Below are 225461 nucleotides of genomic sequence, written 5' to 3'. Positions count from 1 at the left end.
ACCGGGGATCCGGGTGACCGCCCGGCGGGGTGCCGGCGGCCTGCCCGAGCTGGACCTCGTCCCGGAGGACACCGGGCGGCCGGCGATGCTCGGCCCGGTGCTGCGCCGGCTGGCCCGGATCGCACCGGCGTTGGACCTGTGGCCGCTGCTGACCCACGTCGCGGTCAGCGGTGCCGGCAAGAGCTACCACTTCGGCAGCACCTTCCCGCACCAGCAGCCGGGCGCGCGGGGCGGCACCGACCGGTGGGGCCGGCTGCCGGAGTGGGACCGGGTGCACCTCGTCGACGGCTCGGTCCTGCCGACCCTGGCCTCCACGACGTTCACGCTCACCGTGATGGCGAACGCGACCCGGATCGCCACCGAGGTCCTCGACGGCCGGGCGGCCGCGGCGTCCCCGTCCGCGGTGGAGTCCGCCCGCTGACGTGCCAGGCATAGGTACCTATGCATGCGTTCTGGGTGCCGAAACGCACGTATAGGTACCTGTGCCTGGTCAGCGGGCGCGCTGGACGCGGCCCTCGTCGAACACCGGCTCGGGCGCCTCGTAGACCCGCCCGTCGGACCCGAAGACCAGGAACCGGTCGAAGGTGCGGGCGAACCAGCGGTCGTGGGTGACGGTGATGACCGTGCCGTCGAACGCGTCGAGCGCCGCCTCCAGGGACTCGGCGCTGAGCACGTCCAGGTTGTCCGTCGGCTCGTCGAGCAGCAGCAGCGTGGCGCCCGAGAGCTCGAGCAGCAGCACCTGGAAGCGGGCCTGCTGACCGCCGGACAGCGACCGGAACAGCTGGTCGCCCTGCGCCGCCAGCCCGTAGCGGCGCAGCGTGGCCATCGCACGGCCGCGGTCCACGCCGGGCCGCCCCGGCTCGCCGTGCCAGAGCAGGTCGACGAGCGTGCGCTCCAGCCACTCCGGGTGCGCGTGGGTCTGGGCGAAGAACCCGGGGATCACGCGCGCCCCCAGCCGCCAGCCACCGGTGTGCGCGACGTCCTGGCCGGCCAGCAGCCGCAGGAAGTGCGACTTGCCCGCGCCGTTGGACCCCAGCACCGCGACCCGGTCGCCGTACTCGACCTCCAGGTCGAAGGGGCGCATCAGGCCGGCCAGCTCCAGCTGCTCGGCGACGACCACCCGCACGCCGGTGCGCCCGCCGCGCAGCCGCATGGTCACCGACTGGTCCGGCGGCCGCTCCGGTGGCGGACCGGCGGCCTCGTACCTGGCCAGCCGGGTCTGCATGGCGTGGTACCGCGCGGCCATGTCGGGTGAGTTCTTGGCCTGCTGCTGCAGCGTGCGGACCAGCTCGACGAGCCGGTCGTGCTCCTCGTCCCAGCGCTTGCGCAGCTCGGCCATCCGCTCGTGCCGGGCGGTGCGCGCCGCCGGGTACCCGGCCCAGCCGCCGCCGTGCACCCACGCCGTCCCACCCTCGACGGTGACCACCCGGTCGGCGACCCGGGCCAGCAGCTCGCGGTCGTGGCTGACGAACAGCACGGTCTTGCGGGTCTCCAGCAGCCGCTCCTCCAGCCACCGCTTGCCCGGCACGTCGAGGTAGTTGTCCGGCTCGTCGAGCAGCAGCACCTGGTCCGGGCCGCGGAGCAGGCACTCCAGCGCCAGCCGCTTCTGCTCCCCGCCGGACAGCGTGGTCAGCTCGCGGTACTTGCAGCCGTCGTAGGGGACGCCGAGCGCCGCGACGGTGACGGTGTCCCAGGTGACCTCGACGTCGTAGCCGCCGACGTCGCCCCAGTGGCCCAGCGCGTTCGCGTAGGCCATCTGCGCGGGTTCGTCGTCGACCTCCATCATCGCCAGCTCGGCGGCCTCCACGGCGTCCCAGGCCTCCCGGACGGCGGGCGGGGCGAGGTCGACCAGGAAGCGCTGCACGGTCGTGTCGTCGCGCACCGAGCCGATGAACTGCCGCATGATGCCGAGCCCGCCGACCAGCGCGACCGACCCGGCCTCGGGCACGAGGTCGCCGGAGATGATCCGCAGCAGCGTGGTCTTGCCGGCGCCGTTCTCGCCGACCAGCGCGGCGCAGGCGCCCTCCCCCACCCGGAAGCTGACGTCGTCGAGCAGCACCCGCCCGTCCGGCAGCGTGAGCCGGACCCCGGTGACGTCGACGTAGCCCATGCCGCCAGTCTCCCGGACCGGGCAACCGCCTTCCCGGGCGGCCGACCGTCCAGGCCCACTGAGCAGTTCTGGTCGCCGGGGACGGCGCGTCGGGGTGTGTCGGCGACCGGAACTGCCCACTCGGCGGAGGCGGGGGTCAGCCGCTGTAGGCGTTGCGCCCGTCGGCGGTGCTGGCGACGGCGTCCCGCACCAGCTGGTCCAGCGCCACGGTGTCGACCCGGTCCAGCGAGGTGAACCGGATGCAGCTCTTCCCGCAGGACACCTTGCCCAGCGCCGCGGCCCGGGACTCGGCGAGGTACTCCCCGTCGACCACGGCGCAGACGTACAGCGAGAGGTGCCGCTTCTGCGCCGCCAGGGCGAGGAGCGGCCACGTCGTGGTCTCCTTCGCCGACCTGGGCCGGTACGGCATCATCCCGTAGCCCAGCATCTGCCCCGACCCGACCGGCACCAGCTGGCGGTCGATCCCCGGCGCCGCGGCCTGCACCAGCGCGTCGACCCGGCGGAGCTCACCGGCCCGGTCACCGGCGGCTGCGAACCACTCGTCCACGTCCATGCCCAGGCCCTCCCGTCAGAGGACGGTGCCCAGCAGCACCGCACCGGCGGCCAGCAGCATCGCGGCCACGATGATCCCGGCGACCAGCCGCTGGCGCCGTCGTCCGTCCGGGCCCAGGTTGCCCATGCCCATCATGGGGAGCACGGTACGGCGTCAGCCGACGCTGACGGACCCGCTCCGGCTGCGCCGGAACCGACCGGCGGTCACCGGTTCGTACCGGGTCGGCCCGGCCGCCGGGGTGGGCAGCCGCTCGACCACCGTGCCCGGGTCGGCCTCGGCGCGGAAGGCCAGGTCCAGCAGCTCCTCGCCCGGCAGCTCCACCGGTGGCGGGAGCACCCGGTGCGGGGTGGAGCGCCACCGGTCGCCGGTCCACCGGGCGAGCAGGTCGCCGGCGTTGACCGTCAGGGCACCCGGCACGAACGGCGCGTCGACCCAGCACCCGTCCAGCGCGCGCACCTGCAGACCGCCGGAGCCCGGCTCGCGGTCCACCAGCGCCAGCGTGCCGGCATCGGTGTGCGGGCCGGCCCGCAGCTGCCCGGGCAGCACCGTGCCCACCTCCTGCCGGGCGGGGAACCGGTCGAGCTCGACGGTCCAGGTGTCCCCGGTGCAGCGGGACACGAAGAAGTCGTCGGCCAGGTCCAGCGCGAGGGCCGCCACCCGCAGCAGGTCCTCGGCCACCCCGGCGCAGGCGGCGGAGAACGCGGTCGCGGCGGGACGCAGCCCGGGCACCTCGGCCGGCCAGCTGTTCGGGGCGTACCACTCCTCCTCCACCGTCCCGGTCACCGCCGGTGGCGGCTGGTCGGCGCCGAAGGTGAAGGACTCCCGCAGGTCCGGCGGGCGCTCCGGGCCGTCCGGGCAGGCCGCCGGCACCCCGGCGGGACCCAGCCCCGGCCCCCGGGGACCCTTGAGAGCCGGGCCTTCCGCGCCGGGGGCAGCGCGAACAGCCGCCGGGCCTCCGCCCGCACCTGGTCGGCCAGGCAGGCGTCCACCCGGTGGCCGGTGAGGAGCAGGAAACCGGCCTCGCACAGCGCGCGGTCCACGTCGGTGGCCACCTGCCGCCGCCCGGCCGGGCCACCCGAGTACCAGGGGGCCAGGTCGACCAGCGGGACGGCGGACATCGGCTTCCTCTCCGGAGGGCGGGTCCCCGAACCTAGGGAGTGCTCGTTGCCACCGGATGACGGCGCGGTGACAGTGCTGCAGGGTGGGGAGGTGTCCGTCCCCGCGACGATCCGGCTGGTCCCGTTCGAGCCCGAGCACCTGCCGCGGGTGCTCCCCTGGTTCGACCACCCCGAGGTGCGACGCCGGCTGGGCGGGCGCTCCTGGCCGGCGCGCGAGCTGGCCCTGCGCAACGCCGCGCACGGTGAGGAGTTCCGCGGTCGCCGGGTGCTGCGCTCGCACACCTTCCTGGCCCTGGACGGCGAGGGCGCCCCGGTCGCGCAGGTCGGCGGGGACGTCTACGACCGCTGGACGCTGTGGGACCCGGCCACCGAGCGGGTGACCTGGACGGACGAGCGCCGCACCACGGGCGCCGCGTACGTCGTCGACCCGCAGCGGTGGGGCCGCGGCTTCGGCCGGGCCACGCTGCGCGCCTTCGTCGGCGCGCCCGAGCTGGCCGACGTCGAGCAGTTCGTGCTGGGCATCGAGCCGGACAACGCAGCCAGCCTCGGGGCGGCCCGGGCCGCCGGCTTCACGCCGCTCACGACCGAGCCGGACGCCGAGGACATGCTCTACCTGCACCTGCTGCGTTGATCCTGTCGCACCCGGCTGCCACGGTGGGGCCGTGCAGGAGCTGTCGATGCTGCGGATGGCCGCCCAGCGGCTGGTCGGGCCCCGGCCGGCGAGCCCGGCCGACGCGGTCCGCTGGCTGACCGCCGTCCAGGCGCAGGACCTGCCCGGGGCGCTCATGTCGGTGGCCCTGCGCACCGACGGCGGCACCCGGGCCGCCGTCACCGCCGCGCTCGACGCCGGCGAGGTCGTCCGCTCCTGGCCGATGCGCGGCACGCTGCACCTCACCGCCGCCGAGGACCTGCCCTGGATGCTGGAACTGCTCGGCCCCAGGGTGCTGGCCGGGGCGGCCGGCCGACGGGCCACCGTGGGGCTGACCGACGACGACGTCGCGCGGGCCGGGGAGGTCGCGCTGGCCGCACTGAGCGGCGGCCGCCGGCTGGGCCGCGCCGAGCTGGTCGCCGCGCTCGCGGCGGGCGGGGTGCCCACCGAGGGCCAGCGCGGCTACCACCTGCTGTGGTGGCTCGCCCAGTCCGGGCTGACCTGCCTCGGTCCGACCGCCGGCGGCGACCAGCAGTTCGTCCTGCTCGACGAGTGGGTGCCGGCCCCGCGCCGGCTGGAGCGCGACGAGGCGCTGGGCGAGCTCGCGCTGCGGTTCTTCGCCTCGCACGGCCCGGCCACCGTCAAGGACCTGGTCCGCTGGGCCGGGGTGCTGGTCCGCGACGTCAAGGCCGGCCTCGCGGTCGCCGGCGACCGGCTCACCCGGGTCGACGTCGACGGCACCGAGCACTGGATGGACCCGGCCACCCCCGACCGGCTGGCCGCCGCCCGGGCCGAGGCCGAGGACGTGCTGCTGCTGCCCGGCTTCGACGAGCTGGTGCTCGGCTACCTCGACCGCAGCTGCACCGTGCCGGCCGGGTTCGCCGACCGGATCGTGCCCGGCGGCAACGGCATGTTCCGGGCCACCGCGGTGTCCGCGGGCACCGCGGTCGGCGTCTGGCGGGCCGGCCGGGGCAGGGCGCGCGCGCTCGAGCTGGAGCCCTTCGCCGAGCTCTCCGCCGAGGTGCGCAGCCGGATCGAGGAGCGCTACGCCGCACTGCCCTGAGGTTGCGCGGGGCAACGGCGGGGAGGGGGTCCGGCCATGGAGTACACGCGTCTGGGCAGCACCGGCCTGCAGGTCTCGCGCATCTGCCTGGGGATGATGAGCTTCGGCGACCCCGAGCGGGGCGGCCACCCGTGGAGCCTCCCCGAGGAGCAGAGCCGCGTGGTCATCGAGAAGGCGCTGGCCGCCGGGATCACCTTCTTCGACACCGCGAACGTCTACTCGGCCGGCTCCAGCGAGGAGATCACCGGCCGTGCCCTGAAGGACTTCGCCGACCGCGAGGACGTCGTCCTGGCCACCAAGGTGCACGGCCGGATGCGGCCGGGCCCGAACGGCGCCGGGCTGTTCCGCAAGGCCGTCCTGGCCGAGCTGGACGCCAGCCTGCGGCGGCTGGGCACCGACTACGTCGACCTCTACCAGGTCCACCGCTGGGACCCGCACACCCCGATCGAGGAGACGCTCGAGGCGCTGGACGCGTGCGTCCGCTCGGGCAAGGTCCGCTACCTGGGCGCCTCCAGCATGTGGGCCTGGCAGTTCAGCAAGGCGCTGCACCGGGCCGGCGAGCACGGCTGGCACCGGTTCGTCTCCATGCAGGACCACTACAACCTGCTCCACCGGGAGGAGGAGCGGGAGATGCTGCCGCTGTGCGCCGACGAGGGCATCGGCGTCATCCCGTGGAGCCCGCTCGCCCGCGGCCGGCTGACCCGCGACTGGGACGACAGCACCGCCCGGTCGGCGACCGACGAGTTCGGCAGCAGGCTCTACGCCGACGGCGACCGGGCGATCGTCGACCGGGTGGCCGAGGTCGCCGCGGCGCGCGGGGTGCCGCGCGCGCAGGTGGCGCTCGCCTGGCTGCTGAGCAAGCCGGTCGTCACCGCGCCGATCGTCGGGGTGACCGAGGACCGGCAGCTCGACGACGCGGTGGCCGCCGTCGACCTGCACCTGAGCGCCGAGGGGATCGCGCGGCTGGAGGAGCCCTACACGCCGCATGCGGTGGTCGGCTTCTCCTGAGCGGAAGAGGTGGGTGACCCATCTCGCCCGCCGGCAGTGACCTCCGTCGACGACGCGGCACCGGTCGGGAGGAGACGATGGCAGCCGTGCCCGGCCTCCTCGCCCCGCTGCGCTGGGCGGCGCCGCACGTCCTCGGCCCGCGGCTGCCCGCGCCGGCGGCGCTGTGGGCCGCCCACGGACGGCGGGCGCTGTCCGCGTCGGTCTGCGTCACCGCACCGCTGGCCCTGTTCGTGCTGCTCGACCGCGCCGACCTGGGTGCGGCCGCGGCGCTGGGCGGCTTCACCGCCGTCTACGGTCACGCGCTCCCCTACCGGCGGCGGTCGGTGGTCTCCGCCGGCGTCGGCGCCGCGCTGGTCGCGTCGGTCGCCGTCGGTGGGCTCGCCGGGCCGCACCCGTTCCTGCTCGCCGCCGTCCTCGGCCTGCTCGGCGCGGCCGCGACGGCGGCCACCGCGGTGTGGCAGGTCGGCCCGCCCGGCCCGCTGATGGCCGTGCTGGTCGGCGGCAGCGCCAGCGCGCTGGGCTCCTCCCCCGACCTGGTCGGGCAGCACGTCGCGGCCGCCGCCGGGTCGGCGGCGTTCGCCTGGCTGGTGGTCATGGCGGCGTGGGCGTGGGACCCCGCCGGTCCCGAGCGGCGCGCGGTCGCCGCCGCGGAGGGTGCGGTCGCCGGGGCCGAGCGGAGCGGGCTGCGGGACACCCGCCCGGACGGCGTCGCCCGGGCCGTCCGGCTCGCCCACCAGGCGGTGGCCGGTGGCAGCCGGCGGCGCCCGTCGCTGCGGCCGCGGCTGGAGGAGGTCGAGACCCGCTTCCTGCGGGCGCTCCCCACCACCGCCCCGCCCGCGCGGGCCGACCACCGCACGGCACCGGCCCCGGGCCGGGGGCACACCCCGCTGTGGCTGCCCACCGCCGTCCGCATCGGCGCGGGTGCCTGGGCAGCGGGGTCGCTGGCCGCCGCGCTCGGCCTGCACAGCCCGTACTGGGCCGCGACCGCCGCCGTCGCCGTGCTGCTGGGCACCGACGCCCGGCACACCCGGGCCCGCGCCCTGCACCGGGTGACCGGCACCCTGCTGGGGACGGCGGGGACCGCGCTGCTGTTCTGGCTGGACCTCCCCGTCGGGGTCACCGTCGCCCTCATCGGGGTCCTGCTCGTCGGCGTCGAGCTGCTGGTGGTCAGCCAGTACGTGCTGGCCGTCTCGCTGATCACGCCGGTCTCGCTGTCGCTGGTGCACCTCGGCGCGGGCAGCCCGCCCGGTGCGGACCTGATCGCCGTCCGGCTGGGGGAGACGCTCGTCGGCATCGTGGTCGGGCTCGCCGCCGGCCTGCTGCTCCTGCCGCACCCCGGCAGCCGCCGGCTGCCCGCGGCGGTCGAGGCCACCGTGGCGCGGGCGCTGGCCGCGGTCGCGGCAGCACCCGGCGGCCCGGCGGACGCGGCCCTGCGGGACAGCCTGGTCGCCCAGCACGAGGTGGCCACGGCGACCCGCGCGGAGCTGTTCGCGGCGCCGGGTGCGGACCTGCAGCTGCGCCGCTCCCGGCAGGTGGCCGACCTGGGGTGGGCGCTGCTGGGGGCCCGCGCCCGGGACGAGGACGTGCTCGCCGCCTGGGTGGCCGCCCGGATCAGCCAGGACCTCGCGCCCCGCTGAGCTCAGCCGGGCAGCCCGACCAGCCGGGCGGAGAGCTCCCACAGCTCGCGGGCCCGGACGGCGTCCCGGGCCGAGGGCAGGGTCAGCGTGGGTGACCGGTTGGCGTGCAGCCGGCCGTTGCGCCAGCCGTCGTCCGCCGTCGCCAGCCAGACGAGGGTGTCCGCACCCTGCGCGGGGGTGCGCAGCACCGCGACCAGCGGCGTCCGGAACACCAGCCCGGTGGCCCCGCCCGCCGCGCGCCCGAAGCCGGTGGCGACCGCGCCGGGGTCGAAGCAGGTGGCGGTCACCCCGGGCGCCCACCGGCGGGCGAGCTCCGCGGTGAACAGGACGTTGCACCACTTGGCCCGGGCGTAGGCACGGGTCGCCACGTACGGGCCGCGCGGGTCGGCGAGCCCGGCGAGGTGCCCGCGGCGGACCTGCCCGGCCCAGTGCACGAACGACGACGTGGTCACCACCCGCCCCCGGGCGGCCCGCAGCGGCTCCTCGAGCAGCCGGGTGAGCAGGTAGGGCGCCAGGTGGTCGACCTGGAAGGTCTGCTCGTACCCGTCGACGGTCACCGCGCGCCGCGCGAACGACGCCCCGGCGTTGCCGGCCAGCACGTCGATCGACCGGAACCGGTCGCGCAGGTCGGCGGCCAGCCGTCGGACGTCGTCCAGCCGGGCGAAGTCGGCGGTCAGCGCGACCGAGCCGGGCAGCTCCGCGGCGACGGCGGCGGTCTTCTCCATCGAGCGGCCGACCACGACCACCTGCGCCCCGCCGCGGTGCAGCCGCCGGGCCGCCGCTGCCCCGATGCCGTCGCTGGCACCGGTGACGACGACGACCGGCGCGCGGCCCGGCGTCAGCTGGTCGGCTCGACGAGGACGATCGGGATCTTCCGATCGGTCTTCTGCTGGTAGTCGGCGTAGTCGCGGTAGGCGGCGACGGCGCGCTCCCACCACTGGTCGTACTCCGCGCCCTCGACCTCGCGGGCCACGCCGTCGCGGACCCGGTCGCCGTCCTGCACGGTGACCTGGTCGGGGTGGGCCTTGAGGTTGAAGTACCAGGTCGGGTGCTTCGGGGCGCCGCCCTGCGAGGCGACCATGGCGTAGACGCCGTCGTGCTCGACCCTCATCAGCGGGTTCTTGCGGACCTTGCCGCTCTTCGCGCCGCGGGTGGTGAAGACGACGACCGGCTCGGGCCGGCCGGGCAGCGTGTTGCCCTCCCGGCCGCCGGTGCGCTCGTACAGCTCCACCTGGTCGCGGACCCACTTCTCCGGACTGGGCTCGTACTCACCTTCCAGGGGCATGCGCCGACCCTAGGACGCCGACCGCCGGGCCGCCGTCCGGGTGCGCCGCCGCCCGCGGACCGGCAGAGTGCTCCGAGCGGTCCGGGCGGAGGTCCCGGCGCGGAGGGGAGCGATGACCGAGAGCCCGCGCGTGGTCGTGCGTGGCGAGGCCGTCGCCGAGGTGCTCCCCGACGCCGCCGACCTCGTGGTGACCATCGAGGTCCGGGACCGGCGCCGGGACCGGGCGCTGGCCACCCTCGCCGGCCGCCAGCAGGAGCTCACCGCGCTGCTGGACGCCCACCCGGAGGGCCTGGGCAGCGTCGCCACCGATGCGGTGTCGGTGTTCGACGAGGCCCCCGACGGCGCCCGCGGCGGCTCGGTGGTCACCGCGACCACCCGGGTGCAGGTCGACGACGTCGCCGCCGCCGGCCGGCTGGCCGTCGCGGTGGCCGGGCTCGCGGACACCTCGCTGCACGGGCCGCACTGGCGGGTCTCCCGCGGGCACCCCGTCCACGACCAGGTGCGCGCCGACGCGGTCGCCGACGCCCTCGCCCGGGCGCGCGGCTACGCCGCCGCGCTCGGCGCCGGCCTCACCGGGCTGGTCGAGCTCCGCGACGCCGGCACCGGCGGCGGTGGCCGGCTCGCCAAGGCGTCCCTCGCGATGCCGGCGCCGCAGCTGGAGCTGCAGCCGGGCCCCGTCGAGGTGCACGGCTCGGTCGAGATGACCTTCACGATGTCCCCACCCGACCAGGAGGTCTACGCACGATGAGGTTCCGGGAGAGCGGCCGGTTGGACACCTCCGGCGTGCAGGACCGCCGCGGCGCGGGCGGCGGGCGGGGGCTGGCCGTCGGCGGCGGCGGGCTCGGGCTGGTGGGGCTGGTCGTCGTCGTCCTGTTCCAGGTCCTCGGCGGGGGCGGCGGCGGTGGCGGCGCGGCCGCGACCAGCGTGCTTCAGGGGCTCGGCTCGGGGCAGACCGCCGACAACGGCGCGCTCGAGCAGTCCTGCGACGAGGTCGCCGACGCCAACACCTCCGTCGACTGCGCCGTCGCCGCCGACATCGACTCGATCCAGGACTACTGGGGGCAGACCCTCGGCGGCAGCTACCGGCCGGCCGACACGGTCTTCTTCTCCGGCTCGGTGCAGACCGGCTGCGGCGGCGCGACGAGCGGGTCCGGGCCGTTCTACTGCCCGGCCGACCAGCTGGTCTACATCGACCTGTCGTTCTTCGACGACCTGCAGACCCGCTTCGGCGCCGAGGGCGGGGCCTTCGTCAACGCGTACGTGATCGCCCACGAGTACGGCCACCACGTGCAGAACCTGCTCGGCACCAACCAGCAGGTCGACCCGCGCGAGTCCGGGCCGACCAGCGGCAGCGTGCGGCTGGAGCTGCAGGCCGACTGCTACGCCGGCACCTGGGCCAACCACGCCGAGACGGTGCCCGACGAGACCGGTCAGCCGCTCATCGTCGACATCACCGACGACGACATCTCGCGGGCGCTGGACACCGCCGGGCGGATCGGCGACGACTTCATCCAGGAGAACCTGGGCAGCGGGACCGTCGACGAGGGCTCCTTCACGCACGGCTCGTCGGAGCAGCGGCAGCGCTGGTTCAGCACCGGGTACAGCACCGGCGACCCGAACCAGTGCGACACCTTCGGCACCGACGACCTGGGCTGACCGGGACGGAAGAAAGGCCGGTCGTCCCCGGTTCGCAGCGACCATGACGACCCTCGGACTCATCGGTGCCGGACACATCGGCACAGCCCTCGCCCAGGCAGCCCTCGACGCCGGCCACGACGTCGTGCTCAGCAACTCCCGCGGTCCGGAGACCCTCGCCGACCTGGTCAGCGCGCTCGAGCAGCGGCCGGGGCGCCGGGGTCAGGTCCGCGCGGACACCGCCGCCGGTGCGGCGGCCGCCGCCGACCTCGCCGTCGTCACGATCCCGCTGTCGGCGGTGCCCGCCGTCCCGGTGGAGCCGCTGGCCGGCAAGGTCGTGATCGACACGAACAACTACTACCCGCAGCGCGACGGGCAGATCGCCGAGCTGGACGACGAGACGACGACCACGGCCGAGCTGCTGCAGGCCCACCTGCCCACCTCCCGGGTGGTCAAGGCGTTCAACCACATCGGCGCCGCGGACATCACCGCCGACGGCTCCCCCGCCGGCACCCCGCACCGCCGGGCCCTGGTCGTGGCCGGCGACGACGCGGCGGCCAAGCAGCAGGTGTCCGCCTTCATCGACGCGATCGGCTTCGACGTCGTCGACCTCGGGCCGCTGGCCGAGGGCTGGCGGATCCAGCGGGACACCCCCGGCTACGGCCCCCGGCTGGACGCCGAGGGCCTGCGCGCCGCCACCGCCGCCGCCGTCCGCTACCGCGACATGTGACCGCCGGGCCTCGCCGCCGGCTCAGCCGGCGGCGAGGCCCTGCTCGGCCGCCTCGACCTCGGCGTTCCACGCCCGCTTGCCGGCCTGCCAGCCGTCCTCGTCGTCCCCGCGGCGCCAGTACCCGGAGATCGAGGTGAACGCCGGGTCCAGGCCCCGCTCGGCGCGCAGGTGCAGCCGGAGGTCCTTCACCAGGCCGGCCTCGCCGTGCACGAACACGTGCCCGGTGCCGGCCGGCAGCTGCACGGCCCTGACCGCGGAGGCCAGCGCCTCCCCCGGCACGCCGTCGCCGCGGTGCACCCAGACCACCGAGACGCCCTCGCCCAGGACGAGGTCGGTCTGCTGCTCGGTCGGGTCGGCCACCTCCACGAACACCAGGGCCGGTGCACCGGCCGGCAGCCGGGTCAGCGCCGCACCGATCGCCGGCAGCGCGCTCTCGTCGCCGACCAGCAGGTGCCAGTCCGCGTCCGGGCTCGGCGCGTAGCCGCCGCCGGGACCGAAGAACTGGATGCGGTCACCCGGTGCGGCCGACGCCGCCCACGGCCCGGCGAGCCCCTGGTCCCCGTGGTGCACGAAGTCGATGGTGAGCTCGCCGGCGGTCGGGTCCCAGGAGCGCACCGTGTAGGTGCGCGTGACCGGCCACTGCTCGGCCGGGAGCTCGGCGCGCAGCTCCTCCACGTCGAACGGCGCGGTGTAGGGGGCGCCCGGCGGCGGGAACAGGAGCTTGACGTAGTGGTCGGTGAACTCACCCGCCGGGAAGCCGGCCAGGCCCTCGCCGCCGAGGACGACGCGGATCATGTGCGGCGTCACCCGCGAGGTGCGCAGCACCTCCCCGACGCGCGCCACGCGGGGGCGCCGGGCGCCCCCGCCCCTGGTCGGTCCGCTCACGGGTCCTCCTCGTCGTAGGCAAGGCTTGCCTTGGTCGAGGCTACCCGGCCCGGCCGGCGGACCCGGCCGGACGGTGGTGATCCAGAAAAGTGATCTAGCCGGTTTACGTCGTAGTCGCCCGCGGGTACCTGGTCGATCAACGGAACGGCGTCCCACCGAGGCCAGGTGGGATCCCCCGAGTGTCACGACTGGGCACCGCGAGGCGCCCGTACGCCGTCCCGCGTCCCGGCACCACCTGAACCGGCACTCATCCGCCGGCGACGGCGTGTGCCCTCGAGCGGGCGTGGTCGGCCAGGGCACGGACGCCCAGAGCACCAGCACTGACCAGGTACAGCCCACGCACGACGAGGAGGAACGATGACCCACTCCATCGACACCCCGACGCAGTCACCGCAGAGCGGAGCGACTCCCGTGTCCGGCAGCCCCAGCACCAGCGACGTCGCCAAGGACCAGGCCGGCAACGTCGCCTCGACCGCCGCCCAGGCCGGCAGCCAGGTCGCCTCGACCGCCGCCGACCAGGCCAAGCAGGTCACGCAGGAGACCAAGCGGCAGGCCCAGGACCTGATCGCGCAGGGCCGCTCGCAGCTGCAGGACCAGGCCCGCAACGGCCAGCAGCGGGCCGGCGAGGGCCTGTCCGGCATCGCCCAGCAGCTGCGCACCATGGTCGAGGGCGGTGGCGAGACGCCGTCCGGCCCCGCCGCCGACCTGGTCCGCCAGGCCGGGGACAAGATCGAGGAGCTCGCGAGCTGGGTCCAGAACCGCGAGCCCGGTGAGCTCGTCGACGAGGTCCGCGCCTTCGCCCGCCGCAAGCCCGGCGTCTTCCTGCTCGGTGCCGCCGTCGCCGGCGTGCTCGCCGGCCGGCTGACCACCGGCGTGGTCGCCGCGCACAAGGACGCCGCCCCCTCCGGCAGCGGCAACCAGCAGCTCACCGGCACGGGCTCGCCCTACGCCACCCAGAGCTACGCGACCGACACGAACTACATCGCCGACACCCCGGCGACCGGGTACGCCAGCACCGGCTACGAGGCCGGCACCACCGGCTACGCCACCACCGGCACCGCCGGCTCGGTCCCGCCGCCGCCGTACGGCACCCCGGAGGGCACCACGCTCCCGTCCACCACGGCCGGCTGGGACGACCCGGCGACCCGCACCCCCGGGTCGGGCCAGCTGTGAGCACTCCCTACCAGAGCGGCGGACTGCCGCAGCAGGACCTCGGCTACGGCGAGAGCGGCGCGTCGTCGTACACCCCGCCCGCAGCCGACGGCTACGACTACGGCAACACCGCGCAGCCGATGACCGAGGAGGGGCACCCGGACGTCGAGGGCACCTCGGTCGGCCAGCTGATCGGCGACGTCACCCGTGACCTGTCGACCCTGATGCGCCAGGAGCTGGAGCTGGCCAAGGCCGAGCTCCGCGCCGACGCCAACAAGGCGACGGGCGAGGTCAAGGCGCAGGCCTCGAAGGCCGGGAAGGGCGCCGGCATGCTCGCCGGCGCCGGCTACGGCGGCCACATGCTCGCGCTCTTCCTCAGCCTGGCGCTGATGTGGGCCCTGGGCAGCGCGATGCCCCTCGGCTGGGCCGCGCTCATCGTCGCCGTCGTCTGGGGCGTCATCGCCGCGATCCTGTTCGTGACGGGTCGCAAGCAGCTCAAGACGATCGACTTCTCGGGGCTGAAGAACATCAACCCCAAGCCGGAGCAGACCGTGGAGACCCTCCAGCAGGTCCCCGGCGCCCTCAAGCCCCACTGACCCGGAACGGAGACCGACATGACCAGCAGTGACCCGGACGTGATCCGCCGCCAGATCGAGGACACCCGCGCCAACCTCAGCTACGAGGTCGACGCGCTGAACGAGAAGGTCAACCCGACCCGCGTGGTGGACCGCCGCGTCGGCCGGGCCAAGAGCAGCGTCGCCGGCCTGAAGGACAGGGTGTTCGGCGCCGCCCACGACAAGGGAGCGCAGATGGGCAACACGACCTCGAACGTGACCGGCTCCGCCCAGCACGCCGCCTCCTCCGCGGCCGGCAGCGTGCAGAACGCCGCCTCCTCCGCGGTGGGTGCCGTGCAGTCCGCTCCCGACACCCTCCAGCGCCAGGCGCAGGGCAACCCGCTGGCCGCGGGCCTCATCGCCTTCGGCGTCGGCTGGCTCGTCTCCTCGCTGCTGCCCACCAGCGAGAAGGAGAAGCAGCTCGCCTCGCAGGCGGAGACCGCGGTCAAGGAGCACTCGCAGCCGCTGGTCGACCAGGCCAAGAACGTCGCGCAGGAGATCGGCGACAACCTGAAGCCGGCCGCCCAGGACGCCGTCCAGTCGGTCAAGGAGACCGCGCAGGACGGTGTGCAGACGGTCAAGGCCGAGGGCCAGTCCGCCGCCTCGGACGTCCAGGGCACCGCCCAGGACGCCAAGCAGACGGTCCAGGGGCACGCGCAGTCCTGATCCGCTGACACGTACGACGGCCCCCGGTGCAGCTGCACCGGGGGCCGTCGTACGTCCGGGGTCAGACGAAGGCGCTCAGACCGGTGATCGAGCGGCCGACGATGAGCGTGTTCATCTGCCGGGTGCCCTCGTAGGAGTAGAGCGCCTCGGCGTCGGCGAAGAACCGGATCACGTCGTTCTCCAGCACGATGCCGTTGCCGCCGAACAGCTCGCGGGCCCACGCGACGGTCTCCCGCCCGCGGGCGGTCACGTAGCTCTTGGCCAGCGCCGCCTGGTCGTCGCGCAGCGCGTCGACCTCCTGCAGCTGGGAGACCCGCACCGTCATGCCGAGGCTGGCGGTGACGTTGCCCAGCATCCGGGCCAGCAGGTCCTGGATCAGCTGGAAGCTGCCGATCGGCTTGCCGAACTGCTCGCGCTCCTTGGCGTAGGCCAGCGCGACCTCGTAGGCGCCGAGCTGGCAGCCGACGCCGCTCCAGGCGACCCCTCCGCGGGTCACCTTGAGGACCTTGTTGACGTCCTTGAAGGTGTTGCCGTCCTCGAGCTTGTTCTCCGCGGGGATCCGGCAGTCGGTGAACGTCAGGTCGGCGTTCTGCACGGTGCGCAGCGAGAACTTGTCCTCGATCTTCGTGGCGACGAAGCCGGGCGTGCCCTTCTCCACGACGAAGGTCTTGACCTGGTCGTCGTCCACGTCGCGGGCGAAGACCACCACGACGTCGGCGAAGGTGCCGTTGCCGATCCAGCGCTTGGCGCCGTCGAGCACCCAGGAGTCGCCGTCCCGGCGTGCGGTGGTGCGCATCCCGCGGGCGACGTCGGAACCGCCCTCGGGCTCGGTCAGCCCGAAGGCGCCGATGGTCTGCATCCGCATCATCGACGGGATCCAGCGCTGCCGCTGCTCCTTGGAGCCGAGGACCATGATGGAGCCCATCGCCAGGCCCTGGTGCACACCGATGAAGGTGGCCATCGACGGGTCGACCCGGGAGAGCTCGAGGGCCTGGAAGCCGGTGAACAGGCGGGACGCGCGGGGGCGGCCGTCCCAGTCGTAGGCGCGGCCGACGATGTCGGCCTCGGCGAACTTCGGGATGAGGTCGTGCGGGAACTCGGCGGCCGCCCAGGCGGCGTTGACGCGGGGCTTGACCTCCGACTCAAGGAACTCCCGGAGGGCCACCAGTTCCTTCTGCTCGTCGTCGGGGAGCAACGACTGGAAACCGAAGAAGTCGGCGGGCAGGAGCAGATCGGTCATGGCAGCGGTGCCTTCTCTCTCGTCGACGTCGACGTGCTGCCCCGATGCTCCGCCCGATCCGCCGGGTCAGCCACCGAGAGTGGTGCTGGTCACCCCGGCAGTCGCACGCGGCGGACGATCCGTTCGGCCGGGCCGCTGAGGAACAGCAGGAACAGCGCGAAGAAGTTGACCGACCGGAACACGGTGCCCACCACCAGGGCGAGCCCCAGCAGCCCGGTGAGGACGGCGGACGGCGCCACGTGGACGTCCGCGGCCGGGACGCCGTGCCGGCGCAGCGGCGCCCGCCGGCGGAGGAGCGCCACCAGCACCGTGGTCGCGGCGGAGCTCGCCAGGATCGTGCCGATGTACAGGCCCACCGACAGCCGGTCGGTGCCGAACTCGGCGATCACCTCAGTGGCGAAGGGCAGCAGCACGATGGTGAACGCCCAGCACAGGTTCACCCGGAGGAAGGCGTCGTCGTACGCGCCGACGAGCTCGACGATCCGGTGGTGGGCCAGCCACAGCCGGGCGATCACCACGAAGCTCAGCGCGAAGGCACCGAACTGCCCGACCTCGTCGGCCAGGACGGCGCCGAGGTCCTCGTCGCGGCCCGCGGCCAGCACCTCGATCAGCGGCAGCACCAGCAGGGTGATCGCGATGGCGACCACGGCGTCGAGGAAGGTGACCAGGCGGTCGAGGCCGCGCTCGCTGCGCACCCGCGCAGGCTAGGCGGTCCCGCCGCCCGGTGCGGCCGGGCTGAGCCGTACCCGCTGCTCACCGCCGGAGCTCGACGGCGATCGAGGGCCGCGGTGGGGTGTCACCGCGGTGGTGCGCGGTGACCCGGAGCCCGTGCGGAGCCGCGAGTGCGGCGACGCGCGCGACGCGGTCCTCGGCCTGCCCGGGCCGGAGCGGCTGGTCGACGAGCAGGAAGCGGCCACCCTCGGTGAGCACCTGCCGGACGACGCCGTACCCGTCCGCCGGCGGGCGCCAGAACGCCCCGACGTGCACGGCGACGACCAGGTCGGCCCAGCCGACGTCCAGCCCGGCGTCCAGCAGCTCCGCGGTGCGCACGGCCACGGTCCCCCGGGCGACCGCGGCGGCGTTCCGCCGTGCCGCCGCGGCCGTCATGGTGGCGGAGCGGTCCAGCCCTAGGACCTGGCCGGTGGTCAGCCGGTCGGCGAGCAGCGAGAGCAGCACGCCGTGCCCGCAGCCGACCTCCAGCACGCGGTCACCCGGCCGCGGGGCGGCCAGCTCGGCCGCCCACGCCAGCCGGGGAGAGACCCCGGCGGCCACCTAGTTCAGCGGGCGGGTGCCCTCGGGGAGCGTGCCCCCGGCGACCATCTCGGTCACCGCGTCCTGCAGCGCGGTCAGCGCGACCCGCTGGGTGAACGGCCCGGTGGACACCCGGGCGACGCCGAGCTCCTGCAGCTCGCGGGCCGGCAACGACGCACCGGGGACGCTGATCAGGGTCAGCCTGCCGCGGCCCAGGCCCTCGACGACGGCGGCGATCTCCTCGCGGTCGACCAGCCGCGGCACGAAGACCACCGGGGCCCCGGCCTCGAGGAACGCCTGCCCCCGCCGGACGGCCTCGGCGACCAGCTCGCCGCGGTCGGCGTCGGGTGCGGCCTTCACGAAGGCGTCGGTGCGCGCGTTGAGCACGAAGTCGATGCCGGCGTCCCGGCCGGCGCGCACCACGGCCTCGACCGCGGCGACGGCCTCGTCCAGCGGCTTCATCTGGTCCTCCAGGTTGCCGCCGACGACGCCCACCTCGATCGCCCGCCGGACGGTCTCCCCCGCGTCGCCGTAGCCGGCCTCGAGGTCCATGCTCACCGGGACGTCGACCGCCGCCACGATCCGGCCGACCATGTCCAGGTGCAGCTCCAGCGGGATGTTCTCGCCGTCCTCGTAGCCGAACGTCGCCGCGATCGAGTGGCTCGCCGTGGCCAGCGCCCGCACCCCCGGCGTGCCGGCGACCACGGTGGCGGAGACGACGTCCCAGACGTTGGTCAGGGTGAGGATCTCCGGCGCGGTGTGCAGGTCGAGCAGGGTCCGGGCGCGGGTCGCGAGGTCAGCCATGCCGGTCAACGTAGCCACCCGTCGACAGGTCGACACGTCGACCGGGCCGACCGTGCGCGGCGGTGAGGGTAGGGCCGCACGGCGGGTCGTGCGCGCCGCCGTCCACACCGGACGGCGTCGTCCCCAGCTGCCCCCCGGGCCTCGGTGCGCCGCCCGGTCCACGGCACGCTGACCGGGTGACCCCGAGGAGCGCCCCGACCGTGGACGACGTGCTGCGCCTGCTGATGGCCGGTGCCCGACTGGCCGCCCAGCCCGGCGTGACCGGGCAGGAGCTGGACCGGGTGGTCGACCGGCTGCTGCTCCGCGACCCGGCGGTCGACTCGCACGGGCACGCCCAGGAGGTGCTGCTCGAGCTGCTCCCGGTCCTCTGGGAGGGCGGCTGGCAACCGGCGGACCTCACCCACGTGGTGCGGCGGAAGGTCAGCGCCCGGGCGGGCCGGCTCGTCGGCGCGGTGATCACCGGACAGGCCGCCGCAGCCGACGCGGCCGGGCGGGCGCCCCGCGCCTGGACGGCGCAGCTGGCCGAGCTGGACGGCCCGGCGCGCACCGTGGCCGGCTGGTGGCGGGCGGAGCAGATCGCCCCGGCCGCGGCCTGGCGGGACGTGCTGCGGGTGGTCGGGCTGCTGCGCGGCCTCCCCCGGCTGGAGCAGCTGCTGCCCCCGCCCTCGGGCTGGTCGGCGGCGGTGCTCGCCGACAGCGGCTGGGAGGAGGCCGTCGACGCCCGAGCGCTCAGCCGCATCCGAGGGCTGCTGGCGAAGGCCGAGTCGACCGAGTTCGAGGCCGAGGCCGAGTCGCTGACGGCCAAGGCGCAGGAGCTGATGGCCCGGCACGCGATCGACACCGCGATGCTCGGCCGGCGCGCGGGTGCACCGGCGGGCGCGGGGCAGGTCCAGGCCCGCCGGCTGCACCTCGACGACCCGCACGCGGAGGCGAAGGCGGCGATCGTCCAGGCGGCCGGGTCGGCGAACGGGGTGCGGGTGGTGCTCCTGCCGGCGTTCGGCATCGCCACGCTGGTCGGGATGCCCGGCGACCTGGACGTGGTGGACCTGCTGGTCACCTCGCTGCTGCTGCAGTCCGGTCGGGCACTGGCCGACGCGGTGCCGCTGGCCGGGCCGCGCGGCCGGTCGACGGCCTACCGGCGCGGCTTCCTCTACTCCTACGCGCAGCGGATCGAGGAGCGGCTGACCGCGGCGCGGGACTCCGCGCGGCGGGAGGCCACCGCCACCTACGGCAGCGACCTGGCCCCGGTGCTGGCCGGCCGCCAGGCGGCGGTGGACCGGGCGGTGGAGGAGCTGTTCCCCTCGGTGCGCCGCCGCAGCGGCCGCACCGTGGACCCGGCCGGCTGGCACGCCGGCCGGCGAGCAGCCGACGCCGCCGACCTCGGCACCTCACGCAGCGCCCCGCTCAGCAGCGGGTGACGGCCCCCGTGCAGGGTCCCGCCGCGAGCCTGCGAGTGGCGGGGGGCACGGGGGGTCCTTCGTCTACAGCAGGACGTCGAAGGTCGTCCCGAGGTCGCGGATGAGCATCCCGTGGGAGGTCAGGTCGGCGGCCGTGGTCAGCCAACCGGCCACGAACAACAACGCGTCGGCGGAGGTGTCGTCCAGCGACGCGGTCGTCGCCACGGTCCCCGCCTGAGCCACTGCACTGCACGCCAAGGTCAACATGACCGGCCCCTTTCGTCTGTGCAGGGGTCGGCACGCGGGAGCGGCCGCTGGAGCTCCACGTCGCCGGGGAGCTCCCGGCCTCACCCCTCCGGGTCAGCCGAGCCCGTCGAGGAGCATCCGGAGCAGCGCCTCGTAGCTGGCGGCCGGGTCCGCGGTCCGGCCGAGGTGGGCCAGCTCCAGGGAGACGGCGCCGTGCACGGAGCTCCAGATCAGCTGCGCGGTGCCCACCGGGTCACCGGGTCGCAGCACGCCGCGGTCCACGGCGTAGCCCACCCGGTCGACCAGCGCCTGGAACGCCGCACCGGCGCGGTCCACCAGCTCCTCGGTCGGGACCGCCGCCGCCCAGCCGGCCCCGAACATCGCGGCGTAGTGCTGGGGGTGGTCCAGCGCGAACCTGCGGTAGTTCCGGCCGCACGTGAGCAACCGCTCGACCGGGTCGGCGTCGTCGGCCGCGGCCGTGGCGGCCCGCAGCCCCTCGAAGCCGCGGGCGAGCACCGCGGCGACCAGCCCGTCCTTGCTGCCGAACCGGTTGTAGACGCCCATCGGGGCCACCGCGGCCTCGGCGGCGACCGCCCGCACGGTCAGGCCGCCGAGCCCGTCGCGCACCAGCACCCGCTCAGCGGCGTCGACCAGGGCCTGCTCGACCGCCCGGCTCGGCGTCCGGCCACCGCCGGCGCTGACATCTGTCACGACCTCATCCTGCCTCGTTGACCGCAGTAGAACAACGTTCTACGGTCATGGCACAACGTTCTACACCAGGAGGTCGTCGTGACCACTCCCCCCGCCCCGCCCGCCACCCGCCGGTGGTGGGTGCTGCTCGTGCTCTGCCTGTCCGTGCTGCTCGTCAGCGTGGACAACACGATCGTCAACGTCGCGCTCCCGACCATCGGCCGCGAGCTCGCGGCGACCACCAGCGACCTGCAGTGGGTGGTCGACGGCTACACCCTCGCCTTCGCCGCCCTGCTCCTGCTCGGCGGCGCCCTCGGCGACCGCTACGGCCGCCGCCGGCTGCTGGAGACCGGCCTGGTGCTCTTCGCCGCGACCTCCGCGCTGGCGGCGCTGGCCGACAGCACCGGCGAGCTGATCGCCGCCCGGGTGGCCATGGGCGTCGCCGCCGCTGCCGTCTACCCGGCCACCCTCGCGCTGCTGGTGACCACGTTCACCGACCGGCGCGAGCGCGCCACCGCCATCGGCGTGTGGTCGGCGGTCACCGGGCTGTCGGTCGCCATCGGGCCGGTCACCGGTGGGTTCCTGCTCGAGCACTTCTCCTGGGGCTCGGTCTTCCTGGTCAACCTGCCGCTGGCCGCCGTCGCCGTCGCCGCCGGCCGGCTGCTGCTCACCGAGTCCGCCGACCCCCGACCGCGCCGGTTCGACCTGGTCGGCGCCGGCCTGTCCGTCGCCGCGATCGGCCTGCTCGTCGTCACCACCATCGAGGCGCCGGGCAACGGCTGGGGCTCCGCGGCCACCGTCGCCGGCTACCTGGGCGCCGCGGTGGCGCTGGCGGGCTTCGTCGGCTGGGAGCTGCGCCGCCCCGAGCCGATGCTCGACGTCCGGCTGTTCACCGACCCGCGGGTCTCGGTCGGCAGCGGGGCGATCGCGCTGGCGTTCTTCAGCCTCTTCGGCTTCATCTTCCTGATCACCCAGTACTTCCAGGCCGTCCGCGGCTACGACACCCTCACCGCGGGCCTCGCCACCCTGCCGTTCGCGGTGGTCATCGGGGCGGTGAGCCCGCTGGCGATCCTGGCCATGCGGGCGCTGGGCACCAAGCTCGTGGTCGCCGCCGGGCTGCTGACCATGGCCGCCGGGTTCGCCGTGGCCGCCGGCAGCTCGCTGGAGTCGGACTACTGGGGCCGCATCGTCACCGCGATGGTGCTGATGGCCGCCGGGCTGGGGCTGGTGACCAGCCCGGCCACCGAGGCGGTCATGGGCGCGCTGCGCAGCGAGCAGGCCGGTGCCGGCTCGGCGGTCAACGACACCGTCCGGGAGGTGGGCGGCACGCTCGGGGTCGCGGTCGTGGGCTCGGTGATGAGCACGGTCTACGGGCCCTCGGTGGTCGACGCGCTCACCGGCGCCGGCGCTCCGGCCCCGGTGGCCGAGGGAGCGGCGGACTCGGTGTTCGCCGGCCTCGCGGTGGCCGGCCAGCTGCCCGACGGCGCGGCCGTGGCCGTGCAGCAGGCCTTCCTCGACGGTGTCTCCGCCGGCTCCTGGGTGGCCGCCGCGGCGAGCGCGGCCGGGGCGGTCGTCGCGCTGGCGTTCCTCCCCGCCCAGCACCGCGTCCCCGACCCCGACCCCGACCCCGCGCGTGGACCTGCCCCGGCGCCCGCGGCAGTGATCAGGTGACCTGATCGAAGGGCGTCCTCCCGCAGCAACGCTGGTGCGGGAGGACGGCCGGTGAGTACGTCAGGCGCGGGGGTCGGTGCCCGTCACCGAGTCCAGCAGGTCGTCGGTGCCGCGCAGCATCGTCCGCCCGCGGAAGAAGGCCGGCGCCACCCGGGCGTAGACGACCATCAGCAGCACCCCGAGCAGCAGGGCGCCGACGCCGATGACGAACACCCCGCCCACGCCGTGGAACACCGTCTCGCCGTACTCCGGGTCGGCGTACTCGACGCAGGCGAGCACGAAGACGGCGAGCATGAACAGCCCGCCCAGCAGCGGGAGCAGGAAGCGCATCAGCACGTCCCGCGGGCCGTGCAGCGACCGGCGGAACTCCCAGGCGCAGGCGAACCCGGTCAGCCCGTAGTAGAAGGCGATCAGCATCCCGGTCGCCGTGATCGAGTCGACCAGCACGTTCTCGCTCACCAGGGTGAGGCCGACGTAGAAGGCGATGGAGACCGCGCCCATCCAGACCGTGGAGACCGTCGGCGTCAGGTACCGCGGGTGGATCCGGGCGAAGGACCGCGGCAGCGCGCCGTAGGCGGCCATCGACAGCGAGCCCCGGGCGGTGGGCAGGATCGTGGTCTGGGTGCAGGCCGCCGACGAGGTGAGCACCGAGACGATCAGCAGCGCCTCGAACACGCGCCCGAAGACGTCGTCACCGAAGACCGTCGTCCCCAGGGCGTTGAACACGTCCTCGGCGTTGGCCTCGTTGCCCAGCCCGATCCCCTCGGTGCCGACCCCGGCGAAGGCGACCGTCGCGATCGACACGACCGTGTAGATGCCGACCAGCAGGACGGTGGAGATGATCGCCGCCCGCCCCGGCGAGCGGGTGGGGTCGGCGGTCTCCTCGTTCACCGCGACCGCGGAGTCCCAGCCCCAGTAGATGAAGATCGCCAGCAGCACGGCCTCGGTGAGCGAGGCCCAGCTGAGGCCCGAGGGCCACAGCCAGGACAGCGACGGCGTGAGGGCGCCCGCGGGTGCGGTGCCGGCGTAGACCTTGACCAGCGCGTAGGTGGCGAACGCCACCAGGACGACGACCTCCACGGCCAGCAGCACGTTCTGCACCCGCGCGGTCGGCTCGATGCCCCGGTAGCAGATCCAGGTCATCAGCGCGATCCAGCCGACCCCGGCGACCGTCGTCCAGAGCGTGCTCTCGGCGAGGGAGTCCAGCCCGACCAGCCGGTACCCGTAGGAGCCGGCGACCTGGGCCAGGTTGGCCATCACGATGACGTCGGCGGCGATGATCCCCCAGCCGCCCATCCAGCCGGTGCGCGGACCGAAGGCGCGGGCCGCCCAGGTGAAGGTCGTCCCGCAGTCGGGCTCGCGCTTGTTCAGCTCCGAGTAGGCGACGGCGATCAGCCACATCGGCACGAAGGCCAGCAGCATGATCGCCGGCGCCTTGACCCCGACGGCGATGACGACGAACCCCAGGGTGGCGGCCAGCGCGTAGGCCGGCGCGGTGGAGGAGACGCCGAGCACGATCGAGGAGGCCAGCCCGAGGGCCCCGCTCTTCAGCCCCTTGTCGACGGCGGCGCCCTCGACCCGGGGAGGTGCCGCCGGCGCGGAGGAGGACCCCGTCATGCCGGGACGGTGCGCGCAGTCATGACACGCTTTATCGCACATCCCGCGTGCGCGCGGCGGGCCCGGGTCAGACGTGCGGCTGGCCGGTCGACGCGCTGGTCCCGCCGTCGACCGGCACGACCGCCCCGGTGACGTAGCCCGCGGCCTCGCTGGCCAGGAAGAGCACCACCGGCGCGACGTCCTCGGGCTCCCCCGGCCGGCCCAGCGCGATGCGGTTGACGAACGGCGCCAGGGACGCCTCGTCCCGGCCCATCCCCTCGGTGAGCTCGGTGAGGGTGAACGCCGGCGCCACCGCGTTCAGCCGCACCCCGCGGGCGCCCCAGTCCAGGGCGAGGGACCGGACGAAGTTGCTGATCGCGGCCTTCGTCGCGTTGTAGGCGGCCTGCCCCCAGTCGCCGCGCTCCCCGGAGACCGAGGACACCGCCACCAGGTTGCCCCCTGAGGTGGCCAGGTGCGGCAGCGTGGCCTTCGCCAGGTGGAAGAAGCCGTCGACGTTGGTGGCCCGCAGCCGCTCCCAGGCGTCGTCGGCCAGCTCGGTGAGCGGGCCGGACTCGTAGCCGGCCGCGTTGCTCACCACGACGTCGAGCCGGCCGAAGCGCTCGACCACGTCGGCCACCAGCCGGGTGACCTGCGCACCGTCGGAGACGTCCGCGGGCAGCGCCGCGGTGCGCTCGGCGGGGTGCCCGGCCAGCGCCTGCTCCAGCCGGTCGGGACGGCGGCCGCTGACCGCCACCGTCGCGCCCGCGTCGAGGAAGGCCCGGGTGATGGCGAGGCCGATGCCGCTGCCACCCCCGGTGACCAGGACGACGGAGCCGGTGAAGTCGAACGAGGAGGAGGCCATGGGCGTTCCTTCCCCCACCGGGAACAGGTCGACACCCGAGATGGTTGCGTGCACCGAGCAATGACCTCAGGCGTCCCCACGCCGGCGCGACGGTGCGCCTCTGACCTGCACACCTCGCCCAGGAGCCCCCGTGTCCCACCCCGCTCCACCCTCCGCCTCGGCCCTCCCCGGGACCGCCGACGCCAAGGCCACCGCCGCCGCCCAGGACGAGCGCGACCACAGCCGGCGCTGGTGGACCCTCGCCGCGCTCGGCCTCGCCCAGCTGATGGTCGTGCTGGACGCGACCATCGTGAACATCGCGCTGCCCAGCGCGCAGGCCGACCTCGGCTTCGACGACGCCGACCGGCAGTGGGTCGTCACCGCCTACGCGCTGGCCTTCGGCGGGCTGCTGCTGCTCGGCGGCCGGCTGGCCGACATGTTCGGCCGCCGCCGCACGCTGCTCGTCGGCCTGATCGGCTTCGCCCTGGCCTCCGCCCTCGGCGGCGCGGCCACCGGGTTCGGCACGCTGGTCGCCGCCCGCGCCGTCCAGGGCGTGTTCGGCGCGGTGCTCGCCCCCTCCGCGCTGTCGCTGCTGACCATCACGTTCAGCGACCCCAAGGAGCGCGGCAAGGCCTTCGGCATCTTCGGCGCCATCGCCGGCGCCGGTGCGGCCATCGGCCTGCTGCTGGGCGGCGTGCTCACCGAGTACGCCAGCTGGCGCTGGTGCCTCTACGTCAACATCCCGATCGCGCTGATCGCCGGTGCCGGCGCCGTGGTGTTCGTCCGCAAGGTCGCCCCGGCCGACGGCGTCCACCTGGACATCCCCGGCGTGGTCACCGCGGTGCTCGGCCTCGGGGGGCTGGTCTACGCCTTCGCCCGCGCCGAGACCGACGGCTGGGGCGACCCGGTCACGGTGGCGCTGATCGTCGTCTCGGTGCTGCTGCTGGTCGCCTTCGTCCTGCTGCAGGCCAAGGTCGCCCACCCGCTGCTGCCGCTGCGGGTGGTCCTGGACCGGCGCCGCGGTGGCGCCTACGTGGCCATCACGCTGGCCGCGATCGGCATGTTCGCCGTCTTCCTGTTCCTCACCTACTACCTGCAGCAGACCAAGGGCTTCAGCCCGCTGAAGAGCGGCGTCGCGTTCCTGCCGTTCGTGGCAGGCATCCTGACCAGCTCGACGGTCGTCGTCCCGCGGCTGCTGCCCAAGATCGGCCCGCGGTTCATCATCGCCACCGGCCAGCTGTTCGGCACGGCCGGGCTGCTCTACCTGTGGCGGCTCGAGGCCACCAGCGGCTACCTGGGACACGTGCTCCCGGCGCTGTTCGTGATGGGCCTGGGCATGGGCCTGATCTTCGCCTCGTGCTTCAACACCGCGACCTCGGGCACCCGGCCCGCGGACGCCGGTGTCGCCTCCGCGCTGGTCAACACCGGCCAGCAGGTCGGCGGGGCGCTGGGCACGGCGCTGCTGAACACCATCGCCGCCACGGTCACCGCCTCCTACGTGACCTCCCACCAGCAGTCGGCGTCGGTGCTCGCGGACGCCGCGGTCGCCGGTGAGACCCGGGCCTTCCTGGTCTCGGCCGGGGTCTTCGCCCTGGGCGCGGTGGTCAGCCTGGTGGTGCTCCCCAGCGGCCCGAACCCGGTGCCGCAGCGCGGTGCGCAGGTGCCCGCCGCCGGTCACTGACCCGCGTACGACGGCGCCGTCCCCGAGCCCGGGGACGGCGCCGTCGTGCTTCCGCACACCCCCGGGGAGCCGGTGTGCGGGAAACGGAACGCAGAAACAGCCTGGCCGTCACCGGGCGTCCTCACCCGGGTCGTGGACTGCGGGGACGCACCCACCGCCACGGAGGACCCCATGCCGGACCTGTTCAGCCCCTTCACCCTCAAGGGCGTCACCCTCCGCAACCGCATCGGCATGAGCCCGATGACGATGTACCGCTCCCGCGACGGGCAACTCGACGACTTCCACCTCATGTACCTGGGCGCCCGCGCCGCCGGCGGGTTCGGCCTGGTGTTCCCCGAGCAGGTGGCGATCGCGCCCGAGGGGCGCACCGGCGTGCACTGCGCCGGCATCTGGGACGACGACCAGGTCGAGGGCCACGCCCGGGTCACCTCGATGATCAAGCAGATGGGCGGCGTCGCCGGCATCCAGCTCGGCCACACCGGCCGCAACGGCAGCGAGCTGAGGCCCTGGGAGGGCGGCACCCAGCTCCCGCCGGACCACCCCGACGGCTGGCAGGTCGTCGGCCCCTCGCCGATCCCCTACGGCGCGCCGAAGCGCCCCCACCCGGTGCACGCGCTGACCGTCGAGGAGATCCGGCAGGTGCACCGGCAGTACGCCGACGCCGCCCGCCGCGCGGCCGACGCCGGGTACGAGTGGCTGGAGATGCACTTCGCGCACGGCTACCTGGGCGCCAGCTTCTTCTCGCCGCTGGCCAACCAGCGCGACGACGAGTACGGCGGCAGCCTGGAGAACCGGGCCCGCTTCCACCTGGAGGCGCTGGACGCCGTCCGCGCGGTGTGGCCGGAGCACCTGCCGCTGACCATGCGGCTGGGCTCGGACGACTTCCACCCGCTGGGGACCCAGTTCGAGGACTCGGTCGTCGCGATCGGCTGGATGGCCGAGCACGGGCTGGACCTCGCCGACGTCAGCTTCGGCGGGAACACCGACGACATGGTCGACCCGTTCTGGAACGACGCCAGCGCCTGGGTCGCCAAGGCCGGCCGGGTCAAGCGCGACATCGGCATCCCGGTGGCCACCAGCTGGAACCTGGGCGTGCCGCAGAACGCCGACGCCGCCGTGCGCAGCGGGGACGTCGACGTCGTCCTCCTCGGTCGCCCGGCGCTGGCCAACCCGCACTGGCCGGTCTGGGCGGCCCGGGAGCTCGGTCAGGAGAGCCCGTTCGACCTGGTGCCCGAGGACTGGGGCTGGTGGCTGAAGAACTTCCGCGGTCACGCGCCGAGCATCGGCTGGCCCGAGGTCGCCGGCAGCGGGTCCGACGACGTGGCCGACGACGTGGCCGCCTTCGAGGCCGACCTGGCCGCGGACACCCCCGTCGGCGACGACGTCCCGGTGCCGGCCGGCGCCCTGCGTCGCTAGGTCCGCTGCGCCGGGTCGCCGGGGTGCGGCGGCCCGGCGCACCACCGGCACCACGGGACACAGCTCGACGTGATCTGCGTCGTGGCGCTTGCCCCGGACCCGTCGTCCGTGACACAACAGACGTCGGGGTTCAGCACCGAGCCCGGTGAGCCCCGGACCGCCGGGGCAGCGACGTGGGGTGGGTGGACGCGTGGAGCCGACGTCTGTCGGCGACGTGCCGGAGGCGGACCAGCAGACGACCCAGCTGCGGGCGCAGCTGGCGATCGACGCGGCCGGGATCGGGACCTTCGACTGGGACCTCACCACCGGCCGGCTGAGCTGGGACGCCCGGCTGGTCGAGATGTTCGGCTACGACGCGGCGACGTTCGAGCAGACCATCGAGGCGTTCAACACCCGGCTGCACCCCGACGACCTGCCCCGGGTGACCGAGGCGCTCAAGCACGTGATCGCCACCCGGGGCGAGCTGGAGACCGACTACCGGATCCTGCTGCCCGACGGGGACACCCGGTGGGTCAGCGCCCGGGGCAGGGGCCTCGGCACCGCCCCCGGGCCGGCGACGCGGGTGATCGGCGTGGCCTACGACGTCACCGCCGAGGTGGCGAGCGAGGCCCGGGTCAGCCGCGTGCTGGAGGCGATGCCGGCCGGCTTCTACTCCCTGGACGCCGGGTGGCGCTTCGCCCACGTCAACGCCCAGGCCGAGAAGCTGCTCGGGCGCACCCGCGACGAGCTGCTCGGCCAGGTCATCTGGGACGCCTTCCCCGCGACGGTCAACGGCGTGTTCGAGGAGAGCTACCGCCAGGCCGTGGCGACCGGGCAGCCGGTCGCCTTCGACGCGCACTACCCCGAGCCGCTCAACGGCTGGTACGAGCTGCGCGCCTGGCCCACCCCCGACGGGCTGTCGGTCTACTTCCTCGAGGTCACCGAGCGCCGGCACGCCGAGGCGCAGGCCGAGCGGGCCACCCGCCGGCTCACCCTGCTCGCCCAGGTCAGCGCCGAGCTGGCCGGCACCCTGGACGTCGAGGCCGCCGCCGCCCGGCTGCCCCGGATCGTCGTCCCGGCCCTCGCCGACTACTGCGTGCTCACCGTCATCGACGACGACGGGCACCCGCGCGACGTGGGCACCTGGCACGTCGACCCGGCGCAGCGCTCGGTGCTGGACCGCTACGCCGAGGTGCGGCTGGACGCCATGCCGCTGACCTCACCGGTGGGCATGGCGCTGCACTCGAACGAGGCGGTGACCTTCGCCGGGGACGACGTGCTGGAGCTGCTGCCGCCGGGGCGGGCGCGCGACCTGCTGACCCTGCTCGCCCCCCGGACCGAGGTCGCCCTGCCGCTGCGGGCCCGCGGGCGCACCCTCGGGCTGCTCACCCTGTTCTACGCCGACGGGCACCAGCCCACCGACGCCGACGTGACCGTCGCCCAGGACGTCGCCGACCGGGCCGGGCTCGCGCTGGACAACGCCCGGCTGTTCGGCCAGCAGCAGCAGATGGCCGAGGCGCTGCAGCGCAGCCTGCTCACCGAGCCCCCGGAGCCCGACCACGCCGAGATCGTCGTCCGGTACCTGCCCGCCGCCGAGGCGGCCCGGGTCGGCGGCGACTGGTACGACGCGTTCCTGCAGCCCAACGGGGCCACGACGCTGGTCATCGGCGACGTCGTCGGGCACGACACCGCCGCCGCCGCCGCGATGGGGCAGGTCCGCAGCCTGCTGCGCGGCATCGCCGCCTACAGCGACGCCGGCCCGGCCGAGGTGCTCCGCGGGCTGGACTCGGCAATGGCCGTGCTGCAGATCGACACGCTGGCCACCGCGGCGGTGGCCCGGCTGGAGCAGGACGACGACGAGCGGCGGCGCGGGGTCACCCGGATGGTGTGGGCCAACGCCGGGCACCTGCCGCCGCTGGCGCTGCACCCCGACGGCAGCGTCGTCGTGCTGGCCGACTGGAAGGCCGACCTGCTGCTCGGCGTCGACTCGACCGTCCACCGGACGGAGTCGGTGGTGACGCTGGACCGCGGCTCCACGGTGCTGCTCTACACCGACGGGCTGATCGAGCGCCGGGACGCCGACCTCGACACCGGCCTGCACCGGCTGCGCACGCACCTGGCGGCGCTGGCCGACCTGCCGCTGCAGCAGCTGTGCGACGAGCTCATCGCCCGGCTCGTCGACGGCAAGCCCGAGGACGACGTGGCCCTGGTCGCCGTCCGGCTGCACCCCCAGGACCGGCCGCGGCCGGCCGAGGCCGGACCGAACCGGGTGCCCGACGTCGTCCCGGAGGACCCGACCCTTGGCTGAGGTGACGACGACGAGGGTCCCCGCTCCCCTCGCGACTCCCGCCGACGGGATGCAGGTGGCCTACCGTGGGAGGACGGCGGACGCTCCCAGCGACGACCGAGAGGAGGGCCTGATGCCCCCCGCCCGCCCCCGGGTACCGTCCGGGCCCCCGCACGTCTACCAGCACGACCTGGCCCTCTACGAGTCGCCGGAGCAGCTGGTCGCGGTCGCGGCCCCCTTCCTGCGGGCCGGGCTGGCAGCCGGCGAGGCCGCGGTCATCGCGATCGAGGACTCCTGCGCCCGGTCGCTGCTCGACGCCATCGGTGGCGAGGACGGCGTGGTCGTCGTGGAGCGCAACGGCGTGTACGGCACCCGCACCCCCGCGGCGATCACCGCCTTCCGCAAGCTGGCGCAGGAGCGCGTCCAGGCCGGGCACCCGCGGGTCCGGGTGGTCGGGGACACCGACTTCGGCCCGACCGCCCGGGAGTGGCTGGAGTGGCAGCGCTACGAGGCGGTGATCAACCGGGCCCTGCACCCCCAGCCGCTGTGGGGGCTGTGCGTCTACGACGTCCGCCGGCTGCCCGACCAGGTGGTCGAGGCAGGGCTGCACACCCACCCGCACCTGGTCGGCGAGCAGGGCCGCCGGCCCAACCCCGACTACGTCGAACCCGCCGACTACCTGCGTTCGCTCCCGGTGCCGGTCGAGCCGCTGGAGGCGACCGAGCCGCTGCTGCAGGTGGACGACGTCTCGGACTTCATCGGGCTGCGGCACGCGGTCGGTGAGCGGCTGACCGGCCTGGGCGGGGACCCCGACCGGGTCGAGGACCTGCACCTGGCGATCGACGAGATGAGCTCCAACGCGGTGCGGCACGGTGGCCCGCCGGTGCAGCTGCGGCTGTGGGCGTCCGCCGACCGGGTCGTCTGCCGGATCAGCGACCGCGGCCCCGGCATGGACGACCCGTTCGCCGGTTACGGCCCGGCCCACGGCACCGACCTCTCCCGCGGCGGCATGGGGCTGTGGCTGGCCCGGCAGCTGTGCGACAACGTCGACGTCATCGACGCAGGCGAGGGCCTCACCGTCCGCCTGTCGACCGCCCTGCACTGACCCCACCACCAGGAGCGCGCCTGTGGCGCTGTGGGCGGGCGCTCCGGCGGGGGTCGGTGGCGCGTGACAGGGTCCGGTGGCACCTGACTCCCCCGAGAGGAACACCCGTGGCCCTGCCCGCCGGACTGCTCGACCTGCTGCGCCAGCCCAGCCCCTGCTTCGTGGCCACCGTGATGCCCGACGGCTCCCCGCAGATGACCCAGACCTGGGTCGACACCGACGGCACGCACATCCTGGTCAACACCGTCGCCGGGTTCCAGAAGGTGCGGAACATGGAGCGCGATGCCCGGGTGGCGCTCAACGTGGCCGACCCGACCGACGTGTCGCGCTACTTCGCGGTGCGCGGGCGGGTCGTCGGCATCACCACCGAGGGCGCCGCCGAGCACATCGACCAGCTGGCCCACAAGTACCTGGGCGGGCCCTACCCCTGGTTCGGTGGCCGCGACCAGCAGCGGCTGCTGGTGACCATCGAGGCGGAGAAGGTCAGCTCTCCGCAGGGCTGAGGCGGTGGGTGGCGCGCGCTCCCGTCACGCGCTGTCACAGCCGCCTTCACCCCGTCCCCCACCCCGGTTCACCCCTCCGGGTGAGTTCCGGGCCCGGCGCTCAGCTCCGCCCGATCGGTTGCCGACAACTCTTCTGAAGCCGCGACACCGGGTCACCAGGACCCGGACAGCCGACGGCCTGTCCTCCAGGAGAAGCACCGTGGTCACCCTGTTCCAGTCGCTCTACACGCTGTCCCTCGTCGCCGGCGAGCGCGTCTCCGGACGCGTGACCTCCCTCAAGGAGGAGCGCGGCGCCAGCGCCGTCGAGTACGCCCTGCTCGTCGGCCTGATCGCCGCCGCCGTCGTCGCCGCCGTGGCGCTGTTCGGCCCGAAGCTCAACACCCTGTTCGACAGCGTCAACGTCAACGGCACCAAGACCACCCCCTGACGTGACCGCAGCGCCTGCGTGAGGCGCACCTGCGAGGCCGCGGCCGGCTCCCCTCCGGGGGGCCGGCCGCTGCGCTGTCCCGAGCGGCCGACGCCCCCGGGACCGCCTGCCGTCGGGGTCGGGACGACGGGAGCCGCCCGTGACACCCGTGACCTCCGGGACGCCCGGGGCAGGTGGGACAGCTGCCCTGCGTCCCGACCCGATGACCGGCCCCTGACCTGCGGTCCAGCTCAAGAAGTCGCCGCCGACGCCGAGGATCCCTCCGAGCGTCGGGAGGAGGACGAGATGTCGGTGACGACCTGCGAGCCGCGGCGTACCCGCTGCGCCCGTCCGGCGATCCTCCCGTGACCGTGCTCCTCTGCGTCGCCGTCGCGCTGCTCGGTGCGGTGGCCGGCCGCGCCGCCCACCAGCTGGCCGGGAGCGCCCTCACCCGACCGCCGGGACCTGCACCCGTCGACGGCGACGGCGGAGCTGCCGCCGTCACCACCTCGCCCCGGACGGCCGTCGGTGCCGGCGCAGTGCTCGCCGCAGCCGTGGGTGCCGTGGCGGCGACCGCCGTCGTGCTGCGCTTCGGTGCGTCGGCCGACCTGCCGGCCTGGCTGTGGTTCGTGGCCGTCGGTCTCCTGCTGGGCGTGGTGGACCTCCGGGAGCACCGGCTGCCCAACCGCGTCCTGCTGCCCGGCACCGCGGTGGCCGTCGTGCTGCTGACCGGCGCCGCGCTCGCCACCGACCGGTGGGACGACCTGGGCCGGGGGCTGCTCGCCGGCCTGGCCTCCTTCGGCCTGCTGCTGGTGATGGCGCTGATCAGCCCGTCCGGCCTCGGCATGGGCGACGTCAAGCTGGTCGCGCTCACCGGGCTGTACCTGGGCTGGCTCGGGTGGCCCGTCGTCCTCGTCGGGGTGTTCCTCGGCTTCCTCGCCCAGGGGCTCCTCGGTCTCGGCCTGCTCGCCGCCCGCCGGGCCGGCCTGCGGACCGACCTGCCCTTCGGTCCGGCCCTGCTCGCCGGGGCCCTGGCGGCGGCGCTGCTCACCGGACCGTGGGCGGTGTCGACGTGGTGAGCACCGGGGTCCTGTCACGCGCTGTCACACCCGTCCCCCACCCCGGTTCACCCCTCGGGGTGAACCCCGGCGCCCATCGCTCAGCCCTCCTGGACCCGGTGCCGACCACCTTCGTGAAGCCGCGACCCCGGGTCACCACGACACGGTCGGCCGACGGCCCGTCCCCCAGGAGAAGCACCGTGGTCACCCTGTTCCAGTCGCTCTACACGCTGTCCCTCGTCGCCGGCGAGCGCGTCTCCGGACGCGTGACCTCCCTCAAGGAGGAGCGCGGCGCCAGCGCCGTCGAGTACGCCCTGCTCGTCGGCCTGATCGCGGCCGCCGTCGTCGCCGCCGTGGCGCTGTTCGGCCCGAAGCTCAACACCCTGTTCGACAGCGTCAACGTCAACGGCACCAAGCCCGCCACCACCCCGGCCGCCGGCTGATCACGGCGCACCCGCGCCCGGCACACCCGGCGCGGTGGCCGGCTCCTCCGGGAGCCGGCCGCCGCGCCCGCCCCACTCCCGCTCCCTGCCACCCGAGAGGAACCGACGTGCGCGCCACCTCTGCTGCTCGCCCCGCCGGCCGGAGCCGCTTCGGTGCCCGGCTGCTCGGCGAGCGCGGTGCCGCAGCGGTCGAGTTCGCCCTGGTCGTGCCGCTGCTCGTCCTGCTGTTCCTCGGCATCGTCGAGTTCAGCCAGGCGCTGCAGGTGCACGCCCGGCTGAGCGCCGCTGCCCGCGAGGGCGCCCGGGTCATGGCGCTCACCAGCGACCCCGCGCAGGCGCGGACCGCCGTGCACGCGGCCGTGGACACCCTCGACTTCCCCGACTCGCAGATCTCCATCAGCCCGAGCGCCTGCCCGTCGACCGACCCCACGGCCACCGTCACCGTAACGGTCACCTACACCCAGCCCTTCGCCGCCGGCCTGGTCGGCAAGAACGGCGTGGAGCTCACCGGCAAGGCGGTCATGCGATGCGGCGGCTGACCGGCGCGCTCGCCGGCCGGCTGCGCCGGGACCGCGGCGCCGTCGCCGTCTTCGTCGCCCTGGGCATGACCGTGCTGCTGGGCTTCGCGGCCGTCGCCATCGACACCTCCGCCTCCCGCCGGGACCAGCAGGTGCTGCGCAACGCCGCCGACGCCGCGGCCCTGGCCGTCGCCCTGGACTGCGCCCGCGCGGTGCCCGTCAACCCTGATGCCGTTCCCGCCAAGGTCTGCCCGGCCACCGCCGCGACCGCGTCGTCGGCCACCGCCACCCAGATGGTGAGCGACAACGCCGGCACCGGCACCGGCACCAGCGTGACCACCACCCTGTCCGGCCGGAAGGTCTCCGTCACCGTCAGCGCCGAGGCCTCGCGCCCCATCCCGATCGGGCCGGGCACCGTCTCGGTCACCTCGACGGCCGAGTGGACGCCGGCGACGGTCGGGTACGCGGCGAGCTACCCGCTCGCCATCTCCTACTGCCGCTACCTCCAGCTCCCCGCCGCGGCGCCGGCCCACCTCGCGGCCGAGCCGAACGGGCTGTGGTTGCTGCCGGCCCGCCAGGAGATCACCCCGACGGCCTGGAGCGCGAACGACAGCTGCAACGGTCCGAACGGGAGCGGCTCCCTGGTGCTGCCGAGCAGCGCGATGACCCCCACGGACGCCGGTGCCCAGTGCGGCAGCAGCTCCGCCCAGGACAGGAACGTGACCGGCCAGAGCTTCCAGCCGGTCGCGTTCACCGCCCGCACCTGCGTCGCCAGCAGCCAGTACGGCGACGTGACCAGCTGGCCCTGGGGCGGCTACCAGATCGTCGTCCCGGTGTACGACCGCGTCGCCGGCGACCAGTACCACGTCTGGGACTACCTCGGCTTCCGCGTCATGGGCACGACCGCCGACGGCGGGCTCTGGGGCTTCTCCACCGGCAAGGCCCGCACCCAGGCCACCGCCGTCCCCTCCTCCGTGCGGCTGACGACCTGACCGTGGACCTCTTCCCGCCCGTGCTCCGCTCCCCCTCCCCGCACCCCCAAGGATGATCATGATGCAGCGCCGCCTCCTCGCCGCCGTCGCGGCGTTCCTCGTCGCCGTCGTCGGCGCCGTGGTCCTGGTGACCTACGCGCAGTCCGCCGACGCGCGGGCCCAGGCCGGCGAACGGCTGGTCCCGGTCCTGGTGGTCGGCAGCACCGTGCCGGCCGGCACCGACGCCTCCGCCGTCGCCGGCTCGGTCAGCACGCAGGAGGTGCCGGCCCGGCTGGCCGCACCGGGCAGCCTGTCCGACCTGAACTCCGTCGCCGGCTTCGTCACCACCGCGGACCTGCTGCCCGGTGAGCAGCTGCTCGCCGACCGGTTCGCCGACCCCGACTCGCTGCTGGCGGCCGGCACGGTCGCCGCGCCCGCCGGGACGCAGGAGGTCAGCCTGACCCTGCAGCCGCAGCAGGCGGTCGACGGTGCGCTGAAGGCCGGCGACCGGGTCGGCGTCCTGGTGCTCGGCAAGGACGCCGCGGGCAACGCCGCGTCGCAGAGCATCGACGGCGTGCTGGTCACCCGCTCGTCCGGCTCGGCCGGGTCCGCCGACCCGAGCGCGCAGGTCACCGTCACCCTCGCCCTCGACGGCCCGCAGAGCGCCGCCGTCATCGCCGGGATGCAGCAGGGCACCATCTGGCTCTCCCTGCAGGAGATGGCCCGCCCCGGAACGACCTCCTCCTCCACCGCCGCCACCCCGTCCGCAGGAGCCCAGTCATGAGCAACGTCCTGACCATCGGCCTCGGTGCCGAGCTCGCCCAGCTGTTCGCCGCTGCCAGCACGACCGCCGCCCACCTCGGTGTCGAGGCCCTCGACGCCGAGGGGGGCCTGGCCGCCCGCCTCGCAGAGGCCGGGCACCCGCAGGTGCTCGTGCTCGGCGCCGACGTCCCGGTGCAGCGCGCGCTGCACCTGGCCACCCAGCTCGACGTCTCCGGCTACGGCACCAGCGTCGTCGTCGTCGCCCCGTCCGACCCCGACCTGTGGGTCGCGGCCATGCGGTCCGGGGTCCGCGACGTGCTCGGCCCCGACGCCGGCCCGGACGACGTGGCGGCCGTGCTGCGCCGCTGCGAGGACCTGGCCCGCGCCCGGGCGCAGGCCACCGCGGCCGAGGTGAGCTCCGACCACCGCGTCATCGTGGTGGCCTCGGCCAAGGGCGGGGTCGGCAAGACCACCGTCTCCACCAACCTGGCGGTCGGGCTGGCCCGGTCCGGCACCGGGTCGACGGTCATCGTCGACCTGGACCTGCAGTTCGGCGACGTGGCGAGCGCGCTGGCCCTGGTGCCGGAGTACACGCTGCCCGACACCGTGCACGGCGCGGCCAGCAACGACCCGCTGGTGCTCAAGACCTTCCTGACCCGGCACCCGAGCGGCCTGTACGTCGTGGCCGGCAGCGACTCCCCCGCCGCCGGCGACGCGGTGACCTCCGAGCAGGTCGCCCAGCTGGTGCAGACCCTCAGCCAGGAGTTCCAGTACGTCGTGCTGGACACCGCGCCGGGCCTGTCCGACCACACGCTGACCGTGCTGGAGAAGGCCACCGACCTGGTCCTGCTCAGCGGCGCCGACGTGCCGGGGGTGCGCGGGCTGCGCAAGGAGATCGACGTGCTCACCGAGCTCGACCTCCTGCCGGCCCGACGGCACCTGCTGCTCAACATGTGGGAGACCGACGCCGCGCTGTCGATGAAGGACATCGAGACCACCATCGGCTCCCCGCTGGACATCGTGCTGCCGCGCAGCTCCGCGGTGCCGATGTCGACGAACACCGGCGTCCCGCTGCTGCAGGCCGGTGGCCGCGACCCGGTGGCCAAGGGCCTGCAGACGCTGCTGGGCCGCTTCCTGCCCCAGGCCGCGCCGGCGCGCACCGGCCTGTTCGGCCGGCTCAAGGCCGGTGCCCGGTGACCCTGACCGACCGCATCGCGACCGCGCGGGGGGAGAACCTGCTCGGCCCCGAGCCGGTGCACGTGGCCCGCACGGCCGCCGCGGCGGCGTCCCCGGCCAAGAGCCTCGCCGACCGGGTCGCCACCACCGTCGAGCCCGGGCACGAGGCCCCCGCGGCGGGTGGGCAGGGCGACGCCCTGGCCCGGCTGAAGAACCGCGCCAGCCGGGCGCTGTTCGACCGGCTCGGGAACAAGCTCAACGACCCCGACCTGCCCGAGGAGCACCTGCACTCGCTGGTGCGCACCGAGCTGCAGCGGGTGCTGGCCAACGAGCAGACCGCCCTGTCGGGCGAGGACCGCCGACGGCTGATGAGCGAGATCACCGACGAGGTGCTCGGCTACGGACCGCTCCAGCCGCTGCTGGAGGACACCGAGGTCACCGAGATCATGGTCAACGGCCCGGACCGGGTCTACGTCGAGCGGCGCGGCCGGATCACCCTGACCGCGACCACGTTCGCCGACGAGGCGCACCTGCGCCGGGTCATCGAGCGGATCGTCTCGCGGGTGGGCCGGCGCATCGACGAGTCCTCGCCGCTGGTCGACGCGCGGCTCGCCGACGGCTCCCGCGTCAACGCCATCATCCCGCCGCTGGCCTTCAGCGGCTCCTCGCTGACCATCCGCAAGTTCTCCCGCACCCCGCTGCAGGTCGCCGACCTGATCTCCTTCGGCACGCTCAGCCCGGAGATGGCCGAGCTGCTGCGGGCCTGCGTCGAGGCGCGGCTGAACATCATCGTCGCCGGCGGCACCGGCACCGGGAAGACCACGCTGCTCAACGTGCTGAGCTCGTTCATCCCGGAGACCGAGCGGATCATCACCATCGAGGACGCCGTCGAGCTGCAGCTGCAGCAGGAGCACGTCGTCCGGCTGGAGTCCCGCCCGGCCAACATCGAGGGCAAGGGCGCGATCGGCATCCGCGAGCTGGTGCGCAACTCGCTGCGGATGCGACCCGACCGCATCGTGGTCGGTGAGGTCCGCGGCGGCGAGAGCCTGGACATGCTGCAGGCGATGAACACCGGCCACGACGGCTCGCTGTCCACCGTGCACGCCAACACCCCGCGCGACGCGATCGCGCGGCTGGAGACGCTGGTGCTCATGGCCGGCATGGACCTGCCGCTGCGCGCGGTGCGCGAGCAGGTCACCTCGGCCGTCGACGTGATCGTGCAGATCTCCCGGCTGCGGGACGGCACCCGCCGGATCACCCACGTGACCGAGGTGCAGGGCATGGAGGGCGACACCGTCACGCTGCAGGACGCCTTCCTCTTCGACTACACCGGCGGGACCGACCTCAACGGCCGGATCATCGGCAAGGCCGTGCCCACCGGCGTGCGGCCGCGCTTCACCCAGCGCTTCGAGGAGCTGGGCATCGCCGTGTCGCCGCGGGTCTTCGGCGCCCCCGTCCACCGCACCACCTCGCCGGGGCGGATCTGATGCCCGGCGTCGTGGGCGCCGGCGGGGCGCTCGTCGTGCTGGCGCTGGCCGTCGCCGTCTTCCTGCTGGCCGGGCCGCGGCGCGCCACCGTGCCGCTGTCCCGGCTGGCCCCCGGGCAGCAGGCCGTGTCCACCAGCGGGTTGTCCTCGGCGGCCGTGGGGACCACCGCGCAGGTCGACCGGCTGCTGCGGCACACCGGGCGCACCGAGCGCTTCGAGGTCGTGCTCGAGCGCGCCGGCATCCGCAGCCGGCCGTCGGAGATCGTCGTCATCACCGGCGGCGCGGCGCTGGGTCTCGCGGCGCTGGGCCTGCTGGCCGGTGGCCCGCTGCTCGCCCTCCTCGGTGCGGCGCTCGCCCCGGTCGGTGCCCGGCTGATGATCAGCCGGGCCACCCGGCGCCGCCAGGCGGCGTTCCTCGAGCAGCTGGACGACGCCCTGCAGCTCATGGCGGGCAGCCTGCGGGCCGGGCACAGCGTGCTGCGGGCCCTGGACACCGTCAGCCACGACACCGTGGCCCCGATCTCGGAGGAGTTCTCCCGCGCGGTCAACGAGACGCGCGTCGGGCGTGACCTCGGCGCCGCCCTGGAGGAGATCGTCGACCGCACCCAGAGCGACGACTTCGCCTGGGTCGTGCAGGCCATCGCCATCCACCGCGAGGTGGGCGGCAACCTCGCCGAGGTCCTCGACCGGGTCAGCAGCACGATCCGGGAGCGCGGCCAGCTGCGCCGGCAGGCCCGGGCGCTGTCCGCGGAGGGCCGCATCTCCGGCATCGTGCTGCTGGCGCTGCCCTTCGTCATCTCCGGCGTGCTGCTGCTCGTCTCGCCGCAGTACGTCGGCCGGCTCTTCAGCTCCTCCGGCGGCATCACCGCCGTCGTCATCGCCGGCGTCCTGATGGTCGTCGGCGCCGTCTGGATCCGGCAGACCGTGAAGGTGGAGTTCTGATGAGCCCGCTCCTCGTACCGGCCGTGCTGGCGGTCGTGCTGCCGCTCGGCTGGGCCCTGTGGGGCGTGCTGGGCCGGTCGAACCGCTCGCTCGCGATCGCGCGGCGCAACCTCACCCGGGGCCTCGCGACCACCGCGCTGCCCGAGGTCGGGTCGCTCGAGTCGCGCGGCACCGGCTCCGGGGCGCTGCTGCGCACACTGACGCCCGAGACGGCGGCCCGCCGGATGCGCCGGCTGCTGGACGTCGCCGGCTGGCCCCCCGGCTGGACGATGATGCGCCTGCTGTGGAGCAAGATCGCCCTCGGTCTGGGTGTCCTCCTCGTCGCCGGCCTGTGGTTCTCCGCCTCCCCCGGCCCGGTCCGGGCGCTGCTCCTGGTCGCCCTCCCGATCGGCGCCTACCACCTGCCCGAGCTCGTGCTGTCCAGGATGGGCAAGGACCGGCAGGAGCAGATCGCCCGGCAGCTGCCCGACGTCCTGGACCAGATGGTCATCTGCGTGGCCGCCGGGCTGGGCTTCGAGGCCGCGCTGTCCCGGGCCGCGGCGAACGGCAAGGGCGCGCTGGCCGCCGAGCTGACCCGCACCGTGCAGGACATCGCCGTCGGCCGGCCCCGGCGTGAGGCCTACGAGGCCCTCGTCCGGCGGGCGCACGTGCCCGACGTCCAGCGCTTCGTCGGTGCGGTCAACCAGGCCGACGCCTACGGGGTCTCGATCTCCGACGTGCTGAAGGTCCAGGCCGAGGAGATGCGCGTCAAGCGCCGCCAGCGGGCGGAGGAGGCGGCGATGAAGGTGCCGGTCAAGGTCACCTTCCCGCTGATGGTCTGCATCCTGCCGGCCCTGCTGATCATCGTCGTCGGCCCGGCCGTCATGGGCCTGTCGGCGTCCCTGGGCTGAGCCCCCGCGCCTGACGCTCGACACGAGGCCCCGTCCACCCGCCCGGGTGGACGGGGCCTCGTGCGTCGCGCCGCCGCCGAGCCGGTCACCCCACCTCCCCGGCCCCGGCGCCCAGACCTGTTGCCGGTTTCGGCGCCGAACCCTGGTGCGGTTTCGGCGCCGAACCCTGGACCGTTCGATGCGGTGTGCCGCGGCCGGGTCGGAGCCGGTGGGTCGGGCGTCACCGGTCCCCGGCTGCAGCCGGTGGTGGGCACAGCCGCACGCGCCGGCACCCTTCCCGTGGCCGGAGCTGCGACGTCGGCCGGATGAGCAGCGCCGGCACCCGCGGGCACCGGCGGCTCACCGTGGTGAGCCGCTCCGACGGGCTGGGCGACCAGGGCGGTCGGGGCCGGTGCAGCGCGCACGTGCCGACCGCCCTGCGGCGCAGGACAGGCGGTCTCCCCCACCCGGTCGTCACTGCGCAGGTCGAGGCGAACGGGCCGCAGGTGCAGCGCTCCCGGCGGTGGCGGTCGACGCACACGCGAACGCCCCGTCCGGAGCGGTGGCTCCGGACGGGGCGTTCGGGAGGTGACGCCGGTCGATCAGTCCCGGCGGTGCCGCGGCCGGAGGGCCAGCGCGGTCCCGGCCACGGCGGCGATGAGGACGGCGATGGCCACCGCCGACTGGGCGGGGCTCCCCGGTGCTGCGTCGGTGAGGGTGGCCGCCTCCTGCAGGGCGACGCCCGTGGTGGCCGACAGGTAGGCGCCCTGCAGGGCGGCCGACGGCCCGCCGAACGCCGGGAGCACCGTGGCCAGCGACCCGGTGGCCGACGGCGAGCGCACCTCGGTGCCGCCGACCCAGCCGGCGGTCACCTGCACCGTGGTGGTCACGGCCAGGGCGCTCACGTCGGCGGCCGTCACCGTCTGCGGCACGACGACGCGGCAGGCCGCCGTCCGCCCCTTCGGCAGGGTGCCCGGCGAGCAGGTCGTCCCGACCGCCGTGGTGGTGCCCGGCAGCACCACGGTCGGGTTGGTGACGTCGACGTCGCCGGCGTTGGCGATCACGTAGGTCCAGACGACCTTGTCGCCCACGTCGACGCCGCGGGTGCGGCGGGTGTCGGTCATCGCCCCAAGCACCGTCACCTGGAGCGCCGGTGCGCCCACGATGAGCACCGCTCTGCCGGTGTTGTTGGTGTAGTCAGGGTCCTGGGTGTCGGCGGTGGCCGTCACAGTCACGTTCTTCCGGCCGGGTTCGGTGGTCTTGGCCACCGCAGCCGTGCCCTTCAGGTCCACGTAACCGCCGGGCGCCAGCGAGGCGATCGTGCACCCCGACAGGGTGCAGCCGGCGGGCAGGCTCGTCGGCGCGACGCCGTTCGGGAGGCCGTCCCTGAGCGAGAGCTGGATGTTGACCGCCGTGGACGGGCCCCCGTTGCTGATCCGCACCGTGAACGGGAACGAGCTGCCGAGCGGGATGTTGCCGGTCGGGAGGCTGAGCACCGTCCGGACGTCGGCCAGGCTCGTGACGGGGGTCGTCAGGCTGGCGGTGTTGTTCGAGCGGTCCGGGTCCGGGGTCGTCGCGCTCACGGTCAGCTTGTTGACCAGGGCCTCGGTACGGCTGGGGTCGGACCGGAACACGAGGGTCACGGGCGTGCTGGCCCCCGCCGCGAGGGTGGGGAGGGAGCACCGCACGGACCCGGTGCTGCCGGTGGGGACCGAGCACGTACCACCGGGCACCGACGCACGGGGGGCGGAGGTGCCGGCCGGCATCGGGTCGTTCAGCTCGAGGTCACGGGCCATCGAGGGCCCGCGGTTGGTCAGCACGGCCGTGTAGGTGGTGTCCGTCCCGGCCACCGCGGGCGACGGGGCGGCGGTGAGCGACACCACGACGTCGGCCGAGGCCGTCACGTTCGAGGTGACCGACGCCGTGTTGTTGCCCTGGTCCAGGTCACGGCTCCCGGTGCTGCCCGTCACGGTCAGGACCAGCGCTCCCGCGCCCGGCGGGGTGTCCGACGCGACGGTCGCGGTCAGCGTCACCGTGCGCGAGGCGTTCCTGGCCAACGTGCCGACGGCGCAGGTCAGCACGCCCGCCGTCACGGTGCACGCGGTGCCGTCGGACGTCGTCCCGGACACGTTGGTCAGGGCAGCCGGCAGCTGGCTGGTCAGCTTGGTCCCGTAGGCGTAGTCCTCGCCGGCGACGGTGCTCGGGCCGCCCTTGTTCGTCAGCGTGGCCGTGTACGTCACCGTCAACCCGGCGACGACCGCGTCACCGCCGGTCCGCGCGAGGGTCACGGCCAGGTCGGCGATCGGGCTCAGGACGATGTTCGCCGTGTTGGTGGTCGACGTCTTGACCGTGTTCGTCAGCGGGTCGGTGAACCGGACGGTGGACTCTGAGGTCGACGTGCGGGGAGCGGACAAGGAGTCGACCCGCACCTGGTAGGTCACGGTGCCCACCTCCTCGTTGGCCAGGTTCCCGCCGGCGGTGGACGTCGCGCCGTTGCCGGCCCGGACGACGACCTGGCGCGTCGACGGGTCGTACTCGCCGACGTCGTCCCCGCTGCCGTCGGTGGGGGCGGTGGTGCCCACGCCGTTGTTCAGCCGGATCGAGCCCGGCACGAACGAGGTGCCGGGCGGGATGGAGCTGGTGACCGTCGTCCCCATGGCCGGGCTGCCGCCGCCGCTGTTGGCCTTGACGGTGACGGTGATCAGGTCGCCGACCTGGGCGTACGGCTCACCGGTCGGTGAGGTGAGGGTCTGGTTGCCGACCACGCAGGCATTGGTCCCGAAGGAGATGTCGTCGAGGAAGTTGCCGATGCTGAGGTTGTTTCCCTGGGTGCTGATCGCCCCGAAGGAAAAGCGGGTCGAGGTCTGGCCGTCCGGGACGGTGTAGAAGCCGGAGTACCGGCCCCAGGCGCTGGTGCCGTCGCTCATCCGCGCCTGCTCCACGAGCGCGCCACCCGCCGGGCCGATGCTGACGGCCATCGTGTCCGTGCCGATGCGGCCGCGGTGCGCCAGGCTCCAGCGCATCACCGTGCCGGGGATGGTGGGCAGGTCCTGGTACAGCGCGGACGGCAGGTTCGCGTTCAGCTCGGCGAACTGCGCACCCACCGCCGCGCTCACGCCGGAGAAGTTGTTGTGCCAGATCTCGATGACGCCGTCCGATGCCGTCGTGCTCCAGCCGGGCACCGCGGACTGCGCCAGGAACCGGAAGTCGTTGACCGGGACCGTCGGCTCCTCGAAGCCGCCGTTGACCAGGCCGATGGAGTTGGCGCACGACGCCGGGGTCTGCGCGGCGCCGGCGGAGGGAGCGTCGGCGACCACGACCCCGCCGGCCAGGGCGACCAGGGCGGCGACCAGCAGGGCCGGCCACCACGTCCGGGCCGGACGGCGCAGCGCGATCGTGACCACCAGGGAACTCCTCCTCGGGACCCGCCGGCACCTCGCAGGCGGTCGGGCGCGGGGACAGGCCGGTAGGCAGGACGCCGCCCGGTGTCGCTGACCCCGCGTCTGGGTGATCGGCCGGACGCACCGGTCAGTTGAGCCGGGTCCGAAGCCGGAGCGACCTGCACCTGCTCGATCTCACCCGCCGGGGTGAGGGCCGGATCGCCGTCCCGGCTCAACTCCGGCTCGGCCGGGCCGAACTGGGGGACGACACCCGTCCACCGCAGCGAGGTCCCGTGAGCACGAACCTGCTCGTCCCCGACGCCCGCGGCCCGGCCCGGCCGGGCGCTCTCCCCCGTCGCTCCGGCCGGCTCCGGGTCGGCGCCGCCGTGCTGCCGTTCCTCCTCGTCGGGCTGGTGCGCAGCGGGCTCTTCCGGGAGGGGGACACGTTCTGGGCCGTGCCCACGGGCGCGCAGGTGGTCGCCGCCCGGTCCGTCTCGCTGCCGGACGCCTTCTCCTGGACCATCCCCGGGCAGCTGTGGCACCCGAACTCGTGGCTCTACGACGTGCTGCTGCACCTGGCCGACGCGTCTGCGGGCCGGGCCGGGCTGGCCGTCGCCGCGTTCCTCGGGGTGCTCGTCACCGGCTGGGGCGTGGCCGTCGCCGGGAGCACCCTGCGCGCCGGCGCGGGCGCGACGCTGGTGGTCGGCCTGCTCGGCTCGCTCGTGCTCGCGCCGTGGCTGAGCGCCCGACCGCAGGTGGTGAGCTACGGCCTGCTGCTGGTCACGCTGACGCTGACCGTGCGGCTGGTGGACCGGCGTGGCCGTCGGCTCGTCGTCGGCGCCCTCGGCCTGTTCGGCCTCTCCGCCCTCTGGGTCAACCTGCACCTCGCCGCGCTGAGCGGGGTGATTGCGGCGACGGCCGGTCTCGTCGTCCTCCTCGTCGTCCGCCGGCAGGAGTGGCGCCGGCTGCTGCCGCCGTCGGTCCTCGCCGTGGGCGCCACGGCGCTCGGCTGCGCCTGCTCCCCGCTCGGCGGGTCGGTGCTCACCTCGGCGCTGGCCACCCGTGACGCCTCGACCGAGTTCGTCGCCGAGTGGGCACCGCTGTGGCGCGCCACCGCGCTCTGCCAGCTGACCTGGGGGGTCGCCGCGCTGGGTCTGGCGCTGACGCTGCTGGCCTGGCGGCGCGCGCCGCAGAGCACGGCCCTGGCGGTGTGGTCCGGCGGCGTGGCCGTGCTCCTGGTCCTCGGCGTGGGCGCTGCCCGCTTCTCGGCCATGGCCCTCGTGCTCGCCCTGCCCGCCGCCGCCGTGTGGGCCGCCGGCACCGACTGGTCCGCGCACCCCCGGCTCGGCACGGTGCGGTTCCTCGCCCGCGGGGTCGCCGCGGCGCTGGCTGCGATCTACCTGGCGCTGGCGGTCGTCCACCTGCCCGACGCGGGTGAGCCCTCCGGTGCCATCGCCTCACGCGCCACCGTCGAGGCCGTCCCCGCCGGCTGCCGGGTGCTCAACGAGTACGACGACGGGGGCTGGATCACCTACCTCCGCGGCGACGACGGGGTGCTGGTGGCCCAGGACGGCCGCAACGACGCCTACGGGGCGGACGTCCTCGTCCGGGTGCAGGGGCTCATCGACGGCGCCCCCGGCACCTTCACCTACCTGGCGCAGCACGACGTCGGGTGCCTGCTGCTCGCGCCGGACCGCCCGGTCGTCGCGCAGGCCCGCGCCGCGGGCTGGACCCAGCTGGCCGCCGACCACGACCGGGTCCTGCTGGTCGCGCCGGGCAGCTAGCCGCAGGCCGGCAGCGACTCGACCGCGGCCACGATCGTGGCCGCGTCGGCCGCCGCCAGGACGACGGTGACGTGCGCGACGTCGCCCTGCCGGAACAGCGGTGCTGCACCGAGCCACTCCGCGGGCACCGCCCAGCCCGCCGGGTGCTCGACGCCCGAGGCCGCCGGGTCACCCGCGGTGACGGTGCCCACCGTGAGCCCGGCCGCGGTCAGGTGCGCCGCGACCTGGTTGGCGACGGCCGGGTCACCCGTGCCGTTGACGACGTCCACGACGTCCGGAGAGCCGACGGCCGGGCACGCCTCGGGCGTGGCCGTCGGGGTCGGAGCCGGCTCGGCGCTTGGTGTGGGAGCCGGCTCCGGGGCCGGTGTCGGCGTCGCTGCTGGGGGCTCCTCCGCGCTGGACGTCGGCGGAGTACCCGGCTCCGTGCTCGGCGCCGCCGACGTCGGGGCGGCGGACGGCGTCGGCTCGGCCGAGGACGTCGGCTCGGCGGACGCCGTCGGCTCGGTCGAGGACGTCGGCTCGGCGGACGCCGTCGGCTCGGCGGACGCCGTCGGAGACGTCGCGTCGGCGGACGGCGCAGGTTCGGTCGAGGAGGTCGGCTCGGTCGTCGGCGTCGGCTCCGTCGTCGGCTCCGTCGTCGGCTCCGCGCTCGGCTCCGTGCTGGGTGCCGGCTCGGTCGTCGGCGTCGGCTCCGTCGTCGGCTCCGTCGTCGGCTCCGCGCTCGGCTCGGTGCCGGGTGCCGCCTCGGACGTCGGGGTCGCGGCGACCTCAGGGCCGGGCGTCGGCTCGCTGCTCGGCACGGCTCCGGCGGCAGGGTCCGGTGCCGCAGCGGGCTCGGGCGACGGCGCGACCGGCGCCTCCGCCATCACGACCACCGGCGGGGCGGGCGGCACCTCGACCGGCACCGGCGCCGGCTCCAGCGCCGGGGGCACGGCCGGGTCCACCGGCGGGACGGTCGGCGGGCCCGTGGGCTCCGGCGTCGGGACCCGCGGCGGCGGCGTCCCGGCGTAGGTCGCGGCGAGCCGGAGCACCGAGGCGACGTACTCGCCGGAGTGGTTGTAGGCGAACACCGCGCGGGCCTGGCCGGCGACGCCGGACAGGTCACCGCCGGCGGCGCAGAGGTACCGCGCCGCCGCGGCCGCGGCGTCGTGCAGGTCGAACGGGTCCTTGCGGCCGTCGCCGTCGCCGTCGCTGCCGTAGCGCGCCCAGGTCCCCGGGATGAACTGCATCGGGCCGACGGCGCGGTCGTGCACCGCGTCGCGGTCGAACCGGCCGTCGTCGGTGTCCAGGACCAGCGCCGTCCCCGCGCCGGTGAGCGCGATGCCCACCACCGGCGGGGTCGAGAGCCCGTCGGTGTGCAGGACGGCGCCGGCGAACCGGCCGTGGTTGGACTCGACCCGGCCGATCGCGGCCAGCAACGTCCAGTCCAGCCCGCAGGCGACGCCGTCGGCGGCGCGCGTGTAGGCCTCCAGCGCGGTGGTCGGGATGCTTCTGGCCGCCAGGGCCGACGCCGCCGCCGTCGACCGGGGCAGGTCGGGCAGCACCGCGGGGGCAGCCGCCAGCGAGGGAGCCGGGGCAGACAGGCGCCGGTGCGGTCCCCGGCGGCGGCGGGACGGCGGCCTCCTTGCGCGCCGCAGGAGGGGGCGTCCGGGGTGGGGGCGGGACCTCCGGCCAGGCGACCTCGACCAGCGGCCCCGGCGGCGGGGAGGCGGGGGCCCCAGCGTTCGCCGGGCCGGCGGCCGCGGTCGGCAGGAGCGCCAGCAGCGCGGCGACCGGACCCGCGGTCAGTCCGGCGACCAGTGCGCGTCGGCGGCGACGCCCGGGGCCCACGCTCATGCCGGCACTGCGTTCTGCTCTGCGCACTCGCGCATCAGCGCTCCCCGTGGCCACGACGCTTGCGGACGACGCCGGCCGGCGCTGGTCGCTCGCCTGCCACCGCGTACCCGCCCGACCGTAGGCCCGGCCCCCGTGGTGCGCCATGGGATGCCGCGCGCCCCGTGTCCGCAGGGCAGCGGCCTACCGTGGCGGCATGGCCCCCGAGCACCCCGCTGTCGACGAGGGCGGCGCCCCGGTCGGCCGGCGGGTGGTGCTCGGCCTGCTGGGGCTCGGTGCGCTCGGCATCGTGGGCGGCGCCCGGCTGCAGGACGCGCTGAGCGCGGCGCTGGCACCCATCCAGACCCGCGACCCGACGGGCCTGAGCAGCCTGCTCCCCCTGGGCAACACCTTCCGGTACTACTCGGTGACCGGCGCCGTCGACGAGCAGGACGCCGGGGAGTACCGGCTCTCCGTGTCCGGGCTGGTGGGCACACCGGGCCGGCACACGCTCGCCGACCTGCAGGCGATGCCGCAGACCCAGCTGGTCCGCGACTTCCAGTGCGTCACCGGCTGGCGGGTGCCGGACGTGCCGTGGGCAGGGGTGCGGCTCGGGCACCTGCTCGACCTCGCCGCACCCGACCCGACGGCGACCGCCGTGCGGTTGACCTCCTTCGACGGCACGTACACCGAGAGCCTGAGCCTCGAGCAGGCCCGCCGGCCGGACGTGCTGGTCGCGCTGCGGATGCTGGACGCCCCGGTGACCCACGACCACGGTGGCCCGGTGCGGCTCTACGTCGCACCGATGTACGGCTACAAGAGCCTCAAGTGGCTGTCCGGCATCGAGCTCACCGAGGAGGTCGTCCCCGGCTACTGGGAGGAACGGGGCTACTCCGTCGACGGCTGGGTCGGCTCCTCCAACGGACGCGACGATGACCCGACCGGCTGAGACCCGGGCGGTCGAGCCGGAGCTGCCCCGCTTCGGCCGGCCGGCGCGGTGGGTGCACGGCGGGGTCGGCGTCCTGATGCTGGTCTGCCTGCTCACCGCGGCCGTGCTCTACAACAGCTCGCTGCAGGTCCTCGTCGGGCACCGCCGGGTGGTCGAGCTGGTGCACGTCTGGTGCGGCTTCGCGCTCCCGGTGCCGCTGCTCCTCGGCCTGGCCTCGGCCGGCTACCGGGCGGAGCTGCGCCGGCTCAACCGGTTCACCCCCGCCGACTGGCGGTGGCTGCGCTCCCGCACCCGCCGGGACGGGCGGATCCCGGTCGGCAAGTTCAACGCCGGGCAGAAGCTGAACGGGTCGCTGAGCACCGGCGCGATCGGCGTCCTGCTGCTCACCGGCGTCGTGATGCTGTCCACCGACCTCGCCCCGCTGTCCTGGCGCACCGGCGCGACGCTGGTGCACGACTGGACGGCGCTGGCCGTCGGCCTGCTGGTGCTCGGGCACACCTCGTTCGCGCTGCGCGATCCGGTCGCGCTGCGCAGCCTGCGCACCGGCACGGTGCACCGCGACTGGGCCCGCCGCGAGCACCCGGTCTGGGCGGCGGAGGTCGAGCGCGCCCGGGACGACGAGGACGCCTAGCGTCCCGGGCATGACCTGGCCGGTGGACCGCGGTGTGTTCGAGCTCGGCGACCTGGCGGTGGAACGCGGCGGCACGATCACCGACGCCCGGCTGTCCTGGCAGGCCCACGGCACGCTCAACGAGGCCCGGGACAACCTGGTCGTCTACCCGTGCAGCTACGGCGCGACCGCCGACGACCTCGCCTGGCTGATCGGCCCGGACGGCGTGCTGGACCCCGGGCGCTGGTTCGTCGTCGTCCCGGACATGTTCTCCAACGGCCGGTCCAGCAGCGCCTCGGCCCAGCCGGACTGGCCCGCGGTGGTCACCGCCGCGGACAACGTGCGCGCCCAGCACCGGCTGGTCACCGAGCACTTCGGCGTGAGCACGGTGGCTGCGGTGTACGGCTTCTCGATGGGCGGCATCCAGGCCTACCACTGGGCCGCGCTGCACCCCGACCTGGTGCAGCGGGCGATCGTGGTGTGCGGCAGCGCGCGCACCGCCGACCACAACAAGGTCTTCCTCTCCGGTCTGCTGCGCATCCTGGAGGCCGCGCCCGAGCACCTCGGCGGGGGCCGGTTCTCCGCCGAGCCGACGGCGGCGCTGCGCGCGTTCGGGCACGTCTACGCCGGGTGGGGGCTCAGCCAGGACTTCTACCGGGCCGGGCTCTACCGCACCGTGCTCGGTGCACCGGACCTGGAGACGTACCTGGTCCGCGACTGGGAGACCGGCTTCCCGCTCCCGGCAGCCGACCTGTACGCCCAGGCGCAGACCTGGGTGCACGCCGACATCAGCGCGGCCGAGCACGACGGCGACCTCCCCCGGGCGCTGGAGGCCATCCGGGCCCGGGTGCTGCTGCTGCCGGGCGAGACCGACCTGTACTTCCGGGTCGCCGACAACGCCGCGGAGCTCCCGCACCTGGCCGACGCCGAGCTGCGGCCGATCCCGAGCATCTGGGGGCACCGGGCCGGCGCGCCGCACCCCGACGCGAACGCCGACGACCACGCCTTCCTGCGGGCCGCCGTCCGGGAGTGGCTGGACCGTTGAGCCGGCGTCCGCCACCCCGCCGTCCGTGCGTTTGACGCCGCGCCGTCCCCGGGCAGGACCGGCCCATGGCTGAACTCACCGGCAAGCGGATCGCGGTGCTCGCCGCCAAGGGCGTCGAGCAGGTCGAGCTGGAGGAGCCGCGCAAGGCCGTCGAGGCCGCGGGCGCGACGACGCACCTGCTGTCGGTCCCCGACGGCGTCGAGGACGGCGCGGTCCAGGCGGTCGAGGGTGACATCCACCCGTCGACGACGTTCCCGGTCGACGCGCTGGTCAGCGACGTCTCCCCCGACGACTACGACGGGCTGCTGCTCCCCGGTGGCGCGGTCAACCCCGACACCCTGCGGCAGGACGACGACGCGCTGGCCTTCGTGAAGGCGTTCATGGACGCCGGCAAGCCGGTCGCCGCGATCTGCCACGCCCCGTGGACCCTGCTGGAGGCCGGCACGCTGTCCGGCCGCACCCTGACCTCCTACCCGAGCATCCGCGGCGACCTGCGCCGTGGCGGCGCCACCGTGGTCGACCAGGAGGTGTGCGTCGACGGGAACCTGGTCACCAGCCGCGACCCCGGCGACATCCCGGCCTTCAACGAGGCCGCCGTCCGGCTCTTCGCCGGCGGCTGAGCCGCCGGGTCAGCGTTCGCGCTGGTACCCGAAGAAGCCGCGCTTGCGGATCAGGCCGCTCACCGCCGGCGGGACCATCGACTCCCAGGACTCGTCCTCGGTGGGGATCCGCTTGAGCACGTCCCGGCTGAGGATCGGCAGGTAGTCCGGCTTGTAGTTGTCCAGGCCCACGAAGCTGCCGCGCCGGGCCAGGTAGTCGTAGAGCGGCTGCAGCTCCTCGGCGACGCGGACGGTGTCGACGGTGACCACCTCGCCGTCCCGGAGCATCGGGTAGACGTACAGCCGCAGGTCGTTCTTCAGCAGCCGGCCGAAGCCCTCCAGGATGCCGCCGGGCAGCGGGGCGTAGGACGGCTCGTCGAACAGGTCGATGAGGCTGGGGACGCCCATGACCATGCCGATCCGCCCGTCGGTGCGCCAGCTCAGGTAGGCGGCCAGCCGGTGGTAGGCGGCGAAGTCCGAGATCAGCACGGTCATCCCGCACGCAGCCAGCAGGTCGGCGCGAGCGAGGAAGTCCCGCCGGTCGACGGCGTCGCCGCCGGCGCGCAGGTTGGCCATGGTCAGCTCGGTCAGCACCAGGACGTCCCGCCCGGCGACCTCCGGGTCCTCGGCGAACTTCTCCCCGGCCGCCTCGAGCATGTCGATGTTGACCACCGTGGGCGGGCGGAAGCTGCCGCGCTCGACCAGGATCGCCCGCTTCCGCAGCACCTCGCTGGGCTGCAGCACCTGCCGGTCGGGACCGAACATGGCCGCGCCGCTGAGCCCCAGCTGGACCAGCTTCAGCGCGATCAGCCGGTTGTCCACCGCGCGGAACTCGATGCCGCGCAGCTCGATCATGTCGATCTCGATCCGCCCGGTGGTGAGCCGGTCGAGGAGGCTCTCCACCAGCCGCTCGGGCTCGTGGTGCTGGAAGAACGCGGCGTGCAGCAGGTTGACCCCCACCACGCCCAGCGCCTCCTGCTGCAGCGCTGCCTCGTCGTCGAGCATCCGGACGTGCACGATCACCTGGCTGGCCTCGTCCCGGGGCGAGGCCTGGAACTTCACGCCCATCCAGCCGTGGCACTCGTTCCCGCCCCGGTAGCTGCGCGCCACCACGGTGTCGGCGAAGGCGAAGAACGCCGTCTCGTCCCCGCGCGCCTCGCTGAGCCGGTCCAGGTTCAGCTCGAACTCGTGGTCGAGCATCGCCTGCAGCCGGCCCTTGGAGACGTAGCGGTCGGACTTGCCGTACACCGCGTCGCTGACCGCCATGTCGTAGGCGGACATCGACTTGGCGACCGTACCGGCCGCGCCGCCCGCCCGGAAGAACCACCGGGCGACCTCCTGGCCGGCCCCGATCTCCGCGATCGTCCCGTACCAGCGGGGGTCGAGGTTGATCTGCAGCGCCTTCTGCAGGGTGTCCGCACCGGCGTCCATGGAGGGCTCCCGTCCTGGTGGCGTCGCGAGGTGCCGGGAGCGTAACGGCCGCGGATGACCGCCCGGTGTCGGCGCGGCGACGTCCGCGAGCCGCCGTCCCGCGGCCCGTCAGGCCGAGCGGCGCCGGCCAGCACCGCTCCCCTGCCCGGACGCCGCCGGCACCCGCCCCGGTGCCACCGGCCGCCGACCGAGGACTCCCCGCGGGACCAGCCGCTCCCGGTCCGCCCGCTCGATGAGCAGCGCGCGCAGCACCCGGGCGCCGTCCCGCCAGGTGTTCAGGTTGCTGGTGCCGTGGATCCGCGGGTGCTCGAAGCTGGGCACCTCGGTGATCCGCGCGCCGGCCAGCGCCATCCGGGTGTTGATGATCGTCTCGATCTCGAAGCCGTCACCCCACTGCTTGCCGCCGCCGACCTCGAACCGGGGGTCGAGCGCGAGGTGGTCGAGGCAGTCCCGCCAGAAGGCGTTGTAGCCGTAGCAGAGATCGGTGTACCCGGTCCCGAACAGGGCGTTGGCCAGCCGGTTCAGCCAGCGGTTGCCCCACCGCCGGAGCGGGGTGATGTCGCTGGACCCACCGCCCTCGGCGAACCGGGTGCCCTTGGCGAAGTCGGCGCCGGCGACCAGCGCGTCGACGAACCGGGTGATCTCCCCCGGGTCGGCGGAGCCGTCGGCGTCCAGCATGACGACCACGTCACCGGTGGCGGCGGCGAATCCGCAGGCCATCGCGTTGCCCTTGCCCATCCGGTTCTGCAGCACGACCTGGACGTCGGACCGCAGCGAGCGGGCGACCGAGACGGTGTCGTCGACGCTCCGACCGTCCACGACGATCACCTCGTGCACGTCCAGCGGCAGCCGGGCGAAGACGTGCGGCAGGTTCTTCGCCTCGTTGTAGGTCGGGATGATCACGCTCACCCGCGGCTGCCGCCCGGTGAGGTCCTGCTCGAGCGTCACCGTCGTGCCGGTCGCCGGCGGCGGCACCGGCCGGTCGGTCGGCGGGGCGGTGCGCGACGGGTCGTCCACGGTGCTCGGCACGTCGGCGTACCGGGCTTCTTCGGCGTTGGTCAGATCGACTGGGGACCGGGACATGGCTGGCCTTCCTTCGCCCGGAGCGCGGACCGGTCAGTCGCCGGTCGCGCGGGAGCGGTGGGAGTGGAGGAGACGAGAGGTGGGGTGCGGCGCGCGCCGAGCCGGTCGGGGACGGGCAGGCGGGCGCTGTCGGGCCGCGCAGGAGCAGCGGCGGACACGCTGTTCTCGGGACGACGGATCTCGGCCGGGCGGGTGCGGACGCACCGGGCCCAGGGGCCGGGTCAGTCCGGCGCGACCGCCGGGTCCTCGGCGGTGCCGACGACGGCGAGGCTGCGGCCGGTGGCCGGGCGCAGCTGACCGCCGAGCTCGTCGCTGTCGCTCGCGGTCAGCACCACCACGGGCAGGTCGATGCCGGTGCTCTTGTCGGCTCCACCGTCGGACGCGCGGACGCTCCCGCAGGAGGTCGACCCGGTGGTGGGCGTCGGCAGCGCCGGTGGCGGCGGCGGGGGCGCCTGCGGCAGCGGCGCCGGGATGGGCTTCGGGGCGTCGACCGGTGGGGCGAGGTCACCCTGCGGCGCGGGAGCGCCCGCTCCGGCGGGATGGTGCCCGGTGCCCTGGCCCCGGGTCTCGTGCGTCCGGACGGCGTGCTGCTCGGCCGGCGCCTGCCGCAGCTGGGTGACCGGCTCGCCGACGAGCACGCCCGGGACCCCGTGCTCGGCGGGCGCCGCGGCGGGCGGGGCGCTGCAGGGGGCGGCGGCGGTCGGAGCGGGAGCAGGCGCGGGGCAGCTGCTCGGCTCGTCGCTCGCCGGCGGCCCGGCCGGTGCAGTGCACGCGGTGGTGGACGGGACCTCGGTGTTCGTCGCGGCGGCTGGCTCGGCGGCCGGCTCGGCGGCCGCGGTGGTCGCCGCTGCTGGGCAGCTGACCGGGGTGCCGGCGGCGGTGGTGGTGGTCGCCGTCCCCGCGGTGGCGGCGGTGGTCGTCGTGGTGGTGACCGCGGCGCTCGCGCAGCTCGGGACAGGGTCGGCGGCCGACGGGACGACGACGGGCGGGGTCGGGGACGTCACGGCCGGGAGGGGGACCGTCGGGGTCGCCGTGGTGGGGGCGCCGACGACCGGAACGGTGGGCACGACCGGGATGGCGGTCCCGGGGACCGGAGCTGAGCCGGTCGTGGCGGGCGGCGGCGAGGAAGGGCTCCCGACGCTGGTTCCCGGCGCGGTCACGGGCTGGCCGCTGCCGCCCGTCGGGTCGACCGGCGCCGGGCTCACCGGAGCCGGCACGGTGAGCACGGGCACCGTGGGCAGCGGCACGGTCGGCACCGGCACGGTCGGCACCGGCACGGTCGGCGCAGGCGTGCTGCCCGGGGCCGGGTCGGCGGGCGGGTCGGTGGTCTCGCCGGGACCGGGATCGGTGGTGTCCTCCGACCCGGCGTCCGGGGCCGGCGTCTCGACCGGGTCAGTGACCGGGAGCTCCGGCTCGTCGGCGTCGGGCGGGGTGGGTGCCGGGTCGTCCGCCACGGCCGGCGGGGCGTCCTCCTCGTCCGGTGCGGGCGACGGCGCGGGTGGGGCCTCCGGGACCTGTGCACCCGGGGTCTCGACCGCCGCCGAGCCGGTGCCGGTGGTCGCCTCGTCGGCCTGTGCGGTGCCGACCCCGGCGAGCCACAGACCGGCCAGGAGCGCGCCGAGCAGGAGGAGGCGGCGGACCCAGGACGTCGTCCGCCGGGTCGTGCGGCCGGGGTGGGACGGGCAGCGCGCAGCAGCGGCAGACCGCTGCTCGGCGGTGCTCTCCACCACGCCCTCCGCACCCCGCCGAGGCTCCGACGGTGACCCAAGGTCATCGACTGCCACCGCACGGGGGACCCCCGATGCGCTGAACGGCAGACTCTGATCGGCGGAGAGTCACAGGTCAACAGCGCGACGGTCGGAGAGTGACCGGCGCGCGGGTCGCGCTACGTGCTGTGAACGGACGGGTCGCGTGCGTGAGCGAACCGGGGTGGGAGAGGCTGCCGACGGTCAGGTCCGGCCGGCGCGCCGCTCGGCGTGGTTGCGGCCCTTGACGGTGCCCCGGTACTCGTAGAGCACCTCGCCCCGCGGGCCGTACATCTCCTCGGGGCCGGTCATGCTCATCGTCGTCCAGTCCGGCTCCTCCAGGCCGCGCTCGGCGGTCGACAGGCGGACCACCTCCTGCCGCAGCGCGGCGATGGCTCGTTCCCGGTGGGAGAAGGGCAACGTGACCGTCGCGCGGTAGGTGTACATGCCCGGATGGTCGGGACGCCGGCCCCCTCACTGGACGGCGAGCGGCGCCGTCTCCCTCGAAGGGGTGGGTCCGCAGGCGCGCGGGGCCCGTCTTGACGCTCCGTCACCTCATCCGTGCGGCCGATCGTGACGAACCTGCTGACCAGCGGCCCTTCCGTCACACGATCGGGTGAAACGAGACTGGGACGGCCGTCACTGTGGGTAGATGACGTCCGCGGCAGTCCGCCGCGGCAGCCGAGAAGAGGACGTCATGACGCACAGCGCCGGCCACACCGGGCCCCAGGGCACCACCCAGAACAACAACGTCGGGAACGGCCTGGCCATCGCGGGCCTCGTCTGCGGCCTCGTCGGGCTGCTCTTCCTGCCGATCGTCCTCGGACCGCTCGCGATCATCTTCGGTGGCATCGGGCTCTCCCGGGCCAACCGCGGGGCCGGCCACAAGGGCATGTCCATCGCGGCGATCGTCCTCGGCATCGCCGACCTCGTCGTCATGGTGCTCTACGCGGTGGCGATCACCAACTGACCGCCCGACCGGTTCCGGCACCGTGAGCGCCGAGGTCGTCAGGGCCGCGGACCCGGTCCCCCAGCAGCGCCGGTCCTTGATCGAGCGGACCGTGCTCGACGAGCAGATCCGCACCGCCCGGCAGACGGCGCCGCAGTCCTGGGGCGTGCGCAGCTGGCTCGGGCCGCTGGTCAGCCTGGCGGCGCTGATCGTCGGCTCCGGCTTCCTCGCGGGCGCACTGCCCGACCGGGGCACCGGCCGCACGATCGGCGTCGCCGCGCTGTCCATCGGCCTCGAGCTGGTGCTGCTGGCGGTGCTCGTCGCCTTCGCCCGGCCGCTGGTCGCGCGGGGCGGCGGCTGGTCGCGGACCCTCGGCCTGGACCGGGTGCGCCGGTCGGACTGGTTGCCGTGGATCACCGGCGTCGGGTTCGCCTACCTCGGCCGCACGGTGGTCAGCGTGGTGGCCCTGGCGCTCACCGGCGGCACGGCGCTGGCGGAGGCGAGCAACCTCACCGGCGGCGACGGCAGCATCGTCTCGATCGTCGTGCTGGTCGTGGTGGCCGTCGTCCTGGCGCCGATCGCCGAGGAGCTGATGTTCCGCGGCCTGCTGCTGCGCAGCTTCATGCACCGGATGGGCTTCTGGCCGGCCGCCGGGTTGTCGACGCTGCTCTTCGGCGCCTTCCACGTCTACGAGGTCGACACCGTCGCCGGTGCCATCACGCTGGCCTGCTCGGTCGGCGTCCTGGGCCTGGTCAACTGCCACCTGGTCCGGATCACCGGGCGGCTGACGCCCGGGATCATGGTTCACGCGACCTACAACGCACTGGCCGTGGCCGTGCTCCTGCTGCTCGGGTGAACGGGACGCAGAAGACCGGGGTGGGCCTCACCGCCGGCGCGACCGGCTGGCTGGCCTTCCTGGTCCTCGACGCAGGCGACCTCGCGTCCCGCGGCGTCGTGCTGGCGGTCCTGGTGGTCGGCCTCCTCGCCCTGACGACGGCGGTGGTGCTCACGGTCCAGCTGGGCCGGCGCGCCGCCTGACGAGGGGATCGCGCGGCCGACCCGGGGGTCGGCCGCGCACCCGGCTCAGCGGTTGGTGCGGCCCAGGTCCACCGGCAGCTGGATGCCGGTCACGTGCCGGGCCTCGTTCGAGGCGAGCCAGGCCACGGCGGCGGCGATGTCGTCGGCCTGGCTGACCGGGTCCGGGAGCTGGCCCATGTAGAGCGTGCTCAGCGTCGGGCTGGCGTCCTGGATCATCGGGAACAGCTCCGGCACGGTCAGGCCGGTCTGCACGCCGTGCGGGTGCACGGTGTTCACCCGGATCCGGTACTCGGCCAGCTCGTTGGCCAGCGTCTTGGCCAGCCCGGTGACCCCGTGCTTGGCGGCCACGTAGCCGGCCAGGTAGGGCAGGCCGCGCAGCCCGGCGACCGAGCTGGTGAACACGATCGCGCCGCCGGTGCCCTGCTCGATCATGATCGGGATGGCCGCCTTGGCGGTGTGGAAGGGCCCGTTCAGGTTGGTGTCGATCTGCTCGGCCCAGTGCGCCGCGTCGATCTCCCAGGCCCGGGCAGCGGTCGTCGTCCCGGCGTTGGCGATGACGACGTCCAGCCGGCCCAGCTCGGCCACCCCGGCGTCCAGCGCCGTCTTGAGGGCGTCGTAGTCGCGGATGTCGGTCTGCGAGGCGACGATCCGGCGGTCCAGCGCCTCGACCAGGCGGACGGTCTCGGCGAGGTCCTCCGGCGTCGAGCCCGCGTACTGGGTCTCCGGCACCTGGGCGGCGATGTCGACGGCGATGATGTCCGCCCCCTCCGCCGCCAGGCGGACGGCCTCGGCCCGCCCCTGGCCGCGGGCGGCACCGGTGATGAAGGCGACCTTGCCCTCGAACCGGCGGGCGATCGGGTCGTGCGGGACGGGCGCTTCGGGGACCGGGGTGGTCATCGGGTTCTCCTCCAGGGTCGGTGCGGCGGCTGCCTGCCCGACTCTGTCACCCTCGTGGCAGTTTGTGCCACGAGGGTGCGGTCAGACCTCGACGTCGCTGCCCATCGTCACCGTGGAGTCCGGCGGCAGGCCGAAGTAGGCGGCCGGGTTGGCCGCGGTGTGCGCGAGCCCGACGAACAGCGCCTTGCGCCAGGGCGCCATGCCGGGTGCCGGCGTCCGGCGGATCGACCCGCGGGACAGGAAGTAGGAGGCGTCGTCCAGGTCGGCGTTCGGCGGCTCGATCATCCCGGCGGCGTGCGCCTGGCGGAGCGCCGCCGGCAGGTCCGGCGGGTCGGCGAACCCCAGCGTCACCGAGAGGTGCTGGATGCCGTCGTCCTCGTAGCCGAGGTCGTCGACGGCGAGCCTGTCCTCCAGCGGCACGTGCGGCACGTTGGCCGCACCCATCGACACGATGACCACCGTCTCGTGCAGCACGTGGTTGTGCTGGGCGTTGGCCCGCAGCGCGAGCGGCACGGTCTCCTTGCTGGGGTGCGGGAACACCGCGACGCCGCGAACCCGGGGCTTGCCGTGGTGCCGGACCTCCTCGACGAAGTCGGCGAGCGACCCCTCCATGGTGCGGCGGTTCGCGCTGACGATCTCCCGGCCGCGCCGCCAGGTGGTCATCACGGTGAAGACCAGGACGGCGATGAGCAGCGGCAGCCACCCGCCGTGCAGCACCTTGGACAGGTTGCCGGCGAGGAAGACCAGCTCCACCCCGCCGAACGCGACCGCGGCGAGGGCGAGCTTCCACGGCTGCCAGTGCCACAGCACCCGGGCGACGATGAGCAGCAGCAGCGTGTCGACGACCAGCGCGCCGGTGACCGAGACGCCGTAGGCGGTGGCGAGCCGCTCGGAGGACCGGAAGCTGAGCATCAGCACGAGCACCCCGACGAACAGGATCGCGTTGACGCCGGGCAGGTAGATCTGGCCGCTCTCCTCCTCCGAGGTCTGCCGCACCGTCAGCGGCGGCAGCAGCCCGAGCTGCATCGCCTGCCGGGACAGCGAGAAGGCACCGGAGATGACGGCCTGGCTGGCGATCACCGTCGCCGCGGTGGCGAGCACGACCATGGGGATGCGCGCCCAGTGCGGGAACAGCAGGAAGAACGGGTTGGTGGCGGCACCGGGGTGGTGCAGGATCAGCGCCGCCTGGCCCAGGTAGTTGAGCACCAGAGCCGGGAAGACGAGGAAGAACCAGGCCTTGAGGATCGGCTGGCGGCCGAAGTGCCCCATGTCGGCGTAGAGCGCCTCGGCCCCGGTGATCACCAGGACGACGGCGCCGAAGGCGACGAACGCGATCCCCGGGTGGTCGATGACGAAGAGCAGGGCGTAGGTCGGCGAGAGCCCCTTGAGCACCTCCGGGTGCGGGAGCACCTCGCTCAGCCCGCCCACCGCCAGGGCGGCGAGCCACAGCGCGGTGACCGGCCCGAACAGCCGGCCGACCCGGCCGGTGCCGAACCGCTGGGCGGCGAAGAGCAGGGTGAGGATGACGGCCGCGATGGGCAGGACGACGTGGCTCAGGCTCGGCGCCGCGACCTCGAGCCCCTCGACCGCCGACAGCACGCTGATGGCCGGGGTGATGACCGAGTCGCCGTAGAACAGCGAGACCCCCACGACGCCGATGAGCAGCAGCCACTTCGTCGGTCGACCGCGGTCGCCGTAGAGCCGGCGGGCGAGCGCGGCCAGGGCCATGACGCCGCCCTCGCCGTCGTTGTCGGCGCGCATCACGACGCCGACGTACTTGATCGACACGATCAGCGTGATCGACCAGAACATCAGCGAGATGACGCCGTAGACGTCACCCGGCGTGGGCTGCACGGCGCCGTCGTCGATGGAGAAGACGGTCTGCAGGGCGTAGAGCGGGCTGGTGCCGATGTCGCCGAACACGATGCCGAGCGCGGCGAGGACCAGTCCCCGCCCGGCGTGCGCCGACCGCGACCGGTGCGGGGGCTGCGCGTCCTCCGCGGCCTCCGGGGTGGCGACGGACTCGGTCACGAGTCACTCATTGGTTGCACGACGAACCAGTGTCGTCCCACCGGCTGTGCCGCGCTCCGCGGGATCACCCCGGCGGGTCAGCCGGCGGGCGACCCGGCCTCAGGAGACCGGGATCAGCGGGTGGATCGCGGGGGCCGCGGCGAGCGCGTCCCCGGCGGCGCCCAGCGCCGCCTGCACGTGCTCGGTCTGGAGGTGGGCGTCGAGGTCGCCCTGCGCGCGCCAGCGCTCCTGCGTGACGAAGGTGCCGGGCGTGGCAGCGGACTCGAACAGCTCGTAGCCGAGGCAGCCCTCCTCGGCCAGCGTGGGGGCGACCAGGGCGGTGAGCGCCTGGCGCACCAGGTCCTCCTGACCGTCCTTGGCGACGAGCACCGCGACCACCGACAACTCGGACACAGCGAGCTCCTCACGTTGGGTTGCGCACCACCAGCCGGCGGAGCGTATGCCCTACGTGGCCATCCGGCCGGGTCGATCAGATGAGGAGCGGTGGTCCGATGAGGATCTCGGTGCCGTCGGGGCGCCAGGTGTGCCATCGCCCGCCGGGATCTCGTTCGATCCGGAACCCGTGGTGGACCTTGGTGTGGTGGCGTTCGCAGAGCAGCCCGGAGTTGTCCAGGCTGGTCTCCCCGCCGTTGATCCAGTGGATGAGGTGGTGGACGTCGCACCAGTGCGTCGGGGCGTCGCATCCGGCGAACACGCAGTGCCGGTCCCGCTGCTCCACCGCCTTCCGTAGACCAGGAGTGACCACGCGGTGGTCTCGGCCGAGGTCGAGGAGCTCCCCGTCGGGGGTCATGACGATGCGGGAGATGCTGCCGTCGCAGGCCAGCCAGCGGGCCCGCGCGGCCGAGATCTGCGACCCGAACCCGGTGCGGGCCGCACCGGGGCCGGTGGCGGGGTCGACGAAGTCGTCCATGTCCAGGCCGAGCACCACGTGCGGCTTCTGGGTCCGCAGCGTCGGCAGGTTCCCGGCGGCCAACTGGTTGTCGACCAGCTGCACCAGGGCATCGGCCTGCTGCTGGGCCCGGGTCCGGTCATCGCCCTTGGGGCGGGAGGCCTGCACGATCGACTCGATCCCGGCCAGCACCTTCTCGATCCCGACCGCATCCAGGTCGAACCGACCCGTCCCGCTGCCATCAGCGTGCCGAGTGACAGTGAACCGCCGTCCCTCGGTGGGGTCGGGCTCGGCCCCGTCGGGGTCCAGGGCCTCCCGGTAGTGGTGCACCACCTGCTGCAACCGCGCGTGGGACTCACTGTGCGCGACAACGACCAGCGCCTGGTCGATGACGCCCAGGTCCACGCCCTGCGCGTCGGCGGCGGCCCGCGCCGCGTCGTCCGCGATCGGCGCGATCGCCGCCACCTGAGACGCGGTCACCGTGCCCTCGGCAAACGCCGCCGCGGTGGCCGGCAGATGCTCCAAGGCCCGACCTGAGCGCACCATCCGGCCGGCTTCGCCGGGGGTGAGATGGCCGTGCCCGCGCAGCCAGGACTGCGCGGTCTTCTTGCCGTCATGCTCAGCCGCGCCGGTGGCGTCAGCGTGCCGGACGGTGCGGGTCAGCTCCGCGGCGACCCGATTGGCCAGTTGCAGCAGCGCCGCCGTGCGCGCCAGGACCGCACCCGGCGGCAGAGAGAAAAGGTCCTCAGCAGCGAGGGCGTCGAGCGCGGACTGCAATTCGCCCACCGGACACCTCCCGCCATGTCTTCGAACACCTGTACGAAGTCTAGCGGAAAAATGACCGCCTCACGACCTGAATCCCCAGGTCAGGCGCCTGTCCACAAGTCCGCAGACGCCCGTGACAGGGCACCCAGAACGGGGCCGGACCACCCAAAGCGCGCCTTTGGCGGCCTCCGAAAACGCGCCTTTGGCGGCCAGGGGGCAGGGGGCGCGGTGGTCAGGCGGTGAAGCGGTCGGGGCGGAAGTCGTCGAGCAGCGGGCTGGGGGCACCGGTGACGATCTCCTCGGCGAGCAGCTCGCCGGCGATGAGACCGAGGGTGGCGCCGCTGTGCGTGAAGGCGACGTGCAGGCCGTCGACCCCGGGCACGGCACCGAGCACCGGGTACCCGTCGCCGGGGATGGGCTTCCGGCCCACGCCGCACGACTCGGCGCTCAGCACGGGGTGGCCGGCGAGCACTGCCGACGCCTCCCGCAGCAGGCCCTCGACCGTCGAGTCGCGGACCTCGAAGGTGCCGTCGTCGCGGGCGACCACCTCCTCCTCCGCCCAGCCGGCGTCGAGCACCAGGCCGCCGCCGGGCGCCGGTCGGACCGCGACCCGCGGGGTGTTGAGAACCGCGCGCAGCCGGTGGTCGACCGGCGGCGTGCGGACCAGCAGCGCGTTCGTCGTCCCGTCCGGGACGTCGACGCCGAGCTCGGCGAGGCCGGCGGGGACGGCGGCGCCGGTGGCGAGCAGGACGGCATCGGCTCCGTGCACCGATCCGTCGCCGGTGCGGACGCCGGTCACCCGGCCGCCGGAGACGACCGGCGCGCAGCGGCCGGCGTCGGTGCGCAGCTCTCCCCCGGCGTCGACCAGGTCGTGCACCAGCTCGTCGACCAGCGACGGCAGGTCGACCCAGCCCTCGCCGGGGTTGAGCAGGGCGCCCTCGGCCGGGATGGCGGCCGGAGCGACCCCGGGCACCCGACGGGCGACGTCCTCGGGCAGGAGCCACTCGGCCGGGTAGCCGGTGGTGCGCTGGTGCTCGAACGACTCCCGCACGCCGTCGCCCCAGCGCAGCCCGCCGTCGAAGCGCACGGAGGCGTCCGCAAGCGCCCGGTACCGCTCGAGCCCGAGCGCCCGCAGCCGGTGGTAGGCGGGCGGGTGGGCGCCGGCGGAGTTCAGCCAGGACAGCGACCGCCCGGACGCACCGCTCGCCAGCCGGCCGTCGGTGACCAGCGTGACGCCAGCTCCACGTGCCGCCAGCTGCGCCGCGGCCGACGTCCCGAGCACTCCCCCGCCGATCACCACCACCGACACCACGGCTCCAGGTTGCCACCCCGTCCGGGCCCGGACAGGGCGACCTCAGGCGTCGGTGGAGAAGGCGACGTCCCGCTGCGGGCGCACGGCCGCGAGCCGGGCCTCGAGCACCTGGGTCACCGCGGTCCACGCGTCGCTCCCCAGCACCAGCCGGAGCGGCGCCGGGCTCTGGTCGACGCTGGCGATCATCGCTGCGGCCATCCGCGCCGGGTCGCCGACCACCCCCGGAGGTCCGCCGTCGCGGAAGGCGCGCACCGCCGCGGCGGGTGAGCCGTCGTAGGCGTCCAGCGGCTCGGCGAAGCGCAGCCCGCCGTGGCCGAAGTCGGTGCGCGCCCCGCCCGGCTCGACGATGGTGACCCCGATGCCGAACGGTGCGACCTCGGCGGCGAGCGCCTCGCAGAAGCCCTCGACACCCCACTTGGTGGCGTTGTAGAGCGACGAGCCGGGCCAGGCCACCTGCCCCGCCGACGACGAGAGCTGGAGGACGCGGCCGCCACCGGCAGACCGCAGGTGCGGCAGCGCGGCGCGGATCAGCTGGATCGAGCCGAGCAGGTTGGTGTCGAGCTGGTGGGTCACCTGCTCGTCGGTCAGCTCCTCCGCCGCGCCGAACACCGCGTAGCCGGCGTTGCTGACCACCACGTCCAGCCGGCCGAACCGGGCCTGCGCGGCGTCGACGACCTCGCGGATCCGGTCGGTCTCGGTGAGGTCGAGGGGGTGGACGGAGAAGGCGTCGCCGTACGTCTCGACGAGGTCGGCGACCGCGTCGGGCCGCCGCACGGTGCCGGCGACGCGGTCGCCGCCGGCCAGGAGCTGCTCGGCGAGCTCCCGGCCGAAGCCGCTGCTCACCCCCGTGATGAGCCAGGTCAGTGTCATGCCCCGACCCTCCGCGAGCCGCAGCACCCGAGCCAGGTCCCTGCCGAGAGGGGTGCCGGCAGGGCCACCCGGTCCGGGGCCGCGCCGACCTATGGTCGAGCGGTGGCGGAGAACCTGATCGGTGAGTACCTGCGCGCCCGCCGCGAGCAGGTGCGCCCTGAGGACGTCGGGATCACGGCGACCGGCTCCCGCCGGGTCGCCGGACTGCGCCGCGACGAGCTGGCGATGCTGGCGGGCATCAGCTCCGAGTACTACACCCGGCTGGAGCAGGGCCGCGACCGGCACCCGTCGGCGCAGGTGCTCGACGCGGTCGCCCGCGCGCTCGGCCTGGACGCCGCCTCGACGGCGCACCTGCACGACCTCGCGGACCCCGCGCCCCGGCGGCGGCGCACGCAGCGCCGCACCGAGGTGCTCCGCCCGAGCATCGCGCAGCTACTGGGGGCGTGGGAACGGACGCCCGCCTTCGTGCAGGGTCGCCACCTCGACGTGCTCGCCGCCAACCCGCTGGCCGTGTCGCTGTCCCCGCTGTTCACCCCGGGCACCAACCTGCTCCGCGCCGTCCTGCTCGACCCCGGCGCCCACCACGTCGGGCCGGAGCAGGAGGCGACGGCCGCCGAGCTGGTCGCCGTCCTCCGTCGCGCCGCGGGCCCGGACGTCCACGACCCGCGGCTGACCGAGCTGGTCGGCGAGCTGTCGGTCCGCAGCGAGCTGTTCCGGCGGCTGTGGGCGCGGCACGACGTGCGCCGCCACCCCGGCGGCGGCACCTACCGGCTGCGGCACCCGCAGGTCGGCGACCTGGAGCTGCGCTACGACAAGTTCACCGTCGCGGACGCCGAGGACCAGGTGTTGGTCGTCTACCAGGCCGAACCCGGCTCCCGGTCGGCCGAGGCCCTCTCCCTGCTCTCGTCGCTGTCGGCCTCCGCCGCCGGCGGTCAGGTCGAGGTGACCTCGGCCAGCCCCACCGTCCGGATCAGGTCGAACCGGGACGCGTCCTCCGTGCCGGGCTCCGCGGTGTAGGCGACGATGCGCAGGTCGGTGCCGATAGCGGTGAGGACGTCGCAGTCCAGCGTCACCTCGCCGACGAGCGGGTGCACGAAGGTCTTCGACTGGAACCGGTGCTCGACGACGGTGCCCTCGGCCCACAGCTGCGCGAACCGGTCGGACGCCCGGAGCTCGGCCAGCAGCGTCCGCAGCGACGGGTCGTCGGGGTAGCGGATGAGCGCCGTCCGCAGGTCGGACACGAGCGCGCGTTCGTGCCTCTCGTGCTCGTCGGGGTCCCAGACGACCTGCGGTGCGGTGCCGGCGAACTGGGCGAGGACCAGGTTGAAGCCGGGGCGCATCGGCCCGAGCAACGCCACCCACGCGGCGTTGGCGGTCAGCAGCGTCCAGTGTGCGGTCCAGACGCCGACCGCGACGTCCGGCAGCCGGGCCAGCAGCCGCTGCACGCTGGCGGGGATGTGCGTCGGGACGGCGCTGGGCAGCGGGGCGGGCAGGCCGGCGGCGAGGTGCAGCTGGTCGCGTTCGAGGTCCGACAGCTGCAGCACCCGGGCCAGCGAGGCGACGACCTGCGCCGAGGGCCGCTCCGCGCGCCCCTGCTCGAGCCGGACGAGGTAGTCGACCGACACCCCGGCCAGCAGGGCGACCTCCTCGCGGCGGAGGCCGCTGGTGCGCCGGTTGCCGGCGGGGAAGCCGACCGCCGCCGGCTGCAGACGCTCCCGCCAGGCGCGCAGCAGTGCGGCGAAGTCCCCTCGATCGACCATGCGCCCATCGTCGTCCACCGGGACCCGGTCTGGGTGGTACTGCTGGTCATACGGTCGAACGGGCCCACCGGGTACCGCCCGGACGGGGTGAGAGTCGTGGCCATGACGACGACATTGATCACCGGTGGCAACAAGAGCCTGGGCTACGAGACGGCCCGCCGGCTGAGGGACGGCGGGCACCGGGTGGTCATCGGCGCCCGCGACGCCGAGCGCGGGCAGCGGGCGGCCGAGGAGCTGGGCGTGGAGTGGGTGGAGATCGACGTGACCTCCGACGAGTCGGTGGCCGCGGCGGCGAAGGAGGTGCGCGAGCGCTTCGGCGGCCTGGACGTGCTGGTCAACAACGCCGGCATCTCGGGGCCCTTCGCCGCGATCGACGAGTTCGACGGACCGGCCGTGCTGGCCGTCCTGGACACCAACACGGTGGGCGTCGTCCGGACGACGCACGCCTTCCTCCCGCTGCTGCGCGAGTCGGCGGCGCCGGTGGTCGTGAACGTGACCAGCGGGCTGGGCTCGTTCACCGTCCGGTCCGACGAGACGCGCATCGAGCACTCGCTGCCGACGCTCGGCTACTCGGCCAGCAAGGCGGCGGTCAACATGCTCACCTCCGTGTACGCGCAGTTCCTCCCGGAGCTGCGGGTGAACACCGTGGACCCGGGCTACACCGCGACGGACTTCAACGGCCACTCCGGTCCGCAGACGGTCACCGAGGGCACCGACGCGATCGTGGCGATGGCGTCCATCGGCGCGGACGGACCGACCGGCACCTTCACCGACCGGCACGGCGCCGTCGGCTGGTGAGGGAGGCTGCCCACCGGCGGCGTCCGCGAGGGGTCCCGGTGGGCGGTCTGGCCAGCGAGCTGCTGCACTGGCCAGACCTGGCCAGGCGCCCAGGCTCGGGCGACCAACGTGCCGCTGACTGTCCGCTCATCCGGAACCGAGTGCCAGTCCGCGGCGCGAACCACCGGCGGGCGGCCCGATCGGGAGTAGGTTGACGGTGTTGGACGCGTCGCACAACCGGCGCACGTTCGCGGGGCCTCATCGCGGGGCCTTCGCCGAGGCCGCCACCCCGGTGCACACCACCGGAGCCGACCCATGCCCAGCAGCAGACCTCGCAGCGCCCAGGCCGGGCGGGCCCTCGACGAGCTCGGCCGGATGTCCCTGCGCCAGCACTCGATGGAGTCCGTGCTGCAGGCCGTCGCCGACCTGAGCAAGCAGGTCATGCCCGGCACCCCGGAGACGTCGATCTTCGTGCAGGACAGCCACCGCAGGATCACCGTCGCCTCCACCGGCCAGCTCGCCGTGGCCCTGGACGAGGAGCAGTACTCCGACGACCACGGCCCGTGCCTGCACGCCGCGAGCACCGGGGAGCTGACCGAGGTCCCCGACACCCGCGTCGAGGGGAGGTGGACCGACTACATGCGGCGGGCCGTCGAGCACGGCAACCTCAGCTCGCTGTCGGTGCCGCTGGTCATCGACGACGACGTCTCAGGGGCGTTGAACATCTACGCCCGCCAGGCGCACGCCTTCGACGACGACGCCCGGGAGGCCGCCACCATGTTCGCGCCCTACGCGGCGGTGGCCCTCGGCAACATGCACGACTACCAGGCCGCTCGGGACCTGGCCCGCAACCTGGAGGTCGCCCTGGAGTCCCGGGCGGTGATCGACCAGGCCAAGGGCATCCTCATGGAGCGGCACCGGCTGACCGCCGACCAGGCCTTCCAGCTGCTGGTCCAGGTGTCGAGCCGGACCAACGCGAAGCTGCGCGGCATCGCCGAGGAGCTGGTCCGCACCGGCGAGCTGCCGGCGTCCGGCCCTCGCTGACCGACCCGGGGCTCAGCCCTCGGTCACGGGTTGCTCGGCGGCACCGCGGTAGACCGCGGCCTGCCGGCGCGACGTCTGCGCGCTGTCGCGGTCACCGGCCGCTGCCGCCCGGTCGGAGGCGGCCGCAGCCCGGTCCGCGGACGCGGCCGCGCGGTCGTCCGCGGCGCCGGCCAGGAACTGGTCGGCGTGCTGGAGGTCCACGCGCAGCCCGGAGCGCTGGATGCCGGCGGCGAGGACGTCGGCGAACTGCACGTCGAGCAGCCGCAGGACCTCGCGGAGCAGGGCCAGGAGGGGCTCGTCGGCACCCGAGTCGATCGCCTCCTGGACGGCCTCGGCCGCCTGCTGCAGGTGCACGTGCTGACGGGCCTCCTCGACGTCGGAGGCGTTGAGCTGCCGGGTGATCTCCCGGATCCGCTGGTAGGCCAGCTCCTCCCGCCGGCGCGCGTCGGTCACCAGCGCGTCGGCCGCCTCGTCGCGGCCACGAGCGACGTCGTCCCGGTCAGCGGCCCGCCGGTCGGCGTCCTGGGCGCGGTCGTCCCGCTCCTCCGCGGCGACCCACCTCTCCCGGGACCGGATCTCGTGCTCCCACGGGGTCTCCGCACCGGCCGCGCCGCCGGGTCCGTCGCCTGCTGCTGACTCGTCCACGTTCCCCTCCGTTGGACCCGGAGCCGGTCGACGTCCTGCTCCTCGGCACCGCTGCCGCTGCACCAGGATGCCCAGGGCCGGGCCGACCCGCCGGTCGAGGACCACGGCCCGCTGGGACCAGCACGTCGAAGGGTGCGGGGAACGAGTCAGGCCGCCCTCCCGAGGAGGACGGCCTGATCATCGGGGTGGAGCTGAGGGGACTCGAACCCCTGACCCCCACACTGCCAGTGTGGTGCGCTACCAGCTGCGCCACAGCCCCTTGCCGACCCGGTCTGGTGTGTCCGAGCCGTTGACAACCATACAGACCCCCACGGCGGCGCCCGGCGAGGGGTCCCCTCCCGGGCGCCGCGTGTCGGGAGCCGCTCAGCCCGCCGTGCCGAACTCCCTGTCCAGCGCCAGGTTGAGCGCCAGGACGTCGACCCAGGGCGCGCCGATGACGCCGAGGTCGCGGCCGTGCGTCGCCCCGCCGACCAGCGCCGTCACCTGCTCGGCAGGCACCCCGCGGTCGGCCGCCACCCGGGCGACCTGGAGCGCCGCGTAGGCCGGCGAGATGCCCGGGTCGAGACCGGACGCCGACGCGGTCACCGCGTCGGCCGGAACGTCGGCGGCCGGGACGCCGTTGAACGACGCCACCGCGGCCCGGCGCTCGGCGACCAGGTCGACCAGCTCCGCCGAGTTCGGCCCCAGGTTGGAGCCCCCCGACGCGGCGCCGTCGTAGCCCGACGCCGAGGGCCGCGACTGGAAGTACTGCGGCAGCGGGTCGCCGGCCGCGTCGACGAACGCCTGGCCGACCAGCGACGACCCGACGACGGCACCGTCGACGCGCACCAGCGACCCGTCGGCACGGCCGGGCGCCACCAGCTGGGCGAACCCGGTGACCAGCAGCGGGTACACCAGCCCCAGCACCACGGTGGCCAGCAGCAGGGCACGGACGGCGGCCACCAGCTGGCGGCCCGAACGGAGGGTGGACATCACGCGATCCCGGGGATCAGAGAGACGAGCAGGTCGATGAGCTTGATCCCAGCGAACGGCAGCAGCACGCCGCCGACGCCGTAGACCAGCAGGTTGCGGCGCAGCATCGCCGACGCCGACGAGGGCCGGTAGCGCACGCCGCGCAGCGCCAGCGGCACCAGCGCCACGATGATCAGCGCGTTGAACACGACGGCCGAGAGGATCGCCGACTCCGGCGAGTGCAGCCGCATCACGTTGAGCGTGTCCAGCCCCGGGAAGACCCCGGCGAACATGGCCGGCAGGATCGCGAAGTACTTCGCCAGGTCGTTGGCGATGGAGAACGTGGTCAGCGACCCGCGGGTGATCAGCAGCTGCTTGCCGATCTCGACGATCTCGATCAGCTTCGTCGGGTCGGAGTCGAGGTCGACCATGTTGCCGGCCTCCTTGGCCGCCGACGTCCCGGTGTTCATCGCGACGCCGACGTCGGCCTGGGCGAGCGCCGGGGCGTCGTTGGTGCCGTCCCCGGTCATCGCGACCAGCCGGCCGCCCTCCTGCTCGCGGACGATCAGCGCAAGCTTGTCCTCCGGCGTCGCCTCGGCCAGCACGTCGTCGATCCCGGCCTCCGCCGCGATCGCCCGCGCGGTCCGCTCGTTGTCGCCGGTGATCATCACCGTCCGGATCCCCATCCGGCGCAGCTCCTCGAACCGCTCGCGCATGCCGGCCTTGACGACGTCCTTGAGGTGGATGACCCCCAGCACCCGGGCCCGCTCCCCCACCGACTCGGCGAGCAGCAGCGGCGTCCCGCCGGCGGCCGAGATGTCGTCGACGACCGACCCCACCTCCGGCGGCACCGGACCGTCCAGCGAGCGCACCCAGGTGAGCACCGCACCGGCGGCGCCCTTGCGCAGCTGCCGGCCGTCGGGCAGGTCCACCCCGCTCATCCGGGTCTGCGCGGTGAACGGCACGAACACCGCGTCGGCCACGGACCGCTCGCGCAACCCGTACGCCGTCTTCGCCAGGACGACGATGCTGCGGCCCTCCGGCGTCTCGTCGGCCAGCGAGGCGAGCTGCGCGGCGTCGGCCACCTCGCCCTCCGGGACCCCGCCGACGGCGAGGAACTCCGACGCCTGCCGGTTGCCCAGCGTGATGGTGCCGGTCTTGTCCAGCAGCAGGGTGTTCACGTCGCCGGCCGCCTCGACCGCGCGGCCGCTCATCGCCAGCACGTTGCGCTGCACCAGCCGGTCCATGCCGGCGATGCCGATCGCGGACAGCAGCGCCCCGATGGTGGTCGGGATCAGGCAGACGACCAGCGCGATGAGCACGGTGATCGACTGCGGTGCCCCCGAGTAGACGGCCAGCGGCTGCAGCGTCACGACGGCCAGCAGGAACACGATGGTCAGCGAGCTGAGCAGGATGTTGAGCGCGATCTCGTTCGGCGTCCGCTGCCGGGAGGCGCCCTCGACCAGCGCGATCATCCGGTCGACGAACGTCTCCCCCGGCTTGCTGGTGATCTCCACGACGATCCGGTCGGACAGCACCGTCGTCCCGCCGGTGACCGCGGACCGGTCCCCGCCGGACTCCCGGATCACCGGCGCGGACTCCCCGGTGATCGCCGACTCGTCGACGCTGGCGATGCCCTCGACGACGTCGCCGTCGCCCGGCACCACCTGGCCGGCCACGACGACGACCCGGTCACCGGGGCGCAGGTCGGCGGCAGCCCGTTCGGACCCGTCGAGCAGGACCGCGACGGTGGTCTGCCGGGCCTGGCGCAGCGTGTCGGCCTGCGCCTTGCCGCGTCCCTCGGCGACGGCCTCGGCGACGTTGGCGAACAGCACCGTGAGCCACAGCCAGCCGGTGATCAGCCAGCCGAACACCGACGGGTCGAGCACGGCCAGCACGGTGGAGAACACCGAGCCGACCCAGACGACGAAGACGACCGGCTGGCGCACCAGGCCCCGCGGGTCGAGCTTGCGCACCGCGCCGGCCAGGGCCGGGCCCCAGTCGACGGTGGCGCGCTGGGGTGCGCGGGGTGCGCGTACCTCGGGAGGACGACGATCGAGCGCCGCGGTCATGACAGTCCTTCTGCGAGGGGTCCGAGGGACAGGACGGGGAAGTAGGTGAGCCCGACGACCACCAGGACGACGGCCGCCAGCAGCCCGACGAACAGCGGGCGGTGGGTGGGCAGCGTCCCGGCGGTGACCGGGGTGCGGCCCTGGGCGGCGAGCCGGCCGGCCAGCGCGAGCACGAACACGATGGGCAGGAACCGGCCGAACGCCATCGCCAGCCCGAGCGCGACGTTGTAGAAGGGCGTGTCAGCGCTCAGCCCGGCGAACGCCGAGCCGTTGTTGTTGGCCGCCGAGGTGAAGGCGTACAGCACCTCGGAGAGGCCGTGCGGGCCGTCGTTCAGCATCGAGCTGCGCCCGGCGTCGACCGACATCGCCACCGCAGTGCCGACGAGCACGATCGCCGGGGTGGCCAGCACGTACAGCGAGGCGAGGGTCATCTCGCGGCGGCCGAGCTTCTTGCCCAGGTACTCCGGCGTGCGGCCGACCATCAGCCCCGCGACGAAGACGGCGATGACGGCGAGCACGAGCATCCCGTACAGGCCCGAGCCGACCCCGCCGGGCGCGACCTCGCCCAGCATCATGTCGAACATCGTCAGCAGCCCACCGGCGGGCGTGTAGCTGTCGTGCAGCGAGTTGACCGCCCCGGTCGAGGTCAGCGTGGTCGCCGTCCCGAACAGCGCCGACAGCGGGCCGCCGAAGCGGACCTCCTGCCCCTCGGTCGCGGCGCCGGCCAGCTGCAGCGCGGCTCCCCCGGCCCGGGCCTGCGCCCAGCTGGTCAGCGCCAGCGAGGCGGAGGCCAGTGTGGCCATCACGCCGAGGATCGCGTACCCCTGCCGCCGGTCCCCGACCAGCCGGCCGAAGGTGCGCGGCAGCGAGAACGGGACGGCGAGCATCAGGAAGACCTCGAACAGCGAGATCCAGGCGCTCGGCCCCTCGAACGGGTGCGCGGAGTTGGCGTTGAAGAAGCCGCCGCCGTTGGTGCCCAGCTGCTTGATCGCCTCCTGGGAGGCGACCGGCCCGCCGGGCAGGAACTGGGTCGCGCCGGACAGCGTCGTCGCCTCGGTGCCCGAGCCCAGGTTCTGCACCACCCCGCCCAGCACCAGGACGACGGCCGCCAGCACCGACAGCGGCAGCAGGATGCGGGTCACCGCGCGGGTGATGTCGACCCAGGCGTTGCCCAGCCGGTCGGTGCGGGTCCGGGCGAACCCGCGCACGAGGGCGACCGCCACCGCCAGGCCGACCGCGGCGGAGAGGAAGTTCTGCACCGCCAGCCCGGCCATCTGCACCAGGTGGCCCATCGTCGACTCGCCCGCGTAGCCCTGCCAGTTCGTGTTGGTCACGAAGCTGACCGCGGTGTTCCACGACGAGCCCTGCTCGACCGCGGGCATGCCGTTGCCCAGCGGCAGCCACTGCTGCACCCGCTGGAGCAGGTACAGGAACAGCACCGAGACCAGCGAGAACGCCAGCACGCTGCGCAGGTAGGTGGGCCAACGCTGCTCGGCGTCGGCGTCGACCCCCACCGCCCGGTACACCAGCCGCTCGACCCGCCAGTGCCCCCCGCTGTTCCGCCGAGAGCGCGCCTTCGGCGGAAGAGGGGGGTCCGTGCTGAACGCCCGGGCCATCGCGTCGCCCAGCGGGCGGTGCACCAGGGCCAGCGCCAGCACCAGCAGGCCGACCTGCAGCCAGCCGGCTGCCGCGGCGCTCATCAGAACCGCTCCGGGAACAGCAGCGACGCCAGCAGGTAGAGCACCAGCGCCACGGCGACCGCGAGCCCGACCCACATCACAGCCGCTCCACCCCGCGCACGGCGAGGGCCAGCAGTCCGAAGACCACCAGCGTCAGGAGCACGTAGACCACGTCGGTCACGTCAGGAGCACCTTCATCCGGTCCGGGCGGACGACCTGTCGTCGTCCACGTCCGGGCGGCGACGCTAGGCGCGGGCCGGGTGCCGGCAGCCGCTCTTGACGGGTTCCTGACGGCCGCTGCCGCGTAGCTTGACGGCGTCCTGACGCCACCGTCCCTGGGGCGGCCGTCCCGGGAGGGCACCGTGCTGACGACGCTGCTCGACACCGTCGGCAGCTGGCCTGCCGCGGCGGTGCTGGCCGTCGGCGGGCTGGTGCTGTTCCTGGAGACCGGCGTCGTGGTCGGCGTCCTGCTGCCCGGCACGACGACGCTGGTGCTGCTCGGCCTCTGGTCCAGCGCCGCGGGCACCGCCGCGGGGCTGCCGATCGCGGTGGCCGCGCCGGCGAGCGCCGCGGGCGCCCTGCTCGGCTGGTCCCGCGGGCACCGCCGACGGGCCCTCCCCCCGACCGGGCACGGCCGGCTGCGGGCCCGGGTCGACCCGGTCGTCGTGGTGGCCCGCCGGTGGCTGTCCGCCCGGGGGTCGCTGGGCGCGGGGCTGCTCGTGGTGGCGGCGCACTGGGTGGCGGTCACCCGCACCCTCACCCCGCGGGTGGCCGGCGGCGCGGGGGTGCCGCTGCGGCTGGCCGGCCCGGCGATCGTGCTCAGCGCCACCGGCTGGGCGACCACCTTCGTGCTGCTCGCCCGCGCGCTGGGTGCGCAGGTGGCCGGCGGCGTCGGCTGGGCGACCGCCGTCGTCCTCGGCGTCCTGGTCGTCGCGCTGGCGGTGCGCTCCTGGCTGCACCACCGTTCTCCCGCCTGAGGGGCCGCGCCGGCCGGCACGACCCCTCAGGCGTCCCGCGGCGTCAGGCGGACGGCGGCGGGGTCATCTGGGCGACCCGGACGGAGTTGCCGAACGGGTCGCGGAGGCCGAAGTCGATGCCGTAGGGCTGCACGACCGGCTCCTCGGGCAGGTCGACACCGCGCTCCCTGAGCTCGGCGTGGGTCTTGTGCGCGTCGTCCGTCCGGAGGAAGAGGTGCCCGCCGCCGGCGCCCTTGGTGACCACGTCGCGCACCTGCTCGGCGACGTCCGCGCTGATCGAGGGCGGGGCCGGCAGCTCCAGCAGCACCGCGTGGTCGGGGTCGCCGGGCAGCGCGACGGTGAGGAAGCGCATCGGGCCGAACTGCTGGTCGACCTTGACCTCGAAGCCGAGCTTCCCGACGTAGAAGTCGAGCGCGGCGTCCTGGTCGAGCACGTACATGGAGGTGATGGTGATGGCGTTCAACATGGCCGGAACGCTAGGGCGGGGGCGCCGCGCCGGGCTTCTCCGAAACTGCGCCGTTCGAGCCCGGTCGCAGCCACCGCATGCCGAAGCAGCTGGGCACCGGGGCCAGCGGGCCGCGCCGGCGGTAGACGCTCGGCGGCTCCCCCACGACCTCGGCGAACACCCGGCTGAAGGTGCCGAGGCTGCTGAAGCCGACGGCCATGCAGATGTCGGTGACGGTCTGGTCGGTGGTGCGGAGCAGGAACATCGCCCGCTCGACCCGCCGCCGCTGCAGGTAGCGGTTGGGCGTCTCGCCGAACGTCGTCTTGAAGGTGCGGATGAAGTGCGCCTCGGAGACGAGCGCGATCCGGGCCAGCGCCGGGACGTCGAGCGGCTCGGCGTAGCTGCGGTCCATCGCGTCCCGGGCCCGGAGCATCCGCCGGTTGGAGTCCTCGCTCGCCCGGCTCACGGCGCCATCATCCCGGCAGCGGACCCCTCCCTGAGCACGCTCGGACGGGGTGTCTTGACGCGATCCTGACGTCCGGCCGCCCCACGGACCGGCCGCACGGGACGATCATGGGCGGCATGGCCCGCGGCTCGTTGCGCATCTACCTGGGCGCCGCCCCCGGCGTCGGGAAGACCTTCGCCGTCCTCGGCGAGGCCCACCGCCGGCTGGCCCGCGGTCAGGACGTCGTCGTCGGGCTGGTCGAGACGCACGGCCGGCGCCGCACCCTCGAGCAGCTCGAAGGACTGGAGGTCCTCCCCCGGCTCGAGGTCACCCACCGCGGCGTCACGCTGACCGAGCTGGACGTCGACGCGGTGCTCGCCAGGCACCCGGACCTGGTCGTCATCGACGAGCTGGCGCACACCAACGCCCCGGGCTCCCGCCACGCCAAGCGCTGGCAGGACGTCGAGGAGCTGCTCGCCGCCGGGATCAGCGTGCTGACCACCGTCAACGTCCAGCACCTGGCCAGCCTGACCGACGTCGTGGAGCAGATCACCGGCATCGCGCAGCAGGAGACCGTGCCCGACGAGGTGGTCCGTCGCGCCGACCAGGTCGAGCTGGTGGACATGTCGCCGGAGGCGCTGCGCCGCCGGATGGCGCACGGCAACGTCTACCCCGCCGAGCGGGTGGACTCGGCGATGGGCAACTTCTTCCGGGTCGGCAACCTCACCGCGCTGCGCGAGCTGGCCCTGCTGTGGCTGGCCGACCGGGTGGACGAGGGGCTGCGCCGCTACCGCTCCGAGCACGACATCGACCACGTCTGGGAGACCCGCGAGCGCGTCGTCGTCGCGCTCACCGGCGGGCCGGAGGGCGAGACCCTGGTGCGCCGCGCCGCCCGGGTGGCCCGCCGTAACGGCAACGGCGTGCTGATGGCGGTGCACGTGCTGCACTCCGACGGCCTGGCCGGCGCCTCGCCGGAGGCGCTCCGCGCCCAGCGCGCACTCGTGGAGAGCCTGGGCGGCAGCTACCACCAGGTCGTCGGGGACGACGTCGCGACCGCCCTGCTGCAGTTCGCCCGGGGCGCCGACGCCACCCAGCTGGTCATCGGCACCAGCCGGCGCTCCCGCTGGGCGCGCGCGGTGCGCGGCGGCATCGGCGGGGAGGTGATCGCGCGGTCCGGGGAGATCGACGTCCACATCGTCACGCACGCGGCCGCCGGGTCACCGGGCTGGCGGCTGCCGGTGCTCACCACCGCGGTCACCTGGCGGCGGCGCTGGGCGGGTCTGGCCCTGGCGCTTGGAGGCGTGCCGCTGGTGACCGTGCTGTGCCTGACCGCCGGCTCGGTGCTCTCGCTGGCCAGCGTGCTGCTGGTCTTCCTGCTGCTGGTGGTGGCGGTGGCCCTCGTCGGCGGGCTGGGCCCGGCGGTGGTCGCGGCGGTCGTCGGCGGGCTGGCGGAGAACTGGTTCTTCACCCAGCCCACCGGGCGGCTGACCGTCAACCAGGTCGACGACGTGGTGGCGCTGCTGGGCTACCTGGTGGTCGGGGTGGCCGTGGCCACGGTCGTCGACCGGTCCGCCCGCCGGGCCGTCGCCGCGGCCCGCTCGGCGGCAGAGACCGAGATGCTGGCGTCGCTGTCCCGCTCCGTCCTGGCCGGGGACCGCGCGCTGCCCAGCATGCTGGAGCAGATCCGGGAGGCGTTCGGGCTGGACGAGGTCACGATGGTCGAGCGCACCGCGGACGGCGAGCGCACCGTGGGCAGCTGCGGGCAGGCGCACGGCCGGACCGGTGACGACGTGCCGATCACCGACACCATCGCGCTGCGGCTGTGCGGCCGCCCGCTCGACGCCGGCGACCGCCGGGTGCTGGTCGCCTTCGCCGAGCAGGCCGCCGTCGCACTCCAGCAGGGCCGGCTCACCGCGCAGGCGGCCGAGGCCGACCGGCTCGCCGCCGGCAACAGCATGCGCACCGCCCTGCTGGCCGCGGTCAGCCACGACCTGCGCACCCCGCTGGCCGGCATCAAGGCCGCCTCCTCGGCGCTGCGCTCCACCGACCTCGCCCTCACCGACGACGACCGCACCGAGCTGGTCGCCACCGTGGACGAGTCCGCCGACCGGCTGACCGGCCTGGTCGACAACCTGCTGGACATGAGCCGGCTGCAGTCCGGCGCGGTCGCCCCCACGCTGGACCCCACCGACCTGGTCGCCGTGCTGGGCACCGCGCTCACCTGGCTCGACGGGCCGCAGCGGGCGCGGGTCGTCGTCCACTCCCCCGACGGCCTGCCCGCCGCGCTGGCCGACCCCGGCCTGCTCGAGCGGGTCGTGGCCAACCTGGTCGGCAACGCCACCCAGCACGCGCCGTCCGGCGTGGTCGACGTCCGGGCGGGTGTCGCCGCCGGCCGGGTCGAGCTGCGGGTGGCCGACCGCGGCCCGGGGGTGCCCGAGGCCGACCGGGAGCGGGTGTTCGCCCCCTTCCAGCGGCTCGGCGACGCCCCCGGCGGGCAGGGCGTCGGGCTGGGGCTGGCCGTGGCCCGCGGGCTGACCGAGGCGATGGGCGGCACGCTCACCGCCGAGGACACCCCCGGCGGCGGGCTGACCATGGTGCTCTCGCTGGCGCCGGCGGAGCTGCCCGCCCGGCGCGACGCGGTGGGGGCCGCATGAGCCGGGTGCTGGTCGTCGACGACGACCCGCAGCTGCTGCGGGCGCTGCGGATCAGCCTGCGCGCCGCCGGGCACGAGGTGGTCACCGCGCCGGACGGCACCACCGCCCTGCGCGAGGCCGCGTCGTCGCACCCCGACGTCGTCGTCCTGGACCTGGGCCTGCCCGACCTGGACGGCACCGAGGTCCTCGCCGGGCTGCGCCCCTGGTTCACCGGCCCGGTGCTGGTGCTCTCCGCCCGGGCCGACAGCCAGGACAAGGTGGCCGCGCTGGACGCCGGCGCCGACGACTACGTGACCAAGCCCTTCGACATGGCTGAGCTGCTCGCCCGGCTGCGCGCCGCGGTCCGCCGGGGCAGCGCCGAACCTGGGCAGGCCGTCGTCGTCACCGACTCCTTCACCGTGGACCTGGCGGCCAAGCAGGTGACCGTCGACGGCGTCGCCGTCCGGCTGACCCCGACCGAGTGGGGGCTGCTCTCGGAGCTGGTCCGCCACCCGGGCCGGCTGGTCGGCCAGCGGCAGCTGCTGCAGGCGGTGTGGGGGCCGTCCTACGAGCGCGAGACCAACTACCTGCGGGTCTACCTGGCCCAGCTGCGCCGCAAGCTCGAGCCGGACCCCGCGCACCCGCGCCACCTGCACACCGAACCCGGCATGGGCTACCGCTTCACCCCGTGATCGCCGCGTCCCGCGGCCCCCTTGCAGGGGCCCGCCGCGAGCGTGCGAGCGGTGGGGGGCAAGGGGGTCCTTCTAGACGTCGACGCCGCGGGCGCGGAGCCAGGCGACCGGGTCGACGCGCTTGCCGTCCATGCCGCCCTTGTGCACCTCGAAGTGCAGGTGCGGGCCGGTGGACTGGCCGCGGCTGCCCACCAGAGCGATCGTGTCGCCGGCCTCCACGACGTCGCCCGCCTCGACCAGGATCTTCTCCATGTGGCCGTAGACGGTGACGTCGCCGCTCACGCCCAGGATGTAGACGGCGTAGCCGAAGCCGGTTGCGGTGCCGGCACGCAGCACGACCCCGTCCTCGGCGGCGTACTCGGGGGTCATCTTCGGGGCGGCCAGATCGAGGCCCCAGTGCATGGTGCCCCAGCGCATGCAGTAGCAGGTGGTCATCCGGGCGCCGTCGATCGGCATCACGGCCTTGGGGCGGGCCGCTTCGGCGGCGGCCTCGGCCGCTGCCTCGGCGGCCTCGGCCTCGGCGGCACGCTGGGCGCGGCTGGCGGCCACCTCGTCGAGCCGGGCCTGCGCCTCGACCTCGGTGATCGCCTCCTGCGGGCTCATCTCCGGCTCGAGCATGCCCTCGGCGTCCGAGCCGAGCAGCACGGTGACCGAGAGCGGCTCCTCGGCGTCGGCCGTCGGGAGCGCCTGGGTGCCGACCACGGCGGCGGCCAGGCCACCGACGACCAGTGCCGCGAGCAGGGCGGCCGGACGGCGCCGGGCGACGGCGCTGCGGCGGGGCCGGGGGGCGGTGGGGGTCTCCGGGCCGGTGGCCGGGGAGGACAGCGGCTCGACCTGGGCTCCGCGGCTGCGGACGGTCGTGCCGGTGTGCCTCGAGCCCACGGTGCCTGCCCTTCGCTACCCGTCCGACGCCCGGGTGGGCCGGATCGGGTCTGCGACATCCAAACATCGAATGACAGACTTGTAATTCGTCGCCCGGCGTGTTCCCCCGAACACGCCGTGCAACCGTCACCGGGGTGGTCGATCCGCCCCCGGGACGTCGACCTGTCGACTCGTCGACAGCTCGACGGGTCAGCCGGCGGCGACCAGGGCCAGGTCGTGGGCGATGTCGGCGCCGGTGTTCCCGGCGTCGAAGGCGACGTCGGCCTCGCCGTCGGTGCCGTAGAGCAGCAGCAGCGACGAGTGGGTCTGCCCCATGTCCTCGGCCAGCGGCACCCCGGCGGCCAGCTGCGCCTGGTCGACCTGGGCCTGGTCGCCGGTGAGCCCGGTGAACTGGGTGGCCAGGTCGGCGTCGAACTGGTCGAGGTAGGCGCCCAGCACGGCGGGGGTGTCCCGAGCCGGGTCGGTGGTCACGAACACCACCGAGGTCTCCGCCGCGACGGCCGGGTCGACCTTGCGCAGCGCCAGCGCGACGTCGGCCATCGTCGTGGGGCAGACGTCGGGGCAGTTCGTGTAGCCGAAGAACAGCAGCGTCGGCCCCGTGCCGGTGCGGTCGGCGAAGTCGAACGGGGCGCCGGCGCTGTCGGTGAGGGTGAACTCCGGCTTCTGGTACGGGTCGGCCAGGTGCAGGCCGGCGTAGCCGCTGTCGTCGCCACCCTCCACCGTCGCCGGTGCCGAGGCGCCCCCGTGGTCGTGCCCCTCGGCCGTGGCGTCGGCGTCACCGCCGCAGCCGGCCAGCAGCAGACCGGCGGCGAGGCCGAGGGCGGCCAGCGCGGGCCGGGTCGCAGAGCTCACGAGGACACGGTACGTCGGCGCGCGGCCAGCCCGAGGCCGAGACCGGCCAGCCCCGCGAGCAGCCCCAGGACGGCGAGCACCAGGGCGACCGTGGCGGTCGTGCTGCCACCGTCGTCCGCGGGCTGGGTGGCGGAGGCCTCGGTCACGGCCCCACCGGTGGCGGCACCGTGCGCGTCGGTGCCGGCCGCGGCGGCGGTGAGCGACAGCACCGGCGCCGGGCGCTCCGGCTCGGGCTGACCGTCGACGGTCGGCTCGATCCAGGCGGCCTCGCTGCCGTCGCTGTAGGTCTGCACGACGTTGAACGTCAGCTGGTCGACGTCCGGGAACGGGCCGCCGGACAGCGCGAACTCCTGGAACTGCCCCGGCGCGATGCCGGTGCCGGGGTCGGCCTGGTAGTCCACCACCGAGACCGCCGAGTCGATGGTGTCGCCGTCGTCGGAGGTGACCGGCGGGTCGAGCGCGACGGTGGTGAGCGTGACCGTCCAGCCCGGCACCGGCTGGGCGCGCACCGAGGTCAGCGGCGTCTCGGTGGGCAGCTGGATGCGCAGGCCCACGGTGCTCGCGGCGTCGCTCTCGTTGGGCACGCTGAAGGTCACCTTGCCGTACCCGCCGGCGGCGGCGTTCGCCGAGGAGACCGTCACGTGGGCCGAGGCGATGCCGGTGCCGGCGAACAGCAGGGCGCCGGCGGTCACGAGCACCACGGGCAGCCGGCGGAGGGGGCGGAGCAGGGACAACGGTTCTCCTCGTTCTCAGGGGTGGGTCAGCGGACCGCGAGGACGGTGCTGGCGGTGACGGCGGTGAACTCGCCCAGCCGGACGGTCACGGTGAGGGTCCAGCTGCCGGCCGAGGGCAGGTCGGGGTACCCGACGTAGTGGCCGGGGCCAGCGGCGGCGAGCTCGACGTCCAGCGGGCCGATCTGCTGCGCCACCTCGGTGAGCGAGACCGCGATCTGCTGCGGCTGGGCGAGCCGGCCCTCGGCGTCGTAGAGGTACACGTGCACGGTGGTCGGCCCCGGGGTGACCGGGTCCACCGACACCTGCACGCTGCCGTTCCCGGCGCTGCCGGCGGCGGACTGCAGCGGCAGGGTGACCTCCACCGGCTCGGCCATCGACGCCGTGGCCGGCACCTGGCTGACCAGCACCGCCGACAGCGCGAGGACGACGACGGCGCCGACGCACTCCAGCAGCACCGAGCGGCGCAGCACCCCGAGCGTGGCCGGCGGGGGCTCCGCCTCCTCGGTCGCGGAGAACGCCTGGGCGACCACCCGGTGACCGGGACGGCGGCTGCGGCCCGCCCGCTGCTGCACCCAGTCCCGGCTGACCAGCGCGGCGACCAGGACCAGCAGCACCACCGCGAGCTTGGCCAGCAGCACCCAGCCGTAGCTGGTGGACACCAGCCCGGAGAACGAGCCGACCTCGCGGACCGACTGCAGCACCCCGGTGACGACGAGCGCGCCGATGTAGCCCCCGGCCAGCGTGGACCAGCGGGGCAGCGCGGCGTCCAGCTCCCGGGTCGGCGTGCTCCCGCGCAGCAGGCCGGTGAACAGCACGACCAGGCCGCCCAGCCAGCCGCACATCGCGGCCACGTGGACGGCGGAGACGGCGACGGCCAGCCCCGGCAGCGAGCCGGCGACCGGGTGCCCGACCGCGGCGACCGCCACCACCAGCCCGGCGGCCAGCAGCCCGGCGACGGCCAGCGCCGGGCCGCCGGGGCGCCGGTCGCGCCGCCAGCTCCCGGCCAGCACGGCCGCCAGCAGCACCGCCAGCGCGATCCGGGCGAGCAGCGTCCGGCCGTAGCCGGAGTCGAGGGTGGTGCCGACCAGCTGCCCGTCGAGCAGCGACCCGAGGCCGGCCGCCGCGGCGTAGGGGCCCTGCGCCAGCAGCGAGAGCGCGGCGCCGACGACGACCGCGGCCAGCCCACCCAGCGTCACCCGGCGCGACCGCCCTGACGCCCACCCGCCCGCCCAGACGGTGGCCAGCGCCAGCGGGACGCCGAGGCCCAGCGCCAGCCCGGCGTACCCGAGCCAGCGGGCCAGCGGCAGCAGCACCGCCACCCCCGGGTCGATCTCCTCCCCGCTGCCCACCGACCCGGCCGCCGGCAGCTCCCCGGTCCCGACGACGAAGGAGAAGGCGCCCGAGACCGGGTGGGAGTCCGCCGACACGACCCGGTAGGTGACGACGTAGCCGGCGTCGGGCAGGTCCGCGCGCAGCGGCACGGTGACGACGTCGTCGCGGACCTCGGCCGTGCCGGCGTCGACCCGCTCCCCCTGCCCGTCCAGCACGCGCGCGTACCCGGCGCCGAGGGAGACGTGCTCGTCGAACTCGATCGTCACCTGCGCGGGCGCGGTGCCCAGCCGCTCGCCGTCGGCGGGGCTGCTCGTCACCACCATCGCGTGCGCGGACGCCGGCGGGGCGGTGACGACGTCGAGCAGCAGTCCGGCGCCGAGCAGCGCGGACAGCAGCAGGGCGGCGGCGAGCAACCGCCGTCCGCCGGCGGCTGCCCGGGTGGTCGGACGGTGCACGTGGGGACAGTCGTCGCCCGGGCCCGTCCAGTTCCCGGAGGCGGGGACAACCCGGTGAACGGAGGATGAACGGGAGGGGACCTATGCTCCCCGAGGTCGCCATGCCCCGCGGGGAGACGGCCACCCCGTCGCCGTCACCCCCGGAGCACTGCGTGGCCTTCCGCCTGACCCCCAAGGACTCGAGCTTCTACGACATGTTCACCGTCTCGGCGGAGAACCTCGTCGAGGCCACCGACGTGCTGAGCACGTTCGTGCACGAGCACACCCGCCGCGAGGAGCTCGGCCGCACCCTGCGCGACCTGGAGCACAAGGGCGACCAGGCGACCCACGCGATCTTCCGCCAGGTGAACTCCAGCTTCGTCACGCCGTTCGACCGCGAGGACATCTACAACCTGGCCAGCGACCTCGACGACGTCATGGACTGCATCGAGGCCGCCGCGGACCTCGTGGTGCTCACCAAGCTGGGGACGCTGCCGGCGGAGATGGGCCAGCAGGTCGCCCTGCTGCAGCGCTGCGCCCACGTGACGGCGGAGTCGATGCCGCGGCTGCGGTCGATGAAGGACCTCGCCGACTACTGGATCGAGGTCAACCGGCTGGAGAACGAGGCGGACAAGCTCTACCGCCGGCTGCTCTCCCGGCTGTACTCCGGTGAGTTCGACGCGTTGGAGATCCTCAAGCTCAAGGAGGTCGCCGACCAGCTCGAGGAGGCCGCCGACGCCTTCGAGCACGTCGCCAACGTCGTCGAGACGATCGCCGTCAAGGAGTCCTGAGCCCGGATGGACGCGGCCTTCCTGGCGCTGATCGCCATCGTCGTCGTCGCCCTGGCGTTCGACTACACCAACGGCTTCCACGACGCGGCGAACGCCATCGCCGTGGCGGTGTCGACGAAGGCGCTGACCCCGCGGGCCGCGCTGGCGCTGGCCGCGGTGGCCAACCTGGTCGGGGCGCTGATCTCCACCAGCGTGGCCAAGACGGTCGGCGCGGGGATCATCGACGCGCCGACCGGCAGCCAGGGCCTGCAGCTGGTGTTCGCCGCGCTGGTCGGCGCCATCGTGTGGAACCTGATCACCTGGTACTTCGGGCTGCCGTCGTCGTCCTCGCACGCGCTGATCGGCGGGCTGGTCGGCGCCGCGCTGGCCGCCGCGCACTCGGTGCGGTGGATGGGGATCCTGGACAAGGTCGTCATCCCGATGGTGCTCGCGCCGCTGATCGGGTTCGGCCTCGGCTACCTGTTCATGCTCGCGGTGCTGTGGACCTTCCGCGGGGCCAACGCGCACAAGGCGCACCGCGGCTTCCGTTACGCCCAGATCGCCAGCTCCGCGGCGATGGCGCTGGGCCACGGCATGCAGGACGCGCAGAAGACCATGGGCATCATCACGCTGGCCCTGGTCACCGCCGGCGAGATCGACAGCTTCGACGTCCCGCTGTGGGTGGTCCTGGCCGCCGCGCTGGCGATCAGCGCCGGCACCTACGCCGGCGGTTTCCGGATCATGCGCACGCTGGGCCGGCGGATCATCCAGCTGACCCCGGCCGGCGGGTTCTCCGCGCAGACCGTCGCCTCCGGCGTGATGATCGCCACCGCCACCGTCTTCGCCGTCCCGGTCTCCACAACGCACATCACCACCACCTCGATCATGGGCGTCGGCGCCACCCGGCGGCTGTCGGCGGTCCGCTGGGGTGTGGCGGGCAACATCGTCGTCGCCTGGGTGGTGACCCTCCCCGCCGCCGGCGCGGTCGCCGCGCTCGCCTACTTCGTCACGCACGCGATCGTGGGCTAGGAAGGTCCTGTGACCTCGTCCCCCGCCCCCGAGGGGACGACGCCCGACCCGGTCGAGCCGGTGGGGCCGGTCGCCGCCGACCCGGTCCGGCTGGGCACCGCACCCGGCCGGTGGGTGCTGCTGGCCACCGTGCTGGCCTCGGGCATGGCGTTCCTGGACGCCAGCGCGGTCAACGTGGCGCTGCCGGCGATCGGCGAGGAGCTCGGCGCCGGGCTGGCCGGGCTGCAGTGGACCCTCAGCGGCTACACCCTGGCGCTGGCCTCGCTGATCCTGCTCGGCGGCGCGCTGGGCGACCGGTACGGACGACGTCGGGTCTTCCTGGTCGGCGTGGTGTGGTTCGCGGTCACCTCGCTGGGCTGCGGCCTGGCCCAGACCACCGGGCAGCTGGTCGCGATGCGGGTGCTGCAGGGCGTCGGCGGTGCGCTGCTCACCCCGGGCAGCCTCGCGATCATCCAGTCCTCCTTCCCGCACGTCGACCGGCCGCGGGCCATCGGGCTGTGGTCCGCGCTCGGCGGGGTCGCCGGGCTGGTCGGGCCCTTCCTCGGCGGGTTCCTGGTCGACGCGGCGAGCTGGCGGTGGGTGTTCCTGGTCAACGCACCGCTGGCGGTCGTGGTGGTGCTGGTCGCCGTCCGGCACGTGCCGGAGAGCCGCGACCCCGAGCGCACCGGGCGGTTCGACACCCTCGGGGCGGTGTGGGGGGCGCTGGCCCTGGCCGGGGTCACCTACGCGCTGATCGCCGCCGGCGACGGGCCGGGCCGGCCGCAGGTGTGGGTCGCCGCGGGGATCGGCGTGCTGGCCGGGGTGGCGTTCGTGCGCCGCGAGCAGCGGGTGAAGGAGCCCATGCTGCCGCCCGCGGTGTTCAGCGACCGGGAGTTCACCGGTGCCAATCTCGCCACCTTCCTGGTCTACGGGGCGCTGGGCGGCTGGGGGTTCTTCCTCGTCGTCGAGCTGCAGACCGTGCTCGGCTACAGCGCCACCGAGGCGGGGGCGGCGATGATCCCGTCGACGGTGGTGCTCACCCTGCTGTCCTCCCGCGCCGGTGCGCTGGCGCAGCGCACCGGCGCCCGGCTGCCGATGACGGTCGGCCCGCTGATCACGGCGGCCGGTCTGCTGTGGCTGTCCCGGGTCGGGCCGGGCAGCTCGTTCCTGCGCGACGTGCTGCCCCCGTCGCTGGTCAGCGGGATCGGGCTCGCCCTGCTGGTGGCCCCGCTGACCGCGACCGTGCTCGACGCCGCACCGGACCACCTGGCCGGCGTCGCCAGCGGGGTCAACAACGCGGTGGCCCGGGCCGCGCAGCTGCTGGCGGTGGCCGCGCTGCCGGTCGCGGTGGGTCTCTCCGGGGACGACTACGCCGACCCGGCCACCTTCAGCAGCGGCTTCCGGACGGCGATGGTGGTCTGCGCCGCGCTGCTCGCGGTGGGCGGCGCGGTCGCCTGGGTGACGATCCGGACCGACACGCTCAAGGCGTGACCGAGGCCTCCCGACCCGGCACTCGACAAAACCCACCGGGATGGTAGGAATGTCCTCGTGCCGACGTCCGCTGCCCTCCCCGGCGACCTGCTGGTGAGCCGGCTGCACGTCGACCTGCTCCGGGTCAGCACCGCCGCCTGTCCCGGCCGCTGAGCCCCGCGCCGTCCGGCGCCCCCTGCTCACTGCGGTCCGCCGCGCCCTGACGCGCGCCCGCTCCCCTCCCCACCCCGGAGCACTCTCGTGAAGACCATCGTCCTGCTCGCGCTCGTCGGCCTGGGCGCGCAACTCGTGGACGGCAGCCTGGGCATGGCCTACGGCGTCACCTCCACCACGCTGCTGCTGGCCATCGGCACCAACCCGGCCGCCGCCTCGGCCACCGTCCACCTCGCCGAGATCGGCACGACGCTGGCCTCGGGCTTCTCGCACTGGCGGTTCGGCAACGTCGACTGGAAGGTCGTCGGGAAGATCGGCGTGCCCGGCGCGATCGGCTCCTTCGCCGGCGCCACGGTGCTGTCCAACCTCTCCACCGAGGTCGCCGCCCCGGTCATGGCGCTGATCCTGCTGGCGCTGGGCCTGTACCTGCTCGTCCGGTTCACCCTCCGCGGCATCGACCGGCGCAACCTCGGCAAGCCGGTCCGCAAGCGCTTCCTCGCCCCGCTGGGCCTGCTCGCCGGGTTCGTCGACGCCACCGGCGGCGGCGGCTGGGGGCCGGTCGGCACCCCGGCGCTGCTCGCCAGCGGCCGGATGGAGCCGCGCAAGGTCATCGGCTCGATCGACACCTCGGAGTTCCTGGTCGCGATCGCCGCCAGCCTCGGCTTCCTGTTCGCCATCGGCGACCAGGGCATCGACGCCGGCTGGGTCGCCGCGCTGCTCATCGGTGGCCTGGTGGCCGCACCGCTCGCCGCCTGGCTGGTCCGGCACGTGCCGCCGCGGCTGCTGGGCTCGCTGGTCGGCGGGATCATCGTGCTGACCAACACCCGTACGCTGCTCAAGAGCGACTGGGTCGACGCCCCGGACGCCACCCGCTACGCCGTCTACGCGGTCATCTACCTGGTCTGGGCCGCCGCGGTGGCCTGGTCCTTCCGCGAGTACCGCAAGGACGGCGCCCGCGAGACCGCCGACGCCCTGGCCGCCGAGGCCGCCCGGCTGGCCGAGCAGGACCGGGTCGCCGACCCGGACGAGGTCGGGTCGGAGTCGATCCGGTCCGGCCGACCCAGCGCTCCCCCGGCGTAGCCGGGACGCCCGCCCGGGGGCCCGCCGTCAGGCGCCCCTCGGGCGGGCGCGGACGTGCATCCGCTCCCCCTGCGGGCCGAACAGCACGAGCACCTCGGCCGGGACGTCGCCGGTGTTGCCGAACCAGTGCGGGACGTGGGTGTCGAACTCGACCACCTCGCCCGGCAGCAGGACGAGGTCGTGCTCGCCCAGCAGGAGCCGCAGCCGGCCGGAGAGCACGTACATCCACTCGTAGCCCTCGTGCGACTGCTGCTCGGGCTCGGCCCGCAGCCCCGGCGGGATCAGCGCCCGGTAGGCCTGCACCCCGCCGGGCCGGCGGGTCAGCGGCCACATGGTCATCCCGCCGCGCTCGATCGGCTTCGGGTGCAGCCGCGGATCGGCTGACGAGGGTGCCCCGACCAGCTCGTCCAGCGGCACCTGGTGGACTCGGGCGAGCGGCAGCAGCAGCTCCAGGGTGGGCCGGCGCTGCCCGGACTCCAGCCGGGACAGCGTGCTCACCGAGATGCCGGTGGCCGCGGAGAGCTCCGCCAGGGTCGCGTCCCGCTGCTGCCGCAGCGCGCGCAGCCGGGCACTGACCCCCTCGAGCACGCCGTCCAGGTCGTCGTCCATGCGCCCAGTTTGCCGGTCCGGCAACGGAGTTTGTCAAGACCGAGCTACCGGGCGCACTGTCGACGTACGGCGGACACCCCGCCGGACGAGCCGAGGAGCAGCCGTGGAGCAGCAGTACGACGTCGTGGTGATCGGCGGGGGCGCCGCCGGTCTCAGTGGAGCACTGGCGCTGTCCCGCGCCCGCCGGTCGGTGCTGGTGGTCGACAGCGGGACGCCGCGCAACGCACCCGCCGCGCACGCGCACAACTACCTGGCCCGCGAGGGCGTGCCTCCCCTGGAGCTGCTCGCCGCCGGCCGGGCCGAGGTCGCCGGCTACGGCGGGCACGTCGAGCCCGGCGAGGCCGTCTCCGCGCACCCGGAGGCCGGCGGGTTCGTCGTCGACCTGGCCGACGGCCGCTCGGTGCGGGCGCGCCGGCTGCTGGTGACCACCGGCCTGGTCGACGAGCTCCCGCCGGTGCCCGGGGTGCGCGAGCTGTGGGGCGGTGACGTCGTGCACTGCCCGTACTGCCACGGCTGGGAGGTGCGCGACCAGGCGATCGGCGTGCTGGCCACCAACCCGTTCGGCGTCCACCAGGCGCTGATGTGGCGGCAGTGGAGCGCCGACGTCACCCTCTTCCTGCACACCGCGCCGGAGCCCGCCGACGAGGAGTGGGAGCAGCTCGCCGCCCGCGGGATCAGCGTGGTGACCGGCGAGGTCGCCGAGCTGGAGACCGACGGCGACCGGCTGTCCGGGGTGCGGCTGGTCGACGGCACGCGGATCGCCCGGGACGCGGTCGTCGTCGCGCCGCGGTTCACCGCCCGGTCCGCCGTCCTGGCCTCGCTCGGCCTGGCACCCGTGACGCAGGAGGTGAACGGGCACGTCATGGGCAGCGCCGTCCCGAGCGGTCCGTCCGGGGCGACCGCGGTGCCCGGCGTGTGGGTGGCCGGCAACGTGACCGACCTGCGCGCCCAGGTGATCACCTCGGCCGCGGCCGGGCTGGAGGCCGCGGCGGCGCTCAACGGTGATCTGATCGGCGAGGACACCCGCCGTGCCCTGGCTGCCCGCCGGGTGTTCTCGGCGGGCAGCGAGCGCGAGCTGAGCGACCTGGTGCTGGCCGACCGGCGCCACGGGATCTGAGGAGGAACGGTGCAGGACCACCAGCACGAGCACACGCCGGCGTCGACCGGCCACGACCACGCCTCCTGGGAGGAGCGCTACCGCGACGCCCCGGCGCTGTGGAGCGGGCGGGTCAACCCCCCGCTGGTCACCGAGGTCACCGGCCTCACGCCCGGCCGCGCGCTGGACGTCGGCTGCGGCGAGGGCGGCGACGCCCTGTGGCTGGTCGGCCAGGGCTGGCAGGTCACCGGCCTGGACTGGTCGGAGGTCGCACTGGCCCGGGCCGCGGAGCACGCGGCCGCGGCCGGGGTCACCGACCGGGTGACCTGGGTCCGCGGGGACACCGACAGCTGGCAGCCGCCGGTCGCGGCGTTCGACCTGGTCACCGCCCACTTCCTGCACCCGACGGCCGAGCAGCGGCACGCGCTGGTGCCGCGCCTGGCTGCCGCGGTCGTGCCCGGCGGGACGCTGCTGTGGGTGGGCCACCCCCACGACGAGGAGCGCGCCGCGCTGTGGGGCGCCGACCGCTTCGCCACCGCCGCCGAGGTGGCGGCCGACCTGGACCCCGGCGACTGGGAGGTGCTGGTGGCGCTCCAGCGGCCGCGGCCGGGCGCGGACGGCGGCCACCACCACGCCGACGAGGTGGTCCGGGCCCGCCGGCGCGGCTGATCAGCGGCCGGCGAGCAGCCCGGCCTCCAACTCCGGCGGCAGGCCGGGCAGCTCGCGCCCGGCCGGCGGCTGCGGCCGGTCGGCGGTCCGCATCCAGGCCCAGGTGTCGGCCACCGAGTCCCGCACCGGCCGGGAGGGCAGGCCGAGCTCCCGGGCGCGGGTGGTGTCGACCTGCCAGGCGGTGCGGGCCGTCTCCGGCGCCAGCCACATCGGCAGGTGCACCCACTCCTCGACGCCGGCGGCCAGCAGGTCGGCGTCGGGGACGGGCACCCACTCCGCGTCGCTGCCGGTCACCTCGCGGCAGGTGTCCAGCAGCCCGCCGAACGTCGTCATCCCGACCGGTCCGGTGGTGTTGACCGCGCCGGACACCCCGCGCTCGGCCATCTCGACCAGCCAGCCGGCCAGGTCCCGGGCGTCGACCAGGGCGATCGGCTGGTCGGTGCTCGCCGGGACGACGACCCGGCCCCCGGCGGCGATCCGGTCCAGCCACCAACCCAGCCGGTACAGCGGGTCGTGCGGGCCGACGATCAGCCCGGCGCGGGCGGTGAGGAAGCGGTCGCCCAGCGCCGCGCCCAGCACCCGCTCGGCGTGCGCCTTGTTCGGGCCGTACTCGTCGTCCGGGGTGTCCCAGGTGGGCTCGTCGCGCTCCTCGCCGATCGGCCCGGGCGGCCAGCTGCGGTAGGCGTTGAGGCTGCTGACGAACGCGTACCCGGCGACGTCGGCCAGCGCGGTCGCGGCGTTCCCGGCAGCGGCGCGGGTCTGGCAGGAGGTGTCGACGACGAGCTCGGGTGCCCAGCCGTCGAGCGCCGCGGGCAGCGCGGCCGGGTCGTCGCGGTCACCGTGCAGGGCGCGGACCCCGTCCGGCGGGGCGCCGGAGACCCCGCGGGTGAAGGTGGCGACCTCGTGCCCCCGCTCGAGCGCGGCGGTGACGACGTGCCGGCCGAGGAAGTGCGTGCCGCCGAGGACGAGGAGTCGCATGGGCCGACCTCAGCGCAGCCGCCCGCCGCCGTCCACCCGGTTCGCTCCCGGCGTACCACGTGACGTGCTGGAACGGCCCTCCTGCAGGGTCCCGCCCCGAGCCTGCGAGGGGTGGGGGGCAGGAGGGTCCTTCATCCCGCGCGCACGCCGCGGAGGGGGACGACCTCGGGGCGCGGGCGGGAGCCGGCGGCGGCGAGCACCCGCTGCGGGCTGCCGGAGTCCTCCCGGAGCCCGGCCAGCCGCAGCGCGCGCACGCCGGTCAGCGCATCGGCCTCCGGCGGGACCACGACCAGGTCGAGGCGCCGGTCGCCGTCCACGGTGAGCGAGACCAGCTGCGGGTCCATGCTGCGGAAGGCGCCGGTGCGCACGGTCCGCCCGGAGACGGTGACCTTGCGCTGCACCGGGTGCTCCCAGGCCTCGACCGGGTAGGTGAACCGCTCGACCCGGACGTCGAGCATGGCCAGGGCGGCGATCAGCTCGGGGAGCTCGGCACCCAGGTCCCGGCTGCGCGGCCACCAGGCCCCGTCGACGGCGGCGTCACCGGCCGCCCCCTCACGGCGCAGCCGCACCCGCACGTCGATCCCGTTCCGGAAACCCGCTGCCCGCTGGACCGTCATCGACCGTCCGACCACCTCTCGCACTCATCCCCCAGGTGGCGTCCGGCCTCCCCGAGCCGCGCACACCTCTCGCGACCGGAAGGTACGACCGGCACCGCGACACCCCGGCACGCCACGAGGGACGCCGGAGCGGGTGTCCGACAGGACCGGCCTGTCATCACCGGAGGTGATCAGCCGACGACTCTCGCCACAGCAGCACCACCCGGCTCGGCAGCTCCGGCCCGCGCGCCGCCGTCCGACACCCCGGAGACGACGAACGCCGCCGTCCCCGAGGGGACGACGGCGTTCCCGTCAGCGGTCGATCGTCACGGCTTGGGCTTGCGGTTCTTGGCCCGGCCGCGGACGGTCTGGTCCAGCTCGACCTTGCGCACCCGGACGAAGCCGGGGGTGACCTCGACGCACTCGTCCTCGGCGCAGAACTCCAGCGCCTGCTCCAGGTTGAGGATCCGCGGCGGGATGAGCCGCTCCAGCTCCTCGGAGGTGGACTTGCGCATGTTGGTGAGCTTCTTCTCCTTGGTGATGTTCACGTCCATGTCGTCCGGACGGGAGTTCTCACCGACGATCATGCCCTCGTAGACCTCGGTGCCCGGCTCGACCATCATCTGGCCGCGCTCCTGCAGCGAGAACATCGAGTACGTGGTCGCCACGCCGGAGCGGTCGGCCACCAGCGAGCCGGTCGGGCGGGCGCGCATGTCACCCAGCCACGGCTCGTAGCCCTCGAGGTTGTGGTTCAGCACGCCGGTGCCGCGGGTCTCGGTGAGGAACTCGGTGCGGAACCCGATCAGGCCGCGGGACGGGACGATGTACTCCATCCGCGCCCAGCCGGTGTCGTGGTGCACCAGGTTCTCGATCCGCCCGCGCCGGGTGGCCAGCGCCTGGGTCAGCGTGCCGACGTACTCCCCCGGGGTGTCGATGGTGACCCGCTCGACCGGCTCGTGCAGCTTGCCGTCGATCTCCTTGGTGACCACCGTCGGGCGGCCGACGGTGAGCTCGAACTCCTCGCGGCGGAGCTGCTCGACGAGGATGGCCAGCGCCAGCTCGCCACGGCCCTGCATCTCCCAGGTGTCGGGGCGCTCGGTGGGCAGCATGCGCACCGAGACGTTGCCGACGAGCTCCTGGTCGAGCCGGTTCTTGATCAGCCGGGCGGTGAGCTTCTTGCCCGACTTGCCCGAGATCGGGCTGGTGTTGATGCCGATGGTGATCGAGATCGACGGCTCGTCGACGGTGATCGCCGGCAGCGGGCGCGGGTCGTTCGGGTCGGCGAGGGTGTCGCCGATCATGATGTCCTCGATGCCGGCGATGGCGATCAGGTCGCCGGGGCCGGCGCTGTCGGCCGGGGTGCGGGTGAGGCCCTCGGTGACCAGCAGCTCGGTGATCTTCGTCCGGGTGATCGTGCCGTCGGCCTTGCACCAGGCGACCTGCTGGCCGCGCTTCATCTCACCGGAGTGGATGCGCAGCAGCGCGAGGCGACCGAGGAACGGCGAGGCGTCGAGGTTGGTGACCTGCGCGCGCAGCGGCTCCTCGGCGTCGTACTCCGGCGCCGGGACGGTGTCCAGCAGCGTCTTGACCAGCGGGCCGAGGTCCGGGCTGTCCGGGACGGTGCCGTTCTCCGGCTTGTTCAGCGACGCCTGGCCGGTGCGGCCGTTGCAGTAGACGATCGGGAACTCGAGGGTCTCCGCGGGCAGGCCGGCGTCCTCGAGCAGCTCGAGGAAGAGCTCGTAGGTCTCGTCGACGACCTCCTCGATGCGCGCGTCGTGCCGGTCGGTCTTGTTGACCGCGAGGATGACCGGCATCCCCTTGGCCAGCGCCTTGCGCAGCACGAAGCGGGTCTGCGGCAGCGGGCCCTCGGAGGCGTCGACGAGCAGGACGACGCCGTCGACCATGCTCAGCGCGCGCTCCACCTCGCCGCCGAAGTCGGCGTGGCCGGGGGTGTCGACGATGTTGACGATGACCGGGTTGCCGTCGTCGTCGTGCAGGTGGATCGCGGTGTTCTTGGCGAGGATGGTGATCCCGCGCTCGCGCTCCAGGTCCATGGAGTCCATGACCCGGTCCTGCGTGGAGTCGTTGTCGGTTCCCTCGCCCTTGGCGCGGCCCAGGGCACCGGCCTGCCGGAGCAGGGCGTCGACGAGAGTCGTCTTGCCGTGGTCGACGTGGGCGATGATCGCCACGTTGCGCAGGTCGTTGCGGGTGGGCATGCGGAGAGGCACCTCAGGAGATCGCGTGGGGGTCTGCGCGCTGCGGCGCGCGACACTGGGTCAACGACCGCGCGGGCCGAGACCTTCCCACCCAGGGTACGGGACGGCGGCCCGTCCCCAGCCCGGTTGTGACCGGTCCCCCACTCAACCCACGGACGCCGGCCGGTCGGCGACCGCCCAGGCGAGCGCCGAGGCGGCCGCGGTGACCACCCCGACGGCGAGCCAGGCGGGCCAGCCGACGCCGAGGGCCAGCACGTGCGCCCCCACGAACGCGGCGACGTAGGCCACGCCCAGCCCGGCGGCCACGGCCGCGCCGCGACGGTGGTACCAGAGCCAGCCGGCCGCGAGCCCGCCCGCGGCGAAGACGACGCCGCCCAGCGCCCGGACCCCGGTGCCCTGCGCGATGCCGAAGCCGGCGGCCAGCCCGACGGCGACGGCCGCCGCCGACGGGAAGCGGGTCTGCACGCGGGCCAGGGTGGAGGTCGACATGCTGCCAGTGTCCTACTGCTGCGCGGCGGTGACGGCGGCGGTCAGGCCGGACGGCGAGAGGTCGGTGAGCTTCTCGCCGTCGACCAGGACCGTCGGGGTGCCGGTGACGCCGTCCTTGCTGGCCTGGTCCTCGGCGCCCTTCACCCACTCCCCGTAGACCAGGTCGCGGACGTCGACCGCGACGCTCGCGTCGGTGGCGCCAGCCTGCTGGGCGTAGCCGACCAGCTGGTCGTCGGTCAGCCCGCTGCCGCCCTCGGCCGGCTGGTCGGCGAAGAGCAGGTCGTGGAAGCGCTGGTAGGCATCGGTGCCGGCGGTGTCGGCGACGACCGCGGCGGCGTTGAGCGCGCGGGTCGAGTAGTCGTCGTTGGCGTCGGTGTCCAGGAACGCCATGCCGTGGTAGCGGACCTGGGCGGTGCCCGCGGTCACCAGGTCGTCGATCGTGCTGCCGGTGGAGTCCTCGAGCGCCTTGCAGTTCGGGCACTGGAAGTCCTCGTAGAGGTCCACGGTGACCGGGGCGTCGGCCTGGCCGACGGTGAACACGTAGCCGTTGCCGCTGGTGTTCGCCGGTGCGGCCGCGTCGGCCGAGGTCGACGTCCGGTGCGTCTGCACGACGACCACGGCCACCAGGACGGCGACCAGCACGACCGCCGCGACCACCGAGCCGACCACGGTGCGCCGACGACGCGCCGCAGCGGCCGCGGCAGCCGCCTCGGCGGCCCGCTTGGCGGCGATGCGCTGCCGGGCCGCCTCGCGCTTGGACTCACCGGACACCGGCCAGCTCCTCTTCTCTCTGACCACCGAGGGCCAGCCGGGACGCCGGCCAGCGGGCCAGCGCCAGCGAGACGAACAGCAGCCCGACGTCGCGGGCCACCTCGCCGGGGTACGCCGTCTGCCCGGCGGCCACCTGCCCGCCGCCACCGAAGCAGCCGCAGTCGATCTGCAGCCCGCGCGCCCAGGCCGAGCCGACCGCGGCGAGGAAGACGGCCATCAGCGCCGCGTAGGCCAGCGCGGCGGCCCGCACGCGCACCCCGACCAGCAGGGCGAGCCCGACGGCGATCTCCACGACCGGCAGACCGAAGGCGACCGGGCCGACCAGCGCCTCGGGCAGCAGCCGGTAGGCCCGGACGGCGCGCTCGGCGGCGGCCGGGTCGGGCATCTTCAGCGCCCCGGCGACCACGAGGACCACGCCGAGCAGCAGCCGCGCGGCGGTCGCGGCCCAGGGCCGGGAGGTGCTCACGCCGACACAGTCGTCCGGCGGGCTGGCACGGTTCCCGGGCATGACCTGGGAACTGGCTGGGAACTGCCCCGGTGTGGTCGTCCGCCCGCTGCCCCGGTCGCCGGGCGGTACCGTTCCGGGCTCCTGCACTGCCGAGGGTGGAGGCCGATGACCCAGCCCGACGACCGGCCGCCCTGGGTGGCCGACGGGGCGTGGCGCGCGCGGGTGACCGACGCGCTTGGCTCGATCAGCGAGGCGGTCTACGTCCTCGACCCCGGCGACCGGTTCACCTGGCTCAACGCCGCCGCCGAGCGGCTCCTCGAGCGGCCGGCGACCGAACTGGTGGGCCGGGTGATCTGGGCGGAGTTCTCCGACCTGCCGGGGAGCGCGCTGCAGCGGTCGCTCGAGGCGGCGCGGTCCACCCGGGAGACCCAGCACCTGGAGTTCTTCTACGACTTCCTCGACCGGTGGTTCGAGGTCCGCAGCTACCCGGTGCTCGACGACCTCGTCGTCTTCTTCCGCGACGTGCACGAGCGGCGCACCCTGGACGAGGAGCGGGCCGCGGAGTCCTCGCTGATCCGCGCGGTGCTCAACGCGCTGCCCTCCCGCACCGCCATCCTCGACGGCGACGGCACCATCCTCACCACCAACGCGGCCTGGGCGGCCGGCACCGCGGCCGCCGGACGGCCGGTGGCCAGCCGGGCCGGCGCGAACTACCTCGACGCCTGCCGGGTCGCCGCCGCCAACGGCGACCCGTACTTCCGGGCCGCCGTGGAGGGGCTGGAGCAGGTGCTCGCCCGGCAGGCGCCGTCGTACTCGCTGGACTACGCCGCCACCCCGGCCGGCGACCGGGCCCGGGAGACGACCTGGTGGCACCTGCAGGTGTTCCCGGTCGACGACGGGCCGCGCGTCGTGGTCACCCACACCGACATCACCGACCGGGTCACCGCCGAGCAGCGGGCGGCCTGGCAGGCCCGGCACGACCACCTCACCGCCCTGCCCAACCGCGCGGCCCTGGACGAGGCGATCGCCGGCGCGCTGGCCGACGACGAGGGCGGCCGGGTGACCGTGCTCTACATGGACGTCGACGGCTTCAAGCAGGTCAACGACTCCCTGGGGCACGCCGCGGGTGACCTGCTGCTGCGCGAGCTCGCCGCCCGGCTGTCGCACCGCACCCGGCCCACCGACGTGGTCGGCCGGCTCGGCGGGGACGAGTTCGTCGTCGTCGCCCGGGACTGCGACGCCTCCGGCGGCGAGGCGCTGGCCCGCCGGTTCCGGTCGGTCTTCGACGACCCGTTCGAGGTGGCCGGCACCCGGCTGCCGCTGACGGTCAGCATCGGCATCGCCACCTCCGACCCCGCGCCCACCCGCCCCGACGAGCTGCTCCGCGACGCCGACGCGGCGATGTACGCGGCGAAGGCCAAGGGGCGCAACCAGCACCTGGTCTTCACCCCGGCCCTGCGCACGACGCTGCAGGACCGGTGGCAGATCACCAGCCGGTTGCGCGACGCCGCCGCGCTGGACCAGCTGGTGGTGCACTGGCAGCCGGTGGTGCACCTGGCCACCGGCGACGTCCGGGGGTGCGAGGCGCTGCTGCGGTGGCAGCACCCGCAGCGGGGGCTGGTCGGGCCCGAGGACTTCATCCCGATCGCCGAGGAGGACGGGCTGATCGTGCCGGTCACCCGGTGGCTGCTGGAGACCACGCTCACCCAGGCGGTGACGTGGGCCGAGGCGGGCCTGGACCTGGTCGTCGCGGTGAACGTCAGCGCGGTGCACCTGTCGACCGGCACGCTCGTCGACGACGTCCTGGGGGCGGTCGCGCGCACCGGCGTCCCGCCCCGGCGGCTGGTGCTGGAGCTGACCGAGACCGCGCTCGCCCGGGACTCCGACCGCGCCGCGGAGCAGTTCGCGGCGCTCCGCTCGCAGGGGGTGCGGCTGGCGATCGACGACTTCGGCAGCGGCTACAGCTCGCTGTCGTCGGTGGCCTCGCTGCCGGCCGACGTGCTGAAGGTCGACCGCACCCTGGTGGCCGGGCCGCTGCCGGCGCGCTCGGCCACGCCGGACGCCGTGCTCGCCGCGGTCACCGCGCTCGGGAGGGCCCTGGACATGCGGGTGCTCGCCGAGGGCATCGAGACGCCGGAGCAGCTGGCCCGGGTGCGCGCCGTGGGCTGCGAGTACGGGCAGGGGCACCACCTCGCCCCACCGCTGCCGGCCGACCGCTTCGCCGCCCTGCTCGCCGAGGGCCGGCGGCAGACCGGCCACCAGCGGCTCCCCCCGCGCTGACGCAGCAGAGCCCCCGCCCTGATCGGGCGGGGGCTCTGCTGGGGCGGAGCGGGGGTGACTAGGCGGCGCGGAGCACGGCCTCGATCTCGAGCTCGACGGAGATCTTGTCGCCGACGACGACGCCGCCGCCGTCCATCGGCATGTCGATGTCCACGCCGAACTCCTTGCGGGAGATGTCGGTCTTGCCGGAGAAGCCGGCGCGCGTGCCGCCGTAGGCGTCCGGACCGAAGCCGTTGAGCTCCAGGGCCAGGGTGACGGGCTTGGTGATGCCCTTGATCGTCAGGTTGCCCTCGACGACCCAGTCCTCGCCGTGGGTGCGCACGGCGGTCGAGCGGAACTCCATGACGGTGTGGTTGCCGACGTCGAAGAAGTCAGCGGACTTGATGTGCGCGTCCCGCTGCTCCTGCCGGGTGTCGATCGAGTCCATGTCGATGGTGGCGTGCACGGTCGACTGCGCCGGGTCGGCGGCGGTGACGATCTCGCCGGAGAACTCGCGGAAGTAGCCGCGGACCTTGCTGACCATCATGTGCCGGACCGAGAAGCCCACGGTCGAGTGCGAGGCGTCGATGTCCCACGTGCCGACGACGTAGCCGGGGATCTGGGTGGTGGTGCTGGTCATGGTGACCCTCCATCTGGTTGAGCGTTTGACTGCTTCGCTGGGCCGTAGCGTAGTTGAAGGCTTGAGTATTCCGCTAGTACCCTCGCCGACATGAGCAGTGACGCGTGTCCCGGACCCCTGGGTGGCGCCGCCCCGCGGTCCTCGTCGGGAGCGCACGACGGGCCGACCCGGTGGCTGGACGCCGAGGAGCAGCGCGCCTGGCGCGCTGCCATGTACAGCTGGATGCTCCTGGACGACCGGCTGGACCGCGAGCTGACCCGGGAGACCGGCATCTCGCACGCCTACTACGAGATCCTGGTCCAGCTGTCGGAGACCGAGGGTCGCTCGCTGCGGATGAGCGAGCTCGCCGACCGGTGCCTGTCCTCCCGCAGCCGGCTCTCGCACGCGGTGTCCCGGCTGGAGGAACGCGGCTGGGTGCGTCGCCAGGTCTGCGCCGAGGACGGCCGCGGCCAGCTCGCCGTCCTCACCGACGAGGGCTTCGCCGCGCTCGAGGCGGCCGCGCCGGTGCACGTGCAGAGCGTCCGCACCCACCTGTTCGACCAGCTGAGCCCGGCGCAGGTCACGGCGATGCGGGACATCGGCGAGACCCTGCTGCAGCACCTCGCCGACGCCGGCTGACCCCCCGCCCGCCCCGGGGCGGAGGGCCGGGTTGGGTCAGGCGGCGACGTCCGCGTCGTCGGTCAGGAACAGGTCGCGGGTGAGCACCCCGGTGTCCGGGTTGTCGGTGAACAGCCCGTCGACGCCGGCCTCCCAGAAGCGCAGCTGCTCGGTGATCGCGTCGCCGTAGTCGGCCGGGTCGGTCCCGCGCTGCAGCGCCGGCGGGAGGAAGGTGTTCTCGTTGCGGAACGTGTAGGGGTGCACGAGCAGCCCGACCGCGTGCGCGTCCGGCACGAAGGACGTCGGCTCCCCCAGCGTCCCGTCGGGGGCGGTGGGGATCACCTGGGTCTTGTCCGGGCCGACGCCGTCGGCGTAGCCGGCCACCCAGGCCAGCCCGGCCGCGGTGGACAGGTCGGCGTAGGTGCGCGGATCACCGGCGGCGACCAGGTCGGCCGGCGCACCGGTGGCGCCGAGCAGCTGGACCAGCGGCAGCTGGACCCCGGCGGCGTCCAGCACCCGCAGGTTCGTCGTCTCGAACGACTGCAGGAACACCGGGTCGCCGCGGCGGGTCAGGCCGGCCTCCCGCAGGTCGGTCAGCAGCGCCCCCTCGAGCGGCAGGCCCACGGAGGCGAAGTAGGTGGGGTGCTTGGTCTCGATGTAGGCCCCGACCTCCCGGTCCAGCTCCTCGCTGAGCTGCGCCCGGAGCTCCAGGTACTCGTCGACCGTGGGGACCTTGAACAACCCGTCGTAGAGGGTGTTCTCCTGCCTGATCTCGGGCAGCCGCTCGACCGCGCGCAGCGTCTCCAGCTCGGCGAGCGTGAAGTCCTCGGTGAACCAGCCGGTCAGCTCGACGCCGTCCACGGTCTTGGTGGTCCGCCGGTCGGCGAACTCCGGGTGGTCGGCGACGTCGGTCGTCCCGGAGATCTCGTTCTCGTGCCGGCACACCAGCTCGCCGTCGGAGGTGCTCACCACGTCGCACTCGATGTAGTCCGCGCCCATCCGCGCGGCCAGCGCGTAGGAGGCAAGGGTGTGCTCGGGGCGGTAGCCGGAGGCCCCCCGGTGGCCGATCACCAGCAGCCGCTCCTCGTCCTGCCCACCGGACCCGGTGGACGCCGAGGCGGTCGCGACCAGCGACCCCGGCACGAGCAGCGACAGCAGCAGGACCAGGACGGTGGCGGCCGCGCGCGGCCGGAGGACGGTGTGCACGGTTCCCCCACGGGCCCGGACGACGACCCTCGCCGTCGGCCCGAGCAGATCTCAACCCCCCGAGGCGGCCCCGAGGACGGCCGGCGTCCGAACACCTGGTGAACGCCGACCCGTCCTCGCGGGTCGGTGACCCTGCGCAGTCGGCTGAGCAACAGCTGGGCGCGGGCTGTGCATCCGCGGCGTCCACCCCCGCGCCCAGGGCGGCCGCCGTCTGCGCGCCGTCGAGTGGCAGCTCAGCGTGGTCGCCGGGTCCTCTCGACCACGCCCAGCTGCCACTCGACGCCCCTGTGGACGACGGCGGCGGCACCGGCGCCGGATCCGCCAGGGTGTCGCGGTGCCCCCGGTCCGTCGTCCCGAGCAGCTCTGCGGCCGGGTGTTCCGCGGCAGCACCGCCGTCCGCCGGGGCTGGCTGACCGCGAACCAGCTGCGCGGCCCCGGCTGGGAGCGGCTGTTCCCCGACGTCTACGCCGATTCGCGCCTCGAGGTCACGCACGCGCTGCGCACCCGCGCCGCGGCCCGGCTGCTGCTGCCGCACGCGGTGGTCTCCGGGGGCAGCGCGGCCGTGCTCTGGGGGCTCGACGACCTGGCCGGCCCGGCCGACGACGTGGAGGTGACCGTCGCCCCCGGGACCCCGCGAGGTGCGGCGCCCGGACTGGTGGTGCGTCGACGGGCACTGCCCGATCGCTGCGTCCGGCCCGTCGACGGCGTGCGGGCCACCGCACCCGGGACGACGGCGGTCGAGCTGGCCGCCCGGCTCCCCCTCGACGACGGCGTCGTCCTTCTGGACCGCTTCGTGGCGGCCAAGCTGAGCACGCTGACCACGCTGCGGATGGAGGCGGCCGAGCTCACCGGGCGCGGCTGCCGCCGCGCGCGACAGGCCGCCGCCCTCGCCGACGGGCTGGCCGCGTCACCCCAGGAGACCCGGCTGCGGCTGCTGCTGCACCGATCGGCCCTGCCGCGCCCGGTGGCCCAGCACCGGGTCCGGCGGGACGGGCGGTTCGTCGCCCGGCTGGACTTCGCCTGGCCGGAGCGGCGGGTGGCGCTCGAGTACGAGGGCGCCTGGCACACCACGCGCATCCCGGAGGACCGCCGGCGGATCGAGGCGCTGCAGGCAGCCGGCTGGCGGGTGCTCTTCGTGACCGCCGCCGACCTGCGCGCGCCGGCCGGACTGCTCGCCCGGATCGCCGCCGCGCTCGCCGGGTGACAGCTCAGCGTGGTCGCCGGGCGCCGGGCACCACGCTGAGCTGCCACTCGGCGGAGGTCAGACGCCGCGCCAGACCGGGGCGCGCTTCTCGGCGAAGGCCCGGGCACCCTCGAGGGCGTCGGCGGAGGCGAAGACGCGGTCGGCGAGCTCCTGCTGCGCGTCGAGGGCCGCGCGGTCGGTCCAGCCGACCGACCCGGCGACGAGCTGCTTGCTGGCCCGCACCGCCAGCGGCCCGTTCACGGTGATCCGGGCGGCCAGCTCCCGGGCGCCGGCCAGCGCGCCGCCGGGCTCGGTGAGCACGTTGACCAGGCCGAACCGGTGCGCCTCCTCGGCCGGCAGCGGGTCGCCGGTGAGCGCCATCTCCATCGCGCGCTGGTAGGGCAGCGCCTTGGCCAGCCGTAGCACCCCGCCGCCGGCGGCGAACAGGCCGCGCTTGACCTCCGGGATGCCGAACCGGGCGTCCCGGGCGGCGACGACCAGGTCGGCGGACAGCGCCAGCTCGCAGCCGCCGGCCAGCGCCCAGCCCTCGACGGCGGCGATCAGCGGCTTGGCCGGCGGCGCCTCGGTGAGCCCGGCGAACCCGCGGCCCTCGATCCGCGGCCGCTCGCCGCGGGCGAAGGCCTTGAGGTCCATCCCGGCGCAGAACGTGCCCCCGGCGCCGGTGAGCACCAGGACGGCGACGTCGTCGCGCGCGTCGAACTCGTCCAGCGCGGCGGCCAGCGCCTCGGTGGTCGCCAGGTCGACGGCGTTCTTCGCCTCCGGCCGGTTGAGGGTCAGCACCCCGACCCCGTCGGCCACCTCGGTCAGCACCGGTCCTGTCATCGCCCGTCCTCTCCTCGTGTGGAGTGCCAGGGCATCACCTTCCGCGCCCTGGCACTCCGCTCAGCCCTGCCAGACCTCGGCGACCCGGGCGGTCACGGCGGCCGCCTGGGCCCGGCCGGCCCGGGCGGAGGGCTCGCGCGCCGCCGGGTCCAGCACGTTCTTCCCGATCGCGGACAGGCTGGCCTGGTCCGGGCTGACCACCGCCACCCGGCTGACCAGCCCGGTCACCTGCGCGTCGACGCTGGTCAGCGGGCCGACCCCGCGCGGCAGCGGCGCGATCACCACGATCCGGTCGTAGGCGGCGGCCAGGTCGGCGTTGGCCGGGGACCGCATCCCGCCGTCCATGTAGCGGCGCCCGGCGATGGTGACCGGTGGGTACACGCCGGGGACGGCGCAGCTGGCACCGACCGCGGCCACCAGCTCCACGCCGGACTCCCGGGTGAAGGTGGTGAACTCCCCGCTCTCGGCGTCGACCGCGGTGACCACCAGCGGCCGGTCCGGCCACCCCGGGTCCGGCAGCCGGGAGGCGATCGCGTCCCGGCGCTCGGCCTCGGTCGGCGTGCGCCCGCTGTCGGCGGCGGAGCGGGCGACCGCGCCGACCCGGCGGCGGAAGGCGGCGTCGTCGCGGCGGGCCAGCAGCATCGCCACGCCGTACCGGGCGAGGGTGCTGCGGCCGAGCCGGGCCACCCGCTCGGCGCCGGCCGGCTCGACCTGCCGCTCGTAGAGCGCGGGCAGGTCCACCCCGCTGCGCAGCTGGGCGCCGACGACCGAGCCGGCCGAGGTGCCGACCACCAGGTCGGCGGTGCCCAGGTCGACCCCGGCCTCGGCCAGCCCGGCCAGGACGCCGATCTCCCAGGCGATGCCGGTGATGCCGCCGCCACCCAGGACCAGGGCCGTGCGCTGCTCGCTCATCGCGCCATCCTGACGCACGGGGTCGGTGTCGACGCAGGGGGTGACGTGGGCCACTCTGAGGGCCGACGACGACGCCGGATCGAGGGGCACCGATGACCGCGACAGAGCAGACGACGGCACCGACGAGCTGGCCGCCCGGGCTCCCCCGCTCGCTGCACTACCCGCCGGTGCCGGTCGGCTCGGTGCTGCGGGCCGCGGTGCGCCGCTGGGGCGACCGGACGGCGTTCGTGCACCACGACGTGGAGCTGTCCTTCACCGAGCTGGGCCGCCGCGCGCACGCGGTCGCCGCCGGGCTCGCCGAGCGGGGCGTCGGCCGGGGCGACGTCGTCGCGGTGCACCTGCCCAACTGCCTGCAGTACCCGGCGGTCTACTACGGCGTCCTGCTGGCCGGCGCGGTCTTCTCCCCCACCAACCCGCTGCTGCCACCGGCCGGGCTGGCGCACCAGCTCGCCGACACCGGCGCCCGCGCGCTGGTCACCTGGGAGCCGGTGCTGCCGGTGGTGCGGGCCGCGCTGGAGGGCACCGGCGTGCGGACCGTCGTCGTCACCGGGCCGCAGCAGGTGCCCGACCCGCAGGCGCCGGTGGAGCTGGCCGGCCTCCCCGGCGAGGTGTCCCTGGGCGACCTGCTGCTCGCCGACCCGGCCGACGCGCACCGCGACGCCGCGCTCGACCCGGTCACCGACCTGGCGCACCTGGCCTACACCGGCGGCACCACCGGGGTGAGCAAGGGCGTCGAGCTGCCGCACCGGGCGGTGGTCACCAACGTGCTGCAGTCGGCGTGCTTCAGCAGCGGCTCGGTGCCGGCGCTCGACGCCGAGGGCGACGTGACGCTGGACCAGGTGGGCAGCGAGGCGGAGCACCCGACCCGGCTGGGCACCGCGCGGCTGATCAACCTGACCCCGTGGTTCCACGCCATGGGCGTCATCGGCTACCTCAACGGCCAGGTCATGGCCGGCTCCACCGTCGTCGTGCACGACCGCTTCGACCCGGTGCGCTACGTCGAGGACGCCGTCCGGTACCGGGTGACCGGCATCGGCGGCGCCCCGCCGGTGTTCGTCGCGCTGCTGCAGGTGCCCGGCATCGCCGACGCCGACCTGTCCAGCGTGCGCAGCTTCTCCAGCGGCGCGGCCCCGCTGCCGGTGCCGCTGATCGAGCGGATGCGGGCGCTGGTGCCCGGCGTGGTGATCGCCGAGGGGTACGGCCTGACCGAGGTGACGATGCAGGCCACCGGCAACCCCTCGCACACCAGCGGCCTGCGCAAGGCCGGCACGGTCGGCGTCCCGCTGCCGGACACCGAGATCAGCATCCGGCCGCTCGGCGGCGGCGACCCGCTGCCGGTGGGCGAGCGCGGCGAGGTGTGCATCCGCGGCCCGCAGGTGATGCGCGGCTACGCCGGCCGGCCGGACGCGACCGCGGAGGCGATCGACGCCGACGGCTGGTTCCACAGCGGCGACGTCGGGGTGCTGGACGCCGACGGCTTCCTGTCGATCGTCGACCGGACCAAGGACATGCTGCTCTACAAGGGCTACAACGTGTTCCCCCGCGAGCTGGAGGAGCTGCTGTTCGCCCTGCCGGGCGTCGCTGCCGCCGCGGTCGTCGGCCGCCCCGACCCGGAGGCCGGCGAGCTGCCGGTGGCCTACGTCGTGCGCCGGGGTGACGACGCCGGTGCCGCGCTGACCGCGGACAGCGTGCTGGCCGCGATCAACGACCAGGTGACCCCGTACAAGCGGCTGCGCGACGTCGTCTTCGTCGACGCGCTGCCGGTGTCCCCGGCCGGCAAGGTGCTCAAGCGCGAGCTCAGCGCCCGCGAGCGAGCCGGGCGGGCCACCACCAGTTGACCCGGCCCAACGCCGCCACCAGCGCGGGGGTGAGCACCCCGCGCACCACGGTGGCGTCCAGCAGGATGCCGATGGCCAGGGTGGTGGCGAAGATCTTCACGTCGACCACCGGCACCGTCGACAGCGCGACGAAGGCGAGGAAGAGGATCAGCGCCGCCGAGGTGACCAGCCGGCCGGTGTACGCCACGCCGTGCACGGTGGCCGCGTCGGTGCCCATCCCCGCGTCGTGGCCCTCGCGGATCCGGCTGAGGATGAACACCTCGTAGTCCATCGACAGCCCGAACAGGAACGAGAAGGCCGCGACCGGCACCCAGAAGGTGATCGTGCCGGTCGCCGTCGCGCCGAACAGCGCCTCGGTCAGGTGCCCCTGCTGCCAGATCCACACCGTGATGCCGTAGGCGGCGGCGATCGAGAGGACGTTGAGCAGCAGCGCCTTGACCGGCAGCCAGACCGAGTGCAGTGCCCGGGCCAGCAGCGCGAAGGTGATCAGGCAGACCAGCGGCAGCACCCACCAGGCGTTGCCGTAGATCGCCCGCACCGAGTCGGCGTCCCCGGCCGCGGTGCCGCCCACCCGGGCGCCGTCCAGGCCGGCGGCGGCGTCGCGGACGGCGGTCAGCGCGTCCCGGCCGGCGGTGGACGACGGGTCGTCGGCGAGCACGACGTCGACCAGGCCGGTGCCGCCGGTCTCCCAGGTCTCCCCCGCCGGCGCCAGCACGCCGGCGACGCCGTCGACCTCGGAGAGCTCCTGCACCGCACCCTCCCGGTCGGCGGTGAGCACCTCGACCGGGCGGGCCACCCCGGCGGGCAGCCCGTCGGCGGTGAGCTGCCGGAACGCGGCCGCGGCCGGGGTCGACCCGGTGGCGGTGGCCGACACCTCCGGGCTGCCCAGCCGGATGCCGAGCACCGGCAGGGCGAGCACCAGCAGCACGACGGTGGCCAGCAGCGCGGAGACCCAGCGGTGCCGGACGACGGTCGACCCGATCCGGTGCCAGGTGCGGCTCTCCGCGCTCGGCGGCCGGCGCCGCGGCCACTCCAGCCGGCGGCCGGCCGAGAACAGCACCACCGGCAGCAGGGTGAGCGCGACCAGCACGCTGACCAGCGGGATGAGCAGCCCGCCGAACCCGACCGTGCGCAGGAACGGCAGCGGCAGCACCACCAGCGACAGCAGCGAGACGGCGACCGTGACGCCGCTGAACACCACCGCGCGGCCGGCCGTGGTCATCGCCGTCCGGACGGCGGTGCGGTCGTCGGCGCCCGCGGCGCGCTCCTCCCGCCAGCGCATCACCACCAGCAGCGAGTAGTCGATCGCCACGCCCAGCCCGATCAGCCCGACCAGGTACTGCACGATGAAGCTGACGTCGGTGAGCGCGGTGAGCCCGAGCACCAGCAGGAACGTGGTGGTGATCGCGACGGCGGCGACCAGCAGCGGCACCAGCGCGAGCAGCGAGCCGAACACCAGCACCAGGACGATCACCGCCCCGCCGGCGCCGAAGGCGATCTCGACGATGATCGGCCGCTCGTCGCCGCCGCCCTCGGCGAGCACCGTCGTCCCGGTGACCACCGGGGCCACCCCGGCCACGGTGACGCCGGACAGCGCGCCCTCCAGCTGGGGCAGCGCGGCGGCGTAGGGCGCCGGGCCCTCGACCGCCGGCGGCCAGACCAGTGCCACGGCGCTGCGGTCCTCGCCCGCGCCGAGCGCCTCGGTACCCGGCGTCCCGTCGAACGGCGTGGCCACCCGCCAGCCCGGCTGGCGGAGCCGGTCGAACGCGGCGGTCAGCTCCGGCCGGGCCCCCTCGACGGTGCTGCCCTCGGGCAGGGCGACGGTGACCAGCAGCGGGTCGTTGGCCCCGCCGTTGCCGAACTGGCCGGTGATCGCCTCGTTCGCCTCGTAGGCGGGCTGCCCCGGGGTGGAGAAGTCGAAGCCGAGCCGGTCGATCGTCGTCGGGGCGAGCGCCCCGCCGGTGAGCGCCACGGCCAGCCAGGCCAGCACCACCAGGCGTCGGTGCGCGAGCACCCAGTCGGTCAGCCGGCCCATCGTCTCCCCCTCGCGAGCGAGCATCAGGAGACTGATGCTCGTGGAACAACCTACGGTGTCCCTTCGTGGAGCGACCAGCGGGTGGATGCGACCCCGAGCCGGCGGTGCCCGGCTGGGTCGCGGCCGGACCCGAGGGCATCCCCGCCTACACGCTGGCCCGGGCCGGTGCGGCGATGAACGCCGCCTTCGCCCGCCGGCTGGCCGCCGTCGGGCTGCGGCCGCACACCTTCTCCGTGCTGGTGCACCTCGCCCGCGAACCCGCGCTGACCTCGGCCGAACTGGCCCGGCGGCTGGCGATGACGCCGCAGAGCATGAGCAGCCTGCTGCACGGCCTGGCCGACGCCGGGTGGGTCGAGCGGCCGTCCGGCGCGCGGCGCGGTCAGCGCATCGACGTCCGGCTGACCCCGGCCGGACGGCAGGCGCTGGCCGCCGCCGGTCCGGTGCTCGCCGAGCTCGGCCGCCCCGAGGCGATGGGGCTCACCGCGGAGGAGGCCGGCACGCTGCACGCCCTGCTCGAGCGCGTGCTGGCCGCCGTGGACACCACCGACCGACCGAGGAGGACGCCGTGACCGAGATCGCCGAGGCCTTCTACCTGCCGCTGGGCGAAGGCAGGTTCGCCCCGACCCGGGCCACCGAGAGCCCGTGGGACGCGCAGTCCCAGCACGGCGGCCCGCCGTCGGCGCTGCTGGCGCACCTGGCCGGCGCCACCGCGGAGCCCGGCCAGCGGGCCGCCCGGGTGTCGGTGGACTTCCTCGGCGCCATCCCGCGCCGGGAGCTGACCGTGGAGGTCCAGGTGCTCCGGCCGGGACGGCGGATCTCGCTCACCGAGGCGCGGATGACCGTAGACGGGCGCGCCGTCGCCGTGGCCCGGGTCTGGTACCTGGCCACCGGCCCCACCCCGCCGGCCCGCACGCCCGCCGTCCTCCCGCCGCCGCTGCCCGACCGGGACTCGGTGTTCCTGCCGCACCTGGCCGACTGGGGTTACGGGCGGGCGCTGGACTGGCGGTACACCGCCGGCACCGCCGACTCCCCCGGGCCGGCGGCGGTGTGGACCCGGGTGCGCCTCCCGCTGGTGGCCGGCCAGCCGATCACCCCGCTGGCGCGGACGCTGGTCGCCGCCGACGCGGCCAACGGGCTGTCGGCCGAGCTGCCGCTGGACCGCTGGCTGTCCATCCCGCCGGGGATGGCGACCACGCTGCTGCGCGAACCGGTCGGCGAGTGGGTGCACCTGGACTGCCGCACGCAGCTGGCCGAGGACGGGCTGGGGCTGTGCTCCGGGGTGCTGTCCGACCCCGGCGGCACCCTCGGCGAGGTGGCCCAGCCGCTGCTGGTCCGCGCGCGGTGACCGCACCCGGGGCCCGGCGCTCGCTAGTGTCGCGCCGGTGACGGGAGCGGGGCCGGGATGCTGAGCGACGACCACAGCGGGGTGCACCTCGCCCACTCCGAGGAGTCCCCCGCCCGCCAGGTCTGGCGGCGGGTGGTCATCGCCTCGGTCGTGCTGGTGCTGACCGTGCTGATCGTCTACCTCGACCGGGACGGGTACCGGGACAACAACGGCGGCGAGATCAGCGTCCTGGACGCCACCTACTACGCCACCGTCACGCTCTCCACGACCGGCTACGGCGACATCACCCCGGTCACCCCGGGCGCCCGGCTGGTCAACATCCTCGTGATCACGCCCATGCGGATCGCGTTCCTGCTCATCCTCATCGGCACCACCCTCGAGGCGCTCACCGCGCGCTCGCGGGAGGAGTTCCGGGTCCGACGCTGGAGGTCTCGCGTGCGCCAGCACGTCGTCGTGTGCGGTTACGGCACCAAGGGCCGCAGCGCCATCCGGGCACTGCTGAGCACCGGCACCGACGCCGCGCACATCGTGGTGGTCGATCCCGATCCCCGGGCGATCGAGGAGGCGACCTCCGCCGGGCTCACCGGCGTGCTCGGCGACGCCGGCCGGATGGAGGTGCTGCGCCGGACGTCGGTGGAGAAGGCCCGCGCCGTCGTCGTGGCCGCCAACCGCGACGACGCCGCGGTGCTCATCGTGCTCACCGTGCGGCAGCTGAACCCCAGCGTGCCGATCACCGCCAGCGTCCGCGAGGAGGAGAACGCCAGCCTGCTCCGCCAGTCCGGCGCCGACTCGGTGATCACCACCTCGGCCACCTCCGGGCGGCTGCTGGGGCTCTCCCCCGACCAGCCCGGCGTCGTCCACGTCGTGGAGGACCTGCTGACCGCCGGCCGGGGCCTGGACCTGCAGCAGCGCACGGTCACCCCCTCGGAGGTCGGCCTGGGTGCCCGGCAGCTGCGCGACGTCGTGCTGTCGGTCGAGCGCGGCGGCCGCCACCTGCGCTTCGACGACCCGCTGATCGGCACCCTGCAGAGCGGCGACGTGCTCGTCGTCGTCAAGGCCCACCGGGCGCCCGAGCTGAACTGAGTCCGCGGGTCCCCCGGTTTGCCCTGGCCGGGCGGCCCACCGAGACTCGGCCGGTGCAGAAGTCCGACGTCCCCTCCCCCGCGCCGCCCGACTCCGAGGACACCGCCCTGCGCCGGGCGGTGAGCGGGAAGCTGCTCTACGTCTTCGTGCTGGGCGACGTGCTGGGGGCCGGCATCTACGCCCTGGTCGGCGAGATCGCCGGCGAGGTGGGCGGCGCGATCTGGGTCCCCATGCTGGCCGCGCTGCTGCTGGCGCTGCTGACCGCCGCCTCCTACGCCGAGCTGGTCACCAAGTACCCGCGGGCGGGCGGGTCGGCGGTGTTCGCCGAGCGCGCCTTCGGCCGGCCGGTGGTGTCCTTCCTGGTCGGCTTCTGCATGCTCGCCGCCGGCGTCACCAGCGCGGCCGGGCTGGCCCTGGCGTTCGCCGGCGACTACCTGTCGGTCTTCCTCGACGTGCCCGCCGTCCCGGCGGCCCTGGTCTTCCTGCTGGTGGTGGCCCTGGTCAACGCCCGCGGGATCAAGGAGTCGGTGCGGGCCAACGTGGTGATGACCGTGATCGAGGTGTCCGGGCTGCTGCTGGTCGTGGTGCTCGGCGCGATCGTGCTCGGCCGGGGCGACGGCGACGTCAGCCGGGTCGTGGAGTTCCCGGACGGGGTGTCGGCCGGGTCGGCGGTGCTGGCCGCCGCGGTGCTCGCCTACTACTCCTTCGTCGGGTTCGAGACCTCGGCCAACATCGCCGAGGAGGTGCGCGACGTGCGCCGGGTCTACCCGCGGGCGCTGTTCGGGGCGCTGCTGACGGCCGGCGTGGTCTACGTGCTGGTCGGGCTGGTCGCCTCGATCGTCCTGCCGGCCGGCGAGCTGTCCTCCTCCACCGGCCCGCTGCTCACCGTCGTGCAGGCCACCGGCATCGCCGTCCCGGACCGGCTGTTCAGCGCCATCGCCCTGATCGCCGTCGCCAACGGCGCGCTGCTGACCATGATCATGGCCAGCCGGATGGTGTTCGGCCTGGCCGGGCAGCGGCTGCTGCCCCCGGCGCTGGGCGCGGTGCTGCCGGGCCGGCGCACGCCCTGGGTGGCGATCGTGCTGACCACCGCCGTCGCCATGGCGCTCACCCTGGTCGGGGACCTCGGCGAGCTGGCCAACATCGTCGTCCTGCTGCTCCTGCTGGTCTTCCTGAGCACGAACGTGTCGGTGCTCGTGCTGCGCCGGGACCGGGTCGAGGCCGAGCACTTCACCGCACCGGTCGTGCTGCCGGTGCTGGCCATCGCCTCCTGCCTGCTGCTGCTGTGGCAGCAGGACGGCACCACCTGGCTGCGCGCCGGGCTGATGCTGCTGGTCGGCGTCGCGCTGTACCTGCTGGCCCAGGCGCCGTGGTGGCGGGGCTCCGAGGAGCGCGCCGAGGTGGCGTCAACGAGCGCTCCGTGACGATTGGGTGAACTACCCGCCGGAGCACCGGCGGCGGGGTGAGGATGCAGGGACGGCGAGAGGAGCTGACCCGCAGATGACCGTGTCCCAACCCAGCGCCGTGGAGATCGGGCTGATGTCCGGCCGGGCCGGCTACGTCCTCCGGGCCAACGACCGGGGCGCGTTCACCGTGGCCTCACCGACCCTCTACCCGCACATGTGGAGCTGGGACGCCGGCTTCGTGGCGCTCGGCATCGCCACGGTGTCGGTGCCGCGGGCGCTCGCCGAGCTGCGCAGCCTGCTGTCGGGCCAGTGGGCGACCGGGATGATCCCGCACATCCTGTTCCACCAGCCCAGCGACTACTTCCCCGGACCCGACCGCTGGCGCACCCAGGTCGCCGCCGCCCGCCCGGCCGGGGTGCTCACCTCGGGCATCTGCCAGCCGCCGATCCACGTCATCGCGCTCTCCCGGATCCTGCACGACGCCCGCCGCCGGGGCGGGGCGGACCAGGAGCTGGCCGAGGACTTCGTGCGGGAGACCTTCGACCAGTGGCTGGCCTGGCACTCCTACCTGGCGACCGCCCGCGACCCGTACTCCTACGGCCTGGTCGAGATCCACCACGGCTGGGAGTCCGGCATGGACGACTCACCGCGCTGGGACGCCCCGTACGCCAACGTGCACCCGCAGCCGGACATGCCGCCGTTCGTCCGCGCCGACCTGGCGCACGTCACCGACCCCTCGCAGCGGCCCACCGACGCCGAGTACGCCCGCTACCTCTGGCTGCTCGAGCAGAAGGTGCGCTCCCGCTACGACGACGCCGTCTACCGCTCGACCGGGGACTTCGTCGTCGGCGACGTGCTGGTGTCGGCGCTGCTGGCCGCGGCCAGCGACCTGCTCGCCGACATGGGCGAGGAGCTGGGCATCGGCCAGGGCGCGGCCGGCGGGGTGGAGCAGTCGCGGGCCATCGCCCGCCGGTTCCGCACCGGGGTGCTGCGCTCGGTCGACCCGGCCACCGGGCTGGCCCGCGACCTCGACCTGCGCACCGGCGGGTGGCTGGACGTGGAGAGCGCGGCCGGCTTCGCCCCGCTGCTGTGCGGTGGGGACGACGCCCTGACCCGGCGGCAGCGCGACCTGCTGCTGGGCCCCCGCTGGTGCGGGCACTCGCGGCTGCGCTGGCCGGTGGTGCCCTCGGTGTCGCCGGCCTCGCCGGCGTTCCGCGGGGAGAAGTACTGGCGCGGCCCGCAGTGGCCGGTGCTCAACTGGCTGATGGCCTGGGCGCTGAACCGGTCCGGTGAGCAGGAGGCGGCCAACCAGCTGCGGCTGGCCGGGTTGTCCCAGCTCGTCGACTGCGACTTCGCCGAGTACTACCAGCCGATGACCGGCGAGACGCTGGGCAGCCGCGACCAGTCCTGGACGGCGGCGATCGCGCTGGACTTCCTGGCCGCCCGGCGCCCGGCGCAGCGCCGCCCGGTGCGCTGGCTGACCAGCGAGCTGCCGCGGATCACCCCGGCGCAGCGGGCAGCCAACGCCGCGGGCCTGCACCCGGGCCACGTCGCCGGGCACCGGCCGCCGCACACCCGGGGCCCCGCGACGGCGCCGGACGGCCACCTGCCCTGACCGGCCCCGGGCTCAGCCGGCCGGACCCCGCTGCTCGGCGGGGGTGACCGCCTCCTCGCCCGCCCGGGGCGCGGGCACCAGGTCGGCGACTCGGGCCAGGTGCGCGCTGCCCTCGATGTCGACGTCGGGCACCACCCGCTCCAGCCACCGGGGCATCCACCAGGCGCGGGCGCCGAGCAGCGACATCACCGCCGGCACCAGCACCATCCGGATCACGCTGGCGTCGATGAGCACCGCGGCGGCCATCCCGACGGCCAGCATCTTCACCGTCGGGTCGGGGTCGAGCACGAAGCTGCTGAAGACCACGACCATGACCGCGGCCGCGGTGGTGATCACCCGGGCCGTGCCGCCGATGCCGATGGCGACGCTGCGGTGCGCGTCCCGGGTCGCCGACCACGCCTCGTGCACCCGGGACAGCAGGAAGACCTCGTAGTCCATCGACAGCCCGAACACGATGGCGAACATCAGCATCGGCACGAACGCGGGGATGGGCAGGTCCTCCTCGATCCCGATCCACGACGAACCCCAGCCCCACTGGAAGACGGCGACCACGACGCCGTAGGCCGCGCCCACCGACAGCAGGTTGAGCACCGCGGCCTTGGTGGCGATCACCACCGACCGGAAGGCCACCGTGAGCAGCACGAACGACAACGCGACGACGGTGAGGATCAGCCACGGCATCCGGGCGGCGATCTTGTCGGTGAAGTCGACGTACCCGGCCGTCGTCCCCACCACGAAGGTGTCCGCCGGGACCCCCGGCAGCACGTCGGACCGCAACCGCTGCACCAGCTCGGTGGTCGCCTGGTCCTGCGGTGACGTCGTCGGGACGACGGTCAGGACGGCGGTGTCCCCGGCCTGGTCCACGTTCGGCGCACCGACCGAGGCCACCCCCGGGGTCTGCCCGAGCGTGGTCGCGGTGTTCGTCAGCAGCGTCGTCGCGTCGTCCGGCGAGGTCCCGTCGGGCACCACGACGACGACGGAGAGCGGACCGTTGATGCCCGGTCCGAAGCCCTCGGCGAGCAGGTCGTAGGCCCGCCGGTCGGTCTCCGTGGTCGGGTCGGTGCCGGCGTCGACCTGGCCGAGCTGCAGGGAGAGGACCGGGATCGCCAGCACCACCAGCACCGCGGTCGACAGCAGCGCCCAGGGCAGCGGCCGGTCGCTCACCCGGCGGCCCCAGCGGGCGAAGGCGCTGCGCTCGTGGGCCTCGTCGCTGCGCGCGGCGAGGTCGGCGAGCCGGGCGGCGGTGGTCGCCGGGTCGTCGTCGGCGGCGACCGCGGCCTGCCGGGCCCGCCGGTCGCGGCGGGCCAGCACCCGGGGTCCGGCCAGGCCCAGCAGCGCGGGCACCAGGGTGAGCGCGGCCAGCATCGCGACGGCCACCACGACCGCCGCCGCCAGCCCCATCGCGCCGACGAACGGCACCCCGGCGACGTAGAGCCCGAGGATGGCGACGACCACCGTGCTGCCGGCGATCACGATCGCCGCCCCGGAGGTCGCGTTGGCCCGGCCGGCCGAGGTGACCACGTCGGCGCCGTGGTCGAGCTGGTCTCGGTGCCGGGCGACCAGGAACAGCCCGTAGTCGACCGCGACGCCCAGGCCCAGCAGGGTGGCCACGGTCGGCGCGGTGTCCGGGAAGGTCCACAGCGCCGCCAGCAGCCCGACGAGCGACAGGCCGGCGAGCACGCTGGCCACCGCGGACACCAGCGGCAGCAGGGCGGCCACGACCGAGCCGAACATGACCAGCAGCAGCACCAGGGCGATGCCCAGGCCGATGGCCTCGGAGTCCCGGTCGTCGGTGACGTGGCCGATCTTCCCCGCGCCGCCGCCGTACTCGACCTCGAGCCCGGCGGCGCGGGCGGGCGCGACGGCGTCGTCCAGCTGGTCGAGGTAGGCCTCGTCCAGCGAGCCGGGGACGACGCTCCAGGACACCGGGCCGTAGGCCACGGTGCCGTCGGCGGAGACCAGCGGCGAGCTCGGGACGGCGAAGGGGTCGGTCGCCGTGAGGACGTCGGGCAGGGCGCCGACCGCGGTCATCGCGCCGGAGACGGCGGCCTGCTGGTCGGCGACCGCCCCGTCCCCGGAGGCGGCGAAGACGATCTGCCCGGCGTAGCCGCCCGCCTGGGGGAACTGCTCCTCCAGCACCGCCAGGCCCTCGGCGGACTCGCTGCCGGGCACCGAGTAGTCGTTGGCGAACTCCCCCGCCCAGGCCCGCGAGGCGAGCACCACCGCGGCCAGCACCAGCACCCACACCGCCAGCACCGCCCAGTGCCGGTGGGCGCACCACCGGCCCAGCCGGTCCAGCGCCGCGTTCACCGCGGGCTCCGCGGGCCGTGCGGGCACAGGAACGACAGGGACATGGTCGGCCGTCCGTCCGGATCGGGCCGTCCGGCCCGCGGACCGCGGACCGGCCCCCGTGGCGACCTGTCCGGCGAACGCTAGGGAGGCGCCCCGCCGGTGTCCAGGGGGTCCGGTGCGCCGACACCCCTGGTGGCCCGGGCCCCGCGCTCGTACGCTCGCCGCCGTGTGGGCCGCGACTGCCCGACGACCGGGCCGGTGGGCGTGAGCACGCCTGTGCTCGTCGCGGTCGACGACCACCCGGACCTGCTCCGGGACGTCGAGCGGGAGCTGCGCAACCGGTACGCGGCGGACTACCGCATCTGCTGCCTGAGCTCGGCGGACGACGCCCTCGCCACGCTCGACCGGCTGGCCGCGGCCGGCGACGAGGTCGCCCTGGTGCTCGCCGGCGAGGAGCTCGACGGCCGGCCCGGCACCGCGCTGCTGGCGCAGGTGCCTCGCACGTTCCCGCAGGCCGAGCGGGTGCTGCTGGTGGCGTGGGGCCGGGTCGGGGACCCCGCCAGCGGCGACGCGATCTTCGAGGCGATCTCCCGCGGGCGGATGGACCACTACGTCGTCCGGCCGGGCGGACCGCCGGACGAGTACTTCCACCAGGCGGTGACCAGCTTCCTGCTGCGCTGGGCCGAGTCGGGGCACCGCACGCCGCACGCCGTCCACGTGGTCGGGGAGAGCTGGTCGGGCCGGGCCTACGAGCTGCGTGCGGTGCTCGAGCGGTGCGCCCTCCCGCACCGTTTCCTGCTCGCCGACTCCGCCGAGGGCCGCGCGCTGCTCGGCGGGGCGCGCCTGCGGTTCCCGCTGATGGTCATGCCGAACGGCCACGTGCTCGAGGACCCCAGCGACATCGACATCGCGCGGGCCTCGGGAACCGCGGTCGCCCCCGACCGCGACGAGTACGACCTCGTCGTCGTCGGCGGCGGACCGGCCGGGCTGTCGGCGTCGGTCTACGGCGCGTCCGAGGGGCTGCGCACCCTGATGATCGACTCCGGTGGCATCGGCGGGCAGGCCACGACGAGCTCCTCGATCCGCAACTACCTGGGCTTCCCCCGGGGCGTCAGCGGCGGTGAGCTGGCCCGGCGTGCCTACGAGCAGGCCTGGGTGTTCGGCACGCGCTTCGCCCTCATGCAGCAGGTGACCTCGCTGGCGCGGGAGCCGGACGGCGTCGTGGTCTCCCTGGCCACCGGCGGGGTCGTGGTCGCCGGTGCCGTGGTGCTGGCCACGGGGGCGAGCTACCGCCGGCTCGACGTCCCCTCCCTCGAGGCGCTGCGCGGGTCCGGGGTCGTGTACGGCGCCGCCGCCTCGGAGGCACCGCTGGTGGCCGACGAGGACGTCTACGTGGTCGGCGGCGCGAACTCCGCCGGCCAGGCGGTGCTGCACCTGGCCCGGTACGCCCGGCGGGCCACGCTCGTCGTCCGGGGCACGAGCCTGGAGGCGGGGATGTCGCACTACCTCGTGCAGCAGATCCGGGCGACCCCCAACGTCGCGGTGCGCACCGGCACGGAGGTCGTCGGCGGCGGGGGTGACTGCCGGCTCGACCACCTGGTGCTGCGCTCCCGGACCACCGGCGAGGAGGAGACGGTGGCCGCGGCCGCGCTGTTCCTCATGATCGGCGCGCAGCCGCACACCGAGTGGCTGCCCCCGACGGTGGAGCGCGACCCGGACGGCTTCGTCCTCACCGGCGCCGACCTGAGCGCGCGGGGCCTGGACGCGCTGGGCCGGCCCCCGCTGGCGCTCGAGACCAGCCTGGCCGGGGTGCTCGCGGTCGGCGACGTCCGGCACGGGTCGGTGAAGCGGGTCGCGTCCGCCGTCGGCGAGGGCTCCATCGCGATCCGGCTCGTCCACCGGCTGCTCGCCGCCTGAACGACCGTGCGGCCGCACCGGCAGGATGGGCCCATGGCGCTCCCGCTCCCCCCGTTGCCCACGACCGTCGTCGGCAGCCTGCCCCAGCCGGACTGGCTGATCGACCGCGACCGGCTCGGGCACCAGTTCCCGCCGCGGGTGCGGGCCCGCGAGCTCTGGCGGATCCCGCCGGAGCACCTGCAGGAGGCCCAGGACGACGCCACCCTGGCCGCCGTCCGGGCGCAGGAGCTGGCCGGGCTGGACATCGTCGGCGACGGCGAGATCCGCCGGGAGTCCTACTCCAACCACTTCGCCACCCGGCTGGAGGGCCTGGACCTCGACTCCCCCGGCACCGTGCGCAACCGCTCCGGGATGGACATCCCCGTGCCGCGGGTGACCGGGGAGATCCGCCGTCCGGAGCCGGTGCAGGTCGAGGACGTGCGGTTCCTGCGGGCGCACACCGACCGGGCGGTCAAGATGACCGTCCCCGGGCCGTTCACGATGACCCAGCAGGCGCAGGACGACCACTACGGCGACGACCGCCTCCTGGCGCTGGCCTACGCCGACGTCGTCCGGGCCGAGATCGCCGACCTGTTCGCCGCCGGCGCGGACATCGTGCAGCTGGACGAGCCGTGGCTGCAGGCCCGGCCGGAGGTGGCCCGGCGCTACGGCGTGGAGGTCCTCACCCGGGCCCTCGCCGACGCCCCCGGACCGGTGCACGTGCACGTCTGCTTCGGCTACGCGGCGATGGTCGCCGAGCGGCCGGAGGGCTACTCGGTGCTGCCGGAGCTGGCCGACGTCCCGGCCGCGGCAATCTCGGTGGAGACGGCGCAGTCTCACCTGGACCCGGCCACGCTGCGGCCGCTGCGCGGGACGGGCGTCGCGCTCGGCGTGCTGGACCTGTCGACGCCGGAGGTGGAGACGCCCGAGGTCGTCGCCGACCGGGTGCGGCGGGCGCTGGACCACGTCGACGTCGACCGGCTGGTGCTGTCCAGCGACTGCGGGCTGAAGTACCTGCCGCGGGCGTCGGCGGCGGGCAAGATGCGCTCCCTCGCCCAGGCCGCGGCGATCGTGCGCGCCGAGCTCTGACCGGCGGGAATGCCGCTGCCGCTGCCGGCCTTGCGCCCGACATGACGACGATCGGACTCATCGGCAGCGGGAACATCGGCAGCACCGTGGCACGGCTGGCGGTCGCCGCCGGCTACGACGTGGTGGTCAGCAACAGCCGTGGCCCGGAGACCCTCGCCGACCTCGTGGCCGAGCTCGGCCCGCGGGCCCGGGCGGCCACCGCCTTCGACGCCGCCGAGGCCGGCGACCTCGTGGTGGTCACCGTGCCGCTGAAGAACTACCGGGAGGTGCCGGTCGAGCCGCTGCGCGGCAAGGTCGTGATCGACACCAACAACTACTACCCCGACCGCGACGGGCGGATCGCCGAGCTCGACGACGAGTCGACCACCACCAGCGAGCTCCTGCAGGCGCACCTGCCGGAGTCGCACGTGGTCAAGACGTTCAACAGCATCTACGTCGACCAGCTCGGCACCCTGCACCGCCCGGCAGGCGACCCCGAGCGCTCGGCCCTCCCGATCGCCGGCGACGACGCGGCGGCCAAGGCGACGGTCGCGGAGTTCCTCGACGCCATCGGCTACGACTCCCACGACGTCGGCCCGCTCGCGGAGGGCTGGCGCTTCCAGCGCGACACCGCCGCCTACGTGATGATCTACGCGGCTCCCGGCCCTGACGCCCCCAACGGCCCCGGCCGCCCGGTGGGCCGCCAGGCGCTGACGGAGGCGCTGGCCGAGGCGGTCCGCTACCGCGACATGTGAGGAAGGCACGTAGGGCCCGGACCGGGCCCTACGTGCCGGTCCGGGCCTCGATCCGGCCGGCGGCGACCGCGGCCGCGAACGCGGCGTGGTCGCGCTCGTTCTGGTCGGCGTAGGCCGTGGCGAACTGCGCGACGGCCCGGTCGAACGCCGGCCCCTTGCCCAGGTAGGCGGCGATCGCGATGCGATCCCCCCACCGGGCGTGGGCTCGGCCGAGGGTGGCGCCGCAGATGCGGGCGTACAGGGTCGCCCCGGCCACCCGCATGCTGTCGACGTCGGCACTGCCCTTCCAGTCGTGGAACTGGCGCACGTAGTAGTCGCGGGTCACCCCGTCCAGGCCGGTGATCCGCTGCCAGCCGAGGAAGATGTCGGTCGCCGCCTGCATCAGCCGCTGACCGACGACCACCCGCTGCCCGTGGTTGCGGTACGCGCTGGGTCCGAGGCCGCGCTCCAGCACCGACGGCGCGGCCTCCTTGACCTGCAGGAAGAGCGGGTCGTCGTCGTCCCGGCCGACCAGCAGCAGGATGTAGCAGCGGGTGCCGACGCTGCCGACGCCGACGACCTTCCGGGCCGCGTGCACGTAGCGGTACTCCTCCAGCGGGTGGTGCTGGTGGCTGAGCGTGCGCCGGTAGGACGCCAGCAGCTTCTTGATCGCCGGAGCGGGGTCCTCCCAGGCGGTGCCGGGCCGGGCCAGGTCCTCGATCGGGACGATGATCGGCGGGTCCGCGACGATCCGCAGCTCGCCGTCGACCAGGCCGGTGCGGCGGGCCAGCACGCGGGTGCTGTCGCGGGACCGCGCCTTGGCGACCATGTCCTCCTGGGCGCGGGCGTCGCGCCGTCCGACGCGTCGGACGGCGACCTCCCGGCGGACCAGCTCCAGCAGCTCGCCGGCCTCGAGGTGCTCGTACCAGGCCTGCAGGCCGCTCATCCCGGCGGCGCGGCGCATCCGGTCCCGGTACTCGCGGACGCCGGCCACGACGATCGCGTGCCGGTCCTCGGGGCTGAACCCGCGCTCCCGGCCCAGCACCTCGAAGCTGGCCGCGAGCCGTTTGACGTCCCACTCCCACGGCCCGGGCAGGGTCTCGTCGAAGTCGTTGATGTCGAACAGCATCCGTCGTTCCGGCGAGCCGAACAGGCCGAAGTTCGACAGGTGCGCGTCCCCGCACAGCTGCACGGTGACGCCGGACCGCGGGGTGCCGACCAGGTCGGCGGACATGACGGCCGCCGCGCCCCGGAAGAAGGTGAAGGGCGACTCGAGCATCCGGCCGTACCGGATCGGCAGGAGCTCGGGCACCCGCGTCCGGGCCTGCTGCTCGAGCAGCGCGACCGGGTCCGGGCGGTCCGGCGCCGGCTCCCACCGGCCGTGCCCGGACCTCGGCGCGTCCCGGCGGGCCGCCTGGCCGCGCGCGAGCCGCTCCTCGACGGTCAGCCGCCTCCGCCGCCAGGCCGACGCGAACACCGCGTCGCCCGGCGGCGCACCGTCGCCGTCCGGAGCGGGGTGCGGGCGCACACGGACGGTCGTCACTGTCGGCTCCTGCCCCTCGGCAGCCGGCGAAGCGCCGGTCGGGCTCCATCGTCGGGAGCCGGGGTGGCACCGGGCACACCCGGACCGGGTGAAGGTCACCGACCGAGGAACGCACGCAGGGCCCGGTCTCCAGACCGGGCCCTGCGTGGTGGAACGGGGGGATTGATGTGTGGTGGAGGCGGCGGGAATCGAACCCGCGTCCTGCGACGCATCACCAGGGCTTCTCCGAGCGCAGTCCGCTCTGTCTCTGCTCGACCCCACCGATCCCGCGAACAAGTCGGTGTGACGGGCCCAGCCGCTGTTTGGTGTCCCGCACGCACCCGCGACCGGTGCGTGCAGTGAGTCATCTAGCTGATGCCAGGAACCGGGTCGATGACGAACCCGGGCTGACAGACTCGCCTAGCTGCTGTTAGGCAGCGAGAGCGAAGTCGCGCTGACTGGAGTCGGCGCTTGTGTTTTTTGCAACGCGTGGTTAACGAGCTCATCGTTGCCTTCCTCGGCTCGCTTCCCCTGGTCACCCGACCGCAGTCGAGACCAATCGCCCCCCTGTTGAGTTGTGCAGACAGCTTAACTGCTCGTGCCCTCGTGATGTTCCACCGACGGCCCCGCTGCAGGGTCCCGACGCGAGCTTGCGAGCGTCGGGGGGGGGGGGGGTCCTTCGTCAGATCCAGTCGCGCCGCTTGAACACCAGGTACAGCACGACGCTGACCATCAGCATCAGCACCAGCGCGAGCGGGTACCCCAGCCGCCAGTCGAGCTCGGGCATGTGGGTGAAGTTCATCCCGTAGACGGTGCCCACCAGGGTCGGGGCGAACAGGATCGCGGCCCACGCGGAGATCTTCTTGACCTCCTCGCCCTGCGCCAGCGACGTCTCGGTCAGCTCGCGGATCTCCTCGTTCTGCCGCTGCGCGACCAGCGTGGCGTTCACGGTGAGGATGTCGCGCAGCTGCAGCCGGAAGCCCTCCACCCGCTCGGTCACCGACGTCACGTGGTCGGCGACGTCCCGCAGGTAGCTGCGCAGCTCCTCGTCGACGCCGTACTTCTCGAACCCGGCGGTGATCGCGGCCAGGATGCCGGTCAGCGGCTGGGCGGCCCGCTGGAAGTCCACGACCTCCTGGGACAGCTCGTAGATGCGCCGGGAGACCTGCGGGTCACCGCGGAAGACCTCGACCTCGATCTCGTCGATGTCGTTCTCCAGGCCGGCGACGACCGGCGCGTACCCGTCGACGACGGCGTCCAGGATCGCGTAGAGCACCGCCTCGCTCCCCCGCGCCAGCAGCTCCGGGTCGCTCTCCAGCCGGCGGCGCACCCGGGACAGGTCCGGCGACTCGCTGTGCCGGACGGTGATCACGAAGTCCCGGCCGAGGAACAGGTGCAGCTCGCCGAAGTCGACCTCCTCGGCGGCGTCCAGGTAGCGGGCGGCCTTGAGGACGACGAAGAGCGTGTCGCCGTAGCGTTCGAACTTCGGCCGCTGGTGCGCCTTGATGGCGTCCTCGACCGCCAGCTCGGGCAGGTCGTACTGCTCGGCAAGCTCACCGAGCGCAGCGGGGTCCGGGCGGTAGAGGCCCAGCCACACCATCCGGTCCTCGTAGCCCTCGGTCAGCCACTCATGGCTCTCGGCGGGTGACCCGGGTGTGGCGATCCGCCGGCCGCCGGCGTAGACCGCGTTGTCCACCATCCGCGCGGGGCGGTCCACCGGGGTCAGCTGCGCAGCCGACCCGTCGGACGACCTCGGGACGGCGGCCGGGCGCGGCCGGCGGGTGAGGGTGGAGAGGGCGGCACGGGGCGTGCTGAGACGGCGGTCGGACACGACGGGACTCCCGGAGGACGCGGGGACGGGGACGCAGGAGAGGTCCCCGCACGCAGCACCGCCGCGGGTCGGGCGTCGACCGGGCGCGTCAGCAGGAGGGGACCTCGGGACTGTGACTGGGGGGCTCGGCACGCATCTGCCCGGTCACCTCCCGACGTCCCTGGATGCCCCGGCGGAGCGCCGCGGGTCCGTCGACCATCGTGACACGCCCGGCGAGGGGTGGGCACCCCCACCCGGGTGAACAGCCGGTGTCCGCGGCTCAGCCGCCCGGGTTGCCCAGCACCAGGTCGACCATCACCGGCAGGAGGACCACGATGAGCAGCGCTCCCAGGACGTCGAAGGAGAACCCGCTGCGGATCATCTTGGTGATCGGGACGACGCCCGAGCCGTAGACGATCGCGTTCTGCGGGGTGGAGACCGGCAGCATGAAGCCGAACGACGCCGCGAAGGTGGCCGCCAACGCCGGGACGAACGGGTTGACCCCCGCCGCGACCGCGACCGGGATGATGATCGGCACCACCACGGCGGCCGACGCGGTGTTGCTCGTCGTCTCCGAGATGAGGATCGCCAGCAGCACCGCGAAGACCGTGATCGCGAACGTGCTCGTGAGTCCGAGCAGGTCGGCCGACCCCTCGCCGATGGTCAGCGCCAGGCCGGTGTCGTCGAGCAGTGACCCGAAGACGATCCCGGTGCCGAACAGCAGCACGGTGCCCCAGTCGATCCTGGCCGCGTCGCTCCAGACCAGGGTGAACTCGCGCGCCTTCCAGTTCGTCGGCAGGACGAAGAGCAACGAGGCGCCGAGGACGGCCACGATGCCCTCGTTCAGCCGCTCGCTGACCGTGTCGTAGAGGCTCGAGTCCGTCCCGGCGACCAGCGCGATGATCCCCGGGAAGACCCAGAAGAAGACCGTCAGCCCGAAGGCGATCAGGGTGTTCCGCTCGGCGACGGAGAAGCGGCCGAGCTCGGCCCGCTCGGCGCGGACGTACTCGTTGACGCCCTCGATCCGCCGGATCTCCGGGCGGTTGAGCAGCAGCAGCACGAAGGCCAGCGCGCAGAACATCAGCAGGCAGATCGGCAGGGCCATCAGCATCCAGTCGAGGAAGCTGATCCGCTCCCCGGTGGCCTCCTCGATCAGCCCCCGGCCGATCAGGTTCGGGGGTGTGCCGACCGGGGTGAGCAGACCGCCCACGCTGGCGCCGTAGGCGAGCATCAGCATCAGGGCCACGCCCACGCGCAGCCGCAGCGGGTCGAAGTCCTGCTCGACCAGCCCCTTGCTCTGCAGCAGCTTCGCGATCACCGACAGGATGCCGATCGCCGTCGGCAGCAGCATCGCCACCGTCGCGGTGTTCGACACGAAGGCCGACAGCAGGGCGGTGATCGCACCGAACGCGATGACCACCCGGTAGGTGGACGTCCCGACCCAGCGCAGCGACAGCACGAACATCGCGAACCGCCGGGCCAGACCGTGCCGGAGCATCGCCTGGGCGAGGATGAACGCGCCGATGAAGGTGAACACCGTCGTCGAGCCGAAGGGCGCCACCGCCTCGTCGGCCGGGACGACGCCCAGGACGACGATCGCCCCGATGCCGATGAGCCCACCGATCGGGATCGGCACCGGCTCGGTGATCCACAGGACGATGACGCCGAGCAGCACCGCGGCGAGCAGGTGCTGCTGACGGGGCAGGTCCAGCGGCAGCAGCGCCACGACCACGGTGACCGCGGGTGCGAGGAACAGGCCGACCGTCCGGCGCCCCTTCTCGAACCGCTCCTCGGCCGGGCTGAGGGTCTGCTCCCCCAGGCTGCGATAGGTCGCCGAGCCGATGAAGGCCGCGTCGACGTCCGTCCGCGCCGGCTGCTGGGGACCGCGCTCGGTGGTGGTCATCGCCCCTCCAGGGGTGGAACGTGACCCAGACCATAGGGAGGGACGCCGTCGGCGTCGACCTCCTCCGGCGCGTCTGCCCGACCGGGCTCAGCGGGCGGCGAAGACCCCGGCCGGGTAGGCGCCGTTGGCGACCAGCCGGGCGGCGAGCCGGCCGCCGAGGTCGGCCACCCGCTCGGTGCGCTCGGCCCCCAGGTGCACGAAGGGCGCGGCGGACAGCTCGTCGGTCTCCTGCTCGACCGCCGCGCGCAGCGCGACGCCGTCCGCGGTGAGCCCGCCGTCGGCGACCAGGCCGCGGTCGGTCAGCCCGGCGACCGCCGCCGCCCACTCCTCGTCCGACCAGCCGCGGGTGGTCCGGGCGGACTGCTCGGTGAAGCCGCGGCCGGTGAGCGTGTGGGTGACCAGCGCCTCCAGGCCGCTGAGCCCGTGCCGCACGAGGGTGAGCACGTGCCCGTCGCCGCGGTGCTCGCGCAGCAGGGTGACCCCGTGCCACACCTGCAGCAGCGGGTCCTCCGGCCACGGCTGGTCGGCGTGCCCGGCGTAGAGCGGCCGCCCCTCGGGGGTGAGCACGGTGCACGCCTCGCGCAGCAGCTGGGCGAGCTCGGCGACGTCCTCGGCCGGCGGGTCGGCGAGCAGCCGCGTCAGCGAGGCCCGCGCCGCCGCGGCCCGGGCGGCGAGCACCTGCTCCGGGGACGCGAGCGTCCAGGCCCGCGGCACGTGCCGGGCCACGATCGCCGGCGCGAAGTTGCCGAAGGTCGCCGTCACCACGCCGGGGCCGACCGCGCCCATGGCCGCCGCGCGGCCGGCGAAGTAGACCATCCGGCCCGGCCGGATGCCGAGCGCCGTCAGGTGCTCGTCGGTCTCGGGGGCGAAGTACACGTGCGAGTGCAGCGGCTCCAGCCGGCGGTGGGTTCGGGCCACGACCCGCAGGGAAGGAGAGAGCTGATCGGCGCTGACCATGGGCAGACCGTAGCCGGGAGGTGAACTGTGCCAGAACTTGACGCAGTAAGAACTTGTACTCAGTTCAGCTTTCGGTCTACGGTGAGTGCGTGATGGGGAGAGCGAAGGCAGCGAGTTCGCCACGCTGCGCCGTGAACGCCGTCATGGGGCTGCGAGAGCGCAAGAAGCTCGCCGCCTGGCGCACCATCCGCTCCACCGCGCTGCGCCTGATCAGCGAGCGCGGCTTCGACGCCGTCAGTGTCGAGGACATCGCCGCCGAGGCCGGTGTCTCCCGCACCACCTTCTTCAGCTACTTCCCCAGCAAGGAGGCCGTCGCCTTCGACCTCGACCCCGAGGAGCTCGCGCAGTGGCGCGCGCTCCTGGAGGACGACTCGAACGACGCTCCGCTGTGGGAGGCGCTGACCGACCTCTTCGTCGACATGGCGAAGCTGCTGCCCGAGTGGCTGCCCGTGCAGAAGCGGGTGATCGAGCAGGCTCCCTGGCTGATCCACACGGCCAGGGGCACCTGCGACAGCTTCGCGCCCGACCTGAAGGCCTGGATCGCCCGCCGTCTCCCCGACGGCGACGACCTGAGGACCACGTTGGTCTTCAACACCGCCATGGCCGCGTTCACCACCGCGGTCGAGGCATGGGATCCCGACGACACCTTCGACCAGCTCGTGGACTCGGTCCGGGACTGCCTGCGCTGGGCCGGCGCAGGACTCGCCCAGCCCATCAGCTGACCCGCTCCACCCCCGACCGGCGCTGACCGCCGGCCTCCCCGCACCACCGATCGACGACCGCGCACCGCCGCCGGCCGTCCGTGCCCGCACGCCTCCCTCCCCTTCTCCACTGCGCTGCGCGCAGGAAGGACAGCTCTGCCATGCCCGCAGACAGCCTCACCACCCCGCCGGGGACGACGTCGTCCGGGACCACCCCGGCGCTCGACACCGCACCCGACCCCCGCCGCTGGCTGGCCCTGGCGGTCATCGCCGTCGCCCAGCTGATGATCGTGCTCGACGTCTCCGTGGTGAACATCGCCCTGCCCGACGCCGGGAACGACCTGGGGATCAGCGCCGCCAACATCCAGTGGGTGGTGACCGCCTACACCCTCGCGTTCGGTGGCCTGCTGCTGCTCGGCGGCCGGATCGCCGACTTCATCGGCCGCAAGCGTGCCTTCCTGATCGGCCTGGCCGGCTTCGCCGGTGCCTCCGCGCTCGGTGGCATCGCCCCGAACCAGGAGCTGCTGTTCGCCGCCCGCGGTCTGCAGGGCGCGTTCGCCGCGCTGCTGGCGCCGGCCGCCCTGTCGCTGCTCGCGGTGACCTTCACCGACGCCAAGGAGCGGGCCCGGGCCTTCGGCGTCTTCGGCGCGATCTCCGGTGGTGGCGCCGCGATCGGCCTGATCCTCGGCGGCGTGCTCACCGAGTACGCCTCGTGGCGCTGGACGCTGGGCATCAACGTGCCGATCGCCGCGGTCACCATGGCGTTCGCCGTCGTGCTGGTGACGGAGAGCCGGGCCACCGGTGACCGGCGCTACGACGTCCCCGGCGTGCTGCTGTCCGCTCTGGGACTGGTCAGCCTGGTCTACGGGTTCAGCAAGGCCGCCGAGGAGGGCGTGGGCTGGTCGGACCCGGTCACCCTGGGGCTGCTCGCCGCCGCGGCCGTGCTGCTCGTGTCGTTCGTGCTCTACGAGCGCCGCGCCAGCCACCCGCTGCTGCCGCTGCGCGTCGTCCTGGACCGCAACCGGGGTGGCTCGTACCTGGTCTTCCTGCTGGTCGGGGCCGGGATCTTCGCGATCTTCCTGTTCCTGACCTTCTACTTCCAGCAGACCCTGGGTTACAGCCCGCTGGAGTCGGGCTTCGCGTTCCTGCCCTTCAGCGGCGGCATCATCATCGGCGCCGGGATCGTCTCCCAGCTGCTCCCCCGGGTCGGGCCGCGTCCGCTGATCGTCGCCGGTCTCGGGCTGGCCGTGCTCGGCATGCTCTGGCTGACCCAGATCGAGTCGACCAGCGCCTACGTCACCGAGGTGCTGCCCGCCGAGATCGCGATCAGCTTCGGCCTGGCGGCGGTCTTCGTCCCGGCGTCCAGCACCGCGCTGGTCGGCGTGGCCGAGCACGACGCCGGCATCGCCTCCGCGGTGCTGAACACCTCGCAGCAGGTCGGCGGCTCGCTGGGCCTGGCGCTGCTGAGCACCTTCTACGCCTCGGCGGTCACCGGTCACCTGGCCGACAACCCCGGTGAGGCGCCCGGCGAGGCGTTCGTGCAGGGGTACCACGTCGCCTTCCTCTGGGGCGCGGTGTTCCTCGCCGTCGCCCTGGTGATCGCCGCCGTGTCCATCTCGGCGAAGAAGGACGACCTGCCGGCCGAGCCCGCGATGGCCGGCTAGCCACCGGCCCGTACGCCGAGAGCGCGCTCCCGGTGGCCCCCACGGTCACCGGGAGCGCGCTCTCGGCGTCAGGTCAGCGGGGCGAGGTGCTCCGACCAGGAGACCTGGGTGCGGTGGGTGGCGAAGCCCAGGCTCTCGTAGAGGCCCAGCGCGCCGGTGACGTTCTCGCTGTCCACCTCGAGCCCGGCGGTCTGGCAGTCGGCGGCCGCCGCGGTGTGCAGCGCCTCGATGATCACGGCCTTGGACAGCCCGCGCCCCCGGGCCGCCGGGACGACGCCGATCTGCCCGAAGTAGCTCTCCCGGGAGCCGGTCGCCGCCGCGGTCGCCTCGGAGACGTAGGACAGCGCGTACCCCACGACCGCACCGCCGGAGACGGCCAGCACCGACAGGTCGGGCCGGAACGACGGCTGGCCGGTGAACATGACCTCCCACGAAGCGACGTCCCGCTCGCTGGAGCCGTAGTGCTCGGTGAACGCGGCGTTGTGCGCGCGGCGCACCTCGTCGTCCCGGTCCCAGCTGAACGGCACCAGCTCCACCCCCTCGGGGCGGCGGCGCGGCGGCAGGTCGGTGAGCGGGCGTTCCATGTGGAAGAACCAGCGGACCGGCTGCAGCCCCGCCCGGCGGACCAGCGCCTCCAGCGTGGGCATCGTCGTGTAGACCGTCGCCGTCAGCCGGGCCGGGGCCTCGGGGTGCCGCTGGGCGTGCAGCTCCCGGCCGCGCTCGAGCTGCCAGGCGAGCAGCGCGCGGCCGATGCCCCGCCCGCGCCAGCCGGGGTGGACCCGGCCCTCCAGGTGCACGCCGTAGGCGTCCCGGAAGGTGGGCGGTGCGATCGCGCTGGCCCAGCCGACGAGCTCGTCGCCGGCGCAGACCACCCGGGTGTCGCGCTCGAGGTCGACCAGGTCGTTGACGAACCAGGCGGTGAGGTCCTCGGGGCTGGCGAGGTCACCGGTCTGGTCGAGCGGCTCCGCGGCGGCCTCCAGGGCGACGATCGCGACGACGTCGTCCGGGCGCATGGGGCGGGCGGTCAGGCCTTCGGGCAGGCGATGCCAGCTGGACTCCACGGGCCCGACCGTAGGCGAACGGGGTCCGCCCGGTGGTCACCGGCCGCCGCCGTGCGGTCGCCGCCGCGCGGGAGCAGGCAGGTGCCGCGACCCGGCTCGACGTCGTGCGGCACCGGAGCGGGAGCATCGGAGCGGCACGGGGGCCCAGGAGAGGGACCGCCATGCCCCGCTACATGTTCATCGTCGACTACGCGCCCCAGGGAGCCAAGGCGCTGCTGCAGGTGGGCGGCTCCGACCGGCGGACGACCATGGAGAAGACCGCGTCCAGCGTCGGCGGGAGGCTGGTGAGCTTCGACTTCGCCCTCGGCGTGGACGACGCCTACGTCGTGGTCGAGCTCCCCGACGAGCGTGCGGCCGCAGCGGTGTCCCTCACCGTCACCGGAGCCGGTGCTGCTCGCGTGCACACGGCCCAGCTGCTCAGCCCGGAGGACCTGGACGCGGCGACCCAGGTGCGGCCGGCGTACACCGCGCCGGGGAGCGCCAGCTGAGGCCCACCGGCCGGCGGGCTAGCGCAGGCCGTCGGCCGGAGGCGGCTGGTCGATGCCGAACAACCGCGCGCCGTTCTCCCACAGGACGGCGCGCAGCCAGTCCTCCCCCAGGTCGAGCCGGTGCAGCGCGGCGAGCTGGTGGGCGTAGGGGTACGGGATGGTCGGGAAGTCGCTGCCGAGCACGACCTTGTCCCGCAGCGCGGCGAGCCGGGGCAGCAGCGCGCGGTCGAAGGGCATCAGCCGCTCGGTGAAGTCGGTGGCGAACATGGTGGTGTCCAGGTGCACCCGCTCGTACGTCTCCGCGAGCTCGAGGAACGCGGCGTACTCCGGCATGCCGAGGTGGGCGATCACCAGCTGCAGCCGCGGGAACCGCTCGAGCAGGCCGGCCATCGGCGCCGGGCCGGTGTGCTCCCCGCGCAGCGGACCGGAGCCGCAGTGGATGACCACCGGCGTCCCGGTCTGCTCCAGCCGCTCCCACACCGGCAGCAGCAGCTCGTCGCGCGGGTCGAAGTCCCCGACCTGCACGTGCACCTTGAACACCCGCGCCCCGGCGTCCAGCGCCGCGGCGACGTAGACCGGCGCCTCGGGCTCGGGGTAGAAGGTGGCCGAGTGCAGCACCTGCGGGTGCGCCCGGGCGAAGGCCGCGGCCTGGTCGTTGAGCCAGGCGCCCATGCCGGCCTTGTGCGGGTACGGCAGGGTCGGGAACGCGCGGACCCCGAGCCCGGCCAGGACGGCGAGCCGCTCGTCGACCGGCAGCGCGTAGCTGACCGGCCAGGGCGCGCCGTAGTGCGCCTCGGCGTCGGCGAAGTACTGCCAGACCTTGGCCTGCACCCGCTCGGGCAGGAAGTGCACGTGCACGTCGACCAGGCCGGGCAGCCCCAGCTCCTGCCAGTACCGCGGGACGTCGGCGTCGTCGACCGGGGGACGGAGGCTCACCCGGTGAACGTAGCGCCGGCGGCGGGGACGGTCCGCGCGGCCCCGAGCTCACCGGTGCCGGGCGACGGCGGCGCAGGTGGCCATCTCGTAGACCGCGCGCACCTGCTCGAACAGCTCGGGCGCGCCGGACGGCGTGATCTGGCCGTTGACGGACACCGTCACCGTCCGACGACCGTCCCCGGTGGCGGCGGCGAACTGGGTGTACCCGGCGGTGTTGCCGGTGTGGCCGTAGACCGTGCCGCAGCGGGTCTCGTAGCGGAACAACCCGAGGCCGGCCGAGTTGCGGCCCGGGCCGGGCGGCTCGGACGATCCTGGCCGGAAGTCGAACTGCTCGTGCCGGGTCCGCCGATCCGTGAAGGCGCCCCGGACGTCCTCGCCGATGAACCGGGCGAGGTCGGCGGGGGTCGAGACGACACCACCGGAGGCCCACGCCCAGCCCGCGGCGATGGCCGCGCTCACGTCCTCCGGCGGCTGCTCGGAGACGTCGTAGCCGTGGACGTACGGGGCCGGCAGGTCGGCCCCCACCGGGAGGCTCGTGGCGGTCAGGCCGGCGGGCCGGAGCACCTGGCTCTCCAGCACGTCGGCGTAGGACCGGCCGGTGGCCGCCTCGATCATCAGCCCGGCCACGACGTTGTCGGAGTTGGAGTAGCGGTACTCGGTGCCCGGGGGGAAGAGCAGGGCCGGCTCGTCGACGTAGGAGAGGAGCCGCCGGGGCGGCGGCGGGTCCAGCAGCGACCCGAGCAGTGCGGCCACGAACGCGTCGCCCCGGCTGAAGTCCGGGATGCCGCTGGTGTGCCCGAGCAACTGGCGGAGGGTCACCGGCCACCACTCGTGCGGCAAGTCGGGCCGCCGGCCGCCGACGGTCTCGTCGAGGGACAGGTCGCCCCGCGACACCAGGCTCAACGCGGTCGCTGCGTTGAACGCCTTCGCCACGCTGGCGACCCGCATGGCGTCCCCGGCAGCGGGAGGGCGCCCGGTCGCGAGGTCGGCGGCCCCGGCGGTCAGCACGTCGAGGTGCCCCGCGCGGCCCAGCGTCACGATGGCCCCGGGTGGGCCGCCCGGTTGCTGCACCAGGTCGGTGAGCGCGCTCTGCAGGCCGGCGACGTCCGGCGGACGCGGGGCGTCCGCGAGGGCCGGCAGCGGCCCACCGAGCAGGGACACCGCGGTGACCAGCGGTGTCACGAGGAACAGGGCCCGCCGCGTCCTGCGCATGGGCGCAGCCTGTACCGCGGACGTGCACCCGTGGCCGGACCGCGGTCCGGTGCGGCTCCCCGGCCGGGCGCCGCGCCGCGCCGCGTCACCGTGCCGGGGCGCCGCTCAGCTCAGGGTGACGACGACCTTGCCGCGGACGTGCCCCTCGGCGACCAGCCGCTGCGCGTCCGCGACCTGGTCCAGCGGGAACGCCTTGGCGATCGCGACCCGCAGCTGGCCGGCGTCGGCCATCCGGCCGAGCTCCTCGAGGTCGTGCTGGTCGGGCCGGACGAACACGTACCGGCCGCCCAGGTCGCGCACCACCGGGTCGACGATGCTGGCGATCCGGGCCGGGTCGCGCACCTGGTCGGGGGCGTCGCCGAGCGCCGGCCCGCCGATCAGGTCCAGCACGGCGTCGACCGGCTCGGACAGCTGCTCGCTGATCGGGCCGGCGTTGTAGTCGAGCACCTCGGCGGCGCCGGCGTCGCGCAGGAAGCCGTGGTTGCGCGGGCTGGCAGTGCCGATGACGTGCGCACCCAGCGCAGCGGCGATCTGGACGGCGAAGAAGCCGACCCCGCCGGCCGCGCGGTGCACCAGCACCCGGTCGCCCTCGCCGACGTCGAGGGCCTCGGTGAGCGCCTGGTAGGCGGTCAGCCCGGCCAGCGGCAGCGCCCCGGCCTCGGAGAACCCCAGCGACTCGGGCTTGTGCGCGATGCAGCGCTGCGGGGCCGGGACCAGCTCGGCCGCTGTCCCCCACTGGACGTCGTCCCGGCGGAGGTAGCCGAAGACCTCGTCACCGGGGGCGAAGTCGACCACCGCGGGGCCGACCTGCTCGACGACCCCGGCGAGGTCCCAGCCGGGGACGATCGGGAAGTGGTGCGGGAAGGCGCCGGCGAGGTGCCCCTCGCGGATGCCGATGTCGACCGGGTTGACCCCGGCGGCCCGCACCCGGACCAGCACGGCGTCCGGTCCGACCGGCGGCTCGGGCAGGTCCTCGCGCAGCTGCAGCACCTCGGGGCCGCCGAAGCGGTCGTAGGCGACGCCCCTCACCGGCGGCCCTTGACGTAGCGGCCGAAGGCCCGCTCCATCTCCCGGCGCGAGTCGCGCTCGGCGAGGTCCTGCCGCTTGTCGTAGGTCTTCTTGCCCTTGGCGAGCGCGAGCGTGGCCTTGACCTTGCCGTCCTTGAAGTACAGGTCGAGCGGGACCAGGGTCAGCCCGCCCTCCTTCGTCTTCCCGATCAGCTTCTCGATCTCGCTGCGGTGCATGAGGATCTTCCGCTTGCGCCGCGGGGTGTGGTTGTTCCACGTGCCCTCGGTGTACTCCGGGATGTGCACGTGCTGCAGCCACACCTCGCCGTCGTCGACGGTGGCGAACCCGTCGACGAGCGAGGCCCGACCGGCACGCAGGCTCTTCACCTCGGTGCCGGTGAGCACCAGGCCCACCTCGTAGGTGTCCAGGATCGAGTAGTCGTGCCGCGCCTTCTTGTTCTGGGCGATGAACTTGCGCCCCTGTTCCCGCGGCATGACCTCAGATTACCCAGGGGCCGCAACCGATCATGGCGGCTGACCCCGGTCGGGTCAGCCGCCATGACGAGGACGGGCTGCGCTACAGGCGGACGTAGAGCCGCAGCGTGACGTAGGCGGCGACGGCGGCCAGCCCGACGCCGGCGGCGGCGATGACCGGGCTGATCGCGGCGATCGCCGACCAGTCGACCGGCGGGATGATCCCCGCCTTGATCGGCCCGGCGAGCGTCTTGTCGACGAACAGGATCTTGGTGAGCACCAGCCCACCGATCGCGAGCAGCGCACCGATCAGCCCGGCCAGCGCGGCCTCGAGGATGAACGGCAGCTGGGTGTACCAGCGCGAGGCACCGACCAACCGCATGATGTTGGTCTCGTTGCGTCTGTTGAAGGCCGCGAGCTGGATCGTGTTGGAGATCAGCAGCAGCGCGGCCAGGGCCTGGACGACGGCCACCGCGATGGTCGCGTTCCGCGCGCCGTTGAGCAGGCTGAACAGCCGGTCGAGGAAGTCACCCTCGTCGCGCACCTCGTCGACGCCGTTCTGCCCGTTCGGGAACTGCTCGGCGATCACCGGGTAGCGCTGCGGGTTCACCAGCTCCACCCGGAAGCTCTCCGGCAGCGCGTCCTCCGGGGTGTTGGCGATCAGCGCCGGCTGCTCCTGGAACTGCTGGGTGAAGCGGGCGTACGCGTCGGCCTTGGACTCGTAGATGTAGTCCTTGACCTCCGGCGAGGAGTCCAGCTGCGCGGCGATCGCGTCCCGCTGCGGATCGGTGATGCCGTCGGCGAGGTAGATCGAGACCTGGATCTTGTCGTAGTAGATCTCGCGCATGTCGCCGATCATGTTGGCGATCAGCAGGCCGGTGCCCATGAGGCCCAGCGAGATCCCGGTGGTCAGGATCATCGCGACCGTCATGGTCAGGTTCCGGCGCAGCCCGGCGGCCACCTCGGAGAGGACGAAGTTGACGCGCATCAGTTCCCTGTCGTGTGTTTCAGCGGTCCGGCGGGCGTCTCAGCGGCCGAGGCCGTAGACGCCGCGGCTCTGGTCGCGGCTGAGGATGCCGTCGTTCAGCTCGATCACGCGGCGCCGCATCGAGTCGACGATGTGGTAGTCGTGCGTGGCCATCACGACGGTGGTGCCGGTGCGGTTGATCCGCTCCAGCAGCAGCATGATGTCCTGGCTCGTCTCCGGGTCCAGGTTGCCGGTGGGCTCGTCGGCCAGCAGCACCAGCGGCCGGTTGACGAAGGCGCGGGCGATCGCCACGCGCTGCTGCTCGCCACCGGAGAGCTCGCCGGGCAGCCGGCCCTCCTTGCCGTCGAGGCCGACCATCTCCAGCACCTCGGGGACGACGCGCTTGATGGTCCGCTGCGGCTTGTTGATCACCTCGAGGGCGAAGGCCACGTTCTCGGCCACCGTCTTGTTGCGCAGCAGCCGGAAGTCCTGGAAGACGCAGCCCATGGTGCGGCGGAGCTTGGGCACCTGCCACTTGCTCATCGTGTTCAGGTTCTTGTCGTTGACCTTGATGACGCCCTTGGTGGGGCTGTCCTCCTTCAGCAGCAACCGGAGGAAGGTCGACTTGCCCGAACCCGAGGAGCCGATGAGGAAGACGAACTCCCCCTTGTCGATCTGCATCGAGACGTCATCCAACGCCGGCCGGGGGCTGGTGGGATAGATCTTGGTGACGTGTTGCAATTCGATCACGAGGGACGACGGTACCTGGGCCGACCCGCATCCTGGTCCGTCTGACCGGCGCGCCACGCCACGATCGCGCGCGGTATAAGGACCTCGCTGCCCCCCACGACTCGCAAGCTCGCCGCGGGCCCCTGCACCGAGGCCGGCTGTGGCGTGTCTCTCTGGCCTCAGTTGAGCTCGGCGTTCTCCTGCTGGCGGCGCCAGCGGATGCCGGCCTCGATGAAGGCGTCGATGTCGCCGTCCAGGACGTTCGAGGGGTTGCCGCTCTCGGTCTCGGTCCGCAGGTCCTTGACCATCTGGTACGGGTGCAGGACGTAGGAGCGCATCTGGTTGCCCCAGCTGCTCCCCTCCCCCTTGAGCGCGTCCATCTCGGCCCGCTGCTCGGCCTGCCGGACGACGAGCAGCCGGGCCTGCAGCACCCGGAGCGCGGCGGCCCGGTTCTGGATCTGCGACTTCTCGTTCTGGCAGGAGACGACGATGCCGGTCGGGATGTGGGTCATCCGGACGGCGGAGTCGGTGGTGTTCACGCTCTGCCCACCGGGACCGGAGGAGCGGAAGACGTCGACCCGGATCTCGTTCTCCGGGATGTCGACGTGGTCGGTCTGCTCGACGACGGGCAGCACCTCGACCCCGGCGAAGGAGGTCTGCCGGCGGCCCTGGTTGTCGAAGGGCGAGATCCGCACCAGCCGGTGGGTGCCCTGCTCGACGGAGAGGGTGCCGTAGGCGTAGGGCTGCTTGACGGCGAAGGTGGCCGACTTGATCCCGGCCTCCTCGGCGTAGGAGACGTCGTAGACCTCGGTCGGGTACTTGTGCCGCTCGGCCCAGCGCAGGTACATCCGCATGAGCATCTCGGCGAAGTCGGCGGCGTCGACGCCCCCGGCCTCCGAGCGGATGGTCACCAGCGCCTCGCGGGCGTCGTACTCACCGGAGAGCAGCGTGCGGACCTCCAGCTCGTCGAGCACGGTGCGGATGCTCTGCAGCTCGCGCTCGGTCTCGGCGGTGGTGGCCTCGTCGCCCTCCTCCGCGGCCATCTCGTGCAGCAGCCCGACGTCGTCGAGCCGGCTGCGCAGCTCCTCCACCCGGCGCAGGTCGCCCTGCAGGTAGGAGAGCCGGGAGGTGAGCGCCTGGGCGGCCTCGACGTCGTTCCAGAGGTCGGGCGCGGCGGCCTTCTGCTCGAGTTCGGCGACCTCGCGGCGCAGGTCGTCGACCCGCATCACGGCCTCGATGGACTTCAGGGTCGTGTCGAGCTCGTCCAGGACGACGGAGAAGTCAGCAGCCACAGCAGTCCAGGGTAGTGCGCCCGGCGGCGGGGTACCTCACCGCAGCATGAGCACGTCATCGCCGGACGACCGGCCCGGACCGGACGACCTCACCGAGTACGAGCGTGAGGACTTCCCCGGCGGCATCCCCGCCTCCGCCCGCACCCTGCCCGAGGGCGGTGCCGCCGCCGCCCGCAGTGCGCTGACCCTGCGGCTGGTGCTGGCCGCCTTCGGGCTGGTCCTGTGCACCGTGCTCGGGGTGCTGGCGCTGGGCGCCGACGTCCCGGTGGTCATCCCGGTCGCGTTGTTCGTGCTGGCGGCGGTCGCCCTGGTGGACCTGGTCGTGGTGGCCCGGCGGAAGCTGCGCGGCGAGCCGGGGTGACTCACTCGTAGAGCACGTACTCCGGCTGCGGGACGAGCGCGAGGACCTCCTGCGGGGTCATCAGCGGCCCGGAGCGGGTGTCCTCCTCGTAGAACAGCTTGAACCCGGCGTGTACGAACGGTGGGGTGCCGGCCATCACCCGCTGGTAGGTGCCGATCTTGTCCGCCGCCGCGCCGATGCCGTCGACGCTCTTCACCACGGCCACCCCGGGCCGGTCGACCAGGGCCTCCTGGCCGGAGACGATGTCGGCGTGCAGCTGGTGGTAGAGCATCACCTTCTGCGGCAGGTCGCCGGCGGTGACCAGCCCGTCGAGGTAGGCCGAGACCCCGTCGAGCTCGGCGCCGGTGGTGGAGCCGAAGACGTCGCCGGGCACCTCGCCGGGCTCGATCGCCCACTCCGGGTCCAGCGCCACGCCGACGTCGGGCTCGGTCAGCCACTTCTCGTAGTACTGGACGGCGGGCAGGAAGTCCCCGCTGCCCGGCTGGATGCCCAGCAGCAGGATGCCGCCGGCCGCGCGGGCGGCGTCCAGGTACTGCTGCACGGTGGCGTCGTCGGCGGCGACAGAGTAGTCGCCGTTGGGCCCGGGCACCGACTGCACGACGGTGGCGATGAGCTCGACGATCGGCAGCACCGGGCGGTCGGTGCCGTAGGCGGCGGACTGCTGGCGCAGCTGCTCGGTGGCCGCGGCGAGGTCGCCGGTCATCGGGCCCAGCGCGGGTGAGCTGGGGGCGCCGGAGAAGCCGACCAGCCGGTGGCCGGGGAAGACCTGGGTGCCGCCGCCGGGCAGCTCCTGCTGCGTCGGGGTGGGCGGCGCGGTCGTCGTCTCCGCCGCCGTGGCGGTCGGCTCGGACGACGGGGCGCTGCTCGCCGGCGCGGCCACGGACTCCGCACCGCAGCCCGTGACCAGCAGGACGGCGGCGGTCACGGACAGCAGGGCGGGACGTCGGGGGCGCACGACCGATGACCCTCGTCGCACCGGCCGTGCAGGGCAAACCGAGGGACCGGTCAGCCGATCCGCAGCCGTACCGGGCGTCGTCCGGTGAGCCGGCGTCCCTCGAGGTAGCTGAGCAGGTCGGCGGCGGGCATCGGCCGGGCGATGTGGTGGCCCTGGGCGAAGGTGCAGCCGAGCTCCCGGACCAGGGTCAGCTGGTCGGCGGTCTCGACCCCCTCGGCCAGGCTGCGCATCCCGCAGGCGGTGGCGAGGCCCACGACCGCGGCGATCGCGGCGGCGGACTCGCTGCGCCGCGTCTCGGTGCCGGCGACCAGGCTGCGGTCGAGCTTGAGGATCCCGGCGGGGATCGACACCAGCTGGCTGAGCGAGGAGAACCCGCTGCCGAAGTCGTCGATGGAGACCTCGACCCCGGTGACCCGCAGCTGGGCGAACTGGGCCGCGGCCCGCACCGGGTCCTCCGCGACGCTGGTCTCGGTGAGCTCGAGGACCAGCCGCTCGGGCGCCAGGCCGCTGGCGGCCAGGGCGTCGTGCACGTCGGCGACCAGCGTGCCGGTGCCGAAGTGGGCGGCGCTGATGTTGACCGCGGTCACCATCGGGACGCCGGCCCGCTCCCAGGCCGCGGTCTGCCGGGTGGCCTCCTGCAGCACCCACCGGGTGAGCGGGACGACGAGGCCGTTCTGCTCCGCGACGGGGATGAAGTCACCCGGCATGACCAGCCCCCGCTCGGGGTGCTGCCAGCGGACCAGCGCCTCGGCGCCGGACACCTCGCCGCTGAGCAGGTGCTGGATCGGCTGGTAGTGCAGCACCAGCTGGCCGGTCTCGATGGCCTCGCGCAGCTCGCCGGCGACGAGCACCTTCTGCTCGACGGCCCAGCGCAGGTCCGGGTGGAACACCCGGACGCGGTTGCGGCCGGCCCCCTTGGCCGCGTACATGGCCAGGTCGGCGTCCCGGACCAGGTCGGTGGAGCGGGTCACGTCGTCGTCGGCGGCCGCGGTGGCGACGCCGATGCTGACCGTCAGCGGGATGCGGCGGGCGCCGAGGACGAAGGGCTCGTCGAAGGTCCGCTGGAAGCGCTCGGCCAGCCGGAGAGCGCCGTCGACGTCGCAGTTGCGGCACAGCACGACGAACTCGTCGCCGCCCAGCCGGCCGACGGTGTCCGCGTCCCGGGTGCAGCTGCTCAGCCGGGACGCCAGCTCGCGCAGCAGCGCGTCCCCGACGTCGTGGCCGAGGGTGTCGTTGACGTCCTTGAAGCCGTCGGCGTCCAGGAACAGCACGCTCATCGCGCCGCGGTCGCGGCGGCGCAGCTCGGCGTCGATCAGCTCGTGCAGGTGCACCCGGTTGGGCAGGTCGGTGAGGTGGTCGTGCCGGGCCTGCCAGGCGGAGGCCTGCTCCGCCTCGACGCGGGAGGTGACGTCGGTGTGGGTGACGACGACCCGGCCCGACCGGTCGGCCCGGGAGGCCTGGAGGTGGAACCAGCGCAGCCCGAGGTCGGTGTCCAGCGCGTAGTCGACGGCGACCGCCTCCCGCCGCCCCTGCGCGAGCTCCCGGAGCGCGGCGACGCGCTCGTGGTTGGTCGGCCCGGCGGAGAGGCTGAGGACCACCGAGTAGTAGTTGGCGCCGACGCCGACCCGGAGCCGGTCGTCGCCGAGCAGGTCGGCGGCGGCGGCCCAGGCCGAGTTGACCAGCAGCATCGTGCCGTCGGCGTCGATGAGCACCGTGGGCGAGGGCAGCGCGTCCAGGACCCCGGCGACGAGGTCGGCGTTCTCCCGGTCCCCGCCGTCCCGGTGGCTGACGTCGAGGGGGAGCTGCGGTCCGGCCGCCGTCCGTGACACGCGTGCCCTCCTCGTGACGCTGACCTCGGGGCACCGTTCGCGCCCCGTCCCGGGGAGCCCCGGTGGGCACGCTCGGCGTGTGAACGAGCCGCCACCGAGGGTAGGGCACCGCTCATGAGCGAATCGACGACGATCGAGCTCGGCGGCGAGGCGTACCTGGTGCAGCGGGAGGGGGACGCGCTGCGGCTGGGCCGGCAGGTCGGTGGGGACACCGTCTGGCTGGACGACATCGAGGTGGGCCAGCTGCCCGGCCCGGCCCGCGAGGCGCTGGAGCGCGGCGACCACACCGACCAGACGCTGCAGACCAGCCTGCTCGCCGTGGTCCAGGCCGAGGCCGACCGCGGCGCCTGAGCTCGGGGCCTGCTGCGCGGCGGCCGTCGAGGGAGGACCCTGGGGGGCCGAGGACCGACGACGTTCCTCATGCCGGGAGGCCGTGCGATGAGCGTGCTGTACCGCTGCGACGAGTGTGCCGAGGTGGCCGACTCCCCCTCGGCCGTGGGCTGGGTCGAGGTGCGCGAGCTGGGCGGCCGCCCGCTGCTGCCACCCGAGCCGCACCACCTGTGCCGGCTGTGCTGGGCGCGGACCACCGCCGCCGTGCACGCGAGCCGGGTGGAGGTGCTGGAGTTCCCGCAGCTCAGCGAGCACGCGCAGAACCGCGACACGGTGCAGTGAGGCGCCGACGACCCTGCCGGCTCACTCGTTGAACGGTGTGGCGCCGCCGGCGGCCCAGGTCAGCACGATCATCGCGATGAAGATGGCGAGCGTGCACGCGACACCCAGGACCGGGGTCAGCCAGGGATGCCGGGCGAAGCGGCCCAGCGGCTCGGTGACGTCGGCCTGGCGGTTGCTCGACCGCTGAGCCGCGAAGGCATCGACCGGCGGGTCCGCCGCCTGCCTCGGGCTGGGGACGAACGCGGTGCCGGTGGTGTCGCGGGCGGGCGTAGGAGTGCTCATCACGTGCCTCCTGGGAGGCGGCCCGGGACCGGGGCCCGTGCTCGGCTCCGGCCCGGACGCTACTCGCGAGCGCCGCCCGTGGCGGCCCTCCGGACGCGGCTCCCGGGCCGTCAGCCGCCGAAGAGCTGCCCGCCGCCGGCACCCCAGGTGAGCAGCAGCATCGCGGTGAACATGACCACGATGGCGACCACCACGGTGACCGGGGTCAGCCAGCCGTGCGACTGGAACAGCCCGGTGTCCTCGCCGCCCTCCTCCCCCGCGGAGCCGGACGACGAGGAGGACCGATCGGGGACGTTGCGGGCTGTGCTCACGGGGGCCTCCTCGGGAGGACGGCGGGGCCTGGGCTCGGCCCCCGCGCCCCTCCTACCCGGACACGGCCCGCTCAGTCGGCCGCCGCGTCCCTCACGGGCCTGTCCGAGACCTCCGACCACGACCCCGACGGTGGTCTCGGCGAGGGGGCTGTGCGCAGCGCCTGCTCGGTGTCCCGGGACGACCACCCGGGGAACCGGGCATCAGAGGGTCCCCCTCAGAACGTGAACTCCTCCCAGGTCGGCTCCTCCGGACGGTGCGGGAGGAGCCTGATCAGGGTGCTCGGTGCCGTGTTGAACGCGAGGACCCCGAACCTGGCCCGCTGGGTGCAGCCGTTGAGGTCGTCGTAGCACTGGTCGAACCCCTCCGGTCGGATCAACAGCTCGTTGTTGACGCCCAGGTCGCCCCACGTCAGCCCCTGGCCTCCCTGGAACTGCTCCCCGAAGAAGGCTCCGACGGGGTTGGCGTTCAGCAGGTTGATGTCCCAGAGGTTCCTCGTCTGGTCGATCTCCAGCCGGTACCACCCGGACTTGCGGAAGCTGGAGAACGGGCCGCACCCCGTGGCCCTGTTGTCCCAGACGAGCGAGACCCACGCCGTGACCCCCGAGGCGTTGCTGAAGAACAGGGCCATCTCATGCTCCCCGACTCGCCGGTGGCTGGGGGCCGCGTGCGCGGGGACGCATGCGCGCCTCGATGTCGGCCACCTCCTCGGCCGTCAGGCCCTGCTGGGAGCCGCGCTGCACACGCTCGGCAGCGCCCTCCTCGTCAGGGGTGCCATCCGGCGGCACGGGTTCGATGCTGGTCATCTCGACCTCCGGGGAGAGGGCCGTCTCCCAGGAGCTCCGGGAGACGTTTCGCCCGTCACACCCACAGTGCCCGGCGGACCGTCACCGCCGTGTCACGGAGACGGTCCCTGCCTCCCACGGGCGTGCCGGCGCTGGTCAGCGACCGCCCACTGCGGCCGCGGCGTCGACGATGCCCTCGCCATAGAGGCCGTTGACGTCGGTCGTGCCCTGGCAGACGGCGTTGTACGCCACCGGGTCCCGGCCCTCGTCGGAGTAGTCCTCGACCCCGCCGGCCGGGCAGGGGTGGTCCTCCGCGGACCAGGCCAGCACCCGGGCCACGACCGCCGGGTCGAGGGCCCGCCCGCCGTGCCCGGTCGGCCGGCCGAACGCCTCGACGACCAGGGCGGCGACCCCGGCGACGTGCGGTGCCGCCATCGACGTCCCCTGCAGGTAGGTGTAGAAGCCGCAGACCCCCGCCGCGTCGCAGTACCGCACCGACATGTCGTCGACCGGCTGGCCGTTCGGGTCGGCCAGCCCCTCGGCGATCGCCGCCTGCAGCGGGTAGGACGACAGGATCAGGTTGCCGGCCGTCATGTACGCCGGGGTCCCGACGAGGTCGCGGTACCAGCCGCCCGGGGCGGCGATGTCGATGTCACCCAGCCCGTAGTTGGAGTAGTCGGCCTTGGTGGTCGACGGCCCGACCGCGGACACCGAGATCACGTTCGGCGCCTCGGTGGGCAGGGTCAGGCAGGTGTTCGCGACCACCCGCGGGCGGGCGGCGTCCGGCGGGTAGTCCGGGCTGGTCTCGTCGGTGCGGGTGGGTGCGGCCAGGTCGGTGGCCGCGTTGCCGGCCGAGCTGACCAGGGTGACGCCCCGGCTGCTCGCGTAGCCCAGCGCGCCGCCGAGCAGATCGCGGACGAGGCGCTGCTCGGCGAGCTCCTCGTCGGTGACGGTGCCCTCCAGGTACTCGTCCCGGGAGGTGCAGTTGTAGAGCCACGGGTCGGTGTAGAAGCTCATGTTCACCACGTCGAGCCGGATCTCGGCCGAGTACACCAGCGCCGCGACGGTCTCGTAGAGGAAGAAGTAGCCGGAGTCCTGACCGGCCCGCACGTTGACCAGGGTGGCGTCGGGGGCCACCCCGCCGATGCCGAAGCCGTTGTCGTCGGCGGCGACGATGCCCGCGACGTGCGTGCCGTGCCCGTTCTCGTCCACGTCCGCCGGGTCGACGCAGCTCGGCACCTCGCACGGGCCGTCGATGTCGGGCATGTCGGTGGTGAAGTTCCGCGACCGTGCGGCGTCGAAGTTCCGCGCCAGGTCCGGGTGGCTGGCGTCGATCCCGGAGTCCATGATCCCGACGTCGACGCCCTTGCCGGTGGCCCGGCGCTGCGCCGCGTCCGGGGTCGCGCCGATCATCTCCATGTCCCACTGAAGGTCTGCGAGGGGTTCCTCGCCGGGGCCGTGCCCCGCCGGGCCACCGCCGTGGCCCGGTCCGCCGCCGCCCGGGCGGCCCGCCGGCCGCTCGTCGGCGAACCGGTGCGGCATGCCGGGGTCACTGGTGCCGACGGCGTGGTTGCGCGCCGCGCCCGCGATCTCGCCGCGGGCCCGGACGTCGTCCAGGAACCGGGTGTTGCTCGACGTCACCAGGGCGACGCCGACCTCCTCGGTCACGTCGGTGACCGAGCCACCGGCGGCCTGGACGGCGGCGGTCGCGGCCTCCGGGCTGCCGGTGAAGGCGACGACGTACTCCGCGGCCGGCCCCTGCTCGGCGGCCGGCGCCGCGGTCGCGGCGGGGGCGGTGGCGACGACCGTCGTCACCGCGGCGGCGAGGACCACGAGGGTCCGCGATGGGCTGGTGCGTCCTGCACGGCGAGACCACATGGCGCTTCCCGTTCCCCGGGCACGCCCGGTGGGGTGCGGGCGGCCTGGGTCACGGCCGCGGTCAGGACAGTGAAGCGAGCTGTGCGAGGCCTGTGAAGACCCCACCGGCGCGTCGCCGGGTCGTGCGGCGCCCGAGGACGTTCCGCGCAGCCGACTCCGGGAGCACAGTGACGGCATGACCTGGGCCACCCGCGCCGCAGCCGCCGGACTCTCCGCCCTGGCCGGGGTCGCGGCCCGGGACCTGCTGCAGCGCGAGCACACCCTGCTGCGCAACTTCCCGGTGCTCGGCCACGCCCGCTACCTGCTGGAGGCCGTCGGGCCGGAGCTGCGGCAGTACCTGGTGGCCGGCAACAACGAGGAGCGGCCGTTCACCCGCGACCAGCGCCGCTGGGTGTACGCCTCGGCGAAGAAGCAGAACAACTACTTCGGCTTCGGCACCGACAACGACCTCGAGTACACCGCCGGCTACCCGGTGATCAACCACCGCACCTTCGGCCGGGCGGTGCCCACCACGCACGCGCTGGCCGGGCAGGAGACCCCGCTGCCCAGCGCGAAGGTCCTCGGCGGGCCCAGGGGCCGGGCGCGGGCGTTCCGCCCGGAGTCGGTGGTCAACATCTCGGCGATGAGCTTCGGCTCGCTGTCCGGCCGGGCGGTCGAGTCGCTCAACCGCGGGGCCGCGCTGGCCGGCTGCCTACAGAACACCGGCGAGGGCGGGCTGTCGGTCCACCACCGGCACGGCGGGGAGCTGGTGTTCCAGATCGGGACGGCGTACTTCGGCTGCCGCGACGAGCACGGCCGGTTCGACCTGGCCCGGCTCAAGGACCTGGTCGCCTCCGCCCCGGTCCGGGCGCTGGAGGTGAAGCTGAGCCAGGGCGCCAAGCCGGGGCTGGGCGGCGTGCTGCCGGCGGCCAAGGTGTCCGCGGAGATCGCCGCGGCCCGCGGCGTGCCCGAGGGGGTGGACTGCATCAGCCCGTCCCGGCACGCGGAGTTCTCCGACGCGGACAGCCTGCTGGACTGGGTGGAGCTGCTGGCCACCGAGACCGGGCTGCCGGTCGGCATCAAGGCCGCAGTGGGTGACATGGACTTCTGGCGCGACCTCACCGGGCTGATGGCGACCACCGACCGCGGCGTGGACTTCGTGACCGTCGACGGCGGCGAGGGCGGCACCGGCGCGGCACCGCTGATCTTCACCGACTCGGTGTCGCTGCCCTTCCAGCTCGGGTTCGCCCGGGTCTACTCCACCTTCGCGCGGGCCGGGCTGGCCGAGCAGGTGACCTTCATCGGCGGCGGCAAGCTCGGGCTGCCGGACAACGCGATCGTCGCCTTCGCGCTGGGCTGCGACCTGGTCAACGTCGCCCGCGAGGCGATGCTGGCGATCGGCTGCATCCAGGCGCAGAAGTGCCACACCGACACCTGCCCGACCGGGGTGGCGACGCAGAACCCGTGGCTGGCGCACGGCTTGGACCCGGCGCTGAAGTCGGTGCGGGCGGCCACCTACATCACCACGCTGCGCCGCGACCTGCGCAAGGTCTCCGAGGCGTGCGGGGTGGAGCACCCGGGGCTGATCGACAGCTCCGCGGTGGAGATCCTCACCGGGCGGACGGCGTCCCGTCCGCTCGCCGAGGTCTACGAGTACGAGCCCGGCTGGGGGCTGCCGCCGGCGGCCGACCGGGCGGAGATCGTCCGGCTGATGACCGACGCACCGCAGGGCGGCAGCGCGCCCCCCTCCCCCACCGCGGTCGGCTGAGGTGGTCGTGCACGCCGTCGAGCACGGTGCGGGCCGGCCGGTGCTGGTGCTGCACGGCGCCGGGGTCGACCACCGGGAGGCCGAGGCCTGCTTCGAGCCGGCCCTCTCCCGCCCCGGGCTGCGGCGGGTCTACCCGGACCTGCCGGGCATGGGCGCGACGGCCGCCCCCGAGGCGATGCGCAGTGCCGACGACGTCCTGGACGCGTTGCTCACCTTCGCCGACGAGGTGACCGGCGGGGACCCGTTCCTGCTCGTCGGGCACTCGGCGGGCGCGTACTACGCGCAGGCGCTGGCCGCGCGGCGCCCGGCGCAGGTCGCCGGCCTGGCGCTGGTCTGCCCGTTGCTGCCGGGCGGGCGTGACCTCCCGGCGCACCGCGTCGTCGCCGGGCCGGGCGACCTCGGGGACGACGAGTTCCGCAGCTACTTCGTGGTGCAGACCCCGGCGATGCTGGAGCGGTACGAGCGGTATGTGGCCCCGGCGGCCGCGCTCGTCGACTGGACGGCGATGGAGCGGATCGGCGCGCGGTGGGAGCTGACCGCCGAGGGCCCGCCGTTCGAGGGGCCGACGCTGGTCGTGGCCGGGCGGCTGGACTCGACCGTCGGTTACGCGGCCGCGGTCGACCTGCTCGACGTCCACCCGCACACGACGCTGTCGGTGGTCGACGACGCGGGCCACGCCCTCCCCCACGAGCAGCCCGAACTCCTGCGCGCCCTGCTCGGCGAGTGGCTGGGACGCATCGAGCGGGCGACTGGGAGCAGGTGACCTGCCTACCCCGTCGTCGCCTTGTACGTCTTGTCGCCCGTGGCGTCCAGGACGGACGCCGCCTGACGGTCCACCATGCCGGTGAACAACTGCTGGCTGGCGCCGAAGACCACCGCCCAGGCGAGCACCTGCGGCGTGCTGTCCAGCGCGGTCAGGCCGGGGACGAAGCCACCGCGCATGAGCAACAGCCCCAGGACAGCGGTCAACGCGCCGGTCGGCAGCTTGAGGACGTTGAGGACCACCGGGACGGTGAAGGGCGTCGAGGTCCCCTGGATCCGACGCAGGGCGATCGCCCCCGTGACCCCGGCGGCCACGATCCCGATGATCTCGATCAGCGGCACGTCCCACTTGCTCACCGTGCTCTGCACCGTGGCATCGATGTCCGCCCCCGAGCTGCCTTCACCGTCGGGCAGGACACTCTGCCCCGTCGGGCAGATGAGCATCGGTGGCTCCGTCGGCGTCGGTTGGGGCTCGAAGCACAGGGCGAGCAGTTGCGGGCGGAGGATCCCCAGGAGCGCGACGAGGCCGGCGATGGTGAACAGCAGGACGCTGGCCCACGAGATGATCGCGCCGAAGCTCCGGACCCGCTGCTGCTCCCGCGCGGCGGCCGAGCTCGCCGCCCGCATCGCGGCGATGATGCTCTCCCGGTCCCGCGGGTGCAGAGCTCCGTGGCCGTTGCCGTCGTCCAGGTCCCTGCGGGCGATGTCCTCGATCCGCACGCGGCGCGGGTCGTCGACCGGCAGGTGTCGCCGCACGTGCGCGTCCATGCTGGGCAGCTCGCCCCGGAGGTACCTCTCGGGGGCGCGGCGCAGCAGGTCGGTCTCCGCGGCGTGGATGTTGCTGGTGGCGCGGGCCAGGCGCGCCGAGGTGTGCAGCCTCGGGCGACCACCGCTCGCCGCCTTCTGCACGGCCGCGACGTGGCTCCTGATGGCGTCGGCGAGGCGCGTGTCCGCGTCCGAGTCCGTCTCACCGCGCGGCTCTTGCAGGTTGTCCATCCAGTCCGACAGGGCCTGGATCTCGGCTGCCCGGGCAAGTGCCTCCTCGCGCCAGGCGCGCGCGGGCAGAGTCGATGCCAGGGAGTCCAGTTCGGCCGTGGCAGCCGGAGGGGTCCTCTTCCAGGGCCACCTGATGCGCATCCGTGTCGCCTCCTGGCGCTCCTGGCCCCGCCTCCAGGGGCAGCGCACCTCTGAGTCGTGGCCGGTCGACACCGAAGCTATGGGTGGTGCGTCACCGCTCCATCACGCCTCGTCCGGGCGAGCACAGACACCTTCGCAGCGGCTGAGAGCCAGGCTCGAGCGCCTGGCAGTTGGCTGTGAATGGCATAACGACACGCGATCACCACTGGTGGGTGACCTGGATCACACGCCATCCTCGCCGCCGAGGCGACTTCCGGGGAGGCCAGCGATGGACGAGTCCGAGCAGCACGCGGGACCGCAGGCACAGCCACCGTCCCACCGGCGCCGGAGGTGGATCACCTCCGGCGCACTCGTCGGCACCGGACTGCTGGCCGGGGTGATCGTGGCCGGCACGCTGGCCGCCAACGCGGCCGGAGGCGGCTCCCCGTTGCCGGCCGAGCCGGCGGCAGCCACGTCCACGGAGGCCTCGCCCGCCGATCCCGACTCCGACCTCCCCGGCCACGGCTGGCGGGACTGGTGGCACGGCGACGACGCCGGGGTCTCCGACGACACCGCGGCGAAGGTGGAGGACGCGGTGCTGGCCCAGTACCCCGACGCGACGATCTGGTGGATCCGGTCGGACCCCGACGGCGGCTACGACGCCTACCTGGACACCGCCGACGGCACGGACCTCGCCGTCCACCTGGACGACGCCTTCGCGATCACCGGCACCGAGGAGCTCCCCGACGCCCACGGACACGACGGCGACGGTCACGGCTGGGCGGGTCAGGGCCGGGCGGGTCACGGCTGGGCCGGTCACAGCTGGGACGGCGCGTGCGGGAACGACTCCCAGGCCTCGGTCCCCGACGACGCGGCAGCCGAGGTCAGGGACGCCGTCCTGGTCGCGTACCCCGACGCCAGCATCTGGTGGGTCCGGTCGGACGATGACGGCGGCTACCACGCCTACCTCGACACCGCCGACGGCACGGACCTCGCCGTCCACCTCGACGCCGCGTACGCCATCACCGGCACCGACGAACTCCCGGACGCGCACGACAGGTGGGGCCACGGTCGGGACGCCGTCTCCGACGAGACTGCTGCGCAGGTGGAGGGGGCCGTCCTGGCGCAGTACCCAGGGGCCACGGTCCCGTGGATCTGGGCGGACACCGACGACGGCGGCTACCACGCGCTCGTGCTGACCGCCGAGGACGACGGGGTCGTCGTGCACCTGGACGACGCGTTCGCGATCACCGAGACCGAGAGCGTGCCAGGCTGCTGAGCGACGTCGTGCGCAGGGCCTGAGGATCGGTTCCCGAGCAGCTCGACCTCACTCGCAGATCTTCCTCACCCCCCACCCTCAGCCGTCAAACACCTCCTCGGTCAGTACGTCCAGCGACCGCCGCGCCTGCCTCGAACTCCGGACGCGGCCAGCGACCGTCTCCGGTGACGATGCGGTGACGCGGGACCGTCACCCTGGCCTCCACGAGCGACACGGGCCAGGACGGGACACGGGTCACCTGGGGAGCCGGACATGGCTGACGAGCACCTGATCGGTGTCGACGTGGCCGGGGATGCGGGTCGTCGATCGGATCGGGACACCGGACCTTCGATGCTGTCGACATGCCACCGCCACGCCCTGTCGTTCGGGCGTGCGAGAGGTCTGTCGATGACGGGGTGCCCACATCCGGGCGCCACCGTCATGTCGTCGGCCCGCGCTGGTGTGGCGCACCCCGTCTCTCGTGAGGTGGGCCTGAGGCGGCCGACCGACGATGACACCTGACGGTCCAGTCAGGACGCCGGCAACGCCGTCGCCATCCAGCCGAACACCGCTGACTCCGAGGACCGCGTTCGAGGCGTCCTGTGGCAGCCGCCTGCTCCAGGGCGACATCGGGCTCGGCGGAGGTCCCCAGGCTGGCGCCATGGGTCTGCTCGAGTCGTTCGTCCCTGAGCGAGGCGAACAGCGACGACATCGGACCGGCCGTGTTCCCGCTGTTCGGCGACGACCCGTCGGGACAGCGGCCGCCGGCCTGGACACCAGGCGGTGCCCGTCATCGTCCTCGCCGAGATGCGGGGGCCAGCTGCTGCACCAGGTGGTCCGGGGAGGCACGTGGCACGCGGTCGCTCAGCAGCACGGCTCCGACGCGCGACGCCTGAGGCCATCACGTTGCTGTCGTGGTCAGAAAGTCACGTCGTAGACGTACCAGGACTGGCGGAGGGACCTCTGTCCATTCACACAACAGACTTCAGATTGTCTGGGGGACCTGGCCATGGAGCGGTCGAAGCAGCGAACTCGTCTGGTCCGCGCCGGCCTGATGGCCGCACTGCTCGCGGCAGGCTGCGCGTCAGGGCCCGACTCGACTTCTGCTGACGCAGGCTCGCCGACCGGGAGCCCGTCGTCCGCTGAGCCGGGCACCGGGTCTGGCCAGCCGTCGGGCGAGCCGGGTACCCCGCCGGGGGACACTGAGCCGGGACAGCCACCTCCAGGCGTGCCTCCTGCCCCAGCTCCGGAGCCGGCCCCCGCGCCAGCTCCCAAGCCGGCCCCTGCACCGGCTCCCACGCCAGCCCCGGGACCCGCCCCCGCACCGAAGCCCGCACCGGCTCCCCAGCCGGCCCCCGGACCCGGACCGGCACCGGCACCTACACCGGCGCCAAAGCCGGCACCCAAGCCCGCACCGGCTCCCAAGCCCGCACCGGCTCCCAAGCCGGCACCCGCCCCCGCACCGGCACCGGCACCCAAGCCCCCTTTGGGGCCCGCCCCCGCACCCAAGCCCGCACCGGCACCGGCACCGGCACCGGCACCCAAGCCCGCACCCGCACCCGCACCCGCACCCGCACCCGCACCGAAGCCCGCACCGGCCCCAGCCCCGGCCCCGGCCCCGGCCCCCAAGCCGAACCCCAACCCGCCGCCCGGGACCGTCACCTACGACCTCCCCGGAGTGGGAGGTGACCTCGCGGACGAGGGGTCGTGGAGGCTGGGCTTCCGGGACGAGTGCGAGACCGCCGGCCACGACGCCGACTGCATCACCCTGTCCGTTGTGATCCTCGGCTACGTCGACGGGGAACTGGTCGAGATCCCAAACCCGGGCCCCGACTACGCCGAGCTCGTCGACGACCAGGGCGAGCCGCTCTACAGCGCGTGCAGCATCACCGACATCGACCCCGAACCCGGGACTGAGGTGACCGTGCCGGCCGACGTCACCATCGAGGTCGTCTGCGAGCCGTTCGAAACGGAGGATGCCGGGTGACTCAGTGGACCGGCACCGGGCACCGGGACCCTCCCGCGGCAGTCACCGCAGGCGAGGTCACCGGCACGGACCCTTGTCCACGTGGCCGGCCGGCTCCGGCCGGACCCCGCCTGGCGGCCAGCGCCGACCGGGTCTCCGACCCGGCCGTCCCCGCGCCGCGCGACGGGTCGGGAGCCGCGGGCACAGTCGACCGCTCCGCGCCGCCGACCGACGTGTTGCCGCCGGTCGTGGAGGGGGAGCCCCGACGCCAGCAGGACGGGCCCGAGTCGTCGGACCAGCAGGATCGGAGCGCCGCGGCGCCGTTCGAGGCGGCCGAGGCCGTTCCCAAGGCGCTGCAGGTCGTCGGGTCGATCGTCGCCCCGACGACCCTGTTGACCGCGCTCTTCATCTACTTCGGGCTGATGTACGCCATCGGCTACTACCGGTACTTCGGGGTGAACTACACCGTCCTCGAACTGCCGACGCAGGGCCTGCTCATCCTGAGTGCGAGCACCGCGGTCATGCCGCTGGCCACCCTGGCAGCAGTGATGCTCGTGTCGCTGTGGATCTACCGCCTGCCGCTCGAGCGGTCGTCCGACAGGGTCCGCCGCTGGCTGTCCTTCACGCTCCTGCCCGTCGTCGCCGCGGCAGGCGCCGCGCTGCTGGCTCTGGTGGCCGCCGAGACGCTGCTCCGCCTGCAGGTGTTCCCGTCCTCGTTCCCGGAGGGCCGCGGGATCAGCCTGTCAGCGGGAGTGGTGCTGCTGGCCTGGGCCGCCCGCCTGCGGGCCACCCTGGCACCGACCGGAACAGCCGAGCGGGAACGCGCAACCGCTGCTACGGCGTCACGGCGCAGCGTCTCTGCGCTGGCCCGGCGGGCCCTCCTGGCGGCAACACGGCCGGCGGAGCCAGACCACCGGCCCGGCCACGTCGCCCTGACCGTCGCGAAGTGGGTCTGCCTGTCCGTCCTCTTCGGTGTCGGACTGTTCTGGGCCGTCGGGAGCTACGCGCTCCGGCTGGGGCCGCAGGACGCGCACGGGTTCTGGGCCAATCTGCGGTGCGCGCCCGACGTCGTCCTCTACAGCGAGAAGAGCCTCAACCTGTCCACCGCCGGCCTGACGGAGGAGCCGGCAACCAGTCCCGAGGGTGCGTACGGATTCCGGTACCAAGGGCTGAAGCTCGTCCCGCAGGCGGGGGACCAGTACCTGCTCGTCCCCGCGGACTGGGCACCCGCAGCCCGTCCGGCCATCGTGCTGCCGCGGTCCGACACCCTGCGGTTGGAGTTCATCCCGGTCGCGACGACCGGGCCCGGCGCCTGTTGAGCTGAGCGCGTCGCGGGCTCCGCCCACGCGGAGCTCGGTTGCTGTCCGATCCAGCGGCGGTCGGGTCAGCCGTCGACGTAGCGGTCGCGCTCGACCACGAACGCACCGGTGGCGGTGTTGGCGTCGATGAAGTCCGGCAGCAGCGGCACCCGCACGGTCACCGTCACGCACACCAGGAACTCCTCCCCCGGCGTCAACGCAGGCTGGTAACCGCCCGCCGCGCCGCAGCCCGCGCCGGCCGGGGCGTAGGCGAGCACCACGTCGGTCGCCTCCACCGACTGGTCCTCCACCGCGATCGCGACCGCCGCCTCGGCCCGCGCCTGGCCGGTGACCGGGTCCGGCGCGGTGCCCAGCGCCCGGCCGGCCTCCCGCGCCGCCTCGGTCGCGGCGAACACCCCGCGCTGCACCGAGGAGAACCCGGCCACCAGGTAGACCAGCGGCAGGAACACCACCAGCGCGATGAAGACGAACTCCACGATCGCCGACCCGCCCTCGCCGGCCAGCCGGGCCCGCCACCGGCTCACGGCGCCTCCTCCACCGCACGCCCGGTGGCCTGCAGCGGCAGCAGCTCCCCCAGCGCGGCGAAGATGCTCGGCACCGCACCGGTGCACCGGACGACGACCAGGGTCAGCCCGCTGCCGTCGACCTCCTGCACCGACGTGCAGCTCAGGCCGGCCGCCGTGCCGGCGGAGGTCGCCTGCCCGACCACCTCCAGCGTCCGGCCGGCGCCGGCCGCGGTCGGCACGTCGGCGTCCGCCGCGTAGCGAGCACCCTCCTGGGCGCTGGCCACGACGACGTTGCGCAGGTGCACGTAGACCGCGATCTGCAGCACCGCGAGCAACAGCGCCACGATCAGGGCGCCGACCAGCACGAAGTCGACGACCGCACTGCCCCGCTCGGAGACGCTCTCCCCCGGCCCCTGTGCAGGGGCCCGCCGCGAGCTCGCGAGTGGTGGGGGGCAGAGGGGTCCTTCCTCAGCCGGCACTCGTGACGGACTCCAGCGCCCGGGAGACCGCGTCCACGATCGCCGTCCGGAACGGCACCAGGATGGCCAGCACCAGGGCCGCCGTCATCACCGTGACCATCACCCAGCCCGGGACGTCGCCCCGCTCGGGGTCGTCCTCCCGCAGCCGGGCGGTCAGGGCCGCAAGTGCAGCCAGCAGGTACGCGTACGCGCGCATCGAACGTCCTCCTCTGTGGGTCACCGGCGTCACTGCGCCAGCGAGACGATGCTGATCAGCCCCGGGAACAGGGCGAACAGGACGGTGACCGGCAGCACCAGGAAGACGACCGGCACCATCATCTGGATCTCCTTGCGGCCACCGGCCTCCAGCAGCTGCCGCTTCCCGGCCTCCCGGACGTCGGCGGCCTGGGCCCGGAGCACCTCGGCCAGCGGGGTGCCGCGCTCGATGGCGACGACCAGGCCGTCGACGAAGCGGGCCAGTGCGTCCAGCGAGGTGCGGTCGGCCAGCTGCTGCAGCGCCTCGACCAGCGGCACGCCGGCCCGGGCGCGACCGAGGGTGGCGTTGAGCTCCCGGGCCAGCTCGCCGCCGGACAGCCGGGTCACCCGGGCGATCGCCGCGGTCGGGCTCTCCCCCGCGGTCACCGCCAGGGCGAGCAGCTCGGCGACGACCGGGAACTCCGCGAGCAGCAGCTCCTCGCGGCGCTGGACCTGCTGGGTGAGCCACCAGTCGCGACCCAGCACGCCACCGACCAGGCCCCCGACGCAGAGCAGGACGACGGAGAGCACGTTCACCGACCCGGCCACGGCCGAACCCACCGCGGCGACCACGGCGGCACCGAGCAGCCCGAGCCCGCCCCACACCACCTGCTCGACCCGGAGGTCCTCGACCGTGGTGTCCGAACCGAGGGCGTCCAGCCGGCGGCGGACGGCGACGCGGCCGCCGAGCAGCCGGTCGACGTGCCGGGCGCCGTCGACCAGCACCGGGCCGAAGACCCGCCGCGCAGCGGTGAGCATGCCCGGCTGGGTCGCCGTGCCGAGCAGCCGGGACGGCGCCGGGCTGTCGTGCACGTACGGCGCCAGCCGGTCGACCAGCCGCACCTGCCGGAACGGCGGGGAGAAGGCCACGACGAGCAGCACGCCGGTGGCCGCGGCCAGCCCCAGCAGCATCCCGGTCAGTCCGGCGCTCATGTCTGCAGCACCCGGACGTCCTCGGGGAGCCGGCCGATCCGCAGCATCAGCCGGTAGGCGACCAGGCAGACCACGCCGCCGCCGGCCAGCAACGCCGTCCCGACCGGGCTGTCGTAGGCGCTCAACGTCTGCTGCTGGGTGGCCAGCAGGAGCAGCACGACCCACGGCGCCCCGACGGCGAGCCGGGCGGCCTGCACCACCCAGCCCTGCCGGGTCTCCAGCTCGGCCCGGGCGCGGGCGTCCTCGCGGAGGAAGGCGGCCAGCGTGCGGAGCACCCGCCCCAGGTCGCTGCCGCCGACCTCGCGGGCGACCCGCAGCGTCTCGACGATCCGGTCGCCCACCGGGTCGGCGAGGTCGTCCTTGAGCCGGTCGAGCGCGTCGCTGAACCGGCCGCTGCTCCGGTGGTCGGCGGCGAACCGCCCGAACGCCGGGCGGAGCACGTCAGGGCCGCGGACGGCGAGCGCGGCCAGCGCCTCGGGCAGGGACAGGCCGGCGCGCACCGCGGACGCCAGGTTGTCCACGACCTCGGGCCACACCTCGCGGAGGTCGGCCCGGCGCTTGGCGGCGAGCCGGCGCACCAGCAGGTACGGGACGGCGGCGCCGAACACCCCGAAGACCAGGCTGATGGTGACCGTCCGGGTGGTGAGCAGCACGAGCACCGTCGCGACCAGGCCCAGGACCACCTGCAGGGCGAGCAGCTGGGCGGAGTTGATGCCGGTCAGGCCGGCGGCGGCGAGCAGCTGCTGACGCCGGCCGGGTCGGCCGCCGCCGGACCGGCGCACCGGTGCCCGGGAGCCGCTGCGCCAGATCAGCAGCAGCCCGATGCCGAGCCCGAGCCCGAGCAGTCCGCCGGAGGAGGTCACGACCGGTCCCCCAGCAGCGCGGCCAGGTCGAAGCCGTGCGCGGCGAAGCGGTCGGCGTGGGGCGGGCAGCCGTCGGCGCGCACCAGCCGGCCGTCGCGGGTGGTGAAGACGTCGGCGGTCTCGACCACGCTGCCCTCGGTGCGGCCAGACAGGGCCACGACCTCCCGCAGCCGGCGCTGCCCGTTGGGGTCGGTGCCCACGTGCACGACGAGGTCGACGCTGGAGGCGACGGTGGGGACGACGAAGGCGTGGCCGATGTTCTCGCCGGCCAGCAGCGGCAGGGTGCACATCTTGACCACGGCCTCGCGGGCGCTGTTGGCGTGCAGCGTGCACATGCCGGGCAACCCGCTGTTCAGGGCGATGAGCAGGTCCAGGCACTCCTCCTGCCGGACCTCGCCCACCACCAGCCGGGAGGGCCGCATCCGCAGCGCCTCCTTGACCAGCCGGCGCAGCGGGATCTCGCCCGCGCCCTCCAGGTTGGGCTGCCGGGTCTGCATGGCGACCACGTCGGGCAGCGGCACCCGCAGCTCGAAGACCTCCTCGCAGGTGACCACCCGCTCCCGGGCGGGGATGGCCGCGCACAGGCAGTTGAGCATCGTCGTCTTGCCGGCCTGCGTCCCGCCGGAGACCAGGACGTTGAGCCCCGCAGCGACGGCGGCCTCGAGGAAGCGGGCCGCCTGGGAGGTCAGCGTCCCGAGCGCCACGAGCTCGTCGAGGCTGTGCGCCTGCAGCACGAACTTCCGGATGTTGACCGCCATGTGCCGGCGGGTGACGTCGGGGATGACGACGTGCAGCCGGGACCCGTCGGGGAGCATCGCGTCGACGAACGGTGTGCTCATGTCGATGCGGCGACCCGACGTCCGCAGCATCCGCTCGACCAGGTCGGCCAGCTGCCCGGCACCCAGGATCGTGGTGGTCAGCTCGCTGCGGCCGCGGCGGGCGACGAAGACCCGACCCGGCTCGTTGACCCAGATCTCCTCGACCTCCGGGTCGTCCAGCCAGCGCTGCAGCGGCCCGTAGCCGGCGACTCGGTCCAGCACGTCCCGGGCCACGCCGTCCGGGTCGCCGATCGGCGGCAGCGCCGAGGACAGCGACCGCTCCGAGTAGTCGGCGACCACGTCGCGGACGAGCAGGCGCACCGGGCCCGGGTCGGTGAACGGGTCCAGTCCCCGCCGGCGGATCAGCTCCCGCACCTCGCCGTCGACGAGGTCGACGACAGAGCTCACAGCCGGCACGACACCCCCGTTGAACAGCCACCAGGTCATTTTGAGTGCGGTGACTGTAAGCGGACGAAACCGTCTCGCGTCGAGGTCCTGTGGACAGACTGTGACCTCGTCACGGGCAGGTTCACCCGACCGGGTGAACCCGTGCCACCGGGTCGGCCACGCGACGGGTGCGCTCCGTGCTCCCCTCGAGCCCTCAGCCGGTCGCCGGGGACCGGCCGGGCAGACCGTCGTCGATCAGCTTCTCCCAGCCGGCGAGGAAGTGGTCGTCGAGCCCCTCGTTGCCGTCGAGCGCGCCGGAGACGACGGCTCCGGTCCGGAGCATCATCAGCTGGTCGGCCGTGGCCGCCGGGCTCCTGTGCCCCAGCCGGAGGAGCAGACCCTCCAGCTCGGCCGTGACCCAGCGCCGGATCTCGCGTGCGTGCAGCCGTGCGGGATGGCTGCCGGTGAACTCCGCGGAGGCGTTGATGAACGGGCACCCGCGGCTCATGGCAGCGAAGTCGTCGGCCGTGAGCGCCGTGGCCAGCTCCGTCAGCACCCGACGGGGGTCGTCGGGGTGGCGCGCGATCAACCCGCCGACCTGGTCGCGGTCGTACTGGGCACGGCGCTCCAGGTAGGCCGAGATGAGGTCGTCCTTGGACGGGAAGTGGCGGTACAGGGTGACCCGGGTGACCGCCGCCTCCTCGACCACGCGGTGGATGCCGACCGCGTGGATCCCCTCGTTGTAGAAGAGCCTGTCCGCGGTGCTGAGGATGCGCTCCCGCGCCTGCGACGGCCGCTGGGGCCGCGACGGAGCAGGTGCACCGGACGTCGGGTGGGTCATGCGTTCTCAGGACTCCTCGGGACCGGTGCCGACACCTCTTGCTCGGCTGCCACCGCACCCCTACGGTACCGCCCCAGGTGGGTAGATCGATCGGTACACCTGACCGTCCCACCCCTGGATCACCCCTCGTTCGTCAATCCACGTCTGAGCCCGGAGGGCCTGCCATGAGCGCCACCCCCGTCCTGTTCATCCACGGGCTCTGGCTGCACGCCCGGTCGTGGGACGACTGGATCGACCTGTTCGAGGCCGCCGGGTACGCCGCGACGGCGCCGGGCTGGCCCGGCGACCCGGACACGGTGGAGAAGGCGCGGGAGGTGCCCGAGGCGATCGCGGACCACGGGATCGACGACGTCGTCGCGCACTACGCCGAGATCATCCGAGCGCTCCCGACCAAGCCCGTCCTGATCGGCCACTCCTTCGGCGGGCTGATCGCCCAGCGGCTGCTCGGCGAGGACCTGGCCGCCGCGGCGGTGGCCATCGACGCCGCCCAGATCAAGGGCGTGCTGCCGCTGCCGCTGTCGGCGCTGCGGGCCACGCTCCCGGTGTTCAGGAACCCGGCGAACCGGCACCGCGCGGTCTCCCTCACCGCCGAGCAGTTCCGCTACGCCTTCGGCAACGCTGTGTCGGTCGAGGAGTCCGACGCACTGTTCGAGCGCTGGGCCATCCCGGCGCCGGGCAAGCCGCTGTTCGAGGCCGCCGCAGCGAACGTCAACCCGCACTCCCCGGCCAAGGTGGACACGGACAACTCCGGCCGGGGCCCGCTGCTGCTGGTCATGGGCGGCCGCGACCACACCGTCCCCGAGGCGGTCACCCGCGCGACGCTGAAGCAGTACCGGCACAGCGAGGCGACCACCGACGTCCTCGAGTTCGAGGACCGCGCGCACTCGCTGACCATCGACCACGGCTGGCGTGACGTCGCCGACGCGTCCCTGTCCTGGCTCAAGGCCCAGGGGTTCTGACCGTGGACCTGGGCCTGGCCGGGCAGGTCGCCGTCGTGACCGGGGCCAGCCGGGGCATCGGGCTGGCCATCACCCGTGCGCTGGTCGACGAGGGCGTGCGCGTCGTGGCGGGCGCGCTCAAGGGCAGCCCGGAGCTCGACGAGCTCGCCGCGACCGGCGCCGTCCGGCCGGTGCTGGTCGACCTGATGGCCCCGGACGGGCCGGACCGCCTGGTCGAGGAGGCCGTGGACCTGCACGGCGGGATCGACGTGCTGGTCAACAACGTCGGCGCCGTGAAGGCACGGCTGGACGGCTTCCTGGCCCTCACCGACGAGGACTGGAGCTGGGGGCTCACGATCAACTTCCTGGCAGCCGCCCGCACGATGCGCGCCGCGATCCCCGCCATGCTCGACCGGCCGGGCGCGAACATCGTCACGATCAGCTCGGTCAACGCCTTCCTGCCCGACCCGGGCGTCATCGACTACAGCGCGGCCAAGGGCGCGTTGACCAACCTGTGCAAGTCGCTGTCCCAGGAGTTCGGCCCGCGGCTGCGGGTGAACACCATCAGCCCCGGGCCCGTGCAGACCGACCTGTGGCTCGGCGGGAGCGGGGTCGCGGCCACGGTGGGCAGGGCGAACGGCCTCGAACCCGACGAGGTGGTCCGCCAGCAGGCTGCCCAGGCATCGACCGGCCGGTTCACCGCCCCCCGGGAGATCGCCGACCTCGTGCTGCTGCTCGCCAGCGACCGGGCCGGCAACGTCACCGGCAGCGACGTCCGCATCGACGGAGGACTCGTCAAGACCCTCTGAGCCGGCGCCCGGGGAATGGCCCTCAGCGCACCAGAGCGTCCTCCCGGGCGCGGTCCTCGACCGGGACCGCGCCCAGCTCGCCGCCTCGCCTGGCGCACCGGTCTCCCCCGTGCCTGACCACCGCACCACCGACGGCGGACCACCGCAACGCGCCATCGGCGGCGCACCCAACCACCAAGAGCGCGCCTTCGGTGGCGGAACGGACCAACGACAGCGCGTCTTTGGCGGCGACGAACCGCAGGGTCACATGAGGGCGGCCTGGGCGGCGAGCTCCCGGGAGGCCCGGCGCGTCGGGGTGGCCACCCGCAGCGCAGCGGCGAGCTGGACCGGCGTGACCATGCCCTGCGCGACGGCCAGGTCGCCGAGGCGGGTCCACGCGGCGTCGCTGGTGGCCTGCAGGTCGATGAGCTCGCGCAGCTGTGCCCGGGTGAGCAGCCCCTGGGCGACCAGGACCTGGCCGATGCGCCGGCTGCCGACCACGGGCTGGACCCGGGAGAGCACCGACGGCACGGTCGCGGCGAGCCGCATCGAGCCGACGTGCAGCATCGGCGCCAGGCAGACGGCCGCGGTCAGGCCCGCCCAGAAGTAGAGGGTCACGAAGTCGTGGTCCTCGAGCAGCCCGGCGGTGATGGAGCCCAGCGCGACCGCGGCCCAGATGAGGTGCGGGCGGAACGTCCGCCAGGTGTCACCGGTGGCGGCGCTGCCCTTGGCCGTGACCACGTAGACCAGCGGGCGCCCGGCGAGCTGAGCGGCCGCGGCGGCGACGTAGACCGGGGCGGTCAGCATGTCCAGCGCGAAGCCGGTCAGGCCCCACGAGCGCCGCTCGTGCTCGACCAGGTTGTAGCGGCGCATGCTGAAGGTGAAGAGCAGGCCGAGGGCCAGGTTGGCCCCGAACAGCACGCCCCACTGCAGCAGCGGCAGGTGGGTGATCGAGACGCAGCCCACCAGGTACAGCACGGTCAGCGCGATGCCGCCCACCCAGGCGATCGACGTCGTCGGGTAGTGCGCCTGCAGCGCCAGGAACGACAGCCGCTGCGCCGGGGTCCGCATCTGCCCGAACACCCGCGGCGAGTGCTGGCGGGCGATCTGCCAGATCCCGTACGCCCAGCGCTTCTGCTGGCTGAAGAAGTCCGAGTACGTCGCCGGGCCCTCGCCGACGGCGACGATGTCGGGGGTGTAGACGCCCTTCCAGTTCCCGCCGGTGACCTCGTTGACCGTGGTGTAGACGACCATCGACGTCAGGTGGTCCTCGATGATGCAGTCCTGGTAGCCGCCGATCTGCGCGAGCGCGGCCGGCCGGTACAGGTGGTTGGTGCCGATCAGCAGCGGCGCCTCGTGGCCGTTGCCGCCCCGCTGGATGATCCCGTGGAACAGGTAGGCCAGCTCGGCCGAACCCCGCGCGACGAAGGACTCGTCCAGGTTGCCGTACACCTGCGGTGCGACGACGAAGGCGACGTCCTCGTCGGAGAAGTAGCCCAGCGTCCGCTCGAGGAAGTTCGGGAACGGCACGTGGTCGGGGTCCATCTGGGCGACGACGTCGTAGTCCTGCTCGTGCACCGAGCGCCAGCTGTTGTGGTTGCCGTGCTTGGTCTTCGCCCGGAACGGCCCCTCGGGCTGGTTCCACTCGGGCCGGCCCTTGCGGCTGAAGTGCTTGACCCCGATCTCCGCGCACCGTCGCCGGACCTCCGGGTCGTCGCCCTCGTCGAGCAGCCACACGTCCAGCGGCCCGTCGTGGCGGATGCGCGTCATGGCGCGCAGCGTGGCCATGACCAGCTCCACCGGCTCCTTGCCGGGCACGATCGTGGTGAGGACGGCGACCCGCCGCCCGGGGCGCGGCCGCATCGGGATCGGGTCCCGCGCGGCGCCGGCGTGGTAGGCCACGGTCCAGGTCCGGACCCCGGCGATGAGCTGCAGCAGGACCATCAGGACCAGGCCCGCCACCGACAGCGCGTCCGTCAGCGCGTTCCCGGCCAGCTGCGGCAGGTTGCCGGGCAGCAGCAGGTACACCGCGAGCGCCAGGGAGACGACGACGTGCGCCGCGCCGACCCCCAGCACCCGACGGCGCTGGCCCGGGGTGAGCGCGTCGCGGTACTGCACGGTCGCTCCTGGGGCCTGCAGCGCACCCGTGATCTCGGTGGCGGTCCGGCCGTACCGGCGCCCGCTCTCGCGGCGCTCGACGAACACCCGCGGTCGCGGTGTCGTGTGCTCTGTGGTCATGGTCCCGGTGCCTGTTCCGTCAGAGGGGTGACTCGGCGCCGCCTGCGGCCGTCGTCACCTGGTCTCTTCGGCATCGCCGACCCGGATCTGGTGGGCCGCCGGGCCGGCGTCCCCCCGGACGGGTGACGACCGGCGCCCCACCGAAGGCGGTGGGGGTGTCACATCCGGGGGGCGGGCGGCGTCTTCATGCCAGGACACCCACCCGAGGAGGAGTCATGGCCAGCAGCACGAGGATCCCCAAGGCCGAGCTGACCGGCGTCTACGGCGCGATCGTGACGCGGATGTCGCGCCGGATGTTCGGCGAGGTCGCCGAGCCGGTCGAGGTCGCCTGGCACAACCGCAGGATCGTCGACTTCGGCTTCACCGTGGGCCGCAAGTCGCAGAAGTGGGACCGCTGCGACGCCGACCTGAAGTCCTACGCCCACATGGCGGTGGCCGGGCTGGTCGGCTGCAGCTGGTGCCTGGACCTGGGCTACTTCCTGGCGGCCAACGAGGGGCTGGACCTGGTCAAGGCCCGGGAGGTGCCGCGCTGGCGGGAGTCGGACGTGTTCACCCCGCGCGAGCGGGACGTGCTGGAGTACGCCGAGGCGATGACCACCACCCCGCCGACGGTCACCGACGAGCTGTCCGCCCGGCTGCTCGCCCGGCTGGGCGCGCCGGCGATGGTGGAGCTGACCGCCGCCATCGCGCTGGCCAACTTCTACACCCGCAACAACACCGCGCTGGGCATCGAGTCGCAGGGCTTCGCCGCGGCCTGCGACCTGCAGCCGCTGGCCGAGCCCTCGGCGCGCTGACCGACGCGACGACGGGCCGCCTCCCGGAGGGGAGCGGCCCGTCGGTGCGGGAGGTCAGGCGCGGGTGGCGCCGCCGCCGTCGACCTCGCGCTGGATGTCCTCGCGGCGGATCTGCTGGGTGACGTCGGCGGCCTGCGCGCCCGCGACGTGGCCGTTGCCGTGCGACAGCCCCGGGGCCAGCTTCTCGGCCCGGGCCTTCAGCTGCTCGGCGGCCGAGCGCTCCTCCTGGGCGTGCTGGGACCGCTCGCCGGCCTCGCGCTCGGCCTCGGCGGCGCGCAGCTCCACCTCCGCCCGCTCCCGGCGGGCCCGGGCGGCCTGCTCGTCGGCGAGCGCCTGCTCCTGCTCCGCCCGCGCGCCGCGGAGCTCGGCCTCGCGCAGGTGCTCGCGGGCCTGCTCGCGCTTGCGCGCCTCGCTCGCCTTACTGCGCTTGGACGCCGCGAGGGCGAGGAGCGCCAGCACGATCAGCACGGCGATGACGATGACCACGATCAGCCAGGTGTCCACGGTGGTCTCCCTCGGGTCTAGGAGCCCGAGGGATGCCCCGGATTGATCATCCGGAAACGCCGGGTCTCGTCAACCACGGGTTGACGATCCTGGGATCGTCAACCTAGCGTTGACGGCATGAGCAGCCCGGTGCAGATGCCGCCCACCGTCCGCCTCGACGACCTGATCACCGCCATCCAGAAGGTCCACGACGAGCCGCTGGACCAGCTGACCGACGCCGTCCTCGCCGCCGACGCCCTCGGCGAGGTCGCCGACCACCTGATCGGCCACTTCGTCGACCAGGCCCGCCGCTCCGGCGCCTCCTGGACCGACATCGGCCGCAGCATGGGGGTGACCAAGCAGGCCGCCCAGAAGCGGTTCGTGCCCAAGGACCCGCCGCTGGACCCTGAGCAGGGCTTCACCCGGTTCACCGCCCGGGCCCGGCACGCGGTGGCCGCGGCCCAGGAGGAGGCGCGCACGGCCGGCAACGCCGAGGTCACCAGCGCCCACCTGGTGCTCGGGCTGCTCCGAGACCCCGAGTCGCTGGCCGGCAGGGCGCTCGCCGCCCAGGGCCTGTCCCCCGACGCCGTCCGGCAGGCGGTGACCGCCACGCTGCCGGCCGCCGCCGATGACGTCCCCGCGCTCATCCCGTTCGACGGCAGCGCCAAGAAGGCGCTGGAGCTCACCTTCCGCGAGGCGCTCCGGCTGGGCCACAAGTACATCGGCACCGAGCACCTGCTGCTCGCCCTCCTGGAGCGGGAGGACGGCGACGGCGTGCTCACCGGCCTCGGCCTGGACAGGGCGCGGACCGAGGAGAGCATCGCCGCCGCCCTCGGCTGACCCCGCCGACTCCCCGCTGCTGGGCGGCCGGCAGACCTCGCGCCGGTCAGCCCCGCGCCGTCACGGTGAGCCGCACCCGGGCCCGCGGACCGAGGACCGGCCGCGCGGTCGCGGGCAGCGGCACCTCGGTGCACCACACGCCGGTGGTCCCGTCGGCGTCGCCGATCGGCGGGCCGGCGGGCTCCCAGTCCCGGATCGCGCCCGGGATCTGCGAGTTCCAGGTCGCCCACGCCCGCGGGCACGGCAGCCCCGGCTCGATGTCGACCACCAGGGTGTCCTCGACGTCGGCGGTCTGCTCGAGGTGGTCGCCGAACCGGCAGCAGCCGTGCTCCTCGCGCAGCGAGATCAGCCGGAGCCGGAGGGCGTGCCGGAGCCGGGCCGGCCGGGGCGCCGGCGCCTGGTCGGAGAGCAGGAAGGTGGTGAGCAGCGGGACCGGGTTGCTGTCGTCGTCGGTGCCGGGGTCGGGCCACTCGAGCTGGACCGGACACTGGTGCGCCGTCGTCTGCTCGTGGACGACGACCGGCAGCCCGCGGATCGCCAGCTGGGTCTCCAGCTGCCACACGACGTCGTCCCCGGGGTCGGGCCGGGTCAGCCCCCGCAGCTCGACGGTCACCTGCAGGTCGCCGAACAGGAACCGGCGCAGGTTCTGGTACCCCTCCTCGGAGTTGACCAGCCCGTACCGACCGCTGTGGCTGCGGTGCACGAAGGCGCGGTGCGCGCCGGGCACGTAGGCGTGGTCGATCTGCACCAGCCCGTCGCTGCGCGCCCCCACCGCCCGCGACGCCAGGCCGCCGGCGGCGCCGTAGTCGGCCGGGTCGGTGCCGACCAGGCAGAACACCCGGTCGAGCGGGAACCCGTCGGCGGGCATGGCCGCCGGGTCCCAGCCCTCGGGTGGGCCGCCGTCCCGCCGGTCCGCGGGGGTCAGGTAGTCCCACATCCGGTCCGGGCCGAAGACGGCCGCGCCGCCGAGGTCGAAGAAGTCGCGCAGCTCCTCGGCCAGGCCGAAGCCGACCGCGAACTCGATGCCCCCGTGCGGGGTGCCGTAGGTGAACAGCCGGTCCACGACGTCCGCGGCGCCGTCGGGCCGGCCGGTCGCCTCCGGCACCACCCGCTGGATCATCGAGCGGCAGATCAGCCCGCCCATCGAGTGCGCGACCAGGTGCACCCGCGGCGCGCCGGTCTTGGCCCGCACCAGCTGCACCAGGGCGTACAGGTCCTCCGCCGCCCGCTCCAGGGTGAACGCCTCCGGCCGCTGCCCGAAGGTGGAGGCCGCCCGGTCGTAGAAGCGGTGCACCCAGATCGTCCGCGGCGGCACCGACCCGTCGTCCTGCGCCTCGAGGAAGGCGCGCTGGCCGCCCTGCACGAGCGGCCGGTAGGTCCCGCCGCCGTCGTCGTCGAGCATCAGCCGCAGCAGCGGGCTCTCGAACTGGTGGAACTGCGGCTGCGCGTCGCCGCCCACCCGGACGTGCACCGAGCCCTCGTTGAACCCGTAGAACGGGTCGTCCACCGCCCGGTCGATCCCGCGGGTGTCCCCGGCGAAACCACGCACGTAGATGATCGGCAGCCGCATCGCTGCGTCCCCTCGTCGGCCCGTGCCGACCATCAGCCCACCGCCGGGGCCGGGCGTCAACGGCCCGCGGCGCGGCGGCGGACGACGGCCGCGCCGGGCTACCGCTGGAGGACGGCGTCGATCAGGTGCGGCCCGGGCTCGGCGAGCGCGGCGCGGAACTGCGCGGCCAGCTCCTCGGCGGTGGTGGCCCGGGTGGCGGGCACGCCCATGCCGGTGGCCAGCGCGACGAAGTCCAGCGCCGGCCCGCCCAGGTCCAGCAGCCGCCCGGCCCGCTCTCCCCCGCTCGCGGCGCCGACGTTCTCCAGCTCGGCGGCGAGGATGGCGTAGGCGCCGTTGTCGCAGACGACGGTGGTGACGTCGAGCTGCTCGCGGGCCTGGGTCCACAGCGCCTGGATCGTGTACATCGCGCTGCCGTCGGCCTGTAGCGCGATCACCGGGCGGCTGGGGTCGGCCACCGCGGCGCCGGTCGCCACCGGCAGCCCCTGGCCGATGGCGCCGCCGGTCAGCGTCAGCCAGTCGTGCCCGGGTGCCCCGACGGTGGCCCCGGGCAGGAAGTACCCGCTGGTCACCGCCTCGTCGACGACGACCGCCCGCTCGGGGAGCAGCGCGCCGACCACCTCGGCGAACGCCCGGAGGTCCAGCCGGCCGGTGGGCAGCTCCGGGCGCCGGACCTCGGCGACCTGCGGCGTCGCGTCGGCGGCGACCCGGTCGGCGAGCGCCTGCAGCGCCGCGACGACCTCCTCCGCGGGCGTGGCCAGCACGTGCACGGTGCAGCCCTCGGGCACCAGCCGCCCGTCCGTGCCGGGGTAGCCGAAGAACGCCACCGGCTCCACCGCGCCGGCCAGCACCAGGTGCTCGACGCCGTCCAGCTGCTTGCGAGCCCCGTCCGGCGGGTACGGCAGCTTGAGCACGTCGGGCAGACCGGCGCCGCGCTGCATCCGGGCCGGGAAGGTCTCGGCCAGCAGCCGGGTGCCGGTGCCCGCGGCGACCTTCGCCGCCGCCCGCAGCCCCGCCTCCTGCAGCGCCGTCCCGCCGAGGAAGAGCACCGTCGAGGGGCCGAGCACGTCGGCCAGGCCCTCGATGCCGTCGTCCGGGACCCGGGGTGCGGGCCGCGCGTGCCGGACCGGACCGACGGCCGCCCCCTCGCTCCAGGACACATCGGCCGGCAGCACCAGGGTGGCCACCTGGCCGGGCCACCCGCGGGCGGCGGCGATCGCGTCGGTGGTGTCGGCGCCGACGTCGCCGGTGGTCAGCGACCGGCGCACCCAGCCCGACACCGTGCCGGCGACCGCGTCGATGTCGGACTCCAGCGGCGCGTCCAGCCGCTTGTGGCCCAGCGCGTGGTCGCCGACCACGTTGACCAGCGGGACCCGGGCCCGGCGCGCGTTGTGCAGGTTCGCCAGCCCGTTGCCCAGCCCCGGGCCCAGGTGCAGCAGGGTGGCCGCCGGCCGGCCGGTCATCCGGGCGTACCCGTCGGCCGCGCCGGTGGCGACCCCCTCGAACAGGGTGAGCACCGCCCGCATCTCCGGCACGTCGTCCAGTGCGGCGACGAAGTGCATCTCCGAGGTGCCGGGGTTGGCGAAGCACACCTCCACCCCACCGGCCACGAGGGTGCGGATGACTGCCTGCGCGCCGTTCACGTCGCCTCCCGGTGCCGGCCGCACGCCCGTGAGCGGCCTCGCTGGCAGCCTCGCACGGGCTCCGGCGGCTGGCAGGATCAGGCCATGGCCACGACCGGGACCACCTCTGTGAAGCCGCACCCCGTCTGGTCCGCGCTGGTCGGGCTGACCTCGCTCGGGGTCCTGCTGCAGGCGCTGTGGGCTGGGCTGTTCCTCCGCCCCGGCACCGACGGCGGCACCTGGTACTCGGTGCACCAGCACGGCGCCGAGGCGACGGTGACCCTGGCGGCGGTCGCCACCGTCGCCGCCGTCGTGTGGCTGCGGCACCGCCGCGACCTGCTGGTCGGGACGGCGCTGCTGCTGGTCCTGCTGGTGGTCGAGTACGCCCTCGGCCGCGCGGGTGGCGGCAGCGTGGCGGTGCACGTGCCGCTGGCCATGCTGCTGATGGGCCTGGCGGTCTGGCTGCCGATGGCCGCCCGGCGCCGCTGAGGCCCGCCGCGGTGGAGGCGCTCGTCCCGGCCGTGCGCGCCGCGCTGCGCGCGGCCGCCGACCCCGAGCGAGCCCGCGGCATGCAGGCCTACCTCAAGACGACGGAGCCCTGCCTCGGCGTGCGGCTGACCGAGGTGCGCCGGTTGACCCGCGCAGCGGCGACGGCCGACCCGCCGGCGACCGCAGCGGACGTCGGCCAGGCGGCGGGCGCGCTCTGGCGGGGCGCGGCGCACCGGGAGGAGCGGTACGCCGCGATCGCGCTCACCGGGCTGCCGGTGGCCCGCGGCGCGCTGGAGCTGCTGCCGCTGCACGAGGAGATGATCACCACCGGCGCGTGGTGGGACCTGGTCGACGGCGTCCAGCCCCGGGTCCGCGACCTGCTGCTCGCCTCCCCCGCCCACCTCGCGCCGGTGCTGCGCGGCTGGGCGCGGTCGCCGGACCGGTGGCTCCGGCGCAGCGCGGTGATCGCCCAGCTCGGTGCCAAGGACCGCATCGACCGGGCGCTGCTGACCGAGGTGGTCGAGGTCAACGCCGCCGACCCGGAGTTCTTCATCCGGAAGGCGATCGGCTGGGCGCTGCGCGACCTCGCCAAGACCGACCCTGCCTGGGTGCGCGGCTTCCTCGCCGGGCACGAGCTGAGCCCGCTGTCCCGGCGGGAGGCCGCCAAGCACCTGTAGCGAGCCCGGCTCGGGCCGAGTGGGCAGTCGTGGTCGGTGCGCGCGGCGTGTCCGCGCGCGTCGACGACCTCAACTGCTCACTCGGCGCCGGCGCGCCCTCGTCAGAAGGTGAGCACGAGCCGGCCGCGGACGCCGCCGGCCTCGAGCCGGCGGTGCGCCTCGGCGCCGTCGGCCGCCGGGAACGTCTGGGCCACCCGCAGCGTCAGCTCGCCCGCCTCGACCTGGGCGCGGAGCCGGTCGAGCGCCGCGCCCTCCTGCGCGTACTCGCGCACCAGCACCGGGAACACCCGCAGGTCGCGCTGCCCGTCGCCGCGGTAGCCGCGGACGGTGGTGACCGCACCGCCGTCCTTGACCGCCGGCAGCACGGCGGCGTCCTGCACCGACCCGTCGGCCAGCCCGTCGACGCCGTCGGGGAACTGCTCCCGGATCCGCGCCGCGACGTCGTCCCCGCGCCGGACGACGACGTCGGCACCCAGCTCGCGGACCAGGTCCTCGTCGGCCTCCGCGGCGTCGGCCACGACGGTGAGCCCCTCGGTCTTCGCCAGCTGGACGACGTAGCCGCCGAACGCCCCGGCGGCGCCGGTGACCGCGAGGACCTGCCCCGGCCGCAGCGCCATCTTGTCCAGGGCGAGCCGGGCGGTGAGGCCGTTCATCGGCAGCGTCGAGGCGGCGACGTCGCTCGCGCCGGCCGGCACCCGGGCGATCGAGCCGACCGGCAGCACGATGTCCTCGCGGTAGCCGCCGTGCGCCCCGGAGGGGACGACGATGCCCATCACGTGCGCCCCCACCTCCAGGTCGGTCTGCACGCCCTCGCCGATCTCGGCGAGCACCCCGGCGACGTCCATGCCCGGGACGAAGGGCGGCTCCTTGACCGGGTCCCGGCCGGCGTAGGTGCCGTTGCGCGAATAGGTGTCGGTCGGGTTCACCGTCGCTGCCGTCACCCGCACCCGCACCTGCCCCGGGCCGAGCGGCTCGGCCGGGACGTCGACCAGGTGCAGGGCCTCGGGCCCGCCGAACTCCGTCACTCCGACTGCTCTCATGACCTGCCGCTACCCCCGCCGCGCCGCCGGGCACACCCGGCCCCGGCGTGCGCGGGGCCACACCCCGCGTGCACCACTCACAGCCGGCGCGTAGCCGGGGCAGGGAGACCCACCAGCCGCGGACCCGACGGTCGTGCCATGCCCTCGCACGACCCGAGCACCACCGCGCCGCCCGGCGGCCCCGACCTCCGCACGCCGGTCGTCGACGTCGTCGTCCCCGTCCACGACGAGGAGACCGACCTCGAGCCCTGCCTGCGCCGGCTGCACGCCCACCTGTCCGGCCAGCTCCCCTACCCGTTCCGGATCACCGTCGCCGAGAACGCCAGCACCGACGGCACCGTCGCGGTCGCCCGGCGGGTCGCCGCCGAGCTGCCCGGCATCGAGGTGCTGGTGCTGCCCGAGGCCGGCCGCGGCCGGGCGCTGCGCACCGCGTGGCTGGCCTCGCCCGCGCCGGTGCTGGTCTACATGGACGTCGACCTGTCCACCGACCTCGCCGCCCTGCTGCCGCTGGTCGCCCCGCTGATCAGCGGCCACTCCGACCTGGCCGTCGGCACCCGGCTCGCGCCGTCCTCCCGGGTGGTGCGCGGCGCGAAGCGCGAGGTCATCTCCCGGGGCTACAACCTGCTGCTGCGCGGGGCGCTGGCCACCCGGCTCTCGGACGCCCAGTGCGGCTTCAAGGCGATCCGCGCCGACGTCGCCGCCCGGCTGCTGCCGCTGGTCGAGGACACCGGCTGGTTCTTCGACACCGAGCTGCTGGTGCTCGCCGAGCGCAGCGGGCTGCGGGTGCACGAGGTCCCGGTCGACTGGGTGGACGACCCGGACAGCCGGGTGGACATCGTGGCGACGGCGAAGGCCGACCTGGCCGGGATCGCCCGGATGCTGCGCGCACTGGCCACCGGCCGGCTGCCGGTCGCCGAGCTCCGCGCCTCCCTCGGCCGCGGGCCGCTGGCCGACCCGGTGCCCGGCGTCCCGGCCGGGCTGGTCGGGCAGCTGGTCCGGTTCGCCACCATCGGAGTGCTGTCCACGCTGGCCTACCTGGTGCTGTTCGTCGCGCTGCGCGGGGTCGTCGCCGCACAGCCGGCCAACCTGGTCGCGCTGCTGGTGACCGCGGTCGCGAACACCGCGGCCAACCGGCGGATCACCTTCGGCATCCGCGGCGGCCCCGGCGCCGGCCGCGCCCAGCTGCAGGGCCTGGTCGTGTTCGGCCTCGGCCTGGCGCTGACCAGCGGCAGCCTCGCCGTCCTGCACGCCACCGGCACGCCGGCCCGCAGCACCGAGGTCGTCGTCCTGGTCGCCGCCAACGCGCTGGCCACCCTGCTCCGCTTCGTCCTCCTGCGCGGCTGGGTGTTCCGCACCGCGCGCCGCACCAGCCCGCCCCTGACCGACCCCGCTGCCCCCGACCCCGCCGTCCCGGCGATGGAGACCGTCCGATGAGCACCGTCCTCGACTCCCCCGGCCAGCCCCCGGCGCACGCACCGGAGCCGCCGCCCACCGTGCCGACCTCGCGCGCCCGCCGCTTCGTGCGCGGCCGGGACGACGACCCGGGCTGGGTGCGCCCGTCGCTGCTCGCACTGCTGGCCGCCACCGGGCTGCTGTACCTGTGGGACCTGGCCGCCTCCGGCTGGGCCAACGCCTTCTACGCCGCGGCCGTGCAGGCCGGGTCGCAGAGCTGGGAGGCCTTCTTCTACGGCTCCTCGGACGCGGCGAACTCGATCACCGTCGACAAGCCCCCGGCGTCGCTGTGGGTCATGGAGATCGCCGTCCGGCTGTTCGGGCTGAACTCCTGGTCGCTGCTGGTGCCGCAGGCGCTGATGGGCGTGGCCACCGTCGGCGTCGTGTACCTCTCGGTGCGCCGGGTGGCCGGTCCCGGTGCCGGCCTGCTGGCCGGAGCGGCGATGGCGCTGACCCCGGTCGCGGTGCTGATGTTCCGCTTCGACAACCCCGACGCGCTGCTCGTGCTGCTGATGAGCCTGGCCGGCTACGCCACCGTGCGGGCGGTGGAGCGGGCGAGCCTGCGGTGGATGCTCGGCGTCGGCGTGCTGATCGGCGTCGCGTTCCTGACCAAGACGCTGCAGGCGGTGCTCGTCGTCCCCGGGTTCGCGCTGGTCTACCTGGTCGCCGCGCCCACCACGCTGGGCCGGCGCGTGCTGCACGTGCTCGCCGCGGGGGGTGCGCTGCTGGTCTCGGCCGGCTGGTGGGTGGCGGTCGTCGAGCTGGTGCCGGCGTCCTGGCGGCCCTACGTCGGCGGCTCGCAGACCAACTCGGTGTGGGAGCTCATCTGGGGCTACAACGGCCTGGGCCGGCTCACCGGCGACGAGACCGGCAGCGTCGGCGGTGGCGGCGGGAACGGCGGCGGGAACTGGGGCTCGACCGGCCTGACCCGGCTGTTCGGCGCGGAGATCGGCGGTCAGGTCGCCTGGCTGCTGCCGGCCGCGCTGGTGCTGCTGGTCGCCGGGCTGGTCACGCTCGGCCGGGCGCCGCGCACCGACCTGCGCCGCGCGGCGCTGCTGACCTGGGGCAGCTGGCTGCTGGTCACCGGGCTGACCTTCAGCTTCATGGCCGGCATCTTCCACGCGTACTACACGGTGGCTCTGGCGCCGGCGATCGCGGCCCTGGTCGGCATCGGTGGCGGGCTGCTCTGGCAGCGCCGCGGCCGGGCGTGGGCCCGGGTCGTGCTGGCGCTGACCCTGGCCGGCACCGCGCTGTGGTCGTTCGTGCTGCTGGACCGGTCTGCGGACTTCCTGCCCTGGCTGCGCTGGCTCGTCCTCGGCGCCGGCCTGGTCGCCGGGCTCGGGCTGCTGGTCGTCGACCGGGTCGGCCGGGCGCTCACCGCGACGCTGCTCGCCGTGGGCGTCCTCGCCGCCCTCGGCGGGCCGGCCGCCTACGCGGTGCAGACGGCGGGGACGGCGCACACCGGCTCCATCCCCTCCGCCGGGCCGACGGTCAGCGTCGGCACCGGCTTCGGCGGCGGGCGCGGCGGGCCCGGTGGCGGGACCCCGCCCGCGGGCGGCTTCGGCGGCCGGGCCGGCGGAGCCCCCGGCCAGCTGGGCACGCCGCCGGGCGGGGCGACGGCTGGCGGGGCGATCGGCCGACCCATCGGCGGCGGTGGTGCCGGCGGGCTGCTCAACGCGACCGACCCGAGCGACGAGGTGGTCGCGACGCTCGAGGAGCACGCCGACTCCTACACCTGGGTGGCCGCGGCGGTCGGTTCCAACACCGCCGCGGGCTACCAGCTGGCGACCGGCGACCCGGTGATGGCCCTCGGTGGCTTCAACGGCAGCGACCCCTCCCCCACGCTCGCGCAGTTCCAGGAGCTCGTCGCCGACGGCGCGGTCCACTGGTTCATCGGCGGCGGCCTCGGGATGAGCAGCGACGGCGGCAGCAGCGCGTCGGCCGAGATCGCCGCCTGGGTGCAGCAGAACTACACCGCGCAGACCGTCGACGGCGTCACGCTGTACGACCTGAGCGGCGGCGCCGGCTGAGGTCCGCGGGCAGTCGAGCTCTGCCCCCAGGTGGGGGCAGAGCTCAACTGTCCGGTCAGCTGGTCGGTGGGGCCGGGGACCAGAGGGCGAAGAGCCGGCCGAGCGTCCGGTCCGGCGAGCGGTAGACCAGCGGCTTCCCCCGCCGGAGCGCCACCGTGACGACGTCCTCGTGCCCGTCGCGCTGCACGGCCACCGCCCGGACCTGGTCCCAGCCGACCCGGGTGGCCCCGGCCACGCCGGCGGCGTGCTGGGCGGACGAGCCGAACACCGGCGGCCGGCGCGCGGCCCGCCGCCGTGCCGCGCCGACCGCGGCCGCCGCGACGGCGCCCAGGCAGGCGGCGAGCAGCACCCACGGCAGCCAGGTCACGCCGGGCAGCAGGAAGCCGACCCCCACCGCGGCGGCGAACAGCCCGCCGACCGCGACGGTCCAGGCCAGGAACGCGCGCAGCCGCCGCCGGGTGTCGGCCGCCGTCGGGACGGTCACCGGCGCCGTGCACCACCCGTCGTCGTAGGCGGTCAGCAGCCACCAGCGGTCCGCGTCGTCCCGCACCGAGACCCATCCCCGACTGCTCACCACCCGAGCCTGCACGACGACCGGGCGCACAGCACCGGCGGTTACCGTCGCGGAGGTGCGGTCCCGCGGCGTCCTCCTCGGCACGGTGGCGGTCGCCGTCCTGACCCTGGCCGGCTGCACCGGCGGCGGCTCGACCGGGACCTCCGCGACCACCCCCGCCAGCGGGTCGGCCGAACCGCCGGCGGCGGAAGCTGCCGCCGCCGCGGAGGCGGCCGCCGACCCGGCGCTGGCCACCTCCCCCGCCGACGCGGCCCTGGCGGTGGCGCTGCGTGCCGGCGACCTGCCGGCCGGCTGGTCGGTGCAGGCCAACCCGCTGTCGGAGGGCGCCGCGCTGGCCGACAACCCCAGCCTCGCCGGCATCTGCGGCGCCACCGCCAGCTCCGAGGTGCACCGGACGACGAAGCACCCGGTGGTCGGGCTGGACGGCACCGGCACCCCGCAGGTCTCGGCGGAGGCGATCGCCTACGACTCGGCCACGGCCGCGGCCACCGCCGTCCAGGAGCTGGTGCAGGCCTTCGGCGGCTGCCCGGCCGACGAGTACACCTTCGAGCCGGGCCCGCCCGCCGACGGCCTGGCCGAGGACAGCGTCGTGCTGCAGTACCGGCTCGCCGACGGGGGCAGGCAGGTCGTCGTCGCGCAGGCCCGCGGGGCGGTGCTGTCGGTGCTCATCGGTGAGGACCCGGCGACCACCGCGGCGGCGGCCCGGTCGATCGCCGTCCGGATGGCGGCCCTGCCTGCCGCGGCCGTCGGCGGCTGACCCGCACACTGGCGCGGTGAGCCAGGACGACCTGTACCGCGGTGACCCGCCGCCCGCGTACGCCCCGCCGCCGGGGTGGGCGCCGCCGGCGTACGGCCCACCGCCCGGCTACGGCCCGCCACCGGGCTACGGCTGGCGGCCGCCGACCAACCAGCTCGCCGTCGTCGCGCTGGCGCTCACCTTTGTCTTCCCGCCGGCCGGGCTGGTCTGCGGCATCGTCGCCCGCCGGCAGCTGCGCCGGACCGGCGAGGGCGGCGACGGCCTGACCCTCGCCGCGATCATCATCGGCGGCATCTCGACCACGCTGATCGTCGTCGGGCTGCTGCTGTGGATCTCCGTGCTCGCCTCGATCGGCAACGGCACCTTCAGCCCGTAGGCCTCACTCCCCGGGCGGGGTGAAGGCCGAGGTCCGGGACATCCCCGCGGCCCGGCCCTTGCCGGCGACGACCAGCGCCATCTTGCGGCTGGCCTCGTCGATCATCTCGTCGCCGAGCATCGCCGAGCCCTTCCGGCCGCCGGCGTCCGAGGTCGCCCAGGCGTAGGCGTCCAGGATCAGCTCGGCGTGGTCGTAGTCCTCCTGCGCCGGCGAGTAGACCTCGTTGGCGGCCGCGATCTGGTCCGGGTGCAGCACCCACTTGCCGTCGAAGCCGAGCATCGCCGACCGCCGGGCGGCCGCGGTGAACGCGGGCACGTCGCGCACCTGCAGGAACGGCCCGTCGATGGCCTGCACCCCGTTGGCCCGCGCGGCCACCAGGATCTGCACCAGGACGGAGTGCAGCGGGTCGCCGGGGTAGTCCGGGTGCAGCCCGCCGACCACGAGCGACCGCATGCCGATGCTGGCCATGAAGTCGGCCGGGCCGAAGACGAGCGTCTCGACCCGCGGGCTGGCGGCGGCGATGCCGTGCACGTCGGCCAGGCCCTGCGCGGTCTCGATCTGCGCCTCGATGCCGATCCGGCCGACCTCCAGGCCGGAGGCCTTCTCCACCTGGGTGAGCAGCAGGTCCAGCGCCTGCACCTGCGCGGCGCCGGCGACCTTGGGCAGCACGAGGCAGTCCAGCTCGGCGCCCGCCCCGCCGACGACCTCGATCACGTCGGTGTGGGTCCACTCCGTCGTCCAGTCGTTGACCCGGACCGCGCGGACCTTCTCCCCCCAGCCGCCCTCGTTCAGCGCCGCGACGACGTTCTTGCGCGCGGCGGGCTTGGCCAGCGGCGCGCAGGCGTCCTCCAGGTCCAGGAACACCTGGTCGGCGGGCAGCCCCTTCGCCTTCTCCAGGAACCGGGGGTTGCTGCCCGGGACGGCGAGGTTGGAACGACGGGATCGGAGCTCGGCCACGGTGCCTCCGCTGTCGACGACGCTGGTCGCCGGAGGGTAGCCAGCCGGCGCGCCCGGCTACAGCGGCTCGGCCTCCGGGGCGGGGCGCCCGGCCCGGACGACGAGGGCCACCCCGATGACGACGGCGACCATGCCGGGCAGCGCCAGCAGCGGCGGCGCCTGCTGCAGCAGCACCAGGGCGACGACCAGCGCCCCGGGCACCTCCAGCAGGACGGCCAGCCCCACGACCGTCGGGCCGACCGAGGAGAGCACCAGGTTCAGCAGCGTGTGGCCGAGCAGCTGCGCGCAGAAGGTGATCGCCGCGATCAGCCACCAGTCCCGGGCGCTGAACCCGGTCAGCGGCACGTCGGCCACCAGCGCCGCGACGGCCAGCGCGACCGCGCACGTCGTGTAGCAGGCGACCGCGTAGACCGAGGTGCTCAGGTGCTCCCGGGCGCGCGCGCCGGCGAGCATGTAGCCACCGGCGCAGATCGCGCCGAGCAGCGCGAGCCCGTCACCGGCCAGCGCCTCCCAGGAGACGGTGACGTCGACCCCGGCGATCAGCGCGGCGCCGAGCACGGCCAGCGCCAGCCCCCACCACACCTGCACGGGCAGCTGCACCCCGGCGGCGCGGGCGGCCAGCGACGTCCAGATCGGCGTCGTCGTCACCAGGGCCGTGGAGGCGGCGACCGTCGTCATCGACAGGCTGGGCAGCCAGGTGGCGAAGTGCGCGGCGAGGAACAGCCCGGCGACGACCGAGCTGCCCAGCTGGCGGGGTCGCAGGGCGCGCACGGTCGACCGCTCGCCGACGAGCAGCACCGGCAACAGCACCGCCGCGCCGGCCGCGTTGCGCCAGAACGCGATGGCCAGGAAGGAGGCGGCGACCATCGTGGTGAGCGGACCGGAGAAGGAGACGCCGACGACCGCCACGGCCATCAGCCCGACGTCCCGGCCGCCGGGCCGGTGGATCGCCCAGGCCGGTCCCGACCCACGGCCCTGCTGCAGGGGCCCGCCACGAGCCTGCGAGTGGTGGGGAGCAGCGGGGTCCTTCACAGTCATCGGGGCACGCGGACCGTGCCGGTGGCGATCGGGCGGACCGCACCGGCCACGCTGACCGCCACGACGGCGCCGTCGGCGACGGTGACCCTGCCGGCCAGCTCCGAGGGCCGGCCGACCGCCGCGCCCTGGGCGAGCCGGTAGTCGGTGACGCCCTCGCCGGCCAGGCCCTCGGCGGCCAGCCAGATCCCGGTGCCCAGCGCCGCGGAGCCGGTGGCCGGGTCCTCCGCGAAGTCCAGCCCGGCGGCGAACACCCGGACGGTGCCGGAGCTCGTGCCGGCGTCCCGCTCGAGCACCGAGACGCCGCCCTGCACGCCGGGCAGCAGCGCGGCCAGCGCCGCCGGGTCCGCCTCGGCCTTCCCGGCCGCCCCGGGGCGCACCTCCAGCTGGGCGAAGTCGATGCCGCAGCCGACCAGGTGCGCGGGCCGGCCGGTCAGGTCGTCGGCCCCCAGCCCCACGGCGGCGGCCAGCTCCGCGGCGTCCGGGCCGGGTCGCAGCGACACTGTCCCGCCGGAGAGCCGGGCACCGTCGTCGTCCACCTCGACCGCGACCACCCCGGCGCCGCACTCCTGCCGGACCACGCCGGCGGGCAGCCGGCCGAGCCGGACCAGGGTGTGCGCGGTGCCCACGCTGGGGTGCCCGGCGAAGGGCAGCTCGGTGCGCGGGGTGAAGATCCGCACCCGGTAGGAGGCGTCCCCGGTGGTGGGCGCGCTGACGAACGTGGACTCGGAGAAGCCGAACTCGGCGGCCAGCGCCTGGCACTGCCCGGTGGTCAGGTCACCGGCGTCCAGCACCACCGCGAGCTGGTTGCCGGAGAACGGCCGGGGCGCGAAGACGTCCACGATCTCGTAGCTGAGCTGGTCGGTTCCCGGGGCCACCACGACGGCGACGGTAGCCTCAGCCCCCGTGGCGACGGTGACGAGGGCGTACGTGAGTCGGGTGGCCGGCTTGACCGTCTTCGACCCCAACGGGGACCGGGTCGGCAAGGTGCGCGACGTGCTGGTCGCGCTGCGGGTAGACACCGCACCGCCGCGGGCGCTCGGCCTGATCGTCGAGGTGGTCGCGCGGCGCCGGATCTTCGTCCCGATGGGCCGGGTGACCGGCGTGGACGCCAACTCGGTGATGCTGTCGTCGGGCACGCTGAACCTCAAGCGCTTCGAGCAGCGGGTCGGCGAGACCCTGGTGCTCGGCGAACTGCTGGACCGGTCGGTGACGATCAACGAGTCCGGCCGCGCCGCCACCGTGGTCGACGCCGCCATCGAGCAGACCCGCACCGGGGACTGGGTGCTCTCCCGGCTGGCCGTCTCCGAGCCCGGCCGGCTCGGCCGCCGCGGCCAGCTCCGCCAGCTGGCCTGGGACGAGGTCAGCGGGCTGGCGCTGCCGCAGACCGGGCAGAGCGCCGAGACGCTGATCGCCACCTACCGCGAGCTGAACGCCGCCGACGTGGCCCACGCGCTGCAGGAGCTGCCGATCAAGCGGCGGCACGAGGTCGCGGAGGCGATGGGCGACGAGCGGCTCGCCGACGTGCTCGGCGAGCTCCCCGAGGCCGAGCAGATCGTCATCCTGGGCACCCTCGAGGAGGGGCGGGCCGCCGACGTCCTGGAGGAGATGGACCCCGACGACGCCGCGGACCTGCTGGCCGAGCTGTCCAACGTCGACCGCGACCGGCTGCTGGAGCTGATGGAGCCCGACGAGGCCGAGCCGGTCCGCCAGCTGCTCAAGTACTCCGAGGACACCGCCGGCGGGATCATGACCAGCGAGCCGGTGATCCTCAGCCACGACGCGACGATCGCCGAGGCGCTGGCCCGGGTCCGCGCCCCGGAGATCACCCCCGCGCTGGCCAGCCAGGTCTACGTCTGCCGGCCGCCCTCGGCCACGCCGACCGGGCGCTACCTGGGGCTGGCGCACATCCAGCGGCTGCTCCGCGAGCCACCGTCGACCCTGGTCAGCGGTGCGCTGGACGACCTGGAGCCGCTCCGGCCGGAGGCCCCGCTGGCCGAGGTGACCCGTTACTTCGCCACCTACAACCTGGTGGCCGCCCCGGTCGTCGACGCGCAGGGCCGGCTCGTCGGGGCGGTCAGCGTGGACGACGTGCTGGACCACCTGCTGCCCGAGGACTGGCGCGAGCGGGCCCGACGTGGCTGACGAGCGCCGACCCGAGCAGCGGCTCGACCAGCCCCGGGGCAGCCGCGGGCTGGGCGACTTCCTGCGGCTGGACCCCGACGCGGTCGGCCGGTTCGCCGAGGGGATCGCCCGGTTCCTGGGCACCGGCCGGTTCCTCGCCGTCCAGACGATCATCGTGATCGTCTGGATCGTGCTCAACGTCGCCGCGGTGAACCTGCGGTGGGACCCCTACCCGTTCATCCTGCTGAACCTGGCGTTCTCCACCCAGGCCGCCTACGCCGCGCCGCTGATCCTGCTGGCGCAGAACCGGCAGGCCGACCGGGACCGGGTGCAGGCCGAGGAGGACCGCAGCCGGGCCGCGCAGACCCGGGCGGACACCGAGTACCTGGCCCGAGAGCTCGCCTCGCTGCGGGTGGCCGTCGGCGAGCTGGCCACCCGCGACTTCATCCGCGGCGAGCTGAACCGGCTGCTGCCCGACGACGGCGCGGACGACGGCGGCGAGCGCAAGAAGAAGAAGAAGCGCCGCGAGCAGGGCGACCCGGTCGGCACCAGCCGCGCCGAGTGACAGCTGAGCGTGGCCCAGCCGGTCCCGCCGCCACGCTCAGCTGCCACTCGGCGGGGCAGCGCGGCGCTCAGCCGGTGAGGACGTGCACCAGCGCGCCCGCGGCGCCGGCCAGCAGCAGGACGACGATGAACGGTGCCCGCAGCGCCAGGGCCAGCGCCGCCACCGCCAGCCCGACCAGCCGGCCGTCGGCCACCAGCGCGCCGTCCGACGTCGCCGCCTGCACCGCGACCAGCGCGGCCAGCAGCGCCGCGGGCACGAAGTCGACCACCCGGACCACCGCCGGGTGCTGCACCCAGGCCGCCGGCACCGACAGCCCGGCGTACTTCAGCAGGTAGCAGCCGGCCGCGCCGACCAGCACGACCGTCCACAGCATCCCGGCGCTCACGGGGCCACCTCCCGGGTGCGCGGCCGCCCGGCGAGCACCACCGCGACGACGGCGAGCACGACCTGGACACCGGCCGGGACGAACGGCGTCAGCGCCAGCGCCACGACCGCCCCACCGAGGGCGACCCGGCGCTGCACCGCCGCCTCGGGGGCACCCTGCCGCAGCCGCGGCCACAGCAGCGCCAGGAACGCCGCCGGGACGACGGAGTCCAGCGCGGCCTGCGCCGTGGCCCCCAGCGCGCCGGCACCGAGCGCGCCGACCAGCGTGGTGGCGTTCCAGCCCAGGTAGATGGTGGCGCCGGTGACCCAGAAGGCGAGCCGGCCGAGCTCGCGGTCGGGCGCGGCGACCGCCATCGCCGTCGTCTCGTCGATCACCCAGTGCGCGGCACCGGCCCGGCGCAGCCGCCCCTGCGGGGTCAGCATCGGCGCGAGCCGGACGCCGTAGACGGTGTTGCGGGTGCCCAGCAGCAGCGCGCTGCCGATCGCGGCGAGCGCTCCCCCGCCGGCGCCGAGCACCCCGACCAGCGCGAACTGGGAGGCGCCGGTGAACATCAGCAGCGACATCGCCAGCGCCTGCCACGGGTCCAGCCCGGCGCCCACCGCGGCCGCGCCGAAGGCGACCCCGTACAGCCCGACGGCCACGCCGAGCCCGACGGCGTCCCGGAGCGTGGCGGAGCGGGCGGACCGGGGCACCCCCGGGACCCTAGTGATCCGCCGTCCCCGACCTCGCGCGCCGGGGGCCCGGGCAGTTCCGGGCGTCACACCCCGGGCCGGGCAGGCACCCCGCCCAGCCGCCGTACAGTGGCAGGACGCCCGCGCGCTGGTCACGAGCAGGTGCGCGCAGGCTCCCCGTCGAAGGAGACACATCCGCCCATGACCGACACGTTGACCGGTTCGCCGGCCCTCGACGCCGTGAACGCGGCGCTGGCGACCGTCCAGGACCCGGAGATCAACCGTCCGCTGCCCGAGCTGGGCATGGTCAAGGACGTGCAGATCGGCGTCGGCGGTGACCCGGGTGCCGTGCGCATCGAGGTCTACCTGACCGTCGCCGGCTGCCCCATGCGCGAGACGATCACCAACCGCGTCACCCAGGCCGTGGGCGCGGTCCCCGGCGTCACCAGCGTCCAGGTCGGCCTGGACGTGATGAGCGACGAGCAGCGCACCGAGCTGCGCAAGACCGTCCGCGGCACGGACGCCGCCGAGCCGGTCATCCCGTTCGCCCAGCCCGGCTCGCTGACCCGCGTCTACGCGGTGGCCTCCGGCAAGGGCGGCGTCGGCAAGTCCAGCGTCACGGTGAACCTGGCCGCCGCGCTGGCGAAGAAGGGCCTGTCGGTCGGTGTCGTGGACGCCGACATCTACGGCCACTCGGTGCCCCGCATGCTCGGCGTCGACGAGAAGCCGACCCAGGTCGAGAACATGATCATGCCGCCGCAGTCCTACGGCGTGAAGGTCATCTCGATCGGCATGTTCACCCCCGGCAACACCCCGGTCGTCTGGCGCGGGCCGATGCTGCACCGCGCGCTGCAGCAGTTCCTCGCCGACGTGTGGTGGGGCGACCTCGACGTCCTGCTGATGGACCTCCCCCCGGGCACCGGGGACGTCGCGATCTCGGTGGCCCAGCTGGTGCCCAACGCCGAGATCCTGGTGGTCACCACCCCGCAGCTGGCCGCCGCCGAGGTGGCCGAGCGGGCCGGTGCCATCGCCACCCAGACCCACCAGCAGGTGGTCGGGGTCGTGGAGAACATGTCCTGGCTGGAGCTCCCCGACGGCCAGCGCATGGAGGTCTTCGGCTCCGGTGGCGGCCAGGCCGTCTCCGACGCGCTGACCAAGACCCTCGGCGCCCGGGTGCCGCTGCTCGGTCAGATCCCGCTGGACACCCGGCTGCGCGAGGCCGGCGACGCCGGTGCGCCGATCGTGCTGGCCGAGCCCGAGGCGCCGGCCGCCCAGGCGCTGGCCGCGATCGCGGACTCCCTCGCCGTCCGCCAGCGCGGGCTGTCCGGCATGTCGCTGGGGCTCACCCCGGTCCGCCGGTAGTCCCCCGGAACGAACAGCGGCCGGTCACCCCTCCCGGGGTGACCGGCCGCTGTCGTCGGGCGGCCTCGGTGCAGGGGCCCGCGCCGAGCGTCAGCGAGGGTGGGGGGCACCGAGGTCCTTCGTCAGGTGGCGTCGGCGTCGAACGGCGGGGGTGTCGCGGAGTCCCGGGCCCGGGTCCGCTCCGAGGGGCGGACCCGCCCCGCGGCGGTGGCCGCCGTCGCGCCGGTGGTGCCGGATGCGCTGCCGCGGCGGACCGGGGCGTCGTCGTCGGCCAGCAGCTGCTGCCGGATGAACGTCTTGGGGTGGTACTGCCGCAGGTCCACGTCGCGCAGGTGGTCGAAGTCGTCACCCAGCGAGTCGTGCAGCTGCCCGCGCACGCCGGTGATCGCCTCGCGCACCTTCTTCAGCCCGGCGGCGGCGTCCTTGGCCAGGGTGGGCAGCCGCTCGGGGCCGAAGATGAACAGCGCGGCCAGCGCGAGGACGACGATCTCGCCCCAGCCGATCGAGTCGAACACCGTTCCTCCCCTCAGCCGTGCCACCGCGGTCGCCTCCAGCGTAGGTGGGCCGGCTGTGCCCCTGGTGAGCGGCAACCCACCGCTCGAGGTCCGGCTACGCGGTGGCGAGGGTGGCCTGGACCTCCTGCGAGCTGCCGTTGCGGACGAGCTCCAGGGTGATGGTGTCGCCCGGGTCGTGGGCGTCGACGGCGACCACGAGCTCCTCGGAGCTGGCGACCGGTGCACCGTCGACGGCGATGACGACGTCCTGCTCCTGCACGCCGGCGTCGGCGGCCGGGCTGTCGGGCTCGACGTTGAGCACCAGCGCGCCGTCCCGGGTGCCGTCGGTGACGGTGCGGGCGTTGACGCCCAGCGAGGCGTGCACGGCGGTACCGGTCGAGATGAGCTGCTCGGCGATGTCGCGCACCGTGTCGATCGGGATCGCGAAGCCGAGCCCGATCGAGCCGCCGGTCGTGCTGGAGCCGCCCACCGAGGCGATCGCGGTGTTGATGCCGATCACCGCGCCGGTGCCGTCGACCAGCGCGCCGCCGGAGTTGCCCGGGTTGATCGGGGCGTCGGTCTGCACCGCGCTGATCACCGCGTTGGTGTCGCTGCCCTCGCCGGACAGCCGCACCGGCCGGTCCAGCGCGCTGACGATGCCGCTGGTGACCGTGCCGGCCAGGCCGAGCGGCGAGCCGATGGCCACCACCGGGTCGCCGACCACCAGGTCCTCGGACTCCCCCAGGGTCGCCTCGGCCAGCCCTGGCTTGTCGACCTTGAGCACGGCGATGTCGCTGGCCGGGTCGCGGCCGACGATCTCGGCCGCGGAGCCGCTGCCGTCGCTGAACACCGCGCGGATCGAGGCGTCCTCGGCGTCCGCGGCGCCGGAGATCACGTGGTTGTTGGTGACGATGTAGCCGCCCTCGGCGTCCACCACGACCCCGGAGCCGGTGGCGCCCGCGTTGGTCAGCGTGACCTCGATCGAGACCACCGCGGGGTTGACCCGGCCGGCGATGTCGGCGACCGACCCGGGCTCGCGGCTGACCCCCGGCGACACCGAGGACAGCTGGGTGCCGGGCGCGAGCAGCGGCTGCTCGTCGGCGGTCCGCCCCAGCCACCAGGCGGTGGTGCCGCCGATGACGCCCACCAGCAGCAGGCTCAGCAGCGCCAGGACCGTCAGCCGGACGGAGACGTCCCGCAGCCGGAGCCGCTTGCGACCCTGCGCGTCGACGACGACCGGGCCGTCGTCGGTCTGCGGCTCCGCCGGGTACTCGGCGGGTGCCCCGAGGCCGGCCGGGGCGTACGGGTCCCGCCACGGGTCGGCGGTCGCATCCGGCTTCCAGAACGGGGCGCTCGCGGTGCGGCGGGCGGTGCGCCGGCCGCCGGGGGGCTCACCGAGCCCGCGGGCGCCGTCGCGCGGGGCGAAGGCACGCAGCACGGCCTCCGGGGGCGGCGGGGGCAGCGGCCGCGGCGGCGGGCTGGGCCGGTCAGCGCCGAAGGAGCCGGCGACGTCCCGGGGACGGCCGAAGGCCGCCTGCTGCGCGGGGGGCGTGGGCGGGGGTGCGGGCAGGCTGGGCTGCAGCCGCCCCTCGGTCGGCGCGAACGCCCCGGTGGTGCCGGCGGGGCGCGCGAAGGCCGCCGGGTCGTCGACCGTCGGCGGGCGGTCGTCGGTCGGCTCGGCCGGCGGGGCGGTCGAGGACGGCTCGGTGCCGGGGGTCTCGCTCAGGGGGTCCCGCCGGGGGCCAGCGGGGTGGTCGCACCCACGGTGAGGGTGCGGACGACGGGCGGCACGATGTCGGTGCGCTCGGCGGAGTCGGTGCTGCGGACGGCACCGGCCACCGCGCCACCGGTGGGGCCGTCGTCGCCCGGGACGTCGGCACCGGGCAGCGTGACGGCGAGGACGGCGACACCGAGGCCGATGCCGGCCAGCGCGCCGGTCATGCCCCGGCGCAGCCAGCGGCCCCCGGTGTCATCCGGACGCTGCGGCTCGGTCGGCGCCAGCGGGATCGCCCAGGACCCGCCGGTGCCGCTCAGGGTCAGCCCGTCGCTGCCGGCGCTGAGGCCGCCCAGCCCACCGCCGCTGCCCGGGACGTCGGCGGTGAACGGGATGGCCTTCAGCCGGGACAGCAGGTCACCGGGGACGGCGACGTCGTCGTCGCGCTGCAGCGCGGCCTTGGCCTCGCGCTGCGCGGCGACCGCCATCCGGCACTGCGCGCAGCCGCCGAGGTGCTTGGCGGCCCGCCCCGCAGCGCCGCCGGAGAGCTCGCCGTCGACGAGCGCGGCGATCGCCTCCTGGGCGAGGTGGCTCTCCGGGATGCTCATGAGGTCGCGCCCGCCTCGGTCAGCGGCACGCGGCCGGGGGCGAGGTGGGCCAGCGCCTCGCGCAGCTGCACCCGCCCGCGGTGGATCCGGCTGCGCACCGTGCCCAGCTTGATCCCCAGCGTCGCCGAGATCTCCTCGTACGTCAGCCCCTCGATGTCGCACAGCACCACCGCCACCCGGAACTCCGGGGACAACGCGTCCAACGCCGCCTGCACCTGCGGGTCCAGGTGGGTGTCGGCGTACACCTGCTCCGGCGAGGGCGCCGCCCCCGGCAACCGCTCGGTGTCCTCCGGCAGCGCGTCGAACCGGATCCGCTGCCGACGCCGCACCATGTCCAGGAACAGGTTCGTGGTGATCCGGTGCAACCAGCCCTCGAACGTCCCCGGGGAGAAGTCCGCCAGCGAGCGGAACACCCGCACGAACGTCTCCTGGGTCAGGTCCTCGGCGTCCTGCTGGTTGCCCGACAACCGGTAGGCCAGCCGGTACACCCGCGCGGAGTGGTCCCGCACGACCTGCTCCCAGGTCGGCGCCACCCACCCCTCGACCGCGGCGGCCGGCTCGGGACCGGCGGGTGCGGTCGCACGGGGTCCGGTCACCACCTCAGGATCGCAGACGGCCGCCGGGGACGACACCTCCCCGTCGGGGGTGGTCCGCTGGGCAGGACGCTGGCTGGTGGTACGCGACAGACGCACGGTCGTTCCAACGGGTGGGGACGGGGGCGGTGTTCCCGCCGGCGGTGGACCCACAGGCAGTTCCCAGGCGGGGACGCGGGCCGGGGCCCCCGCTCGGGCGTCCCTCTCCCCGCCGCCACTACCCTCGCCCGGTGACCAGCGCCGCCGGACCGCCCCCGACAGGGTCCCCGACCGGCGCAGCCGCCTACGCCGACAGCTTCGCGGCCGAGACCCCCGAGCAGCTGGCGGCCCGGCACCGCGCCCTGGCCTCGGCCACCGCCTTCGGCACGCCCCCACCGGTGGAGCCGGCGGTCGGCGCGACGCTGGCCGTGCTGGCGGCGAGCGGCAGCGCCCGCTCGGTGGTGTCCATCGGCAGCGGTGGAGGCGTGGCCGGGCTGTGGCTGCTGCAGGGGATGCGCAGCGACGGCGTCCTCACCGCCCTGGACGGCGACCCGGCGGAGCTGCGGGCCGCGCGGCGGGCGTTCGGCGAGGCCGGCATCCCCTCCGGCCGGACCCGGCTGATCTTCGGCACGCCGGGCGAGGTGCTGCCGCGGCTGTCCCCCACCGCCTACGACGTGGTCTTCTGCGACGGCCCGCCGCTGGAGTACTCCGCTCAGCTGGCCGGGCTGCTGGACCTGATCCGCCCCGGCGGCTCGCTGGTCTGCCACGGGCTGCTGGCCGACGGCGGGATCGCCGACCGGTCGGCCCGGGACCCGCAGAGCGTGGCCTGGCGGGAGATCGCCCGCACCGTCCGGGAGGACGAGACGCTCACCTGCGCGGTGCTGCCGATCGGTGCGGGCCTGCTGGTCGCCACCAAGCGCGCCTGAGCGCGGAGCTGTTCGCCGGTCCAGCACGGGTCGAGCCGCGCTGCACGGGGTCGCGCCGCGTGCGCACGCGGCTCGTCGCCGCCCCGTCCGGCTCGACCCGGTTGCGCTGACCCACGTCAGCGGAAGGGGAACTCCGCGTCGGGGTCCCAGGGGCCACCCCGGTAGTGCCAGAGGCCGAGCCCGCGGGCGGTGACCTCCTCCGCGACGAAGGCCGCGGACAGGTCGGCGTGCAGGGCGCGGGCGACGGCCGGCTCGACCTTGTTCTGCACGGTGACGTGCGGCCGCGACCACTGCCGGTCCTGCGGGGTCAGCCGGTCGGCGAACACCGCGGCCACCGACGCGCGCAGCTCCGTCAGCTCCGGGGCGGCCAGGTCCAGCGCCACCCCGCGGCCGAGGAAGCGCACGCCGGTGACGGCCACCGGGAACGGGGGCCGGTCGGCCGCCGTCCGCAGGGCGTCCCGGACCTCGGCCAGCAGCTCGCCGGGCAGCGCGTGGAACAGCGTCACGTGCGCGGCGAGTCGAAACACCCCTTCACCCCCACCCCTCGCACGCTCGGGGCGGGCCCCTGGAAGGGGCCGCTCGGGGAAGTGCGCCGCCCGCAACCGGTCGAACCGCTCCTGCGCGGCCTGGTCCAGCAGCAGCGTGACGATGAGGGGCGAGGTGCTGCCCGCCATCAGATGGCGCGGGCGCCCTTGCCGAGGACCGTCACACCGCCGGCGCTGACCTGGTACCGCTCCCGGTCGCGCTCCAGGTCGACGCCGATGTGCGCACCCGGCGGGACGACGACGTTCTTGTCCAGGATCGCCCGGCGCACGATGGCGCCCTCACCGATGTGGACGCCGTCCATCAGGACGCTGCCCTCGACCCGGGAGCCGCGCTCCAGGCGCACGTTCGGCGAGACCACCGAGCCGTGCACCGAGCCGCCGTCGATGATCACCCCGGCGCTGACCATCGACTCCTCGGCCCGGCCGCCGAGCACGAACTTCGCCGGCGGCAGCATGGGCGGCAGGGTGTAGATGGGCCAGCGGTCGTTGTAGAGGTTGAAGATCGGGCTGACCGAGACCAGGTCCATGTGCGCGTCGTAGTAGGCGTCCAGGGTCCCGACGTCGCGCCAGTAGCCGTGGTCGCGCTCGGTCTCGCCGGGCACCTGGTTGTTGCTGAAGTCGTAGACGTAGGCGTCGCCGGCCCCGGCCATCATCGGCATGATCGAGCCGCCCATGTCGTGCACGGAGTTGTCGTCGGCGGCGTCGACCCGCAGCGCCTCGAGCAGCGCGTCGGTGGTGAAGACGTAGTTGCCCATCGAGGCGAACGTCTCGTCGGGGTTGTCCGGCAGACCCGGCGGGTCCTCGGGCTTCTCCAGGAACTGCAGGACCTTGCCGCTGGCGTCGGAGTCGATGACGCCGAAGGCCGTCGCCTCCTTGCGGGGCACCCGCAGGCCGGCGACGGTGACCCCGGCCCCGGTGGCCAGGTGCTGCTCGATCATCTGCGCCGGGTCCATCCGGTACACGTGGTCGGCACCGAAGACGACGACGATCTCGGGCCGGTCGTCGTAGATCAGGTTCAGGCTCTGGTAGATCGCGTCGGCGCTGCCGGTGTACCAGCGCGGGCCGAGGCGCTGCTGCGCCGGCACCGGGGTGATGTAGCTGCCCAGCAGGGTCGACATCCGCCACACCGTGGTGATGTGCCGGTCCAGCGAGTGGCTCTTGTACTGGGTCAGCACCGCGATCCGGCGGATGTCGGCGTTGACCAGGTTGGAGAGCACGAAGTCGATGAGCCGGTAGTTGCCCCCGAACGGGACGGCGGGCTTCGCCCGGTCCTGGCTGAGGGGGGCGAGCCGCTTCCCCTCTCCACCTGCCAACACGATGCCGAGAACTCGGGGGCCGCCACGCATGGGGGCAACGTATCGGCTGCCGTGCCCGTTCGCCCCATCTGCGTCCCCGTTCACCACCTAGGGTGAGCCTGTGCGCGTCGGAGTGATCACCAGGGAATGGCCGCCGGACGTCTACGGAGGGGCCGGGGTGCACGTCGAGCACCTCGTGGCCGCGCTGCGCGGGCTGGAACGGGGACCGGACGTCGAGGTCCACGCGTTCGGTGGCCCGCGCCCCGACGCGACCGGCTACGGCACGCCCGCCGGGCTGCAGGCGGCCAACGGCGCGCTGCAGGCGGTCGGGGTGGACGTGGAGATCGCCGCGGCGCTGGGCGGCGTCGACCTGGCGCACTCGCACACCTGGTACGCCAACCACGCCGGCCAGCTCGCGAAGCTCGTGCACGGCGTCCCGCACGTGGTCACCGCGCACTCGCTGGAGCCGCGCCGGCCGTGGAAGGCCGACCAGCTCGGCGGCGGCTACCGGCTGTCGTCGTGGATCGAGCGGACCGCCTACCTGCACGCCGACGCGGTGATCGCGGTCAGCCGCGGCATGCGGGCCGACGTGCTGGAGGTCTACCCCGACCTCGACCCGGACAAGGTGCTCGTGGTGGGCAACGGCGTCGACGCCGAGGCCTACCGCCCGGTCGAGGCACCCGACGTCGTCCGCGGGCTGGGGGTCGACCCGGACCGCCCCTACGCCCTGTTCGTCGGCCGGATCACCCGGCAGAAGGGCCTGATGCACCTGCTGGCCGCGGCCGAGCAGCTGCCGGCCGAGGCCGGCCTGGTGCTGTGCGCCGGCGCTGCGGACACCCCGGCGGAGCGCGCGCAGGTCGCCGATGCGGTGGCCGAGCTGCAGACCCGCCGGTCGGGGGTGGTGTGGATCGAGCAGATGCTGCCCCGGGAGCAGCTCGTCCCGCTGATCACCGGCGCCACGGTCTTCGTCGTCCCGTCGGTCTACGAGCCGCTCGGCATCGTGAACCTGGAGGCGGCGGCCTGCGGCACGGCCGTGGTGGCCAGCGACGTGGGCGGCATCCCCGAGGTCGTCGACGACGGCCGGACCGGGCTGCTGGTGCACTACGACGCGGACCAGCCGGCCGAGTTCGCCGCCGGTCTGGCCGCCCGGATGGCCGAGCTGCTGGCCGACCCGGCCCGGGCGGCCGCCATGGGCGTGGCCGGGCGCGAGCGGGTGCTCGCCGAGTTCGGCTGGCCGGCGATCGCCCAGGCCACCGTGCAGGTCTACGAGCAGGTCCTCGCCGCCCGCTCGTGACGCCCGGCCCCGCTGCCCCCACCCCGAGCCTGCGAGGGGTGGGGGCAGCGGGGTCCTTCCTCAGACGGCGGCGGTGCCGATCAGGCCCTTGCGGGTGACCAGGGCGGCCAGCTCCTCCTCGGCCATCCCGTCGGTGCCCTCGGGTCGGCGGGGCAGCACCATGTAGCGCGACTCCGCGCTGGCGTCCCAGACCGACACCGAGGTGCCGGCGGGGAGCTCGAGGCCGAACTCGGCGAGGACTCCGCGGGGGTCCCGCACCACCCGGGAGCGGTAGGCCTCGCTCTTGTACCAGCTGGGCGAGGGCCCGAGCAGCGCGATCGGGTAGCACGAGCACAGCGTGCAGACGACGACGTTGTGCTCCACCGCGGTGTTGGCGACGACCTTGAGCCGCTGCTCCTGCAGCCCGCCGGCCATCGACAGCCCGACCTCGCGGATGGCGCTGTTCGCGTCGGCCAGCAGCCGCTCGGCGAAGCCCGGGTCCACCCACGCCCGGGCGACGATCCGCGCACCGTTCGCCGGGGTGCCACCGGCCAGGAACTCGTCGATCCGGGTGTCGATCTCCCCGGCGTCGAGCAGGCCGCGGGACTCCAGCAGCTGCTCGACGTGCCGGACCTGCGCGGAGATGACCGAACTGCCGTGGTCGCCGCTCATGGCGCCTCCTCGATCGGGGTCAGGTAGTCCTGCCACAGCTCGACGGTGACCGTGTGGTCACCGGCGCCGAACAGGTCGGCGGCGGCGAACCGCACGTGCCAGACCGGCTGCGGCTCCGCCGGGACACCGCGGGCGCGGTCGTCGGCCAGCGGGTGCCGGCCGGCCTGCTCGACCAGCACGCCGACCGCGCCCCGGGCGTACCGCGGCAGCCGGGTGTGGCCGGCGGGGTCGGTGGTCCGGGTGCGCACCCGGACGCCGGGGGCGAAGCGGTCAGTGCTCATCGGGGAGCTCGAGCTCCTCCGCCGCGACCACGCCCTTCTCGGCCAGCAGCGTGGTGATCGCGGCGAACCAGCGCTCGTAGTAGGAGGCCGCCAGGTACTGCTGCACCGGCAGCCGCTCCTGGGCGTCCCGGAACTCGTCGAGGTTGTAGACGCCCCGCTTGATCAGCGCGCCGTTGAGCGCGAAGACGTGCGCCTCCCAGTCGGAGTGGAACGGCGGCTCGTCGGGCTCCTCGACGACCGCCGGGAAGCCGGCCATCCCGCCGACGTCGTTGACCCGGCTCATCGTCAGGGCCAGATCGAGGCGACGATGATCGCCGAGACGGCCAGCGTCGAGGCGGCGGTCACCAGGCTGGCCGGGTGGAAGGGCACCTGCATGAGCGTGTGGCCGAGCTTGCCCGGGGTGAGCAGGTCCAGCACCACGAACGCGACGACCTGCAGGCCCACGCCGACCACCCCGAAGGCGACGGTGTAGCTCAGCGCCGTCCCGAAGCCGCTGGTGGCGTTGGTCCAGATGCTCGTGAAGGCGATCGCCCCCTGCCCGAGGAACCCGGCCGCGAGGGCGATCGCGGCGTTGACCGACCGTTCCTCGTAGATGTGCCGGGCGAGGTGCCCGGGGGTGAGCAGGTCGAGCGCGAACGCGCCCGCCATGAGGAGCAGGATGCCGACGCCGGTGTAGGCGACGGCGTATCCGATGCTGGCCAGCACAGAGGACCTCCGGGGTCGGGACGGCGGAGCGGTGCGAGCCTAGGGGTCGGCTGTGCCCCGCTGCGTCAGGCCTGCGGGCGGCGGGCAGCGCGGCCCCCGGCCCGACAGCCCCGGCTGGGGACGGACGTGCGCGGCCCGCCACGCCGTCCGGGTGGAACAGCGCAGGTCCGGGCGGCGCTGCACACCTCGTGACGGACGCCCTGACCCTCTTCGACGACGTCGTCCCGGCCGAGACCCCGGTGGTGAACCGGCTGCTGCAGGTGCGCACCGTCTACGCCGAACCCGCCGCCGCTGCCTCGCCCCGCGGCCGGCAGGTGCTCGCCCGCTTCCCCGACGCCGAACTGGTCGAGGTCCCCTCGCACTGGCAGATCCCCGACCTGCACGGCAACGAGGGCAACGTCGAGCGCTGGGTGCGGGTCAAGACCGAGACGCTGGTGCTCGGCGTCAAGAAGTCGGTGTCGGTGCGGCCCAACGGGCGCTCGGCGGACTTCATCGCCCCCTCCACCGCCAACGGCTGCGCGATGGCCTGCGCCTACTGCTACGTGCCGCGGCGCAAGGGCTACGCCAACCCGATCACCGTCTTCACCAACATCGACCAGATCACCCGGGCCGTGCAGCGGCACGTCGCCCGGCAGGGCGTGAAGCCCGAGCCCAACGAGTGCGACCCGTTCGACTGGGTCTACGACCTCGGCGAGAACAGCGACTGCTCGGTCGACGCGCTGGTCAGCGACAACATCGCCGACCTGGTCGCCACCTTCCGGACGCTGCCGACGGCGAAGGCGTCCTTCGCCACCAAGTACGTCAACCGGCAGCTGCTCGAGCTGGACCCGCAGGGCCGGACCCGGGTGCGGTTCTCCCTCATGCCCGACGCCGACGCCAAGCTGCTCGACGTGCGCACCAGCCGGGTCGACGAGCGGATCGCCGCGATCGACGACTTCGTGGCGGCCGGCTACGAGGTGCACCTCAACTTCTCCCCCGTCGTGCTGCGCGAGGGCTGGGAGGCCGACTGGACGGCGCTGCTCCAGCAGCTCGACGACGAGCTCTCCGACGCCGCGAAGGCCCAGGCGGCCACCGAGGTGATCATGCTGACCCACAACGAGCAGCTGCACGAGGTCAACCTGGGCTGGCACCCGCAGGCCGAGGAGGTGCTCTGGCGCCCGGAGCTGCAGCAGCCCAAGGTCAGCCAGAACGGCATGCTCAACGTCCGCTACCGCAACGACGTCAAGCGCGCCGGGGTCGACCGCATCCAGCAGCTCATCGCCCAGCACGCCCCCTGGCTGCGCGTCCGGTACGCCTTCTGATGCAGCTCTCGTTGCTCGACCGCGCGCGGACACGGGCCGGTGAGCCCGACGCCGCGGCGCTCACCGGTGCGGTGGCGCGCGCCGAGGCGGCCGAGCGGCTCGGCTACCGCCGGTTCTGGGTCGCCGAGCACCATGGCGTGCCCGGCATCGCCGGGTCCGCGCCGGCCGTGCTGCTCGCCGCGGTCGCCGGGCGGACGACGACGATCCGGCTCGGCTCCGCCGGGGTGATGCTGCCGCACCACCAGCCGCTGGTGGTCGCCGAGCAGTTCGCCACCGTGAGCGCCTTCGCCCCCGACCGGGTCGACCTGGGGCTGGGCCGCTCCCCCGGCTTCACCCCGCCGGTGCGCCGGGCGCTGCGCGAGACCGAGCGGGACTTCGCCGCCGACCTCGCCGAGCTGCGCGGCCACCTCACCGGGACGGCGGACATCACCCTGCACCCGCAGCCCGCCGGCGCCGTCCCGCTGTTCGTGCTGGCCACCGGCCGCGGGCTGCAGGTCGCCGCCGAGCTGGGCCTGCCGGTCGTGGTCGGCGGTCCGCTGCTCGGCGTGGCCGGCGACCCCGAGCCGGGGCTGGCCGCGCTGGCCGGGTACCGCCGGGCGTTCCGGCCCTCGGCGCAGCAGCCCGAGCCGCGGGTGGCGATCAGCCTCGACGTGCTGGTCGCCGACACCGCCGCCGAGGCCGCCGACCTCCTGCTGCCGGAGGCCTGGGCGATGGCGCAGGCCCGCACGACCGGCGCCTTCCCCGCGCTCGAGCCGGTGGCCGCGGTCCGGTCGCGCGACCGGACGCCGCGGCAGCAGCAGTACCTCGAGCAGACCGCGGCCGGGGCGGTCGCCGGAACCGCGGCGCAGGTGGGGAGCCGGCTGGACCAGCTGCTCGAGCGCACCGGGGCGGCCGAGCTGGTCGCCTCCAGCAGCACGTTCGACCGGGCGGCGCTGGCCGCCTCGGACGCCGCTGTGGCGCAGTTGTTCGGCCTGCCTGCAGGGGCCCGCGCGAGCCTGCGAGCGATGGGGGGCAGGTAGGTCCTTCGCATCGTTCAGTCGGGCAGTGCTGCGGCGATGGCGTCGCCGTCCGGGCCGTAGACCACCGGCACCGACCCGAGGTGCTCGACGCGGGCCGGGGCCGCCGTGTCCCGCAGCAGCACGGCACGCACCCGGTCCGGCCGGGCCCGGGCGAACTCCCCGTACAGCGCGGGGTCGTGCTCAGAGGTGTCGCCGACCAGCGTCCAGCGCACGCCGGGCAGGTCGTCGGCCAGCCGCTGCAGCGAGGCCCGCTTGTGCGCCTGCCCGTCGCGGAACCAGCGGGTCGGGGTCGGGCCCCAGTCGGTGAGCAGCAGCGCGCCGGGCGGGAAGTCGTGCGCCTCCAGGAACCGGGCCAGGGGGCCAGCCAGGTTCCACGGCCCGTTGCTCAGGTAGACCACCGGCACGTGCGGCGCCCCGGAGGTCAGCTCGCGCAGCAGCCGGGCCATCCCCGGCACCGGCTCCCGCCGGGTCATCGGCAGCACGAAGGTGCGCCAGGCGGCCCGCAGCGGCGTGGCGATCCCGGTGACCAGCACGGTGTCGTCGATGTCGCACACCACGCCGCGCGCGGCGTCCGGCGAGGCCAGGTGGACCACCGCCGCGGAGCTGCGCTCCCCCGCGGTCAGCCGCACCGGCAGCGCACCGACGTCGGGCAGCTCCAGGGTCAGCGTCGCGTCGATCAGCCCGTCGTCGTCGCTGCGCACCACCGAGCGGGTGCCGGCGACCTCGACGACCACCTCCGCGGCCGCGCTCTCCAGGGTCAGGAACCGCTGCCAGCCGGGCACCGCCCGCCGGTCCTCCGGGTGGGCCGCGGCCGGGGCGAGCAGCACCCGGCCGAGCACCCGCACCCGGCCTCCGCTGCCGTAGCCGGGATGGGCGAGCACGGTCGGCGTCCAGCCGGCCCGACGGGCCGCCCTGGAGAGCAGCTCGCGGGTGGCGGCGTCGGCGCGGCGGGCCAGGGCGGGCAGCGAGGGCATCCCGGCAGCCTGCCAGGGGCCGGACACGCCTGCGGATGCGGTTCCCCCGGGGCGGCCGCTGTGCCACGGTGCAGCGTCCGTCCACTCCCGAGGAGGCCCTGGTGCCGGCCGTCGAGCTGCACGCGGTGAGCAAGAGCTACACCCGGCGGGGCAGGCCGCCGCAGAAGGCGCTGGACGACCTGCACCTGGTCGTCGGGTCCGGCGGCGTGCACGGCTTCCTCGGCCCCAACGGCTCGGGCAAGACGACGACGATCCGCGTGCTGCTCGGGCTGGTCCGGGCCGACGCCGGCGAGGTGCGGCTGCTGGACCGGCCGGTGCCCGCGGGGCTCCCCGAGGTGATCGGCGGCGTCGGCGCGCTGGTCGAGACGCCGCTGTTCTTCCCCGGCTTCTCCGGCCGGCGCAACCTGCGGCTGCTGGCCGAGACGGCCGGCCTGCCCCGCGGCCGGGTCGACGAGGTGCTCGACGTCGTCGCGCTGCGCGACCGCGCCGACGACCGGTTCGGCGGCTACTCCCTCGGCATGAAGCAGCGGCTGGGCATCGCCGCCGCCCTGCTCAAGCGCCCGGCGCTGCTCGTCCTCGACGAGCCGAGCAACGGGCTGGACCCGGCCGGGATCAAGGACGTGCGCGAGCTCATCCGGCGGCTGGGCTCCGACGGCTCGACGACGGTGCTGCTCAGCTCGCACCTGCTGGCCGAGATCGAGCAGGTCGCCGACTCGGTGTCGATCATGGCGCGCGGGCGGTGCATCGCCTCCGGCCCGGTCCGCGAGGTGCTCGCCGGCCGCTCCTCCGGTGACGTGCGGCTGCGGGTGCCCGACCGCGCCGCCGCGGCCGCGGTGCTCACCGCGGCCGGGTACCGGGTCCGCCCCGCCGACGACGCGCTGCTGGTCTCCGCGGTGCGCGCCCCCGGCGAGGTCACCCGGCTGCTCGCCGAGCACGGCCACTACCTCGAGGAGCTGACGCCGGTGGCCGCGGACCTGGAGAGCGCGTTCCTGGCGTTGACGGCGGAACCCGCGTGAGCGCCGTGCTCACCCCGCCGCCGGCCGCGCCGGCCGGGCCGTTCAGCGGGCTGCTGCGCGCCGAGGCCCACCGCTTCCTGGCCCGCCGGTCCATCCGGGTGCTGCTGCTGCTCGCGCTGGCCGGCTGGGTGACAGCCCTGGTCGTCTCGCTGGTGGCCTTCGAGACCCCGACCCCGGAGCGGCTGGCCGAGGCCCGGGCCACCCAGCAGGAGCAGATCGAGCTGGCCGACCAGGGCCGGGAGCAGTGCCTGGCCGACCCGCTCCGCCCGGCCGACGTCGCCCCCGACGACTGGTGCGGCCCACCGGCGACCGCGGACCAGCTGCCGCTGTCGCTGTTCCTCGAGCCGGAGCCGTTCTCGCTGTCCGCGGACGGCACCACCGGCGCGGTGTCGGTGGCCGCGCTCGCCGCGGCGCTGGCCTTCCTCGTCGGCGGCACCTTCGTGGGCGCCGAGTGGTCCACCCGGTCGATGGTGGCGCTGCTGTTCTGGGAGACCCGCCGTCCGCGGGTGATGGCCGCCAAGCTGCTGGTCACCGCGGTCGCCGCGGCCGTGCTCGGGCTGCTGGCGCAGGCGCTGTGGCTCGGCCTGGCGACGCTGCTGCAGGCGGTGGTCGGCGACGGGGTGACCCCGCCGGCGGGCTTCTGGTCCGAGCTGCTCGGGACGCAGGGCCGCGGCGTGCTGCTCACGGTGGTCGGCGGGCTGCTCGGGTTCGGGCTGACCAACCTGCTGCGCAACACCGGCGCGGCGACCGGTGTCGCGTTCGTCTACGTCGCGATCGTGGAGAACGCCGTCCGGGCCCTCCGGCCGGCCTGGCAGCCGTGGCTGCTGACGAACAACGCCGCGGCGCTGGTGCTCCCCGACGGTCTGACGCTGTACCTCGGCGACCGCGTCGACGCCCAGGGCGCCTACCAGCCGGTCGAGTACCTGCTGGGCAGCGGCCAGGCGGCGGTCTTCCTGACCCTGGTCACCGCGGCGGTCGTCGGCGTGGGCGTCGTCCTGTTCAGCCGCCGCGACCTGCACTGACGGTCGTGCGCTGGTCGTCGTGCCCGGGAGGGGGGACGACGACCAGCGCACCCCGGATCAGGCGCGGACGCCGCGCCGGCGGGAGAGCCCGACGCCCAGGCCGATCATGCCGACGCCGAGCAGCAGGTGCAGCCAGTTGTCCGCGCTGTTCAGCGGGACGAAGTTGGCCTGGCTGCCCATGTCCACGACCAGCCCGTACACCCAGAGCACGAGGTAGACGACGCCGCCGACGACCAGGTACGCCCGGGCGCCGACCCAGCTGCGCGACAGCGCGAGCCCGGCCACCCCGAAGAGCAGGTGCACGACGTTGTGCAGCACCGACACCTGGAAGATGCCCAGCAGCATGGCCATCGAGTGGTGGCCGGCGGCGCTCATGTCGCCGTAATGGGTCGTGATGCCGGGCACGAAGCCGAGCACGCCGACGAGGAGGAAGACCGCCCCGACGACGCGGGCGGCCAGCCGGAGCAGGTCGGTGGTGCCGGACGGTGCCCGGCCGGTGGCGGAGTGGGTCGACACGAGGCCCTCCAGGGGTCAGCAGCTGCTGCGCGGGGGCTCACCCGCCGCAGGAGGCCGGTGCGGCCTCGTCCCCTCCTTCGTCGGAGGGTGGGCGCCCGGTTCGGTCCCCCACCCGGACGAGGGAGGCCGGTGACCCCGCCGGCCGGCTGGCTACCGTGGGCGGCGTGGCCCGGGTCGTCGTCGTCGGTGCGGGTCTCGGCGGGCTGGCGGCTGCGGCCCGGCTGGCCGCCGGCGGTCACGCGGTGACCGTGGTCGAGGCGGCGCCGCAGGTCGGCGGCAAGCTCGGCTGGTACGCCCGCGACGGGCACGGCTTCGACACCGGGCCGAGCCTGGTCACCCTCCCCCAGGTCCTGGCGGACCTCTTCGCCGCGACCGGGGCGCCGCTGGCCGACGTGCTGGACCTGCAGCGGCTCGACCCGGCCGTCGCCTACCGGTTCGCCGACGGGACGACGACCGCGGTGCCCGGCCGGCTCGACGGGATCGCCGCCCGGCTGGACGACGACCTCGGCGCCGGGCGCGGCGCCCAGTGGTCGGCGCTGCTGACCCGCGCCGAGGCGATGTGGCGGGCGACCGAGCAGCCGTTCCTCCGCTCGCCGCTGGCCGGCGCGGCGACGCTGGCCCGGATGGCCCGGCGGACCGCCGACCTGCGCACCATCGCGCCCGGGCGGACGCTGCGCGGCGTCGGCCGCGGGTACCTCACCGACCCGCGGCTGCGGATGCTGCTGGACCGCTACGCCACCTACTCCGGCTCGGACCCCCGGTGGGCGCCCGCCGCGCTGCTGACCGTGCCGTGGGTTGAGCAGGCCTTCGGCTCCTGGTACGTCCGCGGCGGGCTGCGCCGGCTGCCGGAGGCGGTCGCCGAGCGGGCGGTGGAACGCGGCGCCGTCGTCCGCACCGGCGCCGCGGTGGCCGAGGTGCTGGTGGACGGCGGGCGCGCGGCCGGGGTGCGGCTGGCCGACGGCGAGCGGCTGCCGGCCGACGTCGTCGTCTGCAACGCCGACGCCGCCGCCCTGTACGGCCGGCTGCTCCCCCGCCGGGCGCCGGTGCGCCGGGCCCGGGCGGCGCTGCGCCGGGTCGAGCCCTCGTTCTCCGGGTTCGTCCTGCTGCTCGCGCTCGACGGCCGGACGCCGGGTCTGGCGCACCACACCGTGCTGTTCCCGGAGCGCTACGACGCCGAGTTCGACGCGCTGTTCGGCCGGCGCGGGCCGAAGCGGCCGGTCGAGGACCCGACGGTCTACGTCAGCGCCCCCGACGACCCGGCGACCCGGCCCGACGCGGCCAGCGAGTCGTGGTTCGTGCTGGTCAACGCACCCCGCCACGAGCCCGGCAGCGGCGTCGACTGGGACGCCCCGGGGCTCGCCGACGGCTACGCCGACCGGGTGCTGGCGGTCCTGGCCGAGCGGGGGCTGGACGTCCGGCACCGGGTCCGCTGGCGGGTGGTGCGCACCCCCGCCGACCTGGAGCGGGAGACCGGCAGCCCCGGGGGCTCCATCTACGGCACCTCGAGCAACGGCGCCCGGGCGGCGTTCCTGCGGCCGGCGAACGCCTCGCCGCTGCCCGGGCTCTACCTGGTGGGCGGCTCGGCCCACCCCGGTGGCGGGCTGCCGCTGGTGCTGCTGTCCGCCGAGATCGTCGCCGGCCTGGTCGGGCCGGCGTGACGGAGGACCCCGCCGCGTCCGTGCGGCGGGGTCCTCCCTCGGGGTCCTCCTTCAGGCGTCGCGGCGCCGGAACACCAGGGTCGCGGCCAGGAGCAGGGCGGCGATCTCGGCGGCGAACACCGCGAACCCGGTCCACGGGGCCAGGGCCACCCCGGTGAAGGGCTGCACCATCGCGACCGAGCCGCCTGCGTTGCCGGGCAGCAGCTTGGCCACCCACTCGCCCCAGGTGCCGGGCAGCGCGTAGGCCAGCTGGCCGACCACCAGGACCAGGCCCATGCCGATCGTCAGCGCCGCGCCGGTGTTCCGGACGAGCAGCCCGGTGGCGACGGCGAACAGGCCCAGCCCGGCGAGGAACAGCCCGTTGCCGAGCAGCGCCCGCAGCACGCCGTCGTCGGACAGCGCCAGCCCCACGCCCGCCCGGTCGAGGAACCAGTTGCCGCCCAGGTACCCGGCGACCGCGGTGACCAGGCCGGCGACGAACAGCACGCCGCTCACCACGAGCGCCTTGGCCGCCACGATCGCGCCGCGCCGCGGGACGGCGGTGATGCTGGCCCGCATCATCCCGGTGCCGTACTCGCTGGTGACCACCAGCGTGCCCAGCGCCAGCGCGGTGAGCTGGGAGAAGATCAGGCCCCAGGTGAGGAACGAGCCCGCCGCCTCCCCGGCCTCCCCGGAGGCGATCGCGTCGGCCGCGGCCCAGCAGACCAGCGTGGTCAGCCCGGCGCCGAGCAGGAACAGCAGCGCCAGCGACCAGCGGGTCGACCGGACGCTCCACAGCTTGACCCACTCGGCGTGCAGCGTGTCGGCGAACCGGGGGTGCTGGCGCGCGCCGGGGACGTGCCGGTTCGGGTCGAGGGCGACGGTGTCGATCATCGGGTGGCCTGCGCTTCCTGGGGAGCGGGGTGGGTGGAGTACTCCACGCTGTCGGCGGTGAGGGTCATGAAGGCGTCCTCCAGCGAGGACTGCACCAGGGTCAGCTCGTGCAGCAGGAGCCCCGCCCCGCCGACCAGCTCGCCGATGCGGGCGGCGTCCAGCCCCTGCACCCGGAGCTCGGCGCCCTGCCGGTCGACCTCCAGGCCGCGCCCGCGCAGCAGCGCCTCGACGTCGCCGGGACGGGGGCTGCGCACGCGCACGTAGGAGGCGGCGTGGTCGGCGATGAACGCGGCCATCGAGCAGTCGGCGAGCATCCGGCCGCGCCCGACCACGAGCAGGTGGTCGGCGGTGAGCGCCATCTCCGACATCAGGTGGCTGGAGACCAGCACCGTCCGGCCCTGGCCGGCCAGCTCCCGGGCGAGGGTGCGCACCCAGCGGATGCCCTCGGGGTCCAGGCCGTTGACCGGCTCGTCGAGGACGACGACCGGCGGCTCGCCGAGCAGCGCCACCGCGATGCCCAGTCGCTGGCCCATGCCCAGGGAGAACCGGCCGACCCGCTGGTCGGCGACGGCGTCCAGGCCGACGAGGTCGAGCACCTCGTCGATCCGGGTGCGCGGGATGCCGTTGCTCGCGGCCAGCCAGCGCAGGTGGTTGCGGGCGGTGCGGCCGGGGTGCAGCGCCCGGGCCTCGAGCAGCGCGCCGACCTCGCGGAGCGGCGCCGGCGAGTCGGCGTAGGAGTGGCCGTTCACGGTGACGCTGCCGGCGGTCGGCCGGTCCAGGCCGAGCACCATGCGCATCGTCGTCGACTTGCCGGCACCGTTCGGGCCGAGGAAGCCGGTGACCCGGCCGGGCTCGACGGTGAAGCTCAGGTCGTCGACCGCCACCTTGGGGCCGAAGGTCTTGGTGAGCCCGCGGGCGACGATCATCGGGCGCTCCGGGCGGGCCGGGGAGGTGTGGTGTCCATGACGACGAGCCTGTCGACGCGCCGGGGCCGAGACCATCGGGGAGCGCCCTGACCCGACCCTGAACCGTCCCCGAGCCCCGACCCCGAGGAGCCGGGTCAGCCGGTCGGGGTGCCCCGGCGGAGGGCGAGCGCCAGGACGGCCGGGACGTCGAGGTCCTGCCCGGTGGCGAGCGCGTCCTCGACAGCGGGATCACCCAGCGCGGCGCGTGCCTGCGCCTCGGCCCGCGACCGCAGCGCCGGGTCGGGGAGGTAGTAGCCGTAGACCTCCGAGCCGACCCGCTCGCGCAGCCCGTGCGCCGCGCCCAGCAGCACCGCCGCCCGGTCGTGCGCACCGGCCGCCCCCTCCACCACGGCCAGGCTCTCCACGAAGAACGCCAGGTTGGCCAGGTCGCCGGTCTGCTCGGAGAGCTCGATGCCCTCCACGAGGTGCTCCCGCGCGGCCGCCGGCCGCCCCTCGGCGAGCTCGGCCTGCACCAGCCCGAAGAGCGCGACGTAGGTCGCCAGCCGGTCACCGCGGCGGCGGGCGGAGGCCAGCCCCCGCTCGATGTGCGGGACGGCGCCGCGCGGGTCGCCGGAGACCTGCCGGACCGTGCCCAGCCACACGTGGGTCAGCGCCGCGACCCAGTCGGCCGCCGGTCCGGCCTGCTCGGCGACGGCCAGCGCCGCGGCGAAGAACGGCTCGGCCCGGTCCGGGGCGCCGCTGCCGAGCGCGGCCAGGCCCTGGCCGGCGAAGGCGTAGGCCTGGCCCTCGACGTCCCCGCTGGCCACCGCCAGGTCCGCGGCCTCGGCCCACCGCGCCCCGCTGTGCGGCAGGTCGCCCTGGGCGAAGGCCATCGACGCGGCGGTGAGCACGGTCCGCACCCGCACCTCGGCCGGCTGGTCCTGCTCGAGCGCGGCCTCGGCCAGCCGGCGGCCCTGCCGGAGACGGCCGCGGAGCCACCAGAACAGCCACAGCGCCCACGCCATCCGGCCGGCCCGGGCGCCGTCGCCGGCCTGCAGCCACCACTCCACGGCGGCGGCCAGGTTGGCCGCGTCCCGCTCCGCCCGGTCCAGCCAGCCCACCTGCTCGGCGCCCTGGTAGCCGGGTGCCGCCTGCTCGGCGAGGTCGAGGTAGAAGGCCGCGTGCGCGGTCCGCGCCCGGCGGGCCTCCTGCTCGTCGAGCAGCGACCGGGCGAACTGCAGGACCGGTTCGAGCATCCCGTAGCGGCGCGCCCCGCCCTCCCCGGACACCTCGACCAGCGAGTGCTCGACCAGCCGCTCCAGCGACCCGAGGGGGTCGGCGAGGTCGGCGGCGACCGCCTCGACGGCCTCCAGCGTGCAGCCGCCGGTGAACACCGCCAGCCGCTGCAGCAGCAGCCGGTCGGCCGGGTCGAGCAGCCGGTGGCTCCAGTCCAGCGTGGCGCGCATGGTGCGCTGCCGCGGCGGGAGGTCCGCGGCGCCGTCCCGGCTCATCGCGTCGTCCAGCCGCTCCAGCAGGGCGGCGGCGTCCAGCACCCGGGCGCGGGCGGCGGCGAGCTCCAGGGCCAGCGGGATCCCGGCCAGCCGGCGGCACAGCGCCGCCACCGCGGCCGCGCCTCCCGGACCGCTGCCGAACTCGGGCGACACCGCCCGCGCCCGGTCCAGCAGCAGCGCACCGGCCGGGGCCGAGGCGACCTGGGTGAGGTCCCGGGGCGCCGTCGGCGGCAGCGCCAGCGGGTGGACGACGTGCTCCCACTCGCCGCGGAGCCGCAGCGCCGCCCGGCTGGTCGCCAGCACCCCCAGCCGGGGGCACTGCTCCAGCAGCCGGGCCACGACCGGCACCGCGCCGGGCAGGTGCTCGAGGTTGTCCAGGACCAGCAGCAGGTGGGCGCCGCGCAGCTGGTCGACCACCCGGCCGTCCAGGTCGCCGTCCTCCACCGTGGGCAGGCCGGTGACCCGCCCGATCGCCGGGAGCACCAGCGCGGGGTCGTCCACGGCGGCCAGCGCGACGAACGCGACGCCGTCGGCGAACCGGGTCGCGGTGCGCTCCGCGACGGCCAGGGCGAGCCTGGTCTTGCCCACGCCCCCGGTGCCGGTGAGGGTCACCAGCCGGGCGTCGGACCGGACCAGCGCCGCCGCGACGGCGGCCACGTCGTCGTCCCGGCCCAGCAGCGCGGTCACCGGCGCGGGGAGCCCCCGCAGGACGGCGGTCCGGTCGCCGGGGCCGGGCGTCCCGGCCGGACCGGGGCCGGCTCCGGCGGACAGCAGCGCCGCCCGCTCGGCCGCCGAGCTGTCCAGCGCCCCGGCGAGGGACCGGACGGTGTGCGGGTACGGGCGGCGGCGGACGCCGCGCTCCAGCGCGCTGACCCCGTGCACGGTCAGGCCCGCCCGGGCGGCGAGCTCCTCCTGGGTGAGCCCCCGGGCCTCGCGCAGGCGTCGGAGCAGCGCGGCGAACGACTCCGGCGGAGCGGAGCCGGCGCGGGGGTCCGGCGGCGACACGCCGGGAGCCTACGACCCGGACAGGACCCGTACAGGGCTGCTGTGCGTGCAGTGATCGTGGTGCGCTGCGGCGCGACCGGCCAGGCTCGTGCCCGGCGACGCACGACGGGGTGCTCCCCTCGACGGCCGGTCGCCACCGGTGCACCGCGACCCCCCTGCCCCCGGGCCCGCGGCCGCTCGTCCAACAGCGAGCGGGCGACCGCCCGGCGCGGCCCGCAGCGAGCTCAGCTGCGGGCCGCGCCCAGGCCGAGCACGGCGGCCAGGCCGAGGGCGCTGCGCGGGGCGTACGGGCTCCGCCACAGCCCGCCGTGCGCCGCTGCGGAGGCCTCGTCCTGCCAGGGGTGCGGGTGCGCGGGACCCCCGCCGGTGTTGAGGTCGTGCACCAGCAGCGCCGCCATCAGCACGTTGGACGTCGCCGGTTCGAACACCTCGACCCCGAAGCGGTGCGCGCCGGCGTAGGCCGCGGCCAGGGCCCGGTTCTTCACGACCGACCGGGTGCGGGTGGGCGGCGCGACGTTCATCGACACCGTGCTGCCCGCGGCCCGGGCGACCGAGGCGCGCCACCGCTGCAGCCGCTTGGCCAGCGCGTAGTTGGGGCCCTGCTGCGGCACCAGGCTGTCGTTGACCCCCGGGTCGGAGCCCGGCAGGTAGTTGCGCCGCAGCAGCCGCCCGGCCGACAGGGTGCGCAGCGGCCGGCCCAGCAGCTTCCCGACCGCCGAACGCCGGGCGTAGGCGGCGACGGAGGCCTCGACCGCCTCGGCCGGGACGGCGAACACGTCGGTCGGGGTGGCCAGGAAGGCCAGCGCCAGCTCGGGGCGCGCCCCGGCCAGCCGGAGGGTGAGCGCGTCGACGGCGACGGAGACCCGGACGTTGGTGGCGCCGTCGGCGTAGACGTAGTCCCCGAGCACGAGGTCCCCCGGCTGCTCGACGAGCCAGTCGGCCACGGCCGGCACCTCGGCGATCAGGTCGGCGCCGGCGTGCTCGGCGGTCTCCCCGGCGCCGCCGACCGGCACCAGCAGCGTGCCGGCGCCGCGCCGGCCGGTGTCCAGCACCCGCTGCCACAGCGCCGGCCGGGGCAGGTCGACCGCGGCCACCCGGGCACCCCAGCGCAGCAGGGCGGTGAGCGGGCCCATCTCCGCGCCCGCGCCCAGCACGGCGACCGTGCGGCCGGGCAGCGCGAGCCACTCCGGGTGGTCGGCCACGGTGCGCACCGCGTCGGCGCAGCTGGGTTCGACGACGCCCGCGTCGACCCAGGCGGTCAGCCGGCGGTCCAGCGCATCGCCGCGCAGCCGCTGGCCGGCGAAGGGCAGCGACAGCTCGCGCTCGGGCTCGGCCTCCCCGTGGACCTCGACGGTGGCCAGCTCCCGGCCGGCCGGTGCGGTGCCCAGGGCGGCGAGGTCGGTCTCGCCGTCCGGTCCGGCCACCCGCATCCGGCGGTGCAGTGAGTCCAGCCCCGCGGTCGCGACCTGCAGCGCCGCCTCCCGGCTGACCAGCCCGGCTTCGACGGTCCGCCGGACGTGCGTCAGGTACCCGGCCCGCCAGTTCGTCTCGTGCTCGGCGGCGAGGGCGCCCGCGGGGTCGACCGGGCGCAGCGCGTCGGCGACCACCGCCCGGCCGAGCGTGGCGGTGCTGCGCCGGCCGTCGGCCCCCGCGGGGAAGACGACGCCACGGAGGTCCTGCTCTGCTGGGCCGGTCACCCCGCCGATCCTGCCCGACCGACCGCAGGACGGCGCCCGCTGGCGCCGTCCCGCCGTCGCCGGTCTGCTACTCGGTGCCGAGCTTGCCGTCGGCCAGGTCGCGGCCCTTGTCGATCTGCGCGTCGTGCGTGCCGCCGGTCTTCTGGTCGGCCAGCTGCTCGCCCTTGTCGAGGACCTTGTCGCTGGTCTGCTCGTTGCTCATCGCGTCCTTGGCCTTGTCCATGAGTCCCATGGCGTTCCTCCTCGCACCGGTCGCATCGGGGTGACGCGGCTCTCCGGGGACCCTGCCCACGACGCGCCGCGCCCAACCGGACGCCGGGGTGCTCAGTCGGTGACGACCGGCTCCGGCAGCTCGGCCGGCGCCCCGGCCTCCACCCAGCGCAGCAGCGTGCGGGCGGCGAAGCCGGTGCCGCCGCGCACCAGCTCGGCGTCGTCGCTGCCCGACCGCGCCGGGCCGGCGATGTCCAGGTGCGCCCAGGGCAGGCCGCCGGTGAAGGCCTGCAGGAACAGCGCGGCGGTGGTCGACCCGGGGTTGCCCGGGGCGTTGTTGGCGTCGGCGACCGCGGAGTCCAGCTGCGCCCGCAGGTGCCCGACGTGCTCCTCGGCCAGCGGCATCCGCCAGAACGGCTCCCCGGCGTGCCCGGCCGCGGTGAGCAGCGCGTCGGCCAGGCCGTCGGTGCTCGCGTACAGCCCGGCGGTGCGCGCCCCCAGCGCCGTCCGGACGGCGCCGGTGAGCGTGGCGACGTCGACCAGCACCGTCGCGCCCAGGGCCAGCCGGGCGTGCGCGAGGCCGTCGGCGAGCACCAGCCGGCCCTCGGCGTCGGTGTTCAGCACCTCCGTCGTCCGCCCGTCGACGTGCCGGACGACGTCGGCCGGCCGGTAGCTGCTGCCCGAGACGGTGTTCTCCGCCAGCAGCGCCACCGCGGTGACCGGCGTGGGCAGCCCGAGCCGTGCGGCCGCGTCGACGACGGCCAGCACCGCGGCGGCGCCGGCCATGTCGGTCTTCATGTCCCGCATGCCGGCGTTGGGCTTGATCGAGATGCCGCCGGTGTCGAAGGTGACGCCCTTGCCGACCAGCACCGGGTGGCCGCTGCCGCCGGCCGGCCGGTACGTCGCGACCACCACCCGCGGCGGGGAGGCCGATCCGCCCCCGACGGCGAGCACCCCGCCGAACCCGCCGAAGGCCAGCTCGGCGGGGCCGAGCACGGTGACGGTGACGCCGGGCAGCCCGCGCAGCCGCCCGAGGGCCTGCTCGGTGAGCCAGCCGGGGTCCGCGGTGCCCGGCGGGGTGTTGACCAGGTCGCGGGCCCAGGCGACCGACCCGGCGGTCACCTGCCCGGCCTCCCCGGCGCGGGCCACGGCGGGGTCCCCGGCGTCGGCGCAGACGACCGTCACCGCGGCGAGCCGGACCGGGTGCGGGCCGGAGGTCTCCCGGAAGCGGTAGCCGGCCAGCAGGGCGGTCTCGACGGCGGCGCGCACCTCGTCGGCGCCGGCCGGTGCGGCCCCGGTGTCCAGCGGCAGGACCAGCCGTCGCGCACCGTGCTCGGCCAGGGTCTGGCTGCGGCGGACGGCGACCGAGACGTAGGAGCGCAGCTCCGGCACGGTGGCGTCGCCGACCCCGACGGCGACCACGGTGCGCGGCCGGCGGCCGGGCACCGGCACGTTGGTGATCCCGCCGGGCTTGCCGCCGTTGCCGGTGTCGGCGAGGGCGCCGGCGAGGAAGCCCGGGTCGACCGGGGGCTCCGCGGCCGCGGTGAGCCACGCCGGCAGCGCCCCCTTCGCCCCGACCGGCACGGCCAGGACGTCGTCCTCCCCCAGCTCCGGCAGCGCGGCGACGACCTCGACCCGGGGGAACGGCGCGGCCCCGGTCGCCGGCAGGGTGCCGGCGGCCGGGGCCGTGACGTCGTCCGCGGGGCTGCCGGGCGGCAGGCTCGCGGCGGTGCTCAGCTGGTTGCGCCCTTCAGCGCCTCGGAGAGGGCCGTCGCCTCGTCGGGGGACAGCTCGACGACCAGCCGGCCGCCACCCTCCAGCGGAACGCGCATGACCAGGCCGCGACCCTCCTTGGTGACCTCGAGGGGACCTTCACCCGTGCGCGGCTTCATGGCCGCCATGCGTGCCTCCTTCACCGGCCACCCACGCACCTGCTGGCCGTGGTGTGGCGACTGTTCCTGCCTCAGGACTGCGTCCATGATCCCGTATCCGGGGCCAACGACCAACCGGGACCCCTCAGCCCGGCTCCGTGTCCCCTGCGCGGAAGCACGTCGCGACGTGGTCGTCGACCATCCCGGTGGCCTGCATGAGCGCGTAGGCGGTGGTCGGCCCGACGAACGCGAAGCCCCGCCGCTTGAGCTCCCGGGCCATCGCCACCGACTCCGGGCTGGTCGCGGGGACGTCGGCGAGGGTCTGCGGCCGGGGCCGCTGCGCGGTCGGTGCGAAGGACCACAGCAGGGCCGACAGCCCCTCCGGGAGCTCCCGCGCGGCCCGGGCGTTGCGGACGGCGGCGGTCACCTTGGCCCGGTTGCGGACGATGCCCGCGTCGGCCACCAGCCGCTCGACGTCGTCCTCGCCGAACCCGGCGACCGCCTCGATCCGGAAGCCGGCGAACGCCGCCCGGAAGGCCGGTCGCTTGCGCAGGATGGTGATCCAGGACAGCCCGGACTGGAACGCCTCCAGGGTGACCCGTTCGAACAGGGCATCGTCGCCGTGCAGCGGCCGGCCCCACTCCTCGTCGTGGTACGCCACGTACTCCGGTGCACTCGTCGCCCAGCCACAGCGCTCCACGGCCCCGAAGCTAGCGTCTCCCCGTGCACATCCTGATCACCGGCGGCGCCGGCTTCATCGGCTCGCACGTCGTCGCCGCCGCCCGCGCGGCCGGGCACGAGGTGCGGGTGCTCGACGCCCTGCTGCCCGCCGTGCACCCCGGCTACCCCGACGGCGTGCCCGGCCTGGACGGCGTGGAGCTGGTGACCGGGGACGTGCGCGACGCCGGCACGGTCGACCGGGCGCTCGCCGGGGTCGACGCGGTGTGCCACCAGGCGGCGATGGTCGGGCTGGGCGTCGACGTGCAGGACATGCCCGCCTACGCCGGCATCAACGACCTCGGCACGGCGGTGCTGCTGGCCGCGATGGCCCGGGCGGACGTCGGCCGGCTGGTGCTGGCCAGCTCGATGGTGGTCTACGGCGAGGGCCGCTACGAGTGCCCGGAGCACGGGGTCGTCCCGGCCGCGCCGCGCCGCCGGGACGACCTGGACGCCGGCCGCTTCGAGCCGCCCTGCCCGGTGTGCGGCCGGCAGCTGAGCTGGGGCGAGGTCGGCGAGGGCACCCCCGCCGACCCGCGCAACACCTACGCCGCGACCAAGCTGGCCCAGGAGCACCTGGCCGCCGCCTGGGCCCGCTCGACCGGCGGCGGCGCGATCGCGCTGAGGTACCACAACGTCTACGGCCCGCACATGCCCCGCGACACCCCCTACGCCGGGGTCGCGTCCATCTTCCGCAGCGCGCTGGAGTCCGGCCGGGCACCGCGGGTGTTCGAGGACGGTGGCCAGCAGCGGGACTTCGTGCACGTCACCGACGTCGCGCAGGCCAACCTGGCGTCGCTGGCGGCTCCCCCGCCCGAGGCCGCGCTCCGGGCCTACAACGTCGCCTCCGGCGTGCCGCACACGGTCGGCGACATGGCCGGCGCGCTGGCCGAGGCGTTCGGCGGCCCGGCACCCGAGGTCACCGGCGAGTACCGGATCGGCGACGTCCGGCACGTGGTCGCCTCCCCGGCGCGCGCCGAGGCGGAGCTGGGCTTCCGGGCGCAGGTGACCTTCGCCGACGGCATGCGGGAGTTCGCCACCGCGCCCCTCCGCCCGGCCCCCTGACCCTCAGGGGACGGCGGCGTCCACGTCGCCCAGCTCGGACGACGTCGTCCGGGCCGGGCTGCGGCGGGTGGCCAGCACGCAGCCGGCCAGCACCAGCGGCAGCCCGACCGCCAGCCCGAGGGTGAACGGCTCGTCGAGCAGCAGCACGCCCAGCAGGACGGCGACCGCCGGGTTGACGAAGGTGATCACCAGCGCCCGCTGCGGGCCCACCTCGCGGATGAGGGCGAAGAACAGCGCCAGGGCCAGCGCGGTGCTGACCACCCCGAGCGCAACCACCGAGAGCCAGGCGTCGGCCGGGGCGTCGGCCGCCGCGCCGAGCTGCGGCACCGCGAACGGCGCGTAGACCACGGCGGTGACCACGAGCGCGAAGGCGCTGGCGGTCACCCCGGGGACGTCGGGGAGCTTGCGGCTGATCACCATCGGCGCGGTGGCGTAGCCGATGACGACCAGCACCACCGCCCCGATCGCGGTCCACTGCCCCCCGCCGATGTCCAGCCCGAGCAGCAGCGCGATGCCGACGACCCCGAGCAGCATGCCGGCGATGCGCACCCGGGACAGCCGGTCGTCCTCGCCGGCCAGCCGCGCGGTGAGCGCCGCGACGAACGGCACCCCGGCCACCAGCAGCCCGGTGAGCGAGGAGGAGAGGTCCTGCTCGGCCCAGGAGAGCAGCAGCCAGGGGGCGGTCATCTCCAGCACGGTGAACACCAGCAGCGCCCGCCAGTGCTGCCGGAGCGCGGCGCCCAGGTGGCCGCGGGCCAGCGTCCACGGCAGCAGCAGCACGGCGCCGATCACGCAGCGCAGGAAGACCAGGACCACCGGGGTGAAGTCGTCGACGGCGACCTTGATGAGCAGGTAGGGCACGCCCCAGATCACCGCCATCGCCACGAACAGCACCCACCCGCGGCGGCTCACCGGCGTCCTCCCGTCGTCACCGGGACATCATGGCCGCCGGGTCCGACGCTCCTCCCCCGGGCTTTCCGCACCGGAAGCCCGGAGCTCTCGGTACAGGAAGCCCTGGGCTTTCTGTACCGAAAGCCCGCCGGGTCACCACTCCGTGCGGACGACGACCTCGATGCCGATCGCCAGGACCGCCGACAGCAGCAGCCACACCCGGCGCTGGCGCGGCGGGAGGAACGCGGTGGCGGCGAGCACCCACACGTAGAACGGCAGCCAGATCCGCTCGGTCTCCCCGCGCACCAGGCCCGAGACGTCGCTGGCCAGCATGCCGGCGAGCGCGGCCAGCGGCAGCAGCGCGAGCCGGGTGCGGCGCAGCGAGGCGAGCCCGGCGACGGCGGCCGGGCCCAGCGCCAGCGCGGCCGCGGCCAGGTTGGCGACCAGGAAGAACCCCAGCGGCCGGTCGGCGTACGAAGGCCCCGAGCGCACCCGGGCACCCGCGGCGGAGAAGCCGTCGACCCACCAGTAGCCGCCGACGGCGAACGCCGCCACCACGACCAGGACGCCGACCGCGCCCACCCCCAGCACCCGGACGACGCCGCCCCAGCCGAGCCGGCCGCGGTGCACCCCGACGACGGCGAGCACGACCAGGCCCAGCGCGGTCAGCCCGAAGGACAGGAACAGCGCCAGGCCGAGCAGCAGCCCCCCGGCCAGCGCCCGGACGTCGGACCCGCGGCCCGGTGCCCGCGCCGCGGCCGCCGCCAGCAGCGCGACCCCCCAGGCGGCGACCCCGGCGAACAGCGCGTCGGCGCTGGTCGCCACCCACAGCGCCACCGGCGCGAACACCAGGAACGGTGCGCACCGGCGGGCCGGGCCCTCCCCCGCCACGGCGCGCACCCCGACCAGCACGGCCGGCACCGCCAGCGCGCCGCCGGCGATGCACATCGCCGCCGCCCAGCCCAGCCCGGTCAGGCCGACCCGGTCCAGCAGCACGAAGGCCAGCAGCGCCCCGGGCGGGTGGCCGGCGACGTGGGTGGTCCAGGGGTCGGCGGAGTCGGCCGGCACCGAGTCGACGAACCCGGAGAGGAAGGCGCTGATCGACCCGACCCGGGGCACGTCGTGCGGGTACTCGTAGACGACGTCCAGCGGGGCGGTCAGCCGGTCGGGCCCCGAGGTCTGGGCCAGCGCCACCGCCCAGCCGGCCGCCGCCAGCGCCGAACCGGGCAGCAAAGCGCGCCACGGCAGCCGGGCGGCGAGCGCCGGGCCGAGGAGGACCCCGGCCAGCGCGACCACGACGGGCAACCACACCCGCGCGGACCACACCACGTCGAACTGGCCGCGCAGCACCCAGCCGCCGAGCAGGTGCAGCACCGTCCCGTCGAGCGTCAGCCGGCGCCCGATCCGGCCCACGACCAGCACGAACGCCGCCACGACCAGCACCGCGAGCAGCGGCAGCCACCCGCGGGAGCGGCGGTCCGGAGCCGCCTGCGCGGGCGGGTCGGACAGCACGGCGCTCACGGGGAGCGAGCGTAGGTGGGCGCCGCGCAGCCGGCCATCGAGGCCCGGCGGGAGGCCCGCGGAGATGGTTGCCAGGCACAAGAGGGGCCCGACCGGCCACCATCCAGGGGCGACGGCACACCGGTGCCGACCGATCAGGAGGACCTCGCGTGGCTGGTGGACTGGTGGCCCTGCTGGACGACGTGGCGGTGCTGGCCCGTGCGGCCGCCGCCTCGATCGACGACATCGGAGCCGCGGCCGGGCGCGCGAGCGTCAAGGCCGCGGGTGTCGTCGTCGACGACACGGCGGTCACGCCGCAGTACGTGCACGGGCTCAACGCCGACCGCGAGCTGCCGATCATCCGGCGGATCGCGCTGGGCTCGCTGCGCAACAAGCTGCTGATCATCCTGCCGGCGATCCTGCTGCTCAGCGAGTTCCTGCCCTGGCTGCTGACGCCGATCCTCATGCTCGGCGGCGCCTACCTCTGCTACGAGGGCGCGGAGAAGATCTGGCACCGGGTGAAGCACCACGAGGACACCCACGCCGCGGTCGAGGAGGCGCTGCCGGACGAGAAGACCATCGTCACCGGAGCCGTGCGCACCGACTTCATCCTGTCCGCGGAGATCATGGTCATCTCGCTGAACGAGGTGGTCGACCAGGGCTTCTGGTCGCGGGCGGTCATCCTGGCCATCGTGGCGGTGGGGATCACCGTGCTGGTCTACGGCGTCGTCGGCCTGATCGTGAAGATGGACGACGTCGGACTGCACCTGTCCCAGCGGTCCAACGGCGGCATCGCCACGCTGGGCCGGGGGCTGGTCAAGGGCATGCCGAAGCTGCTCACCGCGCTCACCGTGATCGGCACCGCCGCGATGCTGTGGGTCGGCGGCCACATCCTGCTGGTGGGCACCGACGACCTGGGCTGGCACGGGCTGTACGACGTCGTGCACCACCTGGAGGAGGCGGCGCACGACGCCACCGGCGCGCTCGGCGGGGTCGTCGGCTGGCTGGTCAACACGTTCGCCAGCGCGCTGCTCGGCCTGGTCGTCGGCGCGCTGATCGTGGCGGTCATGACCGTGGTGCACCGGCGAGGGGCCGGGAAGGGCGCGCCGGCGCACTGACCGCCCGCGAGGGGCTCACCGCCGTCTGACACATCCGGCAGCCGCCCTGCCGACGAAGTCCGGGCGATGACCACCGACCACGGCTACCGTCCGTCCGTGCCGGACGTCGTCTTCCCCTGCCTCGACGAGGCCGGGGCGCTCCCCCAGGTCCTCCCCCGACTGCCCGCGGGCTACCGCGCGATCGTCGCCGACAACGGCTCCACCGACGGGTCCGCCCAGATCGCGCTCGACCTCGGCGCCACCGTGGTGACCGTCCCGCAGCGCGGGTTCGGGGCTGCGGCGCACGCCGGGCTGGAGGCCGCCACCGCCGACGTCGTCTGCTTCTGCGACGCCGACGCCTCGATGGACCCCGCCCAGCTGCCCCGCGTCGCCGGCCCGGTGCTCGCCGGGGAGGCCGACCTGGTGCTCGGCCGCCGCCGGCCCACGCGCCGCAGCGCCTGGCCGGTGCACGCCCGGGTGGCCAACACCGCGCTCGGGCTGATGCTGCGCCGCCGCACCGGCCGGTCGCTGCACGACCTGGGCCCGATGCGCGCCGGCCGCCGGGAGGCGCTGCTCGCCCTCGGCATCACCGACCGCCGCTTCGGCTACCCGCTGGAGATGGTCACCCGCGCCGCCGACGCCGGCTGGCGGATCGTCGAGGTGGACGTCGACTACGCCCCGCGCGCCGAGGGGACGAAGTCGAAGGTGACCGGCACGGTGCTCGGCACCCTCCGCACCATCCGGGACATGCGCGAGGTGCTGGCGCGATGACCCAGCTGCTGGTCATCACCAAGGCGCCGGTGCCGGGCCGGAGCAAGACCCGGCTGACCCCGCCGTGCACGCCCGAGCAGGCCGCGCAGATCGCGGCGGCCGCGGTCGGCGACACCCTGGACACCGTCCGCGGCACCCCGGTGCAGCGCCGGGTGGTCGCGCTGGACGGCGCCCCCGGCGAGCTGGACCTGTCCGGCTGCGTCGTCGTCCCGCAGGTCGAGGGCGACCTGGGCACCCGGCTGGCGCACGCCTTCGCCGACGCCATGGCCGGCCCGGACGGCGACCTGCCCACGCTGCTCATCGGGATGGACACCCCGCAGGTCACCCCGGGGCTGCTCGCCGCGGCCCTGGACCGGCTGGTCACCGCAGGACCGGGGACGGCGGTGCTCGGCACCGCCCCGGACGGCGGCTGGTGGGCGCTGGGCCTGCACGCCGCGGCTGCGGCCCTGGTGCTGCCCGCCGTCCCGATGTCGCGCGAGGACACCGCGGTGCGCACCCGGGCCGCGCTCGAGCAGGCCGGGCTGACCGTGCTCGACCTCCCGGAGCTCACCGACATCGACCACTTCCCGGACGCCGTCTCGGTGGCCGCCGAGTGCCCCGAGGGCAGCCGCACCCGCCGGGTCGTCGCCGACGTGCTGGCGACCCGGACGTGACCTCCGCGCTGGACCGGGTGCTCGGCGCCCGGCTGCCCGCACCCCCGGAGCAGCTGCGCCGCGGCCCGTTCCGGCGCGGCGCGTTCCCCAGCCCGCTGCACTCCGAGCGGCGCGCGGCCCGCACCGGCGCCTTCCTGGGTGCCGCCTTCGCGGTCTGCTTCCTCACCGGGCTGATCAGCCACTGGGTGCAGCAGCCGCCGGGCTGGTTCAGCTGGCCGGCGTCGCCGTCCTGGCTGTACCGGGTCACCCAGGGGCTGCACGTGGCCACCGGGCTGGCCTCGATCCCGCTGCTGCTGGTGAAGCTGTGGACGGTCTACCCGAAGCTCTTCGAGTGGCCGCCGGCCGGGTCGCCGGCCCGCGCGGTCAGCCGGCTGTCGGTGCTGGTGCTGGTCGGCGCGAGCACCATGCAGCTGCTGACCGGCCTGATCAACATCGCCGAGTGGTACCCGTTCGGCTTCTTCTTCACCACGACGCACTACTGGACCGGCTGGCTGGCGATCGGCGCGGTCGCGGTGCACGTGGGCGCCAAGGCCCCGGAGATCCGCCGCGGGCTGGCCCGGCGCGGGTCACCGGGCGCCGCGGCCGGGCTCACCGGGGAGCAGGCCGCCGAGCGCGCGGCCGTGGACGACGCCGCCGAGAGCGGCGGCGTCCCCCGGCGGGCGTTCGTGCTCGCCGCCGGGCTGGGCGTCGGCGCGGTCACCCTGACCACCGTCGGGCAGACGCTCTCGCCGCTGGCGCAGGTGTCGGTGCTCAGCCCGCGCATCCCCGGCGTCGGCCCGCAGGGGCTGCCCGTGCGGCAGACCGCCGCGAGGGCCGGCACCACGGACGTCGGCCCGGACTACCGGCTGGTGGTCGAGGGGCCGCGCCGGCTCGAGCTGTCGCTGGCCGACCTGCAGGGGTTCCCGCAGCGCACCGAGCGGCTGCCGATCACCTGCGTGGAGGGGTGGAGCTCGAACGCCACCTGGTCCGGCGTCCGGCTCGGCGACCTGCTGGAGGCGGCCGGGCTGCCGCGGGACTCCGAGGTGACCGTCGAGTCGCTGCAGACCGGTGGGCTGTACCGGGTGTCCACGGTGTCGGCACCGCACGCCCGCAGCCCGCGCACGCTCCTCGCGCTGCGGCTCGACGGTGCGGAGCTCGCGCCCGACCACGGCTACCCGGTGCGGCTGATCGCCCCCAACCGGCCGGGCGTCATGCAGACCAAGTGGGTCACCCGGGTGGCCCCGGGCCGCGGCGGGATCGGCGCGTGAGCCTCGCCGACGAGGCCGGCCGGGCCACCGACGACCGGGCCGCCGGGCTCGACGACCCCTACGCCTCGGACCCGCGCCGGCCGGCGACGAGCGCGCTGACGCCCTGGTGGCGCTGGCTGTTCCTGCTGCCCGGGCTGGCCGCGGTGGTCTACGGGGCGCACGGGCTGCTCACCGCGGGCGGCCGGGTCCCGCTGGCCTCCTGGCTGACCTGGTTCGTCGGCAGCGCGCTGCTGCACGACCTGGTGCTCGCGCCGGTCTGGATCGGGCTGGGCTGGCTGTCGACCCGCCTGCTGCCGCGCGCGGCCCGCCCCCCGGTGGTGGTGGCCGCCGCGGTCACCGGGGTGCTGACCCTGGTGGCACTGCCGTTCGTGCTCGGCTTCGGCGCCGACCCGGCCAACGACTCGTTCCTGCCCCGCGACTACGGCCGGGACCTGCTGCTGGTCGCGCTGGCCGTGTGGGTGGTCGCCGCGGTCTGGGCCGTCGTCGCCGTCCGGCGGTCCCGGGTTCCCTGACCGCCGGCCCGGGTAGCCCGCTGCCCGTGAGCGCACCGCAGACGGTCCCGGGCAGCCGCCGGCGGCTGGTGGTCTCCGGGCTGCTGCTCGGCGCGGGGGCGATGGGCGCGGTCGACGAGATCGTGTTCCACCAGCTGCTGCACTGGCACCACTTCTACGACCGGGCCTCGGGCACCGCCGGCCTGGTGTCCGACGGACTGCTGCACGCGGCCACCTGGTCGGCCACCGTCGCCGGGCTGGCCCTGCTCGCCGACCTCCGCCGGCGGCAGGCGTTCGACGCCCTGGCCTGGTGGGGCGCGGTGCTGCTGGGCGCCGGGGGCTTCCAGACCTGGGACGGCGTGGTCGACCACAAGCTGCTGCGGGTCCACCAGGTGCGCTACGGCGTCGACCTGACCGGCTACGACCTGCTCTGGACCGGCGGGGGCGTGCTCCTCGCGCTGGTCGGGGCGCTGCTGCTGCGGCGCGCCCGCGCGCGGCCCGCCCGGTGACCTGGCTGCTCGCGGCGGCGGCCGCGGCGCTGTACGTCGCCGCGGTCGCGCGCGACCGGCGGTCCTGGCCGGTCGGCCGGACGGCGAGCTGGCTGCTCGGCTGCGGCTGCGTCGTCGCCGCCCTGACTGGCCCGCCGGCGGCGGCGCACACGGACCTGCACGCCCACATGGCCGGTCACCTGCTGCTGGGCATGGTCGCGCCGCTCGCCCTGGCCCTCGCCCGGCCGGTGACGCTGCTGCTGCGCGTGCTGCCGGTCGGCGCCGCCCGGCGGGTGAGCCGGCTGCTGCGCTCCGCGCCGGCCCGGCTCCTCACCGACCCCTTCGTCGCCACCGGCCTCAACGTCGCGGGCACCTGGGTGCTCTACCGGAGCGGGCTGCTGATGGCGGCGATGCACTCCCCGGTCCTGCACCTGCTGGTGTCGGCGCACGTGCTGCTCACCGGGTGGCTGGCGACCACCGCCGTCCTGGCAGTGGAGCCCATCGCGCACCGGCGCGGGGTGGTGGCCCGCGCCGTCGCCCTCGCCGCCGGGATGGCCGCGCACGACGTGCTGGCGAAGTCCCTCTACGCCGCTCCCCCCGCCGGCTTCACCGAGGCTGAGGCCGGGGCGCAGCTGATGTACAACGGCGGCACGGTGGTGCACCTGGCGGTGGCGGCGCTGCTGTGGCGGCAGTGGTACGTCTCGCGGGAGGCGGTGCGGGCCGCGACCGTGCCGGCCTGACCGGCTCAGCCCCGGTGGTCGCGGGCGAACCGGGCGAACCGGCGCAGCGAGAAGCGCACCCCGGCCGACATCAGCGGCCGGACCAGCGGCCAGCCGGCCCGGCCGAGCGCCCCGAGCGGCAGGTCCAGCCCCTCGGTCCAGACGAACGTCGAGCCGCCACCGGCGCGCGGCCGCACCTCGAAGGTGCCGGTGCCGCGGACCACCCGGCCGGTGTGCCGGACGTCGACGCGGCGCGGGTGCTCCCACGCGGTGATGAGCATGGTGTCCAGCACGCCGACCCGCCGGAGGCCGGGCAGCTTGACCCCGGTCACCGCGGACAGCCGGCCACCGACGCCCTGCCCGTCGCCGTCCACCGCCCGGACGTCGGTCAGCGCCATCCACTCGCCCTGCCGGTCCCAGTCCACCAGCGCCGCCCAGACCTGCTCGGGCGGTGCGTCCACGTCGACCTGCTCGATCAGCTCAGGCACCGGTCCGGTCCTCCTCGTCGACGGCGGGCACGGGGACGCCCTCCGGGTCGGTGTCCTCGGCGTCGGACCGCGCCGGGTCGGGTGGGACGGCGGCGGCCGGCCGGTCGGTGCCCGCCCGGAGCCGGGCGATCTCGGCGTCCCGCTCGTCGAGGACCTGCGCCAGCTGGTCGACCAGCCAGTCGACCTCGCTCATCCGGTACCCGCGGAGGGCCACCGAGATGCGCAACGCCCGGACGTCGTCCCCGACCACCGGCCGGTCGTCGGGCAGCTCCACCGGCGAGCGGCCCACCTCGGCGGGTGGCTGGGTCTCCCCCCGGCCGAGCAGCAGCGACGCACCGAGGAAGAGCAGCCCGCCGACCACCAGCAGACCGAGGACGAAGACGACGCCGGCCACGGTCAGTCGTCGACGGTCAGCGGGTCGGGCACCGCGTCGCCGGGCGGCGGCTCGTCGGCGTGCTGCGCCCGGGCGGCGTCCGCGGCCTGGATGAGCGCGACCGCCTCGGCGACGTCGTCGGTGACGTGCAGCAGCTCCAGGTCGGCCTCGCTGACCGTGCCCTGGGCCAGCATCGAGGTGCGGATCCAGTCGACCAGCCCCGACCAGTAGGCGGAGCCGAACAGGATGACCGGGAACCGGGTGACCTTGCGGGTCTGGACCAGGGTCAGGGCCTCGAACAGCTCGTCGAGGGTGCCGAAGCCGCCGGGCAGGATCACGAACGCCTGTGCGTACTTGACGAACATGGTCTTCCGCACGAAGAAGTAGCGGAACAGGATGCCGACGTCGACCCACTCGTTGAGCTCCTGCTCGAACGGCAGCTCGATGCCCAGCCCGACCGACATGCCGCCGGCGTCGCAGGCGCCCTTGTTCGCCGCCTCCATCGCGCCGGGGCCACCGCCGGTGATCACCGCGTAGCCGGCCTCGGCGAGCGCGGCGCCGAGCTGGACGCCGACCTCGTAGTACTCCGAGCCCCGGGGGGTACGGGCACTGCCGAACACGCTCACCGCGCGCGGCAGCTCGGCGAGCAGGCCGAAGCCCTCCACGAACTCGGACTGGATCCGCAGCACGCGCCACGGGTCGGTGTGCACCCAGTCACTCCCACTGCGCCGGTCGAGCAGCCGCTGGTCGGTCGTCGTCCCCTCCGCGGCGGGGTCCGTCCCGCCACCGCGGGTGGTGATCCCCCCGCGGTGCCGGATCGGCCGGCGGCGGTGACCGTCGTCGCTCGTCATGCGTCACTCCCGCTGAGGTAGGCGATCAGGGCGTCCTCGGCCGGCTGCAGCCGGTCGGTGCGGACGTGCTCGTCGACGGTGTGGGCCAGGTTGGGGTCGCCCGGTCCGTAGTTGAGGGCCGGGATGCCGAAGGCGGCGAACCGGGCGACGTCGGTCCAGCCCAGCTTGGCCCGCGGCGGCTGCCCGACCGCGGCGACGAAGTCCGCCGCCGCCGGCTCGGACAACCCGGGCAGCGCACCCCCGGAGGAGTCGGTGAGCTCCAGGGTGACCCCGGCGGCCAGCGCGTCGGCGAAGACCTCGCGGACGTGCGCCAGCGCCTGGTCCTCGTCCCGGTCGGGCGCGAAGCGGAAGTTGACGGTGATCCGGCACTCGTCGGGGACGACGTTGCCGGCGACCCCACCCTCGATCCGCACCGCGTTGAGCCCCTCCCGGTAGGTGAGGCCGTCGATCTCCACCTCCCGGGCGGCGTACCCGGCGAGGGTGGCCAGCACGCCCGCCGCGCCGTGCACGGCGTTGACGCCCAGCCAGGAGCGGGCGCTGTGCGCGCGCCTGCCCGGCACGGTGAGCACCACCCGCAGGGTGCCCTGGCAGCCGCCCTCGATGACCCCGTCGGTGGGCTCGAGCAGGACGGCCAGGTCGCCGTACAGCCAGCCGCGGCGCTCCCGGGCGACCCGCCCCAGCCCGTTGCGGACCGCCTCGACCTCCTCGTTGTCGTAGAAGACGAAGGTGAGGTCGCGGGCCGGCTCGGCACCGGGGACGCCGAAGCGCGCCGCCAGCCGGAGCATCACCGCGTCACCGGCCTTCATGTCGCTGGTGCCGCAGCCGTAGAGCCGCTCCTGGCCGTCGACGCTGTCCAGCCGGCTGGGCAGGTTGCCGGCGACGGGCACCGTGTCCAGGTGCCCGGCGAGCACGATCCGGGTGTCCCGGTCCAGGTTCGTCCGGGCCAGCACGGCGTCGCCGACCCGCTCGACCTCGAGGCCGCCGAGCCCGCGCAGCGCCGTCTCGACGGCGTCGGCCAGCGACCGCTCGTCCCCGGACACCGAGGGGACGTCGACGAGCCGGCGGGTGAGGGTGAGGACGTCGGCGGTCAGGTCGAGCTCGGGCAACGGGTCGCTCACGCGGCCGAGTCTAGGAGGACCGGGTCGTCCCTCCCCGGGCCGCCACGGCCCCTGGGTACCGTGCACGCCGTGACGAGCGCAGAGCAGACCACCGGTGCCAACGGCGTCGGGCTGGCCACCCTGACCGCCGACGGGACCGTGCTGGACACCTGGTACCCCACCCCCGCGCTGAGCAGCGCCGACCAGGGCGAGACCGGTACCCAGCAGATCGGCGTCCTGGAGCTGGAGGGGCTGCTCGGCCCCGACTACTCCGGCCTGGTCCGCAGCGACGAGGCCCGCGGGGTGCAGGTCATCGCCGTCTCCACGACGATCGCCGACCTCTCCGCCCCGCCGGTCGACGCGTACGACGTCTACCTGCGGCTGCACCTGCTGTCCGCCCGGCTCGTCCGGCCGCGCAGCATCGACCTGACCGGCGTCTTCGGCCTGCTCGCCAACGTCGCCTGGACCAGCGCCGGCCCGGTGCTGGCCACCGAGCTGGACGCCGTCCGCGCCCGGACCCGGGTCGCCGCCGGCGGGCACCTCACCGTCTTCGGCGTGGACAAGTTCCCGCGGATGGTCGACTACGTCGTCCCCGCCGGGGTCCGCATCGCCGACGCCGACCGGGTCCGGCTGGGCGCGCACCTGGCCGAGGGCACCACCGTCATGCACGAGGGCTTCGTCAACTACAACGCCGGGACGCTGGGCCCGTCGATGGTCGAGGGCCGGATCAGCGCCGGGGTCGTCGTCGACGCCGACTCCGACATCGGCGGCGGCGCCTCGATCATGGGCACGCTGTCCGGCGGCGGCAAGCAGGTCATCTCGATCGGCAAGGGCTGCCTGCTGGGCGCCAACGCCGGCATCGGCATCTCCCTCGGCGACGGCTGCGTCGTGGAGGCCGGCTGCTACGTCACCGCCGGGTCCAAGGTGGTCCTGCCCGACGGGTCCTCGGTCAAGGCCGGCGAGCTCTCCGGCCGCGACGGGCTGCTCTTCCGCCGCAACTCGGTCAGCGGCGCCCTGGAGGCCCTGCCCCGCAACGGCGACTGGGGCTCCCTCAACGCCGCCCTCCACGCGAACTGAGCCACGCGTGTGCTTTTGCGCGCGAAAGCACACGCGGTTTCGCGCGCGAAAGCACGTCAGAGGTCGTCGGGGCCGGGGGTCTCGGGGGTGTTGGACGGGGCCAGGGCCGGGTGGGTGAGGTGCTCCAGCAGCGCGACGGCGAACTCCTGCGGGCGCTCGACGTGCGGTGAGTGCCCCACCCCGGGCAGCAGCACCTCGCGGTAGCTCCCGCCGCTGGCGGCGTAGCGGTCGAGGACCGAGCGGGTCTGGGTGACCATCGGCTGGGCCGGGAACACGGCGTCCCCCGGCCAGCCCGGGACCGCACCGAGCGACCCGAGGTGCGCCAGGTCGAAGACCGAGGCGTCGGACACGATCGCGTCGGCGTCGCCGCGGACCCACAGCACCGGCGGCCGCACCGGCAGCTCGGTGATCGCCGACAGGTCCAGCACCGTCGGCGCCATGGTGTTCAGGACGCCGCGCTCCCCCGGCGCCGTCCCGGGCCAGTCCGACGTCGCCACCGCATCGCCCGGGTAGTGGTCGGCGCCGGTGCGGGTGGTGAGCATCGAGCCGACGAAGACGTCCTCCAGCTGCGGGTCCAGCGGCAGCGAGCCCGGCGCCACGTAGAACGCGCGCAGCACCGACCGCGGGCTGGACGGCGAGTCGGCCGAGGTGTCCCCTGCGGCCAGCGCGGCGACGAAGTCCGGGTTGGCGGCGCCGGCACCGGAACCGGTGCCGTCGGGGTGCACCCGCTGCCCGTCGTGGCCGACCGTGCCGCCGAAGCCGTAGGGCGACACCGGCGCCACCAGCGCGACGGAGGCGACCCGGGCCGGGTCGTCGAGCAGCCGCTGGAGGACGACGCCCGCGCCCATGCTCCAGCCGACCAGGTGCACGCGGTCCAGGCCGAGCGCGTCGACGAGGGCGCCGAGGTCGTCGGCCCAGTCCCGCACCCCGCGCCGGGCGTCGACCGGCAGCGGGTCGGTGCCGCCGAAGCCGCGCAGGTCGACCGCGAGCGGTCGCCAGCTCGGGTCGAGGGTGAGCAGCTGCGGCTGCCAGAACGCCGCCGAGCTGACGTTGCCGTGCACGAAGAGCAGCGCGTCGCCGCCACCGGAGGGGTCGACCCCCTCGGCGTGCAGCACCTGCTGGGTCAGCCGGGCGGTGGGCACCGCGGTCGCGGCGATCCCCGGGAGCAGCAGGTCAGTGGGCATGGGCGGGCTCCCCGTGGTCGTGCCGGGACCGCTCCCGGCGTCCGGGGCAGGGTAGTGCGGGCCGCCGCGCGGGGACAGCGAGTCCCCGGCCGCCCGCGCTCCCCCACCTACCATCGACCACGATGGCGAGCACCCCGGTCGTGAGCCGCCGGCCACCGGTCCGGCCCGCCCGGCCACCGGCGCGCCGGCGCCGCCGGGGTCCGGGCCGGTCGCTGGTGCCGTTCGCCGTGCTCGCGGTGCTGATCGCGGTCGTGGGGCTGACCTGGCAGCACCGCACGGACGACGAGGCGCCGGCGCGCGCGGCCGGCTGCTCGGTCCCCGGCTCCGACCTGGCGCTGACCACCGAGCAGAGCGCCAACGCCGCGACCATCGCAGCCGTGGCCCGCTCCCGCGGGCTGCCGCCGCGGGCCACGGTGATCGCGCTGGCCACCGCCCAGCAGGAGTCCCGGCTGCGCAACCTCGACTACGGCGACCGCGACTCCCTCGGGCTGTTCCAGCAGCGGCCCTCGCAGGGCTGGGGGTCCCCGGAGCAGGTCCAGGACCCGGTGTACGCGGCGGGGAAGTTCTTCGACCACCTCGTCGAGGTGCCCGGCTGGGAGACCGGCGACCTGACGACCGTCGCAGACGCCGTGCAGCGCAGCGCGTTCCCGCTCGCCTACCGGCAGTGGACCGGGATGGCGGAGAGCCTGGCCCCGGTGCTCCTGTCGGACCAGCCCGGCCAGTTCTCCTGCAGCTTCACCCCGGCTGCCGGCGTCGCCCCGGTGGCCGAGCGGGCTCCCGCGATCACCGACGCGGTGCGCCGGGAGGCCGGCACGCCGACCCTGGAGGACGGCGTGGTCTCGGTGGCCGGCGCGGGCTGGCCGGAGGCGAGCTGGGCGGTGGCGCACGCCGAGCGGTTCCAGCTCACCGCCGTGGTGATGGACGGCTGGCGGTGGACGCCGGGCTCGGGCTGGGAGACCACCCCGAGCGCCTTCGCCCTGCCCCTCCAGCTTCACCTCGACTGAGCTCACTCCGCACCGACCAGGACGACGACCAGCAGCGCCGCGGCGGCCAGCGACGCCACCGCCCGCACCGTGTTCCACGCCGTCCACTGGCGCAGGTAGTCCGTCCACTGGGCGACCGCCGTCCCGTCGGCCCGGGCCAGCGCGTCGTTGAGCGGCACGTTCGCCAGCACGGTCACCCCGACGACGCCGACCAGGTACACCCCCACCCCGACCAGCACCGCCGGCCGGCGACCGCCGGCGAGTTCCCAGCCGCCGACGACCAGGCACAGCAGCGCCGTCCCGAACAGCAGCGTCATGAACACCGGCCGCACCGCGGTGCGGTTCACCGACTGCATGGCGGCGATGCCAGTCGCCCCGGGCAGCGCCTTGAGGGCCGGCATCACCATCAGGCTGAAGACGGCGAAGGCCCCGGCCACGAGGGCCGCACCGAGCCCGGTCGCCAGCAGGACGACGCCGCGGACGCTCACGCCCAGCACCCCGACGCCGCGCTGCGCCGCACCGCGGTCGCCAGGTCGGTGGGCGGGCGCCCGAGCACCTGCTGCACGCCGTCCGTCGTCCGGGAGTTGCGCCCGTCGAGCACCTCGGTGAACAGGTGGGCCAGCAGGTCCAGGACGTCGTCCGGCACCCCGTCGGCGGCCAGCGCCGCCCGGAACGCGGCCGGCGGCACCTGCTGGAAGGTGACCGCCCGACCCATCGCCGCGGCGCACTCCCGCACCGCCTCGGCGAAGCCGAGCGCACGCGGCCCGGTCAGCTCGTACGTCCGGCCCGCGTGGCCCTCCTCCAGCAGGGCCGCGACCGCCGCGTCGGCCACGTCGTCGGCGTCCAGGAACGGCTCGACGACGTCGCCGACCGGCAGGGCCAGCTCCCCGGCCTGCAGCGAGGGGGCGAACTGGCCCTCGGTGAAGTTCTGCACGAACCAGCTGCACCGCAGCACCGTCAGCTCTACCCCGGCGCTGTCGGCGACGGCCCGCACCGCGCGCTCGGCGGCCTGCGCGCCCGGCTCACCGCGGCCGGAGAGCAGCACGACCCGCCGCACCCCGGCGGCCGCCGCGCTCTCCGTGAAGGCCGCCAGGGTGTCCGCGGCCCCCGGCACGGCCAGGTCCGGCGCGTAGGTTAGGTACAGCCGGGTCGCCCCGGCCAGCGCCGGCGCCCAGGTGCTCGGCTCCTCCCAGTCCAGCATGCAGGCGCTGTGCCGTGAGGCCACCCGCACCTGCGCCCCCCGCGCCGCCAGTCGCTCCACCACGCGGCGACCGGTCGTACCGGTGCCGCCCGTCACCAACGTCAGCTCTCGTGTCATGGACCCAGTCCAGCGGTCCGCGTCGAGACGGGCCATCGTCGAGACGCCCGAGGACATGCGCGAGCGTCTAGGTTCGGCATCGTGGACGCCGTGGCCGCACTGCTGAACGGCCCGCGGGCCAGCGGCGCCTTCCTGCTGCGCTCGGTGCTCCGCGCCCCCTGGTCGATGCGGATCGCCGACGAGGCGCCGCTGACGGTGCTGGCCGTGCTCCGCGGGACGGCGTGGGTGCTCATCGGCGGGCGGGCCGAGCGGCTGGGCACCGGCGCCGTCGCCCTGCTGCGCGGACCGGAGCCCTACACGGTGGCCGACGACCCGGCGACGGCCCCGCAGGTGGCGATCGGGCCGGGCCAGGTGTGCACCCCGCTGGGCGCCGCGGTGATGGCCGGCCTCGGCACCCGCGCCTGGGGCAACGACGCCGACGGGGAGACCACCCTGCTGACCGGCACCTACACCGTGCCCGGCGCCGTCGGCGAGCGGCTGGTCCGGGCGCTGCCAGCGCTGGTCGTCGTCCCGCCCGACGAGGCCACCGCCGCGGTCACCGGGCTGCTGGCCGCGGAGATGGCCCGGGACGCCCCCGGCCAGGAGGCGGTGCTGGACCGGCTGCTCGACGTCGCCCTGGTCAGCGCGCTGCGGGCCTGGGCCGCCCAGCCCGGCACCGGTGCACCGGGCTGGTACCTGGCGCACGGCGACCCGGTGGTGGGTCCCGCGCTCCGCCTGGTGCACGACCGCCCGGCCGAACCGTGGACGGTCGGCTCGCTGGCGTCCGCGGTCGGGGTCTCCCGGGCCACGCTGGCCCGGCGCTTCACCGACCTCGTGGGCGAGCCCCCGATGAGCTACCTCACCGGCTGGCGGATCGCGCTGGCCGCCGACCTGCTCGCCGACCCCGCGCTCACCGTCGCCGGCATCGCCCGGCGGGTCGGGTACGCCACCCCGTTCGCGCTCAGCACGGCGTTCAAGCGGGTCACCGGGGTCAGCCCGGCCGGCCACCGCGCCGCGGCGAGCTCTTAACGGCCCCCCTGCAGGGGCCCGCCGTGAGCCTGCGAACGGCGGGGGGCAGGGGGGTCCTTCATCAGCCGCTCCACGGCGGCGTCGATCCGCTCGTCGGTCGCGGTGAGCGCCATCCGCACGTGCCGGCTCCCGGCGGGCCCGTAGAAGCTGCCCGGCGCGGCCACGATCCCCCGGCCGGCGAGCCAGTCGATCGTCGTCCAGCAGTCCTCGTCGCGGCTGACCCAGAGGTAGAGCCCGGCCTCGGAGTGGTCGACCCGAGCACCCGACGCCCGCACCGCGGCGGCCAGCCTGTCCCGGCGGCGGCGGTAGCGCTCCCGCTGGACGGCGACGTGCGCGTCGTCGGCCAGCGCGGCGGCCATCGCCGCCTGCACCGGGGTGGGCACCAGCAGGCCGAGGTGCCGGCGGACCTCCCACGCCCGGCGGACCAGCGCCGGGTCGCCGGAGAGCAGGCCCGCGCGGTAGCCGGCCGCCGTCGACTGCTTCGACAGCGAGTGCACGGCCAGCAGGCCGGTGTGGTCGGCGCCGGCGACGTCGGGGTGCAGCACCGAGCGCGGGACGACGTCCCAGCCCAGCTCGATGTAGCACTCGTCGGCCACGACCGGCACCCCGTGCGCCCGTCCCCAGGCGACCCACGCCCGCAGCTCGTCGTCGGTGAGCACCCGGCCGTGCGGGTTGCCCGGCGAGTTGAGCCAGACCAGGACGGCGTCGCCCGGGTGGGCCGGCGGGGTGTCGGTGCGCAGCACCTGCAGGCCTGCGACGACCGCGCCCACCTCGTAGGTCGGGTAGGCGACCTCCGGGAGGACCACCGTGCCGGACCCCTGCAGCCCGAGGAGCGTGGGCAGCAGCGCCACCAGCTCCTTGGAGCCGACCGTCGGGATCACCGACGGGTCGGCGCCGAACGGGTCGGCCAGCTGCACCCCGAGCCGCCGGGAGAGCCAGCCGGCCGCCGCCCGCCGGACGTCGGCGGTGCCCAGCGCCGTCGGGTAGCCCGGGGCGTCGCCGGCCGCGGCCAGCGCATCACCCAGCAGCGGCGGGGTGGGGTCGACCGGCGTGCCGATCGAGAGGTCGACGACGCCGTCGGGGTGCTCGGCGGCGCGGGCACGCGCCGGGGCCAGTGCGTCCCAGGGGAAGTCCGGCAGCCGGACCGTGCTCACTCGCCCTGGGGGGGCAGGGCCGCCACGAGCGGGTGGTCCTTGTTGATCTTGCCGGTCTTGGCGGCGCCGCCGGGGCTGCCCAGGTCGGAGAAGAACTCCACGTTGGCGTTGTAGAAGTCCTTCCACTTGTCCGGGACGTCGTCCTCGTAGTAGATGGCCTCCACCGGGCAGACCGGCTCGCAGGCGCCGCAGTCCACGCACTCGTCGGGGTGGATGTAGAGCATCCGGTCGCCCTCGTAGATGCAGTCCACCGGACACTCGTCGATGCACGCCTTGTCGAGGACGTCGACGCAGGCCTGGGTGATGACGTAGGTCACGGGTTCCTCCGGGGCGAGTTCCCTGGCTGACCAGGGGCGTGTTCGATCACCGCAAGTATCACCCGTGGGCTCCTCGGTCGGCGCGACGGGTGGGCGGGACACGACCGACCGGGGGCCGGTGGCTGCCAGCGGTGGGCGGAGCCGGAGGATCACCGCATGGGACAACGCCGCTCACCGCTGGGCGTGGAGGACCTCGAGCGGGTGGCCGCGCGCGGCTGGCGGGCCCTCGAGGAGGGCTCGCTGGGCGGGTGGCTGCTGCGCGCCGGTGGCGGGTTCACCGGGCGGGCCAACTCCGCGCTGGTGGTCGGCGACCCGGGGGTGCCGCTGCCGGCCGCGGTCGACGCCGTCGCCCGCTGGTACGACGAGCGCGGGCTGCGGCCGGCCGCCCAGCTGCCGGGCGTGCGGTCCCGCGCCGCCGACGCGGCGTTCGCCGCGGCCGGCTGGGAGCGGGACGAGGACACCCTGGTCCTGACCGCGCCGGTCGGCGGGCCGCAGGAGGTCGACGTCCCGGTGGAGCTGGCGGCGTCCCCCGACGAGGCCTGGCTGACCGGCTACCGGTACCACGGGGACGCGCTGCCGCCGGTCGCCGTCGCCGTGCTCACCAGCGCCGAGGACGCCGTGTTCGCCTCGGTGCGGCTGGCGCCGGCGCCCGCGCCGCTGGCCGCGGTGGCCCGCGGCGTCCTCACCGACGGCTGGCTGGGGGTCACCGCGCTCACCGTCGCCGAGGAGCACCGCCGGCAGGGGCTGGCCACCGCGGTGATGGCCGCGCTGCAGGGCTGGGCCGCCGGTCGCGGTGCGCACTCCGTCTACCTGCAGGTGGTCGGGACCAACACCGCAGCGCGGGCGCTCTACCGGCGGACGGGCTTCATCGAGCACCACCGCTACCACTACCGGCGCCGGGTGGGCTGACCGGAGCGCTCAGCACCCGGCCGACCGCGAACGCCGCGGCGAGGACGCCGAGCAGCAGGAAGGCCAGGACCAGCGTCGAGGTGAGGGTGTCCCCGCCGGGCAGCAGCAGGTCGCCCTCGGGACGGCGCATGGTCGCGCCGAGGGCGATCACCAGCCAGACGGCCGCGGGCAGCACGGCGACCAGCCGCGACCCGGACAGCCGCCAGGCCGCCGTGACCAGCAGCAGGTTCCCGACCACCGCGGCGGGCAGCGAGACCGGCACCGGGACGCCGCCGAGGCGCCACGGCAGCCAGAGGACCTCGACCACGGCCAGCCAGGCCGCGACCACGACGGCGGCGACCGCCCAGCCGAGCAGGTGCAGCGCCCTCATCCGGGCAGGCCGGCGAACAGGTCGTCCTCCCAGCCCTGCTCCCCCGGTCCGGCCGGGCCGCGGGCGCCGCGGACCAGGCGGTAGTACTCGGTGCCCAGCACCTCCTGACCGAGGTTGTTGGACAGCGCGAAGAACGGGCCGTCGACCATGATCTGGGTCGGGTGGGCGCGCATCGCCGCGTCCTTCCGGGCTGCGTGGGCCCGCCCGTCGACCACGGTGGTCACCACGTCGTCGGAGACCATGAACGGCACCTCGTCGAGGTCGCCGAGCCCCTCGAAGGGCGAGGCCTCGCCGAGCGCGGCCATCGCGTCGATCCCGGCCTGGACGACCGACCGCGGCATGGCGTTCCAGTAGACCTTCGCGACCTCCCAGGCCTCGCCGAGGTCCGGGCGGTACGCGGGGTCGGCGGCCGCCTCGACCGCGGCCATGGCGACGCGGTGTGCCTGGATGTGGTCGGGGTGGCCGTAGCCGCCGACCTCGTCGTAGGTGACCAGCACCTGCGGGCGGACCTCCCGGACGACGGCCACCGCGTGCGCGACCGCCTCGGCGAGGTCGGCTCGCCAGAAGGCGCGGGGCTTGTCGTTGGCCGGGGTGTCCATCATCCCGGAGTCCCGGTAGCGGCCCGCGCCGCCGAGGAACCGATAGTCGGTGACCCCCAGGGCGGCCATCGCCGCGGCGAGCTCGCTGATCCGGTAGCCGCCGAGCTGGTCGGCCTGGGCGGCCTCGAGCTGCGCCAGCTCGGGGACCAGGACCTCACCCTCCTCACCCAGCGTGCAGGTGAGCAGGGTGACCGCGGCACCCTCGGCGACGTAGCGGGCCATGGTCGCCCCGTTGTTGATCGTCTCGTCGTCCGGGTGGGCGTGCACGAGAAGGAGCCGGCGGTTCACATTGCGATCCTGCCGGATCGCACCGCGGCCAGTTGCCGTGCCCCCGGTCCGGTGAGCCGCTTCGTCGATCGTCGGCGGAGACCCTCCGGGCCTCTCACCGACGCTCGACAGTCCTCCGGACGCCCGTGGTCACCCGCGCCCGTCGGCCTCCGCACTCCTACAACACACTTTGGACCTCGGCGTAGTGGCAGGCGTTGAGGTGCCCGGCACCCCGGTCGGCGAGGGCCGGGTCCTCGGTCAGGCACTTCTCCCGCTGCCCGTCGGTGAGCACGTTGGCGAACTTCTGGCAGCGGGTGCGGAACCGGCAGCCCGAGGGCGGGTTCGCCGGGCTGGGCACGTCGCCGGAGATGATGATCCGCTGCCGGGCGCGCTCGCGGCGCGGGTCGGGCAGCGGGATCGCCGACAGCAGCGCCTGCGTGTACGGGTGCGCCGGCCGCTCGAACAGCTCGTCGCGCTCGGCGATCTCCACGATCCGGCCGAGGTACATGACCGCGACCCGGTCGGAGATGTGCCGGACGACGGACAGGTCGTGGGCGATGAACAGGTAGCTCAGGCCCAGGGAGTTCTTCAGGTCCTCCAGCAGGTTGATCACACCGGCCTGGATGGACACGTCCAGCGCGGACACCGGCTCGTCGAGCACCAGCACCTTCGGCTGCAGGGCCAGCGCGCGGGCGATGCCGATCCGCTGGCGCTGGCCGCCGGAGAACTCGGCGGGGTACCGGTTGGTGTGCTCGGGGTTGAGCCCGACGGTCTCGACCAGCTCCCGCACCCGGCTGCGCAGCTCCTCGTTGCTCTTCGTCAGGCCGTGGATGATCAGCGGCTCGGCGACGATGTCGAAGACCGGCAGGCGGGGGTTGAGCGAGGCGTACGGGTCCTGGAACACCAGCTGGATGTCCCGGCGCAGCGGGCGCATCTGCTTGCGGTTGAGCCCGACGATCTCCCGGCCCTGGAAGACCACGGACCCGCCGGTGGCCGGCTGCAGGTTGAGGATGGCCCGGCCGGTGGTCGACTTGCCGCAGCCGGACTCCCCGACCAGACCGAGGA

At 74.9% G+C, this 225461-nt stretch carries 228 protein-coding genes, 1 tRNA gene and 1 other RNA gene (2 of these 230 running past the window's edge); 104 read left to right on the top strand and 126 right to left on the bottom strand.

All coding sequences use genetic code 11. The features are described from left to right. Window positions 1-421, top strand: partial view of a GMC family oxidoreductase gene (locus tag MODMU_RS06585; protein ID WP_014739421.1) — the final stretch only. Its footprint begins 1214 nt before the window's first position; 421 of the gene's 1635 nt are visible here — the last part of the coding sequence; its start codon lies off the left edge, out of view; its stop codon occupies window positions 419-421. A gap of 69 nt (window positions 422-490) precedes the next feature. Here the strand turns inward: MODMU_RS06585 and MODMU_RS06580 are convergent, their stop codons facing one another. From MODMU_RS06580 to MODMU_RS30285, 4 genes are all read right to left on the bottom strand, one after another. Continuing rightward, window positions 491-2110 carry an ABC-F family ATP-binding cassette domain-containing protein gene (locus MODMU_RS06580; protein ID WP_014739420.1) on the bottom strand — a complete coding sequence of 540 codons (1620 nt, stop codon included), beginning with the start codon at window positions 2108-2110 and terminating at the stop codon, window positions 491-493. A 136-nt stretch (window positions 2111-2246) separates the two neighbouring features. After that, window positions 2247-2663, bottom strand: a complete 417-nt coding sequence (locus MODMU_RS06575) for a DUF1801 domain-containing protein (RefSeq protein ID WP_014739419.1) — start codon at window positions 2661-2663, stop codon at window positions 2247-2249. Between the two features lie 153 nt (window positions 2664-2816). Next, window positions 2817-3533, bottom strand: coding sequence for a 2OG-Fe(II) oxygenase family protein (locus MODMU_RS06570; protein ID WP_051143939.1), 717 nt, complete (start codon window positions 3531-3533; stop codon window positions 2817-2819). Then, window positions 3443-3781: a 2-oxoglutarate and iron-dependent oxygenase domain-containing protein gene (locus MODMU_RS30285; RefSeq protein WP_051143938.1), complete on the bottom strand. Its 339-nt coding sequence runs from the start codon at window positions 3779-3781 to the stop codon at window positions 3443-3445. The genes MODMU_RS06570 and MODMU_RS30285 overlap by 91 nt, the downstream gene beginning before the upstream one ends. Window positions 3782-3872: 91 nt before the next feature. Here MODMU_RS30285 and MODMU_RS06565 point away from each other — a divergent pair, with 91 nt between their 5' ends. The 4 genes from MODMU_RS06565 to MODMU_RS06550 all read left to right on the top strand — a co-directional run bounded on the left by MODMU_RS06565 (window position 3873) and on the right by MODMU_RS06550 (window position 8138). Then, window positions 3873-4412 (top strand): GNAT family N-acetyltransferase, encoded by a 540-nt coding sequence (locus tag MODMU_RS06565; RefSeq protein WP_014739416.1) that lies wholly within the window; start codon window positions 3873-3875, stop codon window positions 4410-4412. Between the two features lie 31 nt (window positions 4413-4443). Continuing rightward, window positions 4444-5493, top strand: coding sequence for a winged helix DNA-binding domain-containing protein (locus MODMU_RS06560; protein ID WP_014739415.1), 1050 nt, complete (start codon window positions 4444-4446; stop codon window positions 5491-5493). Window positions 5494-5529: 36 nt separating this feature from the next. Next, window positions 5530-6501 (top strand): aldo/keto reductase, encoded by a 972-nt coding sequence (locus MODMU_RS06555; protein WP_014739414.1) that lies wholly within the window; start codon window positions 5530-5532, stop codon window positions 6499-6501. Between the two features lie 77 nt (window positions 6502-6578). After that, complete coding sequence (locus MODMU_RS06550; protein ID WP_014739413.1) at window positions 6579-8138, top strand: FUSC family protein; 1560 nt, start codon at window positions 6579-6581, stop codon at window positions 8136-8138. A gap of 2 nt (window positions 8139-8140) precedes the next feature. On the opposite strand, the gene MODMU_RS06545 is transcribed toward MODMU_RS06550, so the two are convergent. Together MODMU_RS06545 and MODMU_RS06540 are read right to left on the bottom strand one after the other, a co-directional pair. Beyond that, entirely contained in the window at window positions 8141-9073 is a 933-nt protein-coding gene (locus MODMU_RS06545; RefSeq protein WP_197537392.1) for an SDR family NAD(P)-dependent oxidoreductase, read from the bottom strand. Continuing rightward, on the bottom strand, window positions 8977-9423 hold the full coding sequence (locus MODMU_RS06540; protein ID WP_014739411.1) for a nitroreductase family deazaflavin-dependent oxidoreductase: 447 nt from the start codon (window positions 9421-9423) through the stop codon (window positions 8977-8979). The genes MODMU_RS06545 and MODMU_RS06540 overlap by 97 nt, the downstream gene beginning before the upstream one ends. A gap of 112 nt (window positions 9424-9535) precedes the next feature. Here MODMU_RS06540 and MODMU_RS06535 point away from each other — a divergent pair, with 112 nt between their 5' ends. The 3 genes from MODMU_RS06535 to MODMU_RS06525 are packed head-to-tail and all read left to right on the top strand — an operon-like array spanning window position 9536 to window position 11788. Next, window positions 9536-10171, top strand: a complete 636-nt coding sequence (locus tag MODMU_RS06535) for an SIMPL domain-containing protein (protein WP_014739410.1) — start codon at window positions 9536-9538, stop codon at window positions 10169-10171. Further along, window positions 10168-11079, top strand: coding sequence for a KPN_02809 family neutral zinc metallopeptidase (gene ypfJ / locus MODMU_RS06530; RefSeq protein ID WP_014739409.1), 912 nt, complete (start codon window positions 10168-10170; stop codon window positions 11077-11079). The genes MODMU_RS06535 and ypfJ overlap by 4 nt, the downstream gene beginning before the upstream one ends. 43 nt (window positions 11080-11122) lie before the next feature. Beyond that, complete coding sequence (locus MODMU_RS06525) at window positions 11123-11788, top strand: NADPH-dependent F420 reductase (RefSeq protein ID WP_014739408.1); 666 nt, start codon at window positions 11123-11125, stop codon at window positions 11786-11788. A 21-nt stretch (window positions 11789-11809) separates the two neighbouring features. Here MODMU_RS06525 and MODMU_RS06520 read toward each other — a convergent pair whose 3' ends face one another. Beyond that, complete coding sequence (locus MODMU_RS06520; RefSeq protein ID WP_231851775.1) at window positions 11810-12673, bottom strand: siderophore-interacting protein; 864 nt, start codon at window positions 12671-12673, stop codon at window positions 11810-11812. Window positions 12674-13030: 357 nt separating this feature from the next. Between MODMU_RS06520 and MODMU_RS26800 the strand changes: the two genes are divergently transcribed. Genes MODMU_RS26800 through MODMU_RS06505 form a run of 3 tightly spaced genes read left to right on the top strand, consistent with a single transcriptional unit; the run spans window position 13031 to window position 15105 of the window. Continuing rightward, window positions 13031-13846 carry a hypothetical protein gene (locus tag MODMU_RS26800; protein ID WP_014739406.1) on the top strand — a complete coding sequence of 272 codons (816 nt, stop codon included), beginning with the start codon at window positions 13031-13033 and terminating at the stop codon, window positions 13844-13846. Beyond that, a complete protein-coding gene (locus MODMU_RS06510) occupies window positions 13843-14421 on the top strand; it encodes a phage holin family protein (RefSeq protein ID WP_014739405.1) in 579 nt (192 codons plus the stop codon). The genes MODMU_RS26800 and MODMU_RS06510 overlap by 4 nt, the downstream gene beginning before the upstream one ends. Window positions 14422-14439: 18 nt before the next feature. Beyond that, a complete protein-coding gene (locus tag MODMU_RS06505) occupies window positions 14440-15105 on the top strand; it encodes a DUF3618 domain-containing protein (protein ID WP_014739404.1) in 666 nt (221 codons plus the stop codon). Between the two features lie 61 nt (window positions 15106-15166). Here MODMU_RS06505 and MODMU_RS06500 read toward each other — a convergent pair whose 3' ends face one another. The 4 genes from MODMU_RS06500 to MODMU_RS06485 form a co-directional block, all read right to left on the bottom strand. Continuing rightward, window positions 15167-16345, bottom strand: a complete 1179-nt coding sequence (locus MODMU_RS06500) for an acyl-CoA dehydrogenase family protein (RefSeq protein ID WP_014739403.1) — start codon at window positions 16343-16345, stop codon at window positions 15167-15169. Between the two features lie 89 nt (window positions 16346-16434). After that, a complete protein-coding gene (locus tag MODMU_RS06495; protein WP_014739402.1) occupies window positions 16435-17040 on the bottom strand; it encodes a TMEM175 family protein in 606 nt (201 codons plus the stop codon). Window positions 17041-17098: 58 nt separating this feature from the next. Continuing rightward, window positions 17099-17617 carry an SAM-dependent methyltransferase gene (locus MODMU_RS26795; RefSeq protein ID WP_014739401.1) on the bottom strand — a complete coding sequence of 173 codons (519 nt, stop codon included), beginning with the start codon at window positions 17615-17617 and terminating at the stop codon, window positions 17099-17101. Next, the gene (locus MODMU_RS06485) at window positions 17618-18400 is read right to left on the bottom strand and encodes an isocitrate lyase/PEP mutase family protein (RefSeq protein WP_014739400.1); all 783 of its coding nucleotides are present in this window, start codon (window positions 18398-18400) and stop codon (window positions 17618-17620) included. It lies immediately after the preceding gene. A 176-nt stretch (window positions 18401-18576) separates the two neighbouring features. Here MODMU_RS06485 and MODMU_RS06480 point away from each other — a divergent pair, with 176 nt between their 5' ends. Beyond that, a complete protein-coding gene (locus tag MODMU_RS06480; RefSeq protein WP_166503417.1) occupies window positions 18577-19818 on the top strand; it encodes a DUF2786 domain-containing protein in 1242 nt (413 codons plus the stop codon). A gap of 63 nt (window positions 19819-19881) precedes the next feature. On the opposite strand, the gene MODMU_RS06475 is transcribed toward MODMU_RS06480, so the two are convergent. After that, a complete protein-coding gene (locus MODMU_RS06475; protein ID WP_231851774.1) occupies window positions 19882-20022 on the bottom strand; it encodes a hypothetical protein in 141 nt (46 codons plus the stop codon). Between the two features lie 135 nt (window positions 20023-20157). Continuing rightward, complete coding sequence (locus tag MODMU_RS06470) at window positions 20158-20754, bottom strand: TetR/AcrR family transcriptional regulator (RefSeq protein WP_014739397.1); 597 nt, start codon at window positions 20752-20754, stop codon at window positions 20158-20160. 78 nt (window positions 20755-20832) lie between these two features. Here MODMU_RS06470 and MODMU_RS06465 point away from each other — a divergent pair, with 78 nt between their 5' ends. Next, the gene (locus tag MODMU_RS06465) at window positions 20833-22404 is read left to right on the top strand and encodes a DHA2 family efflux MFS transporter permease subunit (protein ID WP_014739396.1); all 1572 of its coding nucleotides are present in this window, start codon (window positions 20833-20835) and stop codon (window positions 22402-22404) included. Between the two features lie 60 nt (window positions 22405-22464). On the opposite strand, the gene MODMU_RS06460 is transcribed toward MODMU_RS06465, so the two are convergent. Both MODMU_RS06460 and budC read right to left on the bottom strand, forming a co-directional pair. Continuing rightward, window positions 22465-24021: an APC family permease gene (locus MODMU_RS06460; protein ID WP_014739395.1), complete on the bottom strand. Its 1557-nt coding sequence runs from the start codon at window positions 24019-24021 to the stop codon at window positions 22465-22467. A 67-nt stretch (window positions 24022-24088) separates the two neighbouring features. Then, the gene (budC, locus tag MODMU_RS06455; RefSeq protein WP_014739394.1) at window positions 24089-24862 is read right to left on the bottom strand and encodes a meso-2,3-butanediol dehydrogenase; all 774 of its coding nucleotides are present in this window, start codon (window positions 24860-24862) and stop codon (window positions 24089-24091) included. 130 nt (window positions 24863-24992) lie between these two features. Here budC and MODMU_RS06450 point away from each other — a divergent pair, with 130 nt between their 5' ends. The 15 genes from MODMU_RS06450 to MODMU_RS06380 all read left to right on the top strand — a co-directional run bounded on the left by MODMU_RS06450 (window position 24993) and on the right by MODMU_RS06380 (window position 40464). Then, window positions 24993-26522 carry an MFS transporter gene (locus tag MODMU_RS06450; RefSeq protein WP_014739393.1) on the top strand — a complete coding sequence of 510 codons (1530 nt, stop codon included), beginning with the start codon at window positions 24993-24995 and terminating at the stop codon, window positions 26520-26522. 171 nt (window positions 26523-26693) lie between these two features. After that, window positions 26694-27938, top strand: a complete 1245-nt coding sequence (locus MODMU_RS06445) for an NADH:flavin oxidoreductase/NADH oxidase (protein WP_014739392.1) — start codon at window positions 26694-26696, stop codon at window positions 27936-27938. Between the two features lie 190 nt (window positions 27939-28128). Continuing rightward, entirely contained in the window at window positions 28129-30225 is a 2097-nt protein-coding gene (locus MODMU_RS06440; protein ID WP_014739391.1) for a SpoIIE family protein phosphatase, read from the top strand. A gap of 112 nt (window positions 30226-30337) precedes the next feature. Next, window positions 30338-31309 carry a sensor histidine kinase gene (locus MODMU_RS06435; protein ID WP_051143936.1) on the top strand — a complete coding sequence of 324 codons (972 nt, stop codon included), beginning with the start codon at window positions 30338-30340 and terminating at the stop codon, window positions 31307-31309. 107 nt (window positions 31310-31416) lie between these two features. Next, window positions 31417-31812, top strand: coding sequence for a PPOX class F420-dependent oxidoreductase (locus tag MODMU_RS06430; RefSeq protein ID WP_014739389.1), 396 nt, complete (start codon window positions 31417-31419; stop codon window positions 31810-31812). Between the two features lie 199 nt (window positions 31813-32011). Further along, window positions 32012-32239 (top strand): Flp family type IVb pilin, encoded by a 228-nt coding sequence (locus MODMU_RS06425; RefSeq protein WP_014739388.1) that lies wholly within the window; start codon window positions 32012-32014, stop codon window positions 32237-32239. 344 nt (window positions 32240-32583) lie between these two features. Further along, window positions 32584-33297: a prepilin peptidase gene (locus MODMU_RS06420; RefSeq protein WP_014739387.1), complete on the top strand. Its 714-nt coding sequence runs from the start codon at window positions 32584-32586 to the stop codon at window positions 33295-33297. A 179-nt stretch (window positions 33298-33476) separates the two neighbouring features. Then, a complete protein-coding gene (locus MODMU_RS06415; protein ID WP_014739386.1) occupies window positions 33477-33719 on the top strand; it encodes a Flp family type IVb pilin in 243 nt (80 codons plus the stop codon). 107 nt (window positions 33720-33826) lie between these two features. Then, a complete protein-coding gene (locus MODMU_RS06410; RefSeq protein WP_014739385.1) occupies window positions 33827-34258 on the top strand; it encodes a TadE/TadG family type IV pilus assembly protein in 432 nt (143 codons plus the stop codon). Further along, window positions 34246-35229, top strand: a complete 984-nt coding sequence (locus MODMU_RS28375) for a pilus assembly protein TadG-related protein (protein ID WP_041795008.1) — start codon at window positions 34246-34248, stop codon at window positions 35227-35229. The genes MODMU_RS06410 and MODMU_RS28375 overlap by 13 nt, the downstream gene beginning before the upstream one ends. A 58-nt stretch (window positions 35230-35287) precedes the next feature. After that, window positions 35288-35992 (top strand): Flp pilus assembly protein CpaB, encoded by a 705-nt coding sequence (gene cpaB, locus MODMU_RS06400; protein ID WP_051143935.1) that lies wholly within the window; start codon window positions 35288-35290, stop codon window positions 35990-35992. Continuing rightward, complete coding sequence (locus MODMU_RS06395; RefSeq protein ID WP_014739382.1) at window positions 35989-37167, top strand: CpaE/TadZ family protein; 1179 nt, start codon at window positions 35989-35991, stop codon at window positions 37165-37167. The genes cpaB and MODMU_RS06395 overlap by 4 nt, the downstream gene beginning before the upstream one ends. Continuing rightward, window positions 37164-38633: a TadA family conjugal transfer-associated ATPase gene (locus tag MODMU_RS06390; protein WP_014739381.1), complete on the top strand. Its 1470-nt coding sequence runs from the start codon at window positions 37164-37166 to the stop codon at window positions 38631-38633. Before MODMU_RS06395 ends, MODMU_RS06390 begins: the two co-directional genes overlap by 4 nt. Then, window positions 38633-39574 (top strand): type II secretion system F family protein, encoded by a 942-nt coding sequence (locus tag MODMU_RS06385; protein ID WP_014739380.1) that lies wholly within the window; start codon window positions 38633-38635, stop codon window positions 39572-39574. Before MODMU_RS06390 ends, MODMU_RS06385 begins: the two co-directional genes overlap by 1 nt. After that, on the top strand, window positions 39574-40464 hold the full coding sequence (locus tag MODMU_RS06380; protein WP_014739379.1) for a type II secretion system F family protein: 891 nt from the start codon (window positions 39574-39576) through the stop codon (window positions 40462-40464). Before MODMU_RS06385 ends, MODMU_RS06380 begins: the two co-directional genes overlap by 1 nt. 581 nt (window positions 40465-41045) lie before the next feature. Here MODMU_RS06380 and MODMU_RS26790 read toward each other — a convergent pair. Beyond that, a complete protein-coding gene (locus MODMU_RS26790) occupies window positions 41046-43847 on the bottom strand; it encodes a DUF11 domain-containing protein (protein ID WP_014739378.1) in 2802 nt (933 codons plus the stop codon). 269 nt (window positions 43848-44116) lie between these two features. Between MODMU_RS26790 and MODMU_RS06370 the strand changes: the two genes are divergently transcribed. Next, window positions 44117-45607: a hypothetical protein gene (locus tag MODMU_RS06370; protein ID WP_014739377.1), complete on the top strand. Its 1491-nt coding sequence runs from the start codon at window positions 44117-44119 to the stop codon at window positions 45605-45607. On the opposite strand, the gene MODMU_RS29975 is transcribed toward MODMU_RS06370, so the two are convergent. Further along, the gene (locus MODMU_RS29975) at window positions 45604-47151 is read right to left on the bottom strand and encodes a lytic murein transglycosylase (RefSeq protein WP_014739376.1); all 1548 of its coding nucleotides are present in this window, start codon (window positions 47149-47151) and stop codon (window positions 45604-45606) included. The genes MODMU_RS06370 and MODMU_RS29975 overlap by 4 nt on opposite strands. 485 nt (window positions 47152-47636) lie before the next feature. Between MODMU_RS29975 and MODMU_RS06350 the strand changes: the two genes are divergently transcribed. From MODMU_RS06350 to MODMU_RS06335, 4 genes are all read left to right on the top strand, one after another. Next, window positions 47637-48368 carry a molybdopterin-dependent oxidoreductase gene (locus MODMU_RS06350; protein WP_014739375.1) on the top strand — a complete coding sequence of 244 codons (732 nt, stop codon included), beginning with the start codon at window positions 47637-47639 and terminating at the stop codon, window positions 48366-48368. Next, window positions 48352-48999 carry a cytochrome b/b6 domain-containing protein gene (locus MODMU_RS06345; RefSeq protein WP_014739374.1) on the top strand — a complete coding sequence of 216 codons (648 nt, stop codon included), beginning with the start codon at window positions 48352-48354 and terminating at the stop codon, window positions 48997-48999. The genes MODMU_RS06350 and MODMU_RS06345 overlap by 17 nt, the downstream gene beginning before the upstream one ends. Window positions 49000-49009: 10 nt before the next feature. Beyond that, window positions 49010-50023 carry an alpha/beta fold hydrolase gene (locus tag MODMU_RS06340; RefSeq protein WP_014739373.1) on the top strand — a complete coding sequence of 338 codons (1014 nt, stop codon included), beginning with the start codon at window positions 49010-49012 and terminating at the stop codon, window positions 50021-50023. 65 nt (window positions 50024-50088) lie between these two features. Continuing rightward, window positions 50089-50643 carry a type 1 glutamine amidotransferase domain-containing protein gene (locus tag MODMU_RS06335; protein ID WP_014739372.1) on the top strand — a complete coding sequence of 185 codons (555 nt, stop codon included), beginning with the start codon at window positions 50089-50091 and terminating at the stop codon, window positions 50641-50643. A 9-nt stretch (window positions 50644-50652) separates the two neighbouring features. Here MODMU_RS06335 and MODMU_RS06330 read toward each other — a convergent pair whose 3' ends face one another. From MODMU_RS06330 to MODMU_RS06315, 4 genes are all read right to left on the bottom strand, one after another. Beyond that, on the bottom strand, window positions 50653-52053 hold the full coding sequence (locus MODMU_RS06330; RefSeq protein ID WP_014739371.1) for a hypothetical protein: 1401 nt from the start codon (window positions 52051-52053) through the stop codon (window positions 50653-50655). Window positions 52054-52161: 108 nt separating this feature from the next. Beyond that, a complete protein-coding gene (locus tag MODMU_RS06325) occupies window positions 52162-53136 on the bottom strand; it encodes a glycosyltransferase family 2 protein (RefSeq protein ID WP_014739370.1) in 975 nt (324 codons plus the stop codon). Window positions 53137-53357: 221 nt separating this feature from the next. Beyond that, window positions 53358-54866 carry a hypothetical protein gene (locus MODMU_RS06320; protein ID WP_166503415.1) on the bottom strand — a complete coding sequence of 503 codons (1509 nt, stop codon included), beginning with the start codon at window positions 54864-54866 and terminating at the stop codon, window positions 53358-53360. 219 nt (window positions 54867-55085) lie between these two features. Continuing rightward, a complete protein-coding gene (locus tag MODMU_RS06315) occupies window positions 55086-55328 on the bottom strand; it encodes a hypothetical protein (protein WP_014739367.1) in 243 nt (80 codons plus the stop codon). 205 nt (window positions 55329-55533) lie between these two features. Here MODMU_RS06315 and MODMU_RS06310 point away from each other — a divergent pair, with 205 nt between their 5' ends. Genes MODMU_RS06310 through MODMU_RS06300 form a run of 3 tightly spaced genes read left to right on the top strand, consistent with a single transcriptional unit; the run spans window position 55534 to window position 56868 of the window. Next, window positions 55534-55851, top strand: a complete 318-nt coding sequence (locus MODMU_RS06310) for a DUF4190 domain-containing protein (protein WP_197537391.1) — start codon at window positions 55534-55536, stop codon at window positions 55849-55851. Between the two features lie 22 nt (window positions 55852-55873). Then, on the top strand, window positions 55874-56686 hold the full coding sequence (locus tag MODMU_RS06305; protein WP_014739365.1) for a CPBP family intramembrane glutamic endopeptidase: 813 nt from the start codon (window positions 55874-55876) through the stop codon (window positions 56684-56686). Further along, entirely contained in the window at window positions 56683-56868 is a 186-nt protein-coding gene (locus MODMU_RS06300) for a hypothetical protein (protein WP_014739364.1), read from the top strand. The genes MODMU_RS06305 and MODMU_RS06300 overlap by 4 nt, the downstream gene beginning before the upstream one ends. 45 nt (window positions 56869-56913) lie before the next feature. Here MODMU_RS06300 and MODMU_RS06295 read toward each other — a convergent pair whose 3' ends face one another. From MODMU_RS06295 to MODMU_RS06270, 6 genes are all read right to left on the bottom strand, one after another. After that, entirely contained in the window at window positions 56914-57765 is an 852-nt protein-coding gene (locus MODMU_RS06295) for a mycofactocin-coupled SDR family oxidoreductase (protein ID WP_014739363.1), read from the bottom strand. Window positions 57766-57846: 81 nt separating this feature from the next. Continuing rightward, window positions 57847-59796: a potassium transporter Kup gene (locus MODMU_RS06290; protein WP_014739362.1), complete on the bottom strand. Its 1950-nt coding sequence runs from the start codon at window positions 59794-59796 to the stop codon at window positions 57847-57849. Between the two features lie 99 nt (window positions 59797-59895). Next, on the bottom strand, window positions 59896-60189 hold the full coding sequence (locus MODMU_RS06285) for a putative quinol monooxygenase (RefSeq protein ID WP_014739361.1): 294 nt from the start codon (window positions 60187-60189) through the stop codon (window positions 59896-59898). Between the two features lie 76 nt (window positions 60190-60265). Next, window positions 60266-61471 carry an HNH endonuclease signature motif containing protein gene (locus MODMU_RS06280; RefSeq protein WP_014739360.1) on the bottom strand — a complete coding sequence of 402 codons (1206 nt, stop codon included), beginning with the start codon at window positions 61469-61471 and terminating at the stop codon, window positions 60266-60268. Window positions 61472-61682: 211 nt separating this feature from the next. Continuing rightward, the gene (locus tag MODMU_RS06275) at window positions 61683-62762 is read right to left on the bottom strand and encodes an NAD(P)/FAD-dependent oxidoreductase (RefSeq protein ID WP_014739359.1); all 1080 of its coding nucleotides are present in this window, start codon (window positions 62760-62762) and stop codon (window positions 61683-61685) included. Window positions 62763-62804: 42 nt separating this feature from the next. Continuing rightward, on the bottom strand, window positions 62805-63632 hold the full coding sequence (locus MODMU_RS06270; RefSeq protein ID WP_014739358.1) for an SDR family oxidoreductase: 828 nt from the start codon (window positions 63630-63632) through the stop codon (window positions 62805-62807). Between the two features lie 102 nt (window positions 63633-63734). Between MODMU_RS06270 and MODMU_RS06265 the strand changes: the two genes are divergently transcribed. Next, entirely contained in the window at window positions 63735-64649 is a 915-nt protein-coding gene (locus tag MODMU_RS06265; protein ID WP_014739357.1) for a helix-turn-helix domain-containing protein, read from the top strand. Here the strand turns inward: MODMU_RS06265 and MODMU_RS06260 are convergent. Then, window positions 64565-65392, bottom strand: a complete 828-nt coding sequence (locus MODMU_RS06260; protein WP_014739356.1) for a helix-turn-helix transcriptional regulator — start codon at window positions 65390-65392, stop codon at window positions 64565-64567. The genes MODMU_RS06265 and MODMU_RS06260 overlap by 85 nt on opposite strands. A 102-nt stretch (window positions 65393-65494) precedes the next feature. Between MODMU_RS06260 and MODMU_RS06255 the strand changes: the two genes are divergently transcribed. Next, window positions 65495-66190 carry an SDR family NAD(P)-dependent oxidoreductase gene (locus MODMU_RS06255; RefSeq protein WP_041796059.1) on the top strand — a complete coding sequence of 232 codons (696 nt, stop codon included), beginning with the start codon at window positions 65495-65497 and terminating at the stop codon, window positions 66188-66190. Window positions 66191-66484: 294 nt separating this feature from the next. Then, entirely contained in the window at window positions 66485-67213 is a 729-nt protein-coding gene (locus MODMU_RS06250) for a GAF and ANTAR domain-containing protein (RefSeq protein WP_041795003.1), read from the top strand. 12 nt (window positions 67214-67225) lie between these two features. On the opposite strand, the gene MODMU_RS06245 is transcribed toward MODMU_RS06250, so the two are convergent. The 6 genes from MODMU_RS06245 to kdpF form a co-directional block, all read right to left on the bottom strand. Then, the gene (locus tag MODMU_RS06245; protein WP_014739353.1) at window positions 67226-67858 is read right to left on the bottom strand and encodes a hypothetical protein; all 633 of its coding nucleotides are present in this window, start codon (window positions 67856-67858) and stop codon (window positions 67226-67228) included. Window positions 67859-68044: 186 nt separating this feature from the next. Next, window positions 68045-68117 (bottom strand) — tRNA-Ala (locus MODMU_RS06240). A 104-nt stretch (window positions 68118-68221) separates the two neighbouring features. After that, window positions 68222-68830, bottom strand: a complete 609-nt coding sequence (gene kdpC, locus MODMU_RS06235) for a potassium-transporting ATPase subunit KdpC (RefSeq protein ID WP_014739351.1) — start codon at window positions 68828-68830, stop codon at window positions 68222-68224. After that, complete coding sequence (kdpB, locus tag MODMU_RS06230) at window positions 68830-70881, bottom strand: potassium-transporting ATPase subunit KdpB (protein WP_014739350.1); 2052 nt, start codon at window positions 70879-70881, stop codon at window positions 68830-68832. Before kdpB ends, kdpC begins: the two co-directional genes overlap by 1 nt. Next, entirely contained in the window at window positions 70878-72581 is a 1704-nt protein-coding gene (kdpA, locus tag MODMU_RS06225) for a potassium-transporting ATPase subunit KdpA (protein ID WP_014739349.1), read from the bottom strand. The genes kdpB and kdpA overlap by 4 nt, the downstream gene beginning before the upstream one ends. Continuing rightward, window positions 72581-72658 (bottom strand): K(+)-transporting ATPase subunit F, encoded by a 78-nt coding sequence (gene kdpF, locus MODMU_RS30280; protein WP_014739348.1) that lies wholly within the window; start codon window positions 72656-72658, stop codon window positions 72581-72583. The genes kdpA and kdpF overlap by 1 nt, the downstream gene beginning before the upstream one ends. Window positions 72659-72922: 264 nt before the next feature. Between kdpF and MODMU_RS06220 the strand changes: the two genes are divergently transcribed. Continuing rightward, window positions 72923-73537: an SNARE-associated domain-containing protein gene (locus MODMU_RS06220; protein WP_014739346.1), complete on the top strand. Its 615-nt coding sequence runs from the start codon at window positions 72923-72925 to the stop codon at window positions 73535-73537. Between the two features lie 43 nt (window positions 73538-73580). Here MODMU_RS06220 and MODMU_RS06215 read toward each other — a convergent pair whose 3' ends face one another. Next, entirely contained in the window at window positions 73581-74003 is a 423-nt protein-coding gene (locus tag MODMU_RS06215; RefSeq protein ID WP_014739345.1) for a VOC family protein, read from the bottom strand. Window positions 74004-74013: 10 nt separating this feature from the next. Continuing rightward, window positions 74014-74448: a helix-turn-helix domain-containing protein gene (locus tag MODMU_RS06210; protein WP_014739344.1), complete on the bottom strand. Its 435-nt coding sequence runs from the start codon at window positions 74446-74448 to the stop codon at window positions 74014-74016. Between the two features lie 116 nt (window positions 74449-74564). Here MODMU_RS06210 and MODMU_RS06205 point away from each other — a divergent pair, with 116 nt between their 5' ends. Both MODMU_RS06205 and MODMU_RS06200 read left to right on the top strand, forming a co-directional pair. Then, window positions 74565-77081, top strand: coding sequence for an ATP-binding protein (locus tag MODMU_RS06205; RefSeq protein WP_051144136.1), 2517 nt, complete (start codon window positions 74565-74567; stop codon window positions 77079-77081). After that, entirely contained in the window at window positions 77078-77752 is a 675-nt protein-coding gene (locus tag MODMU_RS06200; RefSeq protein WP_041795002.1) for a response regulator, read from the top strand. The genes MODMU_RS06205 and MODMU_RS06200 overlap by 4 nt, the downstream gene beginning before the upstream one ends. Window positions 77753-77824: 72 nt before the next feature. Here MODMU_RS06200 and MODMU_RS06195 read toward each other — a convergent pair whose 3' ends face one another. The 4 genes from MODMU_RS06195 to MODMU_RS06180 all read right to left on the bottom strand — a co-directional run bounded on the left by MODMU_RS06195 (window position 77825) and on the right by MODMU_RS06180 (window position 82007). Continuing rightward, window positions 77825-78634 carry a M23 family metallopeptidase gene (locus MODMU_RS06195; protein ID WP_014739341.1) on the bottom strand — a complete coding sequence of 270 codons (810 nt, stop codon included), beginning with the start codon at window positions 78632-78634 and terminating at the stop codon, window positions 77825-77827. A gap of 189 nt (window positions 78635-78823) precedes the next feature. After that, window positions 78824-79486, bottom strand: a complete 663-nt coding sequence (locus MODMU_RS06190; RefSeq protein ID WP_014739339.1) for an SCO family protein — start codon at window positions 79484-79486, stop codon at window positions 78824-78826. Continuing rightward, window positions 79483-80220, bottom strand: a complete 738-nt coding sequence (locus tag MODMU_RS06185; protein WP_014739338.1) for a YcnI family copper-binding membrane protein — start codon at window positions 80218-80220, stop codon at window positions 79483-79485. Before MODMU_RS06185 ends, MODMU_RS06190 begins: the two co-directional genes overlap by 4 nt. 26 nt (window positions 80221-80246) lie before the next feature. Beyond that, window positions 80247-82007: a copper resistance CopC/CopD family protein gene (locus MODMU_RS06180; RefSeq protein WP_231851773.1), complete on the bottom strand. Its 1761-nt coding sequence runs from the start codon at window positions 82005-82007 to the stop codon at window positions 80247-80249. A gap of 152 nt (window positions 82008-82159) precedes the next feature. Between MODMU_RS06180 and MODMU_RS06175 the strand changes: the two genes are divergently transcribed. From MODMU_RS06175 to MODMU_RS06160, 5 genes are all read left to right on the top strand, one after another. After that, window positions 82160-82777 carry a DUF47 domain-containing protein gene (locus MODMU_RS06175; RefSeq protein ID WP_014739336.1) on the top strand — a complete coding sequence of 206 codons (618 nt, stop codon included), beginning with the start codon at window positions 82160-82162 and terminating at the stop codon, window positions 82775-82777. Between the two features lie 6 nt (window positions 82778-82783). Beyond that, window positions 82784-83785 carry an inorganic phosphate transporter gene (locus tag MODMU_RS06170; protein WP_014739335.1) on the top strand — a complete coding sequence of 334 codons (1002 nt, stop codon included), beginning with the start codon at window positions 82784-82786 and terminating at the stop codon, window positions 83783-83785. A 9-nt stretch (window positions 83786-83794) separates the two neighbouring features. Beyond that, a complete protein-coding gene (locus MODMU_RS06165; protein WP_014739334.1) occupies window positions 83795-85255 on the top strand; it encodes an MFS transporter in 1461 nt (486 codons plus the stop codon). Between the two features lie 57 nt (window positions 85256-85312). Next, a complete protein-coding gene (locus MODMU_RS30185; RefSeq protein ID WP_331437105.1) occupies window positions 85313-85408 on the top strand; it encodes a putative leader peptide in 96 nt (31 codons plus the stop codon). Window positions 85409-85495: 87 nt separating this feature from the next. After that, a complete protein-coding gene (locus MODMU_RS06160; protein WP_014739333.1) occupies window positions 85496-86488 on the top strand; it encodes a sulfite exporter TauE/SafE family protein in 993 nt (330 codons plus the stop codon). A gap of 27 nt (window positions 86489-86515) precedes the next feature. Here MODMU_RS06160 and MODMU_RS06155 read toward each other — a convergent pair whose 3' ends face one another. After that, the gene (locus MODMU_RS06155) at window positions 86516-87097 is read right to left on the bottom strand and encodes a helix-turn-helix domain-containing protein (RefSeq protein ID WP_014739332.1); all 582 of its coding nucleotides are present in this window, start codon (window positions 87095-87097) and stop codon (window positions 86516-86518) included. A 103-nt stretch (window positions 87098-87200) separates the two neighbouring features. Here MODMU_RS06155 and MODMU_RS06150 point away from each other — a divergent pair, with 103 nt between their 5' ends. Both MODMU_RS06150 and MODMU_RS06145 read left to right on the top strand, forming a co-directional pair. After that, window positions 87201-88214, top strand: coding sequence for an NAD(P)/FAD-dependent oxidoreductase (locus tag MODMU_RS06150; protein WP_014739331.1), 1014 nt, complete (start codon window positions 87201-87203; stop codon window positions 88212-88214). A gap of 9 nt (window positions 88215-88223) precedes the next feature. After that, window positions 88224-88862, top strand: coding sequence for a class I SAM-dependent methyltransferase (locus tag MODMU_RS06145; RefSeq protein WP_014739330.1), 639 nt, complete (start codon window positions 88224-88226; stop codon window positions 88860-88862). Here MODMU_RS06145 and MODMU_RS06140 read toward each other — a convergent pair whose 3' ends face one another. The 6 genes from MODMU_RS06140 to MODMU_RS06115 form a co-directional block, all read right to left on the bottom strand. Beyond that, window positions 88863-89840 (bottom strand): NAD-dependent epimerase/dehydratase family protein, encoded by a 978-nt coding sequence (locus MODMU_RS06140; protein ID WP_014739329.1) that lies wholly within the window; start codon window positions 89838-89840, stop codon window positions 88863-88865. It lies immediately after the preceding gene. 131 nt (window positions 89841-89971) lie between these two features. After that, the gene (locus tag MODMU_RS06135) at window positions 89972-90457 is read right to left on the bottom strand and encodes a DUF5994 family protein (protein WP_041796055.1); all 486 of its coding nucleotides are present in this window, start codon (window positions 90455-90457) and stop codon (window positions 89972-89974) included. Between the two features lie 305 nt (window positions 90458-90762). Next, window positions 90763-92652, bottom strand: a complete 1890-nt coding sequence (gene typA, locus MODMU_RS06130) for a translational GTPase TypA (protein ID WP_014739327.1) — start codon at window positions 92650-92652, stop codon at window positions 90763-90765. Window positions 92653-92796: 144 nt separating this feature from the next. Further along, entirely contained in the window at window positions 92797-93141 is a 345-nt protein-coding gene (locus tag MODMU_RS06125) for a hypothetical protein (protein ID WP_014739326.1), read from the bottom strand. Window positions 93142-93153: 12 nt separating this feature from the next. Then, entirely contained in the window at window positions 93154-93912 is a 759-nt protein-coding gene (locus MODMU_RS06120) for a DsbA family protein (RefSeq protein ID WP_014739325.1), read from the bottom strand. After that, window positions 93902-94378 carry a MauE/DoxX family redox-associated membrane protein gene (locus MODMU_RS06115; protein WP_014739324.1) on the bottom strand — a complete coding sequence of 159 codons (477 nt, stop codon included), beginning with the start codon at window positions 94376-94378 and terminating at the stop codon, window positions 93902-93904. Before MODMU_RS06115 ends, MODMU_RS06120 begins: the two co-directional genes overlap by 11 nt. Window positions 94379-94525: 147 nt before the next feature. Between MODMU_RS06115 and MODMU_RS06110 the strand changes: the two genes are divergently transcribed. Continuing rightward, a complete protein-coding gene (locus MODMU_RS06110) occupies window positions 94526-96640 on the top strand; it encodes a putative bifunctional diguanylate cyclase/phosphodiesterase (protein ID WP_014739323.1) in 2115 nt (704 codons plus the stop codon). Between the two features lie 58 nt (window positions 96641-96698). Here MODMU_RS06110 and MODMU_RS06105 read toward each other — a convergent pair whose 3' ends face one another. Then, a complete protein-coding gene (locus tag MODMU_RS06105) occupies window positions 96699-97259 on the bottom strand; it encodes a YceI family protein (RefSeq protein WP_014739322.1) in 561 nt (186 codons plus the stop codon). A gap of 90 nt (window positions 97260-97349) precedes the next feature. Between MODMU_RS06105 and MODMU_RS06100 the strand changes: the two genes are divergently transcribed. Further along, window positions 97350-97877 carry a MarR family winged helix-turn-helix transcriptional regulator gene (locus MODMU_RS06100; protein WP_166503414.1) on the top strand — a complete coding sequence of 176 codons (528 nt, stop codon included), beginning with the start codon at window positions 97350-97352 and terminating at the stop codon, window positions 97875-97877. 36 nt (window positions 97878-97913) lie between these two features. Here MODMU_RS06100 and MODMU_RS06095 read toward each other — a convergent pair whose 3' ends face one another. Next, window positions 97914-99062 carry a glycerophosphodiester phosphodiesterase gene (locus MODMU_RS06095; protein ID WP_014739320.1) on the bottom strand — a complete coding sequence of 383 codons (1149 nt, stop codon included), beginning with the start codon at window positions 99060-99062 and terminating at the stop codon, window positions 97914-97916. Between the two features lie 334 nt (window positions 99063-99396). On the opposite strand from MODMU_RS06095, the gene MODMU_RS06090 reads away from it, so the two are divergent. Then, a complete protein-coding gene (locus tag MODMU_RS06090; protein ID WP_041795001.1) occupies window positions 99397-100266 on the top strand; it encodes an endonuclease domain-containing protein in 870 nt (289 codons plus the stop codon). A gap of 57 nt (window positions 100267-100323) precedes the next feature. Here MODMU_RS06090 and MODMU_RS06085 read toward each other — a convergent pair whose 3' ends face one another. Together MODMU_RS06085 and MODMU_RS06080 are read right to left on the bottom strand one after the other, a co-directional pair. After that, window positions 100324-101088, bottom strand: coding sequence for a crotonase/enoyl-CoA hydratase family protein (locus tag MODMU_RS06085; protein ID WP_014739318.1), 765 nt, complete (start codon window positions 101086-101088; stop codon window positions 100324-100326). 60 nt (window positions 101089-101148) lie between these two features. After that, the gene (locus MODMU_RS06080) at window positions 101149-102000 is read right to left on the bottom strand and encodes a patatin-like phospholipase family protein (RefSeq protein ID WP_014739317.1); all 852 of its coding nucleotides are present in this window, start codon (window positions 101998-102000) and stop codon (window positions 101149-101151) included. 92 nt (window positions 102001-102092) lie between these two features. Here MODMU_RS06080 and MODMU_RS06075 point away from each other — a divergent pair, with 92 nt between their 5' ends. Further along, window positions 102093-103838, top strand: coding sequence for a class I adenylate-forming enzyme family protein (locus MODMU_RS06075; protein WP_014739316.1), 1746 nt, complete (start codon window positions 102093-102095; stop codon window positions 103836-103838). On the opposite strand, the gene MODMU_RS06070 is transcribed toward MODMU_RS06075, so the two are convergent. Continuing rightward, the gene (locus MODMU_RS06070) at window positions 103798-105897 is read right to left on the bottom strand and encodes an MMPL family transporter (protein WP_197537390.1); all 2100 of its coding nucleotides are present in this window, start codon (window positions 105895-105897) and stop codon (window positions 103798-103800) included. The two genes, MODMU_RS06075 and MODMU_RS06070, sit on opposite strands and share 41 nt — an antisense overlap. Before the next feature lie 41 nt (window positions 105898-105938). Between MODMU_RS06070 and MODMU_RS06065 the strand changes: the two genes are divergently transcribed. The 5 genes from MODMU_RS06065 to ggh all read left to right on the top strand — a co-directional run bounded on the left by MODMU_RS06065 (window position 105939) and on the right by ggh (window position 111322). Next, on the top strand, window positions 105939-106442 hold the full coding sequence (locus tag MODMU_RS06065; protein ID WP_166503413.1) for a MarR family winged helix-turn-helix transcriptional regulator: 504 nt from the start codon (window positions 105939-105941) through the stop codon (window positions 106440-106442). After that, entirely contained in the window at window positions 106439-107218 is a 780-nt protein-coding gene (locus tag MODMU_RS06060; RefSeq protein ID WP_014739313.1) for a thioesterase family protein, read from the top strand. Before MODMU_RS06065 ends, MODMU_RS06060 begins: the two co-directional genes overlap by 4 nt. A 57-nt stretch (window positions 107219-107275) precedes the next feature. After that, on the top strand, window positions 107276-108301 hold the full coding sequence (locus tag MODMU_RS06055) for a potassium channel family protein (protein WP_014739312.1): 1026 nt from the start codon (window positions 107276-107278) through the stop codon (window positions 108299-108301). Between the two features lie 53 nt (window positions 108302-108354). Continuing rightward, window positions 108355-109725 carry an APC family permease gene (locus MODMU_RS06050; protein WP_014739311.1) on the top strand — a complete coding sequence of 457 codons (1371 nt, stop codon included), beginning with the start codon at window positions 108355-108357 and terminating at the stop codon, window positions 109723-109725. A 76-nt stretch (window positions 109726-109801) separates the two neighbouring features. Then, entirely contained in the window at window positions 109802-111322 is a 1521-nt protein-coding gene (gene ggh / locus MODMU_RS06045; protein WP_014739310.1) for a glucosylglycerate hydrolase, read from the top strand. 12 nt (window positions 111323-111334) lie between these two features. Here the strand turns inward: ggh and MODMU_RS06040 are convergent, their stop codons facing one another. Beyond that, window positions 111335-113632 carry an MMPL family transporter gene (locus tag MODMU_RS06040; RefSeq protein WP_014739309.1) on the bottom strand — a complete coding sequence of 766 codons (2298 nt, stop codon included), beginning with the start codon at window positions 113630-113632 and terminating at the stop codon, window positions 111335-111337. A gap of 246 nt (window positions 113633-113878) precedes the next feature. Here MODMU_RS06040 and MODMU_RS06035 point away from each other — a divergent pair, with 246 nt between their 5' ends. The 3 genes from MODMU_RS06035 to MODMU_RS06025 are packed head-to-tail and all read left to right on the top strand — an operon-like array spanning window position 113879 to window position 117333. Next, window positions 113879-115531, top strand: coding sequence for an NAD(P)/FAD-dependent oxidoreductase (locus MODMU_RS06035; RefSeq protein ID WP_041796041.1), 1653 nt, complete (start codon window positions 113879-113881; stop codon window positions 115529-115531). A gap of 33 nt (window positions 115532-115564) precedes the next feature. Further along, window positions 115565-116599: a uroporphyrinogen decarboxylase family protein gene (locus MODMU_RS06030; protein WP_014739307.1), complete on the top strand. Its 1035-nt coding sequence runs from the start codon at window positions 115565-115567 to the stop codon at window positions 116597-116599. A gap of 41 nt (window positions 116600-116640) precedes the next feature. Beyond that, window positions 116641-117333 (top strand): NADPH-dependent F420 reductase, encoded by a 693-nt coding sequence (locus MODMU_RS06025; protein ID WP_014739306.1) that lies wholly within the window; start codon window positions 116641-116643, stop codon window positions 117331-117333. A gap of 28 nt (window positions 117334-117361) precedes the next feature. Here MODMU_RS06025 and MODMU_RS06020 read toward each other — a convergent pair whose 3' ends face one another. From MODMU_RS06020 to MODMU_RS06005, 5 genes are all read right to left on the bottom strand, one after another. Continuing rightward, the gene (locus MODMU_RS06020; protein ID WP_014739305.1) at window positions 117362-118855 is read right to left on the bottom strand and encodes a DUF2252 domain-containing protein; all 1494 of its coding nucleotides are present in this window, start codon (window positions 118853-118855) and stop codon (window positions 117362-117364) included. A gap of 170 nt (window positions 118856-119025) precedes the next feature. Next, window positions 119026-119401, bottom strand: a transfer-messenger RNA (tmRNA) gene (gene ssrA / locus MODMU_RS27565). Between the two features lie 115 nt (window positions 119402-119516). Next, window positions 119517-120665, bottom strand: coding sequence for a magnesium and cobalt transport protein CorA (locus MODMU_RS06015; RefSeq protein ID WP_014739303.1), 1149 nt, complete (start codon window positions 120663-120665; stop codon window positions 119517-119519). Between the two features lie 259 nt (window positions 120666-120924). Continuing rightward, on the bottom strand, window positions 120925-122547 hold the full coding sequence (locus MODMU_RS06010; protein WP_014739302.1) for an SLC13 family permease: 1623 nt from the start codon (window positions 122545-122547) through the stop codon (window positions 120925-120927). 87 nt (window positions 122548-122634) lie between these two features. Next, on the bottom strand, window positions 122635-123465 hold the full coding sequence (locus tag MODMU_RS06005; RefSeq protein ID WP_231851772.1) for an SCO6745 family protein: 831 nt from the start codon (window positions 123463-123465) through the stop codon (window positions 122635-122637). A gap of 170 nt (window positions 123466-123635) precedes the next feature. On the opposite strand from MODMU_RS06005, the gene MODMU_RS06000 reads away from it, so the two are divergent. Both MODMU_RS06000 and MODMU_RS05995 read left to right on the top strand, forming a co-directional pair. Beyond that, a complete protein-coding gene (locus tag MODMU_RS06000) occupies window positions 123636-124226 on the top strand; it encodes a TetR family transcriptional regulator (protein WP_166503412.1) in 591 nt (196 codons plus the stop codon). Window positions 124227-124366: 140 nt separating this feature from the next. Next, on the top strand, window positions 124367-125869 hold the full coding sequence (locus tag MODMU_RS05995; RefSeq protein WP_014739299.1) for an MFS transporter: 1503 nt from the start codon (window positions 124367-124369) through the stop codon (window positions 125867-125869). 68 nt (window positions 125870-125937) lie between these two features. Here the strand turns inward: MODMU_RS05995 and MODMU_RS05990 are convergent, their stop codons facing one another. Beyond that, window positions 125938-126930: a GNAT family N-acetyltransferase gene (locus MODMU_RS05990; RefSeq protein ID WP_014739298.1), complete on the bottom strand. Its 993-nt coding sequence runs from the start codon at window positions 126928-126930 to the stop codon at window positions 125938-125940. Between the two features lie 161 nt (window positions 126931-127091). Between MODMU_RS05990 and MODMU_RS05985 the strand changes: the two genes are divergently transcribed. After that, window positions 127092-127418, top strand: coding sequence for a GYD domain-containing protein (locus MODMU_RS05985; protein WP_014739297.1), 327 nt, complete (start codon window positions 127092-127094; stop codon window positions 127416-127418). Window positions 127419-127436: 18 nt separating this feature from the next. Here MODMU_RS05985 and MODMU_RS05980 read toward each other — a convergent pair whose 3' ends face one another. From MODMU_RS05980 to prfB, 7 genes are all read right to left on the bottom strand, one after another. Continuing rightward, window positions 127437-128354: an amidohydrolase family protein gene (locus MODMU_RS05980; RefSeq protein WP_014739296.1), complete on the bottom strand. Its 918-nt coding sequence runs from the start codon at window positions 128352-128354 to the stop codon at window positions 127437-127439. Window positions 128355-128402: 48 nt separating this feature from the next. Beyond that, a complete protein-coding gene (locus tag MODMU_RS05975) occupies window positions 128403-129566 on the bottom strand; it encodes a serine hydrolase domain-containing protein (RefSeq protein ID WP_014739295.1) in 1164 nt (387 codons plus the stop codon). A gap of 105 nt (window positions 129567-129671) precedes the next feature. Continuing rightward, complete coding sequence (locus MODMU_RS05970; RefSeq protein WP_014739294.1) at window positions 129672-130595, bottom strand: NADP-dependent oxidoreductase; 924 nt, start codon at window positions 130593-130595, stop codon at window positions 129672-129674. Continuing rightward, complete coding sequence (gene smpB, locus MODMU_RS05965; RefSeq protein WP_014739293.1) at window positions 130592-131068, bottom strand: SsrA-binding protein SmpB; 477 nt, start codon at window positions 131066-131068, stop codon at window positions 130592-130594. The genes MODMU_RS05970 and smpB overlap by 4 nt, the downstream gene beginning before the upstream one ends. A gap of 82 nt (window positions 131069-131150) precedes the next feature. Next, on the bottom strand, window positions 131151-132035 hold the full coding sequence (ftsX, locus tag MODMU_RS05960; protein ID WP_014739292.1) for a permease-like cell division protein FtsX: 885 nt from the start codon (window positions 132033-132035) through the stop codon (window positions 131151-131153). A 39-nt stretch (window positions 132036-132074) separates the two neighbouring features. Beyond that, window positions 132075-132764, bottom strand: a complete 690-nt coding sequence (gene ftsE, locus MODMU_RS05955) for a cell division ATP-binding protein FtsE (protein WP_014739291.1) — start codon at window positions 132762-132764, stop codon at window positions 132075-132077. Window positions 132765-132922: 158 nt separating this feature from the next. Then, window positions 132923-134035, bottom strand: coding sequence for a peptide chain release factor 2 (prfB, locus tag MODMU_RS05950; protein WP_014739290.1), 1113 nt, complete (start codon window positions 134033-134035; stop codon window positions 132923-132925). Between the two features lie 46 nt (window positions 134036-134081). Here prfB and MODMU_RS05945 point away from each other — a divergent pair, with 46 nt between their 5' ends. Continuing rightward, complete coding sequence (locus tag MODMU_RS05945; protein WP_014739289.1) at window positions 134082-134396, top strand: DUF6343 family protein; 315 nt, start codon at window positions 134082-134084, stop codon at window positions 134394-134396. A 1-nt stretch (window position 134397) separates the two neighbouring features. Here MODMU_RS05945 and MODMU_RS05940 read toward each other — a convergent pair whose 3' ends face one another. Further along, the gene (locus MODMU_RS05940) at window positions 134398-135321 is read right to left on the bottom strand and encodes a hypothetical protein (protein WP_197537388.1); all 924 of its coding nucleotides are present in this window, start codon (window positions 135319-135321) and stop codon (window positions 134398-134400) included. A gap of 80 nt (window positions 135322-135401) precedes the next feature. Next, window positions 135402-137180, bottom strand: a complete 1779-nt coding sequence (locus MODMU_RS05935) for a putative bifunctional diguanylate cyclase/phosphodiesterase (RefSeq protein ID WP_014739287.1) — start codon at window positions 137178-137180, stop codon at window positions 135402-135404. Window positions 137181-137294: 114 nt separating this feature from the next. On the opposite strand from MODMU_RS05935, the gene MODMU_RS05930 reads away from it, so the two are divergent. Both MODMU_RS05930 and MODMU_RS05925 read left to right on the top strand, forming a co-directional pair. Further along, window positions 137295-137531, top strand: a complete 237-nt coding sequence (locus tag MODMU_RS05930) for a hypothetical protein (RefSeq protein ID WP_014739286.1) — start codon at window positions 137295-137297, stop codon at window positions 137529-137531. Between the two features lie 87 nt (window positions 137532-137618). Beyond that, window positions 137619-137852, top strand: coding sequence for a hypothetical protein (locus tag MODMU_RS05925; RefSeq protein ID WP_014739285.1), 234 nt, complete (start codon window positions 137619-137621; stop codon window positions 137850-137852). A gap of 21 nt (window positions 137853-137873) precedes the next feature. Here the strand turns inward: MODMU_RS05925 and MODMU_RS05920 are convergent, their stop codons facing one another. The 5 genes from MODMU_RS05920 to MODMU_RS05905 form a co-directional block, all read right to left on the bottom strand. Then, window positions 137874-138134 carry a hypothetical protein gene (locus MODMU_RS05920; protein ID WP_014739284.1) on the bottom strand — a complete coding sequence of 87 codons (261 nt, stop codon included), beginning with the start codon at window positions 138132-138134 and terminating at the stop codon, window positions 137874-137876. 110 nt (window positions 138135-138244) lie between these two features. After that, the gene (locus MODMU_RS05915) at window positions 138245-138445 is read right to left on the bottom strand and encodes a hypothetical protein (protein ID WP_014739283.1); all 201 of its coding nucleotides are present in this window, start codon (window positions 138443-138445) and stop codon (window positions 138245-138247) included. Between the two features lie 215 nt (window positions 138446-138660). Next, window positions 138661-139074, bottom strand: coding sequence for a hypothetical protein (locus MODMU_RS05910; protein ID WP_014739282.1), 414 nt, complete (start codon window positions 139072-139074; stop codon window positions 138661-138663). A gap of 1 nt (window position 139075) precedes the next feature. Beyond that, complete coding sequence (locus tag MODMU_RS28370; RefSeq protein ID WP_014739281.1) at window positions 139076-139249, bottom strand: hypothetical protein; 174 nt, start codon at window positions 139247-139249, stop codon at window positions 139076-139078. A gap of 135 nt (window positions 139250-139384) precedes the next feature. After that, window positions 139385-141061 carry a S8 family peptidase gene (locus MODMU_RS05905; RefSeq protein ID WP_014739280.1) on the bottom strand — a complete coding sequence of 559 codons (1677 nt, stop codon included), beginning with the start codon at window positions 141059-141061 and terminating at the stop codon, window positions 139385-139387. Window positions 141062-141281: 220 nt separating this feature from the next. Here MODMU_RS05905 and MODMU_RS05900 point away from each other — a divergent pair, with 220 nt between their 5' ends. Both MODMU_RS05900 and MODMU_RS05895 read left to right on the top strand, forming a co-directional pair. Continuing rightward, on the top strand, window positions 141282-142853 hold the full coding sequence (locus tag MODMU_RS05900) for an FMN-binding glutamate synthase family protein (RefSeq protein WP_014739279.1): 1572 nt from the start codon (window positions 141282-141284) through the stop codon (window positions 142851-142853). Between the two features lie 7 nt (window positions 142854-142860). Next, window positions 142861-143616: an alpha/beta fold hydrolase gene (locus tag MODMU_RS05895; protein ID WP_197537387.1), complete on the top strand. Its 756-nt coding sequence runs from the start codon at window positions 142861-142863 to the stop codon at window positions 143614-143616. Window positions 143617-143621: 5 nt separating this feature from the next. Here MODMU_RS05895 and MODMU_RS05890 read toward each other — a convergent pair whose 3' ends face one another. Next, window positions 143622-144524 (bottom strand): hypothetical protein, encoded by a 903-nt coding sequence (locus MODMU_RS05890; protein WP_166503411.1) that lies wholly within the window; start codon window positions 144522-144524, stop codon window positions 143622-143624. A 496-nt stretch (window positions 144525-145020) separates the two neighbouring features. On the opposite strand from MODMU_RS05890, the gene MODMU_RS26780 reads away from it, so the two are divergent. From MODMU_RS26780 to MODMU_RS26770, 3 genes are all read left to right on the top strand, one after another. Then, the gene (locus tag MODMU_RS26780) at window positions 145021-146010 is read left to right on the top strand and encodes a hypothetical protein (RefSeq protein ID WP_014739276.1); all 990 of its coding nucleotides are present in this window, start codon (window positions 145021-145023) and stop codon (window positions 146008-146010) included. A 1657-nt stretch (window positions 146011-147667) separates the two neighbouring features. Beyond that, window positions 147668-147976 carry a hypothetical protein gene (locus tag MODMU_RS28360; protein ID WP_014739275.1) on the top strand — a complete coding sequence of 103 codons (309 nt, stop codon included), beginning with the start codon at window positions 147668-147670 and terminating at the stop codon, window positions 147974-147976. Next, complete coding sequence (locus tag MODMU_RS26770; protein WP_051143932.1) at window positions 147973-149274, top strand: hypothetical protein; 1302 nt, start codon at window positions 147973-147975, stop codon at window positions 149272-149274. Before MODMU_RS28360 ends, MODMU_RS26770 begins: the two co-directional genes overlap by 4 nt. A 65-nt stretch (window positions 149275-149339) precedes the next feature. On the opposite strand, the gene MODMU_RS05870 is transcribed toward MODMU_RS26770, so the two are convergent. The 7 genes from MODMU_RS05870 to MODMU_RS05840 all read right to left on the bottom strand — a co-directional run bounded on the left by MODMU_RS05870 (window position 149340) and on the right by MODMU_RS05840 (window position 154335). Continuing rightward, window positions 149340-149798 (bottom strand): hypothetical protein, encoded by a 459-nt coding sequence (locus tag MODMU_RS05870; protein ID WP_166503410.1) that lies wholly within the window; start codon window positions 149796-149798, stop codon window positions 149340-149342. Further along, window positions 149795-150259, bottom strand: coding sequence for a TadE/TadG family type IV pilus assembly protein (locus MODMU_RS05865; protein WP_083869675.1), 465 nt, complete (start codon window positions 150257-150259; stop codon window positions 149795-149797). The genes MODMU_RS05870 and MODMU_RS05865 overlap by 4 nt, the downstream gene beginning before the upstream one ends. After that, complete coding sequence (locus MODMU_RS05860; RefSeq protein ID WP_014739271.1) at window positions 150249-150455, bottom strand: hypothetical protein; 207 nt, start codon at window positions 150453-150455, stop codon at window positions 150249-150251. Before MODMU_RS05860 ends, MODMU_RS05865 begins: the two co-directional genes overlap by 11 nt. A gap of 29 nt (window positions 150456-150484) precedes the next feature. Then, window positions 150485-151426, bottom strand: a complete 942-nt coding sequence (locus MODMU_RS05855) for a type II secretion system F family protein (protein WP_041794998.1) — start codon at window positions 151424-151426, stop codon at window positions 150485-150487. Then, complete coding sequence (locus MODMU_RS05850; RefSeq protein WP_083869674.1) at window positions 151423-152289, bottom strand: type II secretion system F family protein; 867 nt, start codon at window positions 152287-152289, stop codon at window positions 151423-151425. Before MODMU_RS05850 ends, MODMU_RS05855 begins: the two co-directional genes overlap by 4 nt. Continuing rightward, complete coding sequence (locus tag MODMU_RS05845; RefSeq protein ID WP_041796023.1) at window positions 152286-153515, bottom strand: TadA family conjugal transfer-associated ATPase; 1230 nt, start codon at window positions 153513-153515, stop codon at window positions 152286-152288. Before MODMU_RS05845 ends, MODMU_RS05850 begins: the two co-directional genes overlap by 4 nt. A gap of 193 nt (window positions 153516-153708) precedes the next feature. Next, window positions 153709-154335: a TetR/AcrR family transcriptional regulator gene (locus MODMU_RS05840; protein ID WP_014739267.1), complete on the bottom strand. Its 627-nt coding sequence runs from the start codon at window positions 154333-154335 to the stop codon at window positions 153709-153711. Window positions 154336-154499: 164 nt separating this feature from the next. Between MODMU_RS05840 and MODMU_RS05835 the strand changes: the two genes are divergently transcribed. Next, window positions 154500-155294: an alpha/beta hydrolase gene (locus MODMU_RS05835; RefSeq protein WP_014739266.1), complete on the top strand. Its 795-nt coding sequence runs from the start codon at window positions 154500-154502 to the stop codon at window positions 155292-155294. Window positions 155295-155296: 2 nt separating this feature from the next. Further along, window positions 155297-156082 (top strand): SDR family NAD(P)-dependent oxidoreductase, encoded by a 786-nt coding sequence (locus MODMU_RS05830; RefSeq protein ID WP_014739265.1) that lies wholly within the window; start codon window positions 155297-155299, stop codon window positions 156080-156082. A gap of 243 nt (window positions 156083-156325) precedes the next feature. Here MODMU_RS05830 and MODMU_RS05820 read toward each other — a convergent pair whose 3' ends face one another. Then, entirely contained in the window at window positions 156326-158299 is a 1974-nt protein-coding gene (locus MODMU_RS05820) for a glycosyltransferase family 2 protein (protein WP_197537386.1), read from the bottom strand. Between the two features lie 215 nt (window positions 158300-158514). Between MODMU_RS05820 and MODMU_RS05815 the strand changes: the two genes are divergently transcribed. Next, a complete protein-coding gene (locus tag MODMU_RS05815; protein WP_014739263.1) occupies window positions 158515-159093 on the top strand; it encodes a carboxymuconolactone decarboxylase family protein in 579 nt (192 codons plus the stop codon). A 54-nt stretch (window positions 159094-159147) separates the two neighbouring features. Here the strand turns inward: MODMU_RS05815 and MODMU_RS05810 are convergent, their stop codons facing one another. Then, window positions 159148-159597: a hypothetical protein gene (locus MODMU_RS05810; RefSeq protein ID WP_014739262.1), complete on the bottom strand. Its 450-nt coding sequence runs from the start codon at window positions 159595-159597 to the stop codon at window positions 159148-159150. Between the two features lie 117 nt (window positions 159598-159714). On the opposite strand from MODMU_RS05810, the gene MODMU_RS05805 reads away from it, so the two are divergent. Further along, the gene (locus tag MODMU_RS05805) at window positions 159715-160416 is read left to right on the top strand and encodes a Clp protease N-terminal domain-containing protein (RefSeq protein WP_014739261.1); all 702 of its coding nucleotides are present in this window, start codon (window positions 159715-159717) and stop codon (window positions 160414-160416) included. 46 nt (window positions 160417-160462) lie between these two features. Here MODMU_RS05805 and MODMU_RS05800 read toward each other — a convergent pair whose 3' ends face one another. Next, complete coding sequence (locus MODMU_RS05800) at window positions 160463-161986, bottom strand: esterase/lipase family protein (RefSeq protein ID WP_014739260.1); 1524 nt, start codon at window positions 161984-161986, stop codon at window positions 160463-160465. Between the two features lie 98 nt (window positions 161987-162084). Beyond that, on the bottom strand, window positions 162085-163626 hold the full coding sequence (locus tag MODMU_RS05795; RefSeq protein ID WP_014739259.1) for an acetolactate synthase large subunit: 1542 nt from the start codon (window positions 163624-163626) through the stop codon (window positions 162085-162087). A gap of 84 nt (window positions 163627-163710) precedes the next feature. Here MODMU_RS05795 and MODMU_RS05790 point away from each other — a divergent pair, with 84 nt between their 5' ends. Both MODMU_RS05790 and MODMU_RS05785 read left to right on the top strand, forming a co-directional pair. Further along, window positions 163711-164094, top strand: a complete 384-nt coding sequence (locus MODMU_RS05790; protein WP_014739258.1) for a hypothetical protein — start codon at window positions 163711-163713, stop codon at window positions 164092-164094. A gap of 11 nt (window positions 164095-164105) precedes the next feature. Then, window positions 164106-164771 (top strand): DNA alkylation repair protein, encoded by a 666-nt coding sequence (locus tag MODMU_RS05785; protein ID WP_014739257.1) that lies wholly within the window; start codon window positions 164106-164108, stop codon window positions 164769-164771. 101 nt (window positions 164772-164872) lie between these two features. Here the strand turns inward: MODMU_RS05785 and MODMU_RS05780 are convergent, their stop codons facing one another. Further along, on the bottom strand, window positions 164873-165811 hold the full coding sequence (locus MODMU_RS05780; RefSeq protein ID WP_014739256.1) for a quinone oxidoreductase family protein: 939 nt from the start codon (window positions 165809-165811) through the stop codon (window positions 164873-164875). 138 nt (window positions 165812-165949) lie between these two features. Here MODMU_RS05780 and MODMU_RS05775 point away from each other — a divergent pair, with 138 nt between their 5' ends. Next, window positions 165950-167245: a bifunctional glycosyltransferase family 2/GtrA family protein gene (locus MODMU_RS05775; RefSeq protein ID WP_014739255.1), complete on the top strand. Its 1296-nt coding sequence runs from the start codon at window positions 165950-165952 to the stop codon at window positions 167243-167245. Further along, window positions 167242-169293, top strand: coding sequence for a mannosyltransferase YkcB-related protein (locus tag MODMU_RS29970; protein ID WP_014739254.1), 2052 nt, complete (start codon window positions 167242-167244; stop codon window positions 169291-169293). Before MODMU_RS05775 ends, MODMU_RS29970 begins: the two co-directional genes overlap by 4 nt. A gap of 55 nt (window positions 169294-169348) precedes the next feature. Here MODMU_RS29970 and MODMU_RS05765 read toward each other — a convergent pair whose 3' ends face one another. Continuing rightward, window positions 169349-169867 carry a hypothetical protein gene (locus MODMU_RS05765; protein ID WP_166503408.1) on the bottom strand — a complete coding sequence of 173 codons (519 nt, stop codon included), beginning with the start codon at window positions 169865-169867 and terminating at the stop codon, window positions 169349-169351. A gap of 55 nt (window positions 169868-169922) precedes the next feature. Between MODMU_RS05765 and MODMU_RS05760 the strand changes: the two genes are divergently transcribed. Together MODMU_RS05760 and MODMU_RS05755 are read left to right on the top strand one after the other, a co-directional pair. Further along, the gene (locus MODMU_RS05760) at window positions 169923-170624 is read left to right on the top strand and encodes a hypothetical protein (protein ID WP_014739252.1); all 702 of its coding nucleotides are present in this window, start codon (window positions 169923-169925) and stop codon (window positions 170622-170624) included. A 16-nt stretch (window positions 170625-170640) separates the two neighbouring features. Next, on the top strand, window positions 170641-171000 hold the full coding sequence (locus MODMU_RS05755; RefSeq protein WP_014739251.1) for a DUF4190 domain-containing protein: 360 nt from the start codon (window positions 170641-170643) through the stop codon (window positions 170998-171000). Window positions 171001-171003: 3 nt separating this feature from the next. Here the strand turns inward: MODMU_RS05755 and MODMU_RS05750 are convergent, their stop codons facing one another. The 3 genes from MODMU_RS05750 to MODMU_RS05740 are packed head-to-tail and all read right to left on the bottom strand — an operon-like array spanning window position 171004 to window position 173873. Further along, a complete protein-coding gene (locus tag MODMU_RS05750; protein WP_014739250.1) occupies window positions 171004-171957 on the bottom strand; it encodes an HpcH/HpaI aldolase/citrate lyase family protein in 954 nt (317 codons plus the stop codon). A gap of 57 nt (window positions 171958-172014) precedes the next feature. Beyond that, window positions 172015-172995, bottom strand: coding sequence for a DMT family transporter (locus tag MODMU_RS05745; RefSeq protein WP_231851771.1), 981 nt, complete (start codon window positions 172993-172995; stop codon window positions 172015-172017). Beyond that, a complete protein-coding gene (locus tag MODMU_RS05740; protein WP_014739248.1) occupies window positions 172992-173873 on the bottom strand; it encodes a PhzF family phenazine biosynthesis protein in 882 nt (293 codons plus the stop codon). The genes MODMU_RS05745 and MODMU_RS05740 overlap by 4 nt, the downstream gene beginning before the upstream one ends. 58 nt (window positions 173874-173931) lie before the next feature. On the opposite strand from MODMU_RS05740, the gene MODMU_RS05735 reads away from it, so the two are divergent. Together MODMU_RS05735 and MODMU_RS05730 are read left to right on the top strand one after the other, a co-directional pair. Next, entirely contained in the window at window positions 173932-175137 is a 1206-nt protein-coding gene (locus MODMU_RS05735; RefSeq protein WP_231851770.1) for a magnesium transporter MgtE N-terminal domain-containing protein, read from the top strand. Next, window positions 175130-175681 carry a DUF1003 domain-containing protein gene (locus tag MODMU_RS05730; protein WP_014739246.1) on the top strand — a complete coding sequence of 184 codons (552 nt, stop codon included), beginning with the start codon at window positions 175130-175132 and terminating at the stop codon, window positions 175679-175681. The genes MODMU_RS05735 and MODMU_RS05730 overlap by 8 nt, the downstream gene beginning before the upstream one ends. Before the next feature lie 67 nt (window positions 175682-175748). Here the strand turns inward: MODMU_RS05730 and MODMU_RS05725 are convergent, their stop codons facing one another. After that, window positions 175749-176066 carry an AzlD domain-containing protein gene (locus tag MODMU_RS05725; protein WP_014739245.1) on the bottom strand — a complete coding sequence of 106 codons (318 nt, stop codon included), beginning with the start codon at window positions 176064-176066 and terminating at the stop codon, window positions 175749-175751. Beyond that, window positions 176063-176758 carry an AzlC family ABC transporter permease gene (locus MODMU_RS05720; protein WP_014739244.1) on the bottom strand — a complete coding sequence of 232 codons (696 nt, stop codon included), beginning with the start codon at window positions 176756-176758 and terminating at the stop codon, window positions 176063-176065. Before MODMU_RS05720 ends, MODMU_RS05725 begins: the two co-directional genes overlap by 4 nt. A 180-nt stretch (window positions 176759-176938) precedes the next feature. Between MODMU_RS05720 and MODMU_RS05715 the strand changes: the two genes are divergently transcribed. Continuing rightward, window positions 176939-178099, top strand: coding sequence for an Mrp/NBP35 family ATP-binding protein (locus MODMU_RS05715; protein ID WP_014739242.1), 1161 nt, complete (start codon window positions 176939-176941; stop codon window positions 178097-178099). 122 nt (window positions 178100-178221) lie between these two features. Here the strand turns inward: MODMU_RS05715 and MODMU_RS05710 are convergent, their stop codons facing one another. The 4 genes from MODMU_RS05710 to sigE all read right to left on the bottom strand — a co-directional run bounded on the left by MODMU_RS05710 (window position 178222) and on the right by sigE (window position 181511). Then, complete coding sequence (locus MODMU_RS05710) at window positions 178222-178614, bottom strand: twin-arginine translocase TatA/TatE family subunit (protein WP_014739241.1); 393 nt, start codon at window positions 178612-178614, stop codon at window positions 178222-178224. A 94-nt stretch (window positions 178615-178708) separates the two neighbouring features. After that, window positions 178709-180031: a S1C family serine protease gene (locus tag MODMU_RS05705; protein ID WP_014739240.1), complete on the bottom strand. Its 1323-nt coding sequence runs from the start codon at window positions 180029-180031 to the stop codon at window positions 178709-178711. Window positions 180032-180315: 284 nt separating this feature from the next. Continuing rightward, a complete protein-coding gene (locus MODMU_RS05700; RefSeq protein ID WP_014739239.1) occupies window positions 180316-180915 on the bottom strand; it encodes an anti-sigma factor family protein in 600 nt (199 codons plus the stop codon). Continuing rightward, entirely contained in the window at window positions 180912-181511 is a 600-nt protein-coding gene (sigE, locus tag MODMU_RS05695) for an RNA polymerase sigma factor SigE (RefSeq protein WP_051144135.1), read from the bottom strand. Before sigE ends, MODMU_RS05700 begins: the two co-directional genes overlap by 4 nt. A gap of 227 nt (window positions 181512-181738) precedes the next feature. Here sigE and MODMU_RS05690 point away from each other — a divergent pair, with 227 nt between their 5' ends. Continuing rightward, window positions 181739-182413 carry an O-methyltransferase gene (locus MODMU_RS05690; RefSeq protein WP_014739237.1) on the top strand — a complete coding sequence of 225 codons (675 nt, stop codon included), beginning with the start codon at window positions 181739-181741 and terminating at the stop codon, window positions 182411-182413. 116 nt (window positions 182414-182529) lie between these two features. Here the strand turns inward: MODMU_RS05690 and MODMU_RS05685 are convergent, their stop codons facing one another. Both MODMU_RS05685 and glgC read right to left on the bottom strand, forming a co-directional pair. Then, the gene (locus tag MODMU_RS05685; protein ID WP_014739236.1) at window positions 182530-183087 is read right to left on the bottom strand and encodes a 2'-5' RNA ligase family protein; all 558 of its coding nucleotides are present in this window, start codon (window positions 183085-183087) and stop codon (window positions 182530-182532) included. Continuing rightward, window positions 183087-184304, bottom strand: coding sequence for a glucose-1-phosphate adenylyltransferase (gene glgC, locus MODMU_RS05680; protein WP_014739235.1), 1218 nt, complete (start codon window positions 184302-184304; stop codon window positions 183087-183089). The genes MODMU_RS05685 and glgC overlap by 1 nt, the downstream gene beginning before the upstream one ends. 70 nt (window positions 184305-184374) lie before the next feature. Here glgC and glgA point away from each other — a divergent pair, with 70 nt between their 5' ends. Then, window positions 184375-185547, top strand: coding sequence for a glycogen synthase (glgA, locus tag MODMU_RS05675; RefSeq protein WP_014739234.1), 1173 nt, complete (start codon window positions 184375-184377; stop codon window positions 185545-185547). A 60-nt stretch (window positions 185548-185607) separates the two neighbouring features. Here glgA and MODMU_RS05670 read toward each other — a convergent pair whose 3' ends face one another. From MODMU_RS05670 to MODMU_RS05655, 4 genes are read right to left on the bottom strand one after another with little or no spacing between them, the layout of a single operon-like run. Continuing rightward, window positions 185608-186198 carry a nitrile hydratase subunit alpha gene (locus tag MODMU_RS05670; RefSeq protein ID WP_014739233.1) on the bottom strand — a complete coding sequence of 197 codons (591 nt, stop codon included), beginning with the start codon at window positions 186196-186198 and terminating at the stop codon, window positions 185608-185610. After that, window positions 186195-186479, bottom strand: coding sequence for an SH3-like domain-containing protein (locus MODMU_RS29965; protein WP_041794993.1), 285 nt, complete (start codon window positions 186477-186479; stop codon window positions 186195-186197). Before MODMU_RS29965 ends, MODMU_RS05670 begins: the two co-directional genes overlap by 4 nt. Then, the gene (locus MODMU_RS29960) at window positions 186469-186762 is read right to left on the bottom strand and encodes an SH3-like domain-containing protein (RefSeq protein ID WP_041794992.1); all 294 of its coding nucleotides are present in this window, start codon (window positions 186760-186762) and stop codon (window positions 186469-186471) included. Before MODMU_RS29960 ends, MODMU_RS29965 begins: the two co-directional genes overlap by 11 nt. 2 nt (window positions 186763-186764) lie before the next feature. After that, window positions 186765-187184 carry a DUF350 domain-containing protein gene (locus tag MODMU_RS05655; RefSeq protein WP_014739232.1) on the bottom strand — a complete coding sequence of 140 codons (420 nt, stop codon included), beginning with the start codon at window positions 187182-187184 and terminating at the stop codon, window positions 186765-186767. Window positions 187185-187372: 188 nt separating this feature from the next. On the opposite strand from MODMU_RS05655, the gene MODMU_RS05650 reads away from it, so the two are divergent. Both MODMU_RS05650 and MODMU_RS05645 read left to right on the top strand, forming a co-directional pair. Then, complete coding sequence (locus MODMU_RS05650) at window positions 187373-188485, top strand: spore photoproduct lyase family protein (protein WP_014739231.1); 1113 nt, start codon at window positions 187373-187375, stop codon at window positions 188483-188485. Then, on the top strand, window positions 188485-189504 hold the full coding sequence (locus MODMU_RS05645; protein ID WP_014739230.1) for an MsnO8 family LLM class oxidoreductase: 1020 nt from the start codon (window positions 188485-188487) through the stop codon (window positions 189502-189504). The genes MODMU_RS05650 and MODMU_RS05645 overlap by 1 nt, the downstream gene beginning before the upstream one ends. A gap of 14 nt (window positions 189505-189518) precedes the next feature. Here the strand turns inward: MODMU_RS05645 and MODMU_RS05640 are convergent, their stop codons facing one another. Further along, window positions 189519-190478: an App1 family protein phosphatidate phosphatase gene (locus MODMU_RS05640; RefSeq protein ID WP_014739229.1), complete on the bottom strand. Its 960-nt coding sequence runs from the start codon at window positions 190476-190478 to the stop codon at window positions 189519-189521. 101 nt (window positions 190479-190579) lie between these two features. Between MODMU_RS05640 and MODMU_RS05635 the strand changes: the two genes are divergently transcribed. Next, a complete protein-coding gene (locus MODMU_RS05635; protein WP_014739228.1) occupies window positions 190580-191494 on the top strand; it encodes an ABC transporter ATP-binding protein in 915 nt (304 codons plus the stop codon). Further along, entirely contained in the window at window positions 191491-192516 is a 1026-nt protein-coding gene (locus MODMU_RS05630; protein WP_041794991.1) for an ABC transporter permease subunit, read from the top strand. Before MODMU_RS05635 ends, MODMU_RS05630 begins: the two co-directional genes overlap by 4 nt. A 57-nt stretch (window positions 192517-192573) precedes the next feature. Here MODMU_RS05630 and MODMU_RS05625 read toward each other — a convergent pair whose 3' ends face one another. Next, on the bottom strand, window positions 192574-193032 hold the full coding sequence (locus MODMU_RS05625) for a DUF4383 domain-containing protein (RefSeq protein ID WP_014739226.1): 459 nt from the start codon (window positions 193030-193032) through the stop codon (window positions 192574-192576). 164 nt (window positions 193033-193196) lie between these two features. Between MODMU_RS05625 and MODMU_RS05620 the strand changes: the two genes are divergently transcribed. Next, the gene (locus MODMU_RS05620) at window positions 193197-194690 is read left to right on the top strand and encodes a phytoene desaturase family protein (protein ID WP_041796009.1); all 1494 of its coding nucleotides are present in this window, start codon (window positions 193197-193199) and stop codon (window positions 194688-194690) included. Between the two features lie 51 nt (window positions 194691-194741). On the opposite strand, the gene MODMU_RS05615 is transcribed toward MODMU_RS05620, so the two are convergent. The 8 genes from MODMU_RS05615 to MODMU_RS05590 all read right to left on the bottom strand — a co-directional run bounded on the left by MODMU_RS05615 (window position 194742) and on the right by MODMU_RS05590 (window position 203462). After that, window positions 194742-195563 (bottom strand): ABC-2 transporter permease, encoded by an 822-nt coding sequence (locus tag MODMU_RS05615; RefSeq protein ID WP_014739224.1) that lies wholly within the window; start codon window positions 195561-195563, stop codon window positions 194742-194744. Beyond that, entirely contained in the window at window positions 195560-196489 is a 930-nt protein-coding gene (locus MODMU_RS05610) for an ABC transporter ATP-binding protein (RefSeq protein ID WP_014739223.1), read from the bottom strand. The genes MODMU_RS05615 and MODMU_RS05610 overlap by 4 nt, the downstream gene beginning before the upstream one ends. A gap of 134 nt (window positions 196490-196623) precedes the next feature. Then, window positions 196624-198984 carry an ATP-binding protein gene (locus MODMU_RS26765; RefSeq protein WP_014739222.1) on the bottom strand — a complete coding sequence of 787 codons (2361 nt, stop codon included), beginning with the start codon at window positions 198982-198984 and terminating at the stop codon, window positions 196624-196626. A 224-nt stretch (window positions 198985-199208) separates the two neighbouring features. Next, window positions 199209-200681 carry a hypothetical protein gene (locus tag MODMU_RS05600; protein WP_014739221.1) on the bottom strand — a complete coding sequence of 491 codons (1473 nt, stop codon included), beginning with the start codon at window positions 200679-200681 and terminating at the stop codon, window positions 199209-199211. Between the two features lie 67 nt (window positions 200682-200748). Further along, entirely contained in the window at window positions 200749-200913 is a 165-nt protein-coding gene (locus MODMU_RS27555; RefSeq protein ID WP_014739220.1) for an antitoxin, read from the bottom strand. Window positions 200914-201005: 92 nt separating this feature from the next. Then, window positions 201006-202475, bottom strand: a complete 1470-nt coding sequence (locus tag MODMU_RS05595; protein ID WP_014739219.1) for a leucyl aminopeptidase family protein — start codon at window positions 202473-202475, stop codon at window positions 201006-201008. 149 nt (window positions 202476-202624) lie between these two features. After that, the gene (locus MODMU_RS27550; protein WP_081807929.1) at window positions 202625-202792 is read right to left on the bottom strand and encodes a DUF3117 domain-containing protein; all 168 of its coding nucleotides are present in this window, start codon (window positions 202790-202792) and stop codon (window positions 202625-202627) included. A gap of 115 nt (window positions 202793-202907) precedes the next feature. Then, window positions 202908-203462 (bottom strand): DNA-3-methyladenine glycosylase I, encoded by a 555-nt coding sequence (locus tag MODMU_RS05590; protein WP_041794988.1) that lies wholly within the window; start codon window positions 203460-203462, stop codon window positions 202908-202910. Window positions 203463-203485: 23 nt separating this feature from the next. Between MODMU_RS05590 and MODMU_RS05585 the strand changes: the two genes are divergently transcribed. After that, window positions 203486-204544: an NAD-dependent epimerase/dehydratase family protein gene (locus tag MODMU_RS05585; RefSeq protein ID WP_014739216.1), complete on the top strand. Its 1059-nt coding sequence runs from the start codon at window positions 203486-203488 to the stop codon at window positions 204542-204544. Window positions 204545-204547: 3 nt separating this feature from the next. Here the strand turns inward: MODMU_RS05585 and MODMU_RS05580 are convergent, their stop codons facing one another. Continuing rightward, entirely contained in the window at window positions 204548-205456 is a 909-nt protein-coding gene (locus MODMU_RS05580; RefSeq protein ID WP_041794986.1) for a DMT family transporter, read from the bottom strand. A gap of 132 nt (window positions 205457-205588) precedes the next feature. After that, entirely contained in the window at window positions 205589-206956 is a 1368-nt protein-coding gene (locus MODMU_RS05575) for a hypothetical protein (RefSeq protein WP_166503405.1), read from the bottom strand. A gap of 149 nt (window positions 206957-207105) precedes the next feature. Here MODMU_RS05575 and MODMU_RS05570 point away from each other — a divergent pair, with 149 nt between their 5' ends. The 7 genes from MODMU_RS05570 to MODMU_RS05540 all read left to right on the top strand — a co-directional run bounded on the left by MODMU_RS05570 (window position 207106) and on the right by MODMU_RS05540 (window position 212422). Then, a complete protein-coding gene (locus MODMU_RS05570; protein ID WP_014739213.1) occupies window positions 207106-208053 on the top strand; it encodes a DUF808 domain-containing protein in 948 nt (315 codons plus the stop codon). A gap of 96 nt (window positions 208054-208149) precedes the next feature. Then, a complete protein-coding gene (locus tag MODMU_RS05565) occupies window positions 208150-208803 on the top strand; it encodes a glycosyltransferase family 2 protein (RefSeq protein WP_231851769.1) in 654 nt (217 codons plus the stop codon). Next, on the top strand, window positions 208800-209456 hold the full coding sequence (locus MODMU_RS05560) for a TIGR04282 family arsenosugar biosynthesis glycosyltransferase (RefSeq protein WP_041794985.1): 657 nt from the start codon (window positions 208800-208802) through the stop codon (window positions 209454-209456). Before MODMU_RS05565 ends, MODMU_RS05560 begins: the two co-directional genes overlap by 4 nt. After that, window positions 209453-210703 (top strand): molybdopterin-dependent oxidoreductase, encoded by a 1251-nt coding sequence (locus MODMU_RS05555; protein WP_014739210.1) that lies wholly within the window; start codon window positions 209453-209455, stop codon window positions 210701-210703. Before MODMU_RS05560 ends, MODMU_RS05555 begins: the two co-directional genes overlap by 4 nt. Further along, entirely contained in the window at window positions 210700-211215 is a 516-nt protein-coding gene (locus tag MODMU_RS26760) for a hypothetical protein (protein ID WP_014739209.1), read from the top strand. Before MODMU_RS05555 ends, MODMU_RS26760 begins: the two co-directional genes overlap by 4 nt. Window positions 211216-211241: 26 nt before the next feature. Then, window positions 211242-211703 carry a DUF2243 domain-containing protein gene (locus MODMU_RS05545; protein ID WP_014739208.1) on the top strand — a complete coding sequence of 154 codons (462 nt, stop codon included), beginning with the start codon at window positions 211242-211244 and terminating at the stop codon, window positions 211701-211703. Further along, window positions 211700-212422: a cytochrome c oxidase assembly protein gene (locus MODMU_RS05540; RefSeq protein ID WP_014739207.1), complete on the top strand. Its 723-nt coding sequence runs from the start codon at window positions 211700-211702 to the stop codon at window positions 212420-212422. The genes MODMU_RS05545 and MODMU_RS05540 overlap by 4 nt, the downstream gene beginning before the upstream one ends. 5 nt (window positions 212423-212427) lie before the next feature. Here the strand turns inward: MODMU_RS05540 and MODMU_RS05535 are convergent, their stop codons facing one another. Genes MODMU_RS05535 through dapE form a run of 4 tightly spaced genes read right to left on the bottom strand, consistent with a single transcriptional unit; the run spans window position 212428 to window position 215231 of the window. Beyond that, window positions 212428-212889 carry an SRPBCC family protein gene (locus MODMU_RS05535; protein ID WP_041794984.1) on the bottom strand — a complete coding sequence of 154 codons (462 nt, stop codon included), beginning with the start codon at window positions 212887-212889 and terminating at the stop codon, window positions 212428-212430. Then, window positions 212882-213283 (bottom strand): DivIVA domain-containing protein, encoded by a 402-nt coding sequence (locus tag MODMU_RS05530; protein ID WP_014739205.1) that lies wholly within the window; start codon window positions 213281-213283, stop codon window positions 212882-212884. The genes MODMU_RS05535 and MODMU_RS05530 overlap by 8 nt, the downstream gene beginning before the upstream one ends. 2 nt (window positions 213284-213285) lie before the next feature. Continuing rightward, the gene (locus tag MODMU_RS05525; RefSeq protein ID WP_014739204.1) at window positions 213286-214113 is read right to left on the bottom strand and encodes an LOG family protein; all 828 of its coding nucleotides are present in this window, start codon (window positions 214111-214113) and stop codon (window positions 213286-213288) included. Beyond that, window positions 214110-215231 (bottom strand): succinyl-diaminopimelate desuccinylase, encoded by a 1122-nt coding sequence (dapE, locus tag MODMU_RS05520; protein ID WP_014739203.1) that lies wholly within the window; start codon window positions 215229-215231, stop codon window positions 214110-214112. The genes MODMU_RS05525 and dapE overlap by 4 nt, the downstream gene beginning before the upstream one ends. Window positions 215232-215300: 69 nt before the next feature. Here dapE and dapD point away from each other — a divergent pair, with 69 nt between their 5' ends. Beyond that, window positions 215301-216287: a 2,3,4,5-tetrahydropyridine-2,6-dicarboxylate N-succinyltransferase gene (dapD, locus tag MODMU_RS05515; protein WP_014739202.1), complete on the top strand. Its 987-nt coding sequence runs from the start codon at window positions 215301-215303 to the stop codon at window positions 216285-216287. A 56-nt stretch (window positions 216288-216343) separates the two neighbouring features. Here dapD and MODMU_RS05510 read toward each other — a convergent pair whose 3' ends face one another. After that, entirely contained in the window at window positions 216344-217471 is a 1128-nt protein-coding gene (locus MODMU_RS05510) for an alpha/beta hydrolase (protein ID WP_014739201.1), read from the bottom strand. Window positions 217472-217593: 122 nt separating this feature from the next. Between MODMU_RS05510 and MODMU_RS05505 the strand changes: the two genes are divergently transcribed. Next, window positions 217594-218475, top strand: a complete 882-nt coding sequence (locus tag MODMU_RS05505) for a hypothetical protein (RefSeq protein WP_051143929.1) — start codon at window positions 217594-217596, stop codon at window positions 218473-218475. Between the two features lie 2 nt (window positions 218476-218477). On the opposite strand, the gene MODMU_RS05500 is transcribed toward MODMU_RS05505, so the two are convergent. Beyond that, window positions 218478-218942 (bottom strand): anthrone oxygenase family protein, encoded by a 465-nt coding sequence (locus MODMU_RS05500; protein WP_014739199.1) that lies wholly within the window; start codon window positions 218940-218942, stop codon window positions 218478-218480. Beyond that, a complete protein-coding gene (locus MODMU_RS05495; RefSeq protein WP_041794980.1) occupies window positions 218939-219772 on the bottom strand; it encodes a Rossmann-fold NAD(P)-binding domain-containing protein in 834 nt (277 codons plus the stop codon). Before MODMU_RS05495 ends, MODMU_RS05500 begins: the two co-directional genes overlap by 4 nt. Before the next feature lie 81 nt (window positions 219773-219853). On the opposite strand from MODMU_RS05495, the gene MODMU_RS05490 reads away from it, so the two are divergent. Next, window positions 219854-220780, top strand: a complete 927-nt coding sequence (locus MODMU_RS05490) for an AraC family transcriptional regulator (RefSeq protein ID WP_014739196.1) — start codon at window positions 219854-219856, stop codon at window positions 220778-220780. Here MODMU_RS05490 and dapC read toward each other — a convergent pair. Both dapC and fdxA read right to left on the bottom strand, forming a co-directional pair. Beyond that, the gene (gene dapC, locus MODMU_RS05485; RefSeq protein WP_014739195.1) at window positions 220777-221934 is read right to left on the bottom strand and encodes a succinyldiaminopimelate transaminase; all 1158 of its coding nucleotides are present in this window, start codon (window positions 221932-221934) and stop codon (window positions 220777-220779) included. The two genes, MODMU_RS05490 and dapC, sit on opposite strands and share 4 nt — an antisense overlap. Beyond that, window positions 221931-222251 carry a ferredoxin gene (gene fdxA / locus MODMU_RS28865; protein WP_014739194.1) on the bottom strand — a complete coding sequence of 107 codons (321 nt, stop codon included), beginning with the start codon at window positions 222249-222251 and terminating at the stop codon, window positions 221931-221933. The genes dapC and fdxA overlap by 4 nt, the downstream gene beginning before the upstream one ends. 156 nt (window positions 222252-222407) lie before the next feature. Here fdxA and MODMU_RS29955 point away from each other — a divergent pair, with 156 nt between their 5' ends. Beyond that, window positions 222408-223160: a GNAT family N-acetyltransferase gene (locus tag MODMU_RS29955; protein ID WP_014739193.1), complete on the top strand. Its 753-nt coding sequence runs from the start codon at window positions 222408-222410 to the stop codon at window positions 223158-223160. Here MODMU_RS29955 and MODMU_RS05470 read toward each other — a convergent pair. The 3 genes from MODMU_RS05470 to MODMU_RS05460 all read right to left on the bottom strand — a co-directional run. Continuing rightward, entirely contained in the window at window positions 223117-223530 is a 414-nt protein-coding gene (locus tag MODMU_RS05470; RefSeq protein WP_014739192.1) for a hypothetical protein, read from the bottom strand. The genes MODMU_RS29955 and MODMU_RS05470 overlap by 44 nt on opposite strands. Then, window positions 223527-224417 (bottom strand): N-acetyl-1-D-myo-inositol-2-amino-2-deoxy-alpha-D-glucopyranoside deacetylase, encoded by an 891-nt coding sequence (gene mshB, locus MODMU_RS05465; protein WP_014739191.1) that lies wholly within the window; start codon window positions 224415-224417, stop codon window positions 223527-223529. Before mshB ends, MODMU_RS05470 begins: the two co-directional genes overlap by 4 nt. A 157-nt stretch (window positions 224418-224574) precedes the next feature. After that, on the bottom strand, window positions 224575-225461 hold the 3' portion of the coding sequence (locus tag MODMU_RS05460) for an ABC transporter ATP-binding protein (protein ID WP_014739190.1). It continues 178 nt past the right edge of the window; only the last 887 of its 1065 coding nucleotides appear in the window; the start codon falls outside the window, past its right edge — the gene reads right to left on this strand; its stop codon occupies window positions 224575-224577.

The organism is Modestobacter italicus (assembly GCF_000306785.1).
GTDB lineage: Bacteria > Actinomycetota > Actinomycetes > Mycobacteriales > Geodermatophilaceae > Modestobacter > Modestobacter italicus.
Note: the sequence above shows the minus strand (reverse complement) of the source record. Positions and strands in the feature narration are given on the sequence as shown.

Bases quoted from the DNA above. Each gene is read 5' to 3' on its own strand.
- MODMU_RS06580 (WP_014739420.1), bottom strand. From the start codon at position 2,110: ATGGGCTACGTCGACGTCACCGGGGTCCGGCTCACGCTGCCGGACGGG.
- MODMU_RS06575 (WP_014739419.1), bottom strand. From the start codon at position 2,663: ATGGACGTGGACGAGTGGTTCGCAGCCGCCGGTGACCGGGCCGGTGAG.
- MODMU_RS30285 (WP_051143938.1), bottom strand. From the start codon at position 3,781: ATGTCCGCCGTCCCGCTGGTCGACCTGGCCCCCTGGTACTCGGGTGGC.
- MODMU_RS06555 (WP_014739414.1), top strand. From the start codon at position 5,530: ATGGAGTACACGCGTCTGGGCAGCACCGGCCTGCAGGTCTCGCGCATC.
- MODMU_RS06550 (WP_014739413.1), top strand. From the start codon at position 6,579: ATGGCAGCCGTGCCCGGCCTCCTCGCCCCGCTGCGCTGGGCGGCGCCG.
- MODMU_RS06540 (WP_014739411.1), bottom strand. From the start codon at position 9,423: ATGCCCCTGGAAGGTGAGTACGAGCCCAGTCCGGAGAAGTGGGTCCGC.
- MODMU_RS06535 (WP_014739410.1), top strand. From the start codon at position 9,536: ATGACCGAGAGCCCGCGCGTGGTCGTGCGTGGCGAGGCCGTCGCCGAG.
- ypfJ (WP_014739409.1), top strand. From the start codon at position 10,168: ATGAGGTTCCGGGAGAGCGGCCGGTTGGACACCTCCGGCGTGCAGGAC.
- MODMU_RS06525 (WP_014739408.1), top strand. From the start codon at position 11,123: ATGACGACCCTCGGACTCATCGGTGCCGGACACATCGGCACAGCCCTC.
- MODMU_RS26800 (WP_014739406.1), top strand. From the start codon at position 13,031: ATGACCCACTCCATCGACACCCCGACGCAGTCACCGCAGAGCGGAGCG.
- MODMU_RS06505 (WP_014739404.1), top strand. From the start codon at position 14,440: ATGACCAGCAGTGACCCGGACGTGATCCGCCGCCAGATCGAGGACACC.
- MODMU_RS06500 (WP_014739403.1), bottom strand. From the start codon at position 16,345: ATGACCGATCTGCTCCTGCCCGCCGACTTCTTCGGTTTCCAGTCGTTG.
- MODMU_RS06485 (WP_014739400.1), bottom strand. From the start codon at position 18,400: ATGGCTGACCTCGCGACCCGCGCCCGGACCCTGCTCGACCTGCACACC.
- MODMU_RS06460 (WP_014739395.1), bottom strand. From the start codon at position 24,021: ATGACGGGGTCCTCCTCCGCGCCGGCGGCACCTCCCCGGGTCGAGGGC.
- budC (WP_014739394.1), bottom strand. From the start codon at position 24,862: ATGGCCTCCTCCTCGTTCGACTTCACCGGCTCCGTCGTCCTGGTCACC.
- MODMU_RS06445 (WP_014739392.1), top strand. From the start codon at position 26,694: ATGCCGGACCTGTTCAGCCCCTTCACCCTCAAGGGCGTCACCCTCCGC.
- MODMU_RS06435 (WP_051143936.1), top strand. From the start codon at position 30,338: ATGCCCCCCGCCCGCCCCCGGGTACCGTCCGGGCCCCCGCACGTCTAC.
- MODMU_RS28375 (WP_041795008.1), top strand. From the start codon at position 34,246: ATGCGGCGGCTGACCGGCGCGCTCGCCGGCCGGCTGCGCCGGGACCGC.
- cpaB (WP_051143935.1), top strand. From the start codon at position 35,288: ATGATGCAGCGCCGCCTCCTCGCCGCCGTCGCGGCGTTCCTCGTCGCC.
- MODMU_RS06395 (WP_014739382.1), top strand. From the start codon at position 35,989: ATGAGCAACGTCCTGACCATCGGCCTCGGTGCCGAGCTCGCCCAGCTG.
- MODMU_RS06385 (WP_014739380.1), top strand. From the start codon at position 38,633: ATGCCCGGCGTCGTGGGCGCCGGCGGGGCGCTCGTCGTGCTGGCGCTG.
- MODMU_RS06380 (WP_014739379.1), top strand. From the start codon at position 39,574: ATGAGCCCGCTCCTCGTACCGGCCGTGCTGGCGGTCGTGCTGCCGCTC.
- MODMU_RS06350 (WP_014739375.1), top strand. From the start codon at position 47,637: ATGGCCCCCGAGCACCCCGCTGTCGACGAGGGCGGCGCCCCGGTCGGC.
- MODMU_RS06345 (WP_014739374.1), top strand. From the start codon at position 48,352: ATGACCCGACCGGCTGAGACCCGGGCGGTCGAGCCGGAGCTGCCCCGC.
- MODMU_RS06340 (WP_014739373.1), top strand. From the start codon at position 49,010: ATGACCTGGCCGGTGGACCGCGGTGTGTTCGAGCTCGGCGACCTGGCG.
- MODMU_RS06335 (WP_014739372.1), top strand. From the start codon at position 50,089: ATGGCTGAACTCACCGGCAAGCGGATCGCGGTGCTCGCCGCCAAGGGC.
- MODMU_RS06330 (WP_014739371.1), bottom strand. From the start codon at position 52,053: ATGGACGCCGGTGCGGACACCCTGCAGAAGGCGCTGCAGATCAACCTC.
- MODMU_RS06325 (WP_014739370.1), bottom strand. From the start codon at position 53,136: ATGTCCCGGTCCCCAGTCGATCTGACCAACGCCGAAGAAGCCCGGTAC.
- MODMU_RS06315 (WP_014739367.1), bottom strand. From the start codon at position 55,328: ATGTACACCTACCGCGCGACGGTCACGTTGCCCTTCTCCCACCGGGAA.
- MODMU_RS06310 (WP_197537391.1), top strand. From the start codon at position 55,534: ATGACGTCCGCGGCAGTCCGCCGCGGCAGCCGAGAAGAGGACGTCATG.
- MODMU_RS06295 (WP_014739363.1), bottom strand. From the start codon at position 57,765: ATGACCACCCCGGTCCCCGAAGCGCCCGTCCCGCACGACCCGATCGCC.
- MODMU_RS06270 (WP_014739358.1), bottom strand. From the start codon at position 63,632: ATGACACTGACCTGGCTCATCACGGGGGTGAGCAGCGGCTTCGGCCGG.
- MODMU_RS06260 (WP_014739356.1), bottom strand. From the start codon at position 65,392: ATGGTCGATCGAGGGGACTTCGCCGCACTGCTGCGCGCCTGGCGGGAG.
- MODMU_RS06255 (WP_041796059.1), top strand. From the start codon at position 65,495: ATGACGACGACATTGATCACCGGTGGCAACAAGAGCCTGGGCTACGAG.
- MODMU_RS06250 (WP_041795003.1), top strand. From the start codon at position 66,485: ATGCCCAGCAGCAGACCTCGCAGCGCCCAGGCCGGGCGGGCCCTCGAC.
- kdpC (WP_014739351.1), bottom strand. From the start codon at position 68,830: ATGTCCACCCTCCGTTCGGGCCGCCAGCTGGTGGCCGCCGTCCGTGCC.
- kdpB (WP_014739350.1), bottom strand. From the start codon at position 70,881: ATGACCGCGGCGCTCGATCGTCGTCCTCCCGAGGTACGCGCACCCCGC.
- kdpA (WP_014739349.1), bottom strand. From the start codon at position 72,581: ATGAGCGCCGCGGCAGCCGGCTGGCTGCAGGTCGGCCTGCTGGTGCTG.
- kdpF (WP_014739348.1), bottom strand. From the start codon at position 72,658: ATGTGGGTCGGGCTCGCGGTCGCCGTGGCGCTGGTGCTCTACCTGCTG.
- MODMU_RS06215 (WP_014739345.1), bottom strand. From the start codon at position 74,003: ATGTTGAACGCCATCACCATCACCTCCATGTACGTGCTCGACCAGGAC.
- MODMU_RS06205 (WP_051144136.1), top strand. From the start codon at position 74,565: ATGGCCCGCGGCTCGTTGCGCATCTACCTGGGCGCCGCCCCCGGCGTC.
- MODMU_RS06200 (WP_041795002.1), top strand. From the start codon at position 77,078: ATGAGCCGGGTGCTGGTCGTCGACGACGACCCGCAGCTGCTGCGGGCG.
- MODMU_RS06170 (WP_014739335.1), top strand. From the start codon at position 82,784: ATGGACGCGGCCTTCCTGGCGCTGATCGCCATCGTCGTCGTCGCCCTG.
- MODMU_RS06155 (WP_014739332.1), bottom strand. From the start codon at position 87,097: ATGGACGACGACCTGGACGGCGTGCTCGAGGGGGTCAGTGCCCGGCTG.
- MODMU_RS06140 (WP_014739329.1), bottom strand. From the start codon at position 89,840: ATGCGACTCCTCGTCCTCGGCGGCACGCACTTCCTCGGCCGGCACGTC.
- MODMU_RS06135 (WP_041796055.1), bottom strand. From the start codon at position 90,457: ATGACGGTCCAGCGGGCAGCGGGTTTCCGGAACGGGATCGACGTGCGG.
- typA (WP_014739327.1), bottom strand. From the start codon at position 92,652: ATGCCCACCCGCAACGACCTGCGCAACGTGGCGATCATCGCCCACGTC.
- MODMU_RS06125 (WP_014739326.1), bottom strand. From the start codon at position 93,141: ATGTCGACCTCCACCCTGGCCCGCGTGCAGACCCGCTTCCCGTCGGCG.
- MODMU_RS06110 (WP_014739323.1), top strand. From the start codon at position 94,526: ATGACCCAGCCCGACGACCGGCCGCCCTGGGTGGCCGACGGGGCGTGG.
- MODMU_RS06105 (WP_014739322.1), bottom strand. From the start codon at position 97,259: ATGACCAGCACCACCACCCAGATCCCCGGCTACGTCGTCGGCACGTGG.
- MODMU_RS06100 (WP_166503414.1), top strand. From the start codon at position 97,350: ATGAGCAGTGACGCGTGTCCCGGACCCCTGGGTGGCGCCGCCCCGCGG.
- MODMU_RS06085 (WP_014739318.1), bottom strand. From the start codon at position 101,088: ATGACAGGACCGGTGCTGACCGAGGTGGCCGACGGGGTCGGGGTGCTG.
- MODMU_RS06080 (WP_014739317.1), bottom strand. From the start codon at position 102,000: ATGAGCGAGCAGCGCACGGCCCTGGTCCTGGGTGGCGGCGGCATCACC.
- MODMU_RS06075 (WP_014739316.1), top strand. From the start codon at position 102,093: ATGACCGCGACAGAGCAGACGACGGCACCGACGAGCTGGCCGCCCGGG.
- MODMU_RS06070 (WP_197537390.1), bottom strand. From the start codon at position 105,897: ATGCTCGCTCGCGAGGGGGAGACGATGGGCCGGCTGACCGACTGGGTG.
- MODMU_RS06055 (WP_014739312.1), top strand. From the start codon at position 107,276: ATGCTGAGCGACGACCACAGCGGGGTGCACCTCGCCCACTCCGAGGAG.
- ggh (WP_014739310.1), top strand. From the start codon at position 109,802: ATGACCGTGTCCCAACCCAGCGCCGTGGAGATCGGGCTGATGTCCGGC.
- MODMU_RS06030 (WP_014739307.1), top strand. From the start codon at position 115,565: ATGGCGCTCCCGCTCCCCCCGTTGCCCACGACCGTCGTCGGCAGCCTG.
- MODMU_RS06025 (WP_014739306.1), top strand. From the start codon at position 116,641: ATGACGACGATCGGACTCATCGGCAGCGGGAACATCGGCAGCACCGTG.
- MODMU_RS06010 (WP_014739302.1), bottom strand. From the start codon at position 122,547: ATGACCACCACCGAGCGCGGTCCCCAGCAGCCGGCGCGGACGGACGTC.
- MODMU_RS05995 (WP_014739299.1), top strand. From the start codon at position 124,367: ATGCCCGCAGACAGCCTCACCACCCCGCCGGGGACGACGTCGTCCGGG.
- MODMU_RS05985 (WP_014739297.1), top strand. From the start codon at position 127,092: ATGCCCCGCTACATGTTCATCGTCGACTACGCGCCCCAGGGAGCCAAG.
- MODMU_RS05975 (WP_014739295.1), bottom strand. From the start codon at position 129,566: ATGCGCAGGACGCGGCGGGCCCTGTTCCTCGTGACACCGCTGGTCACC.
- smpB (WP_014739293.1), bottom strand. From the start codon at position 131,068: ATGCCGCGGGAACAGGGGCGCAAGTTCATCGCCCAGAACAAGAAGGCG.
- ftsX (WP_014739292.1), bottom strand. From the start codon at position 132,035: ATGCGCGTCAACTTCGTCCTCTCCGAGGTGGCCGCCGGGCTGCGCCGG.
- MODMU_RS05945 (WP_014739289.1), top strand. From the start codon at position 134,082: ATGAGCACGTCATCGCCGGACGACCGGCCCGGACCGGACGACCTCACC.
- MODMU_RS05930 (WP_014739286.1), top strand. From the start codon at position 137,295: ATGAGCGAATCGACGACGATCGAGCTCGGCGGCGAGGCGTACCTGGTG.
- MODMU_RS05925 (WP_014739285.1), top strand. From the start codon at position 137,619: ATGAGCGTGCTGTACCGCTGCGACGAGTGTGCCGAGGTGGCCGACTCC.
- MODMU_RS05920 (WP_014739284.1), bottom strand. From the start codon at position 138,134: ATGAGCACTCCTACGCCCGCCCGCGACACCACCGGCACCGCGTTCGTC.
- MODMU_RS05910 (WP_014739282.1), bottom strand. From the start codon at position 139,074: ATGGCCCTGTTCTTCAGCAACGCCTCGGGGGTCACGGCGTGGGTCTCG.
- MODMU_RS28370 (WP_014739281.1), bottom strand. From the start codon at position 139,249: ATGACCAGCATCGAACCCGTGCCGCCGGATGGCACCCCTGACGAGGAG.
- MODMU_RS05900 (WP_014739279.1), top strand. From the start codon at position 141,282: ATGACCTGGGCCACCCGCGCCGCAGCCGCCGGACTCTCCGCCCTGGCC.
- MODMU_RS26780 (WP_014739276.1), top strand. From the start codon at position 145,021: ATGGACGAGTCCGAGCAGCACGCGGGACCGCAGGCACAGCCACCGTCC.
- MODMU_RS05860 (WP_014739271.1), bottom strand. From the start codon at position 150,455: ATGCGCGCGTACGCGTACCTGCTGGCTGCACTTGCGGCCCTGACCGCC.
- MODMU_RS05855 (WP_041794998.1), bottom strand. From the start codon at position 151,426: ATGAGCGCCGGACTGACCGGGATGCTGCTGGGGCTGGCCGCGGCCACC.
- MODMU_RS05840 (WP_014739267.1), bottom strand. From the start codon at position 154,335: ATGACCCACCCGACGTCCGGTGCACCTGCTCCGTCGCGGCCCCAGCGG.
- MODMU_RS05835 (WP_014739266.1), top strand. From the start codon at position 154,500: ATGAGCGCCACCCCCGTCCTGTTCATCCACGGGCTCTGGCTGCACGCC.
- MODMU_RS05820 (WP_197537386.1), bottom strand. From the start codon at position 158,299: ATGACCACAGAGCACACGACACCGCGACCGCGGGTGTTCGTCGAGCGC.
- MODMU_RS05815 (WP_014739263.1), top strand. From the start codon at position 158,515: ATGGCCAGCAGCACGAGGATCCCCAAGGCCGAGCTGACCGGCGTCTAC.
- MODMU_RS05805 (WP_014739261.1), top strand. From the start codon at position 159,715: ATGAGCAGCCCGGTGCAGATGCCGCCCACCGTCCGCCTCGACGACCTG.
- MODMU_RS05800 (WP_014739260.1), bottom strand. From the start codon at position 161,986: ATGCGGCTGCCGATCATCTACGTGCGTGGTTTCGCCGGGGACACCCGC.
- MODMU_RS05790 (WP_014739258.1), top strand. From the start codon at position 163,711: ATGGCCACGACCGGGACCACCTCTGTGAAGCCGCACCCCGTCTGGTCC.
- MODMU_RS05780 (WP_014739256.1), bottom strand. From the start codon at position 165,811: ATGAGAGCAGTCGGAGTGACGGAGTTCGGCGGGCCCGAGGCCCTGCAC.
- MODMU_RS05775 (WP_014739255.1), top strand. From the start codon at position 165,950: ATGCCCTCGCACGACCCGAGCACCACCGCGCCGCCCGGCGGCCCCGAC.
- MODMU_RS29970 (WP_014739254.1), top strand. From the start codon at position 167,242: ATGAGCACCGTCCTCGACTCCCCCGGCCAGCCCCCGGCGCACGCACCG.
- MODMU_RS05745 (WP_231851771.1), bottom strand. From the start codon at position 172,995: ATGACTGTGAAGGACCCCGCTGCTCCCCACCACTCGCAGGCTCGTGGC.
- MODMU_RS05715 (WP_014739242.1), top strand. From the start codon at position 176,939: ATGACCGACACGTTGACCGGTTCGCCGGCCCTCGACGCCGTGAACGCG.
- MODMU_RS05700 (WP_014739239.1), bottom strand. From the start codon at position 180,915: ATGAGCATCCCGGAGAGCCACCTCGCCCAGGAGGCGATCGCCGCGCTC.
- MODMU_RS05685 (WP_014739236.1), bottom strand. From the start codon at position 183,087: ATGGCGGGCAGCACCTCGCCCCTCATCGTCACGCTGCTGCTGGACCAG.
- glgC (WP_014739235.1), bottom strand. From the start codon at position 184,304: ATGCGTGGCGGCCCCCGAGTTCTCGGCATCGTGTTGGCAGGTGGAGAG.
- MODMU_RS05670 (WP_014739233.1), bottom strand. From the start codon at position 186,198: ATGAGCGGCGACCACGGCAGTTCGGTCATCTCCGCGCAGGTCCGGCAC.
- MODMU_RS29965 (WP_041794993.1), bottom strand. From the start codon at position 186,479: ATGAGCACTGACCGCTTCGCCCCCGGCGTCCGGGTGCGCACCCGGACC.
- MODMU_RS29960 (WP_041794992.1), bottom strand. From the start codon at position 186,762: ATGAGCCGGGTCAACGACGTCGGCGGGATGGCCGGCTTCCCGGCGGTC.
- MODMU_RS05645 (WP_014739230.1), top strand. From the start codon at position 188,485: ATGCAGCTCTCGTTGCTCGACCGCGCGCGGACACGGGCCGGTGAGCCC.
- MODMU_RS05640 (WP_014739229.1), bottom strand. From the start codon at position 190,478: ATGCCCTCGCTGCCCGCCCTGGCCCGCCGCGCCGACGCCGCCACCCGC.
- MODMU_RS05615 (WP_014739224.1), bottom strand. From the start codon at position 195,563: ATGATCGACACCGTCGCCCTCGACCCGAACCGGCACGTCCCCGGCGCG.
- MODMU_RS05610 (WP_014739223.1), bottom strand. From the start codon at position 196,489: ATGATCGTCGCCCGCGGGCTCACCAAGACCTTCGGCCCCAAGGTGGCG.
- MODMU_RS27555 (WP_014739220.1), bottom strand. From the start codon at position 200,913: ATGGGACTCATGGACAAGGCCAAGGACGCGATGAGCAACGAGCAGACC.
- MODMU_RS27550 (WP_081807929.1), bottom strand. From the start codon at position 202,792: ATGGCGGCCATGAAGCCGCGCACGGGTGAAGGTCCCCTCGAGGTCACC.
- MODMU_RS05560 (WP_041794985.1), top strand. From the start codon at position 208,800: ATGACCCAGCTGCTGGTCATCACCAAGGCGCCGGTGCCGGGCCGGAGC.
- MODMU_RS05525 (WP_014739204.1), bottom strand. From the start codon at position 214,113: ATGACGAGCGACGACGGTCACCGCCGCCGGCCGATCCGGCACCGCGGG.
- MODMU_RS05510 (WP_014739201.1), bottom strand. From the start codon at position 217,471: ATGCCCACTGACCTGCTGCTCCCGGGGATCGCCGCGACCGCGGTGCCC.
- MODMU_RS05505 (WP_051143929.1), top strand. From the start codon at position 217,594: ATGGCGAGCACCCCGGTCGTGAGCCGCCGGCCACCGGTCCGGCCCGCC.
- MODMU_RS05495 (WP_041794980.1), bottom strand. From the start codon at position 219,772: ATGACACGAGAGCTGACGTTGGTGACGGGCGGCACCGGTACGACCGGT.
- MODMU_RS29955 (WP_014739193.1), top strand. From the start codon at position 222,408: ATGGGACAACGCCGCTCACCGCTGGGCGTGGAGGACCTCGAGCGGGTG.
- MODMU_RS05470 (WP_014739192.1), bottom strand. From the start codon at position 223,530: ATGAGGGCGCTGCACCTGCTCGGCTGGGCGGTCGCCGCCGTCGTGGTC.